The sequence below is a fragment of the Chitinivibrionales bacterium genome (assembly GCA_035516255.1).
Lineage (GTDB): Bacteria > Fibrobacterota > Chitinivibrionia > Chitinivibrionales > FEN-1185 > FEN-1185.
Window position 1 is genome coordinate 1 of the sequence record DATJAL010000002.1, and the last position, 230,686, is coordinate 230,686.

General features: G+C 48.7%; 198 protein-coding genes, 2 tRNA genes, 1 other RNA gene and 1 pseudogene (1 of these 202 cut by a window edge). 114 read left to right on the plus strand and 88 right to left on the minus strand.

Annotated elements, in window-relative coordinates; genetic code table 11:
* The 3 genes from VLX68_00520 to VLX68_00530 all read right to left on the minus strand — a co-directional run.
* Nucleotides 1-135 (minus strand): transposase (locus VLX68_00520; protein HUI90705.1); only part of this gene is annotated, 135 nt, incomplete at its 3' end.
* 100 nt (nucleotides 136-235) lie between these two features.
* On the minus strand, nucleotides 236-2,209 hold the full coding sequence (locus tag VLX68_00525; GenBank protein ID HUI90706.1) for a hypothetical protein: 1,974 nt from the start codon (nucleotides 2,207-2,209) through the stop codon (nucleotides 236-238).
* Between the two features lie 260 nt (nucleotides 2,210-2,469).
* Entirely contained in the window at nucleotides 2,470-4,317 is a 1,848-nt protein-coding gene (locus tag VLX68_00530) for a hypothetical protein (GenBank protein ID HUI90707.1), read from the minus strand.
* Between the two features lie 166 nt (nucleotides 4,318-4,483).
* Here VLX68_00530 and VLX68_00535 point away from each other — a divergent pair, with 166 nt between their 5' ends.
* From VLX68_00535 to VLX68_00560, 6 genes are all read left to right on the plus strand, one after another.
* Nucleotides 4,484-5,581 carry an ATP-binding protein gene (locus tag VLX68_00535; protein HUI90708.1) on the plus strand — a complete coding sequence of 366 codons (1,098 nt, stop codon included), beginning with the start codon at nucleotides 4,484-4,486 and terminating at the stop codon, nucleotides 5,579-5,581.
* A gap of 86 nt (nucleotides 5,582-5,667) precedes the next feature.
* Nucleotides 5,668-6,120, plus strand: coding sequence for a response regulator (locus VLX68_00540; GenBank protein HUI90709.1), 453 nt, complete (start codon nucleotides 5,668-5,670; stop codon nucleotides 6,118-6,120).
* 3 nt (nucleotides 6,121-6,123) lie between these two features.
* A complete protein-coding gene (locus tag VLX68_00545) occupies nucleotides 6,124-7,314 on the plus strand; it encodes a SpoIIE family protein phosphatase (GenBank protein ID HUI90710.1) in 1,191 nt (396 codons plus the stop codon).
* A 658-nt stretch (nucleotides 7,315-7,972) separates the two neighbouring features.
* Nucleotides 7,973-8,587, plus strand: a complete 615-nt coding sequence (hisH, locus tag VLX68_00550) for an imidazole glycerol phosphate synthase subunit HisH (protein ID HUI90711.1) — start codon at nucleotides 7,973-7,975, stop codon at nucleotides 8,585-8,587.
* Nucleotides 8,587-9,363: an imidazole glycerol phosphate synthase subunit HisF gene (hisF, locus tag VLX68_00555; protein ID HUI90712.1), complete on the plus strand. Its 777-nt coding sequence runs from the start codon at nucleotides 8,587-8,589 to the stop codon at nucleotides 9,361-9,363. Before hisH ends, hisF begins: the two co-directional genes overlap by 1 nt.
* Before the next feature lie 71 nt (nucleotides 9,364-9,434).
* A complete protein-coding gene (locus VLX68_00560; protein HUI90713.1) occupies nucleotides 9,435-11,054 on the plus strand; it encodes a right-handed parallel beta-helix repeat-containing protein in 1,620 nt (539 codons plus the stop codon).
* 142 nt (nucleotides 11,055-11,196) lie between these two features.
* On the opposite strand, the gene VLX68_00565 is transcribed toward VLX68_00560, so the two are convergent.
* The gene (locus VLX68_00565; protein HUI90714.1) at nucleotides 11,197-11,769 is read right to left on the minus strand and encodes a hypothetical protein; all 573 of its coding nucleotides are present in this window, start codon (nucleotides 11,767-11,769) and stop codon (nucleotides 11,197-11,199) included.
* Between the two features lie 226 nt (nucleotides 11,770-11,995).
* Between VLX68_00565 and VLX68_00570 the strand changes: the two genes are divergently transcribed.
* Nucleotides 11,996-13,030, plus strand: coding sequence for a radical SAM protein (locus VLX68_00570; GenBank protein HUI90715.1), 1,035 nt, complete (start codon nucleotides 11,996-11,998; stop codon nucleotides 13,028-13,030).
* A gap of 78 nt (nucleotides 13,031-13,108) precedes the next feature.
* On the opposite strand, the gene VLX68_00575 is transcribed toward VLX68_00570, so the two are convergent.
* The 5 genes from VLX68_00575 to cysK all read right to left on the minus strand — a co-directional run bounded on the left by VLX68_00575 (nucleotide 13,109) and on the right by cysK (nucleotide 20,553).
* Complete coding sequence (locus tag VLX68_00575) at nucleotides 13,109-13,429, minus strand: hypothetical protein (protein HUI90716.1); 321 nt, start codon at nucleotides 13,427-13,429, stop codon at nucleotides 13,109-13,111.
* A 26-nt stretch (nucleotides 13,430-13,455) separates the two neighbouring features.
* On the minus strand, nucleotides 13,456-14,049 hold the full coding sequence (locus VLX68_00580; GenBank protein ID HUI90717.1) for a hypothetical protein: 594 nt from the start codon (nucleotides 14,047-14,049) through the stop codon (nucleotides 13,456-13,458).
* Nucleotides 14,050-14,186: 137 nt separating this feature from the next.
* The gene (locus VLX68_00585; GenBank protein HUI90718.1) at nucleotides 14,187-16,745 is read right to left on the minus strand and encodes an OmpA family protein; all 2,559 of its coding nucleotides are present in this window, start codon (nucleotides 16,743-16,745) and stop codon (nucleotides 14,187-14,189) included.
* Nucleotides 16,746-16,802: 57 nt separating this feature from the next.
* Nucleotides 16,803-19,184: a hypothetical protein gene (locus VLX68_00590; GenBank protein ID HUI90719.1), complete on the minus strand. Its 2,382-nt coding sequence runs from the start codon at nucleotides 19,182-19,184 to the stop codon at nucleotides 16,803-16,805.
* A 481-nt stretch (nucleotides 19,185-19,665) separates the two neighbouring features.
* Nucleotides 19,666-20,553: a cysteine synthase A gene (gene cysK / locus VLX68_00595; GenBank protein HUI90720.1), complete on the minus strand. Its 888-nt coding sequence runs from the start codon at nucleotides 20,551-20,553 to the stop codon at nucleotides 19,666-19,668.
* Nucleotides 20,554-20,649: 96 nt separating this feature from the next.
* On the opposite strand from cysK, the gene VLX68_00600 reads away from it, so the two are divergent.
* Complete coding sequence (locus VLX68_00600) at nucleotides 20,650-21,309, plus strand: Crp/Fnr family transcriptional regulator (protein ID HUI90721.1); 660 nt, start codon at nucleotides 20,650-20,652, stop codon at nucleotides 21,307-21,309.
* Here the strand turns inward: VLX68_00600 and VLX68_00605 are convergent.
* Both VLX68_00605 and VLX68_00610 read right to left on the minus strand, forming a co-directional pair.
* A complete protein-coding gene (locus VLX68_00605) occupies nucleotides 21,302-21,946 on the minus strand; it encodes an HAD family phosphatase (GenBank protein ID HUI90722.1) in 645 nt (214 codons plus the stop codon). The two genes, VLX68_00600 and VLX68_00605, sit on opposite strands and share 8 nt — an antisense overlap.
* A 14-nt stretch (nucleotides 21,947-21,960) precedes the next feature.
* Entirely contained in the window at nucleotides 21,961-26,229 is a 4,269-nt protein-coding gene (locus VLX68_00610) for a tetratricopeptide repeat protein (protein ID HUI90723.1), read from the minus strand.
* Between the two features lie 252 nt (nucleotides 26,230-26,481).
* Between VLX68_00610 and VLX68_00615 the strand changes: the two genes are divergently transcribed.
* From VLX68_00615 to VLX68_00640, 6 genes are all read left to right on the plus strand, one after another.
* Nucleotides 26,482-27,054, plus strand: coding sequence for a hypothetical protein (locus tag VLX68_00615; GenBank protein HUI90724.1), 573 nt, complete (start codon nucleotides 26,482-26,484; stop codon nucleotides 27,052-27,054).
* A gap of 5 nt (nucleotides 27,055-27,059) precedes the next feature.
* Nucleotides 27,060-27,815, plus strand: coding sequence for an SDR family oxidoreductase (locus VLX68_00620; GenBank protein ID HUI90725.1), 756 nt, complete (start codon nucleotides 27,060-27,062; stop codon nucleotides 27,813-27,815).
* A gap of 87 nt (nucleotides 27,816-27,902) precedes the next feature.
* Nucleotides 27,903-30,509 (plus strand): substrate-binding domain-containing protein, encoded by a 2,607-nt coding sequence (locus VLX68_00625; GenBank protein ID HUI90726.1) that lies wholly within the window; start codon nucleotides 27,903-27,905, stop codon nucleotides 30,507-30,509.
* 70 nt (nucleotides 30,510-30,579) lie between these two features.
* Nucleotides 30,580-31,140: a hypothetical protein gene (locus VLX68_00630; GenBank protein ID HUI90727.1), complete on the plus strand. Its 561-nt coding sequence runs from the start codon at nucleotides 30,580-30,582 to the stop codon at nucleotides 31,138-31,140.
* Between the two features lie 18 nt (nucleotides 31,141-31,158).
* Nucleotides 31,159-31,536 (plus strand): response regulator, encoded by a 378-nt coding sequence (locus VLX68_00635; GenBank protein HUI90728.1) that lies wholly within the window; start codon nucleotides 31,159-31,161, stop codon nucleotides 31,534-31,536.
* Nucleotides 31,533-32,684 carry a SpoIIE family protein phosphatase gene (locus VLX68_00640; GenBank protein HUI90729.1) on the plus strand — a complete coding sequence of 384 codons (1,152 nt, stop codon included), beginning with the start codon at nucleotides 31,533-31,535 and terminating at the stop codon, nucleotides 32,682-32,684. The genes VLX68_00635 and VLX68_00640 overlap by 4 nt, the downstream gene beginning before the upstream one ends.
* Nucleotides 32,685-32,886: 202 nt before the next feature.
* On the opposite strand, the gene VLX68_00645 is transcribed toward VLX68_00640, so the two are convergent.
* The 5 genes from VLX68_00645 to VLX68_00665 all read right to left on the minus strand — a co-directional run bounded on the left by VLX68_00645 (nucleotide 32,887) and on the right by VLX68_00665 (nucleotide 37,692).
* On the minus strand, nucleotides 32,887-34,488 hold the full coding sequence (locus VLX68_00645; protein ID HUI90730.1) for an endonuclease/exonuclease/phosphatase family protein: 1,602 nt from the start codon (nucleotides 34,486-34,488) through the stop codon (nucleotides 32,887-32,889).
* Between the two features lie 425 nt (nucleotides 34,489-34,913).
* Nucleotides 34,914-35,204 (minus strand): phosphopantetheine-binding protein, encoded by a 291-nt coding sequence (locus VLX68_00650; protein ID HUI90731.1) that lies wholly within the window; start codon nucleotides 35,202-35,204, stop codon nucleotides 34,914-34,916.
* A 55-nt stretch (nucleotides 35,205-35,259) separates the two neighbouring features.
* On the minus strand, nucleotides 35,260-36,276 hold the full coding sequence (locus VLX68_00655) for a BtrH N-terminal domain-containing protein (GenBank protein ID HUI90732.1): 1,017 nt from the start codon (nucleotides 36,274-36,276) through the stop codon (nucleotides 35,260-35,262).
* Nucleotides 36,273-36,740, minus strand: coding sequence for a hypothetical protein (locus VLX68_00660; GenBank protein ID HUI90733.1), 468 nt, complete (start codon nucleotides 36,738-36,740; stop codon nucleotides 36,273-36,275). Before VLX68_00660 ends, VLX68_00655 begins: the two co-directional genes overlap by 4 nt.
* A gap of 220 nt (nucleotides 36,741-36,960) precedes the next feature.
* Nucleotides 36,961-37,692, minus strand: a complete 732-nt coding sequence (locus tag VLX68_00665) for a class I SAM-dependent methyltransferase (protein ID HUI90734.1) — start codon at nucleotides 37,690-37,692, stop codon at nucleotides 36,961-36,963.
* A 336-nt stretch (nucleotides 37,693-38,028) separates the two neighbouring features.
* Here VLX68_00665 and clpB point away from each other — a divergent pair, with 336 nt between their 5' ends.
* From clpB to VLX68_00680, 3 genes are all read left to right on the plus strand, one after another.
* Nucleotides 38,029-40,614: an ATP-dependent chaperone ClpB gene (clpB, locus tag VLX68_00670; GenBank protein ID HUI90735.1), complete on the plus strand. Its 2,586-nt coding sequence runs from the start codon at nucleotides 38,029-38,031 to the stop codon at nucleotides 40,612-40,614.
* Nucleotides 40,615-40,788: 174 nt separating this feature from the next.
* Nucleotides 40,789-41,760 carry a trypsin-like peptidase domain-containing protein gene (locus VLX68_00675; GenBank protein HUI90736.1) on the plus strand — a complete coding sequence of 324 codons (972 nt, stop codon included), beginning with the start codon at nucleotides 40,789-40,791 and terminating at the stop codon, nucleotides 41,758-41,760.
* A gap of 27 nt (nucleotides 41,761-41,787) precedes the next feature.
* Nucleotides 41,788-42,954 carry an RtcB family protein gene (locus VLX68_00680; GenBank protein HUI90737.1) on the plus strand — a complete coding sequence of 389 codons (1,167 nt, stop codon included), beginning with the start codon at nucleotides 41,788-41,790 and terminating at the stop codon, nucleotides 42,952-42,954.
* 44 nt (nucleotides 42,955-42,998) lie between these two features.
* Here VLX68_00680 and VLX68_00685 read toward each other — a convergent pair whose 3' ends face one another.
* On the minus strand, nucleotides 42,999-43,544 hold the full coding sequence (locus VLX68_00685) for a hypothetical protein (protein HUI90738.1): 546 nt from the start codon (nucleotides 43,542-43,544) through the stop codon (nucleotides 42,999-43,001).
* Nucleotides 43,531-43,845, minus strand: a complete 315-nt coding sequence (gene cutA, locus VLX68_00690; GenBank protein ID HUI90739.1) for a divalent-cation tolerance protein CutA — start codon at nucleotides 43,843-43,845, stop codon at nucleotides 43,531-43,533. The genes VLX68_00685 and cutA overlap by 14 nt, the downstream gene beginning before the upstream one ends.
* 117 nt (nucleotides 43,846-43,962) lie before the next feature.
* On the opposite strand from cutA, the gene VLX68_00695 reads away from it, so the two are divergent.
* Nucleotides 43,963-44,712 (plus strand): glutaminyl-peptide cyclotransferase, encoded by a 750-nt coding sequence (locus VLX68_00695; GenBank protein ID HUI90740.1) that lies wholly within the window; start codon nucleotides 43,963-43,965, stop codon nucleotides 44,710-44,712.
* Nucleotides 44,713-44,776: 64 nt separating this feature from the next.
* On the opposite strand, the gene larB is transcribed toward VLX68_00695, so the two are convergent.
* Together larB and dusB are read right to left on the minus strand one after the other, a co-directional pair.
* On the minus strand, nucleotides 44,777-45,532 hold the full coding sequence (larB, locus tag VLX68_00700) for a nickel pincer cofactor biosynthesis protein LarB (GenBank protein ID HUI90741.1): 756 nt from the start codon (nucleotides 45,530-45,532) through the stop codon (nucleotides 44,777-44,779).
* Between the two features lie 74 nt (nucleotides 45,533-45,606).
* Entirely contained in the window at nucleotides 45,607-46,557 is a 951-nt protein-coding gene (gene dusB, locus VLX68_00705; GenBank protein ID HUI90742.1) for a tRNA dihydrouridine synthase DusB, read from the minus strand.
* A 143-nt stretch (nucleotides 46,558-46,700) separates the two neighbouring features.
* Between dusB and VLX68_00710 the strand changes: the two genes are divergently transcribed.
* The gene (locus tag VLX68_00710; protein ID HUI90743.1) at nucleotides 46,701-47,630 is read left to right on the plus strand and encodes a PAC2 family protein; all 930 of its coding nucleotides are present in this window, start codon (nucleotides 46,701-46,703) and stop codon (nucleotides 47,628-47,630) included.
* Between the two features lie 10 nt (nucleotides 47,631-47,640).
* On the opposite strand, the gene VLX68_00715 is transcribed toward VLX68_00710, so the two are convergent.
* On the minus strand, nucleotides 47,641-48,792 hold the full coding sequence (locus VLX68_00715; protein HUI90744.1) for a hypothetical protein: 1,152 nt from the start codon (nucleotides 48,790-48,792) through the stop codon (nucleotides 47,641-47,643).
* 605 nt (nucleotides 48,793-49,397) lie between these two features.
* Here VLX68_00715 and VLX68_00720 point away from each other — a divergent pair.
* From VLX68_00720 to VLX68_00730, 3 genes are read left to right on the plus strand one after another with little or no spacing between them, the layout of a single operon-like run.
* Entirely contained in the window at nucleotides 49,398-51,302 is a 1,905-nt protein-coding gene (locus tag VLX68_00720; protein ID HUI90745.1) for a tetratricopeptide repeat protein, read from the plus strand.
* Nucleotides 51,303-51,308: 6 nt separating this feature from the next.
* Nucleotides 51,309-53,225 carry a tetratricopeptide repeat protein gene (locus tag VLX68_00725; GenBank protein ID HUI90746.1) on the plus strand — a complete coding sequence of 639 codons (1,917 nt, stop codon included), beginning with the start codon at nucleotides 51,309-51,311 and terminating at the stop codon, nucleotides 53,223-53,225.
* An 8-nt stretch (nucleotides 53,226-53,233) separates the two neighbouring features.
* The gene (locus VLX68_00730; protein HUI90747.1) at nucleotides 53,234-55,312 is read left to right on the plus strand and encodes a tetratricopeptide repeat protein; all 2,079 of its coding nucleotides are present in this window, start codon (nucleotides 53,234-53,236) and stop codon (nucleotides 55,310-55,312) included.
* Nucleotides 55,313-55,365: 53 nt separating this feature from the next.
* On the opposite strand, the gene VLX68_00735 is transcribed toward VLX68_00730, so the two are convergent.
* The 7 genes from VLX68_00735 to VLX68_00765 form a co-directional block, all read right to left on the minus strand.
* Nucleotides 55,366-55,794, minus strand: coding sequence for a prepilin-type N-terminal cleavage/methylation domain-containing protein (locus VLX68_00735; protein HUI90748.1), 429 nt, complete (start codon nucleotides 55,792-55,794; stop codon nucleotides 55,366-55,368).
* 177 nt (nucleotides 55,795-55,971) lie between these two features.
* Entirely contained in the window at nucleotides 55,972-56,244 is a 273-nt protein-coding gene (locus VLX68_00740; GenBank protein HUI90749.1) for a hypothetical protein, read from the minus strand.
* A gap of 185 nt (nucleotides 56,245-56,429) precedes the next feature.
* On the minus strand, nucleotides 56,430-57,848 hold the full coding sequence (locus VLX68_00745; GenBank protein ID HUI90750.1) for a DUF2142 domain-containing protein: 1,419 nt from the start codon (nucleotides 57,846-57,848) through the stop codon (nucleotides 56,430-56,432).
* On the minus strand, nucleotides 57,845-58,588 hold the full coding sequence (locus VLX68_00750) for a tetratricopeptide repeat protein (protein ID HUI90751.1): 744 nt from the start codon (nucleotides 58,586-58,588) through the stop codon (nucleotides 57,845-57,847). The genes VLX68_00745 and VLX68_00750 overlap by 4 nt, the downstream gene beginning before the upstream one ends.
* A 266-nt stretch (nucleotides 58,589-58,854) precedes the next feature.
* Nucleotides 58,855-59,529 (minus strand): hypothetical protein, encoded by a 675-nt coding sequence (locus VLX68_00755; GenBank protein HUI90752.1) that lies wholly within the window; start codon nucleotides 59,527-59,529, stop codon nucleotides 58,855-58,857.
* A complete protein-coding gene (locus VLX68_00760) occupies nucleotides 59,529-60,305 on the minus strand; it encodes an ABC transporter permease (GenBank protein ID HUI90753.1) in 777 nt (258 codons plus the stop codon). The genes VLX68_00755 and VLX68_00760 overlap by 1 nt, the downstream gene beginning before the upstream one ends.
* The gene (locus VLX68_00765; protein HUI90754.1) at nucleotides 60,306-61,229 is read right to left on the minus strand and encodes an ABC transporter ATP-binding protein; all 924 of its coding nucleotides are present in this window, start codon (nucleotides 61,227-61,229) and stop codon (nucleotides 60,306-60,308) included. It lies immediately after the preceding gene.
* Between the two features lie 417 nt (nucleotides 61,230-61,646).
* Between VLX68_00765 and VLX68_00770 the strand changes: the two genes are divergently transcribed.
* From VLX68_00770 to VLX68_00790, 5 genes are all read left to right on the plus strand, one after another.
* Entirely contained in the window at nucleotides 61,647-62,609 is a 963-nt protein-coding gene (locus VLX68_00770) for a polysaccharide deacetylase family protein (protein ID HUI90755.1), read from the plus strand.
* 50 nt (nucleotides 62,610-62,659) lie between these two features.
* Nucleotides 62,660-63,316: a site-2 protease family protein gene (locus tag VLX68_00775; GenBank protein ID HUI90756.1), complete on the plus strand. Its 657-nt coding sequence runs from the start codon at nucleotides 62,660-62,662 to the stop codon at nucleotides 63,314-63,316.
* A gap of 3 nt (nucleotides 63,317-63,319) precedes the next feature.
* The gene (rfaE1, locus tag VLX68_00780) at nucleotides 63,320-64,336 is read left to right on the plus strand and encodes a D-glycero-beta-D-manno-heptose-7-phosphate kinase (protein HUI90757.1); all 1,017 of its coding nucleotides are present in this window, start codon (nucleotides 63,320-63,322) and stop codon (nucleotides 64,334-64,336) included.
* Nucleotides 64,337-64,393: 57 nt separating this feature from the next.
* A tRNA-Ile gene (locus tag VLX68_00785) sits at nucleotides 64,394-64,470 on the plus strand.
* 218 nt (nucleotides 64,471-64,688) lie between these two features.
* On the plus strand, nucleotides 64,689-65,462 hold the full coding sequence (locus VLX68_00790; GenBank protein ID HUI90758.1) for a C4-type zinc ribbon domain-containing protein: 774 nt from the start codon (nucleotides 64,689-64,691) through the stop codon (nucleotides 65,460-65,462).
* Between the two features lie 17 nt (nucleotides 65,463-65,479).
* Here VLX68_00790 and tssH read toward each other — a convergent pair whose 3' ends face one another.
* From tssH to murA, 3 genes are read right to left on the minus strand one after another with little or no spacing between them, the layout of a single operon-like run.
* Nucleotides 65,480-68,185: a type VI secretion system ATPase TssH gene (tssH, locus tag VLX68_00795; GenBank protein HUI90759.1), complete on the minus strand. Its 2,706-nt coding sequence runs from the start codon at nucleotides 68,183-68,185 to the stop codon at nucleotides 65,480-65,482.
* Nucleotides 68,186-68,226: 41 nt separating this feature from the next.
* Nucleotides 68,227-68,793 (minus strand): hypothetical protein, encoded by a 567-nt coding sequence (locus VLX68_00800; protein HUI90760.1) that lies wholly within the window; start codon nucleotides 68,791-68,793, stop codon nucleotides 68,227-68,229.
* A gap of 6 nt (nucleotides 68,794-68,799) precedes the next feature.
* Nucleotides 68,800-70,152, minus strand: coding sequence for a UDP-N-acetylglucosamine 1-carboxyvinyltransferase (gene murA, locus VLX68_00805; GenBank protein ID HUI90761.1), 1,353 nt, complete (start codon nucleotides 70,150-70,152; stop codon nucleotides 68,800-68,802).
* Between the two features lie 391 nt (nucleotides 70,153-70,543).
* On the opposite strand from murA, the gene pyrF reads away from it, so the two are divergent.
* Nucleotides 70,544-71,263, plus strand: a complete 720-nt coding sequence (pyrF, locus tag VLX68_00810; protein ID HUI90762.1) for an orotidine-5'-phosphate decarboxylase — start codon at nucleotides 70,544-70,546, stop codon at nucleotides 71,261-71,263.
* A 364-nt stretch (nucleotides 71,264-71,627) separates the two neighbouring features.
* Here the strand turns inward: pyrF and VLX68_00815 are convergent, their stop codons facing one another.
* From VLX68_00815 to rpmH, 9 genes are all read right to left on the minus strand, one after another.
* Entirely contained in the window at nucleotides 71,628-72,050 is a 423-nt protein-coding gene (locus tag VLX68_00815) for a polymer-forming cytoskeletal protein (protein ID HUI90763.1), read from the minus strand.
* Nucleotides 71,998-72,870, minus strand: coding sequence for a M23 family metallopeptidase (locus VLX68_00820; GenBank protein HUI90764.1), 873 nt, complete (start codon nucleotides 72,868-72,870; stop codon nucleotides 71,998-72,000). Before VLX68_00820 ends, VLX68_00815 begins: the two co-directional genes overlap by 53 nt.
* A gap of 63 nt (nucleotides 72,871-72,933) precedes the next feature.
* Complete coding sequence (locus VLX68_00825; protein HUI90765.1) at nucleotides 72,934-73,815, minus strand: ParB/RepB/Spo0J family partition protein; 882 nt, start codon at nucleotides 73,813-73,815, stop codon at nucleotides 72,934-72,936.
* The gene (locus VLX68_00830; protein HUI90766.1) at nucleotides 73,808-74,590 is read right to left on the minus strand and encodes a ParA family protein; all 783 of its coding nucleotides are present in this window, start codon (nucleotides 74,588-74,590) and stop codon (nucleotides 73,808-73,810) included. The genes VLX68_00825 and VLX68_00830 overlap by 8 nt, the downstream gene beginning before the upstream one ends.
* A 131-nt stretch (nucleotides 74,591-74,721) precedes the next feature.
* The gene (gene rsmG, locus VLX68_00835; GenBank protein ID HUI90767.1) at nucleotides 74,722-75,405 is read right to left on the minus strand and encodes a 16S rRNA (guanine(527)-N(7))-methyltransferase RsmG; all 684 of its coding nucleotides are present in this window, start codon (nucleotides 75,403-75,405) and stop codon (nucleotides 74,722-74,724) included.
* Between the two features lie 4 nt (nucleotides 75,406-75,409).
* Nucleotides 75,410-77,263, minus strand: coding sequence for a tRNA uridine-5-carboxymethylaminomethyl(34) synthesis enzyme MnmG (gene mnmG / locus VLX68_00840; GenBank protein ID HUI90768.1), 1,854 nt, complete (start codon nucleotides 77,261-77,263; stop codon nucleotides 75,410-75,412).
* 99 nt (nucleotides 77,264-77,362) lie between these two features.
* The gene (gene mnmE / locus VLX68_00845) at nucleotides 77,363-78,733 is read right to left on the minus strand and encodes a tRNA uridine-5-carboxymethylaminomethyl(34) synthesis GTPase MnmE (GenBank protein ID HUI90769.1); all 1,371 of its coding nucleotides are present in this window, start codon (nucleotides 78,731-78,733) and stop codon (nucleotides 77,363-77,365) included.
* Nucleotides 78,734-78,817: 84 nt separating this feature from the next.
* The gene (gene yidC / locus VLX68_00850) at nucleotides 78,818-80,668 is read right to left on the minus strand and encodes a membrane protein insertase YidC (protein HUI90770.1); all 1,851 of its coding nucleotides are present in this window, start codon (nucleotides 80,666-80,668) and stop codon (nucleotides 78,818-78,820) included.
* A gap of 574 nt (nucleotides 80,669-81,242) precedes the next feature.
* Nucleotides 81,243-81,383, minus strand: coding sequence for a 50S ribosomal protein L34 (rpmH, locus tag VLX68_00855; protein ID HUI90771.1), 141 nt, complete (start codon nucleotides 81,381-81,383; stop codon nucleotides 81,243-81,245).
* 226 nt (nucleotides 81,384-81,609) lie between these two features.
* Here rpmH and dnaA point away from each other — a divergent pair, with 226 nt between their 5' ends.
* From dnaA to VLX68_01000, 29 genes are all read left to right on the plus strand, one after another.
* Complete coding sequence (gene dnaA, locus VLX68_00860) at nucleotides 81,610-82,947, plus strand: chromosomal replication initiator protein DnaA (GenBank protein ID HUI90772.1); 1,338 nt, start codon at nucleotides 81,610-81,612, stop codon at nucleotides 82,945-82,947.
* Nucleotides 82,948-83,220: 273 nt separating this feature from the next.
* The gene (gene dnaN / locus VLX68_00865; GenBank protein ID HUI90773.1) at nucleotides 83,221-84,360 is read left to right on the plus strand and encodes a DNA polymerase III subunit beta; all 1,140 of its coding nucleotides are present in this window, start codon (nucleotides 83,221-83,223) and stop codon (nucleotides 84,358-84,360) included.
* An 86-nt stretch (nucleotides 84,361-84,446) separates the two neighbouring features.
* Nucleotides 84,447-85,577, plus strand: coding sequence for a DegT/DnrJ/EryC1/StrS family aminotransferase (locus VLX68_00870; GenBank protein HUI90774.1), 1,131 nt, complete (start codon nucleotides 84,447-84,449; stop codon nucleotides 85,575-85,577).
* Nucleotides 85,578-85,802: 225 nt separating this feature from the next.
* Nucleotides 85,803-86,126, plus strand: coding sequence for a MarR family EPS-associated transcriptional regulator (locus VLX68_00875; GenBank protein HUI90775.1), 324 nt, complete (start codon nucleotides 85,803-85,805; stop codon nucleotides 86,124-86,126).
* Between the two features lie 128 nt (nucleotides 86,127-86,254).
* Complete coding sequence (locus VLX68_00880; GenBank protein ID HUI90776.1) at nucleotides 86,255-87,205, plus strand: Gfo/Idh/MocA family oxidoreductase; 951 nt, start codon at nucleotides 86,255-86,257, stop codon at nucleotides 87,203-87,205.
* The gene (locus tag VLX68_00885) at nucleotides 87,202-87,864 is read left to right on the plus strand and encodes an acyltransferase (GenBank protein ID HUI90777.1); all 663 of its coding nucleotides are present in this window, start codon (nucleotides 87,202-87,204) and stop codon (nucleotides 87,862-87,864) included. The genes VLX68_00880 and VLX68_00885 overlap by 4 nt, the downstream gene beginning before the upstream one ends.
* A 21-nt stretch (nucleotides 87,865-87,885) precedes the next feature.
* Nucleotides 87,886-88,392: a hypothetical protein gene (locus tag VLX68_00890; GenBank protein HUI90778.1), complete on the plus strand. Its 507-nt coding sequence runs from the start codon at nucleotides 87,886-87,888 to the stop codon at nucleotides 88,390-88,392.
* Between the two features lie 340 nt (nucleotides 88,393-88,732).
* Complete coding sequence (locus VLX68_00895; GenBank protein HUI90779.1) at nucleotides 88,733-89,710, plus strand: Wzz/FepE/Etk N-terminal domain-containing protein; 978 nt, start codon at nucleotides 88,733-88,735, stop codon at nucleotides 89,708-89,710.
* 81 nt (nucleotides 89,711-89,791) lie between these two features.
* Entirely contained in the window at nucleotides 89,792-90,205 is a 414-nt protein-coding gene (locus VLX68_00900) for an FdtA/QdtA family cupin domain-containing protein (protein ID HUI90780.1), read from the plus strand.
* Nucleotides 90,202-90,627 (plus strand): FdtA/QdtA family cupin domain-containing protein, encoded by a 426-nt coding sequence (locus VLX68_00905; protein HUI90781.1) that lies wholly within the window; start codon nucleotides 90,202-90,204, stop codon nucleotides 90,625-90,627. The genes VLX68_00900 and VLX68_00905 overlap by 4 nt, the downstream gene beginning before the upstream one ends.
* A 99-nt stretch (nucleotides 90,628-90,726) precedes the next feature.
* Nucleotides 90,727-91,806 (plus strand): hypothetical protein, encoded by a 1,080-nt coding sequence (locus VLX68_00910; protein HUI90782.1) that lies wholly within the window; start codon nucleotides 90,727-90,729, stop codon nucleotides 91,804-91,806.
* Nucleotides 91,807-91,994: 188 nt separating this feature from the next.
* Nucleotides 91,995-92,615, plus strand: coding sequence for an HAD hydrolase-like protein (locus tag VLX68_00915; protein ID HUI90783.1), 621 nt, complete (start codon nucleotides 91,995-91,997; stop codon nucleotides 92,613-92,615).
* 144 nt (nucleotides 92,616-92,759) lie between these two features.
* A complete protein-coding gene (locus VLX68_00920; GenBank protein HUI90784.1) occupies nucleotides 92,760-93,860 on the plus strand; it encodes a DegT/DnrJ/EryC1/StrS family aminotransferase in 1,101 nt (366 codons plus the stop codon).
* Between the two features lie 119 nt (nucleotides 93,861-93,979).
* Nucleotides 93,980-94,894, plus strand: a complete 915-nt coding sequence (locus VLX68_00925; protein ID HUI90785.1) for an NAD(P)-dependent oxidoreductase — start codon at nucleotides 93,980-93,982, stop codon at nucleotides 94,892-94,894.
* On the plus strand, nucleotides 94,891-96,579 hold the full coding sequence (locus VLX68_00930) for a thiamine pyrophosphate-binding protein (protein ID HUI90786.1): 1,689 nt from the start codon (nucleotides 94,891-94,893) through the stop codon (nucleotides 96,577-96,579). The genes VLX68_00925 and VLX68_00930 overlap by 4 nt, the downstream gene beginning before the upstream one ends.
* 158 nt (nucleotides 96,580-96,737) lie before the next feature.
* Nucleotides 96,738-98,093 carry an O-antigen translocase gene (locus tag VLX68_00935; GenBank protein ID HUI90787.1) on the plus strand — a complete coding sequence of 452 codons (1,356 nt, stop codon included), beginning with the start codon at nucleotides 96,738-96,740 and terminating at the stop codon, nucleotides 98,091-98,093.
* Between the two features lie 127 nt (nucleotides 98,094-98,220).
* Nucleotides 98,221-99,069: a glycosyltransferase gene (locus VLX68_00940; GenBank protein ID HUI90788.1), complete on the plus strand. Its 849-nt coding sequence runs from the start codon at nucleotides 98,221-98,223 to the stop codon at nucleotides 99,067-99,069.
* 358 nt (nucleotides 99,070-99,427) lie between these two features.
* Nucleotides 99,428-100,060, plus strand: coding sequence for an acyltransferase (locus VLX68_00945; protein HUI90789.1), 633 nt, complete (start codon nucleotides 99,428-99,430; stop codon nucleotides 100,058-100,060).
* A gap of 75 nt (nucleotides 100,061-100,135) precedes the next feature.
* Entirely contained in the window at nucleotides 100,136-101,365 is a 1,230-nt protein-coding gene (locus tag VLX68_00950; GenBank protein HUI90790.1) for a hypothetical protein, read from the plus strand.
* Nucleotides 101,362-102,450 carry a glycosyltransferase family 1 protein gene (locus VLX68_00955; protein ID HUI90791.1) on the plus strand — a complete coding sequence of 363 codons (1,089 nt, stop codon included), beginning with the start codon at nucleotides 101,362-101,364 and terminating at the stop codon, nucleotides 102,448-102,450. Before VLX68_00950 ends, VLX68_00955 begins: the two co-directional genes overlap by 4 nt.
* A 299-nt stretch (nucleotides 102,451-102,749) precedes the next feature.
* The gene (locus tag VLX68_00960; GenBank protein ID HUI90792.1) at nucleotides 102,750-103,799 is read left to right on the plus strand and encodes a hypothetical protein; all 1,050 of its coding nucleotides are present in this window, start codon (nucleotides 102,750-102,752) and stop codon (nucleotides 103,797-103,799) included.
* Between the two features lie 10 nt (nucleotides 103,800-103,809).
* Entirely contained in the window at nucleotides 103,810-105,543 is a 1,734-nt protein-coding gene (locus tag VLX68_00965; GenBank protein ID HUI90793.1) for a hypothetical protein, read from the plus strand.
* A 635-nt stretch (nucleotides 105,544-106,178) separates the two neighbouring features.
* Nucleotides 106,179-107,561 (plus strand): hypothetical protein, encoded by a 1,383-nt coding sequence (locus VLX68_00970; GenBank protein HUI90794.1) that lies wholly within the window; start codon nucleotides 106,179-106,181, stop codon nucleotides 107,559-107,561.
* On the plus strand, nucleotides 107,542-109,113 hold the full coding sequence (locus tag VLX68_00975) for a hypothetical protein (protein ID HUI90795.1): 1,572 nt from the start codon (nucleotides 107,542-107,544) through the stop codon (nucleotides 109,111-109,113). The genes VLX68_00970 and VLX68_00975 overlap by 20 nt, the downstream gene beginning before the upstream one ends.
* Nucleotides 109,114-109,422: 309 nt before the next feature.
* Nucleotides 109,423-110,613, plus strand: coding sequence for a glycosyltransferase family 1 protein (locus VLX68_00980; GenBank protein HUI90796.1), 1,191 nt, complete (start codon nucleotides 109,423-109,425; stop codon nucleotides 110,611-110,613).
* A complete protein-coding gene (locus tag VLX68_00985; protein HUI90797.1) occupies nucleotides 110,610-111,401 on the plus strand; it encodes a WecB/TagA/CpsF family glycosyltransferase in 792 nt (263 codons plus the stop codon). Before VLX68_00980 ends, VLX68_00985 begins: the two co-directional genes overlap by 4 nt.
* Nucleotides 111,395-111,745, plus strand: a complete 351-nt coding sequence (locus VLX68_00990; protein ID HUI90798.1) for a hypothetical protein — start codon at nucleotides 111,395-111,397, stop codon at nucleotides 111,743-111,745. The genes VLX68_00985 and VLX68_00990 overlap by 7 nt, the downstream gene beginning before the upstream one ends.
* Before the next feature lie 18 nt (nucleotides 111,746-111,763).
* Nucleotides 111,764-112,396 (plus strand): cellulase family glycosylhydrolase, encoded by a 633-nt coding sequence (locus VLX68_00995; GenBank protein HUI90799.1) that lies wholly within the window; start codon nucleotides 111,764-111,766, stop codon nucleotides 112,394-112,396.
* Between the two features lie 137 nt (nucleotides 112,397-112,533).
* Nucleotides 112,534-113,487 carry a GDP-L-fucose synthase gene (locus tag VLX68_01000; protein HUI90800.1) on the plus strand — a complete coding sequence of 318 codons (954 nt, stop codon included), beginning with the start codon at nucleotides 112,534-112,536 and terminating at the stop codon, nucleotides 113,485-113,487.
* Between the two features lie 104 nt (nucleotides 113,488-113,591).
* On the opposite strand, the gene VLX68_01005 is transcribed toward VLX68_01000, so the two are convergent.
* From VLX68_01005 to VLX68_01060, 12 genes are all read right to left on the minus strand, one after another.
* Complete coding sequence (locus VLX68_01005; protein HUI90801.1) at nucleotides 113,592-114,230, minus strand: tRNA-uridine aminocarboxypropyltransferase; 639 nt, start codon at nucleotides 114,228-114,230, stop codon at nucleotides 113,592-113,594.
* A 27-nt stretch (nucleotides 114,231-114,257) separates the two neighbouring features.
* Nucleotides 114,258-114,602: a DUF2304 domain-containing protein gene (locus VLX68_01010; protein ID HUI90802.1), complete on the minus strand. Its 345-nt coding sequence runs from the start codon at nucleotides 114,600-114,602 to the stop codon at nucleotides 114,258-114,260.
* The gene (locus tag VLX68_01015; protein ID HUI90803.1) at nucleotides 114,587-115,309 is read right to left on the minus strand and encodes a glycosyltransferase family 2 protein; all 723 of its coding nucleotides are present in this window, start codon (nucleotides 115,307-115,309) and stop codon (nucleotides 114,587-114,589) included. The genes VLX68_01010 and VLX68_01015 overlap by 16 nt, the downstream gene beginning before the upstream one ends.
* Nucleotides 115,310-115,445: 136 nt before the next feature.
* Nucleotides 115,446-117,869: a glycoside hydrolase family 3 N-terminal domain-containing protein gene (locus tag VLX68_01020; protein ID HUI90804.1), complete on the minus strand. Its 2,424-nt coding sequence runs from the start codon at nucleotides 117,867-117,869 to the stop codon at nucleotides 115,446-115,448.
* Nucleotides 117,870-118,293: 424 nt separating this feature from the next.
* On the minus strand, nucleotides 118,294-119,652 hold the full coding sequence (locus VLX68_01025; protein ID HUI90805.1) for a radical SAM protein: 1,359 nt from the start codon (nucleotides 119,650-119,652) through the stop codon (nucleotides 118,294-118,296).
* Between the two features lie 7 nt (nucleotides 119,653-119,659).
* On the minus strand, nucleotides 119,660-120,646 hold the full coding sequence (locus tag VLX68_01030; GenBank protein HUI90806.1) for a lysylphosphatidylglycerol synthase transmembrane domain-containing protein: 987 nt from the start codon (nucleotides 120,644-120,646) through the stop codon (nucleotides 119,660-119,662).
* Nucleotides 120,647-120,650: 4 nt separating this feature from the next.
* On the minus strand, nucleotides 120,651-121,271 hold the full coding sequence (locus VLX68_01035; protein HUI90807.1) for a class I SAM-dependent methyltransferase: 621 nt from the start codon (nucleotides 121,269-121,271) through the stop codon (nucleotides 120,651-120,653).
* 67 nt (nucleotides 121,272-121,338) lie between these two features.
* On the minus strand, nucleotides 121,339-122,535 hold the full coding sequence (locus tag VLX68_01040; GenBank protein ID HUI90808.1) for a DUF362 domain-containing protein: 1,197 nt from the start codon (nucleotides 122,533-122,535) through the stop codon (nucleotides 121,339-121,341).
* A complete protein-coding gene (locus tag VLX68_01045) occupies nucleotides 122,535-123,905 on the minus strand; it encodes a radical SAM protein (protein HUI90809.1) in 1,371 nt (456 codons plus the stop codon). The genes VLX68_01040 and VLX68_01045 overlap by 1 nt, the downstream gene beginning before the upstream one ends.
* 3 nt (nucleotides 123,906-123,908) lie before the next feature.
* Nucleotides 123,909-124,616, minus strand: a complete 708-nt coding sequence (locus VLX68_01050; GenBank protein HUI90810.1) for a class I SAM-dependent methyltransferase — start codon at nucleotides 124,614-124,616, stop codon at nucleotides 123,909-123,911.
* Nucleotides 124,613-125,554, minus strand: a complete 942-nt coding sequence (locus VLX68_01055) for a glycosyltransferase (protein HUI90811.1) — start codon at nucleotides 125,552-125,554, stop codon at nucleotides 124,613-124,615. Before VLX68_01055 ends, VLX68_01050 begins: the two co-directional genes overlap by 4 nt.
* Before the next feature lie 4 nt (nucleotides 125,555-125,558).
* Entirely contained in the window at nucleotides 125,559-126,602 is a 1,044-nt protein-coding gene (locus VLX68_01060) for a radical SAM protein (GenBank protein ID HUI90812.1), read from the minus strand.
* A 258-nt stretch (nucleotides 126,603-126,860) separates the two neighbouring features.
* On the opposite strand from VLX68_01060, the gene VLX68_01065 reads away from it, so the two are divergent.
* Together VLX68_01065 and VLX68_01070 are read left to right on the plus strand one after the other, a co-directional pair.
* Nucleotides 126,861-127,304: a hypothetical protein gene (locus VLX68_01065; protein ID HUI90813.1), complete on the plus strand. Its 444-nt coding sequence runs from the start codon at nucleotides 126,861-126,863 to the stop codon at nucleotides 127,302-127,304.
* Nucleotides 127,301-127,804, plus strand: a complete 504-nt coding sequence (locus tag VLX68_01070; protein ID HUI90814.1) for a glycosyltransferase — start codon at nucleotides 127,301-127,303, stop codon at nucleotides 127,802-127,804. The genes VLX68_01065 and VLX68_01070 overlap by 4 nt, the downstream gene beginning before the upstream one ends.
* A 14-nt stretch (nucleotides 127,805-127,818) precedes the next feature.
* On the opposite strand, the gene VLX68_01075 is transcribed toward VLX68_01070, so the two are convergent.
* The 6 genes from VLX68_01075 to hrpA all read right to left on the minus strand — a co-directional run bounded on the left by VLX68_01075 (nucleotide 127,819) and on the right by hrpA (nucleotide 136,450).
* On the minus strand, nucleotides 127,819-128,442 hold the full coding sequence (locus VLX68_01075) for a class I SAM-dependent methyltransferase (GenBank protein ID HUI90815.1): 624 nt from the start codon (nucleotides 128,440-128,442) through the stop codon (nucleotides 127,819-127,821).
* 3 nt (nucleotides 128,443-128,445) lie between these two features.
* Nucleotides 128,446-129,480, minus strand: coding sequence for a glycosyltransferase family 2 protein (locus VLX68_01080; protein HUI90816.1), 1,035 nt, complete (start codon nucleotides 129,478-129,480; stop codon nucleotides 128,446-128,448).
* Between the two features lie 47 nt (nucleotides 129,481-129,527).
* Nucleotides 129,528-130,316, minus strand: a complete 789-nt coding sequence (locus VLX68_01085; GenBank protein ID HUI90817.1) for a segregation/condensation protein A — start codon at nucleotides 130,314-130,316, stop codon at nucleotides 129,528-129,530.
* Nucleotides 130,307-130,687: a Rid family detoxifying hydrolase gene (locus VLX68_01090; protein HUI90818.1), complete on the minus strand. Its 381-nt coding sequence runs from the start codon at nucleotides 130,685-130,687 to the stop codon at nucleotides 130,307-130,309. The genes VLX68_01085 and VLX68_01090 overlap by 10 nt, the downstream gene beginning before the upstream one ends.
* Nucleotides 130,688-130,736: 49 nt before the next feature.
* Nucleotides 130,737-132,566 (minus strand): glutamine--fructose-6-phosphate transaminase (isomerizing), encoded by a 1,830-nt coding sequence (gene glmS, locus VLX68_01095; GenBank protein HUI90819.1) that lies wholly within the window; start codon nucleotides 132,564-132,566, stop codon nucleotides 130,737-130,739.
* Between the two features lie 152 nt (nucleotides 132,567-132,718).
* Nucleotides 132,719-136,450, minus strand: a complete 3,732-nt coding sequence (gene hrpA / locus VLX68_01100) for an ATP-dependent RNA helicase HrpA (protein ID HUI90820.1) — start codon at nucleotides 136,448-136,450, stop codon at nucleotides 132,719-132,721.
* Between the two features lie 181 nt (nucleotides 136,451-136,631).
* Between hrpA and VLX68_01105 the strand changes: the two genes are divergently transcribed.
* Together VLX68_01105 and VLX68_01110 are read left to right on the plus strand one after the other, a co-directional pair.
* Nucleotides 136,632-137,009: a response regulator gene (locus VLX68_01105; GenBank protein HUI90821.1), complete on the plus strand. Its 378-nt coding sequence runs from the start codon at nucleotides 136,632-136,634 to the stop codon at nucleotides 137,007-137,009.
* Nucleotides 137,010-137,073: 64 nt separating this feature from the next.
* The gene (locus VLX68_01110) at nucleotides 137,074-137,412 is read left to right on the plus strand and encodes a hypothetical protein (GenBank protein HUI90822.1); all 339 of its coding nucleotides are present in this window, start codon (nucleotides 137,074-137,076) and stop codon (nucleotides 137,410-137,412) included.
* Between the two features lie 103 nt (nucleotides 137,413-137,515).
* Here the strand turns inward: VLX68_01110 and VLX68_01115 are convergent, their stop codons facing one another.
* Complete coding sequence (locus VLX68_01115; protein ID HUI90823.1) at nucleotides 137,516-137,995, minus strand: hypothetical protein; 480 nt, start codon at nucleotides 137,993-137,995, stop codon at nucleotides 137,516-137,518.
* A 159-nt stretch (nucleotides 137,996-138,154) separates the two neighbouring features.
* On the opposite strand from VLX68_01115, the gene VLX68_01120 reads away from it, so the two are divergent.
* The 8 genes from VLX68_01120 to VLX68_01155 all read left to right on the plus strand — a co-directional run bounded on the left by VLX68_01120 (nucleotide 138,155) and on the right by VLX68_01155 (nucleotide 147,572).
* Nucleotides 138,155-138,230: transfer RNA gene (locus VLX68_01120), tRNA-Asn, on the plus strand.
* A 270-nt stretch (nucleotides 138,231-138,500) separates the two neighbouring features.
* Nucleotides 138,501-141,401, plus strand: a complete 2,901-nt coding sequence (locus VLX68_01125) for a TaqI-like C-terminal specificity domain-containing protein (protein ID HUI90824.1) — start codon at nucleotides 138,501-138,503, stop codon at nucleotides 141,399-141,401.
* Entirely contained in the window at nucleotides 141,392-142,303 is a 912-nt protein-coding gene (locus tag VLX68_01130; protein ID HUI90825.1) for an SIR2 family protein, read from the plus strand. Before VLX68_01125 ends, VLX68_01130 begins: the two co-directional genes overlap by 10 nt.
* A gap of 104 nt (nucleotides 142,304-142,407) precedes the next feature.
* Nucleotides 142,408-145,509, plus strand: a complete 3,102-nt coding sequence (locus tag VLX68_01135) for a hypothetical protein (protein ID HUI90826.1) — start codon at nucleotides 142,408-142,410, stop codon at nucleotides 145,507-145,509.
* Nucleotides 145,510-145,511: 2 nt separating this feature from the next.
* Nucleotides 145,512-145,799 (plus strand): hypothetical protein, encoded by a 288-nt coding sequence (locus VLX68_01140; protein ID HUI90827.1) that lies wholly within the window; start codon nucleotides 145,512-145,514, stop codon nucleotides 145,797-145,799.
* A gap of 88 nt (nucleotides 145,800-145,887) precedes the next feature.
* The gene (locus tag VLX68_01145) at nucleotides 145,888-146,523 is read left to right on the plus strand and encodes a hypothetical protein (protein ID HUI90828.1); all 636 of its coding nucleotides are present in this window, start codon (nucleotides 145,888-145,890) and stop codon (nucleotides 146,521-146,523) included.
* A 27-nt stretch (nucleotides 146,524-146,550) separates the two neighbouring features.
* Complete coding sequence (locus VLX68_01150) at nucleotides 146,551-147,192, plus strand: hypothetical protein (GenBank protein ID HUI90829.1); 642 nt, start codon at nucleotides 146,551-146,553, stop codon at nucleotides 147,190-147,192.
* Between the two features lie 29 nt (nucleotides 147,193-147,221).
* Nucleotides 147,222-147,572, plus strand: a complete 351-nt coding sequence (locus tag VLX68_01155) for a hypothetical protein (GenBank protein ID HUI90830.1) — start codon at nucleotides 147,222-147,224, stop codon at nucleotides 147,570-147,572.
* A 60-nt stretch (nucleotides 147,573-147,632) separates the two neighbouring features.
* Here VLX68_01155 and VLX68_01160 read toward each other — a convergent pair whose 3' ends face one another.
* Nucleotides 147,633-148,208, minus strand: a complete 576-nt coding sequence (locus VLX68_01160; protein HUI90831.1) for a hypothetical protein — start codon at nucleotides 148,206-148,208, stop codon at nucleotides 147,633-147,635.
* 675 nt (nucleotides 148,209-148,883) lie between these two features.
* Between VLX68_01160 and VLX68_01165 the strand changes: the two genes are divergently transcribed.
* The 5 genes from VLX68_01165 to VLX68_01185 all read left to right on the plus strand — a co-directional run bounded on the left by VLX68_01165 (nucleotide 148,884) and on the right by VLX68_01185 (nucleotide 153,141).
* Nucleotides 148,884-149,348, plus strand: coding sequence for a hypothetical protein (locus VLX68_01165; GenBank protein ID HUI90832.1), 465 nt, complete (start codon nucleotides 148,884-148,886; stop codon nucleotides 149,346-149,348).
* Between the two features lie 146 nt (nucleotides 149,349-149,494).
* The gene (locus VLX68_01170; protein HUI90833.1) at nucleotides 149,495-149,878 is read left to right on the plus strand and encodes a DNA translocase FtsK; all 384 of its coding nucleotides are present in this window, start codon (nucleotides 149,495-149,497) and stop codon (nucleotides 149,876-149,878) included.
* Between the two features lie 24 nt (nucleotides 149,879-149,902).
* The gene (locus VLX68_01175) at nucleotides 149,903-150,379 is read left to right on the plus strand and encodes a hypothetical protein (GenBank protein ID HUI90834.1); all 477 of its coding nucleotides are present in this window, start codon (nucleotides 149,903-149,905) and stop codon (nucleotides 150,377-150,379) included.
* A gap of 41 nt (nucleotides 150,380-150,420) precedes the next feature.
* The gene (locus tag VLX68_01180) at nucleotides 150,421-151,863 is read left to right on the plus strand and encodes a hypothetical protein (protein HUI90835.1); all 1,443 of its coding nucleotides are present in this window, start codon (nucleotides 150,421-150,423) and stop codon (nucleotides 151,861-151,863) included.
* Between the two features lie 9 nt (nucleotides 151,864-151,872).
* A complete protein-coding gene (locus tag VLX68_01185) occupies nucleotides 151,873-153,141 on the plus strand; it encodes a LamG-like jellyroll fold domain-containing protein (GenBank protein HUI90836.1) in 1,269 nt (422 codons plus the stop codon).
* 598 nt (nucleotides 153,142-153,739) lie between these two features.
* Here the strand turns inward: VLX68_01185 and VLX68_01190 are convergent.
* From VLX68_01190 to VLX68_01205, 4 genes are all read right to left on the minus strand, one after another.
* On the minus strand, nucleotides 153,740-154,063 hold the full coding sequence (locus VLX68_01190; GenBank protein ID HUI90837.1) for a hypothetical protein: 324 nt from the start codon (nucleotides 154,061-154,063) through the stop codon (nucleotides 153,740-153,742).
* A gap of 123 nt (nucleotides 154,064-154,186) precedes the next feature.
* Entirely contained in the window at nucleotides 154,187-155,317 is a 1,131-nt protein-coding gene (locus tag VLX68_01195; GenBank protein HUI90838.1) for an AAA family ATPase, read from the minus strand.
* Nucleotides 155,314-156,354, minus strand: coding sequence for a DNA primase small subunit domain-containing protein (locus tag VLX68_01200; GenBank protein ID HUI90839.1), 1,041 nt, complete (start codon nucleotides 156,352-156,354; stop codon nucleotides 155,314-155,316). Before VLX68_01200 ends, VLX68_01195 begins: the two co-directional genes overlap by 4 nt.
* Nucleotides 156,355-156,498: 144 nt before the next feature.
* The gene (locus tag VLX68_01205; protein HUI90840.1) at nucleotides 156,499-157,770 is read right to left on the minus strand and encodes a hypothetical protein; all 1,272 of its coding nucleotides are present in this window, start codon (nucleotides 157,768-157,770) and stop codon (nucleotides 156,499-156,501) included.
* 360 nt (nucleotides 157,771-158,130) lie between these two features.
* Between VLX68_01205 and VLX68_01210 the strand changes: the two genes are divergently transcribed.
* Nucleotides 158,131-158,481, plus strand: coding sequence for a helix-turn-helix domain-containing protein (locus VLX68_01210; GenBank protein ID HUI90841.1), 351 nt, complete (start codon nucleotides 158,131-158,133; stop codon nucleotides 158,479-158,481).
* A gap of 62 nt (nucleotides 158,482-158,543) precedes the next feature.
* Nucleotides 158,544-159,659 carry a tyrosine-type recombinase/integrase gene (locus VLX68_01215; protein HUI90842.1) on the plus strand — a complete coding sequence of 372 codons (1,116 nt, stop codon included), beginning with the start codon at nucleotides 158,544-158,546 and terminating at the stop codon, nucleotides 159,657-159,659.
* Nucleotides 159,660-159,703: 44 nt separating this feature from the next.
* Here VLX68_01215 and VLX68_01220 read toward each other — a convergent pair whose 3' ends face one another.
* The 7 genes and pseudogenes from VLX68_01220 to VLX68_01250 all read right to left on the minus strand — a co-directional run bounded on the left by VLX68_01220 (nucleotide 159,704) and on the right by VLX68_01250 (nucleotide 165,306).
* Nucleotides 159,704-160,681, minus strand: a complete 978-nt coding sequence (locus tag VLX68_01220; GenBank protein ID HUI90843.1) for an RES family NAD+ phosphorylase — start codon at nucleotides 160,679-160,681, stop codon at nucleotides 159,704-159,706.
* An 80-nt stretch (nucleotides 160,682-160,761) separates the two neighbouring features.
* Nucleotides 160,762-160,986: a hypothetical protein gene (locus VLX68_01225; protein ID HUI90844.1), complete on the minus strand. Its 225-nt coding sequence runs from the start codon at nucleotides 160,984-160,986 to the stop codon at nucleotides 160,762-160,764.
* A gap of 59 nt (nucleotides 160,987-161,045) precedes the next feature.
* Nucleotides 161,046-161,489 carry a hypothetical protein gene (locus tag VLX68_01230; protein ID HUI90845.1) on the minus strand — a complete coding sequence of 148 codons (444 nt, stop codon included), beginning with the start codon at nucleotides 161,487-161,489 and terminating at the stop codon, nucleotides 161,046-161,048.
* 568 nt (nucleotides 161,490-162,057) lie between these two features.
* Nucleotides 162,058-162,213: pseudogene (locus tag VLX68_01235) on the minus strand (IS3 family transposase).
* Between the two features lie 338 nt (nucleotides 162,214-162,551).
* Nucleotides 162,552-163,502, minus strand: a complete 951-nt coding sequence (locus tag VLX68_01240; GenBank protein HUI90846.1) for a hypothetical protein — start codon at nucleotides 163,500-163,502, stop codon at nucleotides 162,552-162,554.
* Nucleotides 163,503-163,926: 424 nt separating this feature from the next.
* Nucleotides 163,927-164,781, minus strand: a complete 855-nt coding sequence (locus tag VLX68_01245) for an RNA polymerase sigma factor RpoD/SigA (GenBank protein HUI90847.1) — start codon at nucleotides 164,779-164,781, stop codon at nucleotides 163,927-163,929.
* Nucleotides 164,782-164,889: 108 nt separating this feature from the next.
* Nucleotides 164,890-165,306: a hypothetical protein gene (locus tag VLX68_01250; GenBank protein ID HUI90848.1), complete on the minus strand. Its 417-nt coding sequence runs from the start codon at nucleotides 165,304-165,306 to the stop codon at nucleotides 164,890-164,892.
* A gap of 177 nt (nucleotides 165,307-165,483) precedes the next feature.
* Between VLX68_01250 and VLX68_01255 the strand changes: the two genes are divergently transcribed.
* Nucleotides 165,484-166,692: a hypothetical protein gene (locus VLX68_01255; protein HUI90849.1), complete on the plus strand. Its 1,209-nt coding sequence runs from the start codon at nucleotides 165,484-165,486 to the stop codon at nucleotides 166,690-166,692.
* A 198-nt stretch (nucleotides 166,693-166,890) separates the two neighbouring features.
* On the opposite strand, the gene VLX68_01260 is transcribed toward VLX68_01255, so the two are convergent.
* Nucleotides 166,891-167,898 (minus strand): hypothetical protein, encoded by a 1,008-nt coding sequence (locus tag VLX68_01260; protein ID HUI90850.1) that lies wholly within the window; start codon nucleotides 167,896-167,898, stop codon nucleotides 166,891-166,893.
* 524 nt (nucleotides 167,899-168,422) lie between these two features.
* On the opposite strand from VLX68_01260, the gene VLX68_01265 reads away from it, so the two are divergent.
* Nucleotides 168,423-168,674 (plus strand): PEGA domain-containing protein, encoded by a 252-nt coding sequence (locus VLX68_01265; protein ID HUI90851.1) that lies wholly within the window; start codon nucleotides 168,423-168,425, stop codon nucleotides 168,672-168,674.
* 162 nt (nucleotides 168,675-168,836) lie between these two features.
* Here the strand turns inward: VLX68_01265 and VLX68_01270 are convergent, their stop codons facing one another.
* Nucleotides 168,837-169,532: an ion transporter gene (locus tag VLX68_01270; protein HUI90852.1), complete on the minus strand. Its 696-nt coding sequence runs from the start codon at nucleotides 169,530-169,532 to the stop codon at nucleotides 168,837-168,839.
* A 533-nt stretch (nucleotides 169,533-170,065) separates the two neighbouring features.
* Here VLX68_01270 and VLX68_01275 point away from each other — a divergent pair.
* A complete protein-coding gene (locus VLX68_01275; protein HUI90853.1) occupies nucleotides 170,066-171,343 on the plus strand; it encodes a S41 family peptidase in 1,278 nt (425 codons plus the stop codon).
* 458 nt (nucleotides 171,344-171,801) lie between these two features.
* Complete coding sequence (locus VLX68_01280; GenBank protein ID HUI90854.1) at nucleotides 171,802-173,184, plus strand: GDSL-type esterase/lipase family protein; 1,383 nt, start codon at nucleotides 171,802-171,804, stop codon at nucleotides 173,182-173,184.
* Between the two features lie 104 nt (nucleotides 173,185-173,288).
* Here VLX68_01280 and VLX68_01285 read toward each other — a convergent pair whose 3' ends face one another.
* The gene (locus VLX68_01285) at nucleotides 173,289-174,455 is read right to left on the minus strand and encodes an ISNCY family transposase (GenBank protein HUI90855.1); all 1,167 of its coding nucleotides are present in this window, start codon (nucleotides 174,453-174,455) and stop codon (nucleotides 173,289-173,291) included.
* A 185-nt stretch (nucleotides 174,456-174,640) separates the two neighbouring features.
* Between VLX68_01285 and VLX68_01290 the strand changes: the two genes are divergently transcribed.
* The 3 genes from VLX68_01290 (at nucleotide 174,641) to VLX68_01300 (ending at nucleotide 177,105) form a co-directional block, all read left to right on the plus strand.
* Nucleotides 174,641-175,126: an SRPBCC family protein gene (locus VLX68_01290; GenBank protein HUI90856.1), complete on the plus strand. Its 486-nt coding sequence runs from the start codon at nucleotides 174,641-174,643 to the stop codon at nucleotides 175,124-175,126.
* Nucleotides 175,127-175,369: 243 nt separating this feature from the next.
* Entirely contained in the window at nucleotides 175,370-176,083 is a 714-nt protein-coding gene (locus tag VLX68_01295) for a hypothetical protein (protein HUI90857.1), read from the plus strand.
* A 2-nt stretch (nucleotides 176,084-176,085) separates the two neighbouring features.
* On the plus strand, nucleotides 176,086-177,105 hold the full coding sequence (locus tag VLX68_01300; protein HUI90858.1) for a PorV/PorQ family protein: 1,020 nt from the start codon (nucleotides 176,086-176,088) through the stop codon (nucleotides 177,103-177,105).
* 100 nt (nucleotides 177,106-177,205) lie between these two features.
* Here the strand turns inward: VLX68_01300 and VLX68_01305 are convergent, their stop codons facing one another.
* Entirely contained in the window at nucleotides 177,206-177,376 is a 171-nt protein-coding gene (locus tag VLX68_01305) for a hypothetical protein (protein ID HUI90859.1), read from the minus strand.
* 76 nt (nucleotides 177,377-177,452) lie between these two features.
* Here VLX68_01305 and VLX68_01310 point away from each other — a divergent pair, with 76 nt between their 5' ends.
* A complete protein-coding gene (locus VLX68_01310; GenBank protein ID HUI90860.1) occupies nucleotides 177,453-177,749 on the plus strand; it encodes a hypothetical protein in 297 nt (98 codons plus the stop codon).
* A 5-nt stretch (nucleotides 177,750-177,754) separates the two neighbouring features.
* On the opposite strand, the gene VLX68_01315 is transcribed toward VLX68_01310, so the two are convergent.
* Entirely contained in the window at nucleotides 177,755-178,141 is a 387-nt protein-coding gene (locus tag VLX68_01315) for a hypothetical protein (protein HUI90861.1), read from the minus strand.
* A 168-nt stretch (nucleotides 178,142-178,309) separates the two neighbouring features.
* Here VLX68_01315 and fmt point away from each other — a divergent pair, with 168 nt between their 5' ends.
* From fmt to VLX68_01335, 4 genes are all read left to right on the plus strand, one after another.
* A complete protein-coding gene (gene fmt, locus VLX68_01320) occupies nucleotides 178,310-179,245 on the plus strand; it encodes a methionyl-tRNA formyltransferase (GenBank protein HUI90862.1) in 936 nt (311 codons plus the stop codon).
* On the plus strand, nucleotides 179,242-180,567 hold the full coding sequence (gene rsmB / locus VLX68_01325) for a 16S rRNA (cytosine(967)-C(5))-methyltransferase RsmB (protein ID HUI90863.1): 1,326 nt from the start codon (nucleotides 179,242-179,244) through the stop codon (nucleotides 180,565-180,567). The genes fmt and rsmB overlap by 4 nt, the downstream gene beginning before the upstream one ends.
* Before the next feature lie 55 nt (nucleotides 180,568-180,622).
* Nucleotides 180,623-180,862 carry a hypothetical protein gene (locus VLX68_01330; protein HUI90864.1) on the plus strand — a complete coding sequence of 80 codons (240 nt, stop codon included), beginning with the start codon at nucleotides 180,623-180,625 and terminating at the stop codon, nucleotides 180,860-180,862.
* Between the two features lie 132 nt (nucleotides 180,863-180,994).
* Nucleotides 180,995-181,342 carry an STAS domain-containing protein gene (locus tag VLX68_01335; GenBank protein HUI90865.1) on the plus strand — a complete coding sequence of 116 codons (348 nt, stop codon included), beginning with the start codon at nucleotides 180,995-180,997 and terminating at the stop codon, nucleotides 181,340-181,342.
* 220 nt (nucleotides 181,343-181,562) lie between these two features.
* On the opposite strand, the gene VLX68_01340 is transcribed toward VLX68_01335, so the two are convergent.
* Both VLX68_01340 and rnpB read right to left on the minus strand, forming a co-directional pair.
* A complete protein-coding gene (locus VLX68_01340) occupies nucleotides 181,563-182,981 on the minus strand; it encodes a BamA/TamA family outer membrane protein (protein HUI90866.1) in 1,419 nt (472 codons plus the stop codon).
* A 170-nt stretch (nucleotides 182,982-183,151) separates the two neighbouring features.
* Nucleotides 183,152-183,533, minus strand: an RNA gene (gene rnpB / locus VLX68_01345) — RNase P RNA component class A.
* 263 nt (nucleotides 183,534-183,796) lie between these two features.
* Here rnpB and VLX68_01350 point away from each other — a divergent pair.
* The 4 genes from VLX68_01350 (at nucleotide 183,797) to VLX68_01365 (ending at nucleotide 192,643) form a co-directional block, all read left to right on the plus strand.
* Nucleotides 183,797-189,484, plus strand: a complete 5,688-nt coding sequence (locus VLX68_01350) for a tetratricopeptide repeat protein (protein ID HUI90867.1) — start codon at nucleotides 183,797-183,799, stop codon at nucleotides 189,482-189,484.
* Nucleotides 189,485-189,581: 97 nt separating this feature from the next.
* The gene (mltG, locus tag VLX68_01355; protein ID HUI90868.1) at nucleotides 189,582-190,730 is read left to right on the plus strand and encodes an endolytic transglycosylase MltG; all 1,149 of its coding nucleotides are present in this window, start codon (nucleotides 189,582-189,584) and stop codon (nucleotides 190,728-190,730) included.
* Complete coding sequence (gene trxA / locus VLX68_01360) at nucleotides 190,727-191,212, plus strand: thioredoxin (protein HUI90869.1); 486 nt, start codon at nucleotides 190,727-190,729, stop codon at nucleotides 191,210-191,212. The genes mltG and trxA overlap by 4 nt, the downstream gene beginning before the upstream one ends.
* 186 nt (nucleotides 191,213-191,398) lie before the next feature.
* Nucleotides 191,399-192,643: a U32 family peptidase C-terminal domain-containing protein gene (locus tag VLX68_01365; GenBank protein ID HUI90870.1), complete on the plus strand. Its 1,245-nt coding sequence runs from the start codon at nucleotides 191,399-191,401 to the stop codon at nucleotides 192,641-192,643.
* Between the two features lie 191 nt (nucleotides 192,644-192,834).
* On the opposite strand, the gene VLX68_01370 is transcribed toward VLX68_01365, so the two are convergent.
* Nucleotides 192,835-193,317, minus strand: coding sequence for a DUF6125 family protein (locus VLX68_01370; protein HUI90871.1), 483 nt, complete (start codon nucleotides 193,315-193,317; stop codon nucleotides 192,835-192,837).
* Nucleotides 193,318-193,791: 474 nt separating this feature from the next.
* On the opposite strand from VLX68_01370, the gene VLX68_01375 reads away from it, so the two are divergent.
* From VLX68_01375 to VLX68_01475, 21 genes are all read left to right on the plus strand, one after another.
* On the plus strand, nucleotides 193,792-194,421 hold the full coding sequence (locus tag VLX68_01375; GenBank protein HUI90872.1) for a polysaccharide biosynthesis/export family protein: 630 nt from the start codon (nucleotides 193,792-193,794) through the stop codon (nucleotides 194,419-194,421).
* The gene (locus VLX68_01380; protein ID HUI90873.1) at nucleotides 194,418-196,811 is read left to right on the plus strand and encodes a polysaccharide biosynthesis tyrosine autokinase; all 2,394 of its coding nucleotides are present in this window, start codon (nucleotides 194,418-194,420) and stop codon (nucleotides 196,809-196,811) included. The genes VLX68_01375 and VLX68_01380 overlap by 4 nt, the downstream gene beginning before the upstream one ends.
* A gap of 584 nt (nucleotides 196,812-197,395) precedes the next feature.
* Nucleotides 197,396-197,872, plus strand: a complete 477-nt coding sequence (locus VLX68_01385; GenBank protein ID HUI90874.1) for an acyltransferase — start codon at nucleotides 197,396-197,398, stop codon at nucleotides 197,870-197,872.
* A 30-nt stretch (nucleotides 197,873-197,902) separates the two neighbouring features.
* On the plus strand, nucleotides 197,903-199,075 hold the full coding sequence (locus VLX68_01390) for a DegT/DnrJ/EryC1/StrS family aminotransferase (GenBank protein ID HUI90875.1): 1,173 nt from the start codon (nucleotides 197,903-197,905) through the stop codon (nucleotides 199,073-199,075).
* A 158-nt stretch (nucleotides 199,076-199,233) separates the two neighbouring features.
* Nucleotides 199,234-200,079, plus strand: coding sequence for a hypothetical protein (locus VLX68_01395; protein HUI90876.1), 846 nt, complete (start codon nucleotides 199,234-199,236; stop codon nucleotides 200,077-200,079).
* Nucleotides 200,080-200,144: 65 nt separating this feature from the next.
* Complete coding sequence (locus VLX68_01400) at nucleotides 200,145-201,209, plus strand: GNAT family N-acetyltransferase (GenBank protein ID HUI90877.1); 1,065 nt, start codon at nucleotides 200,145-200,147, stop codon at nucleotides 201,207-201,209.
* Between the two features lie 34 nt (nucleotides 201,210-201,243).
* Complete coding sequence (locus VLX68_01405; GenBank protein HUI90878.1) at nucleotides 201,244-202,422, plus strand: DegT/DnrJ/EryC1/StrS family aminotransferase; 1,179 nt, start codon at nucleotides 201,244-201,246, stop codon at nucleotides 202,420-202,422.
* Between the two features lie 16 nt (nucleotides 202,423-202,438).
* Complete coding sequence (locus VLX68_01410; protein HUI90879.1) at nucleotides 202,439-202,942, plus strand: acyltransferase; 504 nt, start codon at nucleotides 202,439-202,441, stop codon at nucleotides 202,940-202,942.
* Between the two features lies 1 nt (nucleotide 202,943).
* Nucleotides 202,944-204,032 (plus strand): asparagine synthase-related protein, encoded by a 1,089-nt coding sequence (locus VLX68_01415; GenBank protein ID HUI90880.1) that lies wholly within the window; start codon nucleotides 202,944-202,946, stop codon nucleotides 204,030-204,032.
* Nucleotides 204,033-204,043: 11 nt separating this feature from the next.
* On the plus strand, nucleotides 204,044-205,141 hold the full coding sequence (locus VLX68_01420; GenBank protein HUI90881.1) for a DUF362 domain-containing protein: 1,098 nt from the start codon (nucleotides 204,044-204,046) through the stop codon (nucleotides 205,139-205,141).
* A 24-nt stretch (nucleotides 205,142-205,165) separates the two neighbouring features.
* Entirely contained in the window at nucleotides 205,166-206,362 is a 1,197-nt protein-coding gene (locus VLX68_01425; GenBank protein ID HUI90882.1) for a glycosyltransferase family 4 protein, read from the plus strand.
* 71 nt (nucleotides 206,363-206,433) lie between these two features.
* Complete coding sequence (locus VLX68_01430; protein HUI90883.1) at nucleotides 206,434-207,747, plus strand: UDP-glucose/GDP-mannose dehydrogenase family protein; 1,314 nt, start codon at nucleotides 206,434-206,436, stop codon at nucleotides 207,745-207,747.
* A 74-nt stretch (nucleotides 207,748-207,821) separates the two neighbouring features.
* On the plus strand, nucleotides 207,822-209,264 hold the full coding sequence (locus tag VLX68_01435) for a right-handed parallel beta-helix repeat-containing protein (protein ID HUI90884.1): 1,443 nt from the start codon (nucleotides 207,822-207,824) through the stop codon (nucleotides 209,262-209,264).
* A 591-nt stretch (nucleotides 209,265-209,855) separates the two neighbouring features.
* Nucleotides 209,856-210,620, plus strand: coding sequence for an O-antigen ligase family protein (locus tag VLX68_01440; protein ID HUI90885.1), 765 nt, complete (start codon nucleotides 209,856-209,858; stop codon nucleotides 210,618-210,620).
* Nucleotides 210,621-210,657: 37 nt separating this feature from the next.
* Nucleotides 210,658-211,632, plus strand: a complete 975-nt coding sequence (locus VLX68_01445; GenBank protein HUI90886.1) for a hypothetical protein — start codon at nucleotides 210,658-210,660, stop codon at nucleotides 211,630-211,632.
* A gap of 111 nt (nucleotides 211,633-211,743) precedes the next feature.
* On the plus strand, nucleotides 211,744-213,225 hold the full coding sequence (locus tag VLX68_01450) for a lipid II flippase MurJ (GenBank protein HUI90887.1): 1,482 nt from the start codon (nucleotides 211,744-211,746) through the stop codon (nucleotides 213,223-213,225).
* A 260-nt stretch (nucleotides 213,226-213,485) separates the two neighbouring features.
* The gene (locus VLX68_01455) at nucleotides 213,486-214,535 is read left to right on the plus strand and encodes a polysaccharide deacetylase family protein (GenBank protein HUI90888.1); all 1,050 of its coding nucleotides are present in this window, start codon (nucleotides 213,486-213,488) and stop codon (nucleotides 214,533-214,535) included.
* On the plus strand, nucleotides 214,532-215,620 hold the full coding sequence (locus VLX68_01460) for a glycosyltransferase (protein ID HUI90889.1): 1,089 nt from the start codon (nucleotides 214,532-214,534) through the stop codon (nucleotides 215,618-215,620). The genes VLX68_01455 and VLX68_01460 overlap by 4 nt, the downstream gene beginning before the upstream one ends.
* Nucleotides 215,620-216,588 (plus strand): glycosyltransferase family 4 protein, encoded by a 969-nt coding sequence (locus VLX68_01465; protein HUI90890.1) that lies wholly within the window; start codon nucleotides 215,620-215,622, stop codon nucleotides 216,586-216,588. Before VLX68_01460 ends, VLX68_01465 begins: the two co-directional genes overlap by 1 nt.
* A 37-nt stretch (nucleotides 216,589-216,625) precedes the next feature.
* The gene (locus VLX68_01470; protein ID HUI90891.1) at nucleotides 216,626-217,501 is read left to right on the plus strand and encodes a polysaccharide deacetylase family protein; all 876 of its coding nucleotides are present in this window, start codon (nucleotides 216,626-216,628) and stop codon (nucleotides 217,499-217,501) included.
* A gap of 348 nt (nucleotides 217,502-217,849) precedes the next feature.
* Nucleotides 217,850-219,727 carry a hypothetical protein gene (locus VLX68_01475; GenBank protein ID HUI90892.1) on the plus strand — a complete coding sequence of 626 codons (1,878 nt, stop codon included), beginning with the start codon at nucleotides 217,850-217,852 and terminating at the stop codon, nucleotides 219,725-219,727.
* 76 nt (nucleotides 219,728-219,803) lie between these two features.
* Here the strand turns inward: VLX68_01475 and VLX68_01480 are convergent, their stop codons facing one another.
* The 6 genes from VLX68_01480 to VLX68_01505 form a co-directional block, all read right to left on the minus strand.
* Nucleotides 219,804-220,649: a class I SAM-dependent methyltransferase gene (locus tag VLX68_01480; protein HUI90893.1), complete on the minus strand. Its 846-nt coding sequence runs from the start codon at nucleotides 220,647-220,649 to the stop codon at nucleotides 219,804-219,806.
* A gap of 112 nt (nucleotides 220,650-220,761) precedes the next feature.
* Nucleotides 220,762-221,883 carry a VanZ family protein gene (locus VLX68_01485; protein ID HUI90894.1) on the minus strand — a complete coding sequence of 374 codons (1,122 nt, stop codon included), beginning with the start codon at nucleotides 221,881-221,883 and terminating at the stop codon, nucleotides 220,762-220,764.
* A 62-nt stretch (nucleotides 221,884-221,945) separates the two neighbouring features.
* Nucleotides 221,946-222,947 carry a Gfo/Idh/MocA family oxidoreductase gene (locus VLX68_01490; GenBank protein ID HUI90895.1) on the minus strand — a complete coding sequence of 334 codons (1,002 nt, stop codon included), beginning with the start codon at nucleotides 222,945-222,947 and terminating at the stop codon, nucleotides 221,946-221,948.
* A gap of 67 nt (nucleotides 222,948-223,014) precedes the next feature.
* Nucleotides 223,015-223,644, minus strand: coding sequence for a sugar transferase (locus tag VLX68_01495; GenBank protein HUI90896.1), 630 nt, complete (start codon nucleotides 223,642-223,644; stop codon nucleotides 223,015-223,017).
* Nucleotides 223,645-223,684: 40 nt separating this feature from the next.
* Complete coding sequence (locus VLX68_01500; GenBank protein HUI90897.1) at nucleotides 223,685-224,104, minus strand: hypothetical protein; 420 nt, start codon at nucleotides 224,102-224,104, stop codon at nucleotides 223,685-223,687.
* A 210-nt stretch (nucleotides 224,105-224,314) separates the two neighbouring features.
* Entirely contained in the window at nucleotides 224,315-225,709 is a 1,395-nt protein-coding gene (locus tag VLX68_01505; GenBank protein HUI90898.1) for a hypothetical protein, read from the minus strand.
* 159 nt (nucleotides 225,710-225,868) lie between these two features.
* On the opposite strand from VLX68_01505, the gene VLX68_01510 reads away from it, so the two are divergent.
* Nucleotides 225,869-226,801: an exosortase/archaeosortase family protein gene (locus VLX68_01510; GenBank protein ID HUI90899.1), complete on the plus strand. Its 933-nt coding sequence runs from the start codon at nucleotides 225,869-225,871 to the stop codon at nucleotides 226,799-226,801.
* Here VLX68_01510 and VLX68_01515 read toward each other — a convergent pair.
* The 3 genes from VLX68_01515 to VLX68_01525 all read right to left on the minus strand — a co-directional run.
* Entirely contained in the window at nucleotides 226,793-228,907 is a 2,115-nt protein-coding gene (locus VLX68_01515) for a tetratricopeptide repeat protein (protein ID HUI90900.1), read from the minus strand. The two genes, VLX68_01510 and VLX68_01515, sit on opposite strands and share 9 nt — an antisense overlap.
* A 63-nt stretch (nucleotides 228,908-228,970) precedes the next feature.
* Nucleotides 228,971-229,747 carry a VPLPA-CTERM sorting domain-containing protein gene (locus VLX68_01520; GenBank protein HUI90901.1) on the minus strand — a complete coding sequence of 259 codons (777 nt, stop codon included), beginning with the start codon at nucleotides 229,745-229,747 and terminating at the stop codon, nucleotides 228,971-228,973.
* 361 nt (nucleotides 229,748-230,108) lie between these two features.
* On the minus strand, nucleotides 230,109-230,686 hold the 3' portion of the coding sequence (locus tag VLX68_01525) for an RnfABCDGE type electron transport complex subunit B (GenBank protein ID HUI90902.1). The gene runs 442 nt beyond the window's last position; only the last 578 of its 1,020 coding nucleotides appear in the window; its start codon lies off the right edge, out of view; its stop codon occupies nucleotides 230,109-230,111.

Consider the following 230,686-nt stretch of genomic DNA (forward strand, 5'->3'; position numbering starts at 1 on the left):
TCCGATCTCAAGGCAAATATTTCTGATCTCATTATCAACCTCTTTGCTAAAAACAACTTTTCTGTATTTTGCTGGACAGACAAAGTGATAAAGCAAAACCGAGACATTATGACTCTTATGTATATATTCGCTCATGCATAAGAAAATACAAAAGTCGAAGCAGAGCTTCGAGGAATTATACCCAAGAGATTAAAATCAAAACTATAAATCATTAAAGAAGAAAAAATATTTATTATTACATCCTAAACCCCAGCCTCATCCCCATATTAATCCCGAACCGTTCCAGAAACACCGGCAGCTTCGCCATGTCGAAGTCATAGTAATATTCCCTGATATTCGGCCAGTCGAACACGTTGCACACCTCCACATAGCCGTCGAACCGCGTGAGAAAGCGGAGCCTTTCGATGGGCTGGTAAAACTGTATTTTAAAATCGACCCGTTTGTAGTCCGGCACGCGTGAAAACGACGCGGCATAGGCCGGGCCCGAGTCTGAAATGTAAATCTCCCGGTACGGCAGCCCCGTGGAATAGAACCCGATCAGGAAAAACTGCATCCGGCCGGAAAGGGCCCTGTACCGCAGGATTGATTTCCCGGAAAAGGGGACGTTCCATTCGTAGGGCACGCTGCCGGACTTGTAGGTGCGGGTCGCCTCGTTGAGGTCGAGCATGGTGGTGAGCTGCCAGTGCTCGAGGAGCGACAGGATGACCGACGGCGCGGCGCCGCCGATGAGCAGCGGGCTTTCGAGCGACGGGTCCCACACCAGGTTGCCGGGCGTGAGCGAGCGCGCCGGGCAGCGGTCCTTCCACTTGACATATGCGTCAAGCGACAGGTCGAGCCACCGGGCGGGGGCGGTCTGGCCGTTTACCGAAACGGAATACGTTTTTTCCAACGAGCCGCGGTATTCGTACACCGGCAGGCCGCGGATGTCGGGACGGGTCGTGGTGATGCCGGCAGATATGCCGGTTGACCATTTTTCATACTGGAGCTTCAGCCACAGGCCCGGGTCCGCGTACAACCGGTACCATGGCGCAATGCCGCCAACGAGAATGTTTGCGCCCATAGCCAGCCTGCCCGTGCTGCGCTGGCCGCCAGCATGGACCTGCACCTCGGTCTCATGAACGGATTCCTGTTTTGCAAGACCGAGGCTGTCCAATTCCCGCTGGGTCTGGCGCGCATTGGGCAGAATGGTCTGCTGTCCATTCCATTCCAAGCGCTCGGTTTGGACCGAAACGTCGTACAGCGACGAGCCTTCCTGCACGCGGCAAAGTTCTGCCTTCAGGGTAGCGTTGGTGCGCTCGACATGGTCGAGTGGAATAATGTAAACGTATTTTTTCCCCTCGTAATACTGCTGGCGCGAGCCGCCTGCCGTGATCTTGAATACGCCGTCGCGAAGCGTGTCCTCGAACGAGACCGCGCCGATGCCCCAGGGCACGGTCATGGCCGGCCCATGGATTGACGGCTGGTAATTGTCCCATGCGAATAGCAGGTATTCCCTGAAAAGCTCCCTGTTCAGGGAATGCGTAGCGGTAAACACGCCGTCGCCGAACGTGGAGGGCATCCCGTATCCCAGGGCCGCCTGTTCCGAGCTTCTGGACTGGAGGCCCAGCCAGCTGATTTTATACGAGTCGGTGTTGGTGACCGACAGCTGGTACAGGTCGGCGCCTTTTCTTGCGGGAAGCGACAGTGAAATGTCCTGGCACAGCGCTCCGATGCCGATGGAAAGCTCGGGTCGTGGAATAAGCATCGCGTTTGCCGGCCTGCTGATGCCGGGATCCGTGGCGATCACCGAGGCCGACGCGCCGGCATACCGTCCCGCAAGCTGGTCGGTGACGAGGCGCACCGTTTTCACCGTGGAGATCATGGTGGCGCTGTGGTCGCAGAAGGTGTTGTTGGAGAAATGCGAGGGCGCGAACGTCGGCACCGAATACGTCTGGAACATGTTGTCGAACGGGCTTTCGCCGTGAACGAGCAGCGACGACCCCGCTTCAGGCACGCCGATGATGCCCGGCTTGAGCACGAGCAGTTTGTTCACGTCGTCGGTGAGCCCTGTCTGCTTTTCTTCCTGCTCGACCACCAGGCGCTCCTGCGTCGGGCTTTTTCTGCCAGTAACGGTGAGCGTGTCCACCGGATTGGAATGCGTTGTATCCGGAGCGGCAAATGGCGTCTCTGCAATGACAAGCGCGAACGCAAGGCGGCAAAGATTTTTCATGAACGGAGCATCCTAAGTGATTCCCTAATTAGCGGCATGCGCTGCCGTCATTCCCGCGGAAGCGGGAATCCAAGATGGAAATACCATAAGAGACGATGGACTCCCGCTTTCGCGGGAGTGACAGATGTCGCCATATTCTTGGATTCTTAGAATCTCCCTAAACCCAAAATAACAGGATGTAAAGCGTGATAGAAACTTTGAGACAAGACTACGCAGTGACGGGAATTTTATTGCGAAAAGTAAATTGTTTTGGGATGGATTTATGCGAAATCAATGCGGGCAATCGCATACGGGCCGAGTGAAATGCGGAGCCTTCCATGCAATGAGAATAATTTTCTTCCTGGATTTTTCCTGAACTGATCTGAATCCAGACACGCTTTAGAAACCGTTTTTCTATCCAGATATTTTACCGACACGGTATCCGGCGGATCATGTATCAACACATCCCTTTTTTCCTGAGTCATATTTGCAATCAAGCAACGCTTCCTGTTTTTTGTTTCCAGAATGCATGCTTCGACGGTCCTCCTGTTTTCATCCTGAAACACCCTTACATTGCCGCCGGCAAATTCCCCAATGTCAGCAAACACCTGATACACGGGGAATACTCGCGCCCCGTTTTTTTCCATGATGCCGCAATCGCCCGTTGTTTCGAAATAGGTAACGCCCGAAACGCCCGCCTCCGCCAGCCTGATGATGCTTCCCAGCGTCCATGCTGCCCCAAAAAGGGTTTTCTGGCGCGCATCGGGGCCATGGTCTTTTTGCGGCGATTCGGGAACGGGGCGCGGGCGCAGCGTGATTGGGGTCAAAAAAATGTCTTTGCCCGGAAACAGGTTTTTCGCCGCACGCACCGTATGCGGCTGCCCTTCCAGATTGTCAATAACTGAGGAATCATCAAAGGCGTGAACCTGGGGATTTGCCGAATAGCAAACGCCATCGCAGTTCTCCAGGTGGGGACGGTTTCTGTTGATTTCGACGAAATACCGGTCTGCGCCGGTAATTACCGCCGCTTTCGGTGCGCATTTTCTCAGCATGTCAATTACGGCGCGAATCGTCTCATGGGAGGTGACCTTCTCCCCTTTCCGGAACACAAGAAACCGTTTTACGCGCGATCCTTGATCTCCAAAGACTTTTTCCAAGCGTTTGACGTCCTGGTTAAACAGGAGTTTTTCTTTCCTGAAATACAAAGCCAGTTCCAAAGGCATGCTCAATGCTTTTGAATATGCTGCCGCTGTTTTCATGATTTCGGGAAGTTTTTTATCATCAACCGGCACATTCACACGGAGATGTGAAAAACGGCACGCTTGCAGTAATTGCAATTCCCTTTTGTCATAAAGCCTTATTTGGTCGGGAATGGCTGTTCCAATTTCCGGAACAATAAACGCTTTTTTTATTGAAAAATCAACATGAATAAATTTTGTTGTAGAACTTTTATTCTTGGTTTGCCCCTGCGTCTTCACCCGCAATAAAACTCCCTGCGACACCTTTTCCCCTTTTTTCATCCTGAACGGTATATTGTCGAGCAGCGGAGGGCAATAAGTTTTGAACGAAGCGTCGGTCCAATTCCTTTGGTCTTCCGTCTCAAAAACATTCCCGAAAAACCGCAGTTCACCTGAAATTCCATGACCGAACCGCTGACGGAGCGCGCGGATATCCTTAAACGGCTGCCGCGGTTCCACCAAGGCAGGAAATCGTGATATCTCCTTTGACCCGCTTATGGTTTCAACCATAACCTTTTTCCCGGCGCATTCCTTTAACGGATGCAACACACACATCCCAATCCGGTTATAATCAAATGCAGGACCCGCTATTCCCTGCATGGAGAATGAAATCGTATTATCATCTGATCCTTCAATAGTTCCATGCCAACCAAAACGGATTTCATTCCTCGAGTGACGGCAATCAAATTCAATCCTAAATGATCGCGCCTTTTTTTCAACAGAGACATTTTTTATTTCAGGCGTTATGGTGTTCCAGTATTTATCGCGCACGGCAGCATAAATCCGCCGAACGACCTCGATATCGCCTGCCATCACGTTACGGATTGACCCATCACAATACGTGCAAAAAAGGTCACCGGCCCGAAGTACAATGGGTAGGGATGTTTTCATGATAAAGTTACCTATTATCAATTGATTCTTTTGCATACACAATGTAATATTTTATCAACATGAAAAGCTTTTAATTTTTTAACAAGTCTTTTGAAAAACGGCCCGCGACTTGTTATAATATACCAAGACGCGGCTTTTACGTCCAAAACCCTGTTTTTGCAATTTTATGAAATCAAATACCCCCACCACCTGGTTTCGGTTGCTATTTGGCAGAAAGGCAAAACCTTACATTGTCTTTTGCGCCATCATGGGCGCGTACCTTCCCGTGCAGATGGTTCTTCTGCAGCTGCTGCGCGAGGACACCACCATTACCTTTGCCGTTGTTCCCATTCTCTTTTCCGGATGGTTTCTGGGTCCTCTGTGGGCGGGCGGATCCGGCGTCATCGTCATCATCGGCTTCTGCCTGCTTAAATATTTTACCTTCGGCATGGACTCGCTCGTGGAGATGGCCATCGGGTCATTGTCGATTTTCATTTTCTCCCTTATCGGGATCGCCATCGGCCGCATGGAAGAGCTCAACCGGCTCCTTAAGAAAGAGCTCAACGCCAGGAAAATCGCGGAGCAGCAGCTTTCGCGCTCGAACAACGAGCTCCAGCAGTTCGCCTATATCGCCTCGCACGACCTGCAGGAGCCGCTCCGTAAAATCACCGCGTTCGGGTCGCGGCTCGCCGACAAATACAAGAGCGCGCTGGACGAACAGGCCCAGGATTACCTCGCCCGCATGCAGAACGCGGCCGTGCGCATGCAGAGCCTCATCGACGGCCTGCTCACCTATTCGCGGGTCACCACCAAGGCCCAGCCCTTCTCCCAGGTCGACCTTTCGGTGATCGCAAGCGAGGTGCTCGTTGACCTCGAAACAAAGATCAAGGACACCGGCGCAAAGATCGAGTGCGTCGTGAACGCCGTGATCGCGGCAGACCCTTTACAAATGCGCCAGCTGTTCCAGAACCTCATCGGCAACGCGCTCAAATACCACGCGCCGGGCGTTGCACCCGAGATCAAGGTGCGCGCGGCGATTGAGGGCAGGCAATGTACCGTCACCGTGAGCGACAACGGAATCGGGTTTGAGCAGCAGTACGCGGAACAGATTTTCGGCGTGTTCACGCGGCTCCACGGCCGCTCGAGCGGCTACGAAGGCTCGGGCATAGGCCTTTCGGTGTGCCGCAAAATCGTTGAGCGCCACGGCGGGACCATCACCGCAAAGGCGGAACTGGGAAAGGGCGCGACGTTTACGGCGTTGATACCGGTTCAGCAGGCGGCATGATCCGCTGTAATCACGCAATGCGTCACCTATCTTTTATGTATTGTCAATACAGGTTGGTTGAGGATTAAATCATGAAGGGGTAATTCATGCAGGATAAAAAAAGTTCCGTCGTCATCCTCATGGCCGACGACGACGAAGACGACCGTCTCATGGCGAAAGAGGCGTTCACCGAGGTGAAGCTCATCAATTTTTTCCATACCGTTGAAAACGGCGAGGAGCTGATGGACTACCTGCACCGGAGGGGAAAATACGCCGACCCTGCCGCGTCGCCGAGGCCCGGGCTCATCCTGCTCGACCTCAACATGCCGAAAAAAGACGGCCGCCAGGCGCTCAAGGAGATAAAGGCAGACCCTCTGCTTCGCTCCATTCCCATCGTGGTGCTCACCACGTCCAAGGCAGAAGAAGACATTTTGCGCAGCTACGACCTCGGCGTCAATTCGTTCATTGTCAAGCCCGTCTCGTTCGCGGGGCTCGTTGACATCATGAAAACGCTCACGAAGTACTGGTTCGAGATCGTTGAACTTCCACCCCAGGCCTGACCCATGGAAAAGCGCCCCATCGTGCGAGTCTGCCTTGTCGACGACGACGAGGATTACTACATCATCACGAGCGACCTTCTCCGCGAGATCACCTCGTTCTCGTTCAAGATCACCTGGTTCAACACCTTCGAAAAGGCGCTCGTAGGGCTCGACCATCCCGATTTCGACGTGTTCGTGTTCGACTACTGGCTCGGCGCCAAGACCGGGCTCGACCTTCTGCGCGCCGTGATCGCGAAGAACATCAGGATTCCGGTGATCATGCTCACGGGCCACGGCGACCGTGAGATCGACATGGAGGCGATGAAGGTGGGCGCAGCCGACTATCTGGTGAAGGGGAAAATAGACGCGGCGACCCTCGAGCGATCCATACGCTACGCGATCGAGCATGCCAAGGTGCTCGAGGAGCTTCGCGCGTCGCGCGATTCGCTCCGCAAAACCAGCCTTGAACTCGAAAAAGCGCTTGCGGGCATCAACGAGGAACTCGAGATGGCCCGGCGCGTCCAGAAATCCATGCTGCCCCCTACCGTTGAAACGCGGCCGGGATTCGACTGCTCGGCCGTGTTCCTTCCCACCGGGTTCGTGGGCGGCGACATGTACGATGTGGTGCATCTCTCCGACACCCATGTCGCGTTCCTTATCCTTGACGTATGCGGCCATGGCGTGCCTGCCGCGCTCATTTCGGCAATGGCAAAAGTGTCGTTTGCGCGGTACCTTCCGAAAAACCCCTCGCCCATGGCGGTCTTTTCGCAGGTAAATGCCGAGCTCTGCTCGTTCATGCCCGAGGGCCGCTATGCAACGGGCTTCCTTGCCGTGCTCGACGTGAAGAAAAAGGAACTGCTGTTCTCCCGCGCTGGCCATCCTCCCGCCGCGCTCGCGAGCCCTCAAAAAGGGTCCGTTGACTACCTCACCACGGGCGCGCCGCTCATCGGCGCGTTCGCCGACAGCGAATTCGAGCAGGCCTCGGTGGCCGTTGCGGCTGGCGACGTGATGGTGCTGTACACCGACGGGCTCATGGAAAGCGTCAACGAGAAAAACGAGCGCTATCCCATGAAGGAGATGGAGGAAATAATGCTTAACGCCGGAAACAAATCCGCGGACGCGATCGGCAAGGCGATTATTTCCTCATTGAAAAAATTTGCGGGCAAGACCCTGCAGCATGATGACATCACGGTGCTGGTGATGAAGGTTCATTAAACCGTCTTCTTGATTTCCCACATACCAAGCTCGTGTTGTTGGAGCCGTGCTTACTAATTTCTGTTTTACAAAACAATATTAATCTTGGCGTTCCGCGGCTTTGCCGCGGAAGACCGCCGGGGTCCGGGCAGCGCCGCGCTCCAGCGCGGCCTCCAGTCCGGCCTAACGCTTGTCATAAGTCAACTTACCATTCTTGTTTTTACCCAGCGGCCCAGCCGCAGCCGAAGGTGCATAAACATTTTTTATTTTCATTCTTCGCCATCAGCGCGGTCCCGAGGCTTAAATGGCTCGCCAGGATGAATAACCTTGTACCGAGTATCGCTTGTGGAGTTTGAAAAGAAGGAGGAGGATGTGCCGCGCCGGTGAGGACTGGAGGGTTCGCTGGAGCGCACCGTCATTTCATTCCCTGAGGTAAGGTAAATTGCGCTGCGCGCTTTTATTATACCATTTGTCTCATGCCGGCCACCTCATCGCCCGGTCGTCGAGCAGCCGCTTTTAAGCGGCGTATCGAGACGCGGGCGGTCCGGCCAACGAGGCGAATAGCCGAGCCCGAAAGGAGGCACAGTGTCGTGACCAGTAGACGCCATTATAGTGCTTATCGGCGAGCTCTCCTGGTTACTTGAATTGCAGCCGGAAATTATTTTTAAACGGTGTCATTATGATCTCCATCATTGATTACAAAGCGGGAAACCTCACCTCGGTCAAGCGGGCGCTCGATTTTCTCGGCATCCAAAGCGTGATCACGCCGGACGCCGAGGTTGTCCGCAAGAGCGAGCGCATCATTTTTCCGGGGGTTGGAAACGCGGCAGCCGCCGTGCCGGTGCTGCGCGAGCGCGGCATCGACAAGGCGCTTGCGGAGGCATTCAGCGCGGGAACGCCGATGCTGGGCATCTGCCTGGGCACGCAGATCATTCTGTCGCGCTCCGAGGAGGGAAACACCGAATGCCTCGGATTGATAAAGGGAAATGTGTTAAAATTTTCCCTCAAGGACGCCTCGCTTAAAATTCCCCACATGGGCTGGAACAAACTCATCATGAAAAAGAAGCATTTTCTTTTAAAGGACGTTCCGCCCGGCACGCAGATGTACTTCGTCCACTCATTTTATCCCAGGCCGGACAACGAATCCGCCGTCATCGCCTCGTGCGAGTACGAGATAGAATTCCCGGCCGCGATCGGCGTTAACAACCTTTTCGCCACGCAGTTCCACCCGGAAAAAAGCGGGCCGCCGGGACTTTCTATCCTCAAAAACTTCGCCGCCTGGGAGCCGCAATAATGCTGAGCAAACGCATCATCTCGTGCCTTGACGTACGCGACGGCAAGCTCGCTAAGAGCGTGAAGTTCGTGAACACCAAGGACATCGGCGACCCGGTGACGACCGCGAAACGCTACTATGAAGCGGGCATCGACGAACTGGTATTCTACGACATCACGGCGTCGAGCGACAAGCGCGACATCATGCTCGACGTGGTGAGCAGCGTGGCCGCGCAGATCTTCATCCCGTTTTCGGTGGGCGGCGGCCTGCGCACGGTTGACGACTGCAAAAAGGTCCTGCTTGCCGGCGCCGAAAAGGTGAACGTGAACACCGCCGCGGTGGCGCGGCCCGAGCTCATAGCCGAGGCCTCGGCCGCGTTCGGCGCGCAATGCGTGGTGCTTTCCATGGACGTTCTCGCCGTCCCGGTTTCGAAAAAAACGCCCTCGGGCTACGAGATCGTCACGCACGGCGGCCGCACGCGCACCGGCATGGACGCGGTCGCCTGGGCACGGCGCGGCGAGCGGCTCGGCGCGGGCGAGCTCGTGGTGAACTCCATCGACGCCGACGGCACCAAGGAAGGCTACGAAATCAAGCTCACCCGCATGATGGCCGAGGCGGTGGGCGTCCCGGTCATCGCCTCGGGCGGTGGGGGCACTCCCGAACACCTGTACCGTGTCTTGACAGAAGGCAAGGCCGACGCGGCGCTCATCGCGTCGATCCTGCATTACGGCGAGTACTCGCTGCGGGAAATAAAGGAATATCTGGCGAAAAAAGGCATTCAAGTCAGAATGACTTGATGTCCCGCAAGGCAGGCTGATTCCCGAAACGACAATGGCGGTTATTTTTCTTCTTTTTTAGGGGGCAGGTAATGAAACAATCTGCGTTAGCCGTCCAATCTTTCATGATTCTGTATCTTTCACTCGTAAACTCATTTTCCTCCACCCTCATCGTCGCGCCTTCGGGCGGCGCCTATTCATCCATCCAGGCGGCGGTGAACGCGGCCGGTCCCGGCGACACCGTTCTTGTTCGGCCGGGCACCTACAACGAGGCGATGTCATTTGGAAAGAGCGGCGATGCGTCCGGTTCCATAACCCTCAAAGGTGACGGCGGCGCGATCCTTGACGGGACCGGCAAGGGTGAGACCGGCATCGCCATCGACAGCAGGAATTACATCAAAGTGATCGGCATGGAGGTACAAAACTTCACGGGAAGCGGCACGCCCATCGGCATCAGCGTACAGGGAAGCTCAAGCAACCTCGAACTGCGCGGCAACAAGGTGCACAACATAGAAAACGACAACGGCAACGCGCACGGCATCGCCCTGTACGGGACGTCGGCGACGCCGATCAGCAACGTCATTCTTGACGGCAACGAAGTTTACAACTGCAAGCTCGGCCAGAGCGAATCCATGGTGCTCAACGGCAACGTCACCGCGTTCACCGTGTCGAACAACGTCATCCACGACAACGACAACATCGGCATCGACTTCATCGGGTTCGAGGGCAACGGCCCGGCAGACCAGGACCAAACGCGCGGCGGCGTGTGCGCCGCAAACCATGTTTATCACATCAGCTCCGCATCCAACCCCACCTACGGCGGCGATCGCAGCGCCGACGGCATCTACGTCGACGGCGGAAAGGACATCGTCATCGAGCGGAACGTTGTTGACAGCTGCGACATCGGCATCGAGGTAGCGAGCGAGCACGGCGGCAAGACCACGAGCGGCGTCACGGTGCGGAGCAATTTCGTTTCCCGGTCGTACCAGGGAAACATCCTTTCCGGCGGCTACGACGCCACAAGGGGCAACGCGGCGGACATCGTCATCGTCAACAACACCCTGTATCACGGCGGGGACGCCGAGATCGTGCTGCAGTACAACTGCAGCGCCATCGCCATCATCAACAACATCTGCGTCGCCAAATCGGGAAACCCCTACCTGTCGAATTCCGGCTCCAATAACACCGGCATCACGGTCGACAACAACCTGTATTATGGCGCAGGCACGAGCTCGCCGGGCTCGTGGCCCGACGGCCACCCGAAGTACATCAACCCCCTGCTCATCAACGCGCCGGCGGACATGCACCTCCAGTCTGCCTCTCCGGCGAGAAACAGCGGCGCCACGCTTTCGGCGGATACCGTAGGAACGCTTGACATCGACGGCCAGCCGCGGGTGCAGGAAGGCATCATTGACATTGGCGCGGACGAGGCCGGCGCGGCAGCGGTGTCACGTCCTTTCTATACGTCTCAACAAAGGCGTGCGGGAATAAATTCATCGCGACACCTGATAACGGTTTTCGGCATTGCCCCTTTTGTTCCGGCAACGGTGCGGCTTTTTTCAATGGACGGAAAGAACCTGAGAGCGGTTTCCTTCAACAACAACGATGGCATGCTGATGGTGGATGTAAACGGTCTTGCTGCGGGAAGATATTTGGTGAAGCTGTCCTGCGGTGAAGAAGTGATTACGGGGATTGTATGGATTTGCAAATAGGAAATATCATCCTGTGACTTTGCGGCACGGGCCCATCAGGTCCCAGGCGCATGCTGTAAGCTGCACAATAAACTCGCGGCGAACGTGAGAAAATATTTTTTCATGCAATCCTTCGAGCGATCAACCGCAGCGGCTTGCCGTTTCATTCTTTTTTTTCCGCGTCAGGTGCAATTCCGGCATCCTGCAGGAGTTTTCTTGCACACTCCGGGCACAACCCGTGCGTGAATTCGGCGTTTGTTTTCTGACCTAGGTACGTCTCCAGCTTCTGCCACTCTCCTTTGTCGTTTCGTATCTTTTTACAGCTCGCGCAGATGGGAAGTATGCCTTCAAGGACTTTTACCTCTGACATCGCCCGTTCAAGCTCTTGCCTTCCCCTGTGTTCCCTGCCGTAGAGTTCCCGCAGCCGTGCCAAGGTCCAACCCATGATGACAAATGACGTCAGGAGTATCAGGGTGTTCCAGACGGCCAGCAAATGATGGGAATACGTATGGCCCGTGTAATAGTCAGCGGCGAACCAGGTCAAGGCCGAGAGAAATGAGGCGACAACCGAGGATGCTGGTCCCACGTACCACGCCGCAATGCTTATGGGGATAAAATAAAATACGAAGAAATAGAACTCGTAACCGGTGATGTAGTCTAAATACCCTATAAACGCGGTAAGCATGATGATGCCGGTCCAGATTAATAACAATCTGCTATTTACCGCCGTTTCCATAATTCTCCCTTATTGTTGCTGCTGACAAACCAAAACTTTATGATGAAGATAAATGAGCGATTATGCTGGGTCAAGTGTTCAAAAAGGAAAATAGTTTTCAGCGAAAAAATACCTTATTGATCCTTATAGCGTTCGGCTACCATCGAGTCATGGTTCGCGAATCGGTTATCATCAACTATATTTCTTGTGTTGTCGGATAACAACTTTCCGTAAAAGGGCCGTGGCCGTGAAGGATAGACTCTCCCGATTCATCAATTATAAAGTGCTCGGCTACCCGTCGTCCATCGTGCTTCAGACCATGTCCGGATGCAACCTCAAGTGCCGGCATTGCTTCCTGAGCCAGTTCGGCGCGGGCATTCCGGACGGGCCGCGCGGCGCAATTGACTTTGAAGAATTCGCCGTACGGGCCAAAAAGATCCTCCCCTTTATCAGGCGCGCCGAAACGTTTCTTTTCTCCGGTTTCGAGGCGCTGTTGCACAAAGACCTGTTTCGCATGATGGAGTTCACGCTTTCGCTCAACCCGGCCATCACCTTCCCCATTTACACCAACGGCAACAGCTTCCGCGACGACACCGTCTCGCTGCTGTCGAAATTCCCGGTTCCCGAGGTGGCGGTGTCTCTTGACGGAATGAGAAAAGAGACGGTGGAGGCGTTCAAGACGGGATCGTCGTTCGAGCGCACGGTTCAGGCGATCAGGGACCTCAGGGCCGGGCTTCCCGCGAGCGAGATAAAGACCGTTTTCGTGATGCATCGCGGCAACATAAACGAATTTCCGGATTACCTCGATTTCGTCGATTCCCTCGGAATCAAAACAATATTTGTCACCAACCTGCTGTGTTTTTCAAAGGACTTTTCGGGCGCCGCCCTGTACGGAAATAACGGCAATCCCGAAGCTGAGGCCGTGCTCGATGCGGCAATACACAAGGCCGGGAGAAACGGACAGGAACTGCATCTTCCGCGCATGAGGCCTGAGCCGCTGGGATGCGAGCAATGCCTCGGCCTGTTCATCGACATTAAAGGGAATGTGTGCCCCTGCGATTACCTCTCGGTAAGAACCTCATTTTACCTGTTTGACAAGGAAAACCACCCCGACCCCGTCATGTTCGGCAACATTCTCACCGGCGACATGAAAAATATCTGGTTCGGAAAGGAATTTTCATCGTTTCGCGCTTTGCATAAAAAAGCGCACGTCCCGCCGCAATGCACCTGCTGCACCGATGCCTACGGCATGCTCTGCAGCCACCGGAAGGTGATCAGATAAATTCGCCCGATGTTCTTGCTTTATTTCCGGGAGATCCCGTCATTGGCTCTTGACAATATAGAGACTGGCAACGGGTCATCATCCAAGACGGAATTTTGCGGAGAGAACCAGAAACGCGATGATGAAAAGCAGGCAGATGATGTTCGCCGCGATCTTGACATTGACCAGTTTTTCGAACAATTCCCTGTTTTTATAATAGGCAAGGTTGGTGACGGCGTCGGCCGCCAGGCTGACGCAGATCGCGATCATGAGGACTGACCGCAGCACGTTGGCGCTGTTCAGCGTGCATACCGCCGCAATAGCGATCACGGCGGAAGCCGCGAGCCAGAAATACTGAACCGAGGGGGATTGCGGCTTTTTCTGCAGCAGGTGCGTCCGGTATTCTTTAAAAATATTCATGCTGTTGATTCCCGGGCGTGTTGTTTCTACTGAATCGCTGCAAGGCTCTCGAGAAGATTCTGAAGGCCGGACACCATCGCGTTCCTCGCAACCTTTGCCGCAAACGGCGTGGTGTCAATTGCGCTGCGGCCGTCTTCCGCGGTGATGACGAACTGGTTTATCAGGGAGCCCGTCGAGGCGGCGAACACCTTTACCCTGAACTTCACCGCGGCCTTGATCTGCTGGGAGAACACCTTGTTCGTTTCCTCGATGGTGTAGGAGAGCAGTTCCGCGTCTATTTGGAAGTCCGCCGATCCTTTGTCCTCGGCAAGCGCGCCGAGCTCGCGAAGCATGCCGGCAAGCGAATTGAGCAGGACCGCACTCGGCAGGGGTTTGCATACCAGCGGAGAGGTGACGAACCTGCCGGTCCTCGTGGCGCCCACCGTGTCTGACCCGATGTTTAGTCTTTTGTCCGTCACAACGCCTATAACGTACTTCTTGGCGAGTTTCTGCGAAAAAATCCCTTTGAAATTTTGGATGCTCGGGTCAATTACTACAGGGTCGCCGTAATTATCTGCAATTGCCGCAATGGAAATAAGCGCCACTCCAATAAACGTTTTTGCCATCAGACTAAGGTTCATACTCGCCTCCGTACGCCTTTATGATACCCACACAAAATACTTTGCGACAAGCCCCTTAAAAATGCATTGATCCCAGATGCAAATAAAAAGGGGAAGAAGCGTGCCGCTTCTTCCCCTTCCCTCCTGACAAATTAGAATCAGTACTTGGCTCCCTTGATCTGCGCGGCCTTGACACGTTCATGGAAGTCCGCCTCGAGCAGCTTGAGCCTCTGGTAGTCTTCCTTGGTGTCAATCACCTTGAATTCCACGCGGCGGTTGAGCGCGCGGCCTTGGGCCGTGGCGTTCGTGGCGATCGGCCGCGTCTTGCCGTAGCCGATGGCGATGAGCGAGGAATCCGGAATGCCCTGCTGCGTCACCAGGTAGCCGCGCACCGATGCCGCGCGTGCGGCAGAGAGCAGGAGGTTGTAATCCTGGTTGCCCCTGCTGTCGGTGTGACCCTGTACCTCGTACCGCAGGAACGGGTACTGCTTAAGGAAGTTCGCGATAGACATGAGCGCGGTGTAGGAGTCGGTGGTGAGCTCCGCGCTCGCGGTCTTGAAGTTGATCGCCCGCAGCGCCTTATTAAGCGCCTTCTCTTCCTTGGCCGTCGGCTTAGGCACCGTGTCGGGACACCCGTCGTCGTCCTTGTAGCCGTTGTAGGTTTCGGGCTCATTCGGGCATTTGTCAAGCGTGTCCGGGATGCCGTCCTTGTCGTTATCGTAATCCGGACAGCCGTCCTTGTCCTCGAAGCCGTCTATATCCTCGGGCTCGTTCGGGCATTTATCAAGCGAATCCGGAACGCCGTCCTGGTCGTTGTCGTAGTCCGGGCACCCGTCCTTGTCCTGGAACCCGTCAAAATCCTCTGGCGCGTTCGGGCACTTGTCAAGCGAATCCGGGATGCCGTCCTTGTCGTTGTCAAAATCCGGACATCCGTCTTCGTCTTCAAAGCCGTCGTAATCCTCGGGCTTGGTCGGGCATTTGTCAACTCCGTGGCACACCTTGGCGTAGAGCGAGTCCTTGCCAAGCTCGTGCACCCATGGATCGCATATGCTGTCTTTGTCCTGGTCCGGATCCGGGCAGCCGTCCGGTCCAAGCGTGCCTTTGAACGTCGAGTCGGGCTCAAACGGGCAGTGGCTCACCTTTTTGACCTTCTTCTTCACGCCCCAGTTGATGTTGAGGCCGGCGGCCACTTCGAATCCGCGCGACGGCGTGAACCACCAGTTGCCGATGGCCTTGTAGGCGCCCTGTATCGAGAAATAACGGAAATTGAGACCCATGCCGAGCGCCGACGCCCACTGCTCCGGGCCGCCGGCCACAAATCCCATGCGTAAAGGCAAAAAGTTGTGCAGGAAGGCAAACTCGGATCCCAGCGAGAGGCGCGGTAGGTAGGACCGCCCGGGGCCGGGGGTAAGCTGCTGCTCGTAGTTGACGGCCACATTGGCATAGTCGGCAAGAATGTAAAGGCTCTTGTTGGTTGCCTTGGTGAAATCAAAGATCCTCGCGTACCCGATGTTGAGCGAGAGGGGCAGCCACGTGGTCACGGCGCTTGCCGCGTTGTTGAGCGTGTCGCGCGAGGTCGGGAATGTCTCGCCGGCCTGCCGGTTGCCGAACAGGGTGTAAATCGCGCTGTCGGCGTTTTTATTGTGCGCGTTGATGCCGCTGATGAGACTGTACAGGTCGAGGTTGTCTTTCTTGACGTCGTAGGTGACAGACTTCACGTTGTTGGTCCAGAAGAGCACGCCCAGGTTCTCGATGTTGATCGAAAGTGCCGCGTCGTCGTCGTAGAGAATGCCGCCGGCGTCCACGCCGATGCCGTGGCCGTTGATGGGAAAACTGAAGTTGTTGTCTTTGTCAAGGAACGGATTCTTGTTGTCCATCATCCACGGGCCGTGTAACCCGAGCCCCGCGGTCTGCACGTTAAAATGCCCGTCCATTTTGATCACGTTTTGAACGGAGTCGTAGGTGATGTGTGAGCCGGGAGTGGACGAGGCCTCAAGCATGCTGTGTCCCATCACGTATTTAACGCCCACGCCGCCCGCGGCGTACCGCATATGGAAGAATTTTTGCAGCGCCGGAATGGTGAGGGGCAGACCCAACTGAAGCGTGAAATCGGTTGCCCAGATGCCTTGCTGGTTGAACGAACTGAAATCAAGCGTGTTGCCGCGCTGCAGGCCGACGCTGCTTCCCTTGGGGGAAAACAGCAGATCGAACGGCGCTTCGGGTATGCGCAATTCCTCGTCAAAATGCGTGGTGACGTCAAACGCTAAACGCCTGTAAGCGAACGACAGCAACGAAGTGCGAAAGCCGCTGTAGATCGAGGTACCGCCCTTGAGTTTGTCCGAAATTTTCTTGGAAACCAGGTCCGCCGAATCGCCCGGTTTGATGTCGAAGCTGTTGTTCAACACATCTTTGATAAATGCCTTCTGTTTTGCCGAATCCGTGGGTATGTTCGCGAGAAAGGAGAATGGAGAAAGCGCGAGCTTGTCGCTCCAATACCCCATGCCGTAATCGGTGATCGGCAGCAGAAGCAGGCCGCCCCACGGCACACGGTCGGTTCCGAGAAGCGCCGGGTTCTGAAAGACCGCCTCAGGGGCGCTGCCGGTCACGTTCCTGCCGGTGCTGGTACCGGCGCTGATGGGATTATCGTCAACGGCCGCGAAAACGGTTATGGGCACGGCGAACAACACGGCGACTGCGAGTTTTTGTACGGTGTTCATCACCCTCATCCCTCCTATTAATCAATTTCACTCGGGCGTATATCGGTTGAGCGTTTATTACTTTTTAAACAGTGAATCCAGGCTGTTGATGCCGTCGATATGGAACCATGAATTCAACTTGATCCAATCGGTGTTGAGGAGCGCGTCAAAGGCCGTTGCGCTTGTATCAATCACGCCATTAGCGTTCTTTTTCGGGAGAAAACGTACCTCCCACCGTAATCCTATCGTATCAGCCCTTAACAATTTGTCAAGATCCGCGTCATTCACGACCACTGAATTATTCACCGTAGTATTCGAGTCTCTCTGCGGAATCAATAGGCCGGTGTTGCCCAGCAAATTGAAAAAACCCGAGGGTGGACTATTAATGTAATTCGAAAGAGTGTTAGTGGATATGTAATTGGCTTTATCGGCAGTGTCAACGAGCCCATGGACATTAACAGGGTCGGTGGCAACAAGTGAATATAGCTTAAGGTCCAAATTAGTGAAGTTAGTAACTTTTACATTAAAGGCGTCATGACGGTCGCGCAGCCTTCTCAGCATGACCAGTAGGGCATTGTTAGAGTCACCCAATGCGACCTTTATGCCGCCCAGATCCATGACCGTGGTGTCAACCACTTTCCAGCACAGAGGAGCCACCAAAGAATAATTTGCCAAAGCCTGAACGATCATGCGCCCCACATATCTTATATAATCCGTATCGAGTGGGTTGGTCAGATCGTTCACCGCCAAGAGGGTCGTGTTGGTGGGAACGACGGTTGAGGCCTTTATCCTCACCGAATCCGGATAGTTGTTGACCACTTTGGTAATGTCAATGGACCTTCTGTAAACAGAATCTTTCGATACATGAGTAAATACCTCCGAGTCCGGGACATTGACGGTGGTGTCGGTAACGCTGGAAATGGTATAAAGAACACGCATGGTGTCAATAAACGCGCCGGCCGGAATGTTTACGTTCATGGCCATGTTTGCAAAAACCTTCTGCAAAACAAAATTATTGCGCAACGAATCAGTGACCGATTTGCTCCAAGGAAGGTTAACGGGAATGTTTTTAGCATCGGCCGTCCTGCGGTATGCGATCCTTGAGATGCCGAACATCTTGTCGAACTTGAACGAGGTCGTACGGATGATGAAGTTGAGAGAGTCGCCCGCATTTATCGTTACCGTGTCCCCGTGCTGTCCTATGGTAATTACATAGTCGACTTTCGTTACCGATTCACTGTCGAGGTCATGAGTGTTCCATTCCCATTCCGGAAACATCCGGAAACCCGACAGGTTTTCCTTGGAGGAAACCTTGGCGGTCTGTCCGGGTTTAATCACAACTATCGTGGGCGTGACCTCTCCCTCATAATAATTTAGAGAATCTTGATCGGTGAGGCCTACAAGGGTACTTATCGAAGTAAGGGGCGGTACGTGACGTATGCAATAATCTGACATCCATAGGTTTCTATGATTCACCAACATGTTCAGCTCAAGGTCGGTATTGTTCGTGACTAAATAATTAAAAAATCCTTTTGCAATATCGATATAGTCAACACTCACCGTGTCGGTAAGCTTATAATCATTTGTAAAGGTACGCTGAAAATTAGAGAACACATAATCGAGTGCGACTACCTTGGTTGCTACAAGCCCGTTGAGAGAAAAAATCGCCTGGAGGTTGTCTCCTGCGGCAAAGGTACCGTTTGCGGCAGGAGTGACGGTGATGGATACCGTCATCACATTGTCCAGCACTTTGGCGCGCGCGTCGAATTGCACAACGCCGATTGAGTGTGCCGCCAGATTGTTTGTCGCAGAGGTGCCTAGATTGCCGGCACTTATTGAAACAGTGCTAAACGCCGCCGCCGAGTTGTTGACAATCGTGACATTGGCTGTTTGCGGAGTGTCCATGAGAACAATATGAATCACGTAGGTGAGCGTTACCGGTAACGCGCCTGAGGACATCGGGGTGTTGGCTGTATAATTGCCTGTAAGTGGAACAGTGAGAGTGTCGTTGGGCGCCCCTGACAAAGGCAAGGGACCAAATACGTCGGTAAAATATTTGTCCGCAAGACTGTCCTCACTGATCTTGTATTGCGCCGTATCTTTTGTCGGGATGCCGAATGCAACGGTATCAGGTATTGTCTTTTTGGCCGCGGAATCATATAACGGATAAGCCTTTAAAATAACCATGGAGGTGTCGTAAACCGTCGTTATACTTTTGACCGTCTTTGGCGTTTTAGTGGTGTCCCATGTCGTATCGTAAGTAGTCGTTCTTAACGCCTGGATCTTGTTGAAGAAAAGTGTGTCCATCAAAGCGCCAAGTATGAATTTCTTGTTGGCCGTGACTGGCAGATCGATGCTGGTCCGCCATTGCAGGTCTTTGTCCGTAGGGCTTGAGCAGAGCATCGCAAAAGCCATGAGGACCGGCGTCAATCTTGACGCATTTTTAATGATCTTTTTCACCTCGCACTCTCCTTTCGCAATTTTATCGCATAAGGAACCGCGTGCTTACAATTTCTCGGATTTGAAGCGGTCACCCTATTTTGATAATATAATCAAAACATGTATTGGTAGCCAATTAAAAATAAGCGGAAATCGACAACATTTCCGACATTTTAATCAATGATCGTTCCACTAATTGCCGCCAGAAATTTGCATGAAAAATTTTTTGGCTTTTAAATACAGAAAAACATTCAATATTAATGGAGCAATTCTTATGCGCTTTGATTTTTCCTCTTTATTATGAATTCTATATCATTATTATATATAATTAAACAATTTTCAACCGAACAATTTTATAAAACTAATAATGAGGTCAAAGCACCCATTACAGAAAGCATTTTTCTAAAAAGATTGGGGATTTTGCCGATTATCAAGGAATTATCGAGAAATGCAAGAAATGAGGTTTCTTCGCCTCAAAAAAAAAGATGGTAATGTGAGAATACTAAAGAAGCCCGGTGCTGAAATACCTCTCAGCCCTGTCGGGCAGGACCGTGGCCACAATTATGCCTGGATTCTCCTTGGCAATTTTTCGCGCTGCCCAGACGTTTGCGCCCGAGGATGTTCCAACAAGCAAGGAGTTTGATTTCGCCAGTTCTCGGGTGGTATTGATGGCGTCATCGTCGGTGACCTCAACTATTCTGTCAACAAGGGAGACGTCGAGCACGTCCGGGATGAAGCCGTCACCAATGCCCTGGATGGCGTGCAGGCCCGGTTCGTGGCCGAGGAGCGCGGACTTGTTGGCCGGCTCCACCGCGACCAGAATAATTTTCTTGTTTTTCTCTTTGAGAAACGCGCCCACGCCCTGCAGCGTGCCGCCGCTGCCGATCCCCGACACAAATGCGTCGATGTTCCCTTCGCACTGCCGCCAGAGCTCGGGCGCCGTGGTTTCGTAATGCACCCTGGGATTCGCCGGGTTCTTGAACTGGTTGGGCACAAAGGCCTTGTTCTCCTTTGCAAACACTTCGGCCGCGCGCACCGCGCCGGCGACCCCTTGGCTGTCCGGCGTGAGCACAAGATTGCCGCCAAGCACGCGGATGATGTTCTTGCGCTCCTGACTCATGCCTTCGGGCATGAAAATGTAGACCTCATATCCCTTTGCGACCCCGACCATGACAATGCCGATGCCGGTGTTGCCGGACGTCGGCTCGACGATTTTGGTTCCTTGCCCGAGCGATCCGTCCCGTTCTGCGGTTTCGATCATGGCGAGCGCTATCCTGTCCTTGATGCTGCCGCCGGGATTTAAAAATTCCGCCTTTGCAACGACGCGTTCGCCCTTGAGCGTGACCAGCGGTGTGTTGCCGATGAGATCGAGAACCGAGGACGGTTTCATTATTGTTTCCTTGCTGACCGTATGGTTACCGAATAGAAATAAAATACATCAAACGCAGATGCTATTTTATCATCATAAAACGGGCGCTGCGGCATTATGGACATTTCCCTTCTCCTTGATTATTCAGATTTTTTCAAGGGCATCTCCAAAAAAAGCAAGGAGACCCTTGCGGCGGTCTGCATTCCCAAAACGCTGCAGAAAAACGAGACGCTTTTTTCCGAGGGCGACACCGGCCACAACATGTACCTCCTTTCCACCGGCAACATCCGGGTGTTCAAGTCCGGTCCCGGCGGCAGGGAATCGGTCATCAAGATCATCAGGCCGGGCGAAATTTTCGCCGAAGTCATCCTGTTCGAGGAGGACGAATATCCGGCCAGCGCTGCAGCGGTCAAGAAGAGTCTCGTGTACCTTATTCCGAAACGTCAATTCTCCATCCTGCTCTCCGACCAGTCCTTCCGCAACGATTTCATCGCCATACTCATGAAAAAGCAGCGCTATCTGGCTGGCCGCATCCACTACCTCACCAGTTGTGACGTGGAGGAGCGGTTCGTGCGGTTTCTTGAAGAGCAGTACGGAAGGAAACAGGAGTACCGGATCCTGATCCCCAAAAAAGACATTGCCCAGGCGATAGGGACGACATCGGAGACTTTTTCGAGACTGATGAAGCGGATGCAGAAAGACCGCATATTGACATTGAAGAAAGACAGAATAGTGATGAGAGAAAAGTTCTGGGCGGACAAGCAGCCATCTATTTGACGGCGCCGATCAATCCGGGGATTTCCTTTACGCTGTTGGCAATCCGGTAAGCTCCCTTAAAATCCCCTCCCCTTGTCAATTCATTCGGAACAATAATGCACTGCACCCCCGCACCGAGGGCCGCCGTCAGCCCGCGCTGCGAATCCTCGACCGCGATGCATTCTTCTTTATCAACACCAGCCCGCCTCACGGCTTTTTCATAGGGTTCGGGATCCGGCTTGGATTTCTCCACATCATCAACGGTGATAACAAAATCAAAATGGTCAAGCAGGCCAGCCCTTTTATGGATGATGTCGAAATGCTCGCGCGTTGAGGTCGTGACGATTCCCATGGTGTAATGCGGGGAGAGCAGTTCCAGCGTTTCCACAACACCGTTTAAAACAAGTGGCTTTTTTCTGAGATATGATTTGTACAGCGCATTGCGGCGGCTTCGAAGCGTCTCAATGTCCGCCTGCGAAAACCCTTTTTGCCCGGCAAGGACAAACGCGCCCTTTGATTGGACGAGCAGCAGATCATGATATTGCTCTTTCGAAAGGTGAATTCCCTCTTTGGAAAGGATTTTTTTCGTGGCGAGAAAATAAAGGCGTTCCGTGTCGACCAGAACGCCGTCATTGTCCCAAAAAATTGCCTTTATCATGAATTCCTGAATGCCTATTTCTTCAGCTTCCTCCAGGCATCTTCCAGTTTGACAAGAATCTCCCGCGCCGGCCCCAGGTTGGGGTTCCTCGCCACGAGCTCCTTCAGGCTCGCAATAGCGTGCATAAGGTCGCCGGGCGCTTTGGCCAGCTCTATGATTTTCTCAAAGGCCGCCTTTGCCTTGTCCATGTTGAGCGCCATGACCGCGGCCAGCGCGAGGTTCACCTGTATCCATAGCTCGTCGGGTTTTATCGCCAGGGCCTTTTCGCTCGCCTCGATCGCCTTCGCGTAATCCCCCATCGTGTAATAGGTGAGGCCGAGGCTGCCCCACGTCATGGCGTCGCCGGGCTTCAGCTCGTTCACTTTTTTGTACGCGGCAACCGCCCCATCGTAGCGGCCGGTGTAATACGACGCAAGCGCGATGGAGCCCCACGCGTCCGCGTCGGCGGCGGACCGCTCCACTACTTTCGTGAACGACGCGATGGCGTCGGCATAGCGTTCGAGCGAGAATTGAATGCGTCCCTTGTTGCTCCAGGCGGCGAGCTTGTCGGGCGCGAGCTCCGCCGCCTTTGCAAAGGCGGCGATCGCCCCGTCGTTGTTTCCCTGCGCCTCGCTCGCGATTCCCATGTTGAACCAGGCGTCGCTGTTGCCCGGCTGTTTGTCGACGATTGTTTTATACACCTTTACGGCCTCGACGTAATCGCCGGCCGCATGGAGCGACAGCGCCAGGTTGGTGCGGGCATTTGCCATATCGGGTGCGAGGTCGAGCACCTTGCGGTACAAGGCGACCGCCTCGGCGAACTTGCCTTTTGCGTGATGGCAAAGCCCCAGCGTATAGAGGGTATCCTTGCTGTTCGGAGAAAGTTCCCTGGCCTTGGAAAGAAATTCTATCGCCTCGTCGTATTTTTTCTGGTAATAGCTGCACAGGCCCGCGTTCTGCCACGATTCCTGCTTGCCGGGATCGGCCTTCACCGCCTCGCGGTACGCGTCCACCGCCTCCGAAAAACAATGCACCGCCTGGTTTGAAACGCCCATGAGGTGCCACGTGCCCGCCGCACCGGGATTTATGGCCGCGGCTTTTTTGAAAGCCGTCACTGCCTCGTCGTGCTGCTCGAGTGCAGCGTACGAAATGCCCAAGGCGAGCCATGCCTCCTCTTTTTCCGCGCGAAGGGCGCAGGCCTGGGAAAGCGCCGCGACCGCCTCCTCGTGCTTCGCGGTATCGGCCAGAACGCGTCCCAGGTTGAACCACGCCTCGTAAGAATCCTGCGAAAGCTCGGTAGCTTTTGTAAAGCACCTGGCGGCCTCGTCGAACTTCTTAAGCGCGTAGAACGCGAGCCCTTTGTTGAGGCTGACGCCCGGCTGTCCCCGCAGCAATTCCTCGGCTTTTGCATAGGGCGGGAGCGCTTCCTCGAACCGTCCCAGCGCATGAAGCGTGAGCCCCATGTTGTACCATGCCGGCCCGAACCCTGGATTGGACTCGGACGATTTCGTGTACGCCTTGAGTGCGTCTTCGGGCTTTTTCAGCTCCCGGTAGGCATCGCCGAGGTTGTTGTGCGCCTCAAAATGTCCCGCCATGGCCTTGACCGCCTTTTTATATGCGGCGACCGCCGCGTCAAAATTCTTCATCGCGGCATTGGCGAGGCCCGCCTTGTTGAAAGCGTCGGGGAAGTCTTTTTTAATGTCTGTTGCTTTTGTAAACGAATCGACCGCTTTCCCGGCGTCACCCGCGTCGAGTTGGGCGCAGCCGAGGCCGTACCACACCTTTTCATCCTGCGGGTTGAGCCGCGCCGCGGTCTCAAAGGCCTGCGCGGCCTCGCGGTACAGCTTCTGCGCATACAGCTGCTGGCCGAGCAGTTCCGCGGCCTTCTGATGCGCCGGAGAAAGCTCGAGCACTTTTCTGCATGACACGACCGCCGCCGCGGCCTGGCCGAGTGCCGCCTGCGAAAGCGCCAGGTCGTGCCAGCAAGCATCGTCGCCTGACGCGCAGGCGATGGCTTTGCGGTACGATTCTATCGCGGCGCTGTGGTCGTCCAGCGCAGCCTGCGAAAGTCCAAGCATATGCCACACCTCTGCGCTGTCTGCCCTAAGGGCCGCGGCCTTTGCAAATGACCCGGCAGCTTCCTTGAATTTTTTCTGTTCGTATTGCTCAAAGGCGAGGCCGTGCCAGGTTTCAAAGCTGTCCGGTTTGCAGGCCGCGGCCTTTGCCAGCGAATCCTCCGCCTGGACATGCCGCTTGAGCGCGGCATACGAGCAGCCCAGGCTGTACCAGGCGTCATAACGGTCGGGCCTGATTTCGGCGGCCCTGCCGAAGGCCTTTATCGCGGTCTCATACTGCCGGGCCGAAACAAACGCGGCGCCCACGCCGAAAAATCCCTCCACCACCATGTCCCTGAACATTTCCGATTCGTCAACATGCGGCTCGCATTTTTCAAGCTCGCCGAATGCCTTGTCGAATTCCGCCCGGCGGAAAGCGCTGCTGGCGAGGCGAAGGTGCACCACGGCCTGTTGCGACGTGGAAAGCGCCTTTCCGGCGTCGGCGAGCGCGGCGGTGAGCGCATTTTCGGCGGCCGACGGTTTTTCGCCGCTCCACAGGGGCAGCCCTTCCACGGCATGAAGGCCGGAGGCAAGCACGCCGCAGAGCGAGGCCATGGCGGACGGCAGCACGGGAATGAATTCTTCGAGCGCGGCGAGGATCATACCGGCAAGCACGTGGTTGTACAGCAGGCATTCGCAGAAATGGCCGGGAATGACGCGCGCCACTTCGTCCCGGTCGTACCATAAAAGGCTCTGGATGCACCCGAGCAGGGTGGTCTCGAACCGGTCGTCGATATACCTTTTGTCAATTGCCTGGACCGCGGTCTGGAGCTGGCACACCTGCTCGTTGTACTGCGCGAACGCCGCGGCCCCGAATTCCTTGATGATGCCGGCGTGCGGCGCCATTGCCGCGGCCGACTCCTTGACGAGGTACCTGCGGAACAGCTCAAGCACGCCGTCGTGCATCCTGCCGCCGCTCAAGAACGGATAACGCTGCGCCATCTCCGCTACCCAGCCCTCGGCCTCGGCGGCCGGCACGCCCCAGAGCGCCGCAAGCGCCTTGCGGTCGTGGTGCGGAAGCATGGCCAGATTGATGATGCGGGTGAGGGTTCGTTCGTCATCGCACGTGGAAAGGAACCGTGTCACGATGGTGGCGGTCTTGTCGAGCACGGTGTGCGCCTTGCGCACCCCGTCGAGAACATCGGCCGGAACGGCGCCGCCGATTGCGCTGGCAAACACATCGCGCACCACGATGGGCACGCCGGCGGTCGCCTCTTCGATTCTGACGGCGGCGTCGCCGTCCAGCGTAACGCCCAGGGCCTGGCCGCACTCGTCGATATCCCGGTAGGAAAACGGCAGATCATCAAATGAAACGGCGCAAAGCAGCTCCTCGGGAAACTCGTTGCGGTACTGCCTGAGCATCTTGTCGCGGCTGCTCACCACCGCGACAACCCTGCTTTTCTGTTCGAACAGTTTTCCAAGAAAAACGTTTCTGAGCCAGAACTCGATCATGGGATTGCTCACACGTTCGACATTGTCAAGCAGAAGGGCCACGGGATTTTCCACGGAAAGCGCCACGATGCCGTTGACAAGGGTACTGGTCAGCCGGCCATCCGCGTTTTCGAACAGGTCGCAATCCTCGCCGGGCAGCTTTTTTTCGTCCTTGAGCCAGCGCAGAAAGGCGGCCTCAGCCTCCTGCCGTGCCATGCGCGCGTGGGGGGGTGCGCCATTCACGGCATCGGTAGTCTGCGAAGCCGCCTTCTGAGCCGGCTCTTCCGATAAGTCAAATTCTCCGTCGCCCTGCGGGGTGCGGCGCCATTCGTCCCGCCGCAGCGCGCTCACCCGGGCGATCACCTGGTCGAGCCGGGCCTCCATCTGGCTGTATTCCGAAAATGTCTCTTCGAGTCCGAGCCCCGGATCCGTGAGCACGGCATGCAGGTGATGAATCACCATTCTCGGGGTGAACGGCAGAATGTTGCGGGTGAACAGGGGGTCGTTAAAATCGACGGCAATGGTCTTGATAGATTTCTTGGTCTCGGCGCTCACGCCTTCGGCAATGGCACTGCATTGCCTCATCATGGCGCTCCTGCCCATTCCCGGCTCACCGTATAAAAGAAACAGCTGGGGATATGCCGGAGGACCGTCTTTCTGCTTTTTGGGCTTCGCCTTTGTCTCAAGGGCGGTTGCTACGAGGCTGTCCCTGAAGTTTTTAATCAATACCCGGCGTCCGACAAAAACATCCTTGCTCATAGGCCCCCACCCTTGCAGTAAAAGAACGCTGTCCCCGGCGGAACAGTGTTTCCACCGTTAAATATATCATTCAAGATGAACCTGCGTGTTTATTGAATTAAAATAATAATAGCTGTTAATGAAAAGTCAGATTTTCAATTGAGAAAGGCTCTTTGAACGCCTTATAATATTTTCCTTCAAATTTTGCTTTACAATCCGTTCAAATCTATTTTTTGCTTGAGGACTTAAATTGTTAAATAAGAGGAGGACTGGATGAAATTGAACTTTTTACCCGCGGGCGCCTGTCTGGTGTGCACAGCGTTTTTAATCGGCTGCCTTTCGCGCCAGACCGTAAGCGTGAGCACGACTCCTGAAAAAAAATACGGCGCGGCGCAGATTTTGCACGGAACCGGCGAGTCCTATGATTCTGCGGTTGTCATCACCGGCGGAAAAGACTACGCCGAGGCGGTCGCCTGCGAAGACATTTTCATCAGCAATTCGTGGGGCATCAAAGAAAAGGACTGGCGGCTGGTTGAAAAAACAACGGTGACCGAAAATAAAAGGACCTACGATATGGTGCAGGTGGAGATTCCAAAAGTGGGTGAAAAACATTTTTATTATTTCGACATCACCCATTACAAGAAAAAGCCCAAAGCGCGGTCGGATGAAGAAACCGGGGAAACCGAACGATCGTCGGCGCCCCAGGAAAAGCAGGCGCCCCGCCAGGCACCGCAACCTTCAAAGACCGAGGTAAACCCGACCCCGCAGGCAAATGACACGACAGCCGCGCCGGCGCAACATTCGCCGCAGGCACAGGACACGCTTGCGAAAACGGAGAAAAAGTAAGCCCCATGGCTCGTTTTCCCTGTGCCGGCCGGACCGCCCTTGTCACCGGCGGCGCAAAGCGCATCGGCAGGCACATCGCGCTTGCCTGCGGCCGCGAGGGCATGAACGTGGTTGTCCATTACCACCGGTCAAGGCAGGAAGCGCAGCTGCTCGTTCAAGAGCTCACGGTGGAAAAAATCACGGCCTGGGCGGTCGGCGGCGCACTTGACACGTCGGAAATGTGCGACAAACTCATCCGCACGGCCTCTTCCCTTTGCGGCAATTCCCTTTGGCTCCTGGTCAATAACGCTTCAATGTTCCCCGCACGGTCGCTTGACAAAGTCTCCTTCGGCGATCTGGCCGCCAGCGTCCGCGTCAATGCATGGGCGCCGCTGTGCCTGAGCAGGGCGTTTGCGGAAACGGCTCGTCCGGGCGGCAGCATTGTCAACCTGCTCGACGCGCGCATCGCAGGATACGATAAAAGCCACGTCGCTTACATTCTATCCAAGCACCTGTTCGCCGCAATCACGAGACAATGCGCCATCGAATTCGCGCCCCGCATCCGCGTCAATGCGGTTGCGCCCGGCCTCATTCTTCCGCCTGCCGGTAAAACCGAAGCCTACCTGAACAAACTCAAAAACACCGTCCCTCTCAGAATGCACGGCAGGCCCGAGGACCTCGCCGCGGCAGTCGTGTTTCTTGCAAAAAGCCCGTTTGTCACCGGAGAGACCATTTTCGTTGATGGCGGGAAACACCTTCTGGCGCATAACACGGGTTTTTAACTATCTCCTTTCCGCATTCATTGCTTTATTGTTATAATTAACATTTGGCGTCGGGTTCTTCATCATACTCGATCAAACAAGCGTGCTATGCCTAAATCCGCCCGCAAAGAAAAAACCCATGCTGTCATCGGCCTTTTCATCGAAGGCGCCACGGTGATGCATCAGTCAAACCTGTTCTATGGCGCGGCCCTGGGGGTGCGCCTGCGCGGGGCAAGCCTCATCTGCGTGCCGAGCATAACTTCCGGAGAAACGCAGCAGAACCAGTCCGGCACGCATAACCCGTTGTTCGAGCATGTCAGCGCGGCCGACATTGACGGGCTCATCATTTCGGGCACGCTCGGCAGTTACGATTCACCCGAAGCGTTCGGCAGTTTTTACTCCCGGTACCTGCCGCTGCCCATGGTAAGCATAGGAAAAGCGCTCGGCGACATGCCCGCGGTGTTCGTTGACAATGAGGCAGGATACCGCGAGCTTGTGCGCCACCTTATCCACGAGCACCGCTTCAAGCACCTCGCATTTTTACGCGGCCCGCAGGAAGACCCCGATGCTGAGCTCAGGTTCAATGTCTTTCTCGACGTTCTCACCGAGTACGGGCTTTCGGCCGATCCCCTGCTCATCATACAGGGCGACGGAACCAGGCGTTCTGGCGAGTTGGCCGTTAATGCGCTGTTTGAGCAGAGTAAAACGGAATGCGAGGCCGTTATCGCGGCAAATGACGACATGGGCCTCGGCGCCCTTTCCGCTTTAGTAAACAGGGGCGTGCGCGTACCCTATGATATCGCGGTGACCGGGTTCGGCGACATCGAGGAATGCGGCTACGTCACCCCGCCACTCACCACCGTGCGCCAGCCTTTGTACAACATCGGCCTGCAGGCTGCGGAGATCATCATGGATCTGATTGACGGCAGGCAGGTGTCGCGCCGCGTGTTTCTCCCCACCGAGACCATCATCAGGCAGTCGTGCGGGTGCTCGTTCGGCGCTCACCTGCAGAAAATCCGGGCGAAGCACCAGCTCTCGGGGAAGCACCACCGCGAACACTCGTTCATGGAAATGCAGGAGCGCATCGTCACCGAAATGGCGGCCACGGTCACACAGGCATCGCCGCCCGGAAAGCAGGCGGCGGCCGGCGACGCGCTGTCGGCGCGTCTCTACAAGGCGTTCTTTGTTGACACAAAGGGAAAGCTCAGGAACGTGTTCCTCCAGGTGCTCGACGAGGTGCTACGCGCCACGCTCGCCGCCGGCGGCGAGGTGCTGGCCTGGCAGGACGCGTTGTGGACCCTGCGCGCTCACGCCCAGGACGTGCTGTCGCATACCGAGGCGCTCTTTGCCGAAGAGCTGCTCCACCAGGGCACGATCATGATCGCCGAAAGCGGCCGCCGAGCGCAGGGCATCGCCAAGCTCCAAGAGGAGGCGCTGCTTGACACGGTGCAGACCATCGTGCAGACCCTCATGACCACCTTCGACGTCAACCGCCTGCTCGACGTCATCGCCCAGGGGCTGCAAAGCCTGGGCATCCCGCGCGGGTTCGTGGTGCTGTGCGGGGAGCAGGCCGCCTCGCTCATCATGCCCTCGCTGCTTGCCGGGCCCCGATCACCCGCCGCAATGCTCGCGCTGTCGTTTGACGAACGCAAAACCCGCAAATACCCGCCGGGCGGCATGTCGTTTCCCGGAAACCAGCTGCTCCCCATGGGCATGCTCCGCCGCGAGCGCCCCTTCACCATGATGGTGGTGCCGCTCCTTGCCGGAAGCGACCTGCTCGGATTCCTGCTTCTGGAAACCGGTCCTCCGCAGCTCTCGCTGTACGAAATACTTTCCGAGCAGATCTCGAGCGCGCTCACCGCCTCGATCCTCGTGAAAAAGGTGCATGACCAGACCAATGCCCTGGCGCTCGCGAACCGCCAGCTCGAATCAGAGGTGTCGCAGAAAGAAAGCGCCCAGGCCGAGCTCGTTGCGGCCAAGGAGGCGGCCGAGCGCGCCAACACCTCAAAGAGCGTGTTTCTCGCCAGCATGAGCCACGAGCTGCGGACGCCGCTCAATGCCATCGTGGGATACAGCGAGATGCTCGCCGAAGATGCGGCCGACAAAAAAGACACCCAGCTCGGCTCGGACCTCGAGAAAATCCGGACCGCGGGAACGCACCTGCGCGCAATCGTCAACGACATCCTCGACCTGTCCAAGATCGAGGCGGGCAAGATGGGTTTATATTTGGAAGAATTCGATCTTGCCACGGTCATTCGCGGCGTTGCCGACACGATGCGGCCCCAGCTGGCGGACCGACCCATCACCATCGCCACCGAATGCCCTGATACAATGGGCGCCATGTTCGCCGACAGCACCAAGGTGCGACAGATCCTTCTCAACATCGTGGGCAATGCCGTCAAGTTTACAAAAGAGGGAATGATACGGCTTGCGACGGCGGCCGCGCAGGAAAACGGCAGGGACTTTTTCAGGATTTCGGTGCGCGACACCGGCATCGGCATGACGGCCGAGCAGGCCCGTCATGTGTTCGAGGCGTTCACCCAGGCCGACGCGTCAACGTCGCGCAGGTACGGCGGCACCGGCCTCGGCCTCGCCATCTCGCGCAGTCTGTGCAGGCTCATGGGCGGGGACATCTCCGTGACGAGCGAGACGGGCAAGGGGTCTGAGTTCGTGATCCTGCTGCCGGCAAGGGTGGAGGCGGCGAATGAGAAGTAAATGTGCGCTTTTGATGATGCTGTTTACGATGAGTTGCCTTGCGGACAATTCCGGAGGTACAAGGTTCAGGTTGAACATAGGAACCGGAGCGGAATACACTTTTACCACCAGATACCAAAATCAGTTCGATTCAACCACTTCCTTTTCCTTTTACTCTCTTTTTGCATTGACGCCTTCTCTGAACATTGGCGCTGCCATTAATTCCCGGTTTTCACTTTTTTTGCATTACTCACACTTTTGTGTTTTCTTTGACCAATTTAACCAAAAGATCCAACAAGCATCGTATGTCGCTGTTGCAGGAACGGTTTGGCCGAGCGAAAAATTCAGCCGAATTTATTTATCATATTCATTGGGACCGGCTTTTTTCTGGTATCCAGTCGCGTTTTATCAAGCCGGGTTAAGAAGTTTCGGCGGGATGACAACGGTTTCTCTTGGATACCATTTCAGCAAACATTTCAGCGCTCAAATCGATTTAGATTATTTGGGATATGGATATGGCGCCTCAATTAACAGAACGACCATTGCCCCTGGTGATGCTTCCAATACCATCATAAACATGGGCACTTCCAATTTCGGCGACAATTTTTTTGATATGATATTCGGCCTGTCCGCCTTTTGGGACATTTTCTGACAGGAAAAATACGCTCGTATGCTGCTTGTCCTTATTGTTGAAGACAATCCCCTCGACGCCGACATGCTCTCCCGCCGGTTGAAACGGAAAGGGTATGACGTGATCGTCGCGCAGGACGGCGAGACCGGCGTGGCCATGGCGCGCGAACGGCTTCCCCACTGCGTCATCATGGACATGGGGCTGCCTCTTCTTGACGGGTGGGAAGCCACGCGCCGGCTCAAGGCATCGCCCATCACCTCGGCGATCCCCGTGATTGCCCTTACTGCGCACGCCATGGCCGAGGACAAAAGCCGCGGCCTTGCTGCCGGATGTGACGGCTATGAAACCAAGCCGCTGGAATTCGACAGGCTCATCTCAATAATGGAAAGCTTGATCAGCAAAGGAGCAAACGCATGACGACGCAGCCGCGCATCCTTGTTGTTGACGACATCCCCGACAACCGCGAACTGTTGTGCCGGCTCCTGGTACGCCAGGGGTATGCCGCCGAGATCGCGGGAAACGGCCAGGAAGCCCTCGTTTGCCTTGCAAAAGAGAAGTTCGACTGCGTGCTGCTCGACATCATGATGCCGGTTTTGGGCGGCATCGAGACGCTGTCGCGGCTCAGGGCCGACGAAGCGCTGCGCCATATCCCCGTGATCGTGGTGTCGGCCGTGGATGACGTTGACAATGTGGTAAAATGCATCGGGCTCGGCGCCGAGGACTATCTGTTCAAGCCGGTCAACAAGGTCCTTCTCAGCGCGCGCGTGTCGGCCTCGCTGGAGAAAAAGCGGCTGCGTGACCAGGAGCAGGCCTATACGCTTCACGTCAAGCACGAGCTGGAACTCGGCCGCCAGATCCAGGCGGACTTTCTACCTGAATCGCTCCCCCGGCCCGACGGCTGGGAGGTGGCGGTGTCGTTCGAGCCCGCGTTCGAGGTGGCCGGCGATTTCTACGACGCCTTCATGATCGGCGAAGAGCGGCTCTGCTTCGTGATCGCCGACGTGTGCGGCAAGGGCGTGGGCGCGGCGCTGTTCATGTCGCTGGTGCGCAGCCTGATCCGTGCGTACGCCGAGCAGGCAAAGGGCGGCGATAACGACATCCTGCACGCCGTCACCCTCACCAACAGCTACCTGACCCGCTACCACCGCATGAAAAACAGTTTTCTCTTCACCACGCTTCTGTTCGGGGTGATCAACACAAAGCTGGGGACACTCAAGTACATCGCGGCGGGACATTATCCACCGCTCATCCTTACGAACACCGGCGTGATTTCATCGCTCACTATCTGCGGCCCGGCGCTGGGCATCATCAACGAACCCGATTTCGCGATCAAGGAGGCGCAGCTTTCCAAAGGCGACATCCTCCTCGCTTACACCGACGGCATCATCGAGGCGAAAAACGCAGCCGAGGAACTTTACTCAAAGGAACGCCTTGTCGGGGTCTTGGAATCCAGGCCGCAGGACGCAAAGGCTCTGCTGGTGCGCGTCGAGGCGGGGCTGGCGAATTATATCGGGGACACCGAGCAGTCGGATGATATTACAATGATGGCGATAAAGAGGCTGTAATAAATTTGCTAATAAAATTTACGGGGGAGAAGTATCTCCCCGGCCGCGGCCTCCTCGTCCGCAAAGAGCGGGACTGCGGGGTCCTCGGCACTCCCCTCTCCTTCAGCTGCAAGCTGCACACATCCGCTGGGCGCACCCGCGGAAAGTAGCTGAAAAGCGTTCCAATACAGTTGATCAAACCTTTTTATTTTGGTGAATGAATTCACCTTTTACACAACATTTTTACATCATCGACAAATAATTTTATCTCTCTGTCTTTCTTTGTCCTTATCTCCACGTCGATTTCCTTTCCCGATCCCGGCACCGCTTCGAGCGGCAGGGATATGCTTGTCCAGTCTGCAAACGCATAGTCCGTGTATTTTCCCGCCTTTGCAGGTGAAAAGTCCTCGCCTTTGAAATACGTCCATTTTTTATCATCGGCCCATTTCATGCGGAAACAAAGACTGCCGCTCCCGCGGATAACCATTGTCAAGGCAGCCTGCCCGCCTTGCGCCGGAACAGCCATTCTGCCGCGCGCGGCGGAGGCGTTTTCCTTTGCTCTTCCTGAAATTTTAAGACAGTATTTTCCCGCATGCGGATTCACGGTGTCCCTGGTTACCTTCACCTGCTTGACGCATGAGACCCAGCACTCTGCACCGTCTTCAAACCCACCCACTACTCCCGACACGGCCTTCGAAGTAATTTCTCCGGTGTCAAGACTGTCGGGCCGGTAGGCGCACCTGCAGAACCTGGCAACGACCGGCAAATGGTCGGAATACCCTTCCCCTGCATGGTATCGCGCGTTCTTGACGTAGCGCATCTGCCACCGGTACGGCGCGCCGCCCTTGAGTAGGCGGCCGTTCCACGTGAACGCATAAAATGAATGGTTGACATACGAGATGCCCGCCGCATCGAACATGGACGCGGGGAGCAGAATGTGATCGGGCGTTTCCGGCCTGCCCTTGAACATAGTGCTGAGCCGACGCGCCTCCGGCTGTTCGAGCCATGTATCATACATGCCGGGGGCACCCGCCCTAAGCGCTTTTTTCTGCGTAAAGGCAACAAACTGCATTGGCTTTGAAGAAACTGTTCCTAATACATGGTTGAGCCCCGTTTCACCCCTGGTGTCGTCCCCGCCCATGGTATGGAACGTTTCGCATTCATCATAATCCTCGTTGAAATCGCCCGCTACCACATAGTCTTTCCCTTTTGGCAACTCGGCCAGACGCTGCTCGAGCAGCCTGGCATTTTCGAGCCTGGCCGATTCCTTGTGCAGTTTAGAGGGCCAGTGGCAGGCGAACACGGCAAGCGTGTCGCGGCCGAGGAAAATGTCGGCCCGCAGCATGTTCCTGTTGTACGCTGCCGCATCGACGGCGACGCCGAAACTTGTTTCCGACAGCACCGGAAATTTGGACAGGACAACGGGCATCACGCTGCCCCTGTTGGCATGGCCTCCCAGCGCATAAAACGGATAAGCGCATTTTTTCTCCTTAAGGACTTTGCAGAGCCCCTGAACCGCGTTCTCGTTTTCCACTTCGACAAGCACCGCGATGTCGGCATTCATTGCCGCAAGCACCGACGCGATGTTGTTGAGCTTGATCTCATAGGTGTTTTCGTTCCAGTTGTACTGGCCGGGTTTGTACTCGTCGTATTCGGTTCCGTTGTCAACCATGTCGAACAGGTTTTCAACGTTGTAGGAGACGAGGGTGACCGTGTCGGGGATGGTGCCGGTGAATTTTTGGGGCATGCCGATGCGGTCGGGCTTTTGCTGGCAGGATAATAAAAGGAGGAGAATTGCCGCAATTAAAATCCGTTGAAACATCATGATTAAAATATACTATGAGGTTATGAAGGATATTTTCCTAGAAAACTCAATTTATAAATCACGCAAAACAAACTCGAGACTTTTATTTCGTCAGCACGGTTGATGAACCGAAAAATATTTTTATCCTTAGAGGACTTTGACATTAATCAACTTATTTTGATTCTAAAAAGGTCACTAACGGTACTGGCTGGAATAATGAAATCCTGCATCAGTTAAATCAAAATCCCCCTCATTTTTTATCAACTGCTGTGTCAAGGGTGCGCCCAGCGGAGGGTTCGGGCTTGCAGCCGTTGGTACCTGGCTGCACCCGGGAGGGGGTAGCAGAGGACCGGGCGCGCGAATTTACGGATACGATATCCCTGAAAAAAGGTGGAACGCGACCGGGCCGCAGCAAGGGGGAAACCTCCCCCCCATGAATCATTATTTTATTTTCGTTTTTCCTTCGCCACAAACTCTGCAATCGAGTCCACCGACTTGATGATGAACCTGCCGATGTTTTGGTCGTCGATGTGCACGCCATAGGTGCGCTGAAGGGCCATGACGATCTCGAGCGCGTCAACACTGTCGAGCTGGAGCGCGGAATTGTTTTCGAACAGCGAGGCGCTGTCGGGGATGTCCTCGGGTCTCACGTCGGAAATTTTGAGCGATTCGAGGATGAGTTTTTTGATTTCCAATTTCAATTCAGGAGTTGCAAGACCTGTTGTCTGGTTTTCCATTTTTCTCCAATGATTTCCCGTCCCTTTGCGGGCCGGGCTTTTTTTTATTATATCACTATTTTACCATGGAGAGAAGAGTTTTAAAAAATGCTTCTTCTTCATCCGCACGCGCATAAATCATCCGTCGTATTTCCTGCAGCCTGCCGTCGCCGAGGTCGCGGTCTTTGCCGACGCGCGCCACGAACAGCGAGAGTTCGCGCCACCGGTCGCCGATGGCCATGATTTTCTTTGACATGTCGGAAAGCTCCGGCCTGTTCAGCAGCGTGGCGGCCTCCTGCAAAAACGAGGCGTACATGAAACGGAACCCGCCGCCGCCCGTGCCGCGCTCTTCAAGCGTGATATGGATGGACATGATCGCATGCGACAGCGCGTCCATGTTGCGGGCGATTTTGGGCCAGGCGGGAATGCTGTCCGCGAACCGGCGCATGCCCTTCACACCGATAAACGGGACCGGCAGCTTCACCATGTTGAACGACGCCTGCCTTATGCCCTGGACCACTGCTTTTTTTAGCGTGTCTTCACGCAGCCCGCCCTCGGGAACGGAGGCGATGTAGAACTGGAAACCTTTGGGCGCAAAATCCGATTTTGCGAAACGCGCCTTGTCAAGCGAATCCTGTGCAATCATCGAGAGGGAGGGATAATAGCAATCGCTCACCAGGAAACCGCCGTTTTCCTTCCCCACCACCACGATGAAATGCGCGTTGAAATGCACGCGCATGTAAGAGGGGATGTAGTCCATGTAGAACATGTCCACCTGCACCGTGGTCGGGATTCCTTTGTCAAGGAGCGCCTCGAGCGATGCGCGGGCCTTTTCCGCACTTCCGAATTTCTGCACGGCGTATTTGATATCGAGCCGCTTTCCCAGGTTTTTCCGCATCTGGCCCGGCATGTTGCGCATATCGAACACGGGAAACACCATGTACGGCGTCTTTACAAAAACGAAAAATATCGCGCCGCTGATGCCTAGGACCATGGGTTCGCTTATGACAAGCCCCCTGTGCTTGAGCAGCGCCGACAGCATTCCCGATTCGCAATGCGCTGCCATTTTATGTTCAAACGGGATCTGGCTCATTGGTTCCCCCGGCCGATTTCAAGCACGGAAAGATACGGGTTGGCCGTTTTTCTGCTGGTTACGGTAAGGTTCTTTTCCTTTGGGACAATAAGCTGGAACATGTTCGCAACGGAGACACCGAAAACGTCCGCATAGCGTTTGACCACTTCAACCGGCGCCTTGGCAAAACCTGCGGGCGTCTGGTGCTTAATCACCTTTCCCTTGGAAATGCCGACGCGCATCGCGATGTCTGCAGGGGTCATGTTGTAGAGCAGCATATAGTATACCACCGGGCTTATATCGCCTTTTCTGAGCCTGCCGGTGCATTCGGTCTCGATGTTCTGGCGCTTCTGGAAGAAATCGTCCACATAATTTTTTGTCAGGTACGCGCCGGTCTGCAGCGGGCCGTACGAGCCGTCCGCCTTTTCGACATACAGCAATACCTGATGCTCATCATAATCGACGCGGGCGTCGTTTTCTTTCACAGAACACCTCCTGATTGTAGAAGGCCTGCAACTGTGGCCGTTCTGGTGCAACCCCTGAAAAATGACTTTAAAAAATATATTTGCGGATGGTTTTTGAGAGAAGAAATTTTTGGATAATACAGGATTATTACATAAAATTTATAGCACGGTTAGTTGCATACGGTGATCGATATGGTGTGATGACAGATTTAAGAACGGCAACCTTTCCGTCTTTTCTGCTTCAAGACTTCTTTGCAACAATGGTGATTCCGTCTTTGAATCCGTCTGGGAGAAAAATTTTTACAAATGCGTCCTTTTTCAACATGGGGAAATAATCAGCAAACTTCGCCGAGACAATGGCAAACCCGGCCTTCGAAAGATACTCAAGAAGTTCCTGTTTGGTATATTCGCGGAAATGGCCGGGATTGTCCCGGCTCTCGCGGATTTTCTCATACGGGTTTTTTCCCTTGAGCATGGCCCATCTTTTTCTCAGGGAAACCGCATTCGGCGTCTGGAGCACCATAACCCCACCCGGGCAGATAATAGAATGTATATACCGGAGCACTGCCAGCGGCGGAGTATGCAGATGTTCAATCACCTCTGCGAACACGACAATATCCATGGCCGGAATTGCCGGGCGTTTTGCCGGATCCCGCACTTCATTCAAATCGAAATCAAATTGGTTTTTCAAATCGAGCTTTACATTTCTTGGCAGGTGACCGCCCCTGCTTTCGTCGTGAATAAAACCCAGGGTATAAACAACGTCATTGGGAAAACTGCGCCGCAAGAGTTCCGTAAAATAAGACGGCCCTATATCCAGGATTGAGGCCTTATTTTTTTTCGCCTCGGGCCTTATCTTTTCCACAATATCAAGCAGATAGCAAAAACGCCTGGCCATGGCATGCAGGTAGTTGCGCTCTTCGGCGTTTAGGCCGTCATGGTCAAACAAGGAAATTATTTCTTTGCCGTCCATTTATTCTCTTCTATTGCCTATTTGGTATGGACAAAATATGCTTGCCCCGGGGAAAAGTCAAGCGCGGACCCGTTGACATTACTGTTAGTCAAGAAAAGTCATCACACCGATTGTGGACAGGCTTTGCAGGGAAATCAACCTTCTTGTCGCTGCATGGATGAATAATATTGGCACGAATGGGTTTCAATTTGGAACAAATTATCTTTAATTCGCTTTTTAATCCCGCTGTTGAAATACAATCAACTATTTGATTTTAAAGAAAATAATCAAATAATTTAAAAATTATTTTTCTCTGGCACCCGCATTGCACTACTATGAAGAAAAAAGGAGACCGTCATGAATCCTGAAAAATTCACCAGCAAATCCCAGGAAGCCATTAACGGCGCGAACAAGATCGCCGTTGAGATGAACCATCAGGAGCTTGTTCCCCCGCACCTGATGCTCGCGCTCGTGATGCAGACCGGCGGCCTGGTACAGACCATCCTTGAAAAACTCGTGGTTGACATAAAGGACATTGCCGAAGCAATCATAGAAGGCCTGCGCAAAATACCCGCGGTCACGGGCAGCGGCGCCTCGCAGACCTATATGTCGCGCGGCCTCACCCAGGTCATTTCGGAAGCGGAAAAAACCGCATCACGCATGAAAGACGAATTCGTGAGCGTTGAGCATCTGCTGCTTGCCGTGCTTGAAAAGGACGCCGAATGCAAGGAGATTGCTGAGCGTTTCCGAATCACTCACGCAAAAGTCATGGAAACGCTCAAGGCTGTCCGGGGCAACCAGCGCGTGACCTCGCCGGAGCCGGAGGCAACGTTCAACGCGCTGGAAAAATATTCGCGCAACCTCACCGACATGGCGCAGAAAGGGAAGCTTGATCCGGTCATCGGCCGCGACGAGGAGATCAGGCGCGTCATCCAGATATTATCGCGCCGAACCAAAAACAATCCCGTGCTCATCGGCGATCCCGGCGTGGGCAAAACCGCGATCGTTGAAGGCCTCGCGCTGCGCATCGTGCGCGGGGACGTGCCCGAGGGGCTCAAGAACCGCTCGCTCGTGTCACTCGACATGGGCGCGCTCATCGCGGGCGCAAAGTTCCGCGGCGAGTTCGAGGAACGGCTCAAAGCCGTGCTCAAGGAAGTCACCGAGGCACAGGGAAGCATCATTCTCTTTATTGACGAACTGCACACCGTTGTGGGTGCCGGGGCCGCAGAAGGCGCCATGGACGCCGGCAACCTGCTCAAGCCCATGCTCGCGCGCGGCGAGCTCCACTGCATTGGGGCCACGACGCTGGAAGAATACCGAAAGCATATAGAAAAAGACAAAGCGCTCGAGCGAAGGTTCCAGACCGTACTTGTTGACCAGCCGAACGTGGAAGACACCATATCCATTTTGCGCGGCCTGCGCGAGCGCTACGAGGTGCACCACGGCGTGAAGATCCGCGACGCCGCGCTCGTGGCCGCCGCCGTTTTATCTGACCGCTACATCTCGGACCGGTTCCTGCCCGACAAGGCCATCGACCTCGTTGACGAGGCGGCGGCGAGCCTGCGCACCGAAATGGACAGCAGCCCGCGCGAACTCGACGAGGCCTCGCGCCGCCAGATGCAGCTTGAGATCGAAATCACGGGCCTGAAAAAGGAAAACGACGCGTCGTCGAAGGAGCGGCTGCACAAGCTGTCGGCCGAACTCGCCGAAGTAAAGGAAAAGGTCAGGCAGCTCAGACTGCGCTGGGACGGCGAAAAACAGCAGATCGCCTCGCTGCAGCAGCTGCGGCAGAAGCTCGAGCAGGCCAAATACGAGCTTGACAAGGCCCAGCGGAACTACGACCTGAACACCGCGGCGCAGATCAGGCACGGCACCATTCCCCAGCTCGAGCGCCAGATCGGGGAGGCGGAAAAGGCGCTCAAGGACCGCAACGGCAACCGCCTGCTCAAGGAGGAAGTTGACGAAGAGGACATCGCCGCGATCGTTGCACGGTGGACCCATATTCCGGTGAGCAAGCTCGTTGAGGGTGAAAAGGAAAAGGTGCTCACGCTCGCCAGGCACCTGCACGAGCGCGTGATAGGCCAGAACGAGGCGGTCGACGCGGTCGCCGACGCGGTGCTGCGCGGACGCGCCGGGCTCAAGGACCCATCCCGTCCCATCGGCAGCTTCATCTTTCTCGGGCCCACCGGCGTGGGAAAGACCGAGCTGGCGCGCAGCCTGGCGTTCAACCTGTTCGACGACGAGCACGCCATGATCCGCATTGACATGTCGGAATATATGGAAAAGCACACCGTTTCACGGCTCATCGGCGCCCCGCCCGGCTACGTGGGCTACGACGAGGGCGGCCAGCTCACCGAGGCGGTGCGCAGAAGGCCCTACAGCGTCATATTGTTCGACGAAATCGAGAAGGGGCACCCCGACGTGTTCAACGTGCTGCTGCAGATCCTCGACGACGGCCGCGTGACCGATTCGCACGGCCACACCGTGAATTTCAAGAACACGATCATCATCATGACGTCGAACATCGGCTCGCAGCACATCGTGGACAGCGCGGGAAAGGATTACGAGGAGATAAAAAAGACCGTGCTCGCCGAGATGAAAAATTATTTCAGGCCTGAATTCCTGAACCGGGTCGACGAGATCGTGGTGTTCCACGGACTGAGCCAGGAAGACATCGTCAGCATTGTTGACATACAGCTCAAACGGTTCGCGGAACTCCTCACGGGAAGAAACATCGGGTTCTCCGCGGACAAAAAAGCCGTCGCGCTGCTGGCGAAAACCGGTTTTGACCCGGTGTACGGTGCGCGGCCGCTCAAGAGGACCATCCAGCGCGAACTGGAAACCCCAGTGTCGAGGCTGCTGGTGGCTGGAAAACTCAATGACGGACAGTCGTTAAAGGTTTCGGCAGAGGGAGACAAGCTGGAATTCAAAGTGAGCGGTTAATCTGTAAAATGAGGATGATTTACGGATATGCAATTTCCAGCGAACGAATTACGTATAGTTCTAGTGTAGGGGAAGGAACGGAATATGGAAATTTTAAAGGATTTTGTTAACGATCAAGGGCATGGTCGGTTAGTGCATCAAGAGGCAAATCCGCATGTACTGCAGGGCGGCGCTATGTTTGAAAACGACGTTCTCGATTCCTATTCCCAGGCCGTGATCCGCGCCGCCGATATTGTCATGCCTTCGGTCGTGAAAATAGAGGTGAAGGCTGAACAGAAAAACCGCGATGGTGATCAAAAACAAGAAGGCCCTTCGCCTGAAGGCAGCGGCTCAGGCATGATATTCACGCCGGACGGGCTCATTCTCACCAACAGCCATGTTATCAGAAACGCGTCGTCCATCAGCGTGACGCTCCTTGACGGAAGAACATTTCACGCGGAGGCCATCGGCGATGACCCGGGAACCGACATCGGCATCCTCCGCATCCACGGCTCGGACCTCTTGCCAGTGCAGCTCGGCGATTCGCAGTCGCTCAAGGTTGGACAGCTCGTGATCGCCGTGGGCAACCCGTTCGGGTTCCAATGCACCGTGACCACGGGCGTGGTGAGCGCGCTGGGCAGGTCGCTGCGCTCGCAGTCAGGCCGCCTCATCGACAACATCATCCAGACCGACGCGGCGCTCAACCCGGGAAATTCGGGCGGGCCGCTGGTGACCGTGGCCGGCCAGGTGGTGGGCGTCAACACCGCGGTCATCATGATGGCGCAGGGCATCTGCTTCGCGGTCGCGGCGAACACGGCGAAAATCGTGATCACGCAGCTCCTGACAAAAGGAAAAGTGATCCGGAGCTACCTCGGCATCGCGGGCCAGACCGTGCCGCTGCACACCCGCGTGGTGCGTCACCACGGCCTGACGTCCGCAACAGGCATGTTCGTCACCAGCGTGGTGGCGGCCAGCCCGGCGGAGAAATCCGGCATCGTCGAGGGCGATATGGTGGTTTCGTTTGACGGCCAGCCGGTCTCCGACGTGGACGACCTCCAGCACCTTCTCACCGAAGAAATGATTGGCCGCGCCTGCAAAATAAACGTGCTGCGCAGGTTTACGCAGAAACTTGAGCTTGAAATCGTGCCTGCTGAAATGCCCGAATAATCCGCGGCTCGGAATTATTTTTCTTCCATGAACATCATCACAGAAGGCCTGCGGGTCCCCATCAAATCCTGGTGCGCAACCATCGAGCCGGGCGCGCTGAAGCAGGCGGTCAACCTCACAAAACTCCCGTTTGTCTACGGGCATGTCGCGGTCATGGCCGACTGCCACGAAGGCTTCGGCATGCCCATCGGCGGCGTTATCGCCTGCAAGGACGCCATCATCCCCAACGCGGTGGGCGTCGACATCGGCTGCGGCATGTGCGCGGTGCAGACCGATCTTCCGGTTTCGTCAATCGATGCGGACACGGTGCGCACGGTGCTCAACCGCATCCGCGGGCTTGTCCCCATGGGCTTTGACCATCACAAACATACCCAAGACTGGAAAGGGTTTGACCGGGCGCCCGACGTGCCAATCATCCAGCAGGAACTTGACTCTGCGCGAAAACAGCTCGGCACGCTCGGCGGCGGCAACCATTTCATTGAAATCCAGGCGGGAAACGACGGCCATGTCTGGCTCATGATCCACAGCGGCAGCCGTAATTTCGGATACAAGGTAGCCGGTGAATATCATGAAAAAGCGCTCGCCTACTGCCGTCAGCACAATATCGAATTGCCCGACAACGACCTGGCGTTTTTCCCCATGGACAAGCAGCTTGCCCGGGAATATAAAACCGCCATGGACTATGCGCTTGATTTCGCGGCCGAGAACCGGCAGAGGATGAAACAGGTCTGCCAGGAGCAACTGCGGGCCGAGACCCGTTGCGGTTTTCTGCGGGAGATCAACATCCATCACAATTTTGCCGCGGAAGAAACCCATTACGGACGGACCCTGATCGTGCATCGCAAGGGCGCCACCCGCGCGGGCAAGGGCCAAAGCGGCATCATTCCCGGCAGCATGGGATCGTCATCCTACATCGTACAGGGGCGCGGCAATCCGGATAGCTTTTTGTCAAGCTCGCACGGCGCCGGCAGGATTATGGGCCGCAACGAGGCGAACCGCAGGCTTACCTACGAGGAGGTCAGACAGGCAATGAGGGGCATCGTGTTCGACACGTGGCCGCGCGGCAGAAAGGGAAAAATTGACTTGAGCGAAGCGCCGCAGGCGTACAAGGACATCAACGCCGTGATGGCGTCGCAAAAAGACCTTGTGGACGTAAAGGTGAAACTGCGGCCGTTGGGCGTGGTGAAGGGTTAATGAGTTGGGGTGACAAATGGGTGACCACTGACTGCTGATCGCTTTCAGAATCTCGCCTCGGTAATCACTTTTCCGTCCTCGGCCTTAAATCTCAAAAAGTAGGTTGCGAAATACGGATCTCCCTGCACCGCCGTGCAGACAAACGCGATATAGGACTTGCCCGATTCTAAAAATTTTCCAAACGGCGGGTTTGATGCGACATCCATTTTGAGCGCTTCACCGCCGCCAAGCAGTTTCGCTACGGTGTCCGGCGGGAGCAGCCGTGCCGGATTTCCTGATCCGTCAAGCACGAAGAGGTGCGCGCTGTCAATCGGAATGGGCCGGCTGCCGGCGTTTTCTATTTTCACCACGAACACGCCGACGTTTTTTTTCAGCGACGCCTGATAACAGGCGTTGTTTTTCGTTTCGTACAGCGGCTGCTTCACCGCCCACACATTTAGACCGCAGTCCGGGTTCCGCAGCCAGCATTTGCGGTAATCCAGATCGCTCAGGGTGATATATTTGTAACCGGCGCAGCCGGCAAGAAGCGCGATGCCGATAGCAAAAAAACGCCGGAACGATCTGCGCTGCCGGTTATTATCGCGTTTCATCTGCTATCCATTGGAGAAATGCGGAGTTGCCGCCGACAATCGGGAGCACCGTGATGCAGGGACAGTCGTAACTGTGAATCGCCTTTATGCGTTTGATTGCCTTTTTCGCAAGCGACTGCTTTGTCTTGAGGACGAGCAGCGATTCCGCGCCCTGTTCAAGCTTGCTCTTCCACCAATACACCGATTGGATTTTGTCAACAATATTGGCGCAGGCCGCGAGACGTTCCTTTACGATCATTGCACCGATTTTTTTTGCCTCTTTTTTATTCGAGGCGGTGACATATAATGCGACGGTTTTCATTCTTATCAAAAACTATATCCTGCGATGATTGTCCGGAAAAGGTGGATTGACGGATTTGCCGATTGTTTCATTATCTGTTTGTCCCTCCTTTACCTTCCACCTATTTTTAGCTATTAAATGAAAAAAACCACATCACTGCTGCTCCTGCTGGTGCTGGCATCATCAGCCGTAAGCCAGCCGTCTTCAATTCCTGTTATAGTGCCAAAAGTCATTCGCACCATTCCGCATGACACCAAGGCATTTACGCAGGGGCTTTTCTATTACAAAGGGCTGCTCTACGAAAGCACCGGCCTTTACGGCCAGTCGAGTCTGCGCGTCATTGATCCCAAAGACGGAACCATCATAAAAAACATTCCCGTTGCCGATATTTTCGCCGAAGGGTGCGCGAGGATGGATTCTTTTCTTGTCCAGCTCTCGTGGCGCGAAAAGGCGGCTCTCGTGTATTCGCTGCCGTCGCTTAAGTATGTCCGTTCATTTTCGTACGACGGCGAAGGCTGGGGGCTCACCTCATCCGCCGCGTCGTTTTACATGAGCAACGGCAGCGATACGTTGTTCATCAGGAATAAAAAATTTTCCATAATTGGAAAGATGCCGGTGACAAATGCGGGAAAACCGCTCTTGTCCCTTAACGAGCTTGAATATGTCAAGGGGCTCGTCTATGCCAATGTGTGGTTCGATAAGTCAATTTATCTGATCCAGCCGAAAACAGGAAAAGCGATCAAAATTGTGGACTGCACTTCTCTTGTTGCGCAAAACGCGTCGCAAACCGACCAAGACGTTTTAAACGGAATCGCCTACAACAATGTCACCGGAACGTTTTATCTGACGGGAAAAAACTGGCGGTATATTTTTGAGGTGAGGTTGTAAGGTTCAGGGTTCAGCGTTCAAAGGTTATATATTTTATCTGTTGAACCAGGAACCTTCGAACCTTTTAACGCGCATTCATCAATGCCGCTGCATACCCGGCGCCGAACCCGTTGTCGATGTTCACCACCGTGAGTCCCGACGCGCAGGAATTGAGCATGGCAAACAGCGGCACGAGCCCTCCGAGGTGCGAGCCGTAGCCCACGCTCGTCGGCACCGCGATCACCGGGCACGCCACGAGGCCTGCCACTACCGACGGCAGCGCGCCTTCCATGCCGGCCACGACAATCACCACTGATGCGTCGTGGATCTCCTTGTGATGGGCAAACAATCGGTGAATGCCCGCAACACCCACGTCGCTGAGTGTGGCGCACGGATGGCCGAGCACCTCCACGGTGCACCGCGCCTCCTCGACAACGGGAAGGTCAGCGGTGCCTGCCGAGGCAATCAAAATGGCGCCTTTGACATTGTCCCTTTTTTTCCAGTGCTTGGATTTTTTCCAGAAACATTTTCCAGTTTCGCTGACTTCCACTCCCTTTATTTCTTTTTTAAGCAGGGCAAGCGTTGCTTCGGACGCCCTTGTGCCGAACACGGTCTCATCGTGCGCCATGAGGCTTTTCGCAATGGCAAGCACCTGCTGCGGCGTCTTGTTCTGGCAGAATATTACTTCCGCGTATCCCTTTCGCAGTGCCCGGTGATGGTCAACGCGGGCAAACCCCATGTCTTCATACGGAAGCGTGGAAAGCTTTTTCATAGCGGTTTCAACAGGCATTTTTTTGTCGGCAACCGCCTTGAGCACCTTGAGCAGCGATTCGTGTTCCATAACAACCTCTCTGTTTCCTTTCCAAAGCCCGCCGCTTGTTCCGGCACCATGCATCCGTCAAAATATATATGATGTTACTTTGCCGCCATTACTTCTGCAAGCGCCGCCTTGATGTCCGCCGTTGATTTTGCCCTGAAAATTTTCGACCTGATCCCTCCTGCGCCGGGCAATCCGCGAATATACCATGATGCGTGCTTCTTCATTTCGGCCGCAGCCGTCTTTTCACCATTTAATTTTACGAATCTGTCGACATGACCAAGCGCCGTTTCCATTCTCGCTTGTAATGACGGCGGCGCAGCCGGCGATTGCGCCAAAAGCGCCTTGACAGAAGAAAATATCCAGGGGTTGCCCAGCGCTCCCCTGCCGATCATCACCGAATCGCAGCCGGTCTGCTCAAACATATCCGAGCCGTCTTTGGCCGAGAGGATGTCGCCGTTGCCGATCACGGGCACGGCCACCGCTTTCTTGACAACCGCGATCCTTTCCCAGTAGGAATGCCCTGAAAAGCCCATGGTTTTCGAGCGCGGATGCAGGATCACGGCGCTCGCCCCGCATGCAACCGCGGCCTGCGCGAATTCGACGTCCACCCAGTGGTGCTCGCTCCAGCCCGAGCGCAGCTTCACGCTCACCGGCACCGACGATGCCTTTACCATTGCGGTGACGATCTCCTTGAACAGACGCAGGTCCCTGAGCAGGGACGCTCCGCCGTTCTTTTTCACCACCTTCGGGACCGGGCAACCGGAGTTCAGGTCGATAAAATCGGGGTTCGCTTTTTTTTGGACAAGCTCCGCGGCGCGGGCCAAGCGGTCGGGCTTTGCGCCGAACAGCTGTATCCCGATCGGGCGCTCCCGATCTCCACAAATAAGAAGCGCATCCGTTGGCCTTGACCGGTAGAACAGTCCTTCTGCGCTCACCATCTCCGACATCACCACGTCCGCGCCGTGCTCCCTGCACAAACTCCTAAACACGCTGTCCGTGATGCCCGCCATGGGCGCCAGAAAAAGTTTTTTTCCTGAAAAATCCATTGGAAAATCCCGTGCCAGTAAAATACATGACCATTATTGACAGAGTGTCATCAGAAACATCCACCGTCTTTTTTGTCGGCATGATAACATTATTGAATTATTTTAACTTGTAGTTTTAATTTCACAATAGAAGAAAGCGCTGTATGAAAGTGCTGCATGATGTGACTTTTTCCTCGCCGCCGGCGTTGCTCGCGGCATGGCCGGGCATGGGGAACGTGGGCCTTATCGCCATGGATTACTTGCGCCGCTATTTGAGCGCCGGGCTTTTCGCGGAAATCGACATGAGCCCGTATTTCATCCCGGATTCCATTATCGTCAAGGAGGGCATCGCGCAGCTCCCGGACATCCCGTCGAGCGTCTTTCACTACACCACGAGCCCCGACCTCATCATCTTCGAAAGCAACGCGCAGATCGGCGGCAAGGACGGCATCGCCATCATCAAGACGATCCTCGACATCACCCGCCAATACAAGGTGTCGCGCATCTTCACCGCCGCCGCGCTCGCGCAGCCCATGAGCTTCCAGACCAAATCCGAAGTGCTCATCGCCTGCTCGAGCACCGCGCACCTCGACACAATACGGCATTTCGGCGTGGTGCCCATGCCCGACGGGTATATCGCGGGCCTCAACGGCCTTCTGCTCGGTGTCGCCGCCTCCCGCGGCATCGACGCGGCGTGCCTGCTTGCCACCATGCCGTCCTATGCTGCCAACATGCCGTATCCGAAGGCGTCCCTTGAGATCATCAAGGTGTTCCAGAAGATCTTCTCCCTCAACCTCGACCTCGCCGAACTCAATGCAAGCGCCTCGGACATGGACCAGCAGCTCGCGGCCATCGAGCAGCGCATCAAACAGCTGTTTCCCGCCGAAAAGGAGTCCAACGAGGAGATGTCGGGCCTCGACGAGGAGAAGGTGCCCCACTACATCATGGAGAAGATCGAAAAACTGTTCAAAAAGGCGGAACAGGACCGGTCCGCCGCGCAGGAGCTCAAGAAAGAGCTTGACAAATGGAACCTGTTCGAGTTGTACGAAGACCGCTTCCTTGATTTGTTCGAAGACAACAACAGCAAGCAATAGCGGACGGGCCTTATTTTTTTCCGCCGGCCCCCGGCATTTTTTCAAAGGCATACACGATGCCGTCGCCGCCGCGGGTAATTTTCACGGGGAAAAAGCGGAACCCGTTCACCTCGTAGGTTCGCGGCGCCGAAAGAAAGGAAAATGCCCTGTCCCAGCCCGCCATGTCGTTCCTTATGTAAACAGCAACTCCCCGTGAAATCCCCTGCTCGAAATCCCTCCTTGCTTCCGCTTCCCTGAACATGAATATTTTCCGCGAGGCTTTTTCGCCGAGGTGGTAGGCAAAGAAACCGGCAGACCTGCCGCACAGGACGACGTCCGCTTCCTTTTCCAAATTCCTGACGGTTTCAAGAGTGCCTGCCCTGGTTTCAGCGACTGCATTGTCGGTCTTGATCGTTGCGGCGGTGATTGACGGCAGGTCATACTTTGCGCCGATGCATAGAAGCGCAACGCACCCAACACCGAGAACCCATTTATTATGGAACGTCTCCGCGAACACAAGCACGGCATACAAGCAGCAAATAAGCATGGGCAAGGCGAAGAAACGGACCTGAAACAATATCGGGGCCTTTGCAGAAAGGAGCCAGAAGAATAAAAACGGCATGAGCACCAGAATGGCCATCAGCAAATGGACAACGCGCTTTGTCCGGATTGCATAATAGAAAAGTCCTAGAAGCCCCAAAAGATGCACGGGGAGATTGTAAACGGCCATGATATTTGCGCCGGCCGCGGCCCAAAAGTCATGGAAATTCACCGGTTTTACTCCCAGCGTCAAGATATAATAATTTGTCAAATCATTGGAATAGGTCGCGCTTCCGGATATGGCATGATCAAACGACCTCCAAATGACCGGCGCGAGCAACGGGATAAAAAGCCACCAGGAAAACCCACGCTCTTTTTTAAACAAAGTCAACAGTATAAACACCGGCGGCAACAGCCATGCCTCCGGCCGCAGGAGCCCCGCGCCGAGCAGCGCAATCACGGTAGCGAAGCGCCATTGATTGACAAAGGAATAAACGGCGGCAAGCGCCAGAAAAAGGTACAGCATCGGATAATAGGCAGACATGATGAATTCCGGGATCACGATGGTGTTGCACGCCATAAAAAGCACAAACGCGACCGCACCCGCCCAAAAAGGTTTGCCGAATTTTTGCGCCGTTTTCATGAGCAATGCCAAAATGCCCGTTGTAAAGATACAAATTGCCGGATACAGTGCGCTGTGCCCAATTGTTCCGCATACCAAGGCGAATAACGGTTTTGGTGTTTCGAGGGGGAGTTTAAAATGGCGCCCGAGGTAATTCAGCCACATTATTTTATAACTGAAGTAAGCGTCTTCCCGTTTTCCCCCCAAAAAAAGCGGCAGCAGCAGAAGGAATATGAATGTCGCCGCGCAAATAAAAATAAGAGGCCAATCCGGCTTCCAGGCATTTGAGGCATTATCTTTCTTCAATGGGCCTTCTTCATGGTATCTTTATAATAAAAATAGTATAATGAATATGCATTATTTTCCAGACTGCAATATAAAAAGTTCAATATCAAATAAACCTCTATTCTCTTTATGAACAACGTTAAACCATCTCGCAAAGTCGTTTATTTAGTTCTCTCTCTGCTTGTTGACGTCTTCTTTTTTGCATATTGCAAGACCTGCGTTGCGCATCGTCAATTGGGTGACGCATACAAATTATGCGGTAAAACCGAGCTTGCGACAAAACATTTTATAAATGCAGATTCGCTGGCTTCGCTTGCAATCCAAAAAGTGAAACAACAACCATGATCGAAATTAATTTGAAACGCCGTACCCTTTATCTTATTGTCCTTCTGCTCATTGCATGCGTTTCCGCTGTTTATTGGGATGTGGACAAATTTGAATTTATCAGCTTTGACGATTCCCAGTATGTCTCAAACAATTATCATATTTTCTCAGGATTCAACAAAAAAAACATGCTCTGGGCGTTTACCTCTTTCTATGCGGCAAACTGGCACCCGCTTACATGGCTTTCACATATGCTTGATTGTCAGCTTTACCGCCTTAAACCCGCTGGCCACCATCTCACCAACGTGATGTTCCACCTTTTGAACACACTCCTCCTGTTTTTTGTTCTCAAAGGCATGACAGGCGCTGTCTGGAGGAGCGCGCTTGTTGCCGCGCTATTCGGACTTCATCCACTTCACGTAGAATCGGTCGCGTGGGTTTCCGAAAGAAAAGATGTGCTGAGCGCCTTTTTTATGCTGCTCTCCGTATTATTCTATTCATCATTTGTAATTCGTCAAAAACGGAGCTACTATGAAGGGGCTCTGGTGACGTTTGCTTTGGGCCTGATGGCAAAGCCCATGATCGTCACGCTTCCGTTTGTGCTTCTGCTCCTTGATTTTTGGCCTTTTCGGCGTTTTGCCTTGACAGGAACAGTGTCGCTGAACGGCGATGTCTCCCAAAAAAGATTTATTTCACTATGCATTGAGAAAATACCGTTTTTGGTGCTGACGGCCGCATCATGCATCGTTACCGCGCTTGCCCAGCATGCGGGAAAAGCCATTGGAAAAACTGACAAGTTTTCGTTTGTGGCAGGGTTTGCAAATGCAATGATCTCCTATGTGAACTATATGGGAAAAATGTTCTGGCCTGTCAAGCTTTCCTTCTTTTATCCGTTTCCCGCGACCCTCCCGTCCATTTGGAATCTTCTTTTTTCCTTCATTATTCTTTTCATAATAACGTTCTTTGCGATCATTCTTGTAAAAAAGAAACCTTATTTTTTAATGGGGTGGCTTTGGTTTCTGGGAACCATGGTACCTGTCATCGGGATTGTCCGTGTCGGATCCCAGGCCATGGCCGACCGGTACACCTATATCCCACTTATTGGACTTTTCATCATTTTTGTATGGGCGCTATACGAGGTTGCCGCCCGAAGCAGAATGTTTAAGAGCGTGACAATTGGCGCTTTGCTCGTCGTACTTTGTCTTCTTGCCTATCAAGCCCGGAAACAGACCCAGTATTGGAAAGACGATCTTACCCTAGGAAACCACGGCCTTTCCGTTTCCAAAGAAAATTTCTTTGCCTACAATCTTGAGGGGAATTATCTGCTCTCTCAAAACAATTACCGCGAGGCGTTTCGTTGTTTTGCCACTTCACTTTTTCTGTGTCCGGAACAAGAGGTTCCACTTTCGAATATCGGGCTTATCTTCCTCAAACAGGGAAAACCAAAAGAAGCCATTGCCGTTTACAAGAAATTGCTTATAAAAGACCCAGACAATATTATGGCCAATCTCAATTGCGGCAATGCCTATGGTTTGCTCGGCGACACAAGGTCCGCTATTGCATGTTTTACTCGCATCATTACCATTGATTCCACATATGCTCTAGCTATCCATAATATCGGTGAAGCATTTGAAGCGCAGAGGGATTATCAAAAATGCAGGTCTTATCTTCTCATGGCCCTCCAAAGGGATCCTAACAATGCCGAAACATATTATGCGCTAGGAAATTGCTGTTTTTATGACAATGATATGTTGGCGGCCGTTCAATGGTATAAAAAATCGATTTCCCTTTACTATGATTTTGCAGATTCGCATCGTCAGTTAGGAAAGGCATATTCCTCGTCCAGCAGGCATGATCTTGCGCAAAGAGAATTTGCAATTGCAGATTCTCTGACATCGCTTGACACTGCCAAAAAAAGGTAACGGTGCATGCGCGTGGCTATAACAGAGCGTTTTTCTCTCTACGCGGTTGTCTTTTGTCTCATCGCATCCGTCTCCTTTGCCTATTGGCAGGTGGATAAATTTGATTTCGTCAGCTTTGACGACCATGAATACGTTTCTAATAACCCTCATGTCATGTCCGGATTTAGCAAGAAAAATATTGTTTGGGCTTTTACCTCATTCGATTCGGCCAACTGGCATCCGCTTACATGGCTGTCGCACATGCTTGACTGTACGTTCTATGGGAAAAGACCCGCTGGGCACCATCTTACCAATTTGCTATTGCACATTCTAAATGCATTATTGCTTTTTTTCCTTCTCAGGGCGATGACTGGTTCAGTGTGGAAAAGTGCCTTTGTCGCGGCATTGTTCGGACTGCATCCCCTTCACGTTGAATCGGTTGCCTGGGTGTCGGAAAGAAAAGACGTATTAAGTGCCTTTTTTATGTTGAGTGCACTGTTGTGCTGGACTTCTTATGCCCGAAAGAAACAGCGGGCTTTTTATTTTTTAACACTTTTTCTATTTACTCTCGGCCTCATGGCAAAGCCCATGATCGTCACGTTGCCTTTCATATTGCTGCTTCTTGATTTTTGGCCCTTCCAGCGGTACCGAGAGATTCCCGGAGAAAGTTTGGAATCGCCGAGAACCCTATTTACAAAAAGAATGCTCTTTTTAGGTGCTGAGAAAATTCCATTTATTATTCTTGCCATTGCATCCTGCATCGTTACCGTCCTGGCTCAGCATGCGGGAGAAGCCATTGTAAAAGCGGATGAATTATCCTTACTGTCCAGAATCGAAAATTCCGTTATTTCTTACGTTCGCTATATTTGTAAAATGTTTTGGCCATCACGGCTTTCCTTTTTTTATCCGCATCCGGTGAAACTGTGGCCTGTGTGGATATTGGTCTTTGCTTGTCTGATGCTTCTCGGCATCACCGTATTCGCCTTGCTTAATGTTAAAAAACGGCCCTATTTGATTGTCGGTTGGCTCTGGTACCTGGGAACACTTATTCCCGTGATCGGCTTGGTCCAAGTTGGCTCACAGGCAATAGCAGATCGGTATACCTATATTCCGTTGATAGGGCTTTTTATGAGTCTAACGTGGCTGCTTTCTGATTTTGCTTCGAGCAATCGTTTATATAAAATTGCGGCCACGATTTTCTCGCTGGCCGTTCTCTCCATCGCGGGTGTTGCCGCTCGAGCGCAGGTGGGATTTTGGAAAAACGATCTTGCGCTTGCAGATCATGGAATTACAGCTACAAGGGATAATTTTATTGCCTACAGCATTAAAGGCAATTATCTGCTTGCCCATAACCAATACGACGAAGCTCTTTATTGGTTGCAAAAATCGGTTTTGCTGCGACCTACTCAGACTATGGCTCGATGCAACATTGGCTTGATATACCTTAGAGAAAAAAAGGCAAGAGAAGCAATTGCCGTTTTTAGCGAATTGTTTGCTCTCGACTCGAACCATACCCTTGCAAACCTTAACTGCGCTAGCGCGTACGAGATGATCGGCGATTCAAGATCGGCGATTCGTTGTCTCCGCCGCGCTGTTGCGGCGGACCCCTCCTTCAACGCCGCTTTGCATAATCTCGGAGTCATTTACGGCACAATGAAAGACTATCCGAATTGCAGGCAATATCTTTTAGAAGCGGTTCAAAAAAATCCCAACGACGCGGAATCTTTGTTCTGGCTTGGCAAATGCTGTTATTATGACAATAACATTTCGGAAGCGATAGGGTGGTTTACAAAATCCATAGCTATTGTACCCGATTTTCCTCAATCTCATCGTGAGCTGGGGAGGGCCTACCAGTCCTGTGGCAAAACGGATCTTGCAAAAGAGCAATTTTCAATTGCGGACTCACTCTCCTTATTTCAGCGGAAAACAGAAAAACATTATTAGGCAGGTCTATGATTGCCTTCTTAAAGAAAGAAAGTCAATCCGTCATCATCCTCGGCTTGACGGTAATCACCCTTGCCGTATACTGGCCGGTGCAAGATTTCCCCTTCATATATTATGACGACGATGAATATGTCTATGACAACCCCCACGTTCAACAAGGCCTTTCCATAAATAATTTTCTCTGGGCCTTTCAGTCGAGATCCGCCGCCAACTGGCATCCTCTTACCTGGCTTTCATTGATGCTCGACACGGATCTGTACGGGAAAAATCCCGAAGGCTATCACCTCACCAGTCTATTGCTCCATATTTTCAATGTGCTTCTTCTATTCCTTATTTTATCGAAGCTGACGAAAACAAAATGGCGTTGCGCTTTTGTTTCATGCCTTTTTGCCCTGCATCCGCTTCATGTCGAATCGGTCGCTTGGATTTCGGAGCGCAAAGATTTGCTCTGCGCGCTTTTCATGCTGCTGAGCATATGGGCGTACTCTGATTATGTTGGTACTCGAAAACTGCCGGCGTATATTCGAGCACTAATTTATTTTGCCTTTGGCTTAATGGCAAAACCCATGCTGGTGACGCTGCCCATAGTATTGCTGCTTCTTGATTTTTGGCCCTTGAGTCGATTTGTTTCCGGCACAAATACCATCACCGTCAAAGAGGGTGCCTCCGGCTATCGGCATGGGACAATAGCATTGCTTCTGGAAAAAGTGCCTTTTCTGCTTTTGTCAATTTCCTCATGTTTCATTACACTGTATGTGCAGAAAGCGTCGGGTGCGGTCGCCGATTTTCCTCTGGATCGGCGGGTGGCCAATGCGGTCATTTCATATTTGTTATATTTAAGAAACACCGTCTTTCCCTGTCACTTGGCCTTTTTTTATCCATTCCCGTCTAGCATTAACTTGGTTTTCTTAGCAGTATCGGTTTTGATTATGGGGGGAATATCTGTTGCCGCGATTCGATCAAGGCGCCGCGTCCCCTGGTTTTTTACAGGCTGGTACTGGTATATGGGAACATTGCTTCCCGTCATCGGCGTCATTCAAGTCGGTGCGCAGGCAATGGCCGACCGTTATACATACATTCCGCTTATAGGTCTGTTTGTCATATTCTCCTGGGGAATAACGTGCGTTTTTGCCTTCCGCTTGTTTCAAAGAATAATGATAACGGTAATCGCCTTATGCTTATGTGGCGTTCTTTCAGTAATGGCAAGAAGACAAGTAAATTATTGGCAGAGCAGTGCCTCACTATTCCGCCATGCTCTCGTAGCCACCGATCATAATCACGTCGCGCACAATAACCTCGGAAAGGTGCTTTATTTACAAAACATGCCCGACAGCGCAAGGCACCATTTTTCAGAGGCCATAAAGATCCTACCCACTTATTCAATCGCACTCTACAATTTCGCGTACGTCTTGAAACAGCAGGGTAAATTTAACGAGGCAATTCCCTTATTTCAACAGGCGATAGCATGCGATTCGAACTATTTTCATGCTTATCAACGCCTCGCAGAAACCTACGAGCGCCTCGGTAAAGACTCATTGACGATTGTCTACTCTCGTAGAGCCCTACGGCTTGATCGCGATTCCTTTTCTTCCTGGTTATTGCTTGCAAAGACATTGTATAACAATAATTCTCTCGACACAGCATTACAGTATGTAGACAATGCACTTAGATGCTGTCCATCCTGTTGGGAAGCACATTATTATCTCGGACTGATATATTTAAAAAAGAGGCTGTTAGATAGTTGCTTTTATCATTTATCGTATTCATTACGCCTCAACCCTTTTTCATGGAGCCTCTGCAATTCCATGGGCCAAGAATTATTCAGATACGGCCAGGGGTCGTATGCCGTTCGGATGTATTCCCGCGCAATCAATCTTGCCCCGACTATGGAAAAGATCTATCTTAACCGCGCTATTGTATTTGCCGTCGAGAACAAACTCGATTCTGCTGTTGCTGATTGTCAGCATGCCCTGCGTTTAAAACCGAATTTTACCGCAGCTCATTTTTGTCTGGGACGGGTATTTGAACAAATGGGCGCGCAGGATTCAGCCAAATTTCATATGCGTGAAGCGGGAAAGACCGATTGAAAAACCCCGCCTTCAAAGAAGACGGGGTTTTTTACTAACATCTACGCGAGGCATTACCTCCAGCTCGGCGCGTATCTTGCCAATGCGGCTGTGGCATATTTGGAGTTCGTCTGATCGATGGTGCCATAATCTGAGCCCGTGCAAGACCCGAATGCCGTGTTCACAGTTGCGGTGCCCGTAAAAGTTGTGGCCGTGGCGTTCGTCATGGTATATATGAACCAACGGCTCGAGGAAGGAACATCGACTCCAGCAGAATCCCTCAAGAACGCAAACTGGGTCACATATTGACCCTTCTCGGCGTTATATGCCAACTGGCCTGTATAAATAGCCGTCAACTGCGTGGGAAACTCAGACGCTTTTGCCTTTTGGGACGCATCGAGGAATTTAGGAATTGCAACCGCGGCAAGGATACCCACAATAACTATAACCACCATTAATTCTACCAGCGTAAAACCCTTTGTTTTATTGAGTATGTTTTTCATATGTTTACTCCTTGAGATTAAAGATGATCAGCATAACACATTGTTCCATAATCTATTGTAAAAACCTTCCCTTATACTGACCCTCCTTTCCTGAGCATCGCAGCTCCGCTGGATTTCAGGACTCTATATGTAATCATACCATAAATATCTTTCTATGTCAAGAATATTTTTTCCTCGTTAAGTCTCTTGAGGTCGTTTTAATATTATATATAGATGCTCAATAGGAAGGGTTCCCGACCGTACTGACATGTGTGAAGTCATACTAGTCACTTCCCAACCCTGCTCTCCCATTTTACCCAAAAAATTAAAAAGTGTGACGTCGGCCCAGTTCTGCTGCTGCTTACCGTTAATATAATGAACCTTCCACGAAATTTCCCGCGGCAGGACAAAACCAAAAATACCCTTTCCATATTTTTCCGCAATTAAAAATTGATATTCCCATTTTACCATAGAAATTCTCCTAGACTTCGGCGATTACTCAAATTTACCGTAGTTATAACTATATCATTCTTGCCACCATTCTTCAAGGAAAAATATCTGTTCAATAATAATTGATCCTAAACGTCGATTCTTAATTTGCTATCTTGCTTATGAGGAATAAGTTCTTTCACGAACAAAATATAGAATTTTAAGACTTAGTAGAAATGAGTATTAATAAAATAGACTGTATATCCTAATAACAGGCACGAATATGAGGCGATAATTGCATTTTTCCATTTTTCCCAGAATTTATTCCAAAACGCTCTATTGAAATTTAAGAGAAATATGAGAGGGAGAAGAGAAATAAAATAACGTCCCTGCAGGCCATAAATCGTAATTGAACCCACCGGCGATAAAAGGAAAAATCCTACAGCAATGATTACGATATTTCCATAACCAATACTGCCAATAATCATTTTCTGACGCAAAGATAGCAGCATGTTTTTTGAGGAATCCAATAATGATATTGCAAACAATACTAAACCGTGTATAAAAAGAATTGTATGATTGAGGTGTGTATAGGAATACCCCAATCTTCCCATCGTGCCAATGATCCATTCTTTACCTTGAGTAACAAAATTGAGCAGGAAATGGATGGCGAAAGCTCCGGGTGCCGATGTTATGATCTGTAGCTGTTCATGGACATTACCGTAAAAATCATTTTGCAGGACCCTTCCACCTTTCAATTGAAGTGAGGATACATAGTTGTCCCATGTCAGCGAGGGTAAACAACAAATGACACAAAGACTAACGAACATCGCCAAAGACTTTGTTGGAGAACCGATATTATTTTGTGGAATGACAAAAAACAAGAACGGAACAATGTAATAGCCGGGTTTTGCAAAACAATAAATCAGCGAAATAAAAACATAAATCATCATTTCTGCCTTTCGAATCTGTTTTTCTCGTAAGGCATATCGCAACGCCAGGGCAACAATAAGAAATGAAAGAGAAATGTTCATAACATCGTAGGTCACTGACGCAGCCTGAAATAATGTCATCGGATTCAATGCAAGCGCCATCATGACACATTTATGTATTGGAATAAACTTTATCGCCATATAAACAATAAGGAGATAAAAAATCAATCCCGCAATCCTTGCACCCCAGAGTAAATGTATTGGATTTGAATTAATAATCTTCGCACTCCAAATACCAATAACAAAAGGAGTATAGGGGACCGGATTGATTTGATAGCTTGGATTGTCGTAAAACACTTTCGTCTGTTCTTGCAAAGGCGTACACTCTAGTTCTTTGAGTTTTGCTCTGTTTATTTTATATCCGATATTAAAAGGTATACCTTGGAATGATTCTGAAATATAAAAAAGATTCACGGGCAAATATCCGCCGATCTGCCCTTCATGTTGTCGTGGAGGAACTTGACCCGTGGAAAGAAAATATGAATTGTAAAAATGCCGGTCTTCATCATTTGAATGAAATGGCGGATTTGAGTATACCATGAGCATTCCGCAAATATATCCAATAAATAGAAATAAGTTTTCGGGAGAAAAAATACGTTGCCGGGTCAAAGGTATTTTATAAAGTGCTAATTGTTTCCAACCGAATATAATCATGATTTCCTTAATGAGGTCTTTTTTAGAAGGGATAATAATTGTTTTGCGTCTGTACGATTCGGGTTTATGGCAACGGCCCTTTCCAAATAATCAATTGCATCCGGAAAGCGTTTCTGTGTACTCGCTATGTAACCTAAAAAATAAAGTGCTTCATCGTCCAGTTGATTAATGGTCAGAATTTTTCCAAAATACCATTGCGCCGAATCAATTGATTGTGAATTTAAGAAAACATTCCCAATAGTTTTAAGAAGCGGAATATTATTTGGCTGAATTGCATATGCTTCCCGGAGAAAATATTGTGCCGTCAAATTATCTTTATTGTCAATAAATAACCGTGCTTTTTTCATGAGCACCGAGACAAGAAGTTCCGTCGCTAAATCGTCCACCCTGTTTACAATCGATCCGCTTCCCAGGCGGATTGCTTCTTTGGCATGCACCACGGCTGAATCATATTTCCCGATAATGTCATAATATGTTCCCAGGTAATATTGCACCCGTGCATGTTGCGGGAATCTTCTGGATAATACTATGAGCTTTTCTCCCCCTTCATTCAATATTCGTTGTCTTTGAAGAGGATCCAGTATTTCTTGGGCTTTAATGACCTGGTGAAACGCCTCGTACCAAGGGTTAATGAGATGAACTTTGGGGGCGTTCCAGAAAAAAACATATCCCGCAAATGAAAGAATGGGAAAGAGATAAATAGTCAGATTTTTTAGACGCTGTAATTCCTTCTTATCCATAATAAAACATTTTCTAAAATTCCGTAACAATACCCTTTTCTTTGAATATTATACCCTATTTCCTTATCAATAGTGTTATAAAAAAGGAAATCTACCAAAAGCTAATTGGAAAATCTTTTTGGAAAATTCCAAAAGAATCAGATTCCAATTATATTGAAGGAGACCGGGAGAAGAGAATTTCTTTATAACGATTCTTAGGAACGCCGCATGACCGGGGGTGCTCGTTAGCAATCTCTTCGAACCACAGTGCAAAAGAGCGCCGTGTCTTATTTACTCGTTGAAAACGCCTGCAATTTACCCTTAATATAGCGTTTTACCTCTGGATTCTCACTGGTGGTATATACAAATTCAAGAAAATCCCTTCCTTCCGCCGGTTCCCCGGCTTTTTTAAACATTGCGGCGGCTATGCCCGCCAATTTATATCCGGGAGCGTTTGGTTGCGTAACCGCACGCGCCATGTATTGCGCCGCTGTTTTCTTGTCACCATATTTGTAATAAATCATTCCCAAATAAAAATACAGCTTCCATTTATTTTCCACCGTACTGGACACGCCCCGCTCAAGAATTACGCGCGCAGCATCCGGATCCATGCATATATCAGGAATCATGAGGCCGGCAAATTCATAAGCCGGATAAAAATTTGGATTAATCTTAGTAACAAGATCCACCATGTGCACGAGCCATTGATACTGTTTGTCGGTAATAAAGTGGCTGCCGAAATAAATAGTTGTCCGGATCCACAAATAATCAGCATATGCGGTATGGAATCCGAGAAGATAGGGTTTTATTTTTTCACTTTGGGGGATAAGTGACATGCTTGCAGGTGCCCATAGGTTTGCACGAAAGGATGTCAACTTGTTTTGGGTGCCAAGAAGCAAAATCCACAAAACGGCTATACCCAAGACGGTAAGGGGCATATGCCACCAGGCTGCCCTTTTCACTAGAGATCCTTTTTTGAAAAAAGCGCGCATGATAACGTAAGAAAAAGCGCAGTATAGAGAATTCCGTAAACAACGGCATATCCGTAATAGGCCGTTGGAAGGTTTATGTTATAGACGATATTATCCCGCACATTAAAATGTTCAAGATTCGGCAGCACGAAGTAAATCACTTTAAGGAGAACCGGATAAAGCGATCCTTTTGCCTCAACGAATTTAATTGAGAGCAGGTCATTAAAATGGCCTGCAATATAAAATGCGAGGGAAAAAATAGAAGCAAGCATGGGCGTGGTAAGCGTGGAAAAAAATATCGACGCAGAAATCATAAGTGACATCTCGGCCCAAATCAGAAAAATCGCATAAATGAGAGTCAGTTGAACGGTGCCACCCAAATAGATAAGCGTTCCAATAAAAATTATAGACATGACGAAATAATTAATTAGGAGTGTGAAAAGAAGGCCGGCAAACTTTCCGCACACAAACTGGTTACGGGAAACCGGTTTGGTAATGACATGATACACCGTTTTCTGGCTTATTTCCCTTCCAAGCATGCCCACGCCGATGAACACCGCAAGGAGCAGCCCTGCAAGCGACATAGTGGCAAGCCCGAAATCCTGCATTACCTGTATCCGGGCAAACACGGACCAGTCTGCCACAAACACCGAGAGGACAATGAGCGCAACAACGAAAAAAAGCACGAGATACAGCACGTTGTTCCGAACTGTTTCCTTGAAGGTGTTTGTCGCTATCTCGGAAATTGCCCGCAGGTAGCTTTTCATTTATTTCCTTTTGTAAATTATATCCTCTAAGGAAGCTGTGCGTTTTACCACCGATTCGCAGAACAACCCCTTTTCACAAAGAAATTGCAAGCATTGCCTAGGGTCCTTACCAGGCGGAATCATAATAATGTCCTTGCCGTCAGTTGCCTTTGTTATCGTATACCCCATGGATGACAGCGTCTGTGTATCAACATTGCTAAGACCCATCACAATGCATTCTGTACCACTTTGACCCTGTGAAAGAAGTTGTGAAATTGGTCCTTGATATTCCAATCGTCCGTGGGACATGACCAATATATGGCTGCATACGGATTCGACATCATCGAGAATGTGGGTGCTGAAAAAAATGGTTTTGCCCTTTTGTGCCAGATCAAGCAAAATTTCCCTGAAAAGCCTTCTGCCCAACGGATCGAGGCCGCTCATCGGCTCATCAAGAATATAAAGATCTGAATTGCACAGAAGCGCTTGGGCCATCGAGAGCCGCTGCTGCATGCCTTTTGAAAGCTCTTTCACCTTGGAGTCTGCTGATGCAGACAGCTCGACCGTCTCAAGTACGCGCATGATATCTGCTTCAGCCGATTTTTGGTCTTCCTGCACCAAATTTTCTGCAAAACGGAGCGTTTCGCGCACCGTGAGGTGCTCGTAAAAATAGGGGCGTTCGCTTAAAAACGAAACACCTTTTCTTGCTGAAGGAAGCGCCGGGTCGAGGCCGTTGATCCGGACTGTTCCCGAAGTGGGGCGGACAAGACCTAAGAGCATTTTGATGCTTGTGGTTTTGCCAGCTCCGTTGGGACCTATAAAACCGGTCACCATATTTTTTTCCATGGTAAAGGAGCAATTTACCACGGCAGCCACTTGCCTTGTCCAAAAATGCTTTCGAAAGTTCTTGCAAACGTTTTGAAATTCAATAATGGGGATGGACATAGGTGTTGAGCTTTCTTGCCGGATTACGCAATAAAGATAATATGATTAAAAAGGCAAACACAAAAAAAAACTTGTATTTTATTTCCTGTGAGCCGCCAAAAAAAACGCACCGTCCACTACTGTAAAACCCACCGGAAAGCACCTGCAGCCGGCAGATGCGTCGTATGCAAATCATGGGTATGCAAGCAATGCTCAGCGAGAATAGACCGCCAGCTATATTGTGAAAAATGCATTCCCCCAAAACCTTTATATGAAAAATCTGTCGTTTCTGCGCCCTTGCCCGAGGTTCCTCAACCTCCAGCGCTACCACCAGCGCCGGCAACGTTTAAACCGCAGAGGACAATCCCCTGGCGGCAACTGGTGTTTTTTGCCAGCATATTGCTCGCGCTATTCGGCATCTTGTTTTCCTTTTGGAACATGCATGCTACAGCAGAACTCTCCGCCCAGAACCGCATCCTCAAGGAAAAAAGGAGCGAGCTTCTCGACCAGATCAAAGAGCGCAACCGTGAAATTTCGGATCTGCGCAGTACGCTTGATTCTTTGAACCATTATATCGACCGGACGGTTACAAAAAAGAAAAATCCCTTTGTTTTTCGGAATGACCTCAGCGGACTGTCCCTGCTCAACGGCCTGCCGATGTCGTTTGACAACGGAAGGCCCGATAAACGCCTTGTCTGTCTTACCTTCGACGGCGGCTCGGTTGCCAACGCAGCCACCGATATTCTCGACACCTTAAAATCCCGCAATGTGAAAGCGACAATGTTTTTGACCGGTCAATTTGTTAAAAAATATCCGGATGTTGTGCTGCGTCTGGTACGGGAGGGACATGAAGCAGGAAACCACACCTTTTCGCATCCGCATCTTACTTCTTTTGCACAGGACCAGACGCAATCGATATTGCCTGCCATCACCGAGGCATATCTTGACCGGGAACTTGGAAAAACAGATTCCCTTTTCCATATATTGACCGGCGTCCCGCTTGCACCGCTTTGGCGTGCACCGTACGGCGAATACAACCGGACCATATGCATTTGGGCCCAGAAAGCCGGATTTCTGCACGTCGGATGGCGGCAAGGCAGAACATGGAAACTTGGCCTCGACAGCAACGACTGGATCAGCGACGAGGGATCGTCAGGCTATCATACGCCGCAAGAGGTGTATGATAAAATCGTGGCGCTTGCCAACAGACCGGAAAATGGAATCAACGGCGGCATCATTCTCATGCATCTGGGCACGGTGCGCACTCAGAAGGACAAGCAGGTCCATCTGATGCTCGGAAGGCTTATCGACACGCTCCGGTCCCTTAATTACCGTTTTGTGCCCATATCGGAAATGCTGAAAGAATCCGGGATTGATATTGGAACATTAAAGCATAGTTAAAAGAATTTGATATGTTGTATTTTCAAAAGAAATAATAAACCAAGAAAAAAATGTTTGATACCCATCATCTCAGAGAGCTGCTGATTAGGACTCCAGGTATCCTTGTCGGCCTCACTATTCATGAATATTGCCATGCATTAGTTGCACATTGGCGAGGTGATGATACTGCAAAAATGGTTGGACGTCTTACTTTAAATCCCATTCCCCACCTTGATCCAATAGGAACAATACCCTTATTATTTACGACTTTTGGTTGGGCAAAACCGGTTCCTGTAAATTACTACAATTTGCGAAATCCCCGGCTCGACTCTGCACTCGTAAGTGTTGCTGGTCCGATATCGAATATTTTTTGTGCATTATCTATTGGTTTTGTTTTTCGGATTTTACAGACCTTTTTATCCGCAGAAGGATCTTTGCTTTATACATTCCTTATTCTAAGTAAGGCTTATGCAATTAATATAGGCCTATCTTTTTTCAATCTATTACCTGTTCCCCCACTTGATGGCTCCAATATTCTTTTAAGCTTTCTTCCTCGTTCACAAATAGAACCATATTTCAGAATGATGCGCCATATACCGACCATTTTCCTTGTCCTTATTGTCTTAGAACTTATGTTTAATATAAAAACAATTTCATTTATACTTAATCCTCTTTACAAGCCGTATTATTCATTCTGGACCTTTATCATTTTTGGCGGAAGGATGTAATTCATGCCCACCCCAAACATCTCGCAAAAGCGTTTGAAACAGATTGCGGCTAACTTTTCCCAATCATCAATCATGGTGGTGGGCGATTCCATGCTCGATGAATATGTTTGGGGAGATGTCAGCCGCATATCACCGGAAGCACCCGTGCCCGTCGTGCATGTCCGGTCGCGTTCATCCCGGCTGGGTGGCGCGGCCAACGTGGTGCAGAATCTGAAAAGCCTCGGCGTTAGCCCTTATCTTGTGTCGTTGTGCGGAAACGATGACACCGGCATACTGTTACGGAAAAAACTGGAGCAAGCGGGCTGTAATTCAAAGGGGCTGGCCGTGTCGTGCCAAAGGTCCACTACCATTAAAACAAGAATTATTGCGCGGCACCAGCAGGTGGTGCGTGTAGACAGCGAAACGGTTATTGATGTGACAAAAGACGAAGCTGAAGTCTTGTGGAAGAGCGTTTCTTCCGAATTGTCGCGAGTGAAGGGCGTCATCATATCAGATTATTCCAAAGGCGTTGTATCCAAACCGTTTATTGTCCAGCTTCTTGATGCTTGCAAAAAAAGGAATCTGTTTGTTGCCATAGACCCCAAAGAACGGCATTTCGATTTATACAAAGGCGTGAGCATCATTACTCCCAACCTCAAGGAAGCGCATGCCGTACTCGGCGTGCCCAACGCTCAAGTCAATGACAGGGAAATTGAGTTGCTCGGTTGGAAAATCGTAAAAAAGCTTGACCTTCCATACCTGCTTATCACTCTGAGCGAGCGCGGCATGGCCTTGTTCGAAAGGAACACCCGCACCTTTTCGCATCTGCCAACCGTAGCCAGAAACGTTTTTGACGTCACCGGCGCCGGCGACACGGTTATTAGCGTTTATGCGGCGGCAATCATCAGCGGGGCAAAACCTATCGAAGCCGCTTACCTTTCTAATCACGCAGCAGGCATCATTGTTGGAGAACTCGGCACCGCCTGCGTGACGCCGGAAGCGCTGCTTGCGGCCTGCGCAGAAAAATATACGGGTCAATAAATTGTCGTCTCCGCTTGTTAAAACGCCACCAAGGAATTATATTTTGTCGACACGTGAGGGCCCGTAACTCAGTTGGTTAGAGTAGCGGACTCATAATCCGTTAGTCCTAGGTTCGAGTCCTAGTGGGCCCACCACTCTTTAACAATAGAAAACAACGACTGGCTATGACGGGTAGGCTGCTGTTATTTTTCCCCTTTTCCGAAACTAAAAACACCTTCGAAATATTCCACAAAAAAGCACTTCTGATACGGAAGTGCTTTTTTGTTTTTATATTTTCCCTTCAGTTCGATAGGCCGGTGCGGTTGATACGTTGACGCATCCGTCTTTTTTCGGTGAAATTATCGGAGGCGATATGATAAAAGACCTTGAATCGCTGATTCATCTGCAGGCAATCGATTTGCAGATCCACGAAATCTTGCAGTCCCAGCGGGACCTGCCAAAGCTGCTTTCCGAACTAGAAAAGGCCGTGGTTTCGGCACAGAAGACGGTTGATGGCGTCAGCCAACAGCTGGCGGCCAATGCAACCGAAAAAAAAACATTTGAAGAAAAGGTTGGCACCGCAAAATCGGCCCTCGAGAAAAGCCAGGAACGCCTGAGCTCCATTAAAACGAATCGCGAGTATGATGCGGTCCATGCGGAAATCGAAAATTTTAAAAGCATTATTGCCGGCGCCGATGCCCGCATGAAAAGCCTTTCGGCGGAAACCGACAAGCTCCAGCAATCGCTTGAGGCGCACAAGGCAGAGCGCGAAAAAATAAAAGGGGAAAATGACCCCAAGATCGCCGAACTTAAAACGAAAATCGCTTCGATCGACAGCTCGGTGGCCCAGCTTAAAGAGGGCCGCGGGGCGATAATCGCCGGCATTCCCAAACCGCTGCTGCGCACCTACGAGCATATCCTCTCCCGGAGGAAAAACGCAAAGGTGCTGAGTTTTGTTGACGACAGCCACCGCACCTGCTCTTCATGCTTCAAGGTGCTCGAAACCCAGCTAGTCAACGAGATCCGCAAGGGGGCCAGATTGCTTACCTGTCAGAATTGCGGCGCGATCTTTGTGTGGGGGGAAAAGCCCGTGGATAAAGTTACGGATAAATCAGAGGAGAAAAAGGAAGAGGCTCCTGCAGCGTGAAATAGTTTGTTTTCCGCTCATCCCTTTCCCCTCGCTTTTTGCTTTCCACTTTTTTTTCCCTCTGGCGCCGCGTCGGCGCTGTCAGAAAAAACAATTTCATAATCGCCGTCCTCGTCCTTCCCGATATGGCACCGGGTAGCGGGTTTTTTATCCTGGCCCAAGTGCAAAAGCAGCTGGCGCGAAATCCCGGGCAGCAGTGTTCCGTCTATGACCGCATCGGCGTTGCGCGCGCCTGTTTCTATGGCGGTGCAGCTGTCGGCGATGGCGTCAACAAGATCGGGGGATATCGACATCGTGATGCCGTGCGCCTTTTTCAGGCGTTGCGCGATCGTGTCCAGTTTCATTGCGACAACGCCTTTCATCACCTCCTTTGACAGCGGCCTGAACGGCACGATCTTGCAGCGCGCCAGAAGCGCCGGCTGGAAATGGGCCGACAATTCGGGCCGGATGGCCTTGACAAGATCGTCGCTGGAACATGATGCAGCGCGCTCCTGCGCGCACATCCCGGCAATGGTGTCGGCCGCGAGGTTCGAGGTCATGATGATGATGGTGTTGCGGAAATTGATCTCCCGGCCCTCGCCGTCGCGCATGAATCCCTTGTCGAACACCTGATAAAACAGGTTCATGACCTCCAGGTGCGCTTTTTCCACTTCGTCAAGAAGCACGATCGAATACGGCTTCTGGCGCACCGCCTCGGTAAGAACGCCCCCCTCGCCGTACCCCACGTAGCCGGGCGGCGACCCTTTCAGCTGCGATACGGTGTGCTTCTCCTGGTATTCCGACATGTTAATGGTGGTGATGAATTTCTCGCCGCCGAACAGTGTGTCGGCGAGGGCTCGCGCGCATTCGGTTTTGCCCACGCCGGACGGCCCGGTGAACAAAAACACACCGAGCGGCGCGTCTGGACTGCCCATGCCTGTTTTTGACGCTCGTATGGTGCTTGCAAGCGCCGCGAGCGCGTCATCCTGGCCGATGACGCGCTCGCTGAGGCGCTTTTCAAGTTCCAGAAGTGTCTGTGCTTCGTCTTTTACCATGGTGCCCACGGGAATGCCGGTCCAGTCCGAAATCACCTGTCCGCACACCGATGCAGACACATGAGGAAATACCATCGGGTTGTCGCCTTGTAACGTTTCAAGTGCTTTAAGTGCTTCACCTATGTCCTTCTGAACAGCTGATAGATCTTTTTCGTTTCCGCCTTTTTCTCGAAGCGTTTTGATTTTTTCCTGCAATGATTGTATTGACTGCACCTGGGTTTTTTCTTTTCCCCACTGTTCGGCAAGCGCTCCAATTTCTTCTTTCTTCCGTTTTATAGCGGCATCACATTCGTCAATAAACTCCTTCTCAACCGGCAGGCCAGCCTTCCTGTCGCGTTCAAGCTTCCTTTTTTCAAGTTCGGCGTTCTGAAGGCCGCGTTCGGCTCCGTCAAGCGAGGCGGGTTTAACGCTCTGGCTCATTTTGACACGGGCACAAGCGGTATCGAGCACGTCCACGGCCTTGTCGGGCAGCTGCCTGCCCGAAATATACCGGCGCGACAGGGAAACCGCGGCGGTCACGCCTTTGGTGGTGATTTGTACGCCGTGATATTTTTCGAAACTGTCGGCAACACCCCGCAGCATGATGATTCCCTTGATTTCGTCGGGCTCTTCTATTTTGACAAGCTGGAACCTCCGCGCGAGAGCCGGATCCTTTTCAAAGTATTTACGGTATTCGGACCATGTTGTGGCGGCAAGCGTGCGCAGTTCGCCGCGGGCCAGCGCCGGCTTGAGCAAATTGGCCGCGTCCCCCTGCCCTGCGGCGCCGCCCGCGCCGATGAGCGTGTGCGCCTCGTCAATAAACAGAATTGTTGATTTCGAATTGTTCTTCACGGCGTCAATGACGTTCTTCAACCGTTTCTCAAATTCGCCTTTCACCGAGGCTCCCGCTTGCAACAGCCCGAGATCCAGTCCCCACAATGCGACATTTTTAAGATTTTCTGGTACATCGCCGTTTACAATACGGAGCGCGATGCCCTCAACGATGGCGGTTTTGCCGACCCCGGCCTCGCCGACAAGTATGGGATTGTTCTTGCGCCTCCGGTTCAAGATATCGAGGGCTTGGCGAATTTCGTCGTCACGCCCGAGAATCGGATCAATCTTTCCTGCCCTTGCCTCTTCGGTAAAATTCGTGCAGAACTGCGCCAGCACACTGGCCGCGGCCTCAGGAGTGCGCGAAACCGGCGGATGTCCTGACGAATCCCCACCGGAGAACTGCTGCTCTGATGATGTTTTGGTAAGGGAAATAAACTCGGTTTTGAGCGCTTCAAGGTTCACCGACTTTAACAGCTCGCCATAGGACGTCATGGAAAACTGCCCTTTTTCGAGCATGGCGACAAAAAGCAGTCCCGACGTGATTGACTGAAGAGAATAACTCAGCGAACCGATGCTCCATGCGAGCTCCATTGCCTCAAGCAACGGCGGTGAAAATGACGGTCTCCCGGTATTGCCGTTTCTGAGGTTTTCGAGCTCCGTGTTTACCGCCTCTTTAAGACGGCCCGCATCAACATTGTAATGCTTGAGAATCACGGCGACGTCTCCGGTTGTGTCGTCGAGGAACTCCGCAAAGAGGTGCTCCCACCGGACTTCATAATGGCCGCGGTTGACACACAGCCCGACAGAAGCCTCAAGTGCTTTCGTGCATTGGTCGTTGAGCTTTTCCAACAATAAACGGATGTCTTTTACCACCATGGCGGCACCATCCTTTTCTCATACGCAGAGGTATTCGTTGTTCACTTTCGGTCGATGCGAGTCAGCGTTCCCATTATGTCTCGGTATACCGGATAAAAATTTTTAAACAACAGCGGCTTTGTCCAGAAGGCGATGCGAAGGTTGTAGGTATCAATGGTAAAGAAGAACTCCACGAATCTGAACTCGCCGGAGGAATATTCCCACCGCACCATCGGAACATTATAAACCGTGTCGTCGAAAAGTCCGTAATCCTGCACCTTACTGTTTTTGTTGATCTGCTGCATCTGTTCGGCATATTCCCGATTTGTTTCGTTAAGATTGGCAACGATTCCCCTTGTCGCCTGGGTTTTTTCCACGGTAAAGCCGATAAATAAAAGTTCCGCGCCGGATTCGTGAAGGGTTCTCACGGTTGATCGGTGGCCCTTCATGTTGTTTGGATCGGTGATAAGATCCCAATTTCCTCGATAGCTCAGAGAAAAGCCGATCGGTTGGTTCTGATACGTGCGGTCCTTGGGAAAAAACGCGCCTGGATAAAACTGTTTTATCGGCGCGAGACAACCGAGAATGAGCAGAAAACCGGTGGACAGCACGGCATAACATGACCGCATGAGCGCCTAACGCTTCCCTGTGGTGGGCCAATTTTTCCTTCGTTCTGCGGTGCGAATGATGCGTGCACCGAGCTTGGAAAGTCGCTGGTCGATATTTTCATATCCACGGTCTATCTGCTCGATATTCTGGATACAACTTTTGCCCCGCGCTGCGCATGCCGCGATGAGCAGGGCCATTCCGGCGCGGATATCAGGCGATGAAATGGTGGCCCCGACAAGCTGCGACGGCCCGTTCACCACGGCCCGATGCGGGTCGCAAATCACTATTTTTGCACCCATGGATATCAGTTTGTCAACAAAAAAGAGCCTTGATTCGAACATTTTCTCATGCAGAAGACATGTGCCGCTGGCCTGCGTCGCCGCGACAATCATGATGGACATGAGATCCGCCGGAAAAGCAGGCCATATGTTGTCTTCAATTTTCGGTATCGCGCCGCCAAGATCCTGTCGGATTTTCATAGTCTGGTGCCCCGGCACCATCAGTGTCCTTTGGTTTTGATCTACCTCTACCTGTATGCCGAGACGGGCAAACTGAAAGAGAATCATTTTCATATGCTGCGGATCGATGTTTGTAATGGTTATTTCTGAACGCGTCGCGGCTGCGAGGCCTATAAAGGATCCCGTTTCGATGTAATCGCTTCCGAGGGTGTGCGGGGCGCCTTCAATTCCCCCAGATCCATATATGGAAAGGACATTGGACCCTATCCCTTCTATCTTTACACCGCTTTTTTCCAAGAACCTGCATAGCCCCTGCACATGCGGCTCCGATGCCGCGTTTACAATAGTGGTTCTGCCGCGCGCACCTGCGGCGGCGATAACCGCATTTTCCGTTGCGGTCACAGACGCTTCGTCAAGGCAGATGTCCGTGCCGCGCAGACCCTTTTTCGCTTCCAGAACATAAAGCACTTGCTCAGAATTACTTGACTTTTGATAGTGTTTAGCCGTCATTTTTGCGCCAAGAGCCTTAAATACATGAAAATGGGTATCCAGCCTGCGGCGGCCGATTGAATCCCCGCCTGGCTGAGGGATCACCGCTTTCCCGGTGCGGGCGAGCAATGATGACGCAAAGAGAATCGAACCGCGTATGATACTTGAAAGGTCAGCAGGCAGCGTCGGGGCTGGCTCTGCCGTCGCATCAATACATACGCTTGAATTGTTTATCTCCGATATTTTTGCTCCAAGGAGTGATGCTATCGAGAGCATGCTCCGCACATCGCCAATGTCCGGCACGTTGGAAAGGGTCACGCTACCATGGCATAAAAGCGCCGCGGCAATAACCGGAAGGGCTTCGTTTTTGTTGCCAGCCGTTCGGATGGTTCCCTGCAGCTTGACGCCGCCTTCAACAATGAAACTGCTCATACCGGTCCTCTTGCATAATTATCCACAAAATTATAATATAAGTTTTATGCGACGATTAATAAAACAGCTAACGTTACCTGATGTCTTCGAAAACCCCCTTGGTGCGTTCTTTTGATTAAAAAATTTCCATTATTTTTATTCAAAGTGATCTATTTTTCTAAAAATTCATTATATTCTATTTTGAGCTTCGTCTTGCTCGCGTGTTACATAATTTTTTGAACTAACACCATTTTACAGGGAATTCTTCTTTGGGTTGCAAGCACACGCCGCTTTGCGGATCTGCGCGCTATCCAAGAGAACAACCAAGTTCCCGGTAGAGGGATCAAAAAATTTGCCGTGAGTTAAGGCGAAGCTTTTTTGTTTTCCATCCTCGATGTTGTATTTTAAGGACATGGCCGCAGACCGATCATCTTTTCTTGCTCTTGCCCTTGACAATCTGAACTCACGTGCAGAAGTACGCTCGCTTGTCAGCCAGACCAAACAGTATTTCGGCACTTTCAAGGTCGGTTTGGAGCTGTACACCCGCTTTGGCCCTTCGATCCTCGAAGAGGTGTTTGAAACCGGACGCAAGATTTTCCTCGACTTAAAATTTCACGATATCCCCCAAACCGTTGCAAATGCTGTCCGTTCATCATCACGACTTGGCGTTCAATATCTCACTGTGCATGCCCAGGGTGGCACCGAGATGATGAAGGCTGCATGCGCCGCGGCACGCTCCGCATGCAATGAAGGGCTTGCGCCTCCCAAAATTGTCGGCGTCACCCTGCTTACCAGCATTGACGCCTCGGCGTTGCTTAACGAATTGAATGTGTCTGTTGCCATAGAGCAGCATATTAAAATCCTCGCCCTCCGAGCAGTTGATGCGCTCCTTGATGGAATTGTATGTTCGGCTGCCGACCTTCCTCACGTGAAACCCTTGTTGCCAGACGGATTTGAAATCATTACCCCGGGCATAAGGCTTCCCGAGGGCAATACCCATGATCAAAAACGTGTTTCTACGCCTAAAGAAGCAATAAAAAACGGCGCGACACTATTGGTGATCGGCCGCGCGGTTACCGAAGATAAAAATCCAGCTGCAATCGCGGAAAAAATTCTAAAAAGCATCGAATAGCCTGCAAAAATAATTCCATTTTTCTATTTTAAATAAAATTTAATACGCCAATACTCACCTAGTAGCGGTTAGATCAATAAAAATCTGAAATATTCTTGGGTAATAAGATCTTTAAAAGGAAGACAAGTCGTTATTATTTTTTAATGCTTTAAAAAATCTTTAAACTTTAAACACAAGTTATTCACAAAATAAATATGTTATGCTCATTTATTGTTGCCAATTTGTTAATATTTTATTTATTTATTTATATTTCGATTATTATCAATCAGTTATAAAACAACGTTCCTTAAAATATTATCAACACGGTTAAAATTTTTTAAATATCTCCGTTTAAATTTTTCTTATTATCAAGATTGAAAAATATTCAGACTTTAATATTTTTCTCTACATCCATGGTACAATTTCCATGAAATGTCGCGCCTTCGTTAATGACCAGATCTCTTGTTTTTAAATCTCCGATCAACGATGCGTTCGCTTCCAATTCCACCCTGTCTTCCACAGAAAGGTTTCCTCTGACACTGCCGCCAATAATTGCGCTTTTAGCAACAATATCTGCCTCTATGTGGCCGGCATCTCCTACAGTCAAGGTCTCGGCTGTTTCCAGTTTTCCCTTAAGGGTGCCATCGATGCGTATGCTGTGGGGTACTGTAATTGTTCCCTCAACCGATGTGCCGGGGCCTATGATTGTTTGCAGTCCCTTATCGCTCCCTTTTTCCATAGAAAGACTTCCTTTCTTATTTTCCTTGATTGCTGAAAATAAATTTGGCAGGGTCAATATTTTTCCCATCTTTTATTATTTCGTAGTGAAGATGCGGGGCAGAAGAGCGTCCAGTATTTCCAACCAATGCAATTGTCTGGCCACGCTCCACGTGGTCGCCCTTTGCAACAAGAATCTGGGAACAATGGCCATACCGGGTTGAAAACCCATATCCATGCCGAATTGTTAATAAAAGCCCAAAATATTTGTCATTGCAGACATCTTCAACAATGCCGGGCGCTGTGGCGCGTATAAGGGTACCCTGAGTCGCAGCATAATCCAAACCATTGTGCATTTGCTCAGTGTCGTTTGCCACCTCTATATACCGGCGCGTTATCCATCCGTCAACTACTGGCTGGATACTGGGTAGTGCCGCGAGGGACAGTTCTGCGGACTCCCCTTTCTTTAAAATCTGTCGCTCGGCGCCCGATGATGTCATTTTAAGGCTGTCGAGCAGTTTGTCCACGGCAGACTTTGAAGATGCCGTCTCCCCGTTTTGACGGGCGGCATCCAAGGTGGTGGTGCTCTTTTTAGGGTCCACCCCTGAAGATTGGGCGACCCGACGAAGGTAACGCCCCAAAAGTTCTATTCTGTCAATTTTTTCTGAAATAGACTTTATTTTTTGGTTGTCTTCCCTCAAATGCCTGTTTTCATTCGTAAGGACGTACACTAACTGCAACTTTGCCGCTATCTCTCCAGATTTTACCACAAGAAGAATAAAACCGACAATAAAAATCACCATAAACACAACAAGAGAATAGACAATATTCCGATGGAGGTGCATCGAGAAGGTTTTGGCGTTTCCCTCCGGAATAAACATGATTGTATAATAATTTTTTTTTATCTGCATCGGTTTTTTCTGTTACCAAAAGAGGCTTTTCATGACGGCTTAGAAGCCGTTGAAAAATTTCATTTATTCCTTGGAAAGAATTTCAATTATTCTATTTAGGTCGTCTTTATTGTAATAATGGATTTCTATTTTGCCTTTATCGTTCCGCAGATTTGTGAAAGTAACCTTAGTTCCAAATTTATACTGCAATTTTTCTATGAGCGCGTGATGATCCGGGTCTTTTGTCGCTCCTGCCTTTTTTTTAACACTGCCTTTTTCTGCCTTTTTCGCTTTTCCGTGTTGCACCGCCTCTTCCACATCGCGCACGGAAAGCTTTTGGGCCACGATCCTTTGGCAAAGCGCCTTTTGGCCATCGGGATCCTCTAAACCAAGTAAAGCCCGTGCGTGCCCCGATGTGATGTCGCTGTGAATAATCATCTGCTGGATTTCCTGTGGCAGTTTTAACAGTCTGAGAATATTGGTGATCGCGCTTCTGCTTTTTCCCACCCGGGCAGACAATTGTTCATGTGAAAGTCCGCATTCGCTCAAAAGCCGTTGGTAGGCACCTGCTTCCTCAATGTCATTCAAATTTTCACGCTGGATGTTTTCAACAAGCGCGATTTCGATCATTTCGTGATCGGAAACCTTGGGCTTGATAATGCTCGGAATTTTATCCTCTCCCAGAAGCAAAAGCGCGCGATAGCGCCGTTCGCCTGATATTATTTCGTATCCGTCAAGGTTTCTCCTCAGGATTATCGCCTGTAACAGGCCCTGGGTTTTAATGCTTTCGGCCAGCCCCTCTATTTCCTTTTGGTCAAACTCTCTCCGCGGTTGAAAAGGGTTTGGCCGTATCGCATTGCTGTCAACGAGAACTATTTCATTACCGCTCCCCTTTTCCTCGCTTTCCTGTGGAATAAGGTTGGTAAGACCTCTCCCGAGAGCTCTTCGATGATGAGCATTACCCATTGTGCATTATTTCCTTTGCAAGATTCAAATAGTTCTCCGCACCAGAGGACATTATATCATAGAGGATAATCGGTTTGCCAAAAGAGGGCGCCTCGGATAGTTTGACATTTCTTGCTATTATTGTTTTAAAAACCTTTTCGGGAAAGCATGACCGAACATCTTCTGCCACCTGCCGGGATAGATTCAACCTGCCGTCATACATGGTGAGCAGTGCGCCTTCAATCACCAATTTTGAGTTCAAGTTTTTCTGAACAAGCCTTATAGTATTAAGCAGTTCGGCAAGTCCTTCAAGAGCATAATATTCGCATTGAATGGGAATAAGCACCGAGTCTGCTGCAGACAGAATATTGACCGTAAGAAGGCCAAGTGATGGTGGCGAATCAATAATGAGATATTCATATTCATTCCGGATTTGCTCGATAGCGTTTTTCAAGCATTTTTCCCGGGCAATCATATTTACAAGTTCAATCTCGGCTGAAGCAAGATCAGGGCTTGCCGGAGCAATATCGAGATATTTCATATGTTCAACTGGGAGGATGATATCTTTGAGAAGCACCTCCTTTTCACCTTTTTTTCTGTTTGTCACGACCTCATAGACGGAAAGTCCGATATCCTTTTTATCTTTGCCGATCCCTGTCGTTGCATTGCACTGCGGATCCATATCGAGGAGCAGCGTTTTATGCTCCGCAGCAGCAAGTGTGGCGGCAAGATTTATGGCTGTTGTGGTTTTCCCAACGCCGCCTTTCTGATTACACACCGCAATAATTTTTCCCAATACAACCCCGCTCGTCTCTTAGTTTCTAATTAGATCTTGTTTCAGGGGATCAAGTGTTCTTCACTTTTAGTAAACTGCGGATAATGGATGCTCCTTCTCGCCGCCAACAACCCGATTATATCGAGGGGGAATTATCTGGTCAACTCCAAGGAAACAAGGTTAAGACCAAAAATTTGGTTTCCAAGATCATACTCGGCAATCTCACTTATTTTGATTCCGTCTTTTTCCTTACTTGACGTTATATTCTCGAGTTCCTGAGAAAATTGCTTTGTTTTAAAGGTGTACATATGGCCATCAGGAGCCAAAAACGGTCGAGCAAGCATGGAGAATTTTTGCATCGTCCCAAGGCCTCTGCTTATTACATAATCAAATCCTTTTTCAGGGACGGGCATTTTTTCAACTCTTCCGTTATAGACTTCAACATTATTTAGCGTCAAATCCGTCTTTACTTGCGAAAGAAACATGCACTTCTTTTTATTGGATTCGGCAAGCACAATTACAAGATCTGGCCGGAAAATACGGATGGGGATAGAAGGAAAACCGCCGCCAGGACCAATATCCAGTATTTTTGCACTTTTTTTAAAACCAAACAGAAGCAGAGGTTGTAAAGAATCACAAAAATGCCGTAAAAAAAGGTGCTCTTCATCCCCAGGAGAAATAAGCCCCGCTGCAGCATTCCATTTAAGAAGAAGGGATATGTATTTTAATATCATATCTCTCTGTTCAAGGGTCGGGGTTAGCCCGAGGCGCTCTAACTCCTTGAGTTCATAGCAGTTCTTTGCTCTCTCAAGGTGGATTTTGTTAATTTTTTTCATACGCTCACCGTTGTTTCACGTGAAACATCTGGTTAGAAAGATATACCATAAGTACCGTTATGTCTGCCGGCGTAACGCCGGGAATCCTTAAAGCCTGTCCAAGGGATCTTGGCCTTATTTGTAATAACTTTATTCGAGATTCGTTTAGCAATCCTTTAATGTTATTATAATTAATATTTTCAGGGAGGATTTCATTTTCCATTTTGCGATAACTTTCCAGCTTTTCCAAATCGTTTTCAATAAAGCCGCTATATTTTATATCTGCCTCGATTGCTGATCGAATTTCCCTGTCCTCAATTTTTAAATCAATAATATTGAGAATTTCTTCAATTTTTATCTCAGGTCTCTTTAACAATTCGGACGCCTTCATTTTAACTTTAATTGAGGCCTTGCTCTTTTTTTCCCATTCTCCGGGTGATATCTTTACTTCGGAAAGTTTCTCTCTATATCCTGCCTTTTGTTCCCACACACGTTCTCTTTTTTCGTAAAGCTCTTTGGAAATAAGTCCTCGACGCAAAGCGATCGGCATGAGGCGCTCATCAGCAGTATCCTGACGAAGAATGAGCCGATGCTCGGCGCGTGAAGTAAACATCCGATACGGCTCCTGTGTCCCTTTTGTAACCAAGTCATCGATAAGAACTCCTACATATGAACTGTCTCTGCCCAGCACGAGAGGTTCTTCCCCTATTACGGCAGCGGAGGCATTTATTCCAGCAAGCAATCCTTGACCAGCCGCTTCTTCGTAACCAGATGTACCATTAATTTGCCCGGCAAAATACAAATTTTTTACGCTTTTGGATTCGAGGGTTGGCCAAAGTTGGGTAGGGGGAAAAAAATCATACTCTATCCCATATCCTGGCCTAAGGATATCCGCTTGTTCGAGGCCGGGTATACTATGTACCATTTTTACCTGAACGTCAAAAGGCAAACTCGTTGACAACCCGTTCAGATACATTTCGTTCGTGTCCAAACCCTCCGGTTCTAAAAATAATGTATGCCCATCTCTTTCTCCAAACCGAACCACTTTGTCCTCTATAGACGGACAGTACCGTGGCCCGACACTTTTTATTTTGCCGGTATAGAGGGGGGAGCGATCCAAATTCTCCAGAATAGCCCGATGGGTCTCCGTCGTTGATTTAGTGATCCAACATACAACTTTATTTTCCAGGGGTTTCGAAGTAGAAAATGAAAACGGCCAAGGTTTTGCATCACCATTTTGTTTTGCCAATTTTTCGTATTTAACCGTATTGCCGTTAATCCTAGGTGATGTTCCGGTTTTAAGCCTTCCGGATTTAATTCCAAACTCTTTTATTGATTCGCTAAGGTCCAAAGAAGGTGGTTCCCCGAGCCGTCCGCAGGGAAATGAGGTAAGACCAATATGGGCAATGCCATTTAAAAAAGTACCCATTGCAAAAATAATGCACGTGCCCTCTATTTCTTCACCGTTATCAAGAACAACGGCACGGGCTTTGTCTCCTTTTGCTTTTATGGCCCTCACAAATCCTTGAAGCAGATCGACCATTGGCTGTTCTTCTAGATATTTTCGTGCAATATTCCTATAATCTTTTTTATCTGCCTGAGCCCTGTTTCCCCAGACCGCCATGCCCTTTGTCTGATTGAGCATTTTGAAATGAATGCCAGCCTTATCGGCAATGCGCGCCATGAGCCCGCCAAGCGCATCGATTTCACGAACGATGTTTCCCTTTGCAATGCCTCCAATCGCCGGGTTGCAAGACATTTGGGCAATCAGATCCAAATGCGAGGTAACTAAAAGAACCTTTAATCCTTTGAGGGCGCTTATATGCGCAGCTTCTATGCCCGCATGGCCGCCACCAATGACGATAATATCAAATTTCATGATTTTTTCATATAAAATATTGTTTCACGTGAATCAGGATTTTACTGCAATAAAAATATCACATGGGTGAAAAGAGAAGAACTTAATAGTGGGGTATTTTTACTTGCCAATACAAAATTCGGAAAATATGCTATCTAATATTTCCTCGTTTGTTGTATCTCCAACCATTTCTCCGATGTCGTTTAACACATTCCTAAGATATAATGAAATAATTTCCTCGCCCGAACTATAGAGTTTTTCTACCGCATGGAGTTGCTTTGCCATGCTATCGGCTAAATTCATTTGTCGTTGGTTCCGAACAAGGGATGAAAATTCCAATGTCCCGATAATCTTTTTTACCTCTTTTCCAATAAAATCAACAATCCTTTTGCGCTCGTGCTTATCTTTTAAACAAGCGCCAAAATAAGGAATATGGTTTGCCACACAAAATTTTTTCTTTGTATCTCCATCCATGAGGTCTGTCTTGCTGATAATACAAATTATTTTTCCCTTTTTTTTCAATAATATCTTTTCGTGTTCAGTTATCTGGATGTTTGCAGGTGTTACCCAGATAATTAGTGCGGCTTTATTGATGTATTCCTGAGTTTTTTTTATTCCAATTTGCTCCACATTGCTACTAGTATTTCGAAGTCCCGCAGTATCCAATAGCTTTATTTTTTCGCCAGCTATTAGTATATCCTCACTAACCATGTCGCGTGTTGTTCCTTCTTCCCAATGGACGATAGACCGTTCACATTCAAGCATAAGATTAAATAGGCTAGACTTTCCTGCGTTGGTTATTCCAACGATTGGAACAAAAACACCTTTTTCGATAATTTGTGATTTTTGCCTTTTTTTTATCTCCATTTCTATGTCTTTTCTTATTTTTATTATTTTCTTTAAATGGTTTTTTTTCTTCTTTTTTATATCATCTTCGTCTGGAAATTCTATTTCAGCCTCAATATTACGCACTATTTCCTTTAAGGTATTTTTCCATTTAAATAATATTTGTTTATAACCTTCTAAATAGCTTTCCATTGCGGCCTTATATTCTTTATCCACCTGGCTATTGATGAGTCCTTGTATTGCCTCTACTTTTACAAGGTTCATTTTTCCGTTTAAAAAGGCTCGCCGGGTAAATTCCCCCTTTCCTGCGATAACTGCACCATTTTTTACCAATTCAGACAGTATCTTTTCTATGATGATTTCTCCCCCGTGGCATAAAATTTCTACCATATTTTCGCCCGTGTAAGAATTAGGTGCTAAATATTTAATTGCAGTAATTTGGTCGATGGCTCTTTGATTTTGCACCGAAGTGAATCTATACAGACAAATGGTTTTTGGAGGAATTTCTTTAAAGGTATCAGATGGATTAATACATTTCCCCACAATAGAAAATGCATCTTTTCCTGATACACGAATTACCGCAAGAGCACTTTTAACATTACCTGTTGAAAGAGCAGCAATGGTCTTTTCGATATTCAAAAGCATATAAGGGATGCTTTATATCTGGTTGGGTTATTATCCCGTCAGAAAGGTATTCGTTGTCAGGGGTTGATGAGCGGGTATTTTCATCTATTTTTTAGATTTTTTAATTGCATGGTTTCTTTTTTCCTCAGCTTCTAGATATGCCGCCCTTTCTTTTTGCATGCTTTTGTCAAGTATATACTGCTGCAATATTCCCAGAACATTTGAAAAAGTCCAATAAAAAACAAGTCCAGCGGGAAAATTGTTGAAGACGACGAGCATAAATACCGGCATGAAATATACCATTGCCTTTTGATTTGGATCCTTTGTCGTCATTTTAGTCTGGATAAACGTAAGGATCGCCATAATGATTGGCATTAATGCAATGCCATAGCCATACATTGGTATGCCGTTTGGAAAAATTTTATCTAATCCCAATTGCCTGAGGCTAATGAGAATTTCCGGCTGGGAAAGGTCTTTTACCCACGGAACCATCCATGTATGGGCGCCTCGCAGCTCTATTGCTTTTAGCAGCACGATATAAAGTCCGATTAAAATCGGCATCTGTAAAAACATGGGAAGACAACCGGGATTTAATGGGTTTACTCCCTCTTCCCGGTATAGAGCCATTATTTCTTCATTCATCTTTTTAGGGTTGGTTTTATAGCGCTCCCGAAGGTGGTTTATTTTCGGTTGAAGAAGTTTTATCCTATTCATTGATTTCATACTGCTTTGTGAAAGAGGAAATGTAATAGCCCGTATAATTATAGTGAGGATGATTATCGTAACACCGTAATCTTTTACAATATTTTCGACATATACCAACAACCACAGCATCCATTCGCAAATAAAGGGAAACCAGAGGTCGGCTCTTATCAGCCATTCCCAACCGCCAAAAAGCACTTTTTCAAATTTAATTTTAAAAGACCTGAGAAGAGAAAGTTTGCTCGGCCCGGCATAAATCCAATATCCTTCCCTGTTCCCGTCACCGCTTCTTTTTATTGATAGAGAATAATCTATAATCTGTTGTCTCTGCCCTTGCGCTTTGATATCATCGGTGGCCTTTGCATCGTATCCTTCAATAAGAAGGTCGGCGTCTTTTACCGTGTCCGCAACGATGGCAACTAAAAAATATTTTGACGTAATGGCCGCCCATTTGTAAAATCCCGTTTTCTCATCTTTTTCCGGTTTTTTCTGTTGCAGATGCTCGATATTCTTTCCGTCAAAAATATGTACTTTCCGTTGTTCGTTGACATATGCATTGTTGTATTGTTTTACGCTTGCTTTATAAAATTCACTTTCCGTGATTCCGCATTTCCATCCGACAGTAATGTTTTTTCCATCGAGAGAACCGGAGATAATATTAAGCCCAATTTTGTAACTGTTCCCTTTAAAAGTATATCGTTTCTCGATAACAGAACCTCCGGCCGCATTACTTTCAAAGGATATCGATATTTCTTCACTATTGCTTATATTAATTTTTTTACCTGAGTTCCCCTTTAATTTAAACGGCTTATTATCAAAATTATCACCATCTATCGTTAAATTGCCGCCGCCAACAGCTGAGCAGCCGATAAGGTCCACTTGCTCTTTTGGATCGGTAAGGTTCGGTTTAATCCGGTCGTATCCGTATTCTTTCATTTTAAGAGAAATAATTCGTGCGCCAATTTCTGAAATCCCGCATAATATTTTTTCGTTTTCTATCCAAATGGTATCTCCAATGATTTTTTGGGGTTCGCCGATTTCTTTTGCAGGAGAATTAACGTTTGGGGTTATCGTTATAGCCTTGTATACAGTGTCCTTTGTTGGCGTGGTTGATACTTCGTTCTTTTGTAAAGATTTTTTCAATGGACCAGAAGAAACATCTTGACTTTTCATCGATGCGCGATTTTCATACATTTGAAAAAACATTATCGTCACTAATATAAGGATAATAGCTAAAACGGTGTTTTTATCCACGTTTAACGAGCCTTTCCTTTTACCGCGGGAACTGGATCAAAGCCGCCCAAACTAAATGGGGTGCATTTTAACAGCCTTCTTCCAATGTGAAAAAAGGCACGATAAAACGGCATCGTTAAAATGGCTTCCCGAGCATATTCACTGCATGAGGGATGAAATCTGCAGGTACCATGGGGAATAATAAGAACCGTTTTCGTTAGTGCGATTATTGATGAAAGGAAGAAAATTCCTATTGTTTTTCCGTTTTTTCCCATGTTAAAAAACTACTTTTAAGCTCTCCCGTCGATGGCAACAAATTTCCCACTGGTTTAACGAGGATATCAAAATAGGGTGGGGTATTGCTTGCGTTGTTACGAATTATTTCTTTATAAACCCTTTTTATCTTATTTCTTTGAACTGCATTTCCATTTTTTTTTGTAACTAAAATCGCATACCGATTGTTTTCTTTTCCGTTTATTAAAAAGATCACAGTAAAATACGAGCACCTCCAGCAACTTCCCTTTCTGGTAAGAAAAGAGATTTCTTTCCTTGATGAAATCCTGTTTCTTTTTCCACGTTTTTCCACCAGGAACAATCAATCTGATGAAGCCAACCGCTTGCGTCCCTTGGCCCTTCTCTTTTTTAGTATTTTTCTTCCACTTTTTGTTGCATTTCTTTTGCGAAAACCGTGAGTGTTTTTTCTTTTTCTTTTAGACGGCTGAAACGTTCTTTTCATATCGTAGCTTCCTTTCTGTGTTAAAAATGGTTTCAGTCATGTCAGACTGTCAATGCGTTTCTGACACATTTTAAAAACATGGATTTGATTTCTCTGGTCTCTTTATGTAGATTTTTATGGTCGTTTTAATAAGGCGGAGCATGGGGCTTAAAATTTCCTTCCTTCATAGTTATCATTTGTTGGCGTAGCCAAAACTTTTTTTATTAGTAACCTCGGATATTGTATTATGCAGCTTTCGCTGTGGCAAAATATTCTTTCAGACATTTCGCTGGATGTAGATACTGCAACCTTAGAGGCGTGGTTCCGCCCGTTACAGCCAAAACAAATTCTGGAAGGAAAAAATTTTGTTATAGAGGCTCCCAATCAATATGCCGTTGATTTTCTGAATCAACATTATAAAATAAAAATTCTTGCCCTTGCCAAAAAGCATTTTCCTTTAATTGAGGAAATCTCTTTTCTTGTTCCTGCCAACGCTTCCATTTCTCCCATTGATAAAAAAGCTGAAACCACATTGCTGCAAAAGCAGCTGATGTCCTCGGCGCTTTTTAACCATAATTTTACCTTTGAATCATTCGTGGTGGGGCCCGGAAATGAATTCGCAAAAAGTGCCGCTTATGCTGTTGCAAAAGCTCCTGGCAAAACCAAATTCAACCCGCTTCTTATTTATGGAGGTGTTGGTCTTGGAAAAACGCACCTCTTACAGGCGGTAGGAAATTACCTTCTTTTCCAGAGAAAAGACCTCCGTATAGCCTATTCTTCATCTGAAGAATTTTATTTGAATTTTATTGATGCTATTAAAAACAACAGCACCAGGAAATTCTCGGATTCCTATAAGTCTGCCGGAGTTCTCTTAATTGATGATATTCAGTTTCTTTCAGGCAAAGAGAGCACGCAAGAAGAGTTTTTTTTTATTTTTAATACGCTCTATCAAAACCAGCGTCAGATTGTCCTCACTTCTGATCGTCCCCCAAATTCTTTGAAAGGCCTTCAGGATCGTCTTATTTCTCGTTTTCAATGGGGCCTTTGTGTAGATATCCAGCCACCAAATTTGGAAACGAGGGTCGCTATACTAAAAAGAAAAGCGGAACAGGACAATTTATGTATTCCTGAAAACATCCTTCTTTTCATTGCTGAAAATGTATCTTCCAACATACGAGAACTTGAAGGAATCGTTATACGCCTTCTCGCATATTCATCGATCACCAACCGTGACATTACCATTGAACTGGTAAAGAGTATCCTTAAAGTATCTCAAAATACAGATAAAACAAGGGCTTCTATTGATAAGATTATTGAAACCGTCGCTGATTATTACAAGGTTCCTGTTAATAACATTCGTGAGAAAAATCGCAGAAAAGAGGTTGCATTTTGCAGGCAGATAGCAATGTATATTGTAAAATCTTTTTCTAATTATTCGCTAAAATCAATTGGTCTGCATTTTGGAGGCAGGGATCACAGCACGGTAATTCATGCCATTCAGCATATTGAAAAATTAAAAAATATCGATAAAAACATTTTATCTGATATAGAAAATATTGTTGCTTTAATTTCAGAAGAAAAATGAAATTTTTTTTCCATTTATATTATTATATATTATTCTGTTTATAATTTGTTGATTGGATCATGGTGTGTTTTTATGAATTAGTTATCAATGAATTTATAAATCTTTTACTTGTTTTATTAACATCATAATATGATTATTAACAATGGGTTAGGAATATATACCACACTATCAACAAATCTATTTTTAAAACTATTTGTTTATATATATATTTTGAAATAGAAAATAATTCATCTTTCGCATATTTTAAATTTTACTGGAAAGGCAATCTATTCTATGGAATGTGTTATTACAAAAAATAAAATTTTTAATTTAATACAAAAAGCATATCCTTTAATCCCATTAAAAACATCTCTACAAATATTATCAAATTTTAAAATATCCATTTCAAAAAAAGGCATCAGTTTCAGCGCCACTGACCTCGATCATTCTATAATAGCTTCTGCAGAGGCTGTGGCTGATGGTGAAGCAGAAATAACCGTCAATGCGAGAAAGTTGTTTGAAATCATTAGGGAAATGCCTGAAGGCGACATTCATCTTTCTTTGGATGCAAATGTGCTTATTATAGAGAATAAAAAGGGGTTTTCCTGTAAAATCGCCGGAATCGGAACTGAAGATTTTCCTGCATTTCCTGAAATAAAAAACGGTACAGATTTTTCCGTAAAAGTTGATAGTCTCAAAGAAATGATTATAAAAAGCAGTTTTGCCGTTTCAAAAGATGAGTCAAGAACGTGTTTATGCGGTGTTCTTTGGAAATTTGAGCGTGGCGAAATAGGTATGGTGGCCACAGATGGGCATCGGCTCGGGTATTCATTTTATAAAAGTGAAGAGAAGTTTGAAAAAAATGTTTCAATGATTATTTCTCCAAAAAGCCTTCTGCATTTAGTAAGAATAATAGATGAAAAAAAAGCAGAAGACACTGTTCAAGTATCAATGAGTGAGAAGTATGTACTCTTTACATTAGATTCTGTAAAAATTTGTTCAAAATTAATAGACGGTCCGTATCCTGATTATGAGAAGGCAATTCCAAAGGTAAATCCAAAAAAAGCAATTATAGATAAAACTCTTCTTTATGAAGCGGTAAAACGGGTTTCAATCTTATCTAATCAGAAGACACACCTTGTAAAATTTGTCTTTAAAAACAAAAAACTTGAGGTCGTTGTCCTTAACCGGGACATTGGGGGAGAAGCAAGAGAACTATTAGATATTGACTATGAAGGCCCGGAGCATACTGTTGGTTTTAACGCGCAATACCTTATGGAGATCATCAGTATTATTTCTGTTACAAAAATAAGAATGGAAATGAACACGCATATAAGCGCCTGTCTCATTTTTCCAGAAATTGCAAAGGAAAGCGAAAAGAAAAGCGATGATTTGTTTCTTATTATGCCTTTGAGGATTATGGAGGAATCATAATTTTATTTATCATTTTTTGAAAAAAGCCTTGCATTTATCAGCGAGGCTTTTTGTTTAGTTTTAAAAACGTCTTGTGAAAGGACTTTATGGATTTTATCGATTTAAAAGCGCAGTACCAATTATTAAACCCATCGTTGCAAAAACATATCTTAGATATCCTGGATCGCGCCCAATTTATAATGGGAAAAGAAATAACGGAGCTTGAAGAAAAGTTGTCGCTGTATACAGGTGCTTCCCATTGCATTTCCTGCGCCAGCGGCACCGACGCGCTTTTTCTTGCTCTGTTAGCACGAGGAGTGGGTCCGGGTGACGCAATATTCACCACGACATTCACCTTCATAGCGACCGCCGAGGTAATATCGCTATTGGGTGCAACCCCTGTATTTGTGGATATTGACAAAAAGACATATAACATTGATCCGATCTCGCTCCGGCATGAAATTGTCCGGGTAAACAAAGGCGAAAAAATTGCCGTTGGGATTACAAATAAAATAAAACCAAAAGGCATAATCCCCGTTGACCTGTTCGGGTTATGCGCGGACTATGATTCGATTGATGCAATAGCAAAGGAGTTTGGACTGTTTGTGCTCGAGGATGCAGCTCAGAGCTTTGGGGCGATGTATCACGGTAAAAAAGCATGCGCGCTTGGCGATTGCGCTGCTACGAGTTTTTTTCCTGCAAAACCTCTCGGATGCTATGGCGACGGCGGCGCCGTATTCTGCAATGACAAGGCGATGAAGGATATCCTTGTTTCCCTTCGCATCCATGGGCAGGGGATCGACAAATATGAAAACGTAAGAATTGGCATCAACGGACGCATGGATACCATTCAAGCTGCGGTACTTCTGGCAAAACTTGAGATATTCGATTCTGAGCTGGAAAAAAGGCAGCGCGTCGCTCAACGATATTCCGACGCACTGGCTGGGACCTGTACGGTACCGACAATACCGCAAGGATATAGCAGCGCCTGGGCCCAATATTCAATCTTACACGATCATCGAGAAGCAATAATTGAAAAATGCAAAAGAAAGGAAATTCCAACGGCAATTTATTATCCAAAGCCGCTTCATCTTCAAAAAGCATTTGCGCCGCTAGGCTATGAAAAAGGGCAATTTCCCGTAGCAGAAAATATCGCGGGTAATATTTTAAGCCTTCCCATGCATCCCTATTTAACTAAAGATAATCAGGAAAAAATTATTGAAACTATTTTGGACTGATTCTTTGATCCCAACGGCAATCTGTCCATGGAAAACAGGCGGACCTCATCAAATAAGGGATGCTTCATAAACGCGAAATCCCCGAGTCAAAAATTAAAACGACGCAGCTAAATAATTTTCCTTGACTGCAAAGATGTTGCAATTGTAGGATAAAATATCCTATATTGTTCAACGATTGAACAAATAAAAAGGTTTTGTAAATTCAATGAGAACTCTTAGGATTCTATGATTGAATATAAAGTAATTCGCGAAATTGAAAACAATCCTTCGCATACGCAACGAAGCCTTGCTGAAAAGCTGGATATAAGCCTTGGAAAGGCCAATTATGTGCTTGCAGGGCTTATTGAAAAAGGCATCGTGAAGGCGAAGAAATTAAAAAACCATCCAGACAAAATCAGATGGCAATACGTTCTGACACCGGCCGGAATGCGGGAAAAATTAAAAATTACCCAAAAATACCTGCATAGACGAATGCTGGAATATGAGGAAATGCAAAAAGAGATTGCGCAGCTTCAGCAAGAAATCAATGTTAAGGAAAAAGTGAACTGATTGCTTATTATTTGTGAAGCATGATGTTCTAAAAAACAGTTTTACCCATAAAATTTGATAGGCGGAACGCTCCCGGTACCGCCGATGGGGGAAAGGAGCGACCGGGACGAACGAAAAAAGGAAGTTACATGGGAAAAACATTCGCATTAATCGGAGCGGGCGGATATATCGCGCCGCGGCACTTGCAGGCAATCAAAGACACGGGAAACGTGCTCGTGGCGGCGTGTGACCCCAAGGATTCGGTAGGCGTACTTGACAAATATTTTTTTGATGTTCATTTTTTTACGGAATTCGAACGCTTTGACCGCCATGCAGAGAAGCTGCGTCGCAAGGGCACTCCCGTTGAATACGTCAGCATCTGCTCGCCGAATTACTTGCATGATGCGCATATGCGATTTGCCATGCGGATAGGAGCCAATGCGATCTGCGAGAAACCGCTCGTGCTCAACCCGTGGAACCTTGACGCTCTTGCGGAGCTGGAGCAGGAGAGCGGGAAAAAAATAAGCACCATTCTGCAGCTTCGCGTGCATCCGGCGCTCATTAAGCTGCGCGAGAACATTTTAAAAGTAAAAAAGGTTCAGAAACATAAGATCGTCCTTACCTATATTACTTCTCGAGGAAATTGGTACCTTGTATCATGGAAGGGACAGCTTGATCGGTCGGGCGGACTAGCAACGAACATCGGCATACATTTTTTCGACCTCCTCATATGGCTCTTTGGTTCAGTCCAGCGCTCCGAAGTTCATGTTTCCATGCCGAGAAAGACCGGCGGATTTCTGGAACTTGAGCGCGCCACCGTGCAATGGTTCCTTTCAATTGATAAAAGCGACCTTCCTTCGCAGGCTGTCGCCCAGAACAAAACAACCTTCCGATCGATCACCATGGACGAGAAAGAGATAGAATTCTCGGAAGGTTTCGCAAACCTTCATACAAAAGTGTACGAAGAAACACTGGTAGGAAACGGTTTCGGCATAGAGGATGTCAGGCCTTCCATTTCGCTTGCCCACGAAATACGGATCGCAACGCCGACGGGAATCAAGGCGGAATCGCACCCATTTCTCACAAAGGCAAGTTTATGACGCAATACTTCAAACATGAATCCGCATATGTAGACGAGCCTGTTGACATAGGAGAGGGAACGAAAATATGGCATTTTTGTCATGTCATGAAGAATGTAAAAATAGGGATAAACTGCATTCTCGGGCAGAACGTGTCCATTGCAAGCGATGTGAAAATCGGCGACAATGTAAAAATCCAGAACAATGTATCGGTGTATACGGGTACGATTGTTGAAGACGATGTCTTTCTCGGGCCTTCATGCGTTCTGACAAATGTCACCAATCCGCGCGCGCAAATCAACCGGCACGCATTGTATGAAAAAACAAACATTAGGCGAGGAGCAACGATCGGCGCTAATGCAACGATCGTTTGCGGAACTACGATCGGAAGATATGCATTTATAGCGGCCGGCGCTATTGTGTCCAAAGATGTTCCGGATTATGCTCTTGTCATGGGAGTGCCAGGGAGACAAGAAGGTTGGATGAGCAGGCACGGGCATATTTTAAAAAGCCCGGATAAAAAGGGGATAATGAAATGTCCGGAGAGCGGATTACGGTATAAAGAAATTAAAAAAGGCGTTTTAAGATGCATGGATCTTGATGAAGACGCCGAATTACCCGACGGTTTGAAAATCGGAAAAGTGCGGTATGACGATCTGAAAAAAAAGCATCGTCCCTAAAATGAAATTTCTTGTTGATGAATGATGAAATATAATAGCCAAAACCATTTGCTGAAGATCCTGCAGACCTTATCAAAAGCGAAAGTAAGGCATATCGTGTGCGGCGGCGTTGCCGTTGTTTTGCACGGCGTAGAACGAATGACCATCGATCTTGACATTGCCCTGGATTTTGACCCCGGCAATGTCAGGAGGTTCAATGCAGCAATGAAGCGCCTGAGCCTGGTCCCCAGGGTGCCGATTTCCGCCGAGTGCCTTGCCGACAAAAAGCAACGGGAAACATTGATCAGGGAGAAAAACGCCCTGGTTTTTACGTTTATTGATACCGAAAATCCCTTTCGTATGGTAGATGTACTATTAACTGCTGAGAACTCATATAAAGCGTTGTATGCAAAATCCGAGAAAAGAAAAATTGGGAGGGTGGCAGTTCGGGTGGCATCCAAGAGACAGATTATTTCCATGAAAAGCAAGGTGCGGCCACTCCGTGATAAAGACAGGTTCGACATCAACGCTCTTAAAAAAGCACAATGACCACATCACAATGCAGCGTGCTGTCCGCTTTTGACAGGAAGGACTTTGACGGCCACACGGATTTTCCGTCTTTGACGGCCGAGCAGAGACTTTTGTGGCTGTCCGGGTGTGCACGATTTGCGGTTGCCGCAAAAATGAATGTTGGAAACAGAATACATCGTGTCAGAAGAGCGAATCCCGCGGCAAGAAGCCGGAAGCGTGAACATAGGCATCAGGGCAAAAAAACCGGGTGAACAATTGAAATTTCCGAAAAGTAGGGGCTCTGAACCATCACAATTTATTTTTCTGTCAAGACTCAAGTAAATATTATCAATACCAACCAACTCCTGGAAAGATAACCATGGAACACCTTCCAGTCCAACCGCAGACAACGCCCTTGTCACGGCCGAGAGACCCGGATGAGATCAACCTGCTCGAATACATCTACGCGCTTGTTAAGCACAAGAAGCTGATAATAGGGCTCACGCTGCTGGGAATTGTCGGCGGCTACGTTGCGGCGCTTGTCAAGGGGCCGATGTGGGTGGCGGAGGCGATGATAGCGCCGAAGGAACGCGAGTCGCAAAAATCAACGTCACTTGCCGATCTCGGCGCGCTCGGAGGCCTTGTTGCCAGCCAACTGAACCTCGACCAAGGCAGCGCGAGCCTGAACACGATGGAGATGATACTTGACAGCAGGGACTTCGGGGCAAAGCTTATAGAGAAGGACTCCCTGTTGCCGTTTATTTACAAATATCAATGGCCGGGAAAATACAAGAAATACTGGGACCAATCGCGAAATACATGGAAACCTAATTTCGTTAAACCGAACCCGCTCGCCATGGGCGGTTTTATTAAGAAGAAATACGTCAAGAAAACCAAAGACACTAAGAAAAATGTAATTGTATTAACCATCCAAACGAAAGACTCCGCATTCACAAGTACTTTTGCAACCACATATATGGACTATCTCAATGAATATATTCGAACAAAGGTCCAAACTGAAGCAAAAGAGAACGTGGCTTATCTTGACAGTGAACTTGTCAATATCGCTGACCCATTACTTAGGACGAAAATTCTCGGGCTCCTTGCGAGTGAGATTGAAAAAGAGATGGTGGTAAGCAGAGAGGCGTTCAAGGTTGCGGACCCCTTGTATATCCACAAGACCTTTAAGGAGAAGAGACTTCTTCCGCTGGTTTTCGGGGTTGGATTGTTCTTTTTGAGCTGCGTTATTATAGTGTTCATCCATGCGTTCAGCACTTTCGATAAGACTGAGGAAGAGCGGGACCTTATCGAAAAGATAATAAAAGAGTTGGACCTGTTGCCGGCAAGGAAGAAATAGCGAAATGTTGTTGTGCCGGAAACAATAAAAGGTTTCGAGCATGATACGATCAAGGCGCCAGATGTCTGATGATGAGGAAAGATGACAAAGGCCTGCATAATTAATCTACCCAAAGTGCTTGATAAAAGGGGAAACCTTTCATTTATGGAAGGCGAACTACACATTCCATTTGAAATAGTAAGAACGTATTGGATATACGACGTGCCAGGAGGAGAAATTCGAGGGGGGCATGCATATAAGGAAAACCAGGAATTCATTGTTGCTCTTTCTGGTAGCTTCGACGTTTTAATAGACGATGGGACACAAAAGAAAACATTCAGTCTAAACCGATCATATTATGGTTTATATGTTCCACAAATGTATTGGCGCGAGATGCAGAATTTTTCAACCAATTCGCTCGCATTAGTAATTGCGTCAACCAAATTTGATGAAGATGACTATATCCGCGATTATAGAAATTTTATCCTTCAAACGCAAAACAAAGTTTCGAAATGAAGACAAACGTTTACGATTGTACAATAATTGAATTGGACAAAAGGCACCGCGAAAAGGGAAATCTGACGGTTGTAGAAAATCTGGAAACCATCCCTTTTTCTGTCCAAAGGGTTTACTATCTATATGACGTGCCCGGTGGTGAGTCAAGGGGTGGTCATGCCCACAAGGAATTGGAGCAGCTTGTCATAGCGGCAAGCGGCAGTTTTGACGTGATCTTAGATGACGCCAGGACGAAGCGGACATTCACGCTAAACCGACCATACCAAGGGTTAATCATTGTCCCAGGAATTTGGCGGGAAATCGCGAACTTTTCCTCAGGATCTGTTTGTCTTGTCTTGGCATCGCTTAATTATGATGAAAAGGATTATTTCAGGTCATACATCGATTTTATCGATTATAAAAGCTCACTTTCAGAAAAATAAATATCTGCGTTTTGGTCAATAAGGGAGACATAGCAAGTTGCTCCACAATGAATCTACGTAAAAAATCAGAATATTATTATCTATTTAAGAGGAAATAGCTTGTCAAGGATTTTGGTTGGCGGTGCAGGTGGAGCTCCTTCTGAGGGTGTGATACGCTCCTTATTGGAGGATGATAAATGCGAAGAAATAATTGGCATGGGGAGTGAACCGAGCGATTTAATATTGTCAGCTGCAAGAGTAAAAATATGTGTTCCCTATGCTGTCGAATCAAAATATAAAGAAAGCATATTGGGAATATTGAAACAGGAGCAGGTCCATCTTCTTCACTGCCAAAATGATATGGAAATATTAGAGATATCCAAGCTTCGAAGTGAAATCAAGGCTCTTGGTGTGAAATTATTTATGCCTGAACATGGTGTAATAGATGCATGTGTAAATAAGTTTAAAAGCTATCAAATATGGGCATCGAAAGGAGTGCCTGTTCCCAAAAGTATTTTTATTAACAATGAACATGACCTAAAAAATGCATTTGAACGGTTAGGAAATAAACAAGGAAACATTTGGCTTCGTTCCACAGCGATTAGTGGTGGAGGAAAAGGAGCACTTCCGACCAACGATTTTGAATTTGCTAAGAGATGGATAAACCGATATAATGGATGGGGTGAGTTTTCTGCAGCGGAAATGCTATCTTCGGACACCATTACGTGGCTTTCAATTTGGTTTGAAGGTGAATTGGTGGTTGCGCAGACACGTAAAAGAATGGGTTGGACCCATGGCAACAGAACTTTGTCCGGCGTAACGGGGGTAACAAAGGTCGGTATAACATGCTCGGATGAAAAGGTAGATGCAATCGCGAGAAACGCAATATGCGCAATTGATAAGAGACCCCATGGAATTTATGGGGTTGATATGGCTTACGATCAAAATAATGTTCCAAATCCGACAGAAATAAACATTTCAAGGTTTTTTACAACAATTCTTTTCTTTACAAGAGCCGGATTGAACATGCCAAAAATCTTCAAGGATATCGCTCTATACGGGGAGTTTCCTATATTAGAAAAGAATATCAATCCCTTACCCAATGGACTAATGTGGGTAAGAGGCATGGATACTGAACCAATGTTGGTGACTGAAAAAGACATGGTCGAACGCATAAGAGGATTCAAAAAGAACAAGTAACATGCTCTTTCGGAGCTTCGGATGTTGGGGACAATTTCATATTTGAAATCGATTAAATCCTGACTCATAGAAGACAGAAGCCCTTCTTCAATCATATAATATTATTACACAAGACCTTCATCCTCTGTTGATCGCCACATGAAAATTTGTTTGCCAAACAGATATGCAGACTTCGAGAAGAAAACGAAATGAACATTATCCTTGATCTTGACGGAACGCTTATAGACGCAAAACGCCGTTTATTCACGCTATTTTGCGATCTAACAAAGCAGACACTATTGGCAATTGATGATTATTGGGAATTAAAGCGCGCCATGTATGACAATTCCTATATTTTAAAAAACTATTTTAGTTATTCTGAGGCTGAAATTGGTGCTTTTAACAGAAAATGGCTTGATCAGATAGAAGAAAGCAACTATTTACGGCTTGATACGATGTTTCCGTTTACTATTGACGTTTTAGATAAGCTGCTTCAACAGGATATTAATCTGCTTATGATAACAGCAAGACAGTTCAAACCAAATACACTACAGGAAATTAACCGCTTTGCAATTGCAAAATTTTTCTCGGCTATTTTTGTCACAGAAGGTCATAAGACAAAAGAGGAACTACTACGATCTTCCGGATTAGAATTTCATAGTGAAGATCTGTTGGTTGGTGATACAGGAATTGATATTCAAACCGGGAAATCGCTGAACGTAAGGACATTCGCAGTTTTGTCGGGCTTCCGGAATAGATCTATGCAGCTAAAATACAGGCCAGATTTTATTGCAGATGATATGCGGAATATTGTTGAAGTATTGAAGTAATTTAAAGCTCCCCCTCGCAGGCAGAGAAGACCCCCTTTAATTTTGAGGGAATAAAAACATAACTTACAGCCGCTCGTATTCCCCGAGAAAGCTGCACGTAGTACGAACGCTAGGATCCAACCTGGAAAAAGGCGAGTGTACCATATGGAAGTTCCATTCCTGTCATTGAAGGATATTTCGCACAAATACTCAGATGAAATCAACAAGGTAATCAAGCGCGTCGTTGATTCCGGATGGTATCTGCAAGGCAAGGAAAATAGAACGTTCGAGACAAACTATTCAAACTACATAGGAACTAAGAATGCAATTGGCGTAGCAAACGGATTGGATGCACTTATATGGATTCTGCGGGGATATATCGAGATGGGAGTAATGAAACCCGGGGATGAAGTTATTGTTCCGGCAAATACCTTTATTGCCTCAATCCTTGCAATTACCGATAATGATTTGGTGCCCGTATTGATTGAACCCAAAATAGCGGATTTTCAAATAGACGACCATTTAATTGAAACCGCAATCACATCAAAGACAAAAGCGATAATGATCGTACATCTATACGGGCAATGTGCATACACTGTAAAAATTCATGAACTCTGCCGAAAGTATAACCTTAAGCTAATTGAAGACAATGCGCAAGCTCATGGATGCATGTTTGGCAGAATTAAAACAGGGGCTCTCGGCGACGCGGCGGGCCACAGCTTTTATCCCGGAAAAAATCTAGGGGCTTTAGGAGATGCCGGCGCTGTCACAACAAATGATGATGCATTAGCAGCAATAGTTCGCACGCTTGCTAATTATGGTTCAACAAAGAAATATGTCTACAAATTCAAGGGACGAAACAGCCGACTTGATGAAATTCAGGCTGGGGTACTTAATGTCAAGCTGCGACATCTTGATGAGGATATTAAATTGCGAAGGCGTGTTGCAGAACTATACATCGAAAACATAAGAAACGACCGCATAACACTCCCTATGGTTGCGGATTGGAACGCCCACGTTTTTCATATTTTTGCCATCCGTAGCAAGAAACGTGACGATCTTCAGAAACACTTAAGCGACAACGGCATTCAGACGCTAATTCATTATCCCATCCCTCCTCACAAACAGGAATGTTATAAAGAGTGGCATTCGTTGTCGCTGCCAATTACAGAGCTGATCCATAGGGAAGTGCTAAGCCTGCCGATGAGTCCAACCCTTGATGACAAACAAGTTAGGTACGTCATAGACGTGGTAAATAAATGGTAAGGACCACAACATTACGATAAGTAAAACATTCTCACTGACCTCGATTTTCACACTTGTCAGAATGAACGCCGACTTTGTATTTAGTATCATGCCATTTATCGTAAAGAATTAATAATAGCATGAAGATTTTACTGACTGGAGCTTCCGGTTTTCTAGGTAATAATCTGCTTCGTTATATTAAATCGCATGATACAAACGATAAATTACAATTGTATTTATTAACATCAACATCAATTAACGGATATACCTGCATCCCACACAAAGATTATACTTTTTCCAAGAAAGATATTTCCAGAAAAGTGGCCGACCGCATCGATGTTCTTGTCCATTGCGGAGCTTTTTCACCCAAAACCAAAAAGGAAATGAACGATATACGAGGGTCATCTAAAAATATTGAAAACACAGTTTATCTAATAGACAACCTGCCTTTTCCACCTAAAAAAATTATCTACACCAGCTCCGTAAGTATTTATGATGCTTCGAGTTCTGAAGTAATAGATGAAAACACCCCCCCCAACCCTGATTCCTTATACGGGCAGTCAAAATTATTTTGCGAAAATATTCTCCGAAAGTATTCGTTGGAAAATCATATTGGCTATCAAATCCTCCGCATAGGAGTTATTTACGGAGAAGAAAATATCCATAATCAAGGTTTAATTCCGACCACAATAAAAAAAATCATCGATAATCAAAATCCTGTTGTATTCAACGGCGGCATGGAACTGAGGTCTTTTATTAATGTATATGACTGTTGTAGGACAATTTATTTGGCAATTGAAAAACAGATTGATGATCCTATTGTTAATGTTGTATTTGAACAACATCTGCCTGTAATAGATTTGGTCAGACTCATCGTTAAAATATCGGGTAAAAATATCGCCATTAACGATATAAAAACAGATAAAAAATACCCCGACATAGTTTATAACGTTAAAAAATCAATAAAGAATTTCGGGTTGTATGAAATTGATTACACAACAGGCTTAACGAGTTGTTATAACTATTTTCAAAAAAATTACAGGCAGGGGTTATGAAAGTTGTTGATTATATAGCTGAATATTTGCAATCATCAGGCACCAAACATGTTTTCGGGTTTCAGGGGGGGTCTATTACTCCGTTAATAGATGCCATCGGCAAAACAGGGAGCATCGAATATGTTCAGAATTATCATGAACAGGCTTCGGCCTTCTGTGCCGATGCTTATGCACGGATCAGCGGAAAATTAGGCATAGCAATAGGTTCTAACGGACCCGGCTTTACCAATCTCATCAGTGGCATTGCTAATGCCTATCTTGACTCCATTCCCTGTCTGTTCATTACTGGACAGGTAAATACGACCGATATCAATATATCCGAAAACATACGTCAGAATGGTTTTCAGGAAGTAGGTACAATTGATATTGTAAAACCTATTACTAAATATGCAGTAACTATCAAGCATAGTTCAAGAATAAAATTTGAATTGGATAAGGCCATCCATATTGCCACAAGCCGCCGGAAAGGGGCTGTTTTGATTGATCTGCCTCTTGATATACAGTTCGAAGAAATAGATAAAAGTACTCTGATCAGCTATGTTCCCCAGGAAAAAGACCTCCCTATTGATACGATGCCAATTCAAACGACAATTGCAATGATTGAATCTTCAGAAAGACCTCTAGTCCTTATAGGCGGCGGCGTTAGAAATTCAGGCGCTGTAGAAGAACTTAATAGATTTATTGCCCTGACCGCTATTCCTACTGTTTCAACGTTAATGGGATTGGACGTTTTTACCCCGAACAATTACGGGTTTTGCGGTATTTACGGAAATACCTATGCCAATCTGTCGGCCTACAATTCGGATCTGCTGTTGGTTCTGGGATCCAGACTATCAAAACGGCAATTTGGTAAAAGCAGGGAAAAATATGCACCGCATGCTCGAATAATTCATGTAGATATTGACGAAAATGAATTCGGACATTCCGTAGACGCAGAAGCGACAATCAATGCTGATATCAGATTGTTTCTACGGGAACTCAACAAAGCCATTTCACTCCGGAGTACTAAATCCGGTCGTTTTTCAAAATGGCTTAAAAAACTTGATGACTGGAAAATCAAATACGCAAAAAGTGCCCTCCTCAATTCCAAAAATTTTGACCCCGTGCAGGTTGTAGCGGAAATAAGCCGGACAATCCCGAATGGATCAATAATATGTTCCGATGTAGGTCAAAATCAGATGTGGCTCGCGCAGGGTTTTGAACTTAAGTACAATCAGAGGATTTTGAATTCGGGTGGCCTCGGCTGCATGGGATTTTCTTTACCTGCCGCCATAGGCGCAAAAGTAGCCAGCCCCCAAAGCACTGTTGCAGCTTTTATGGGAGATGGCGGATTTCAAATGAACCTACAAGAATTGCAGCTCATTGCTCAAAGACAGCCAGGTATTAAATGCATAGTGTTCAATAATCATACGCTTGGCATGATAAAAGAAATGCAGAAGAAATTTTTTAATGAAAATTATCTTGGGACAGAAATCGGATATCAGGCCCCCAATCTTCGGCTATTAGCTGACGCGTATGGATTGCGCTATCTAAAAATACAAACCATGCGGCAGCTAGATTTTTTTTCTGACATTTGGAAAGATAATGATTCATACATAATAGAAATAGAAATAAATCAGGAAAACACTTATGTCCTGAATCGGCATAATGAAGAAAGAATATACGGAGAAATAGAATCCCTCTAATACATCTGCAAAGCAATGGATCAACGTCTGACCGGCCGAGAAAATAAACATACTGTGCAAATATTTGCTTATAATAATGAGAAATGTGAACAATTAAACCTTCCTATGAGCCAAATAGCCCTTGAACAAACTCAGTATTTTATAGAAAAGATTAATAAGTGGTAAAATTAATCTCATTTATTATTGATAACCTAAGCAAAAATAGAGTTATTAAAGTCTTTTCATTAACATCTGTTTCTACTTTCGTCAGAATGATGACAGGTTTCGTAAGTGTGAAAGTCATTTCAGTCATGATTGGTCCAAGTGGAGTTGCGTTACTTGGACAATTAAATAATTTTTCTTCGATAATTTTAGCTTTTGGATCTGGAGGGATAAACAGCGGAATTACCAAATATGTAGCTGAATTAAAAAATAATCAGGAAAAGGTTAAATCATATATCGGTACTGGTACGTTTGTCACCCTAGCAAGCACTTTGTTGTTTGGTTTTTCCCTCATAATTTTTTCAAATAAATTAAGCTTTTGTATTCTACTAACAGCAAAATATTCATATGTTTTTACTGTTTTTGGAACCACATTAATCTTTTATACATTTAATGCATTCTTACTTTCAATTTTGAATGGATTCCAACAATTTCGGTTGTTTGTAATTATCTCCATATTTTCAAGTATTTTTGGTCTTCTAATTTCAATATGTCTTGTATGTTTATGGGGCATAGATGGAGCCCTAATTAATTCAGTAACGAGTCAAAGCTTTTTGCTGTTCATAACAATTTACTTTATCAGGAAACATAATTTTGAATGGCTTTCTAAAAGTTATCTATTACATAAATTCCAAATATCCATAGCAATAAAATACTTTAACTTTTTTGTCATGACTTTAGCAGCCTCTCTCGGTGCTCCGGTCGCACAATTGTTAATTCGTAGCTATTTGATGAAATCCTTTTCTATGAAAGATGCAGGATGCTGGGAAGGCATAAATAAGGTTTCCAACATGTACCTAATGGTTATCACTTCATCATTTGGGATTTACTACTTACCAAGGCTATCTGAGTTAAAAGAATCCTTGCTAATTAAAAAGGAGATTTATTCTGCGTTCAAAATAGTAATTCCCTGCTTGTTGGGTTTTTTGCCACTCATATTTTTATTTCGCAATCAAATTATTTCCATATTGTTTTCAAATGAATTTCGTTCAATGAATCAATTATTTGCATGGCAATTAGTTGGTGATTTTCTTAAAATATCAAGTTGGCTGATTGCGTATCTGATGCTTGCAAAAGCAATGATGAAACAATTTGTAATAACAGAAATTTCCTTTTCAATATCATATATTTGTTTTGTATTTCTTTTTTGCAATCTATTTGGTTTTCAAGGTGTTGTCATAGGTTATTCGCTTAATTATTTTATATACTTAATTACAATTTATTTTCTAATATTTAGAAACATCCACAAGATTGCTTATAAAGAGACAAAACCTGAAAAATCTCCATATGATTGGAAAGAATCTGTTACGTAAATAGGAATCTGCGGTATTAATTTTTATGTATCAAGTTGAAAAAGGAGTAATAATTACCAAGTTGTTTTCAAAGGCAGATCTAATAAAGCAGATGTAGAAATAGGAATTTATTAACTAGGCGAACTTTATGGAATATCAAGAAAATATTATAGGTAGCAAAAATGCATTGGTTTCTATTCTAATAGCCAGTTATAATCACGAAAAATATATTGGGGATTGTTTAAATAGTATATTGAAAGACAGATACACAAACAAAGAAATAATAATTATTGATGACGGTTCTACCGACAATTCAGTAAGAGAAATTAATAATTGGATTAGAAATAATGAAACAAGAATAAAAGTTGACTTTACCCATCGCCCTAACAAAGGCGTCACCAAAACATTAAATGAGTTGGTTACTCGTTCTTCAGGTATATTTATCTGCTTCGTGGGCAGTGATGATATGCTTACAGAAGATAGCATTCAAGTTAGGCTTGATGTATTATCTGCCAATCCTAATAAAATGGCTGTTATTGGAGATGCAAAGGTAATAAACCCGGAGGGTGACATAATTCTGAATAGTGCTATAGAGTTTTGGAAAGGACATAAGGAAGACTTCATGTCTGATGAAAAGCTCAGATACATGGTTGTTTCAAAATGGTCAGTGCCAGGGCCTGTTTTAATGGTAAATAGAAGGATTTACGATATTATAGGGTTATATCCTGAAGATCTAACAGTAGAAGATCTGGACTTTTTTCTTAGAGCTATCGGCAGAGATTTAGTAATGTTCTTAGATCATATTGTTGCATATTATCGAATTCTTGAAACAAGCCTTTGTCGAAATAATATTTACAGTCGTGATAAAATCAAGTCAATAATCAAGAGTTACTGGAGAAATATTCACTTGTTCAAATTGAGATATAAGATAAGAATATTAAGAAATATTTTACTCGGTCTTAGAGATTTGTTGTCTATTTGTAAAAATGTGCAATGATAGTATTTACAGTGATGGTGGCCGCCTGACATTTTGCTTCTGTCAAGTCTGTAATCAAGCCATATTTTCTTAGTCTGTTTATAAATCTTGCAGCTTGTTGACAGTAACGCATAATAATATTTCGTGTTTTTAGAAACGATTCCTTAATTACTTTATAATTCGTAATGACTTTTCCTTCTTCGGAGGCCTCCCGAGATTCACCAGTTGTGTTGCCTGGTTCAATATTACATTCTTCTTATGGGCAGGCGCCTTGATTTTATCGTTCTTGAAAAGCACAACAATATAAAACAATGTCAGCAGACATCCCCTCTTTATGTCGAATTAACCAGACACTAATAATGTCAAATAACAAGCAATCATGAAAGATTGTCGTTTGCTATTACTCAATGTTATCGCTTATATATTATCAATTTTCACAAATAGCAAATTATCAAAAGCTACCCAATATATAATTGATAAGACATATTCCATTTATCTATCCAGACAATTCTTCAAAATCGGCAAAAATTCATTTTGGGAATTTCCTGCTTTCATCCATGGTCCTGATAAAATTTCAATCGGTAAAAACTTTTATGCATTTCCACGTCTGCGAATTGAGGCATTTGAAAAACATTTAGGAGCGAAATTCTCCCCTTCCATTATCATCGGAAACAACGTCTCCATAAATTATGACTGTCACATAGCTTGCATAAATAGGATTGAAATCGGGAACCACGTTGTTATTGCAAGCCGGGTATTTATTACCGACCATTATCACGGTGAAGCTTCAAAACAGGCTCTTGAAACACCGCCGGATCAACGCACATTGGTTTCTAAGGGACCGGTGATAATCGAAGACAATGTATTGATTGGTGAAGGTGTTGCTATTATGCCCAATGTGCGTATCGGTAAAAATGCTATCATAGGTGCGAATTCAGTGATTACTCATGATATTAAAGCCAACACTGTTGTTGCCGGTGTTCCTGTAAAAGTAATCAAAGATTTTTCTTGATAACGAATATCTGTGCAAAAATTTGTTTCTAAGATGATTGCTGTCATTACTAATTAATAGCTCAAAGGAAAATGAATGAACGCCATTTTTACCATAGCAGCAAAGAATTACCTTGCACAGGCAAAGACGCTTGCCGATTCTGCCGCAAAATATTGTCCAGAATTCAATTTCTTTATTGTACTTGCGGATGAGGCTGAAAATAGCATTGCACTTTCATCCGAAAAACATTCGATAATTGAAGCGAAGGATTTTGAAATTCCCAAAATCATGCAAATGGCATTTAAGTACGATGTTGTTGAATTCTGTACCTCGGTAAAGCCATTCATTTTCGACCACCTTTTTAAACAGTACAAATACGACCACATATTCTATTTAGATCCGGATACGATTATTTGTTCCTCGCTTGCTGATGCCCTAGAGGCCCTCAAGAACAATTTCCTGCTTCTGACACCCCATTTTATGAATCCCTATGTTTCTTTTGAAGGATCAACGTCAGAAGAGGAATTGCTCTTTGTAGGCATTTTCAATCTTGGGTTTGCTGCCATTCGGCGTTGCCTGGAATCTCAACAATTTCTTACATGGTGGAAGGAAAAACTAAAAGATCAATGTTTTGCAGACAAGCAGGATGCTCTCCATGTTGACCAGCGATGGATGGATTTCGTTCCAGTGCTCTATGAAAAGGGGGCAAAAATATTCCGGCACCCGGGATACAATGTCGCAACATGGAATTTGCACGAAAGAAATGTGGCTATTGTTAATGATAGGTACACTGTTGATTACAAATTCCCGTTGGTTGTGTATCATTTCTCCGGATTCGACCCAAATGATCCAAACAGCATGTGCAAAAAGCAATCGAAATATAATTTAGTCAATTATCCGCAATTTAAACCTCTCTTTGATGAATACAGGAGAAATCTTATAAGGAACGGATACCATGAGCTTTCAAAACTTCCTTATGCTTATAATAAATTCAACAATGGTATTTCCATTGTCCGATTTCAAAGAAGGCTTTTTAGAGCACTCTTAAAAGACGGGTATAATGTTCAAGACCCATTTTCTACTTCACCGGGCAGTTATTATGATATGCTTGAAAAAAACAAATTGATAATTCACGAAAAGGGCAAGAATCTTGACCAAACACGAAAGATCATTCCCAATTACAAGCAAAAAATGAATCGAATGTTCAAGACCATGCTTCTTTTAAAGAAGATAATTGGTATTCGACGATACTATTATCTGATGCGATTTTTCCTTTTTTACACTCGATTTGAAGAGCAGTTGTTCTTGATCGAAAAAAGAACATGATTCGTGTTGGAATTGATGGGCGAGCCCTCCAGGGCAATCGTACCGGTATCGGCCGATATGTTTATGAATTATGCCGCAGGCTAGATAAAGAATTCACGGAGACAATATTCTTTATCTACACAAACAGACATTTAGACCTTCCATGTGTTAACAACCGATGGATTCTTCGTTGTGATACTTCTCTTTGGGGCCGTATCCTAAGACCGGTATTATGGACTAAGCTGAGAGCCGGCTTTTTATGCAAAAAGGATAACTTGAATTTTTTCTGGGGACCTACAACTTTTCTTCCAAAATTATCTGACAATGTTAAAACTGTTGTAACGGTCCATGATATTAATTATCGAATAGTTCCTCAAACCATGAAATTTACCCACCTATGGGCCCACCGTCTGTTTTTCAAAGCCGATTTGTTGAGGGCAAATGCCCGTATTGCTAATTCTCCAGGAACCGCTCAAAAAATCATAGAATATTTCTCGACTTCCGTTACCGCTATAATACGACCTTCTGTTGACAAACGGTTTGTTCCAAAGACTCAAACGGAAATTAAGGAGGTCTTAGTCGCTTTGAGAATCCATAAACCGTATTTACTGGCGCTTGGCACAATTGAGCCCCGGAAGAATCTTCCCGTTGTGTTAGAATCATTTCTGCGATTGAAGAGACGAGGGGACTTGGAGGGATATGTGCTTGTTATGGTTGGGGCTCACGGTTGGAAGGATAAGAAAATAATTGCGATGGCGGAAAGAGAGCCTTCCATCATACGTCTAGGCTTTGTTTGCGATGAATATTTGCCATATTTGTACGGGGGAACAGAAATATTTGTTTATCCCTCGCTCTATGAGGGCTACGGAATGCCGGTGCTCGAAGCACTAAAATGCGGTACTAAAGTGGTAACAACGAATATTCCCGAAATACGCGAGATCGGCGGCGACAATCGAGTCGTATATGTTGAGCCAAACATTGAGAGCGTGATGACTGGAATTATGAAAATGAAGAACTGCAAATTGGGCGAAACCCCGGAACTCCCCAGCCAGACATGGACGGATGGTGGAGAAACCATGGCGAAAGTCTTCGCATCATTGTCATGAGAACACGTCTTTCCACAATCTCACTGTATTTCCTGCTTTTCGCAATGGTTTTTAGCAGTCTCGCCTATTTACTAAAAGTTGTCTTACCTGGGCAACTGGGAGTCATTGCCCCATGGATAAAGGACTTTTTCCTGTTCCTTTTTTTGGCAACTATCTTATGTTTGGTTGCAATCAGAATGAAATTATCGATAAACTTTAGGAGTATCGATGGGCTCATTTGTTTGTATTTATTTCTCTGTTTATTCAAATACATAACCTCTCCGATGCCCCGTTTTTTTTCATTTCAGTCGTTTTGGGCTATGACCATCGGTCCCGCTCTCTTTATCTTCTTCAAACAAATTCCACCTCTGGATCAAAAGATCATTGATAAGATATTGAAACTATATTTCATTTGGACCATATTAATGATAGTAATAGCAATAGTTATTTACCTTTCCGGTCAAGAAGTATTCTTTCAAAAGATTGGACTTACCGATTATGTTACGCAATTAGGAGGCGAGCAACATTCCTTAACAATGTTTTCCATGCGAAATGGGGAATGGGTTCCTCGCATGACGGGTTTAATTCTTTCCCCGCTCGAAATGGCGTTCCTTTTGATGCTTTCCATAGCGCTGGCAATTATTTGCATCAAGACAAGAACACGGACAGTATTGTACTCAATAATTATTTTCGTAAGTTTCCTATTGGTTAGTAATCGCAGTATTATTGTTGGAACCGTTGTGGGTTTCACGGGTTTATGGTTCATGAAGCTAAAGAAAAGGTACAGCATATTAATCAGTATGCTTGTGATTCTAATGATTCCACGATTAATAATTTATGAAATTAATCATTACACAACGGCATTCTTATCTGGAAAAACCAGTGATTCTGCGATTATTCATATGAATGATCTATTAATTCGTGGCCCTGCATTAGTATTGGATAATTGGAAAGGTGCCGGTGTCGGCACTACAAGCGGCAAATTTGGGTTATTAGCAAGGGCCAAAGACGAGTCTATTTCTGAGGCATTTGTCGGTAATATTGAATCATTCTATTACTCGCTTTCTGTTCAACTTGGTATTCTGGGATTGTTCTTATATTTATTGATATTTTTACGTCTTATTTTTCTGTTTAATTCAGCTCGATTGCGTTATCCCCACATAAGTTCATATTGTAATGGGGCTATTTTTGGGATTATTTCCCTTCTTACCGGCGCGGTTTTTCTTCCCGTTCTTGATTCCCGTTTACTGAATATCATTTTGTGGTCGATAATTGGATTGTCAAACATGGTTATTCTGCACATTGAGGGCAGATTTAAACAAACAACGATTCAGAAGAGCTATCATAACCTGTTGCTTGTTGAACACTAAGTTTCGAACCATGAAGAATATTTTTTGGACTGTTGCCCAATTGACGTGTAGAAAACATGCTCTTTGTGCCTACATGGGCAAAAGTATTGGTGCAGGATTGTTGCTATTTTCCTCCCCGCTGCTTTTGAAACTCTTTTTTTGTTTGGCCCAAACAACGAATGAAAATATCCAAGGTAAGCTGGATACAAATTTGCCCGCACAATTTATCACAAAATTATATACCGAAGCGTTGGGAACGGGTCCCGATCAATCGGAATGGCGAAAGTACATGGAATATTTTAGCAAGAACGGACACACACAGAGATCGCTTTTGGCTGTAGCTAAGAAAGTCTTTACGTGCAAAGAATACTGCGATCTTGGGTATGATAATGAACAAAAGGTTCTAACGATTTTTCGGGCTTTGTTATGTCGCGACCCGGAACGTGTCGAATTAGAATACTATTGTGGGCGGATTGCCTCTTCTGGTATTGAGACCGCTATCAGCGATTGCATCTTTGGCAAGGAATTTACAAGCGTCATTTACACAAAAATCTTTAGTCAAAAGCCTTATTACTGGACTAGTGCATCTGCTCCGGCTCACTTAGCTGTTGATACAAATTCTTACGGGCCCAAGATATTTAATCCTAAACGGTGGAGTAGTTTAAACGCTTGGCTAAAGACTGCCCACCCGGGGGATACGTTCTGTATACGCCAGAAAGAGCTTGTTTCTGTTGATACGACTGTCGTTATCCCGGAAGATATTACTCTCCAAACCGTCGGGGCACATATAACAAGAAGTTGTCAATATGCCTGCTTTTCTAGGATCGTACGCAGCAGAAATTTTACAGCTGATGCAGAGCTTATCCGATTATCCCATGGCGCAAGGATTAGAAACGTTTGGATTGATGGGCAACGCGCTTTTTTGAAGAATTCGGATGTGACAGTCGGCGGTGGAAGGCAAAATTTGCGTGTTTATGGCGGAAATAGTGCTGTTATCAATTGTAGATTCAATGGCTGTGCGGGTGGAAGTAATATTGAGATCATGCATGTTCCTGGCAAGGTGAATGTCGAAAACAATTTAATCACATGCTATGAAACACACCATCAAAACAGCGTCTATCTTCCTGAAAAATATCCGTGGTGCGACGGCATTAGCATTCATGGAAACGAAGGCGTGATTAAGAACAACACTATTATCGACGCGACTGATGTGGGCATAGTTATGTTTTGTTACTATCCTGAGCCCGGGAAGCAAATGTCAAGAATTTCTCATAATACCGTTATTTGCAGTGGCAATTCAGCTTACGCGGCAATTGCAATTGACCCGTGGTATTGCCACTGGTGCAAACAAAAAAGCCCTCCAGTATTTCTTTACCAGAACTTCGATTCGGCAATTGTCGACAGCAATGTCATTTGGACGAGTTCATATGCGCACTTTGACATAGGAATATCTGTTGGTGCAAGAGCTTGGTGGGGTGATGAAGCAAATTATGTCGAAGGCGTGAAGGTGATGGACAACACAACCGGAATTCGGTTTGCAGTATGTAATATTGGGATATGTATTTCTAATGCTCAAGACGTTCAGGTAATAGGTAACGCGATGAAATTTGACTTGAAAGATGTACATAATAGCCTTGGTATCAAGGCATGTGCTGTTGGTGTCGATATAAGAAACGTAAGTCCCAAGAGCGTAAATCTGCAAACCTATACGCCCGTATCAGTTGAAAGGGGGATGAGTCATTTGCCGCTTTTGTCCCAAGATTGACTGGAAAGTGGTTGGATAACAGAAACTCGTGGCTTAGGTTGTATCCCAGGGGACCTCAGAGATTATATTAGGTCTGCTTGGAAACGAGGCGCTGACAGGGATACATGCAATGTTGACTTCGGTTTGCTCCCGTAAATCTATTTTCTCCCAGAGAGTCTCACCTGCTGTCTTGTCCCCGAAATTCAGCGCAATAAAAAGATCTAGCTGCATAGGTTCAAGATTTGTAACATCTTTCGATCCAGATTTGTCAAACAACACTATGGTCTGTCCGCCGCAAAAATGTTCCGATCTCTTCTTGCGGACAAGTGTGTAAACAATAGGAATGTTTGTCTTGCTAAAGATTGAACTGTAATATAGGTGTTAATTATCAACAGATTACCAGTGGACTCAACTCACTTTTGTGGCCTTTAAGAAGGAAATAGTTCTCCAATGAAACAAACACTGTTGTTCATCTCAATGCTCTTTCTATTCACGTTACCCCAATCAAGTTATGGTTATATTGATTTGGGAAGTGGATCCTACTTCATTCAGATCTTCATTGCCATGGCTATTGCGGCCCTTTATTCCATTAGAAGCCAATTCCATAGATTGTTGCAATTTCTATACAAAAAATTCCAGAAAAAAAACGGCTCGAAATGATAAAGGCAGCCAACAAGACGGATGGCTCCTTCCGAGATCCCTCAGGTTTTGTTTTTGTAAACAAAGGTGCATTATATAGGCAAATAAATGGTTGTTATAAGGAACATTATGACTATCTTATTCAATCGGGGCTGTATAGACATCTGAGCGAAAATGGGCTGCTTGTTCGACATGATGAAGTCAACGAGACCTTTTCAACAGCCAAAAACGCATATAAAGTTCTCAAACCCAAAGAGATTGCCTTCATTTCATATCCCTATGAATGGTGTTTCAGTCAGCTTAAGGCTGCGGCGATTACCACCTTGGAAATCCAGAGGATTGCCCTCGAGTATGGAATGACTCTCAAGGACAGTAGTGCTTACAATATTCAGTTTGCCGATAGTAAACCGATCTTCATCGACACGCTCTCATTTGAAATCTATGTGCCAGGTGAACCGTGGGTTGCATACCGGCAATTCTGCGAACAATTCTTTTGCCCACTTGCACTCATGTCTTTTACAGATCTTCGGTTGAATCAATTAGCAAGGGTTTTTATCAATGGAATACCGTTAGATCTTGCCAGCAAACTTCTGCCGAAAAAGACATATTTGACATTTTCGCTATTGTCGCATATTCATCTTCATGCCAAGAGCCAAAGGTATTTCTCTAATCGAAAAGTTTATCCACATCATTTTACAATGTCCAAGCAGTCTCAGACGGCGCTGCTATCACATTTAACTTCATCGGTGAGGGGAATGAAATCGTCAGGTTCTCAGTTTTCGGTTTGGCATTCATACTATAAAGACAACAACTATTCTGAAAAAGCATTTGAGCACAAGAAGAGTATCTTTAACTCGTTCCTTGATCGAATCTCCCCCAAGACGCTTTTTGATTTCGGGGCAAATACGGGCATTTTCAGCAAGATTTCGAGCGATAGGGGTATTATCACATATTCATTTGATAATGATGCCCAGTGCATCGAAAAACTATACAACGAGTGCGCATCAGAAAACAAAAGAAACATACTACCTCTCGTAATGGATCTTTCCAATCCAAGTGCCGGCATCGGGTGGGCCAACAGAGAACGGTTGAGTTTAGGTGATCGGGGGCCAGTGGATGCTATTTCTGCCTTGGCCTTAATTCATCATTTAGTTATTTCAAACAACATCCCCCTGGAAAAAATCGCCGACTTTTTTAGTTCCTTGTGCGCATATTTGATTATTGAATTTGTCCCAAAATCGGATTCACAAGTTCAACGGCTATTATCGAATCGAAAAGATGTCTTTGAAGATTATAATGAACAATGCTTTGAAAAATCTTTTTCCATATACTTTAACCAAATCGACAAAATTCATATTGTAGAATCAGAGAGAAAGATGTATGTCTTCGCAAAACGATAAAATGATTCATAGCGCTTATATTCACTTGATTCTTTTGCCTCTCGTTCCGATTTTCTTTTATGAGATGCATTATGATCGATTTTCAGGACACTATTCCATTCCGATCATTGGCGTAATAATTACGGTTGTAGCCACATCGTTTGCACTTTGGTGTTTGCTATCCTTCCTTCAGAAAAATAAAACAATTGTCGCAATAATCACGTCGATCCTCTTGATTTGGTTCTTTTCTTATCAATACCTCTATAATGCGATTCATCCTTTTTTGGTGTTTCATAATGTGATACTAGGCAGAGATAGATTTCTTCTTCCGCTTTATTTCTGCCTGCTGCTTGTCGCTTTCATGATTCTTGGGATTCTTTTAAAGAAAGATTCCAACCGCACAATAAAGATAAGCAGCTGGCTCAGTGCGTTGGCGTTGGCGATTTTCCTGGTATTCACCCTTAGTGAAGTAAAAGTTCATATTAGCGCCCACTCCAATACCCATTTTGATATTCTTCCCACATCTGGAAATGTATCGGTGCCGACGGCATCCTCAGACAACATCGTAAAACCGGATGTTTATTACATTATCTGTGACGCCTATCCGTCTAGCAGTGGCCTTATTCGATTCTGCAATTTCGATAATCATGATTTCCTGACTGAATTGGAAAAAAGGGGGTTTTATCTTCCGGAAAGTAGTACCTCAAATTATCCTTTCACACAACTATCATTCGCATCATTCCTGAACATGGAATACTTGGAGAACCCCACCCAAAGAACAATGGGGCCTCAGAAATATTATTCTGTTCTCAACGATCTTATTGCAAATAACAGAATCATGCATGTTTTCGAAGAGAACCACTATCACTCTATTAAGATTGGTTCGTGGTGGAAATCCGATCATCCCGGCTTTTCTACCTATTGTGTTCAGTATCTCTCTCTTCTTATGGATATTTTGAATAAAAGCGTTCTGAAACCCTATATTGAAAGTTCTGGCGTTAATAATCAGCAACGTGTGCTATTCTTTACGACTCTGGACAAATTGGAGAAAGCAATAAAGGAAAAACAGTATCCAAAGTTTGTTTTTGCACACATCTATTGCCCTCATCCTCCATTTTGTTTCCAAGCAAATGGTGAAAAACCGCCCTTGAATATGCTGCTCTCCAAGGATCAGCCGCATCAAGGTTTCTTGTTAAGAGAGCAAGTAAAGTACTTGAACAAGGTGCTTCTTGCTACCATCGATACAATTTTATCAAATTCAAGGGTAGAACCGATAATCATCTTGCAGGGGGATCACGGGGCTGCCTTTGTATTCAGTACCATAATGGACACAAAGACTATGCCAGACAGCACATTCTTGAAGTACCAATTTAGGATTCTAAATGCGTATAAGGCCCCCGAACAGATTAAGAGGCAGTTATATAATAAAATAACGCCAGTCAATTCTTTTCGCATAATCGTAAGTACATTGTTTGGATGCAAATTAGACAGACTTCCGGACAAAAATTATTATGCTTCGCATATTAATCCGTGTAAGCATTGGGAAGTAAATAGTATTGTGCAGAATCAATAATTCGCGGCTGCCTGGGCAGTTTGCAGACACAGTACATAGAATAAATTTGGAAGAAAATACATTTTTGTTTTCGGAGCAGGGCAAACAGAGATGTCTCAAAAGGCTTCTTTCCTGATAGAAAGTTTCTTGCCATAAACAGCACTGAAAGATCCTTGAGATACTCTGGTTCTTTGGCAAACAGGCTTTAGCCATCTAAAATATTCTTTCATAATTCCTAGATCCCCGCCTACGGCCCTAGTGATTTACTAGTTACTCTGACGATCTTGCGGATATTTTGTATTCATCCGTTCCTAACCCTAATAATGCGCGATGAAAAGCAATAAAGCGCGCAGCTGTTTAAGAATGAATATCTTTATTGATTTAACTGGATTGAGACGTTCAATAACTGGTATTGAGAACTACACACTACATTTCGCAAAAACATTGTTGAACATGGATAACAAGAATGAATATCATTTTCTTTTCAGAAGGAATATTCATCCAGATTTCCAAGACCCTGTCAATCTTTCTTCCCGGTTCACGTTTTCGATTTCCAAGTTTAAATCACAGTTTCTTACAGAACAGCTTTTTATTCCCTGGTTCCTTGCAAACCATAATTTCGACTTTGCCTTTTTTCCTTGCTTTCCACCAGGATTATTTGTTATACACAAAAAACTTGTTTTCTTGTGTCACGATGCCGTAATGTGGAAATACCCTAAAACCCTCTCACTCAAGAATAAGTTGTACTTCAGACCTCTAGCGGAAAATGCTCTTTGGAAGGCAAGTTTGGTGTGCACAAATTCAGAATCCTCAAGGGAAGACATAGGTCATTATTTCCCTAATGTCCACGAAAGGACAATTAATATAGGAGCTGCAATTAGCGATAAGTACTCTGAATTTGATAGTGCGATGATTCCGAAGGTCCTCAGAAAGTTTGGCATTAGCAGAAAATACCTTCTTTGTGTTAGTTCGCTGGAACCCAGAAAGAATATTCCCTTTATCGTTACTACAACCGCAGAGATTCTCAGAAAACATGATCTGTTGCTGGTTTTGGTAGGAAGAGCTGCTTGGGGCAGAACTGCCATTGATAAGGCTATTCAAAGGGTCAACATTTCAGAACGAGTAGTAAGAACCGGATATGTAAGTCTAAACGACTTAAAATGTCTCTATAGTGCTGCGGAAGTTTTCCTGTTTCCATCCTTATATGAGGGTTTCGGTTTTCCGATTCTTGAAGCATTCGCGTGCGGCTGCCCTGTGATTACGTCCAATGTTTCTTCAATGCCGCACGTTGCAGGGGATGCTGCATTGTTAATCGACCCCACGAGTGAAGAGGACATGAAGAGAGCGATTCATGCCATCCTGAGACAGGAGCATGTAAGAAGTGCCCTGATTTCAAAAGGGAGTCAGCAGTTAAGCAAATTCAGTTGGACTCTGAGCTGTGAGAGGTTTGTGCACACATTGGAAAAGCTAAATAACCAACTTGGAGAACACTTGCGGGCTAGTGCAGCGAAGGAAAAATGAGCAACATCATCGATGGAGTCCTGGGCGTTTCCTATTTTGCTGGCTCATTTTCTGATGCGATGCAAACCATCCTTTCCCTTGCATCTGAAACGGGTGAATCCAAGTATTCGGTATTTACACCGAACGTGCACCATGTGTATCTCATTCAAAAGAATGAGAAATTGAGACAAGCATATCAATCTGGTTCGATCTGCCTTCTTGATGGCATGCCCTTGGTTTGGGCACTCAGGATTTTCGCTAGAAAAAACGTCCAAAAGATTTCCGGGTCCGATATGTTTGTTTGCCTTTTTAAAGAAGCAATCAAAAGGGGCATGAAAGTATGCCTTCTTGGCGGTACACCGGGAGTGGCCGAGAAAGCAGCAAGTATTCTTCTTAAGGCAAAAGAGGATAAGGGGCTTATTTTGACTTATTCTCCGCCATTTGGTTTTGAAAAATCTGTTCTGGAAGACCAAAAGGTAATAAACGAAATTAACCGTTTTTCCCCAAACATTCTATTCGTTGCTTTCGGTGCCCCAAAGCAAGAGATATGGATCTATGAGCACCTAAGCAAATTAAGTGTAAAAATGGCGATGGGAGTTGGTGGCTCCTTTGACTTTGTTGCCGGAGTACAAAAACGGGCTCCGATTTTCATGCAAAATATTGGATTAGAGTGGTTGTTCCGATTAATATGTGATCCCAGACGTTTGTGGAAACGGTATCTTATCACTAATACATTCTTTATCCGGCTTCTAATAACAGAAGCAATCAAGAGAATGATTTTCAGGAAAGCGACGAACATCCAATGCTAGCAATATCCCGAAATACGTTGTTTGCCCTTCTTCTTTGTGCAGATTTTCTCTGGGCATTGGATAATTCTTCGCAACAACATAGAAGTTACTTGCCGTGGCTCAGAGTAGACAACAACTACATAGTTGATTCTACCGGTAAACCAATCCGTCTTATCGGTCATGGGATTTCACCAATAAATCCTGGTGAATGGGGGAACAAAACAATTCAACAGATTGTAACTGAATATAAAGCCAAGGGGTTTAATTCAATGCGTGTTTCATTCTATCGCAATAATAATTATAACCAGACTCGCGATCAAATCAAAGAGCTTGGACCAGAGTCTTTTATTGATAAATGGATATAGCCCCAGGTTTCAGAGATAATAAGAAATGGAATGTATGCCATAATTGATTGGCACGGATATGAAAATCAACATGCCTTTCTATATTCTGAATTAATACCCTTGTGGACCTCAATAGCGCAAAGATACAAGAATGAACCTGGAGTCGCTATTTACGAATTGTGGAACGAACCGAAGTGCGTCGGCAAAGCGGGTGCCGATTCGCTCAGAACATGGTATAAAAATGCCGTAGATGCTATCCGGAAGATAGACACTCAACACATTATTATGGTTTCCGACTGGAATGCCGGATGGGGGTGGGCAATTGAATCAATGTGGGCACCACACGGCACGCTGATCGACATCGATCCTTTGAGCAAGAAACAAATCGTTTATAGCAAACACATGTCGGCTATAAATGAAAGAAAAGGCGATGGCGTAGATGCGGACAATTTCTCTCGCAAGTACAATGTTCCCGTCTTTTGGGGCGAAGTTGAAACGGATCCGAATGTTAACGTGATCCCAATATCCGACCAGCATATTCTATTCAAACAAATGATTGACAGACTTCTAAAGAACAACCTTTGCCAGGGCGTCGAGTTTTGGCGGATTTATGATGATGCATTTGAAGATGATTGGAAACCTCTATTGGATGCCAATTGTCAACAAAGGTAATCACAGCTGCCATCTTATACAATGAAATCTCAGTACAAAGAAACCTTAGTTGATTTGGGCAGCACATCCATGCATATCGCTCAATTATGGAAAAGCCAACAAAGTCTAAAACGCAGAACCTCTCTGGAAAATTAATTATGCACCCCTCCTCAAAAATCTTCATCGCCGGCCACCGCGGTCTTGTTGGATCAGCAATAACCCGCAAGCTGCGGGAAAAAGGCTTTACCAACCTTCTTGAAAAGACGCACTCGGAGCTCGATTTGACGAACCAACATGCAGTGGAAATTTTTTTCGCGGATGAGAAGCCCGAATATGTCTTTCTCGCCGCTGCAAAGGTGGGCGGTATTCATGCCAACAGCACCTATCCTGCCGAGTTCATTTTCAGCAACATGCAGGTGCAGATGAATATCATCAACGCGGCGTGGAAGTTCAAGACCAAGAAACTGATGTTTCTGGGATCGTCATGCATTTATCCCAAGTATTGCCCGCAGCCCATGAAGGAGGAGCACCTGCTCTCCGGCTATCTGGAGCCGACCAATGAGCCTTACGCGCTTGCAAAGATCGCCGGCATCATCATGTGCAGGAGCTATAACAAACAGTACGGGACCGATTTTATTTCCGTGATGCCCACCAACCTCTACGGTCCCAACGACAATTATCACCCGCTCAATTCGCATGTGCTGCCCGCTCTCATTCGAAGGTTTCACGAGGCGAAAGTGAACAATGCGCCAAACGTGATGATCTGGGGAACCGGCAATCCGACGCGGGAATTTCTGTATTCGGACGACCTTGCCGACGCCTGTATTTTCCTCATGGAGAAATACACGGGAAATGAGATCATCAACATCGGGTCGGGTCAGGAAGTCACCATCCGCGACCTGGCGAATGTCGTCAGGAGCGTCGTGGGGTTCAAAGGCACAGTGGATTTTGATCCGACCAAGCCGGACGGCACGCCGCGGAAGCTGCTTGACTGTTCAAAACTCCACGGTCTTGGTTGGCGGCATAAGACCCAATTAAATGAGGGTGTAAGGCTGGCGTATGAAGACTTCTTGAAGATGCTTGCGGATGCGGGCAGGAAAGACAGGTTTTGACTTCCAAAATGACCGCCAAATCCGCCTCAATTTGACCGACGAATTTTATACTTACCTACCATAATATCCTCGTCTTCGGCCACCGCAGCCCTGCTAGCTCTGCTTTAATTCAGTCGCCCCGAATTCAGCTTAATAATCTTCTCCTCATACTGCTTTCTCAACGACTCTCCCACGCCGACATCCTCCCCCAAACAATCCAACGCGAGCGCCACGGCTTCAACCGTCGCAAGCCCTTCCTTTTTCACTTGGCCACGCATTGATTTGTGAACTGGGTTCAGCGTTATCCTGGTCAATTTGAGCAGCCATGGATTGCGCCACCACATCGTCTTGGCCTGCTTCCATGAACCATCCAGCACAACAATTCCTTCAAATCTCGTTTTAATGGGGAGAAGCCGTTTTTTCTGAGTATCGTAGAGTTCGATTTTCCGTGAAGGGTCTATTATTCCTTTTAAGAATAATATGCCCCATTTCTGCGGATCTGCTTCTTCTCCAAGAGCGTGGGACAAATTGCGCCAGGAAAGACCGACGCGAAGAACACTGTTGGCAAGCGCTAAATGGGCAAGCATCGCCGAGTTAAGCAGTTTGTATTGTTCCCGCGGGTGCTGGAGAATGAGTACCTTTACGGATGCGTTTAATGAAGTGACCTTTCCGCATATGCATTGCCCTTGCGGGCGCAGGCATTTTTTACATGCGGAATTTTTATCAATCTTTTCAGATGAACTGACCGGAAGAGTCGTTTTCATGATACAGGAAGATACTTCATCGTCCGATCAGGCTGCATTTTTCTTGGCCTTGAAAATGGAGATTTCCTGGGCAAGTTTTTTTACGTCCTCCCTGAGCGACGAAAGCCTTATCGTAAGATAGAGAAGCATGCAGGTGAAAATGAAGATGACGCAGAGGAGTATCACGGTGATATAATGCAGATGGATGAGCGACGAGATTTTTACAAGCAAATTCGGAAACAAGCCGAAAAAAAGAAAGAGAAAAGCAAGTGGCAGCCACAACAGGCTGTATTTCTCTTTGATAGAGTTGTTGCCGATGAAATACAGAATAAAGGCGGTGATAAGGATGCTGGTGGCGCCGAAGATGATCCGTGCCGTTATGGTGATTTCCATGACTGCCCCTTGTACGGGTTATCCTTGAAAAAAGAAATAAAAAACGCCAAAGAAACCGCAATCATATACACCAATGAATAAAACCAGCTGATTGAAGACCTGCCTTGCTTTCTCGGGTTCATTCGCACCTCTTCGCATTCGATTCTATACCCGGCCCGGATCAACAGCATCGTGCTTTCGATTTCAGGATAATCGAGCGGATAATATCTGGCAAATTTTTCTGCGATTGATTTACCGAAGCAGATAAACCCGGAAGTAGGGTCAAGAACATTGGTGCGGGTGAAAAAGCGGAATAGTAATCTGAAATACCACCCCCCGATTTTTCGCGCCATATCGCTCGACGTTTTAAAGTCCGCGCCGCATCGTGTGCCCACCACGAGGACATTGTCTTTGACTTTAGACAATAATTTATCAATAAAAAATCCGTTATGTTGGCCGTCACCGTCCATTCTCACCAATGTATCATATCCTTGCTTCAGGGCATAAAGTACCCCCAGTTGTACCGCGCCGCCGATGCCTAGGGATATTGAAGAGGATAGTACTGTCACCCTTTCGAACATTTCAGCAGTTTGCACGGTATTATCAGCAGAATGGTCGTCAACGACAATAATATCGCATTGCGGGGCATTGGATCGTACATCTTCAATGACGCGGCCGATGTTTTGCGCCTCGTTTTTTGCCGGGATAATTACTGCAATTTTCGACATAATTATGACCGCCCAATAAATTGCAATATTTAGTATATCATGGCGCAGTATCAATGAAAAGTTGAAATTAAGGATACACAAAATAAAAACACCCGGGGTTAAAACCCCGGGGTGTTTTTTGTTTTCCGATTGAATTCTAATAAGTCAAGCCGAAACCATAGGGAAAGAGCGGGGTGCCTCCGGTGCCGGTAACGTCTCCGTAGGGCTGGCCATCCGGTGCATTGCCATTAATGGGGTTCTGCGCAAGCGAAACGGGCCAGGTATGAGAGAGCTTGCCCGTGGGCTTCTCACCATTGACGGAAAAGAGGATGTCGGCCATGCCTTCGCCTTCCGGTCCGGGCAGCCACGCGGCGACCCACGCGGGAACTTTTGCAATGTCGTCGGTGATGATGATCGGACGTCCCGAATACAGCACCACAACAACCGGTTTTCCCGAAGCCACGCACGTAGTGATCAGGTCCTTGTGCGCCTGGGTGAGGGTGGAAGGTTGAGTGGGGATGTCGCCGCCACCCTCGGCATAGGGTACCTCACCAACGCAGACGACAACAACATTAGTATTTGCGGGAATGGTTGAGCCGTCAGCCGAATAAGTGGCATTCGGACACACCGCCTGGATTGCTCCCCGGAGCGTCAGCCCGGTAGGAGGGGTCCTCTTCGGGTTGTCATCCCAGCCGCTTGGCCAATCCATGCACCAGCCGCCGCACTGCATATACATGTCGTCGGCGAATTCTCCGACAACACAGACGTTCGCGGTAGTACTAAGAGGAAGCGGTTTTGTTCCGTTAAACGCATCGTTCTTAAGCAACACCATTGATCTCCGCACGCATTCGCGGGCGACTGCCGTATGCGCAGCACACTTGATAAGAGGGAGATATGCACGGTTTGCAAGCGAATTCTGCATCAGGTTGAGGCGCAGCTTGATGCGAAGGATGCGTTTGCAGGCGTCGTCCAGGCGCCCTGCGGCCGCGCCCTGAACGGCAGTGTAAACGCCCTGCGGGCCTGCGTTGTCTGGTTCCATGATGTTGTCGACGCCGTCGTTGAAGCTGCCGACCAGGTTGGAATTTGATGCATCCCAGTCGCCAACGACAAACCCGTCGAATTTCCAGGCGGTCTTCAACGTGTCGGTCAGCAATGCCGGACAAAAATGCGATGGAGTACCTAGCCACGAGCACATACCGGCCATCACAACAGCAAGACCATTGTCAACACAGACTTTGAAGGACGGGAGATGGATCCTGGCCATGACGGCGGGTGTACCTGTTGCACAATTGCCGGCGTTTACGCCGCCAACTGCACCTCCACCACCCGCCATATGCTTTGTGGTTGCCGCAACGGCGGATGGCGCTGAAAGGTCGGTCCCCTGAAAACCGCGCACAGCGCCTCTTACCATAGGAACCGTGCCGTCCGGAGATTCGTCCCATCCCTCGTAATACCGCCCCCACACGATGTTTCGCGGAACATCCACCACCGGTGCGAATGCCCAATTGATGCCCATGCCCCTTAATTCGATGGCGGTGATTCTTTCTTCAAGTTCGGCCAGAAGGGGATTGCGTGTGCATCCCATGCCTATGTTGTGGGGAAACATGGTACCACTCGGCGGCGAGATAAATCCATGTACTGCGTCAATGGCGACTAATTTTGGAGTTCCTTGGGCAGCGATGGTGCCTGATTGCCAGCTATCACAGAGATTGGCATTATCTGAGCAGGCAGGACCGCCATTGCCGACGCCGTAAAAAATCGTCCCCCAATTGTTATTTGTAGCGTATTGAACGCCTTGGCAAACCTGGTAGGCTTTCCATGAAACCGACTTGCCGGTCATTATGGTGGTGATCTCCGCTTCTACATCACGGGTGGTGATGGCGATATCTCCAACATCGCCGGTAAAGGCGTCAATGGGTTTGAATGCAGCGTTAAAGTTAGTCTTTCCGGCACGGACGGTATCAACGGAGGCCATTTTTTTGGGCAAGCCGGCATTTTGGAAAAGCCTATCAGCGGTGGTCAAGCCACCCTTGCCCGATTTGGATGTGTAAAGGAGTTTTGTGGATTGAACTTCGGATCCGTTTGCCACCTGTACCACATAAGCTTGGCAGGCAAGAGGACTGCTCACGAGTGAAAAGGGGCTGCACTGCCATGTACCGTTTTGCAGGATGTTGTTGAAAACCGTCTGAACCCTGCGGCCGTCAAGCGAAAATAAATTGATGGCGACCTTTTTTGTTCCGGAAACATGGAATTGAATCAGGCTTCCCTGGGCAGTCAAATTCAGGCTTTTTCCTAAAAGGTTTTCATTGACATTTCTGTCCTTGGATACTCCGGTACCTGGGCAATAATACATTTGCAGGTTTTTTACATCCCATTCGGTGGGGCCGGGAAGACTGAATCGGCCATCGGAACAAGTGTATGCATAAATGAGCCTGTTGTTGATGCTGGTATACATCACCGTCGCATCGGCAACCGGCGCGCCGCTTCCATCCACGACGCGACCGGTTATGGCGGCACCTGCCGGCATCGTGCTCATCAATAACGTAAAAGAGAATAATGATAGCAAAAAATATTTTTTCATCCTTTTCCTCCTGTTTTTTCTTTACCCGTCAATAAATGCTAAAAACTATTTGTTGAGAAAAATATTTTTCCCGGCCTCCTTTCCCAGTAATGAATTGCTGGTAAAAAATCCTATTTAAATTTTACTTTTTGCGTTTAGTAGATAATGCTGTTTTATTATAATAGATGGATCATCGTTACAGACTGGGTAGCTTCTATAATAATATATCAAAAAAATTGCCCTTTAACACATTCTTTTACAACAAATTTGAAAAAAATGAATGGAACATATTCTAAGGATTTATCAATAATAAAAATCCTGGAAACAAATAATTTCGATAACGAATTGATATTGGGATGGATGGAAAGCGATTTCAATTCGCCATTTTATCATCAATAACTCAATGTTGGCTTATTTTCTTGCCGGGAAGGTTTTATGGAAAAAATTATCTTGAAGATAAATAATTTTTCAAATGGTGCAATATTGTTTGCGGCTTATGCAGCAGCATAAACCGGTGCCACATTCTAAGCCCCTTCCGGTAGCTTGATTCAATTTCATGTTTTGAAAACTCCGGATAAGAAAGCGGTGTTGTTCCGGCGCCGTTGAATTCCTCATAAGAATTGTTTACTAACCATCCGTTTTTCTGCGCTATTTTGTAAAATACAGTGCCGGGATAAGGCGTTGCCGTGCTGAATTGGACTGTATCTGGGTTCAAGGACAGCACAAACTTGACTGTTTCCATGACGGTCTTTTTCGTGTCGCCGGGAAGGCCGATCATGATTGTCGCATGACGCTTGATCCGGTGGCGCCGCAGTGTCGCAAACGTTTCTTTAATTTGCTTAAGTGTTATTCCCTTTGGAATCGTGTCAAGAATACTCTGTATGCCACTTTCGACACCGAGTTTTATCGCCCGGCAACCCGCTTTTGCCATCCATGTGGCGCATTCCTCGCTCACGGGAACATTACCCATGCAGCTCCAGGATATGCCCCGAACGCGTTCGCATATTTCCCTGCAAAGCGCAATAAGGTGCGCCGGCTGCACGGTGAGCGTGTCGTCATCAAATAATATCTCGCTTGGATGATATCGTTTGACAAGATATAACATTTCATCAACGACCTGTGCCACGTTTCTTGTTCTATATTTTGTTTTTCCGATGTAGGGGGCGAGCGAACAGAACGAACATGCATGGGTGCAGCCCTTTGATGAAAGCAGGGTGATATTGAATCCACGCGAAAACGGGTCATGATATTGTTTGAGGGGCAGTTCATCACGTAGCGGGTAGGGCAGCAAATCAAGGTTGTCGAGAATGGGGGCATAAACAGGAGCGGGATTTGCTACGGTTCCAACGTAGGGAGGAAGGGCCGATTTACCTTCAAGCGATTCGACAAAATCGGCAATAAGATATTCATATTCACCACAAAACACGTAATCGAACCCTGCATCAAGGTGTTGCCGGGGCAGGGCGGTTGCATGAAAACCTGCCGCACAGAGCGGGGTCCCCTTAAGCTGTTTTACCGTATCCATATCGGCGGAGAAGCTCGGCGCGCTTGTTTCCATGATAATAAGGCCAGGAGAGAATGATGAAATGAATTGAAGCAGCGCTGTGATGTCCCATTGCAAAACGGGGCAATCTTTGATTGCAACCGTATGGCCTGCCTGCTTTAGTCTCGCACCGGCATAGGCGAGAGCGAACGGAAATGGAAAATAAAGGCCGCGTTTTGTCAGCAGCTTCCGCCTGTGGGGCCACCGTGAACCGGCGCGGACGAATTCATTGCCGGGAGGATTAAGAAGAAGGATATTCATAATATCATCACTGGATTTTCATTTTCGATGGCTTGACAATAAAATGCATGATACCAACCATGACGAGGTAGCATCCGAACAGCGTTAACAGAGTAAGGGAACGTGATGAAACCGCGAACGCAGCAAAAGCCTCCTTGGTAACGCCGTAATGGTGAAGAAGGTAGAGAAGAGTCACTTCCGTAATGCCGAGACCCAACGGCACGAATGAAAGAACCATGATAACTCCCGAAAGGGTTATCATCTCGAAAAGGAGAAATATGGAAATGTGCGCTGATGATTCCTCAAGAAGAATCCTCGTGAGCACGACAAGAAAAATGTACGAAATTATCGACAGGGCCATTATCACGAAATATCGTTTTCCAAGTTTTTTTACCTCATAGCTGACTTTTTCCGCAAACGATAAAAGTGTGCAGAATGCTTTCCGAAGAGAAAAAAAAGTGCCATGACACTCATGCTCCAGGCCGTCCAAGATCCTCTGAAGGACGGCGCGCCAGAAAGCGTTGTTTCCAAGAAGGAAAAAAGCGCCTGAAATTCCTGTAAATACCGAACAGGAAAAAAGTATTCCAGTCAAAGATAAATTTTGTAGAACAAGAAGTCCGATCACACCAAACAGTAATTGCATGTAAAACTCAACCATCTTGTCGACGATAATTGCAAGGCCGATTTCCTTCACTCGATATTCTTTTAGAAGAAACGGCGCAAAATCGCCGAGCCGGGCAGGAGTAAGGCTGCCTCCGGTTTTTGACAGAAAATAAACATACGCCACCTCTTTGAGCGGTATCGAAGCGCCGATGATGAGTTTATACCGAAAAATGCCAACGCCGAATGAAAAAATCATGAGGAGAACGCATTCAATCAGCGGAAGCGCTTTCATGGAACCGAGAACCGTCCAGACAATTTTCCAATTGACTATTCTGACAAAAAGAACGGTAAAGATAACAAGCAGGACAAATCCGACAATGGTTTTTATTGAAATTTTCTTTATGCCGGGCATGCGGTTATTTCCTGCCAATATAAAGAAGCTGCGCGCCGGAAGCATGTTGGAGCAGCGGTTGCAGAAATCGTGGGAACAGAAAGCTGACGGTGAACAGATCGTGGTTGTATGACCGCGCGACAAGGGTTGAAAAGCCGAAGCAGGCAAACAGAAATTCAAGGGAACGTTTTGTGAAGGGCCGTTTATGGGTGATGTCGTTGAAAAAGGCGAACTTGTACTTTTCGATGTCCGGCACGGTGACAAAGACAATGCCGTTTTTTTTCAAAATGCGGTATATTTCTGAAGCGATTTCCTCCGGATTGGAAAGATGCTCGAGCGTTGAGCAGATAAGGACGATATCACAGCTTGCATCAGGCAATGCAACGGGGCCCTTTTCCACGTCGGCGCAGATGAATTCGATGCTGTTTTCTTTGCATTTCTCCTTGAAGAAATCGTCAAAGTCGATGGCGATCCGCCGATTCACCTCGGGGCCGTTGTAACTGAGCATCCATCCGTCATAGGCGCCGATGTCTGCAACCGACAGCCCTTTGGCATTGGGGAAAAAGGTGTTAACGATATACCACAAATTAAACGCATGAAAATTCTTCTGCCCGATTTTCTCAGCCTTTTTTTGCAGGCGGCTCATGAAAAAACCGGCGACAGGGTTTGGTTTTGGCAGGTGAAATTTCCTGTAATTTTCTGCATAGCACATTTTAATCATAGACACCCTTTTGTTTGGAATGGAATGGTTTTGCAACAGCCAACAGGACCTTCGCAACCCGGAACAGCACCGATTTTCGAAGGACAATCGCTCGTGACGGGCACAGTTCATGGCAGCAATAGCACCTGATGCAGGCATCCCGGTCGAGCATCGTCGCCTTTTTCTTCTTTGTAAAACCAATGACGCGCACCGGGCATGAATTCACGCAGGTGCCGCAGCCGGTGCATTTTTTTGGAATGACTTCAGGAAAAAGAACGAGGGAATTTTTCATCAAACGTTTAAGAACGGGATTGGTGAAGCTGTTCGGATTTTCACTGCGGGCCGGTTTGCGGAACCGGAAGGGAGAAAAAGCGCCAATGGTCAGTATCTCGATATCGGCAAGCGAAGCGGGCCCGAACCCCCGCTTTTTTGCGCAGGCCAGCACCGGAACATCGTTATCGTCGATTCCCATGCATGTGCAGGCGACCCTGTCAACGGCAACAGGATGTTCACCCACCAGGATAATACCGCAGGAGAGGGGCGACCCGGAATTGGGGCCGTCGCCTTCCATCGCCACGATCGCATCAACAATGGAAAGCGCGGGCGGAACAAAGTCTATGATGTCAAGAATCGCGTTGAAAAAATGGGCGGGATCGGGCATCCGCAGGTGGAAATTCGCCTTGTGTACTCCCGGAACTATTCCGAACATGTTTTTACACGCGCCGGTGATGTGGCCATAACAATGCGTTTTCAGCTTTGGAACATTGATAATTGCATCAACGGAAAAAATGTCCTTTAAAAAGAGACATGTTTTTATCAGGGTGCCGTTGGGCAAGTGTTTTTCGACGGCGTCGTCGTTGTATTTGATTTCGCAGCTGTGCGTGCGCGCAGCGGTTTCGGCGCCGGTAACGGAAAACACGGCGCGTTTTATCGACGGATTGATCCGCGAGCCGCCGGGGCTCTCAATGATAACGGGGCGGCCCCCCATTTTTTTTGCGAGGACTATTGCCGATTCGATCACGGCCGGATGCGTTGTCGCCGCCTGTTCGGGGGGACAAGGAAGAAACAAATTTGGTTTGAGCGCGACCGATTTGTTAGTGAGTGCGAGTTTTTTCGTAAGTTCCATGGTTTCAACGGCCGAATACAGAACGTCGGCTAGGGGGTCGTTATAAGTGAGGCCGGAAATGACTGCAACGGCGTGCTTTGCCATCAGCGTTTTCCGTGTGATGGTGAAACCAAGTTTTTCACCTTAAAAAATACCAGGCGGACGAACCGATGTACATAGTTTACCACTTCCCGCGGCTGCTTGATCCCCTGCCATGCCAAAAGAAGAAGCGAATAATTGCGAAATACATATTTAATCTGCAACCGCTCGAATATTTCCCGCTGACGTTCCGGAGCGATGGCGGTGTTGCAGGGCTGTATGAAAGGATTTCCCGTTGTAAATTGACCCCAGTCAACGCGTCCGTCAGGGCCGGCCGCACCTTTGCACTGTTGCCACAGTTTCGTACTAGGATACGGCGTCAAGAAATGGATGGAGACGAAGTCAATCTTGTTTTCATCAATGAATTTTTCCGTTAACGCAATGTCCTCCTCGGTTTCGGACGGGGTGCCGACAATGAAACAGCCGCGGACCCTAATGCCGCCGTCGTTGCAGAGGCGGATGGTTCTGCGGCAAACGTCCACGCGGGTCCCCTTTTCAAGAACGTCGAGGATTCTCTGGCTGCCGGACTCAAACCCCAGGGCGACCTGGTCGCATCCTGCTTTTTTAAGCAGGGTAATTATGTTTTCGTCAAGCGTACCGGCCTGTGCCTGGCATTCCCATTTGAGCGTATCAAGGCCCTTTTCAACCAGCAGGGAGCAGATATCCCGCACCCGGTTTTTATTGCCCGTGAAACATTCGTCGGTGATGGCAAGGCCCTTGATTCCATATTTCTTTACAAGATACTCTACTTCGGCGACAACGCGCGATGCGCTCTGGTACCGCACCGGAATTTTCCGCAAGGAATTATGGCAGAACACGCAGGAAAAGGGGCACCCGCGGCTGGTGAGAAGGGAGGCGGTTTTTCTCCGGCTGCCGGAAATCTGGTCTTTCTGACGCAGATAAAACGCCATGTCGATGAGATGGCGCGACGGGGGAGGCAGTTCATCAAGGTTTTCGAGCATGGCGCCGTGAATGATTTTTTTTTCTCCGTGTTTGACGGAATTGTTTGTAACAATGTCAAGCAGCGCCTTTTCGCCTTCGCCGGTCACCACTGCGTCACAGTGGCCGAGGGATTCTTCCGGCCGGGCCGAAGGGTGCACGCCGCCCATGATAACGGTGGCATCAAGTTCTCTTTTTACAAAGTCGGCAATCTGGTACGCCCGTGGAACGAACATGGTCATTGCGGTGATGCCGACGAATTTCGGGCGGTGCGCAAGCAGCTCGGTTTCGGCATGCGCCCCGCTTATTTCATCAATGATGCAGACCTCATACCCGTGCTTTTCGAGATAGGCCGCAAGAAAGGCAAGGCCGAGCGGCTCCTTTTTAAGGGGCGTATTCCCCGGTGCGGGGCCAGGATTGACAAGCGCAATATCCACGGATCATTCCCTCGGAACGGGGCGGTACAGAGAACCGTTCTTTTTTGCAATCAATAAAAAAGATTCCGCTTTCGCATGATACGCCAATTCAAGAAGAAACACGAACGGCGCCTTCAAGAGACGGATGACGAACGGCGTCTTGCACCCCATTTGCGCGCCGGTAAGCGTAATCGGTTTAAATTCAAAAGCGAAACCGTATTTTTGCGCCAACGCGGCGACGTCGTTTTTATAAAGGGCGCGCTCATCCTTGCATGGGACCACGCGGATCGGCGACCGGGGATGGTGGGTGAGGTACGTTTTCGGGTTCTGCGCGTCGGGCTCGACGGCCAGCAGCGTTCCCGCCGGGACAAGCACCCGGCCGATTTCGCTGAACACCGCATCGAGTTTTTCAGCGACATGGTGCAGGGTGTTGATGGACAATACAAGGTCGAAAAAGCCGTCCGGATAGTCAAAACGTTCCGTGACGTCGCCGACTTTTGCCTCCTTGAAGTAACGCTGAGCCACGGCGACGCTGTTCGGCGAAATGTCGATGCCGTACCAGTCGTCCCTTTTAAGGCATTCGTTGACTTGCCCGGTGCCGCAGCCGATGTTGAGCACACGAACATCATGGGGGACTATTTCATCTATTTTTTTTATAGAGGCAACCGTATATAGATAGGAATGGTGGCCGCGGGCCATTTCGTCGAAGATGTCTTTTTGTTCTGTTTTCACGGAAGGCGGTTTGTCTCAGAGTTTTTAAAAAGGCCTTTCACGATCCCCCAGCTGTACGGCCAGATGATGACCCAGCGCGCGAGCCAGCGGGTCAGGCCCTTCCATGCGGACTTGAATGCGATCATCCAATGCACCAAGGTGGCCGCTAATATCACACCCGCACAAATTGCTCCCGTATAAAAATTCACCGGCAGGGAAACCACACTCACCACCATGAGCAAGGCAAGGACAGGAATGCACAGCGTATAATACCACATGAAATTCCTGATGCCCGCGGTCTTCATCATGATGACGATATCAAATCCCATCATGACCGTCTGGCGCAGGAACCCGAGCAATTCCGCTTTGTAATGATGCCGAGCGATAACGCCGTCATCAAACCATATCTTGTACCCGGCCTCCTGAAGTTTCATGGAAATATATACGTCTTCTGCCGCCATGAGATTGACCTGGAGCCAGCCCCCGATCTTTTTAAGCGCGTCGGTCCTGAAATAAGAATTCCCGCCGATGACGCCGTCGGTATAGCCGGTTTTTTTTGTTTCAACTACAAACCACATATGATGCAGCCAGCTTGAGAAGTTGTGCCGGCCTATCATGGGATGAGCGCCGGTGCCCGCCGCCGCCTCGGGTTTTTCCGTGAAAATATTCTTGATGCGCCGCACCCAGTTTTCATCAAGCACGCAGTCGGTATCGGTAAAAGCGAGGATATCAGTGTTGCAACGATGGAGCGCGGTGTTGCGCGCGTGAAAGAGTTTTATTCCCTCGTTGGGAAGGACTTTAACGGCGAAATTATGTAAGAATGGCGGCAATGGCTTTGACACGTCATCGAGGATCAAAAAAACGGAATCCGGCTTTTCGGTTTGGCGGGCTATGCTGTCAAAACATTCCTGTTGCAGGCTACTGGCGTTTTTAGCAGACAATGCAAGCGTGAGGGTCATGGGATTAAATAAAATCCAGTTGTGCGATGTCCTTGATCATCATCTGGTGCATGAGTTCGTTGTACACGCCGAACCTGCAGTCGAGGACGTTGCATTCAGAAACTTTTATGTTTTTTATGGCGTCCCAGTGCCGCTTTGAGTACCATATTTTTGAAAGCGGCTGCTTGAACAGATTGCCGAAGCAGTGCGTTTTTTTGCGGTGGCGGTAGTAGCAGCAGATAAAAACATCGCCAAGCGCGTCAATCATGATCTGGACCGGCGAAAGCCAGCACTTCATGGTAATGTTTGCACGGCGCACGCTGCCTACCACCGACAGCCGCGGGTACTTGTCGGCAAGCCTCGTGATGCGCGCCTGGATTTTTTCTTCACTGCGGCCGAGGCCGAGCGATTTGAAGATCCGCACGCTCTTGAATTGCAGAGAATCCACGCAGAGCCTGTTGGCGAGCGCCGCGGCCTTTTCGATTTCCTTTTCGTTGAGCATTGATACGAGGAACTTGACGCTGAGGGTGACCTTCGAGCGGTATTTTTTCCTGAGCCGCACCAGCGTTTTAATGTTTGCGATAACGGCATCGAAACCCGAGCGGCCGCTCTTGGGCCGTTTCACCTTGGCATAGGTTTCGGCTGTCGCGGCGTCGAGGCTGATGCGGATGTAAGAAAGGGTCTTCACCGCGATTTCGGCCAACCTCCCGCTAAGGTTGGTGCCGTTGGTGAGAAGGCCCGCGCTTATCCCCTTTTTTCTCAATCGCAGCAATGCTTCCCCAAAATACGGATTGAGCGTCGGCTCGCCGCCGCCGCAGAATTCCACGCCCTTGACCCCGATTTTCGCGAGCTGGTCCACCACCGAAAAAAGCTGTTTCTTCGACATCATCGTCGCGATGTTCCGGTTGTCGTCCTGATATTCGCACCCGGGGCATGCCTGGTTGCAGACATATGTCGGATAGACAATAGCGGTGCGTGGGGCCGGCATTTTATGCGCGAGGATATTTTTCGCCGATTCGTAATGGGAAAGGATCCTGGTATGAAGGAGATTAAAAACTGAAACAGTCATGATTCCTCGCGATATTATTTGCCCTGTAAAAATAACACGTGCATGGTTCAAAACGATACGACGGAACGGGTAATTTTCGTCACGTCGATCCCGGATTTTTTATTTATTTTATTCTGCCAAGCACGGTTTTTGCACGTTATGGCATGAATATATTATATAATTGGAGGATCCTTATTGTCTATATTTAAGAAACGTCCGGCCATGGTGTTTTCGACGGCCGCTTTCTCCTCAATGGCAAATATCTTGGACAGGAATCACATGAATATCATCTGCGTGTGCTCGCACGGAGGCCATCTCGTTGAAATGCTGGAGATCATAGACTGTTTCAAAGGCCATGATATTCATTATTTCACCTACAAGGAGGAATCAACCAAAGACCTGCCCAATGTGCATTTTTTTGAAAACATCGCATTAAAGCCGTTGTTATTCATTTCGACAATGCTGCGGATAATCAGGCTGTATAAGGCCATAAAACCGAAACTTATTGTCTCTACCGGCGCAGAGCTTGCTCTCCCCGCTTTTCTGACAAGCCTGCTCTTTCCCGGCGTGCGCCGTATTTACATGGAATGCAGCGCCCAGGTTTATACACCGTCGCTCACGGGAAAGCTCGTGTATCCGATCACCCATCTATTTATTGTGCAGTGGGACACCCTTCTGAAGAAATACGGGAAAAAGGCGCGATACGTGGGAGGTCTTATTTGATTTACGTTACCGTCGGCAATCATTGCCAGGGATTTGAACGTCTGATAAAAGTAGCCGATACTCTGGCCTGCAGGATGACGGAAAAGTTTTTCGCACAGATCGGGTATTCCACTTACCTGCCAACCCATATGGAATTTGTGCGGTTCGAACCGTACCATGAATCCATAGAACATATCAGGCAAGCCCGTTGCGTCATTTCACATGCGGGAATCGGCACCATCATCAAAGCGAAAAATTATAAAGTGCCCATGGTGATCGCTCCGAGGCGCAAGGCGTTCGGCGAGCATTTCAGCGACCATCAAATGGAAATCACGACGAAAGTGACCGACGAGAATCGGCGTTGGATCAGCATTGCCGAACCGCTTAACACACTGGAAACCCTCGTGCGTCAGGCGATTGAAAAACGCCCGGTGTGGGATGAGAAAGAAATGGCCGGCCGCGCCGCCATTGTCGCATTGATCAAGGATTTTGTCTGGACGACCGCCGCGGGAAAAGCCTGAATCCCATGTCGTTTCTAGCACGCCTCGTAAATGACATGCATTTCATGATGGGTAAAAAAGCGGCCCAGCCAGGAGAAATTTCCCGGAAAGAAATATCGTTTGGCAACGCGGAAACGATCCGGCGGCCATAAGCCGTTGCTTTTGAGGTACGCCTCGGTGACAAAGATCCGGTGCGAGGCATCAAAGGCAAAGCCTTTCCTTCCGGGAACGACCACAACAATCCTCCGGATGGCGAGCCTGGCGCACGACGAAAAAATTTCGCGGAGAGCCGCAGCGGGATCGGGCATGTGTTCAAGCACATGCGACAGAACGCAGGTGCGGAACCGGCCGGGATGCAGGGAACGAAATGAGTATTTGTCAATGTCAGGGTCATATAACCGCACCGGAAGTCCGATTTTTTGACAATGGGCAACCGCGGCCTCGTTGACCTCGAGGCCCAGCGAACCATCGGCAAGGCGGCTCAGCAGCTCGCCGGTCCCGCATCCGACATCGAGCGCCGGGCCTTCAACTTCACTGAGGAGCCGGTGTAGGTAGCATTGTCGGACAATAGCGCGCAATGCGCCGCGGGGCTTGAGCTGGTACTGCGCATAGGAGTCGCCGTAGTCGGACGACGTACCGTGAGAACGCGTGTCGTTCATTGATTACTCGTACGCCGCCATTTCGCGCAGCGAGATGGCGAAACGAGAAAACAGTTGTTTGAATTCCATAGGTCCAATCCTGCGTCGCGATACAATAGAACGCCGTTTTTTCATCATGGATGGAGCCATCCATAATGCGGAGCAATGGGCTTTGATGAGAATAGTCAAGCCTGTAAAAAACGAATAATTGTCCCTGAAGCGCGAGAGCGCCCCCCGTTTTTTAGCGAGTGACAGCCAGACCTGTAAACAATACCGCGTCATTGATCCAAAAAACGCCGCGGTAATCGCGGAAACCGGAAAGCTTTTCAGAACAACGCAGATCCTATTGCGTTCAACGTAAAAGGCCTTGAAAGGGGAGTAGCTTCCCGCGGCTTTTGAATGAATGTGGTAGGCGCGGGCTTGGGGTGTAAACACGCATTTCCAGCCGGCGAGTTGCTGCCGGAATCCGATGTCGGTGTCGTTGCAGTACATGAAGAAATCTTCATCGTAGGGCCCGATGTCAGCGAGCATCTCCCTTTTGTAAAGGCAGCAGCAGTCGCTCGCGCAAAACACCTCCTCGGTATTGGAAAAACGCTCCGCGGGCGAAAGGCGGCCGCGCGCGCAGGCAGAGCCGTCGGCGGCGATGCTCAGGCCGCACGCCTCGATGGTGCCGCGCCGGTCGTACAGCATGATCTTGGAGGCGCACGAGCCGGCCCGGGGAAACGATTCGATGGCGGAAACCATGGCGGCGATGCATTCCCGGTCGAGCACCGCGTCGCTGTTGACAACCGCAACATACCTACTGTCCGAAAAGGCAATGCCGGTGTTACATCCCCCGGCCCAGCCGGCGTTATAGCCGTTCTTGACGACGGCGACGCCGGGATGCGCCGTGGCAAGCGCATCCGCGGATCCGTCCGACGAACCGTTGTCCACGACGACGACGGAACAGAACGGGTACGTCTGGCTAAGGCACGAGGCGGCGCATTCCATCACAATGTCGCCGCCGTTGTAATTCACGATGACGATGAGGACGGTGGCGTTGGATGCTGTGGCGGCCATAGAGGTCTTTTAAAAGAGGAGGATGTGCCGATGCACATTTCCGATTGTCAATTATTCATCGCAGGCTGCTCGGAATCCGGTGCAGGCTCCTTTTCCGGCCGCCTCTTCACGAAGATGCCCCCGAACTGCGTTTCCTGCCGGAATATGATTTCCTGCATCTTGATGAGCTCCAAAAGGGCCATGAACGTCACCACCAGCACGATCCTGCGCACATCGTCGGCAAAGAGTTCCTCGAAAGGTATTTCCCGGTCGTGGTCCATCATGCCGAGGATGTGCTCGATGCGGTCATCGATGCGGACCATGTCGTGGGCGATGGTATGGTGAGACGCGTCGGCGGAGGCGGCACGGTCGAGCACGCGCTTGAACGCGGTGATGAGGTCGAACACCGTGACCGCGCCCGCAACGAGGCCGTCGTCCGCCTGGGAAAGCGGGGTGACGGGCTCGGCGTTGCCGCGGGTGAAGCTGCCGATCTGTTCCGCCTCAAAATGGCGCAGCGAGAACGCCGCCTCCTTGTATTTCTTGTATTCGAGGAGCTGGGCGATGAGCTGTTCCCTGTTGTAAATTCCCTCCTCGCCCTGGACCTGTTCTTGTTCCGCGGCCGGCAGCAGCTCGCGCGCCTTGAGGCGGATGAGCGTGCTGGCCATGTAGAGGTATTCGGCGGCGATGTCGATGTTGAGTTCGCGCATCAGGTCGAGGTATTCGAGGTACTGCTGGGCGATAAGCGACACCTGGATCTGCGTGATGTCGACCTCGGCTCGGTTGACAAGGTAGAGAAGCAGGTCGAGCGGGCCCTCGAACAGCGACAGCTTCACGAGGTATTCCTGTTTCACCTGCATGCGACGGCCTCGATCTCCACCAGGACGTTCTTGGGCAGGCCGGCCGCCTCGACCACCGACCGCGCGGGCTTCCAGCCGGACAATCCCTTCTCGTAAACCGCATTAAAGGCCTGAAAATCAGCCATTGACTTTAGGAAAACGGTTGTCATGACAAGCGCAGACGCATCAAGCGACTGTGAGGCCAGAATCGCCAGAAGATTTTTCAAGGCTTGTTCCGCCTGTTCTTGAATCGTGCTTCCAACGATCGCGCCCGTTTTCGGATCAAGGGGAATTTGTCCCGAAATGAAAATAAGCGGCCCCGTGTCGATTGCCTGGGAATAGGGGCCGATTGGTTGCGGGGCCCGTGGTGTTAGAATGATTTTTTTATCCATTCACCTTTGTTCCACTTTGTCGCTTTTACTTTTTCACTCCGCTTCTCTTTTACTCCACCGTCACGCTCTTTGCCAGGTTCCTCGGCTGGTCGATTTCGCATTTCCGAACCGCCGCGATGTGATAGGCGAGGAGCTGGAGCGGGATCACGGATAAAAGCGGGCTCAGCATGGGAATCGTGCAAGGAATGTAAATCACATGCGCCGCGTATTTTTTGATGTTGGTGTCACCTTCGGTGGCGACCGCTATCACCTTGCCGCCGCGCGCGTTCACCTCCTGGATGTTTGAAAGCACCTTTTCATAAACGCTGTCTTTGAGCGCGATCACGACGCTGGGCATGTCTTTGTCGATGAGCGCGATGGGACCGTGCTTCATTTCAGCGGCAGGATAGCCCTCCGCGTGGATATAAGAAATTTCCTTGAGCTTGAGCGCGCCTTCGAGCGCAACGGGAAAATTGTAGGAACGACCGAGGTAAATGAAGTTGTTGAGTTTAGAATAACGCTGGGCGATTTTTTTAACCGCATCGTTTTGCTTGAGGATCATCTTTATCTGATCCGGGATCTCCATGAGCGCCTTTGCAATGGTGATCCCCTCGTCGTGGGAAATCCTTCTCATGCGGCCGAGAAGGAGCGTGAGCAGGGCCAGCACGGTGAGCTGCGACGTGAACGCCTTGGTCGAGGCGACGCCGATTTCCGGGCCCGCGTGCAGATACACGCCGCCGTGGGTTTCGCGGGCAATGGACGATCCCACCACGTTGCAGATACCCAGCACGGTCGCGCCTTTGTTCGCGGCCTCGCGTAGCGCGGCGAGCGTGTCGGCGGTCTCGCCCGACTGGCTGATGACGAACACCAGCGTGTGCGGGTCGATGATCGGGTTTCTGTAGCGGAATTCCGAGGCGTATTCGACTTCGACGTTGACGCCGGCGTGTTCCTCGATCATGTATTCGCCCACGAGCGCGGCGTGCCACGAGGTTCCGCAGGCCGCGATGACGATGCGGTTGATCTGGCGCAGCTGCTGCAGCACCAGGTTCAGGCCGTCGAGACGGGCCGCGCCCTCGTCGACCAGGAGCCGGCCGCGCATCGCGTTTTTCACGGTCTCGGGCTGCTCGAAAATTTCCTTGAGCATGAAATGCTTAAACCCGCCCTTGGCAAGCGCCTCGGCGCTGTAGTCGATGTGATGGATCTCGTGCGCTACAATCTTTTTGTCAAGGTCCATGGTGGTATGTTCCTGGCGGTTGAGCTCGACAAGGCTTGAATCCTTGAGGTAAATGACCCGCTTTGTATACCGCACGATGGCGCTTGCATCGGAGGCGAGGAAATATTCGCCGTCGCCGACGCCCACCACCAGGGGTGAACCGCGGCGGGCGCCCACGAGTTTGTCGGGGTTGTCCTTGGCAATTACGGCGATGCCGAAGGTGCCGTCCACTTCGGAAAGGGCCTTCGACACCGCCTCGACAAGATCGCCTTTGTAATATTTCCCTACCAACTGGGCAAGGACCTCGGTATCGGTTTCCGACCTGAATGAGACGCCCTCTTTCGTAAGTTTTTCCTTGAGGATGGCGTAGTTTTCAATGATGCCGTTGTGGACAAGCGCGATTTTATTCGCGGCATCGGTATGAGGATGGGCGTTTGCCTCCGACGGCACGCCGTGGGTCGCCCACCGGGTGTGCGCAATGCCGATGGTAGCGCTGTTTTTTACCTTTTTGTCAATAAGCGCCCGAAGCTGCTCCACCTTGCCCTTGTTTTTCCAGACCTGAATAGTTCCTTTGTCAACAAGGGCAATGCCCGCGCTGTCGTACCCTCTGTACTCGAGCGCCGAAAGACCGTCAATGAGAACGGGATATGCTTCCCGCATGCCGATGTATCCGACAATTCCGCACATGATTTACCCCTTGACGATAAAGCAATTTGTTTAAATTTTATTGATTATAATATAAATGTTTTTAGATCATAGATTTGAGGAATAATCACGCCCTAAACAACCGTATGTGCCATATATTTCACATCGCAAATTCTGTTCCAATCAAAAGGGGTTTAATCCTTTTTAATGGCACAACCGGTCAATTTCTCCAACTTTTCATCAAGACGCTTCTGGGAGACAGGAAAAAGCGTTTTGACTTCCTGCTGGGCAAAAAGGGAAATTTTGAATTCTTCAACCATTAACGCGAATTCCAGAATGCCTTTTTGATGTTCTGATGAAGAGGGCGATGCCTGTTGCAGATACGAGTCTGCCCTTTCCGTATAATCCAGCGCCGTTTTGTGTTTCGGAAGATACTTTCCGATATCGGAAAACGTCCGCTGAATTCTATATGAAAATCCCCTGAGATATCTTGGAAAATTGATCACCAGAGTATAATCCGCCGAACCGGTTGATAACAACTCTAAAAATCTTATTAGCTCCCTCGCCAGCTCTCCGGCGATTTTTACATGGCCTTTTGAGGGATATTTTTTCAGGCTGTTTTTCATCATGGATTGCAAACCTGGATATTCCCGGCCGAAATGTTGAATGCTGGAAATGAGTTTGTCCCCGCCCGCAGCGATTTCCCTTTTCACCCTCGCTGCCATTTTTTCAAAATCCGATTTTTTCCAGACGGAAAGTGATTCTTTTCCGAAGCAATGGTTTTTAAGAAGATTGAGCAAGATATCTTTTACATCCTTTTTTTTATCAAGGGAAAGCTGCAGCTCCAGGTTTTTCTCAACTTTAATTTCTTTTTCAAACCAGGCAAGTTCTTTTTCAACCGAAATTTCGAGCAGCTTTTTCACACCGTCCGGATGATAGTTTGCCCGCTCTTCTCTTGAGGTAAAAACGAGGCATTCCACGGCGCCGCATTTTTCCGCGAGCCCTTTGAACCCGAAAACGGGGAAACCGATTTTTGAGGGAATGACCTCCATGATATCGGGCAAATCCCCAAAATCCCACGAAAATATGTTTTTTCTTTCCCATTTGCCAATAAACTGATGCCACAACGCGGAATTACCGTTGCTTGCCGTTGCTCCGGCGCCTTTTTTAACCGCGATCTTGACCATTAGATGCGGCGGAAGGTCATGGATGGGGAGGGATGAAGGATCAAGCGTGATTCCATTTAATTTTTTTATCGCATCACAGACGGCCGCAATAAAATCCTGACCGCAGAAAACAAGCGATGAGGCGATTTTCTGAGCGGTTTCCGGAACAGGTTCCAGCAATTTTTTTATGGATTTTGGAAGATTCCCGAGGAGATATTGGATTCGAGGCGCGAACAAGCCGGGGACGATCCAGTCAAACACGGTGTCGTTGACATAGGAGAATTCCGATGACGGAACATGCGCCGTGGCGCCGTCAAGTTCCGAGGAGGGATCGAATTCGTAGGTAATGGGAAAGGCAGCCGCGCCGATGACGACGCTGTCGGGAAAAAGCGCCGCTCGCGCGGTCATGGCTCCCTTCAGAACGTCTGATTCTTTCATGTAAAGAAATCCGTCCGAGCCGTTTTTATTAACGACCGCGTTCAATTCATGGACGGAGGTGATATTGTCGAGGCGGCTGGAATAAAACGAATATACCGATTCATCGCCCGCATAAATCCCTCGGGTGCGGAGCTTCTTCTCGACGTCGCTGATGCTATTGCAAAGTTTCTGGTTATGTTGAAAAAATCCATGATGGGTGCGCAGCTTTCCCGCAACCAGGCCTTCGCGAATGAACACTTCCGCCGCCTCCTTGGGATTAATCCTGCCGTATCCAACGGTCCTTCCGGCAACAATGACAAGGCCGAAAAGGCTCACCGTTTCCTTTGCCTTGACGCCGCCGGTCTCCTCGTCAAAAAACGGCTCGCTGTACCTGCGGTTGCACAGATGCGGTGCAACCGCCTCGAGCCACAAGGGATCAATGGACGCGCACGTGCGTGAGTACAGCCGCGAGGTTTCGACAAGTTCCGCGGAGACGATCCAATCCGGTTTTTTCTTGAACAGCGCTGAACCGGGAAAGACGAACGCCTTTCGCGCTTTTGCGATATGATAACTGCCGTCCTCGTTTTTATTGCCGATATGCGAAATAAACCCCGCCGTGATGCAGCAGTGGATCTGCTCATAGGTGACTGCTGGAGATCTTTCAAGGACACCTTCTTTTTTTGTCACCACGCCCAGGAGCTGCTTATGAATGTCCTGCCATTCGCGCATGCGGACAAATGAAAGAAAATTTTCCTTGCAGAATTTTTTCAGCTGCCCAAAAGATTTTTTTTCACGCCGGTCAAATCCGCACGTATTCCATAATTTGAGATAGAAAAGAAAATCAGACATGGGATCGGTGCATTGAGCGTGCGCCGCGTCGGCCGCGTCTTTTTTGTCCGACGGCCGCACGCGCATGTCCTGGATGCACAGCGCCGAAGCGATCACGGTTATTTCGGGGATGCAGTGCCGGCGATGCGCCTCGATGATCATGCGCGACAGCGCGGGATCGAGCGGAAAGCGGGCCATGCTCCGCCCGGCGTCCGTGAGATTTCTTTTTTCATCAAGTGCGCCGAGTTCTATAAGCGATGAATACCCGTGCGAGACAGCCTGGCGCGCCGGCGGTTCGAGAAACGGAAAATCTTCAATTTTGCCGAGGCGCAACGATGCCATGGAAAGAATGACCTGCCCGAGGTTGGCGCGCTGGATTTCGGGCATGGTGAATTGGGGCCGCGAGAGCAGGTCCTGCTCCGAATACAGGCGCACGCACACGCCGTCCCGCACACGGCCGCACCTGCCCGCGCGCTGGGCCGCGCTCGCCTGCGACACCGGCTCGACCGGCAGGCGCGTAATGCCCATGGAAGGGTCAAATCGCTTGACGCGTGCGAGACCCGTGTCAACAACGTACCGGATGCCGGGTACCGTGATGGACGTTTCCGCGATGTTCGTGGCCACCACAATTTTTTGTTTGTCAATTTTTCTAAATACCGAGGTTTGGTCGGCCAGCGGCATTCGTCCGAAAAGCGGAACCACGAGGCCGCCGCCGAGCCGCCCCTGCAGAAGGTCCTTGGTTTCAAGAATGTCACGCTCGGTGGGCATGAAGACGAGGATGTCGCCTTGATCAGGCTCCCGGAGAATCATGTCAACCGCATCAGCGGCAGCATTGATAAATGAGGCATCGCTTTCGTCGTCCGTCTTGTCCGGAAGGTAAATTGTTTCCACGGGAAAAAGCCTTCCGGATACCGTAATGACCGGTGCATTGTCAAAGGCCTTTGAAAACAGGGCGGTATTGATGGTCGCCGATGAGATGACCAGCCGGAGCCCGGGCCGCCGCGGCAAAAGCATCTTGAAATAACCTAGAAGAAAATCGATGTTGAGGCTGCGCTCGTGCGCCTCGTCGATGACGACGACGTCGTAGCTGTTGAGAAACCTGTCGGTTTGAAGCTCGCGCAGGAGAATGCCGTCGGTCATGAATTTTATTTTCGTTTCCGCCGAATCACGATCGTTGAAGCGCACCTTGTATCCCACAAAAGTTCCCAACGCGCAAGAGGCCTGCGAGGCCGCAAAGGCGGCCACCGAAGTCGCCGCAAGCCTGCGCGGCTGGGTTATGCCTATTTTTCCTTTTTGTCCATATCCTGCTTCAAGGCACAAAAAGGGGAGCTGCGTGGTTTTTCCGGAACCGGTTTCGCCGGCGACAATAACGACCGGTGATGACCTCAAGGCGCGGATTATTTCGTCCTTCTTCTCGTAAATCGGCAGGGTTGCTGCAAAAGAAAAATTCATGGCATGCCTGGAAAGGTCGCGGAAAAAAACACGCGCGGCGGGCTGCGATGCGTCCGACCGCACGTATAAAAATCACTTATGTTGACCTGCGGTAGTAATAATTTTATGGATCTCCCACCATAAAATGCGTATGAATCCGTAGTATGCATAAAGGAGGGGTGAAGAGAAAAAACTGTTGCATTGCCTCGGCACGAGTGATACAATTTAAAATCACCGGGAATGCTTCACAAAGAGGATTTATTGAATGAACCGCAGGCTGGAAGTCGTCGTTGTTGACGATGAGGAACAAATCACCGAGCTCCTGAAGACCTTTATCCAATGCATCACGCAGGAAATTCGGGTTCATACCTTCAACGACTCCGTTGACGCGCGGGCATATATCGCCAAAAACCCGGTTGACCTGCTCATCACCGACTACAAGATGCCCCGGTACGACGGGCTCCAGCTTATGGAGTCCACCCCCTCTGCCGTGAGAAAGATCATGATCTCCGGATATGTTTCGGAAATTGCCGAAGAAAAGCTGCAGAAACTCAACGCCACCTTTTTCGAAAAACCCGTTCCCCTGCGCGCGCTTGCGAAAATCATTTCGGAGCAGCAGGAGAGAATCAAGCACTCTTCTTAGGTTGATGCACCGAAGAGATTGTCTTGCGCCCCGACTCACCGTAATCAGGAAGGAATCGGCGGATATGAATACGCCGGTTGTCATCCTTGTCGGAAGTCAATTGCTCTATACCGCCGGTGATTTCATGGGCCGGGTGTACATGGCACGCTACGGATTTTGCGCCGCCGCGTTTTTATCGTGGTGGTTTGCCGTGTATTTCATCATCAGGACCATCGCCATGTTCGGCCAGCTATATGTGTTTACCGCCGTCCCACTCGGAAAAACCATGGCCCTGCTCGGCGCGGTTTCCATCATCCTGTCAAACGCGCTGGGCCTGCTGCTGCTCAAGGAGGTGCTTTCTCCGGCCGTTTACATCGGCGTGACGCTCGCCATTGTCGCATTTTTCATATTGGCGCATACGTGAAATGCTGCCGTTGGCTTGACAATGAAAAAGGGCCGCGGTTTTTCTACAAGCCGGGCCCCTGTTCCTGAATGTATTGCCTTTGTCAATGGTGGACTATCGTTTGTCAGGCCTTTTTTGTTTCCGCAACAATGTCGCCCAGCCTGAATAGCGAATAGATGATGGACCCGGGGATGCCCGCAATCAGAAGAATCGGAATCCACAGCCCGTTGAACCTGGATCGTTTTGCCATGTCGAGTCCCACGAGAATGGTGATAAGGATGTTGACGATCAGCAGCGCCAAAATTCCGGCCCGGAATATCTTGCGTCCCATCATCATGAAGCGCGGGTGCATCGGACACATTGGCTGGAACCCGCATGCGGGCCCGTTCTGAAACATTGCGCAAGGCCCCATTCCAGCGCAGTTCCCGTGGCCAGGGCATGCACCCTGCTGCATGCCAAACTCATGCCCGGCCATGCGGGGACACATTCCGGGTGCGGCTTTCTGGATTGAATCGTGCATCGGGGCCGGAGCGGCAGCGGGTGCCTGGGCCGCGGCCAGACTCATCCATGTTCCAACGACAAGAGCAGAAACAATAGTCATCATGCGCATAAGCGCCTCCTTTTTTAGTTGGCTAGTTTTAAAGGGTTTATGGTTAGACATTATTGTCTGAAAATATGTTTCCGGTATTTGCAATGGGGCGAATACTTTTGACAATACCGCAAAGGCAATGTATTTTTATCAGGCCTAAAATCTGATGCTTGCTGGAGTGTAGCTCAGTCGGCAGAGCAGGTGGCTGTTAACCACCGGGTCGGGGGTTCGAATCCCTCCACTCCAGCCAATTTATTATATCTCCCCAACATTCCTGAATACTCCAAAATACTCCCTGAAATGGTTAAATAGGGTCAAGAAGAGATTTTACACCTTCAAGCAAATTCTGCCCGTACTCCTTCGGACTACTGAGAACTACGGAAATGTGCAAACATATGTGAAAATATCTGGAATGCCAAAGCGCTCCGGAGGCGTCATGAACGCGTCCGATTGGTTATTGGACTTGCTGGATGCTATTTTATGATGTGGCTAACGACCCTGAGTAAAACAAGGGGGCCTTGTGAGTTGTCCTCCAGTAATTCAATCCTTATTATCTCGGTTTACCTCCAATCAAGAATCCTATTCCGCTTCCACCTACAACGAAACCCAACTCCGCCAAGAATTCCTTAACCCGTTCTTCGAAGCATTGGGTTGGGATGTACCCAATAAACAAGGATTTGCCGAAGCCTACAAAGAAGTAATCCATGAAGACGCTGTGAAGGTCGGCACCGCAACCAAAGCACCAGATTATTCTTTCCGTGTCGGTGGTACTCGAAAGTTTTTTGTCGAAGCCAAGAGACCATCTGTAAACATCAAGGACAATATTGACCCTGCTTTTCAGCTTCGGCGCTATGCATGGTCAGCTAAGCTACCGCTTTCAATTCTTACTGATTTTGAAGAATTCGCAGTTTACGATTGCCGTGAAAAACCGAACAAAAATGACAAGGCAAGTGTCGGACGTATACTGTACATTCGATTTGAAGAATATGAAAAACGTTGGGATGAGATTGCTTCAATATTTTCGAAAGATGCAATACAAAAAGGCTCTTTTGACAAATACGCAGAATCCGCTAGGGGCAAGAAAGGTACCTCTGAAGTAGATGATGAATTTCTTGAAGAAATCTCGCGGTGGCGTGAACTTCTGGCTCGGAATATTGCAATCAACAATCCGAAACTCAGCCAACGAGAACTAAATTTTGCCGTACAGAGGACAATTGACCGAATAGTATTCTTGCGGATATGCGAAGCTCGGGGTATCGAGCATTATGGTACACTCTTGGAGCTATTAAATGGCGAAAATGTTTACAAGCGCATCCGTCAGAACTTCCAAAAAGCGGACGAGATTTATAATTCAGGGCTTTTTCATTTCAAGGATGAAAAGGGCCGGGCTGAACCTCCAGATACGCTAACGCTTTCCCTCCACATCGATGATAAACCGCTAAAAGACATTATAGAAAACCTGTATTATCCCGAAAGTCCGTATGAGTTTTCAGTTCTCCCAGCCGATATTCTAGGGCAGGTGTATGAACAGTTCCTTGGAAAGGTCATCCGGCTAACTGCCGGACATCAGGCAAAAGTCGAGGACAAGCCAGAAGTGAAAAAGGCCGGTGGTGTGTTCTATACACCTACCTACATCGTCGATTACATCGTTAAGAATACAGTTGGGAAGATAGTTGAAGGAAAAACACCGAAACAGATTGAAAAACTAAAAATTCTCGATCCAGCTTGTGGTTCAGGTTCTTTTCTCATTCAGGCATATCAGTTTCTGGCGGATTATCATCGTGACTGGTACATCAAGGACGGGATCGAAAAGAATTCAAAAGGTAAAGAACCCAAGCTGGTGCAGATTCGTAGCGGCGAATGGCGGCTAAGCACGACAGAAAGAAAGAAAATTTTACTGAACAATATTCATGGTGTCGATATTGATTCTCAGGCTGTGGAAGTCACCAAGTTGTCGCTGCTCCTCAAGGTACTGGAAGGTGAAAACGAACAATCCCTGGCTCAGCAAATGACCATGTGGCATGAACGGGCATTGCCTGATCTGGAAAACAATATCAAGTGCGGAAATTCGCTGATTGGCAGAGATTTTTACGAAGGTGCACAAGAAACCATGGCCTTGGATGATACTGAAGATGAGGAACGGATAAAGATAAATGCGTTTGATTGGGATGGAAAACATGGGTTTCAAGAAATAATGAGCAATGGTGGATTTGATGTGGTAATAGGGAATCCACCGTATGGTGCATCATTTTCAGATGATGAATTGAGCTATTTAATTAATAAATTTCCAATCGCAGATAAGTTCCCAGATAGCTACTGTATTTTTATTCTTGAAGGCCTGAATTTATTAAAAACAAATAGTATAATGTCATATATCGTGCCAAACACTTTTTGTGATCTTGAGTCTTGTGATGAATATAGAAAATCACTGCTTTCTAATGTAACATTTGTCGACCTTTTTCAGTCAGGTTGGGCATTTAAAACCGCAGTAGTTGATACCTTGGTATTCATTCTTGTTAAAACTCCTTCCAAACCAAATAATAAGATTAAAATTACCGTAGGTCAAAGTAGTTATTTGCGCACAGTTAATTCTTTCCTAAAAAATGATATGATAAAAATTGATTATAGAAATATGGAAACTGAAAAAGACTTTTTATTACGTGTCAGTAAGAATACAATTCCACTAGGTACATTAGCAACTGTAAGTGCTGGTGTAAAAATGTATGAAAAGGGTAAAGGAACACCACCGCAAACAGAAAAGACAATGACTGATAGGCCTTTCTCTAGAAAAGATAAATGTCCTAAAGGCTGGCGAGCGCTATATAGAGGTGAGGATGTCGGCAGATATGAGCTCCAACACGAAGGCGAATATGTTAATTATGGCCAATGGTTGGCAGCACCACGTTCCGAGGAATTATTTAATGCTCCAAAAATATTAATGCGTAGAACGGACTATCGTCTTTTTTCTGTTACGGACAATACATCTTCAATCTGTGTTAATTCTTGTCATGTGATAAAACTAAAAGATAATAAATCCAGTCTTCAGTCATATCAATTCTTACTGGGTATTTTAAATTCAAAATTGTTACAGCGTATTTTTGAAATCCAAAATCCTCAAATGGTAGACAAAATATTTTCTGAAATAAAGGTAATTTATGTTGAGCGACTTCCCATCCGTCCAATTGATGTTTCCAAAGCATCTGACCAATATTTATTTAATAAAATAGTCTCTCTTGTCACTTCCATGCTCGATTTTTATAAAAAGTTTCCACATGTGAAGACCGACCATGAAAAGACTCTTCTTCAACGCCAGATGGATGCCGCAGATCAAAAAATAGATGAGCTAGTATATGAGCTGTACGGGCTAACGAAAGAAGAAATAAGGGTTGTGGCGGAAACAAGGGAGACGGAATGGCCATAGAACTCGTCCCTGATCTAACCAAATTTCCACAGTTTTGTGGTGCCTGCAGGGAGGAGAAGTTAATCGTCTTTGTGGGTGCTGGAGTGTCAGCCCTTTGGGGATGTAAGAGATGGAAGGATATGGGTGTGGCCTTAATAGATTCCTGCTATAATCTGGGTTTTATAGATTACTGGGAACGCGAAACGCTTGCAAATAAGTATTCATCATCACCACGAAGACTAATCACAATCGCAAAAAGTATACTTGGCAGATATTACACACAAGAACTGCAAAAGACAATCGAGCCTAACCGGAAGGACAAGTTGCCAAATCTCTTCAAGAATCTATACGAGCTAAATGCAATCTACGTCACGACAAACATCGACAAACATTTTTCCGGCCTGTTCGAAAAGGCGTGCATCCATTTCGACCCCAACAAATATGTGCCGTCGATACTGAAGCCAAAAAACATAATCCACCTTCATGGAGTTATTGACAATGAAGATAGTTTAGTCTTGACCATTGACGAGTACGTTGGGAGGTACAGAGATAACGATCGCCACAAGCAGCTTTTGGAGCGTATATTCTTGGGCGACGATCAATATTGCGTCTTGTTTGTTGGATATGGGGCTGACGAGATGGAAATAATTGACTACATGATCGAGAAGTATGGTAGCAAATTGCAACGCTTCATCAATCGCTTATATATTTTGCTGCCATTCTTCCAAAATGAAGAACAGCTGTTGCGCTATGAAAAGATGTACTTCTCTCAAGTTAATTTAGAAGTGATACCTTACAACATCAATGCTAGTGGATACGATCAGCTGAATGAAGTTATTGAAACATGGCAAAAGGGATTCTCTGATTTCGCCTTGGGAAAAGGTTTCTACCAGTACAATCAACTTATCGAAAGAAACTTGTGAGTACGTTGAATTCGGAAGAACAGCAAGTCCTTTCACTGATACAATCCGATGCGGATCAGGCGAGGTATTTTTTTTCTCGTGCCAGGTCATTAAAGTGGTTTCCTGTGCTAAAGGAAATCGGATATTTTTCCCCAGATAAAGTTCCCTATGACCCAGAGGGGAAGACCCAATTTTGGGATATTTTGCAATATTTGGAACGAGTCTCTGAACAGCTACACAGGAATCCTGAGTATGGTGAAGGAGTAATTGGTGTTCTTGAGGACCTTTATAAGTTTTCTCGGGAAAAGAGATTAATCGATAACGCCCACATCTGGTGGTATTGCGCAAAGATTCTTCAAAATATTCCCTTCACACTTACCAAAAGGTATTTACCTCCGCACAGACTTCATTCCTGGCTTACCGTCTGGCTGGAGCATTCGCACATTGTTTTGTCAGACATTTGTAATGGCCTCCTGCCAAAATTGTTGAATGAGGAAGATGCTTGTGAATACCTTGAGGTAATCATTGACCGAATTCTCAAGATCGAATCTTCTAAAAGGCCAATCAGCAAGAGAGATGTCCTCCTATTCAGGGACTCCTACTGGATTCTCGAAGCTTTTCAAAAGAACAACGAACTTCTCTGTCAGAAGCTCCCCCTGAACACGATCATGTTGGTCGCTAACAAACTGAAAACCGCTTTGGAGTTTGCCCAACAGAAGGATGGTCTTCTTGTACCTTTGGGTGAAGATGTCTTCAGAATCGAAGTATGGAGAATCCCGAAGGTGGGATTGGCGCCGGAGGAAATTGGTTTTCAGGAGGGTTCGGTTGGATGTTGCCTTAAGAAATACACAAAGGATCAAACTGCCAACGTTAACCAAGATAGCCTTTGGACTCTCCATGAGGTTGAGCCGGAAACACTTGTCGTCAATCCGTTCTTTGTCGCCACAACGAATAAAGAATCCTTCATTAACAATCTGAAAGCGAACCTACCCTCGGACATAAACTGGAATTCTGACAAAAATTTCGATAAGAATGTCGATTCGTTGTTCGCGAGCCTTTTTTCTGATTATTCTTACATCCATTTCAAATCCTTGACGAATATTAAGCGCAATTATTCCAATCGAGCTGAAGAAACGCTGATAATTGTTTTGAGAGATCTTGTGCTAAAACGGTGTGAAATCAATCGCGATGACGGCAAGAGCATATTGGAGGACTTCTTGGGGAAGGAATATCCCTTTCCGGTCTTTCGGAGACTTGCCCTTCTTTGTGTTGATAGATTCTGGAATGATTATTCAGGTTATCTTGACAGGTTTCTGAAGCTTGTTTCCCATGCACTTAAAGAACCCCATTATGAAGTGGAACTGTACGACATGTTCACAAACCACTGTCAAGATTTCGATGAGGACGTCATTTTTGAGATCAGGAAGCAAATAGGAGCTGTTCATTCTCGATATCCGGAGGAAGAACAAGTTGTCGCATACGAGCAATTCAAATGGCTTTCTCCTTTGCGAGAGCGTTCAGAATTCAAGACGATGTACGAGGATGCAAAACAGAAGGTCAATCCGAGGAATGGCAAGCCCTACGAGCCTGAACGTTCGGTGACCAGTTGGACAATACTCGGCCACAAGTCGCCTCTGAACGCCAAAGAAATTCTTTCCATGCCGGTAGCCGAATTTGTTAAATTCGCCAAGGAATTCAAGGGCCAGTTTTCATATCATTTCAATCCCGATGATGAACCGGATAAGGTTGGCCTTGCCGATGAGTTTCAAATGGCGGTCAAAACTGATCCTAAAAAATTCACCGCTGAAATTGACGCTCTGAAGGATTCGGAATACCTTTTCGTAACCCGTTTTTACCATGGGCTAAAGGACGCGTGGAACGATAACCAAGAGATTGAATGGGAAAAAGCACTCAATTTCGCGATCTCATATTTCTCCGTTGACCCAGACACTTTTCGCAAACAAGTTCGTGAAGAACAGATGAAAGAAGGCTGGGGGCAAACTAGCAATATTTGGCTCATAACCGAAATTGCTGACTTAATTAAGGACGGTTGCAAAAGCGATTCGCGTCCATTTGATATTAACCTTTTTGAGCTCATCGAACAGCTTTACCAAAAGATACTGCCCATCATTAATGAAAAGCCCGAAGAGGTCAAGCTTGGTGATGCCTTGTTCCATGCTTTAAATTGCACTTTGGGCAAGACCATTTCTTCCTATATCTCGCTTAGCTTAAGAATATCGCGGGAGAAAAAGAAAAGAATGGAGGAAAATTGGGGCATACGGAGATATGAGCGATTTTTTAAGAGTGGGATCGATGCGTATATTTGCTTCGGCGATTACTTGCCGCAAATAAACTACCTCGACCCGGATTATACAAAGAATAAAGTAGCTGAAATTGCCGGCAAGGACGCCGGTGACCGCGATTGGCAAATGTTCATGGAAGGGTATTTATATGGCGTGCAGGTTTATGGGGATTTGTATTGCTTGATGCGGCCTCATTACGCGAAAGCGATTCAGAATAACCTGTTCGGGCAACAGACAGATCAGAGGCTTGTTGAGCACATAGCGTTGGGATACTTGCATTTTGGCGAGCTGCTTCAAGAGAAAAATGCTGATAATACGGGCAGCCTTTTCTGGAAGCTGCTTCTCGATAAGGCTGCACCCAATAAAAAAGAACGGTGGTTAAAGGTTCCAAGTTTCTTCTGGTCCATTACCGCGTTTCCGGAAAATGGCAAAGAAAAATTTAACGATAGAATCATTAGCTTCTGGAGGTGGACATACGATGAAAGAGAGTGTGTGAAGGAAACTCTCGGCGATTGCTACAGCTCATTTCTGAGCAAAATGTCAACACTGACGTCAGTGTTGAGCAAGATAGATAGCGAAAATGAAAAATGGCTGCTGCTAAGTGCTCCATTCATTGACATTGAGCACATTGAGCATAATTCTTCATTCGTGCTGGAAAGGTTCACAAAGTTTGACGACGCGGAAAGCATTACGAGGATCGGTAAAATCCTTCTAAAGATTCTGGAAAACACGACGCCAATTTACGATGAAAAGCATATTAAAGAGATTGTCGGTAGAATGTATAAGAACGGCAATCGTGAAGGTGCCGATGCGATTTGCAATACCTACGGCAGGCGAGGGATACACTTCCTTAAATCATTGTGGGAAGAAAATCATACAGTTCTTCAGGGTAAAAATGTTCTACACCCAGGAAAGGGGAAGTAATAATGGCTACATTCATGACGCGAGTTGAACTTCATGACGCAACATATATGGATTACGAGTCCCTCCACTCCGCAATGCAAAGGGAGGGCTTTACACGGACCATCTTGGCAGCTGATGGAAATACCTATATCCTGCCTACCGCCGAGTATTACCGAACTGCGCAATTAACCAAAAACCAAGTGCTCGAAAGTGCACAACGCGCTGCGGTAATGACAAGAAAAAGATATGCTGTAATTGTGGCAGAGACATCTGGTGTTACTTGGAGCGGCCTCCCAATCGTCAACAGTTAGTCAATGAAACGGAACTGTATTCCGTTGCCTAGAAGCAAATTAGGAGAAAAGCGCATTTACAGGAAAAGAACTGGGGGAGGCATAAGCCATGATGGATACTCTTGTGGTACATGATACTATATTAAAGGTTCTCGACGCTATACAATTAGTAAATGGCGTTTCGAACTTTTATCAGGTTGCCTGGTCTAATCTACTTTGGTTTATTGGCATTTTTGGCGCCGCAATTGCTATCTGCATTCCTATATTATTTGCCTTAATTCAGAGGCAAACCAACAAGCAATTAGAAAGGTCTTTGCGAGAAAAAACCGAGAGGGATATGCAAGTAATTCAAGAGTCGGTTACAAAGAAGCTAGCTGAAGTAGATTCCCAATTGTCCAAACATAACCTGAATATTTTAGAGATGGAATGTAAGATACTTAGAAACACGGCATACACGCTCCGTGATTTGAAGAACCGTTCTGGAGCATACGAAAATATGGTTTTGGCCGGAATGAGGGCTCTCTCAATAGAGAACTATAAAATATTAAACGAGGTAGTCAAAAGTCTTTGCAATGAAATAATCCCGTATATGGACGAGGTAGATGCCGGTCTCGTGAAAGATCGTGGTGATTTTCTTCCACAGTTAATAACTGAAATGCAAAATGATAGCCGAGAAGATGACAGATATGGGCTTTACATTCAAAGGCTGAAAGAAGCCCTGAACTCATCGAAATACCTTCGATGATTAACCTTGAAATTCCTGGGAACGTTGATGGCCTTCAAGCTTGTTCCAGAACTTCTCTGCATTAGGTGCCTTCGATATTTTTCACACTGGGAACATCTGGAAAAAAGCATAAACATTAAATTATCGACCCCCAATCTACGTCACCACCAAAAATATTGTAGATTGCATTTCAAAAATCTCGTTTTTGATTCATCAAACTTAAAAATTTATTGTGTGGGACCAGACACACCCCAGAAAGAACGGGATCAATGTGGGCACATTGCCAAAACCATGTGGTCTTCCGAAGAAGTTCCTGGTGACAAAATCGGGTGGTATGCAAAGAAGAAACTGAATGATGATCTGGGGTATGCCTTTATTCCAGTGTTCAAAGAAAATGTCGCAGGTATAGCGATTGTTCATAAACGGAAAACCTTTTGTTATTCACTCTCCCGCAAGGAATTTATTTCCGGAGATAAAGATTCAACACCTCGTTGGTGTGCTGATAAAATCTGGATTTATGAGCCATACCGACGGATGGGCATTTCATCAAGGATCATACATAGTATTGCTCTATATTTTCATGAGGATGTATCAAACTTAGGATTTTTAACACCTTTTACAGACGCCGGGAAGGCGTTAGCACTTTCATTAATAAAAGATACAATTTTGTTAGCAGCCTCTACTAAATAGGAATAAAGACAAATTAGGAGGTATTTATAATGTTTAGTAAGACAAAGAAAATTCTAAACGTCCTCTTGGAACACCATAAGTTAACTTGTATAAGTAATAAATTCTCTGAAGTTCCTATTACCACTTTCCTAATTACCTATGGTAAACTTCAAAAGAAAACCGGAATTGCAATTAACCTCTATAGTATTGGCCCATACCTTGACGATATAGCCACCTGGTGCTTCGAAAATGGTTACCCACCACTTAATGCCCTGGCCGTCAACAGCGCGTCGCAAGAACCAGGGGAAGGTTATGATCTTGCCGAAGGTTGTAGCACAGAAACATGGGAAATTGATGTTGAACGTGTTATAGAATACAGGGGATATCCCACCGTGGTATAACAGTCCCTTATTAGTATCATTGTGCCATTCATTGCCTCCACCTGATCTGGAAGTTCAGGACTATTCACGTAAAGTTATCCTGTTATCAAACACACCTATTTTCGGAACGCCCTTAATCAGATTGCAAATTGCCTGAACACCCTCCTTGCAAGGATCAACCGACTTGGCGTCATAAAACCTTGTTGCGATTAGCTTCGCTACATCCTCGTGTTTCTTTACCGGATGTTTTTGTGTCAGAAATGCTTCTGCTATCCTAATCTCCTTCCCGTCAAGACTAAGTGATAATTGCTCAAGTAATCTAAGCGCACCCAACAAGACTCCAGCACCGGCATGGCAATACCATTCATGGTTCCCCTTTTCATCTTTAAATCTTCTTTCAGGATTTCCCTTTTCGCTATCCCCCTTCTGAAGGTGGTAGGTGCTAAGTGGAGCTTCAATTACCAACAATGGATTCTTTCCGTCTTCGAGGATATTCTTAACCTCCCTTACCATGTCACCAAACGTTAAGTTTTGTCCTTCACCTCCCGTCACGCAAAATCCACAACTTTTTTTCCTCCTCGAATAGCCCATATCCACGGCAACGATACATTCCCCTGGACGAGGAATTTCCTTTCCTGCAATAAAAATGGCCGCCATACCATACCCCCTTGGAAAATTAAAAGGGACGCGACAATCATTCCGCCCTGTTCTAGGGTACTGGCGTACCCGACACGCAAGACGAAAGAAAGCGCGTCCCACAAGGGACGCAGCCTCCTACTCGTTCTGCGTGTCTAAAAAACCGCCAGTTTTAAGAACAGAACAAAGTAAAAAGATGCAATTTATTCTACTATGTCAAATTGCAAATTATGTCATTAGGTAATGTCCTTTGAAAAGAATTTCTCCTATCCTGTAATATATAATGTTCCGTAGCCCCATAAAACACCGTTGAATCTTTCAGGAATCTCTTTACTTGAGAGAGTATAAAAAGTGGCAAAAATAACCCTAAAATTGTCTGGTCGAAGGTAGCCAGAACCCCTCGACACCCGCCCAACCAGTGACTTGTCGGAAAATCACCTTAATTGCCTATTAAATAATGAGTTACGTAAAAATCGGCAAATTTGCCGGAAGGGGGGATACTTGTCAAACCCTTAAAAAATGATTACTTTATCAGACCCATGAGGGATGTGGGTGAAAAGCCAATCAGATAAGCTAAAAATGGATTGCTTTGCCGACAAACCTTATACAAAATAAGCGACCATACTTGACAGAACGTAGTGCAAAAATTGTTTTCTTTCCGGAGGTGCAATTTTGACCAACGAACCAGTCAAGTCCATGAACAAATTCGACCGTGAGCAAATGAAACGGGCTCAAAATGAGGTTATTCTTCTCAAGAACATCAAGAAGAACCTACCGGCACTCAGGAAGCTCCATAAACAGGTTTGTGATATGTGGTGGTATGAGGACTTCATCTACCGGTTCTATCATGGTTCCCTCAAAATTTTCGAACGCTACGTACAGACACGGGAAATCGTGGACGCGCTAAGGAACCTAGCCCCTGAAGGTGTGGAGTTGAACAGCTTGTTCCTGGAAATCATCAACGAGGGTGCTTCCGGGAAAGAATTCAAGACAGAATACAACCAAGATTGGACAAAGCATACCCGGCCCATGGTTGAGGCCTTCCTGCATGCTAAGTTTTTCCTGGAAATGGCGATTAAATATGGACAGATTTTGAAGAAACCGGAAGCTTTCATGCCCAGCGGGTGGGCGGCATTGCTGTACCTTTATAACTTGAGATAAGAACCATGGAAAATCCCCAGATCAGACATAGGTTCGTCCGGTTTCACCAGCCCCAATACTTGACAAAACGTAATGCAGAAATTGTTTTTTCAAATATCCGGTCTTTCCGTATCAACTCAAAGCCCTTAGTGGCAACAGGAGGCCTCATGTTTGGAAAACTTTTAAAACCAAAATCCGTAGACCAAGAGCCGACCAAGAAACCCGCCAAAGAAACAAACACCATTCAGGAACCCGCACCGGCATCAAGCCCGGTTATACCCCCGGAGAGCCCTGAAACAGGCAAAATCGTCCGGGACAAAATGTTCAACGAGGCCGCACGCTTAGCCGTGGGCCTTGGATACGCGTCAACGCATCTTTTGCAGACTAAAATGAAAATCGGTCATACCCATGCCAAAAGACTCATCAGCCAGCTCGAAAAGGAAGGTATCGTTGCATCCCAGGTTGAGAATAAGGCTCGTGCGGTACTTATGACACCGGAGAAGTTGGAAGTGTTTCTTGGGAAGGCAGGTCAGCAGCAAGCGGAAATATAAACCTGTTTCGAAGGAGTAAAAATCATGAATTACCATCCATCCTCATTTGCCCTGTTCGACCGTCTCCATAAAGATGGCATCAAATATGTCTGCATCGGCGCTTCAGCCATGAAGGCGGGTGGTAAAATTGTTTGGTCTTCATTCTCCATCGTCCTGAATCCGGATGTTACAAATCAGGACAAATTTATCAAATACCTTACTAAACTCGGCGTTTCCAGGAACGATATCAACGACACTGAAGTTCATACCGCAAACATTATTCTTAAGGTCAGCACGCCCCCTGTCGAAATACGGCGGGAATCCAAATACACTCCCAATGATAAATCCGGAAAAGAAAAACGGATATTTCCGGTAGACTTCCGTCAGCTTTGGGAGAATAAAATAAAAATACCGATTAAGCCCAGGGGGTATTATTTGGCGCCCAGCCAACAAGACCTGAGCGACGGTCTCGTGCTGGAAAATTATTTGACAAACGTAACCATTCTCAAGAAAATGATTTAATCTGAACGTCCCCAGCACCTTTACTGCGGGATAAAAATATTATGACAAATACCAAAGAAAATGAAGACAGAATCCGATTCCGTTTTGTTGGAGATGAGTCCTGTTTGTACGTAGACGCCCAGGAAAACTTCAACACATCTCTCCGATTTTTACCCTGGAAAAAGGGTTTGATCTATGAACGATTCAGTAATAAAAACGGATGGGTTCGGGAGAAAGCCGATCCTGGCATACCCCTTATTACCCTTTGTAATGACCACATACTCAAAAAAATATCGGATATTCACCTTAAATCCGGTTCCGGCACATCCATTGATTACCCCTTAGGGCAACACCCAATAGAAATGTTTGTCAACCTGATACCACAGATCGTGAGGGAACTTGCTGCTCCATTCATTTACCGACAGATTCCACTGCTCCAGTTTTTCTGCGTCGTCCCTGAGGCTGTTGAGCTTGCCCGGAGCAACCCCGTTCTCTTATGGCTACTTGTTGACAAAATCGCCCAAGAAGAAATTTACCCGGTGGATTTTCGTAAGGCCGTGCTTACCGATCCAATGAAAATCCTACATACCATCAATAGTGACTGGGACGAGACATCCTTGTCGTTTATTTCCAGGATTTCATTTTCGAGATACTCTGAAAATGCCATGAAGACCATTCGGGCATATCTCAAAAAACCCGATTTTATCAGGAGGTTAAGTCCGTTGCATAAAATCCCCGGCGCTGTTCTGGAACAGGCAATCCACAAACCCAGGATTAAAAATTCTCCGGCATTCCTTCATTTGCTTAGTTCCACAGATGAGTCGGAGTCCCCTCGGAGCCTCCGCAGAATACTATCTGAAGGCGACCGCCTGATTCGGGAAGCCGGAACCGTTGGTAAGCAACTTGATTTGAAGGAAGTCGAGGAGAGGGTTTTGAAATGCGGGACTATGGCCCAGCTTAAAAGGCTACATTGGAGATGGCAAGAAATTAAGAACATTCTAAGGATGTCGGAAGAACTGAACGTAAAAGTCGCAGAAGCGGGCGCACTGGACAAAATGAGCACTCGAGCAATAGGAAAGATTTCTGGCAAATTGATTACTAAGGTAAGGAAAAATAACCGGGGAAATTATCTGAACGGAGTTCTTGAAAAATACGGCAGTATTATGTTTCCTACCCCGCCGATAAAGGGCAATGAATCTATAGTTTCCATCAGGGACGCGGATGAACTCTACAGAGAAAGTATGGAAATGGAACACTGCGTTTCATCCTATGTGGATTCGATAATGCAAAACAAGTGTTATACGTATGCCGTGAAAAAACCTGAACGGGCCACTCTGGAAATATGGCTGGACAAGGATTCTGAAAAATCAGCATTTAATCCCATCCTTGGACAGTTAAAGTTAAAAAAGAACGCTCTTCCATCTATTGAAACATTATCCTTTGTAAAGGCATGGATAGAAAATACCGGCAAAGTCACTAAAAAATCCCCTTTAGTTTTATCATAGGAGGTGAATATGCTGTTACGCTCAGTTTTGATTACGGTCCTATCTACGGTATTTTCGGCCTGGTCGCAATTTAATGCCGATGCCAACACTCTTGCGCTTTACCATTTTGATGAGGGGCAGGGGACTGTGGCAACGGACGCATCGTCAAATCACTGGGACGGAGCACTAACGGGGTGCACGTGGGTAAACGGGAGATTTGGAAAGGCGCTAAGTTTTAATGGCGTATCCGATTTTGTGTCAATAAATCACACTCTCCCAATCAGAAACATTTCCTTTGAATTATGGATTCATTCGACGGATACTATGTCCGGCGGTTTTCCTTTAAACACTTACGGTGGTTATGACCAAGGATTTGAAATTTTCTTTTCAAAAGACTCGGTCAATTTTTTTACATCTTCCCCGACAGGCACAGATCCCCACGGCACTTTCCCGGACAAACAAAGCTGGATTTATCTTGCCGCTACCATAGATAATTCAGACACCATCCGTCTTTACGTAAATGGAAACCTGGTTGATAAGCAATTCGATTGGGCCGTGAATCGCACTTGGTCTTCATTCTATTTTGGAGCAGTCCCCTTTGGGATGTCAATGACAAATTTCTATAAAGGTATAATTGATGAAGCCCGGATTTCCAGCTGTGTGAGGACGCCAGCAGAAATCAAAAATGCTTTTGTCACGCCGCCGCCGACCCTTATTTCCGCAGCGGCGAATGGAAGACAAATATTACTCTCGTTTGATCAGTTTACAGATACCCCGGCAATTACATTCTCAAATATCGACAGTATTTTCCCGATCTCAGGGGGTCATACGTGGCTTTCGGGGTTCGGTACGATCGATAGCGCCATCTGGAATCCACAAGGCACGAAACTTCTGATTACACTGTCCATCGCATTTTCCTCTCCAACAATTTCTATTGGAGATAGTATTTCTTTTTCACGCGGCAAAGGAAAAGTTATCCTGACGGGTACGCTCGACCTTCCTGAAGGTACACAATCCTACCTATCCCGAAAACAATCGGTTCCCTGCCTGGAAATCGCCGGTTCTGTAATCCGTTGTAGTATTCCGGAAATTTACAGAGGCGACAGGATAAAGCTTGGCATTTCCGATCTTTCCGGAAGGGTGGTATTATCGTCAGAAATTGCTACGGCCAACAGTGGATATTTCACATGCCAGTTACCCAAATTACCTAGGGGATGTTTTGTATTGTGCTTGAAGGTAGGACATGAATTTTACAGATCAATCAAGTTAATAGGGGTAAATGATAGCGGCCGGAAATAATATAGCGGGGGTAGGAAGAAATGACATTTTAACACTAGTATTTTATATATCATCGGTGTCTAGTGAAATGTTTTTTTGGAGTGTATGAAACGGAGAAATCAAGAGGCTTGTAGGGTAAGAAGGAGCCTTGAGGGGTGACAATGATTTGAATCGAGGGGGGGGATATATTCTTTGGAAAACGCATATATATATGGAGAATATATCAGGATAGCAATTTGCCGGGCAGTGAAGAAATATTTTTGAAGGCTCGAACAGACCTAATTAAAATTATAACAAACGGTAGTTAGGCTCGATTGAAAATTTGCCCGCCAGTAAAGGTTGTCCTACCCAATATCCCGAAATACCTCAACCTCCTAAGGAAACCCATTCCGTGTTCCACAGATTTATACGGAACGGAACACGGAACAAAAAAAGGGGGTACATAAATAGTACCCCCAGTGGCTTGCTGTGTCATTTACCATTCTAAAGTGTTTCGGCTTGAGCCAGGAACAGAACCCTATCTAAATACCGCCCCCTGTTTTTGAGTGTCTTCTTGATACCTTTCCTTTTGCAGAAAATACCACCGACTTTATGACTTTTACTCGACATATATATTTACCTACCACTTTATACAATCGCCGGTATCACAAGGGCAATAAGAGGTATGATCGGTCATAAAATATCCTAATGGCCCCGATCCTGAAAGTTTACCCCTATAAATTATATTTCTCTGCAACATTTTCTGAAAAGCCCTTTTAACCCAAACTTCTGTAATTTTTAAGAACTTGATAGCCTCTTTCTGGGTACAACCAGGATGATTTATAATATATGCGGTTGTTTTATCACATACTTCGTCTATGTAAGGCTTCCTTTCAATAGTAGGATTTTCCCTATCATCGACAATTACTTTAGCATTAACGGTTGAATTGTTTTGGATATCCATATAAAATCCACCCTTTCTTTTGGTTGTGATATTTTGCTTATAACATTTTTACAAAATATAGAGTAATCTGAACCAGCCAGGAGCGCCGAGGGCACGCTCCGATGGTGGTTCTGGGTTTCAAATTCAGGCAATATAGTAACCTTTATCACCCCCTTCGCGTTTTTCATGTACAATGGTTTTGTCCCGGACAGCAATCTGGAAAGATTTATTCACGGCATTTTTCGGCACCGTTCCTCCCAAGGCCTCAATTGCATCACGCTGTTTGCAACCGGGGTTCTCCTTTACATAGCGGAGCACGGCCTCCATTGGCCCATTGCCAATTATATCCTTTTCGTCAATTTGAACGAATCGGGGATATTGTAGTGATACGGAGAAGGGCTCAAAACACTTACACCGGTTGTTCTTGGGATTGCCAACCTCAATAACGCGATTTCCATTGCAATCAAGCCCTTTACCTTTAAAGGTCATGACCCAGCGGGCATTGTCGGTATACGACGATGCCCCGCGTACCATCGAGCTTCCAAAGTCCCCAGAGGTCATCCGGGAGAGTTTGTTGGTGTGGGAGATTATAAGAATACTTGCACCTGTCTGGTCGCGCAATTTCGACCATGTTTCCATCTCCGCACCGCCAATAGCATTGTCGTTTTCATCCGCTTTACTCGCCTTTGTGCGGGTGTCCATGACAATGAGCTCGGGCCTAATCAGGTCACATGTTGCCTGTAAGCGCTGAAAAAGGACGGTTCCATTGCCGTCACCATTGATAAAAGTTTCATTTGAACCGGTCAGCGCCCTCTCACGTGGCAGCACAAACAACCCTTCGGTGATCGCGGTCAATATCCTCTGCTTCGCCACATCAGGCGCGTCATTACCTGTAATACTGCGCCTGATTAATGAGAGTAACCGGCGATGCAGGTCGGGCATATCGTCTTCGAGATTACAATAGAGAACTTTCCGGCATTGCATTATGGGAAGAGTTCCGAGCCAATTGGTTGGGCCAATGACACTAAAGCAAGCCAGCCGGATACTGAGGTCAAGGGCTGCAAGCGATTTGGCGATTCCTCCCTCCCCTGCAAACACACCCACAATCCCTTTGGGTAAAACACCGTCAATTAGATACTGGACAGGATCGGGCTCGGTGGTCAAGAGGGTATCGACACGCAATTCTGTAGGATTCCATGGTTCAACCAATAGTTGGTTGTCTGCTCCTGCCTGTTGATCGAGCACGGAATCTGTGATTTTTTCGAGAGTACTCATGCGGCACTCCTTTCCTGAGATAGGCGAAGACCTATCGGTCTTTGCGTCCTAGCTAAATCCTTGATTGCCTCGATGGAAAGAGACATAAGCTCGGGTTCCGAGAGCGGGATTTTATAAAGTCCCGAAGACCCGTGGCGGCTGTTTGGGGAACGAACAAGACTCGTACAGGAGTAAATCGCATCGTCAATAATCTTGTGCGACCGACCCTGTTTGTCAAGGTAGGTATTGTCCGAATCAGGTACTACCGGCTCCGTAATTTTTTTAACAAAATTCCGGATCAGACAGGGCGTGTTCTGGTAACGCCCCAGCTTCTTGAGTTCCGGTGTGTAGAACATGATGTGGAATCCCTTGTTCCCGCTAAAAAAGGGATGTATGTGATAACGGGGAATTCCAAATTCGATCAGTTGGTTGTAAACCCGGCACGCTATTTCCTGGGCCTTGTTCAGGTTTTCACTATAATCAATGTCAATGGTCGGATGCTTTAAATCAACTGGGCCTGTGTACCCGGCAACCTTACCACCGCTCTTCGTCACGTAGGCAAGTAACTCGGTAGAGTGTAAATAGTGGGAGTAAAAACAGTCAACAGCACTTGGATCACCATAGTAATCCGGGGTCTGCCTGAATGCCTTGAAACGGGACAGGCTTATGCGGTTGTACAGCCCGCCTTCCACAATTTCCCGGTATATAAACCAAGTAGGGTTTGCTTGGTTCATTAAAGGTGAATTTTTCTTCCATGGGAGGGAAACGCTTGTTCCCCCCGGAAGAGAAAATTCTAATAGACGCCGTAACGCTTGCCGGTAGGTGAGGCAATGTAATTTCATGAGAAAACTGATGGCACTTCCACCTCGCTCGCTCCCATCCAGAATAGAATGGTCGTACCACACAGGACCCTGCGCTACAAAGGGTTTGCTCTTGTGACGCCCTGTAAAGGGTGAATCTGCCCGAAAAGTATCACGGCTTTTGACAAGCCGACATCCATTGAGTTGCTGAGACCAGAAAAGACCCCAGTCAACGCAATCCTGAAACTTTTGCTTCATAAAACCTCCTGCAAATCTGTTAGTATGTGCGGAATTGCGCATACAACCAATGAGGAGGTAGGGGGTGTGTGGAATAAAAGGATGTATTAGAAACAAAAAATGCCCTTTTCGGGGCATTTTAAAGGGTTTTATGGAGGTGACTAATTATTCCGTGGAATCTTCGTGGAATTTTTGACTAATGTTTTTTTGGGTATGATTGTCATCATTTTCCCAATTAGAATAGTTCTCGAATTCCTGTTTAATGAAATCCTTGTCGCTTTCTTTCTTATTTGAAGAGTTAATTTTAGTGACACAATGAGAATAAAGATTACGAGAGTGCTTTCGATATCCTTTTGGAGAGTCCCAAAAAGATTGATTTATTTTAGATGAATCAACACGAAAAATCAATTTTCCTTTTCTATCAATAATTGCTGAATCTATACCAAATTTTCTGGTAAATGCCTCATTAACATCAGACCTCTGTCCTGTGTTTAATTCCTTACCACAAAATGCAGCCAACACCTTGTACCATCTTGTTGTTGGTATAGTTTTTTTGGGATTAGAACATTGCGGGAGGTCCCTATAGGTGACATCAATAGTTTTTCCTGAATTTTTAAGATGAAATCGAAGATAGGTATCATCGTGAGTTTTAAATTTTTGATGCTGAACTTGCTCGCCAATGGCCCTGGGAATACACTCGACAAGAGCCACTTCATCCCACTCTCTGATTCTTGGCTCACCATCTCTTGAATTATTTTCCATGTTCCATTTCCTGCAAAGAACTTCCAGATTAAACCAAGTGTTCTTCTTAATCATTCCCGAAAATATTTCATCAATTGGGGAAATACCACTGGATGCAACAATTTCCGGAACGTCAAGACTAATTTCTCGAATTTTTGGAAAAGCTCGAAGAAATGCCTCTCCAATGAGACGTTTGTGGTGTGCAATTTTGAGAATTCCGTCTCTTTTTAATACTTTTAGTTGATATGGACTGTGCTTGTCCTTTAGCAGATCGGCGATATACTTGAAATTGTCTTCCTTGAATTTCCATTCAGCCGGGAACCCAAGAAAACCATCAGGGTATTGATTTTTGTTTTTTTTGGAATCTATTCGGTAGATACATAAGATTTTTTCCTGAAATTTCCCTTGCAAATTTAGAAAAGATTGTAGGGCTGTGGGAGCGTCTCGTGTGATATCATATCCATGTCTGGTAGAAATTTCTTCAAGTTCGTTGCGAAAATAATAAAACATTCCTTTAAGCCCTTTACAACAACAGTCCAAATCCTTCCGAAATATTCCCAAAGCAATAGCAGTAAGAGCGCGATAAAATTGCCAATTATCATTAAATCGATTTTTGTTTCTCACGCGGGAAATAAATTCCCCCTCGTCTTTATCAGTGGTCGAGTCTTTAATAGGTTTATCTTTTTCGTTGTCCATTGTAACCCCCAAACTTAAAAGTTTCCAGAAATAAGATTATACCCATCCATCTGGAAAATGCAACAAGCAACCTCCAAAACCAACTATTTCCACAATCACGTAAAAAACCAATTACACCGTTCCGGAACGTTCCGGAACAACCCTTAGGTACAATAAAACTTACAGGGAGTGTCCTCTAAACGCTCCCTGAAGTGAGTACCGTTCCGTGTTCCATAAATTTAAATGGAACGGAACAGGAACACCCCTTTCAAACACACATCAAAACCTTTATGACCATCCCGTAGGCTCCTCAAGAATCCTCATCCCTTGTCAAATTATAAATAATAAAGAGAGCCTTCACAAATCACAAAGGAGTTTTTTATGGAAAGCGAATCAACACTTATCCCCAAAAGTACTGCAAGTCAGCCCGAAAGCCCAAAAGAGGAAGCCGCCAAAGTTGGTGAGACATCGGCCTGTAAGGAGCCTATCTCTGCAGAAAATAGGGTGGTAGAGTCACCGAAACCTGCTCCAACCTCAAGCGAGGTAGTGGATGGAGATTTCCTGACCGCCCCCCAGCTTGCCCGGAAGCTTAATGTCTCCCTCAAGGCAATCCGGAAATGGAGCCTTTCCGGCAGGTTGATGTACGTCAAAATGGGTAGGTTGGTTAGGTATTACTGGCCGGAAATAGAGAAGCGGTTACTGACAGGGAGGTTACTGTCAGAAAAGGAATAAATACTTGACAAAAAGTATTTCAAAGATTTTTTTTGAAAGTGAATTTTTAGTAAGGAAATATTATGGGTATCAGAAAGAGTGAAGCTGGAGTTAGGCCCGTTGGTGCTGACCGCTGGAGGGTTACTGCCCGGATTCGTGTAAATAGGAAAATCAGACAGAGGCAAACTACCTTCAAGGGAACAAAGGAACAGGCCAGGGATCTCCACGCCTTGCTTAAAAAGGAACTCCGGGAAGGAAAAAGTGACCCATCTCCCTTTCTTCCGACGACCATTCAGAAATTTGGAGACCTCCTGAAAATTCACTTGGATAAACACGATCAGTGTTCACCTACATATCTGGCAAAGATAAGACATGTGGCCGATGAGCTGGGGGAGATCGACATCCGGTTCTTTCCGGATAGATTCGAAAACTACCTACATAATCTCAGGGGGACTAAATCACAGCGAACCCATAAAATGCGATCGAATGCGACGATCAATAGGGTGATTGAAATTGTCAGAGCCGTGTACAATACCGGTATAGCTCTTGGATTAATTGAAACCAACCCGATTACAAAAATCAGGTTTCCACGCCTTAAGGAGTTACCCAGGGATGTCATTCTGAGTGAACTGGATAAACAAAACCTCCTGAACGTCATTGACAAAGAAGCACCTCATCTGTCAGCCATAGTAAGGTTTGCCCTTCAGGTGCCATGCCGCAGGTCAGAGCTCGTCAAGATGCGGAAGGAAGACCTCGACCTCATTCACAACGCTATCCGGGTTAAGGCTGAGAACTCCAAGAATGACAAGGGCTGCTGGAAACCGATTCCACCAGACATGATAGACTACTTCAGAAACCTACCCAATGAAACCGACTACCTTTTTTATCGGAAAGATGAAAACACGACTCCTGGGACTACGATTCTAACGGGTCTTGGGGACTTTCACAGAGCATGGCGGCGTTGCTTAAGGTTAGCTAAGCTGGATAACTTCCGGTTTCATGACACGCGCCATTGCAGTGCGTCTGCATTAATTAATAACGGTACTCCGGAACAGGTCGTGATGGATGTGGCGAACTGGAAGACTAATATGCTGAGGAAATACTATCACAGGGAGCCAATTCAGTCGTTGAAACTGATAAAATTCAACCCGGCACCCGCGAGCGAAAAAACAATCGAAAGAATAGCGGCGAGTGTATAAATTAGCTGGCTTTTAAAAATGGTGAAAAAGAATGGTATTTTATCTTACAGGCTGTTCAATAAAGTCTTCCGATGCTGATAGACAACTGGCGTTCCCACTGCCTCAATATTGTTAATATCCCATTTGAAAAGGACAAGATTTTCGTGATAGGTCTTGGAGCTTTTAAATTTTATTCCGTCATATCCCATCATCTTAGCGACATCTGCAATAAACCTTGGAATAAAGTATTCTGGTTTCCATCCGCTGGAGAGTGGTGTTTTATTTATGGTGTCGCAATGGACCAAACCAAAAGCAATTTCATCAAATCCGTCAGGTACTTCTGGCCAGGTTCCATCAGGAGCTAAATCGAGAATATCCTTTATTCCTTTTATTCTGAATTCCTGAGTCCACACCATTCCCTCGTCAGAGTCCAACGCTTCTGTCGCCGCGCATTCTTTTGACCGGGACAAGTAGAAAACCGGCTGACCAAAATGGTTAAACCTACCCTCTGGAATTTCTACCTTATCTGGATCGGGAGGCATCATATCAGATGGACTGAATATTACACTGGAATTTACCTTTCGAGAACGATACCATTTTTCATCTAATATTTTGCTCTTTGGAAAATTATTTATGGAGTTAATGATTGTCTTGCCCAGTTCATGAGAGCACCCCAAATAGGGAAATTTTTGTAAAAAGGCATAAAAATCATCAAATCGAGATTTGTTTTTCTCTTGCCATTGGTCAGATTGCATTTCAAAGTTTCTCTCCCATTTGGACTTTACTCCGATTGTGCAAAATATGTCAAGTGAAGAACCACAGAAGGGGCATTGAATACGAGAAGCTACTTCTTCCCTATATTCTTTAGGAACTTCGCAATCGTTGAAAACATCTTCCCAATCTACTTCAACCCCATGAATCCAGATTGTGTCCCCACCATCCCATGGTTGGCAAGTATCACAATACGCGACTTCTTCTTGAACGGCGATAGTAAATTTTTCGAGAAGATCGGGGTCAAGTTCGGCTTGACTTTTACTCTTCATTCTGCCTCACCGGGGACGAATGCAGAACTCTACCTGCAATTACAATTTTTAGGTATCTTAGCAAAATGATGTAATCCAACTTAACTGAACCGTCTTCCAGACCTAATTTGATCTGCTATTTCACACAGAAGATCGGCCACAGAAATCGACCTGTTGTCGTCCATAATTTCAACTACAATTTCCCCAACAATTCTTTTTCCTGGCGAAGGAGTTGGAACATCGTTGTCAGAAAGGAGATCGGTGGGGTGAATAATACCGGATTCGGTCCCATCCGCATACAGTTTGTGTTTCACGGTCATTGGCATAAAAGCCTCCTGTTTTGTTATGAAAGAACCTTTTCGAAATTAGTAACTGTCCTTAATGTTTATTTACCCGCCCTTCTTCTGGGGAGAATTTCGCCTTTGTTAAGCCTCTCTGCCCCGGCATTGTACACATTCAAGAATGACTGCAGACACTCTTGATATTCTTTTACCTGATTCATCGTGTTGGACTTGTCTTTAGAAAGGAGCAAACCCCTACATTCATCCTGACAACGGGTTGCTTCTCGCATAAGTGTGAGCACCTCTGTCTCCGTCATATTGGCCTGCGAGATCCTATTCATCAAGTTTTTCGCACGACGATCTAAAAACTCGCGGGGGCTCTCGCCTTTTTCGGGCACCCGATCGAACAATATAGGCAGAGCAATGTTCAGTGCCTCCTCGATCACGGAAGACATTGAGGCGCGTGGCCCTAGACGTGTTGCCAGATAGGTAACGTATTGCTGAAGTAAATCCTCGGCCTCTGGTGAAAGGGTTACAGTAGTTCGCATATATTTCTCCTTCATTTAATAATACGATTGATGCAATATTGATGGTATAGTAATAATATAATATGTTTGACAAAAAAAGTCAAGTCAGTATTTATATTTTGAAAAGAACGGTTCATACAGATTATCAACAGGAGGTAAGGTGGATTATAACCTTTAAATTTCTTGGTAGTATTATTTAAGGATAGACTTACCAGAATTGGGCTTTTGAAATGTTTAAACAATTATTTCGAGCGCAAAATGTGAAAGGAATGTGAAAATATCACACACAGATTTAAATATTTAAATATTCAAGGAAATATAAGAAAGACAGATTTTAGATATATTCTCTGAGGTCTGTTAACCACCGGGTCGGGGGTTCGAATCCCTCCACTCCAGCCAATTTATTATATCTCCCCAACATTCCTGAATACCCCGAAATACTCCCTGAAATGGTTAAATAGGGTCTAAAAGAAATTTTACACTTCTAGGAAAATTCTGCCACTACCTCTTCGGACTACTGAGAACTACGAAAATGTGCAAACATATGTGAAAATATCGGGAAGTAGGGGACAGCTAGGCATAGAAGGATGATGCCTTCTCGACGCGCTATCGACGCGATGCTGTCTTCGCCTTTGAGGCCTTCCAGAATGATCCGAATCTTGTCATCTGAGGAAAACTTTCGGCGGGTTTGACGACGAATCTCTCTTACAACTGCTTCCGGTTCCTGCTTAGTCTTGGGTTCCATTCATTACCTCCCTTTGGTAATCAAATATACCCAAAACCATCTTTTGATTTATTCTATTGACTGGTCCACTTTCCGCTGACGGCGCACAGCAAGCGAGGCCGACTGGAACATCACCGAACGCCTGAAAGAGGCCGGGAAGCTGCTGGAAATACCGCTGCTCGATCACATCGTAATTGCCGAAACCACCAGCGTTTCGCTGAGAGAGACTGCAAGGTGGGGTTGCAGTACCACATAGAAAATAAGCTGCAAGATTTAATCGGTAACGTCAACCTGTTCAGGAACACGGTTGAATGCTTGACCCACAGGACGCCAGAGTTGCTTCCTGCGGCAAGGAATATTCATTTTGTCATTATGATTCTGCGACTGATAGTAACATCCCCGGTTTGAACGCAGAGAACCAGAATACCACTCTGGCGCAAGGGCGCGTTCAATGCAAACGAATGCATTCCTTTGTCAAGAGTACCGGCAAAAACTTTTTGAACCATGCGCCCCTGTAGATCGGTAAGCACGACATAAACCGGCAATGGGCACGGCAAGCAAAACGAGGAAGTTATGCATGAGGAATTCCTCGAAACGGTAATACCGGACCCGGAGAAAAGCGTCTGGGCATTCCCTTTAAGCACTGCCGCGGGGTATTCACGGCTGACTAATTTCCAAGTTTCTTGATAACCGAACCCGAACCAACCTTTGCTGATTGCAATATACGCCTCAATAGGTCCTATTGAATCGCCCAATATAAAGGATATATACGTTGGGAGTTTTTCTGAAAAGCTGGTCGATATAGGTGAAGGCGATACAGTATTCATTTCCATAGAGGGAACCGTTTTCTTCGCCGCAAGGTCCTTGCTCTGGAACGTGATGGTTGTATCTATCAGGGACAATCCTGCGGGCAACGGCAAATTCGGATCGTGCACTGCAATTGGACTCGTATCATTGAGAAATGAGATATCATTTCCTTTCTGAATAAGGAGAACCGTATCTATCGTGATCCGGGGTGGAGCAAAAACGCTATCGTACCCGGGTGTAGTAATCGAGGTCAGGGAACGGCGGGCAAGACTTCGTGTCTGTTTGACGGCCACCGCCACGGTTGACATTGTCGCATAAACTCCCGCCATTTCCCATATTACAGTACCGCTGTCCCGGGTTACAGGAGCATTTAATACCGCCGGCTCATATACCGATTGAAAAGAAAAAGTCCAGCTATTTCCCGTTTCGATTGGAAAGTAATCTGCTGCGCTGCATAGTACAGACGCGGACCACACCAAGCAGAATAGAAGTGACTTTTTCATATGCCACCCCTTTTGTTAATTTTTATTGTCAATTTAACTGATAGGTAATTGCTTTTTTAGCGAGCGGGTGGGCGTATAAGGAGAATTTCTGTACAGACGCTCACTTTCCCACCGTTTTTCTGGTCCAGCTGTCTTCCGGCGACCTACCTCCGTTGAGAGTATACGATTCCGCACACTACCTTGTCAACGTTGGTAAGACTGGCGGTGTGGCTTCCAAGTGTGCTGCCCCTGTTGCGGGAATTTCACTCACTTGGGTGGAATTGGGAAGAAGCAGGCTCCCGAAAAACAGGGCTTTTGATTTAACCCTGGCGATATAATAATGTATGTCTTCAAAAGGTTATGGACAGGTGGTCGTCTAAATCAAGAGATGGTTTTAAATAAGGCGGCTTTAATCATGGCGGGTAATTTACGGCGGATAGAATTATTACTGCAATACCCTGTGCATTTTAAGCCGGCGGGAGCGGGAGGAATGCCTGAGCCTGCGGAGCGCTTTTTGCTTGATCTGACGAATCCGTTCGCGCGTGAGGTTCAACCGCTGGCCGATCTGGTCAAGGGTGAGCGGAATTTCCACGCCGATGCCGAAATAGAGGCTGATGATCTCTTTCTCGCGGCACGTGAGGGTGTCGAGGGCTATGTTGATCTCCTTATGCAGCGAAACCTCCATGGCGCTGTCGTCGGTAAGCTCCGGGGTTTCGTACTGAAGCAGGTCGAGACGGTTGCTGTCTTCACCCACCTGGAGCGGGGCGTCGAGCGACAAATGGGTGTTGCCGATCCTCATGGTTTCCCAGACTTCTTTTTCGCCGATGTTAAGCTCGCGCGCGATTTCCTCGACGTTGGGCATCCTGCGGGACTTCTGTTCGAGCTTGCTCTGCGCCTTGCTGATCTTATAGAAGGTGCCCACGCGATTGAGGGGAAGCTTGACAATACGCGACTGTTGGGCCAGCGCCTGCAGAATCCCCTGGCGTATCCACCACACCGCGTAGGATATGAACTTGAAATTCTTCTTTTCGTCAAACCGCTTGGCGGCCCGGATAAGGCCGAGGTTCCCCTCGTGGATAAGGTCGGAAAGGGGCAGGCCCTGGTTCTGATAATTGCGGGCCACAGAAACGGCGAACCTGAGATTCGCCTTCACCAGTTTTTCGAGCGCCTCGCTGTCTCCTTTATGGATGCGGCGGGCCGTCTGCGCCTCCTCTTCGGCGGAAAGGGTCTTGTTCTTGCCGATTTCCTTGAAATAGAAGGCAAGGGAATTTTCTTCCAAAAGGACCTGGCTTTTCTTCATGGCGTCCGATCTTGCCGTGCCGGGGGGCGGCATGAGGCTATAAGAAGATGAAAATGTTCTATTGTGTTTAGAAAAGCGCCCCGATCAATTTTACGGGGAACGCATGTTTTATTCCCTTTTATGGTTTCTCCAATTACCGACCCTGCTCTCGGAACCGCATTTGTAACAAATCAAGGTCACCTCATCGCTGACAAACCGCCTGATCGGTTGTCCTACCGCCTGTGGACTATCGGTAAATCTTGCCTTGTAGTTCTCCGTAGCGCTGACCGAGCCGCCGCATACGGGGCATTTCAATATTCGTGAGGCAAGGGCCGCCAGCAATTCAAGGTCCGGACCGGTGCCCGTGCCGGTGACGCTGAAATTTCGAAACGTCGCCGATCTATGCGCTTCATCTTTTAATACCTCGTGATACCTGGGGTTATCAGACAGCCAGGCCTTGACCAAATTATCGAAAGGCAGGTCGCTTTCCGGAAAAACCACACTGGCCTCGGGATCGACGGATACGCACGGATTCCCCAAATTCATGAATTTCTCCCTTGATAACAATATATGTGAGGCCATGTATGCCGTTTAAAGCCAAAGGCAAAGAATCCACTGTTCCCAACAACATAAGGAGGGAAGAAGGCTTTGCAGTATTGACAAAATAGTAACAAACATTGGATAATAAGCAAAGAAATAGGTAACCATGGAAAGGAAGATTCCATGAACGATTTCCAAAAACGGGCAATCTGCCTGTGTATCCTTGCATTGATCTGCACTTCCTTCGGCCAGTCGCATTGGACGCTTAAGAAACCTGTTCCCGCGAGCAGCAATCTTTTCGCCGTGACATACGGGAAAAACTGCTTCGTGGCTGTGGGGCAGGACAGCGTCTCATCCGGCATCATCTATACCTCCACGGACGCTTCCACGTGGACGCAAACGCTGAAGACCGCCACACTGTTTGACGGCGTGGCCTACGGAAGCAACTGTTTTACGGTGGTGGGGGCGGGCGGAGTAATCTATTCTTCCTCCGACGGATTGACCTGGACCCAGCAAGCTTCCGGGATAACCGAGAACCTGAGCGCGGTGGACTTTTGCAACGGCCGGTTCGTGGCCGTGGGAGGCACGGACACCGGTTTATGCACGATTCTGTCCTCGGCAGACGGCTCGGCATGGACGATGAAAGTCTTGCAAGCCATCGACTGGCTGTATGGAATCACCTTCGGAGGCGGCCTCTACGTTGCAGTCGGCAACGATGTGCAATCGGGTGAAGGCATTATTTACACATCACATGACGACTCAATTTGGTTCGGGCAGAGCATCCCGGTCACCAACCGGCTCCTCACGCCAGCATACGGCAGCAATGCCTATGTGGTGGTCGGCACCGGCAGCACGTTCACCTCGCCCGATGGGTCGACTTGGACCAAACTCGCGTCCGGCACGTCAACCCCGCTGCGCGGCCTCACCTTTGCCGACAGCCTGTTCGTGGCGGCCGGATACTTCGGTACCATCATCACTTCGCCCGACGGACAGACATGGACACAACATTCCACGGGCACGTACCAGATGCTCCGCAGCGTCACGTTCGGGGACACCATGTTCGTTGCGGTGGGTGACAGCGGCACGGTGCTCACATCCAGCAGTGACGCCACCGGGACGATGCGGCATGACCTGTTGAGGACTGAGAATAGCGAACTCACAATCCGCATTGTTAACAGCGGTGTCATAGCGGAATTCCCGGTAGCGCGTTTTTGTGGAATCGTGAAGATGGAAGTGTTGGACATTCAGGGAAGGTTGGTTTATCAAAGCCTTTTTGAAGCGAAAAAAGAACAGGTGCGGATACCGGTGAGGAAATTGCCGGAAGGAGCGTATTTGTTGTCGGTTACTGGAAAGACCGGGCGGCTCACTGGGCGATTCATATTGACAAAGTGAGAAATACACTGCATGGATTGATGAATGTGTGTTACTTACGGTGCGTCCACCAACAAGAGGTACAGAAGTCATTTTGCGGCTCTACGCAGATTCCGTCAGCGCCCGCGTGGGATACCGATTAAACGCGTGAAAAGGCGCGCTGCGGATTCAGGTTGATGAATCCACAGCGTTCATCTAAAAATTGAAAGCCGGACCAAACTACCGTCCGACAAGAAACCGCGATTCCGAAATGATCCCGTTATGCTCCATTTGCAGGAAATAAACGCCGGGAGACAACTTGCGAAGAGGGAAGGATTGCGATTGCGTCCCTGAGGCCAGGATTTTTGTTAAGGTTTTACCCACCAGTTTCCCCCTGCAATCGATTATGGAAAAGGACGTTCTCCCAGGCTGTGTCAAGGCGAAAAGGGCAACAAGCATGTTCTGCGCGAACCTGATCTTAAGGCCCTGTTCCCCATGTCCCGCCACGGTCTGCATGACATTTGCCGGGGCCTGGAGATCGAATTGCATCCAGTCCATGTTCCAGCTTCCGTCTTTGAAGGTCAGCTGTATAACCTGCAATCCGGTATCGAGCATCACGGAATCGACATTTTTGGTCACGCTCCAGGAATGCCAGACTTCGGGACATCCGGAGGGGAGCGGCGTGTCAACCGGCATATTTCTTATCGAATCAATTTTAACCTGCTGGCCGTCATAATAGGTGAGCGTCTGGAGATTCGGTAAATAGGCGTTTGCCTCGTGAAAACTGACGTAATACATGCCGGCGGTGTTGACATGAACGGAATATTTCTCCCACTCACCCGGATCGCCGTTGGTATAGTAGGTGGATGGAAGGATCCAGGCCAGATGCCAGAAGCCTGTCTCGTGCTGACCCGGGTTTGACCCGAAAATGAAGTCATTGCCTCCGAACGCCTGCATGCTTACGATAAAATCGGCCTGGATCTGCTGACCGGCTGCGTTCAAACGCATTGATCCGCCCGAATTGGAATTTCCCGGGTAATGGAATCCCACTCCCTCGCCGCCCGAGTCGAAAAATACGCACAGGACCCTCCCCGGAATTTGCTGGTAGTGTCCCTTGAGCGTGTCGCAGCAATAGGGTTTGCCGGCATATCCCGCCGGGATCGCCGCATTGGCGGAAGACCAAACAGAAAGCACGACCAGAAGCGACAATCCAACCACGGGCCGCTTTGAAACAGAAAAAGGCTTCATGATCCCCCCTTTTGTTTATGTAATGATCATAATATAAATAGGAAAAGGCCAAAATTCAACGGTCCGGAGGCTATGGAGATGAGGCTCGCAACCGACGGCAAAGTCCCATGAATAGGCTTGTGGAACTTTGTCAAGAGGACGGGGAAGGTGTTCCGTCTCCGTAATCAGGTTGTGCCAGCATCCCTTGCGACTGAAGCAATCTTCAAAAAATTGAAAATAGGTGTGAAAACAGTTCAGGTAGTGTCCTGACAAAACCGGCGAAATCGATTTTGTCGATATACAATTAGCACATTTGCAACATGGCCTTTCTTACTCTTCCTACGCGCCTATGCCTGCGTGCGCAAACCGCAGTATTGACAAAACAGTAACAAAGACCGCATAATGAGCAAAGAAGTAGGTAACCCAGCTAAAGGACATTCGCGGTGCGTCCACATTTTTTCACCCGCCTTGCCGTGCTTTCCCTTTTTATTGCTTCCCTGTCCTGCTACACCCGTTTTGGGAGAACGGAGGAACCCGGAGAATCCGTGATTTACCCCAAAGGGATCGATCCGTCTTTGATCACGCCAGGTCAACCTGCTTGGATTTTCATTGCTTCCATTCCGCCTGTGGCCGAGGTGTACATGGACAGCACTTTTGTGGGCAAGACAAACATTCAGAAAATAAAGGTGACCTCCGGCAGGCATTCAATTAAAATTGTGAAAGGCGACAAATCGTTCAAGGTCAACATGGTTTTCAAGGAGGGCGACAACGCGTCGGAGCTTTTCGAACTGCGGTAGGTGCGGCAAGGATTAAAAAACCGGGTCGGACTTCGAATCCCTCCATTCCAGTTATTCCCCATACATCTGAATACTCTGACCTCCTAAAATGGAGGGCATTCTACAAGATTAAGCACATTGCACGATAATTCCCGAGAACAACCAAATCGAACTTGCGTGATCTTATTTCATTTTTTCAATTTTGTCATTCAGCTCCCGTAGTTTCTCTTTTATCTCCTCGATGTCGCGTGCTTCGATATCCTGCGAAGGGCCTATGAACAACCCGGCCATAAAGGCGGTGAAGGTGCTGAACAGCCCCATGCCCGAAATCAATAAAAATATCGAGAGGATCTTCCCGAGTGGCGTGACCGGGTAGGCGTCACCGGCTATGGCGCTCGAAGACATCGCCGAGAACGCCCATAAGATGGCGTCGATGGATGTTCTTATGTGGGATTGGGGGGTCGTCTCAATGTACAGTATCAGGGTGCTTGACACTATGAGCATAAGAAAGGAGGTCAATCCCGCCGTTACCAGCGTCCCGGAGGCCTTGTCTTTAAACAGGTATTGCAGCAGCATCCGGAACGATTTGAGCATCCTCAGCAGCCGGACCATCCGTACAAGCCTGCCCCACCTGGTGAACCCGATCGCCGGAATGCTGGAAATGAGATCGATCCATCCCCATTTCAGGAAGTAATTCAAGCGGTTCTTGCTGGTCACCATTTGAAAAGTGAAGTCGATGAGGAATACGGCGCACACCACAAGATCGAATGCGTCAAGCAGCTTGGATACGGCGATCGGGGGCTTGAGGACTTCTTGGACAAACACGGCCATCAGGGAATAAATCGAAAGTACCAAGACCGCGATTTGGAAGGGAGTCACCTTATTTGATTCAGGACGCCTCGCATCGCCTTTACGCTTTTGATCTGGAATGTTCTGGAGATTTTTCTTATCTTCGTATTCCATCATGCCATACCCAATTTGCTAGAGATGGTATTTTTTAAAGGTTGTGACCAGGAATATTTGCAATCAAATTAATAACTACATTCCTGTTTGTTTAGTGTGATAAAACGATTTTAAAACGTTTACCACTTGGTCGGCGGTTCGAATGTCTTACGTTTTTAACTCATTAATAATATATCCTTCACAACGTAATACCTTAAAATAATTTTTGAAATGGTTTAATGACGTCTGACGGCACTTGGCTCGTGGCTCATTTCCTGAATACCCTGAAACGCATCATGCATGAAAGAAAACAAATAATTAAAAGCATGTCTTTTTAAAGATTTGACATGAGGCTTCCGGACAGGGTAATTTTTAATCCAAGCGTGAGCAATCAACACTTGCAGAATTCACAGAAGGCGGCTGGCATGCGCTTGCGAAACTTTTCTTTAATAGGCTCTCTGGCTCTTAGTATGTGTCTCCTCCAAGGCTGCACCTCTCCCACCACCTTCCGGAGTCAAGAACGAATCTCGCAGGAATATCTTTTTGCCGCCGAGTTTCTTTATACTTTTTTCATTTTTCCGGATAGTCTCCCCAAGGACACCTTTGGTTTCAGTTCTCCCGAGGCACTCTATAGCTCCGTCAAGGAACGGTGGACCTTGTATTTTCCGCCGGACAGCGCAAAAATGTTTCTGAACGACCTGACGACTCAAACGGTAGGCATGGGAATCATGCTGGACTCCGTGTCAAAAGGGTATTTGATAAAACAGGTTTTTTCCAATTCTCCCGCCCAACGCGCTGGCCTTATAAAGGGGGACATCATTGATTCGATCAACGGGGTTTCAGTTGCAGGGGCAAGCTACGATAGTTTCACCACTATCGCCGAAGGCAACGCCGGGGACATCAGAAAACTCGACCTTCTGCGGAATGGCGGAGAAGTGAAGATCACGTTGGTTCTCGGAGCGTATTTTGCCCCGTCTGTATTCACGGATTCTCTGGATTCGACCACGGCCTACATCTATCTGTCGTTTTTCTCCTCTGAAACGGATTTGCCCGGCGGGACCGCGGAGGAAATGGACAGTGCGCTTGCCGCAACGGCATGGGCTCCGTACACGGTGCTTGATCTGGAAGGGAATCCCGGCGGCGATATGGACCAATGTGTCGGCGTGTGCGGAGAGTTTGTTCCAAACGGAACTAAGATCATAAAGATCCACGAACAATTGCTTGACACAATATCGTGGACCGTATCCACGGTCGACACCTTTCTTGTGTCGTCGCTTCCGGACCATGCGCTTCAAAGGAAATTTGTCGTGCTTGTCGACAGCAACACCGCGAGCGCGGCGGAGATTTTCACTTCGTGCATCATGAGCAACAGACCGGATATCAAGACCGTGGGCACGCGGACTTTCGGAAAAGCCAGGGGGCAAGTGCTGAATATAACGCCGGATTCGGCGCTTGTTAAAGTGACGTTCGCGCTGTTTACGCCGATACTCGGCCCCCAATATGACCTCGTTGGGATCGTTCCTGCCATCACCATACCTTCCGATTCGAGCGCGATCACAGTCGCAGAGGCGCTCATCTCCCAAAGTGAAGGGACTGCGCTGGCGAAACGTCCCGCGGTTTCAAGGACAATCGCGGCTGATCGGATAATTGCCTTGCGTCAAGAGTTCAATCACAGAAGGACGGAGCCGCTTGCATACAAGAAGATGCGGGTGTCCCCACAAACCCGTTCAGGTTATTACAAGCACTAAAGTCGCGGTGCTTTCAAAGCCGAAGAAATCGATTTCGTCCACATCCCGAAAGAACGATACTAAAAGAAAAGGCTTAATTTTAAATCTTACCGAAATCTTACTTGACTTGACTCCCGGCATTTTTTATTTGAATACCTTAAAATGGTGCGGGAGTCAGCAGCCTCTGCGAGTAGAACCGCCGCCTCCCGGTGCGTTGCACATGTAGGGCATGCACAGACGCGTGAGCATATTTTACCGCGATTTTTTCCATCAATTCAAGCCTCATGCAATTGGCCCTGCGTTGCTGAAAAACCAATTCCTTGTCCATTTAAAAATTTGCACAGGGGGTGACCGGACTGTTATTTCGTCAACATAAAAATGTAATAATCAATATTGCTTTAAGGAAATAAAATCCATGTGTTAATGTTGTATTTGTCAATGCGTCAAATGACCACCATTCATCCAAGGGAGACCGTTTTATGCGTTTTTCATCAGTTTGTTTCTGTGTTGCGTCCGCTTTTTTGATATTGACAAACACGGTTTCAGCCTCTGTCACGATAGCCCCGAACGACAGCGCCATCCAGTATTTCGGCCGCTTTGACATGGCCAATCCGCTTCAGCCGCGCTGCGAGTGGACCGGGTCGCATATCAAGGTCGCCTTCACCGGAACGTCCGTGGCCGCAACGGTCGTGAGCAACGGCAAGGTCTATCTCGACATCATCATCGATTCCGTGGTGGTGAAGGTCGATTCGGTCACCGCCGTCGAGCGCAGCCTCGTGTGCGCAACAGGGCTGGCAAACACAACCCACCGGCTTGTCCTGTATGTCCGTTCGGAGGACGGCGTTCTCACCTTTAAAGGCCTGACGCTTGACAATAGCGCGACCGCGGCCAGCCCGGGCCCGTGTCCTGCGCGCAAAATAGAGTTTATCGGCGACTCGTATACCGTCGGGTATGCCAACGAAGCGACCAACAGCGGCGTCTGCGCCTACACGTACACCGTCGCCCCGGTCACGGACAACTACCGGTCGTGGGCACCGCGCGCAGCGCGGGCATGCAGCGCGGAATACATCGAAGTGGCGAAGTCGGGATGGGGAATGGTCCGGAACTGCTGGACGCCCGCGACATCGGATTCCACCATCGGCACGCTGTATCTGCGGACGCTGGTCAACAGCAAAACGCCGCTTTGGAATTTCGGGTCATGGAAGCCCGATCTGGTGTGCATCGGCATCGGCACGAACGATTTCACGAACTGCAATCCGGGCAGTCCCGCGACGCAGCTTGCCGATTCCGCCAATTTTGTAAACGCCTTTTGCGGCTTTCTTGACACGGTCCGCAGCCGTTACAGCGGTGTCAAGATCATGCTCAACGTTCCGACCGCCCGCGCACGGGTGGAAAATTGCGTGCGGCAGGTCGCGGCCGCGGAGCGCGCCAGCGGTAAAACGGATGTTTTTTATTCCCAATGGCAATGGGACACCGCGAGCAATTCCATGTGCTGGCACCCGAACGTGTATCAGGATTCGCTCGTGGGGACGGCCATGGCCGATTCGATCATGAAATTTATGGGATGGAACGGCACCGGCACGGCAAGTCCCGCCGCAGCGATGCGGTCGGCTTCGGCCGCGAAGTCGCTCGTCGTTCGCCGGGTGAGCGGGAACGATTTTGTCGCGGATGCCTCCGACGGTTCCGCGCTGGACGGTCCCGTGTGTCTCTACCGGCTCAACGGGGAGCAGGTGGCGGTTCTTCATGCGCAAGGCACGCGCGGCGTTCGCGCCGTTTATTGCCCGTCTGTCAAGGGTGTCGTCATCGTTGTCGCAAAAAGCAACGGCGTACGTTTTATGAGCGCCCCGCTGCCGTTGTATTAGGATTGTTTAACAGCGGACGGGCGCTTAGGGCATGCATTGCAGGCAATGGCGTTTTCCCTGGGGGATCAAGCCGTATCGGCTCATTTAAAAAGGTAACCGAAGGCTCAAAGTCGTCGTCTCACAAATGAGGTAACCAAGACTTGTTTGAAAATGGCTTTGAGTTTTCGTTCTATTGCATCTTTGAGAGAAAATGGATTCAGTTCTGTATGGATTTTGCTGAGTTGCATTTTCTTTTCTTGTGAAACATCGGGAGAATTCATTACTCGTTGAAATGGAGTCAGCGGATCATCGTAGGCTTTTCGGTAGCGGCTGCCGATACGGGTTTTGGAAAGTAATTTGACTGAAGGGCAAAAGTGGTTTTGGTAGAGAGACCACTGGTTGGCATACAGGTCATTGATAAGTGGGACGAGGGCAGGATTGTTGATGCGGTCATAGCCGAGCAGGTGGCGAGGGTGTGCCCAGTTTTTCTGTTCGACATGAGCGTTGTCGTTTTTTTTGTAGGGGCGGGAGCGAGTGAGACCAACAGGTTTTTTCCGGTCAGCGAAGTAGCGCACGAGGTGGTAGTTGAGAAATTCGGAACCATTGTCGCAGTCAAAGCCGAATAATTCAAAGGGCAGGTTATGCTCGATATCTTTGACTTGCCCTACAACGTCATCGGCGCCTTTGTTCCAGACAGCGCGACATTCGGTCCAAGCAGTATGGATATCGGTCATAATGAGGCTCCAGACGAAGTCACCTGCAAGGCTGTTGCCGCAGTGAGCGACCGTATCGGCTTCCATGAAACCGGGGCGGGTAATGTCCCAATTGTCAGTGCGGATGGGGATCTGGTTACGCAGCATTGAGCCTGGTTTGGTGCCACTGAGTCCTTTGCGGTAGCGAGCACGCAGAGGCTTAAGCACACGATCAAGGGTTGGTCTGCTGATAGCGAGCAGTTTATCATGCACCTCAGCAGCAAGGCGGCCAAAGGATTGCTCGTAGAACGGCAGCCAGAGCGGTATGGCAGCTTTCAGTCGGTAGGAGCACATGAAATCAGTGGCTCTCCAGATGCCCAGAATGGCCTTGAGAAAAACGGGGTCAGAGTAGTGGGATTTTCTGCCGCGTTTGCGCTTTCGGCACCAGAGGGATTGATGCAGAAGCCTGATGGCGTATTTGCGGTTGTAACGACAGACGGCGCAGAATTCATCGAGGATGTGCTTCTTGTCCTTGCGGGAAGCTTTTTGATAACGCTCTTGAATAGCCTGTCGATAAGCATGTTTTTCTTTGTGGCCCATAGGAGATAACCCCTTTCTGCTTGGGTTACCTTAATTATGAGCCTACGAATTAAAAACAGTATGTATCCGATAGGTATTCGGTTACATTTAATTTGAGCCTACGCGATAAACGGGCCGCATAAGAAATTAGTGGCAATTTGCAAAGTAAGGAATTTATAATTACTAAGGGACAGAGAATGTCGCGGATGAAAAAATACATCGGATTTCTTTCTGTTGCAGTGCTCGCCGCTGTGCTGGTGCTGTGCGGCTGCATGAACACGTATGTTTTCTCCAGCAGGATCGCCATCGCGGCCATGCCGTCCAGAATATTCGGCGTCGTGACCGATTTCGAGAACTACCCAAAGCTGTGTCCCGAATTCCACAAGCAGGTGAACATCGTTTCGAAGGCAAGGGAAGGCAAGGGCGTTGTTTTTGAAACCATATCGGAATTCAAAGGGTTCATCTCCAGAAGCAGGTGGGAGGCGGTGGAGTGGGAAAAAGACAAAATGCTCAGGCTTGAGAACCCCACGTACGGCACCATCATCATCCTCATCAACCAGATCGACTACAACACCAGTGAAGAAACGATGATCGTGGTGACCAAGATTCCAGACAATTATAAAAATGAGATCTTCGGAATTTACGAAAAGGAAATGAAGGCGGTGAAGGAAAAGAGCGAACAGGCGCAGTAACTGCACTGTTGGTTTTGTCGGAGTAATTTTCTGGTGGGAGAAGCATCCCCCTCGCTTCAGCCTCCTCGGCCTCCAGCCTGCGGTGTCTTCCGCTAGCCCCTCCCGGGTGCAGCCGGGTGCTGGCCGCAGCAAGATTCAACCTTCCGCCGGGCGCACCCGCGAGAGCAGCAATTGTTCGGGTTTAAAGTGATTATTGATTTCCGGTAATCAATTTATCTTTTTTTCATTTATTGTTGCTTCAGCATGAATAAAACGCATATCACAGGCATAATTTTCATCATCTTTGCTTCATGCACCGTCCATCCGCCGCTCACGCTTGACACCGCGCGTGCCACACTCGCGCCGGTTATTTCAGCTGACTCAATCAAGTCAGTGACGGGAAGCGGCGAAATCCTTCTTGCGCAGAACGGCGAGCAGCTTTCGCTGAGTTTCGACCTTGCCTGGCAGGGCGATGCGTCGTTCAGCGCGCAGTTTTACGGCCCCATGGGCATGAACCTCGCCTCGATAAAGTCCGTCACCGCCACGCGCTGGCTATTGCAGGCCGGCGATTCGCAATATACCCAGGCACCCTCGCAGAACATCCGCGTGGGCAGTGGTTTTCTGGAATATCCGCTGACGTGGGCCGAGCTCGTGGCCGCGCTCACCAGCCGCTTTCCCTGCCGTTCGGACCTGTCGTCGCGGCCTGACTCCATGTACATTGACAAAAAAGGCATCCTGCTGTTGTGGCGGGGGAGAAGCTATGCCGGCCGTTCGGTTGATATTTCGGCGCTCGCGGATAATAAAACATATCGTTTGGCCGAAATCATTTATCAAGGAACTAAAAACAGGTGCGAAGAATTGATTTTCTCGGGTTTTTCCAAGGGGAGCGCCAAAGAAATTAAATTTGTTTCTTCAAGCGGCAATTATTTTTATGTTAAATATCACACGCTGACCATCCGCACCCGGAAGGCATCCTGAACGTGGTAAGAAAAATCCTGTGTGCCGCATGCTGCGGCCTGTCTCTGTCCGCTCCTGTCTTTTCACAGTACGACATGGCCGGCACGACGGCATTTCCCTTCCTAAATCTTGATTACGACAGCCGCACCATTGCGATGGGCGGCGTGTCCGTTGCAATGCCGAATGATTTATACGGTATTACCTATAACCCCGCCGCAGCCGGCTATATCACCAAACGAGAGGCGGCGTGCGGATTCCGTTCCATTGTCGATGATGTCTGGGGCGCGCCGCTCGGGTTTGCCATGCCTTATTTAAATCTTGGGGTGTTCAGCATCCATCTCGTGGACGTGTCCTTCGGCTCGCTCAAGGAGCAAGTGGAAAACGTCGACGGCACCCCGCTCCAAACCGGCGTTACATGGAATTCGTATGCGATCGTGGGTGGGCTTTCATGGTCGAAAATCGTGTGGGAAAACCTGTCGATCGGCGGCACGCTCAAAGGAGTGCACCATTACATCGGGAGCAGCACCAGCGAGCATTACTCGGCCGACGCCGTTGCCGTGCAGGCGGGAATGCAGTACCGGTGGCTGAATTCGCGGGTGATTGCCGGACTCGTTCTCGACAACGCCGGCTTGATGGTCGCGGAATACTCTGACCAGACTGAAGACCTCAAGCTGCCGCTCTCGGTTTCGGCCGGGGTTTCCTACTCGCCGGTGTATGTCCCGAGCCTCAGGGTCGGCCTCGATCTGCAGCAGCCTGCCGACGGTTTTCTCATCTACAAGCTGGGCGCCGAGCTCGCGGTTTACAAAAAGTATCTGCTTGTCCGCGCCGGATACTCCTTTGCCGAGCCCGACCTCGAGGCGCAGCTCAAAGTGCTCAGGGGCGAGAGCAACGACAATTACCAGAAGTCAAATTGGGCAGGTTTTTCCTTCGGCGTCGGCATCAACGCGCCTATCGGCATTTCCGACGTGGGGATCGACGCCGCACTACAGCTGCGTGACGACATTGATCCAGCGTTTTCATTGAGTTTACTGGTAGGATTCTGAAAGACAGCGGCCAGGATCCGGCGGTCGGAAATCAGCGGTCAGCTGGACAAATTCCAATATTTTTCGATTCTGCAATCTTCAATTTACCTTCTACAATCCTTCACTGTCTGCTCAATGTTCGGGCAATGGTTATTTCCCATATGCCTATGCCCACGGTGATGCCGCCAAGGGTGACCAGGGAAAGGGAGAAGGGGAGTATATCCTGCTTTTCCAGAATTGCAGCGCCCGCGATCACGGCAAGGACTCCTGCCGAAATATTGTAGATTCCCATTGCCCTATGAAAATTCCCCAAACTGCGGAACATTTGCCGGGCGTTTTGAGCGAGGCTGTCGCGGGAAGACGGGGCCTTGAAAAGGGCGAGGGAATCTGCTGACGATTTTTGGCGCGTGTTCGAAGCCTTGCTCTGCGCCGGAGCCAAAGGCTTTTCCACAGAATCTTCAATTGCGAGCAATGAATCTGAGGATGGTGTTATTTGTTTATCGGCGGCGGCCCTGCGGGAGGAGGAGTCCTGCTTGGCGGAAGTGGTTGCCGCAAAAGTTGAAACGGCAGGGAAAGCGAAAAAAATCACAGAGAAAAGAAATAGTATTTTCCTGCAATGCCGCATCAATGGAAAATCTCTTTTTCCACGAAAGAGGAAAAGCTGATTTTATTAAATATCCTCAACCAGTTTCCTGAGCCCGGATTTTTCGAATTGCACTAAAATACGCGTTGGAACACCTTTGTCTTTTCCCACAACAAGGCCTTTGTCCTTGAATTTCTTGTGGGTTATTGTTTCTCCTATAACATAATGATTTTTTGGGATATAGTCCCGGGTCGGACAGTCTTTTTTAACAGCTTCTTCCGAGGCGAGAAGGTCTTTCCCGGAATAGCAGAAGGTTTTACGGCATTTTGTGCAAAAATATTCAAAGGTCGCTTCTTTATCCAGCAATCTGCCGTTGCCCGCAATGCTTCTGTCGAGTTGTGCCGGAAGGGTTTTCTGGCAAAAACGGCAGTAGGCGGTAAGGTCGGCAACAGGTGAAAAGGACGGGGATGCCATGGATTCTCCTTATCTTAAGATGATTATTACCAGTTTCTTGTATCTTTTTGAATTTAAAACTCTTGATGGAAATTAACTTATGGCACCTTTACATTGCAAGAATAACCTTGCTGTCCTTGACCGGGTACTATCATATATTTTCTTAGCGGATTTAAAATGGAGGGGCTTGTGCGCGTTGTTTTCATGGGATCGTCCGAGTTCGGCATTCCGGCCATCGAAGAAATAACGAAAAAGGGTCATTCCATTGCCGGAATAGTGAGTACGCCTGCGCGCGAAAAGGGCCGTGGACTGGCGCTTGCGGATTCTCCGGTGGTTGAATTTGCCCGCCAAAAGGGACTGTCGCCCGTTTTTACTCCCGAAAAACTCTCATCAGACTCTTTTGCGGAGGAATTGAAAAAAACCAAGGCTGATGTTTTCATCGTCGTCGCATTTCGCATTCTCCCAAAAACCGTTTTCAGCATTCCGCCCCTCGGCACCTACAATATACACGCGTCGCTTCTCCCGCGATACCGGGGACCAGCGCCGATCCAGCGCGCCATTGCCGCGGGCGAAACAGAAACCGGCGTAACCATTTTCCGCATCAACCAGGGAGTGGACACCGGCGAAATGGTTCTCTTAAAAAAAACCACCATTGCGGATGATGAAACGACGCCGGAATTAAGCGGACGCCTCTCAAAGCTCGGGGCCGAGGCGCTTGGCGAAGCGCTGGAGCTTATCAAAGAGGGGAAAACGAAGTTCATCGTCCAGGATGATTCACTGGCATGCGGCGCGCCAAAACTATTGAAATCCGAGGGGAAGATTTCATGGGACATGGCCGCCCCAGAAATTTTCAACAGGATCAGGGCGTTCAAGCCGTTTCCCGGCACGTTCACGTTTCTCGATCACCTGCGCATCGGCATCGAGTGGGGAATTCCTGTCGGTACCGGCGCCGCGCGTGCCGTCGAAGCCGGCACGGTGTATGAGATCGGCGCCGACGGATTTGACGTGCAATGCGGATCGGGCAGACTCAGAGTGCTTAGGGTGAAACCCGAAGGAAAAAAATCCATGCCTGCCGCGGACTTTGTTCGCGGCAGGGGAATATCCCAGGGAACGAGGTTCTCATGAACTCCCGCGGCATAGCGCTCCGCATCCTCCAGGCTTGGGACAAAAGGCCGGGCATTCTCGACAACGCGATCGACCGCGAACTGTCACAGAGCTCCCTTGACCACCGCGACAGGCGCTTTGTGTTCGAACTGGTGAACGGCGTCGTGCGCCGCCGTCTCACGCTCGACCATGTGCTGGGCCAATTCGTGCAGGACCCGGCCGTGCTTCAAAACCAGTATATCATGCGCATTCTGGAAATCGGTGCGTACCAGATTTTATACATGGACCGCGTTCCGGACCACGCAAGCGTCAACGAGTCGGTGAACCTCACGCGGCTGGCAAGGCGCACCATGCACAGCGCGGGCCTGGTGAACGCCACGCTGCGCGCCATGATCAAGGACCGAAAGCGCATCAAACTGCCTGACCCGCAAAAAGACCTCGGGCAGCGGCTGTCCGTTGAATTTTCCCATCCCAAATGGATGGTCTTGCGCTGGCTTTCGAGGCTCGGCCTGACGAAAACAAAACTACTGCTGTCGTTCAACAACGAGAGACCCGACATCTTTTTACGCCGAAAACTCCACGGTCTCTCGAGGCCGCAGTTCGAAACAGAGTCAAAGGAATTTTGCGACAGCGCCGGCGGATACCTCAACCTCTATTACAAGCTCAACAGGCAGGTCATGCCCGAAACGCTCCCGCTTTTCAAGGAAGGCGCGTGCACGGTGCAGGCGCCGTCGTCCGGATGGGTGGTCGCCCTGCTTGACATTACGCAAAACGACCGGATGCTGGATGTGTGCAGCGCGCCGGGAGGAAAAAGCGCGCTTGCGGCCGAATTGACCGGCGGCAGCGGCGCGGTTGTCGCATGCGAATTGCGCAAGAACCGCATGAACGCGGCCATTGAAACGGTGCGGCGGCTCAGGCTTGCCAACGTGCTGCCGTGTTTGTGCGACGGCGTGTCTCTGCCGTTTAAATCCGGCGCATTTTCCAAAGTGCTGCTTGATGCGCCCTGCTCCGGCACCGGCGTTCTTCACCGGCATCCCGAAGGCAGGTGGATAAAAGGGGAGAGCGACATTCCGCGGCTGGCCGCGCTCCAGAGAAAACTTCTGGATGCGAGCGCCGCCATTGTCGCAAAAGGCGGGGCGATGGTGTATTCGACCTGCTCCCTGGAGCCCGAGGAAAACGAACAGGTGGTTGAAGGATTCTTGAAAGACCATGCCGAATTCGCGCTTGAAAAGCCGCCGGCCGCGATTCCGGAAACGTTTGTGGATATGAAGGGGTATTTGCGGATCACGCCGTGGGAGCATAGGATGGATGGTATGTTCGGGGCGAGGTTGAAGAAATTGTAGATTGCGGAATGAGGATTGCTGATTGAAAGAAAAAAAGTATCAATAAAAAGCTGTCATGCGAAGAAAGGAAGAATTAAAAATGAAGTGGATTGAAGCTCTACTTTCTGACATAGCTGATTTGCTTGGATGGCTTTTTAAATCATTTCCAGCTATATTTTCTTTATTGGCTATAGCCGGAATTTTATTATGGATATGGGGCCATGGATTATATCAAAAAATTGGGTTTACTGCCTTCTTTATACTTGCTATCGGCTTTTTTTGGGTGTTATATCGTGAGCAAAATATTGAGCCATGAGAGATATGCTAAAACATTTAATTGGCTTTTTTAAAATTCATAATAAAAATTCCCTTGTCTTTTCCCCTCTACATCAATACAATTAAATCATACCACTCATTAACATCGTAAAAAACCCTGAAAGGAATTTTCATGAAGTACGAAATCGAAAACAAGGGCCCGTTCAAGATGATCCACATCATCGGCAACATCGACTCCGAGGAGAACACGAAAAAGCTTGACGACGACATCTTCAACAGCATCAAGGCCGGGCACCACCATTTTGTGTTCAACCTCGAGAAGACCACTTACCTCGACAGCGCGGGCATCAGCATCTTCATCCACTGCCTGTGCGACGTGCAGGAAAACAAGGGCTCGGTGTACATCATCGCCAAGGACAACCAGGTGCGAAAGGTGCTCGAGATGGTGGGCATCGACCGCCTGATGAAGACCTTCAAGTCTGAGGAGGAGTTCATCAAGGCACTTAAAGTAAGTGTCTGACGAACCATTTTCCTGCTTTGTCAAACTATAGTCCATAATTATCCTTATGGCGGTGAAGGCCCCCTGGGGGTGCGGGCTTCCACAGCCTCCTTTTATAAAATCCAAAATAAATCTACGGGGTTGGCGCTGGGGGCGATGATAAAAAGGGAATGGTGGTTGACTTACGCCAAGCCTTACGCGACTGGGGAACGCCCAACTCAATTTTATAATTCAACAAAAATCAGAAATACATGTCCAGATACAAATACAGCGACGGCACCGCATAAAACGGGGTGTGGTACGGATCGCTGGTTCCCGGAACGTTCCAGACGATGTCGAAGCAGAGGCTGCGGCGGACGGTCGGCGCTATGATGCGGAAACCGGTCCCGGCGCCGCCGCCGTTTTCGCGGATGCCCATGGGATGCCGTATGTCGTGCCAGATGTGTCCGGCGTCGCCGATGACCGCGCCGTCAACGCGGAAATAAAAGTCCCTGAACATGTCGTTGATATATCCGAAAACCCCGTTCCTGAAGGCATCGTTGAGATTCGAGAAAAACCAGGCATCAAAGGTGGGCGTTGTCCAGAGCGGAAACCGGTACTCCGCGGAAAGAATAACGTAATCGTTCATTTCGTAGGAACGGCCGAAATAATTCGCGGGGTACCCTCTCACGCTGCCGTCGCCGCCCATGTACAGGTTCCGGTATGGACCCGCGTCGTTGGAGCGGAGCAGGGCCTGGAGCCGGTATGCCATGACATTGCTCTGCCAAAAGCCCTGGTGATACAGCCTGAAATCGGAGTACAGCTGCAGATATCTGAGATATTGCGTGTACATCGCATTGGTAAAGGCCTGCGACAGGAAGTTCCAGCCACTCGTGGGGTCGAACGACCTGTTCCGCTGGTCGGTGGTGAACCCCAACACAAACGTCGCCTCCGAAAACGATGTGATGAGATTGTTTTGCGGAACGCTGTCTATCCGGTTGTACGACCCGCCGAAGGCGGCGTAGATGCGCGAATCCGCGGGCAGTTTACGTGAAAATGACACTTTTCCGTTTGCCACTTTCCGCTGTCGCGGCTCACCCAGGTCCGGGGATTCGTTGTAGTCAACGGTTACCCCGGCGCCATAGGGGGACGGCAGAAACGGCTTGCTCCACGAAATGCCGATGCCCCGTTCGGTCCAGAACGTTCCGCGAATCGAAAGGGTCTCAAACAGTCCCCTGAAATTGTACAGCGACATCCCGAGCCTCATCTTCCACCAATAGTCGCTCGTGTCGCCGTAAACGCCCTTGCTGTAATAAAAGGAATAGTCAGGCTGGACGGACAGAAGTTCCTTTACAAGCACATATACGTACACGCCGTCTTTCTTACGGATATTGAACACCTTGACGCTGGAGAAAAGATCGGTGTTCATGAGCTGCTTCTGGCCGGCGGCGGTGCGGGCAGAATCGAAAACGGCGCCGCTGTCGAGGTGGAGATACATCCTGAGAATCCGCGACTGGGTGATGAGGTTCCCGTTGATGGTGATGGAAACGATGGTGTCGTTTTCCGGCACCGGACCGATGGTGTCCTTGGGCGGTTCGGGAACCGTGTCCGCTTTGACAGACAGAAAAACCAGCAGCAGCGCGGCAAGCGGCGGGATAAATGTTGCTGAAAAACGGTTCATCGGCTGATAGTGGTTAAGGTGGTCCGCCCCTCGGGCGGCATACTCAGGAAGGTGGAATACGATTTCACTGCGGATCGCCGCTGGCAGTCCATGCTAAAAGTGCTCTTACTAAAAAAAGAAAATTGTCCTTAGTTAAAATCCCGGCATTCATGTCCATACATGGTAAAAAAAGGGAAAGAAGATCCGTAAGCCGGGTTCTGTTCTAGCAATCATTTATCTGGCCGGCGCCTGCGCGCCGGCATTGAGCGACCTACCCGAAGGAATGGGAGACGGACAGCCTCCGCGCCCTTGCGGGCGCCTCCTCCATGCTTGGTCTTGCACCGGATAGGGTTTTTCAGCCATGCCGCGTTGCCGCCGCATGCGGTGGGCTCTTACCCCGCCTTTTCACGTCTCACTCCGCGCCGGGATTGCTCCAAGCGCGGGGCGGTCTGTTCTCTGTGACACTTTCCGTGCGCGGGTGACCCGCGCCCCCTGCTTGACGAAGGGTATCCTGTCCTGCGGTGCCCGGACTTTCCTCTCCGGCAGAGCCGGAGCGATTGCCCGATCTTCTTTCCCTGCTGTAAAATAATCGATGCAGCAATACCGTGTCATATACGTCGTTGGGATGAAAGATATTCTCCCCTTTGTAATTTAATAAGGGACGATTATAAATATAAGGGCAACTGAAAGCGGCGGAAAATCTGTCGCTCACTTCATTTTATAGTGTGAGTTAACCGGTATAATAAACTAATTTTACTAAGAGAGCGCCTTTTTTTATTTTAATGAAGAGGTATCTTATCGCTGGAACCATGAAATAAGGTTAAAAGGGGAGCATTATGAAGATCAGTGGGGCGGGTGTTCGCGCATTTTTCTTTTTAATTTGCATCGCATCAGTCACGGCGTATGCCGATATGACGCTGGACCAACTCATCAAGTCGAAGAAGTATTCCGACGCCGTCGCCTATGCCGACGCAAAGCTTCCCTCCACGGCGCGCACCGCCGATGTCTGGGTGAAGATCGGCATCGCCAACGAGGAACTCGGTACCACCGAAAAGGCGCTCGCGTGCTTCCTGGTCGCCTCGCGTATGGACGTGAAAAGCTACGACGCCCAGCTCGGCATCGCGCGCGTCTACAACAAACTCAACCAGCCCGACAATGCCTTGACTTTTGCCAAAAAGGCGATGGACCTGCAGTCGACCGGCGAGGCAAGCTGGGAATACGCCAAGGCGTGCATGGCGCTCAAGAGGCCGGCTGATGCGCAGGAGGCCCTCGAAAAGGTCATTCAGTCCGACCCCAGCAACGCCGCGGCAAGCCGCGGGCTAGCCGAGATCTACTGGCAGCAGAAGGAATATAAAAAGGCGATTCCCCTTTTAAAAGTGGCCTACGCCTCCAATCCGAACCCTGAGGACGCATACAAGATTGGCCGTTCCCTGCTTGAGTCAAACAAGATTGATTCAGCGATTTTTTATTTAAAAGAGGCCATTTCCCGCAATCCCAACTTTTACGCCGCCAACCTCGACCTGGCCCGCGCGTATTTCCTTAAAGACAAGTTCCTTGCCGCGGCCAACGAATATGAAAAGGTCGCCGACAAGGTGAGGCTGTCGGCCATGGACCAGTACAACCGCGCCATATGCCAGGAGAAAACCGGCAGCATGGACGCGGCGCTCAAGGCCTACCGCGCAGCCGCCGACGCCTTCGGTCCCGACAAGTCTCCCGAAGCCACCACCGCGCACCTCAAGGCGGGAAACGCCGACCTCGAAAAAAAGAATTACGAGTCGGCGCTCGTGCATTTCCGTTACATCGCGGCCGCTGATTCCGAGGGCACAAGGGTGCCCGAAATACAGTTTCTCCTCGCCGATGCGTACAGCGGTGCGGGCAACATGCCCAAGGCGATCGCATGCCTCGAAAAGGCGCTCGCCACCGACAACAAGAACGTGGAGGCGTACGCCCGGCTGGCCGACCTGTACCAGAAAAGCGGTGCGCCCGACAAGGCGCGGCAGATTTACGAAAAGATAACCACCATTAACCCGAACGATCCGAAGATATTCATCACGCTCGGCGATTACAGCCTCAAGTCGAAGAAATACACCGACGCGCTCAGGTACTACGAAAAAAGCTACATCATCGACAAGAACGTCAAGGCGGCGGCCGGCATGTCTGCGGCGGCGGCGGCCCTCGAGCAGTGGGACAAGGCCATTGACGCGGCGGAATCGGCGATACGGCTCGATCCGTCCCTCATCGAGCCGAGGGTGGTGCTGTCGAAGGCGTTTTTACGCAGCGACCGTTACAAGGAGGCCAAGGAGCAGCTCGATTTTCTCGTGGGGAAAAAGCCGTTCGACGTGGAATACTGGAAGCAGCTCGCGTACTGCTACAAGCAGCTCAACGACCCGGTCAACATGTCGTACGCCGACAAGAAGATCGTGGAGATGGACAAGACCAACGTCGAGTCGCGCCTGCGCCTGGGCGCGTACCTGCTCGCGCAGCGGGAATACAAGCAGGCGTTCGACATTTACAAAGAGCTTTCGGTGCTCACCCCGCAGAACCCCGAGGTGTTCAAAAGCCTCTACGAGATCACGCTTAACAGCGGTGACAAGGCCATGGCGGCCGGCTATCTCAAGAAGTACATCGCCTTCAATCCCAACGACGCGGTGGCGCAGCGCAACCTGGGGAACCTCTACTACGAGGTGAAAAACTACGACGCGGCGCTCATGGCGTTCCGTGCCGCGATCAAGCTTGATCCGACCATCAAGGGCGTTTACAAACCGTATGCCGACATCGTGATCGCCAAAGGGCTCAAGGAGGAGCTGGCGACCGCGCTCGCCGGCGCGGTGAACGCGGGCGAGGCCGACGGGAACATGTATGCCATGCTCGGCGGTGTGTACCAGAAACAGGGTCTCTGTCCCAAGGCGATAGAGCTCTATCAGAAGGCGCTTGCCAAGGACCCGAGGAACATGCCCGTGATCTCCGGGCTGGCCCAGTGCCAGGCCAGGGTGGGCGACGTGGACGGCGCCATCGTGTCGTACGAGCAGGTGCTCGCGCTCAACGCAAACGCGATTGACGAATACAAGGCGCTCGGCGAGCTGTATATGAAGCGGAACAAGGAAGCCGATGCCGTGGGCGTGTTCAAGAAATACCTTGACAAGAGGAGAGACGACTCGAGGGTGGCCCGGGCGGTGGGCGAGTACGCCTACAAACAGAAGAACTACGACGAGGCGGCGCGCTATTTTGCCATGGTGACCGGCGAAGACACCCGTCAGCCGGATTTCCTGATGCATTTCGGCCAGGCGTGCTATTTTGCCAAGAACTATGTCCGGGCATCGGCGCTCATGAACCAGCTTGCCCTGCTGACACCGCTGAACGCCGAGGTGTTCAAGACCCTTTACACCATCGCGCTGCAGGACAGCACGCAAAAGGGCCAGGCCGCCGGGTACCTCAAGAAATATGTCGCGCTGAAGCCGAGCGATGCGACCGCCCAGCGCACTCTGGGTGACATGTGCTACGATCAGAAGGACGCCAGCGGCGCGCTCACGGCGTACCGCAAGGCGATCGCGCTTGACCCGACCGTCAAAGGACTTTACAAGCGGTATTTCGAGCTGGCGACCGCGCTGGGAATCCAGACCGACATCGCCGCGGCGCTTTCCGGCGCCATCAACGCCGGCGAGGCCGACGCAGGCATGTACGCGGCGCAGGGGAATTATTACGAGCGGCAGGGCGCCTGCGCCAAGGCGATTCCGATGTATCAGAAAGCGCTGCAGTCGGATCCGAAGAACACGGCCGTGCTCATGGCGCTTGCCGGCTGCCAGGTGAAAATCGGCGCGATGACCGAGGCCTCGGTCACCTACGAGCAGGTGCTTGCGCTCAACCCGGCCGACGCACGCGTAAATAAGATGCTCGGCGACATGTATCTCAAGCAGGGCAAAAAGGACCAGGCGATCAGCGTTTACAAAAAATACCTCGACAAGCAGCCGAAAGACTACGAGGTCGCGTACATCGTCGGCGAGTTCGCCTACACAAACAAGAATTACGACGACGCGTACAGGTACCTGGGAATGGTGGTGGGAGACCAGGCCCGCACCGCGGCGTTCCTCGGTATGTACGGGCAGACGTGCTTCCAGAAAAAGGACTTTGCAAAGGCGAAGGAACTGTACGGCGAGCTCGCCCTTCTCACGCCGCAAAACGCCGAGGTGTACAAGACGCTTTACACCATCGCCTCTCAGGACCCGGAGCAGAAGGGCGCCGCGGCGACCTATCTCAAGAAATACACCGCGCTCAGGCCCAACGACGCCGGGGCGCAGAAAAATCTCGGCGATCTCTTGTACGAAAGAAAAGATTTCCCCGGTTCGCTGGCGGCGTACCGCAAGGCGATCGCGCTTGACCCGGCGGTCAAGGGAATTTACAAACGGTATTTCGAAATGGCCTCTGCGCAGGGGCTCACCGAAGATATAAGCGCGGCGCTCAAGGGCGCCATCGCCGCGGGCGAGGCCGACGCCGGCATGTACAACATCCAGGGCATGCACTACCAGAAGGCGGGCATGTACCCGCAGGCCATCCAGATGTTCCAGAAGGCGCTTTCGAGCGATCCCAAGAACACCGCCATCCTCATGGCGCTCGGTTCCTGCCAGGTGAAGGCCGGTAGCATGACCGAGGCCGCGGTCACCTACGAGCAGGTGCTGGAGGTCAACCCGCAGGACATCGGCGTGTACAAAATGCTCGGTGAAATGTACATCCAGCAGAAAAAGACCGACCAGGCGCTTTCGGTGTACAAGAAATACCTTGAAAAGCAGCCCAAGGACTATGCGGTGGCGTATTGGATCGGGGAAGTGGAGTATCACGCGAAAAATTACGACGAAGCCGCGAAGTATTTCGCCATGGTCGGCGGCGAGGAGGCGCGGAAAACCGCCTTCCTGAACATGTACGCCCAGACGTGCATGCAGAGAAAAGACTTTACCAAGGCCAAGGAGCTGTACCACGAGCTTGTTTTGATCGAGCCGGCGAACGCCGACATCTTCAAGGCGCTGTACGACATGGCGGTCAAGGACAACGACAAGGACGCGGCCATTTCCAACCTTAAGAAATATCTGTCCCTGCGGCCGCGCGACGCCGAGGCGCAGAAGGACCTCGGCGATTACCTGTACGACCAGAAGGAGCTCAGCCCGGCGTTTCTGGCGTACCGGGCAGCGCTCGAGGCCGATCCGAACATTAAGGGCGTTTACAAACGGTATGCAGAGCTCGTTGTTTCGCGGGGAACGCCCGAGGAAGTGCTCACGGTGCTCACCAATTCGGTCAACGCGGGCGAGGCCGACGCGCAGACCTATTCGACGCTCGGCTCCATCTACGAGAAAAAGCTGCTGCTGCCCAAGGCGATCGCGTTCTACAACAAGGCCCTGCAGCTTGACCAGCGCAACACAACGATCCTCTCGGCGCTGGCGCGCTGCCAGCTCAAGGCGGGCAGCACCGCGGACGCCATCGTCACATACCAGCAGGTGGTGGCCATCAACCCGGACGCCACGCAGGAATGCAAAGTGCTCGGCGACCTCTACATGAAGCAGAAGCGGAAGGACGACGCGATCGAGGCGTACAAAAAATACCTGGCCAAGTCGTCCGCCGATCCCGAAATCGCGCTGCTCGTCGCCGACGAGTCCTTCAAGAAGAAGGACTACGAGGAGACGATCAAGTACCTTAACAAGGCGGAAAAGGGCAACAGCCAGGACCTCGAATACCTGTATCTGTACGGCCGTGCGTACTATTACTCCAAAAATTACCGCAAGAGCGCCGAGATCTTCGAACGCATGCGTTCGGTGATCCGCGAGCAGAAGCAGAAATATCCGCACCAGGCCGCGATGCTGCGCATGCTCGCCGATTCGTACGAAAAATCGGGCGATAACGCGAACGCCGCCAGCATTCTCGCGGCTTACACCAAATTGCCAGATGTAAATGATCCCGAGGCCTCGTACGAAAAGGCGGTGCTCGCCGAGGCGTCAAGTCCGGCGACCGCCGCGAAATACTATGAAGAAAACACCGTCCAGTACCCGAAGGACTACCGCAACTATTTCGGCGCGGGGCTCATCTATGCCAAGCAGCCCGCGAACATGGAAAAGGCCCTGGCGCTCCTGAAAAAAGGCCTCAGCATCAAGGACACGATCCCGCAGCTGTGGCTCGAGATGGGGCGGATGTACGGCAAACTCGGGAAGATCAAGCAGGAGGTCGAGGCGTACCAGAACTTCATCCAGCGCGACGCATCGAACCCGGACGCATGCGAGGAGATCGGCGTCACGCTGCTCAACAAGCACATGCTCAATGACGCGATGGTCTTCCTCGAAATGGCGAACGCGCTGAAGGCGGGCAACCCGGACTATATGTACCAGCTTGCGCGCGGTTATGTCAAAACGGACCGGATCGCGGACGCGCTGCCGCTGCTGGAAAAAGCTGAAAAGCTCAAACCGGACGACGATAAGATAAAGAGCCTTTACAACTTCGTGCTGCAGAAATCCAGCGGCGGGGGCGGGCAGGCGCCGGATCAATGATGGCAAGGCTGACGCGTGATGGAAAGGACATTTGCTTCCCCCGGGGCGTAATTTACGGAGGGGAATACACCAATTCTGAGCCCGGGGTCGAGCTGACATGAAGAATCCCATTTTCAGGGCGCTGTACCGGACATGGTTAACGGGCGCCCTTTTTTTTCTGGCCGCGCTGGGCTACGCCTTTTACGCCGCCTTGTGGCTCTATCGCTTCGTGTTGACGTATAAAAAGCTGTTTTTGCTGCTGCTCGTTTTTACGCTGGTTGCCGCCGCAGCGGCGGGATATGTTTTCGGCCCTCTTCATGCGCGCGGGAAGCAGGTGGAGTTTACCATAGAGAAGGGCGCCCCGCTCCACGATATCGCGGCCGCTCTTAAACGGGAACGCGTGATACCGTCATCAAAGGCGCTGATCGTCTGGATGAAGCTCGCCGGCACCGAAAAAAAAATCCAGGCGGGGCGCGCGTCTTTTTTCGAAGGGGAGGGCGTTGCCGCCGCGGCCTCACAGCTTTTGCACGCCGAGCCCATCGAACTTGTGCTGACCGTTCCGGAAGGCCTAACGCTGCGGCAGACGGCGGAGATTGTCGCAAGGACATTGAAGGTCGATTCGGCCGCATTTGTAAAGGCGTGCGAGGACTCGGCCGTTGCGCGGGCGTGCGGCATCAACGAGCCGACGCTCGAAGGATACCTTTTCCCCGACACCTACCGTTTACCGCCCGCTATCACCGCCGAAGACATCGTGAAGCGGATGACAGAGCACTTCAACGAGAAATACGCCGCCATCGCGCAACCTCCGGACGCAGGCGCAGCGTTGACGAGGCACGAGGCGGTGATTCTCGCTTCGATCATAGAAAAAGAGGCCGCCGTCGCCGCCGAAAGACCTTTGATTTCGGGCGTGTTTCACAACCGGCTCAAGAAAGGAATACCGCTGGGCGCGGACCCGACCACCAGATATATTTTAGGAAAATTCTCAGGGCCGCTGCATGTGTCCGAACTTGCCGTGCAGTCCCCGTACAATACCCGTTTACATGCGGGACTGCCGCCGGGCCCCATCTGTTCGCCGGGGCTCGCCTCGCTGACCGCCGCGCTGAACCCCGAGCAGACGAAAATGTTGTATTTTGTCGCCAAATGGGACGGCTCGGGAAGCCATGATTTTTCCATGACCAACGCGGAGCACGCCAGAAAGAAAGAGGAGATCGTGCGCAGCAATGAAAAACGAAAATCGCTCGCGGTGAAAAAGAAGGCGGAAGAATGATTCCACGATTCATGATGATCATCACGGCGTTAACGGCGCTCTGCTTGGCCCAGCCCCTTCGGCAAGCCGCCCCCGAGAAAATGCCGTTAGACTCATCGGACATCCTGGCCGACATGATCGTCAAGTCAAAGGTGCCGGTGCTCGTCGATTTCTGGGCGCCGTGGTGCATGCCGTGCCGCATGCTGACCCCCACCATCGAGGAATTGAAAAAGAAATACGCCGGGAAAATAAAAGTAATGAAGATCAACGTCGACGTTCAAGTGCGGATTGCGGCTTATTTCCGGGTGTCGTCAATTCCCGCGGTGTTTTTTATCAAGGAAAAGTCCGTGGTATTGTATATCCCGGGGCTGCGTCCCAAGGAAGACTATGAAACCGCAATCGCCGAAGTTCTCGCCTTGAAAATGGAGCCGCCCGATACCACGCAGAAAAAACAGCCGGCCCCGGCGCAGCCCGACCCGAAATCTCCCGCGACAGGGAAATGATCCTCACCGCAGAGACGCGGAGAGCGCAGAGAAAAATAAAATAGAGTTGGAAGTTGAAGGTTGAAAGTTGAAAGTCGAAAGCGACAACACAAAAAAATGCATTTAATTTTTAACTTCCAACTTTAAACCTTTTGTTCTCTTTGCGTCCTCCGTGTCTCCGTGGTGAATTTTCTTTTGGACTTAGAAATGAATCTCCCCGAACTGCTCGCTCCCGCCGCGGACATCGAATGCGCCGAGGCCGCTTTCGCCCACGGCGCGGACGCGGCATATATCGGCCTCGAGAGTTATAACCTTCGCGCCCGCACGACAAACGCGACGCCCGCCCAGCTCAAGGCTCTGCTCGAAATAGCAAAAGCGTCTCGAAAAAAAGTGTATGCCGCGCTCAACATCATGCCCGACGACAGGGCGCTCGGCGAAATGGAGGCGCAGATGGCGATTCTTGCCAAACAGGAAATATTTCCCGATGCCTTTATCGTAAGCGATCCGGGCGTTATCGCCCTCTGCCACGAATTTGCGCCCACCGTGCCGCTTCATCTGAGCACCCAAACCGGCACCTTCAACGCAAAAGCCATGGAATTTTGGGCCACCCAGGGAATACGCCGCATCATTCTGCCGCGAGAATTGACGCTTGAGCAGATTGCGGGTTTGTGCCGTTTTGTAAAGGCACAGGTTGAGGTTTTCATCCACGGCGCCATGTGCGTGTCCGTTTCCGGCAGATGCCTGCTCGGCGTTTACACGGCAAGGCGCCACCCGAATTTCGGGGACTGCCGCCAGCCGTGCCGCTTCAAATACCGGATCGCGCCTGTTTACGACAATGAAAACGATGCGGGCGATTGGCTCACGGTCAACGAAGAACCGGGCGAGGGCGCTGTGCCGTCGCAGGCGTTTATCCTCAATTCAAAAGACCTGTGCTGCCTGCCCATTCTCGACCGCATCATCGCGGCGGGACCGGCCGCGCTTAAAATCGAGGGCCGGCACCGGAGCGTGCATTACGTTTCTTCTGTTGTCAAGATATACCGCGCCGCGCTCGACAGTCTTGCGGCGGGTGAACCCTATGACGTGAGGCCGGAGTGGCGCGAGGAGCTCGACCGTCTCGACCACCGGCCCTACACCACCGGGTTTTACGCGGGAGAATACGAACTTCAGGACATTGCCGACAGCAGGCCGGCGCCCGATGAGCGGATCGTCGGCCATGTTCGCGAGAAACTTGACGGCAAAGGCATCGTTATTGACGTTAAAAATCCATTCTGTGAAGGCGATGTCCTAAACGTGCTGCCGGTAAGAAAGGAAAAAATGCCGTTCGAGGTCGTCATTCGGGGGATAACCGGACTGGACGGCGTAAATGTTAAACGGGCGTTGACAAACAGGTTGGTGATTGTGGACGTCAAAGAGGAACTGGTAAAGGGAGACTTGTTGAGGAAAAAGTCATGATGGCAGGCAGGTCCTTCTTACCGCATTGCACTGGCCCCACAACGCCATTGGATCGTTTGGCAAGAATGTGGGACGCTATTTATTGATTGAGACTTACGCCGATCGTGGTGAGCTTGTCGAGCTATGAGCGCTCACGCTTCGACAGGCTCAGAGCTGATGGGTGTCATCGCTCAAATGGCCGGATTACTGCTTCACTTTTCGCTGAATCGCATCGAACAGGATTTGCATTCTCTGCAGATCCTGTCCTCGCCAAGAAACGAAAATGAGCACCCGAACTCATTTGCCCATCCAGAATATTCGGCGGTACATATCCTGCTTCCGATCTTTTCTGCAAGGTTGGCTCTGTTTGATTGTACGAGTTTGTCGTACCAGGGGCACTCGGATACATTGATATCGAAAAAAGATCCGTTGTTGACTGTCGTAAAGACAAATCCGTCGAGTGAGAGTTTCGCTTCAAAGCATTCACGCAGTGCGTCGATTCCCCAGTCCATCTTGGAAAAGGACTTCATTTTTCTCGCCTGGATTTTCGGCATGATCTGCCAGACTTTCTCATCAACGTCGAGCGCCTTGTCGAAGCCGTCGGCATCCTCGGTTTTCATGAACCACAGGCCGTCAACAGCGGCATAGCTTTTTTTAAAATAGTCGATGATCTGGTCAGGGGAGAGGTTGAACATACCGGTTTTTCATGCGTTTTCAGTTATGAGAAAAATTATTCCGATTTTTAATATAAAGTGTATCCGATCACTATAAAAGTAAAGAAAAAAAATGAGATTACGACCTTTTTTCTGCTGTTTCAACCGGTTGCATGGCACGATCGATCAGGTATCTTATTTGCTTCAATGAATATACCTTATTTTTTACGTACTAATTTTGTAACAAACGGAAATGGAAAATCATGATAATACTTCGCAAGTAACGGCAATTTATTTATTTTTTGACCCTCGTCTGCTGGGTTGCATTTACTTAATGTTTTTAAACAATATAACTTATTGTCGAGAAGGCATATGGAACGCCCGCTTTTAAGGTGCTGGTATATAAGTTTAATCCTCAATTTTTTAATTCTCGTCTGTAATCACCCGCTCTACGCACAGCATCGCGCTCAATCTTCCGACATTCCAATAGAGAAGAACAAGGCGAATGAGAATAAAGTGCAACCGGCTGCATCGAACGATGAACAGTCTCAAGCCCAGTTTCCCATTAAAAAAGGAGATGCATTCCGGATCAGCGTTTTCCCTGACACCGTGCATTTTCTTAACGGCACCTATCACGTGGACGACAACGGAAAAGCGTTTCTTCCCGTTGCCGGTCCGGTAAAAATAGACAACTTGAATGAAAAAAACCTCACTGCATTGCTCGACACGATTTACCTGCCGTACCTGCGGTACCCGACGCTCAGGGTTGAACCGCTGATTCGCGTTTCTCTTCTCGGCGGCTTCCGGTCCCCGGGCCTTTTCTATATAAGCCCCTCGGCCTCGCTTTGGGACGCGCTTGTCCTTGCCGGAGGCCCCGTCCGTGAAGACGGGCTGAAATTAATCCGCTGGGAACGTGATGGCGCGGTGATAAAGAAAAACCTGCTTCCTGAAATTCAGACGGGCATGTCGCTTTCGACTCTCGGCATCAGGTCCGGCGATCAGCTTTGGGTAACGCATGAAGTGAGGCGCGACGGATGGGAAATTTTCCAGACGGATATTTTGCCCATTTTAGAGATTACGGTAACCGCCGCGTCCGCCGTGGCGACGATGTTTTTCTCCTATGAAACCTATTTGAGCAGAAGATGAATTCCGCTGGCATAAAAAATAACTCGCATGCCGACGTCATCCAGCAGGTGCGGCATTATTGGGATTTGTTTTGGCGCTGGAAATGGTATGTCGTAATCTCGGGGCTGATCGCGGTTTTGATCACCGGCACCATCGTTGCTACGGCGGCCGTCAAGGAACCGTTGCTTTCCGCAAAGGCGCTGATCGGGTTGGAACATACCGAAGATCTTACCGCGGTACACGATATGGGCGGCATGGTTCAGGCGCAGTCCGATCTTATTCAGAGCAGAACATTTTTAGAAGATATCGTCAAACGGCTCTCGCTTCGGCTTGTGCTGGATAAGTATTTCCGCTCCGACATTTTCGACTCGGTTTCGGTTGATACCATCACCCCGGAAGGATCTTATTATTATTCTGTCAATGAGAACGAAAAAGCGAAGTTCCGCCTTTTGTTTCTTCCGCGAAAGAAGAACAGCGTCCCCGTCATAAGGACGTTCCTGGGCAAGCCCGTTTGTATCCTGCAGGGAAATGTTGCCGACGTGTCGCGGATCAATCTCGGCGGTCTGTGCTGCATATTTTCACGAAGGTTCCTGCATTCGCCGCACGACTTCGTCTTCCAGGTGGTCGACAACAGCAATGCCGTGGAGATGCTGCTCAAACGCCTCTCCGTAAAAGAGGCTGATCCATCGCGTCGCCAGTTCAACATCGCCGTCTCGGTGGATGGACACGATTATCCGTTGATCGCCGAGATCGCCAACGCTATCGCCGACGCCTTTGTCGAGAAAAGCGCTTCGTTCCGGAAGAGGAGGGCGCAAAGTGTCCTTGCCGCTTTGGAGAAACAGCTCGAGACCGTCAAACAGGATTATGCGGGGTCCGAGGAAATACTCAGAAGCTATCGCACCTCCTACCCGACGGTCGGTCTCAGCGAGGATGTCCGGCAGCGGGTCACCAACCTGTCTCAAATGGAAAGCGGAATGTACAATGGACAGCGGGCGATCGACGATGCCTCCGAACTCATGGACAAGATATCCTCCGCGGTCTCGGACGACAAAGTGCGGTTTTCCTCCGAGATACTGGTTTTTCTTGCGGGAAAGGGCAACAGCTCGGCGCCGGTTCTCCAGACCGAATTGAACCAGCTGCTTGCGGAGCAGCGAGAATTGCAGCGGAATTATGCGGCCGATCATCCGATGCGGACCGAGAACCAGAGAAAAATTGACGCGTTGGAAAAAGACATTGAGGCGGCGCTTAAAGGGTATATTGCCGGCGCGCGGGCCGGTCTCGCCAACCGGACCTCCGACATCCAAAACCTGTCCGTAGAATTGCAGCGGCTGCCGAGCAGAGAGCTGCAGCTGGCGGAACTGCAGCGGAAGCAGCAGATCGCGGCGGACATCTATTCCACCGTTCTCTCCCGGTACAACCAAGCGAAGGCGGCGGATGCCGCCGAAATCGCCGAGGCATACGTCATGGATTCGGCGGTGCCGCCCATTCCTCTGCCTCCGGAGCCGGTCAAGCTGCTCGCGATAGTCCTACTTTTCGGCGCGATGATCGCATTCGGGCCGCCCCTGGTGTTTGATTATTTTGATCCAACGGTGCGAACCGATTATGATTTCAAAAAGAAGGTGGGGAAACAGATTTTTGAAAAAATCCCGAAGATGCCTCATATCAGCAAGCGTTTGTTGTCGAATGCGAATGCCGGCAAGCCATCGGTCGATGGGGCGCAAATGCTCGTCGCCGACCTTCTTCCCAATACTTTTTTTCATGAATCGATCAGGATTTTGCGCACGAAGGTGATGCTTACGCTCGAGCAGACCGGGCAAAAGGTGATTTGTATTTCAAGCCTCGACAGCGAATGCGGAAAGTCGTTCGTTGCCGCAAATCTTGCCTCCCTCATCGCGAGGCAGGAAATCCCCGTTGTCCTTGTTGATGCGGATCTCAGGTGCGGTACGCTTTATAAATCGTTTGGTTGCTCAAAGACGCCCGGCCTCTCCGATGTCTTGATGTCACCGGGCATGGTCGATACCGCAGATGACGGCTTTGTCCAAAAGAGCTTGACCCCCTTTTTGTCGTGCGTGGCGAGCGGTGAACCGGCGCGCGGCTCTTCCGAACTGCTCGCTTCAAAGAAGTTCACGTCGATTATCGAGGCGCTCAAACAAAAATTCACCGTTGTGGTCATCGATACGCCGCCGATGGGCGCCGTGCCTGATGCGGCGGTCATCGCGCCTATTGCCTCGCAGTATCTCCTTATTGTCAAGGCCGGCAGGACCAACGTGCATGATCTTGAGAAAAAAATCTCGGAATATCCGATGATAGGCAAACGGCTCATGGGATATATCCTGAATTATACCACCGGGAAGCAGATCGACAACTATTATAACCAATCAAAGTACAACGTTCTTAAAGAGGCGTCATGACCCCGGGGTGTCCAGTCTTCGTTGGATGTCGTTGACAGCAGCTCCCGAAGAACCATAACGAGTGCCGATAAGGTCAGCGCCGGTTCATGACTGAGCCGCAACCGCAGCGGCCTTGCGCAACTTTGATCGCCAAGAAAAAAGGTGAATAAAACAGCGGTAACGACGTTTGAATCCCACAGCGAGCGCATTCCTGGAAGCTTGCTTCGGAGTTGGCGAGCGACGATAACTGTGTTTTTGTTCCTTAGGAATGAAAAAAGATTTTTCGCAGCTTGCTGGGGGTCTTTCAATCCCGTCTTTGGTATAGGAATTGCATAAATGTTTTATAGAAATTTTTTAGTGATGCACAAGATGATCATGCTCGTGCGCCATCCCCGCAGTGCGATGGGCATGATCAGAGAAGTTCGTTGCATTTTCGGGTGCCACGGTTGCTTAAGGCGAAAAACAGCCTAAGTCATCCGGTAATTGATTTTATAATAATTTATCGCGAAATATAATCGCGAGGCGTGGCGCTCAAGCGGAGGTGCCGCCGACGGGGGAAAGGTGTATCCTCGTCTCGGTAAGATGCCATCGGAAGGAAAAAGCGCATGGAGTACAATTCAATTGCTGCCGACGTCAAACTCGGAAAAAATGTAAAACTTTCGAAGTTCATCAACATGTACGGATGCGCCGTTGGCGATAACACGAAAATCGGGGCGTTTGTCGAGATTCAAAAGAATGCCCTGATTGGCAGAAACTGCAAAATACAAAGCCATTCTTTTATCTGCGAAGGTGTGACGATTGAAGATGAAGCGTTTATCGGGCACGGCGTGATTTTTACAAACGATAAATATCCCCGGTCAACCTCGGCCGGCGGCGCCCTTCAGACCGAAGTCGATTGGAGGGTGGTCCCGACGCTGGTTAAGCGGGGAGCTTCAATAGGATCCAACGCAACCATTCTCTGCGGAGTGACCGTGGGCGAGGGCGCCATGGTCGGCGCGGGCGCCGTCGTCACCAGTGACGTCGCAGCCGGCGCCGTGGTCGCCGGCGTCCCCGCGCGTCAGATCAAGAAAAAAACAAACTAATGCTGTCAGTATCTTCAAACAGGAGAATCCATGCCGCAACAAATCCCGTTTCTTGATCTTGTCACCCCGCACAGGGATCTGAAAAGCGAATTGCTCAGCGTGCTTGAAAAGGCAATTGATTCCGCCGGGTACATCGGCGGTCCCATGGTAAAGGGCTTTGAGGAAGAGTTCGCCCGCTTTTGCAATGTGAAACACTGTGTGGCGGTCAACAGTGGAACCGACGCCCTCAGATTTGCCTATATCGCCGGAGGAATACGACCGGGCGACGAAGTGATCACCGTACCGAACACCTTCATCGCAACCACGGAATCAATTACGCAGGCAGGTGCGCACATCCTTTTTGTTGACATCAGCGAAAAAACGTATAATCTTGATCCGCAGCAATTAAGGGCGTTCCTTGAAAAAACTTGCGCAAAGGACCGGCAAAATAAAAAAACAATCAATAAACAAACTGGACGCAGGGTTGCCGCCGTGGTTCCGGTCCACTTATATGGACAAATGGCCGATATGGACGCGATTATCGGCATTGCCGAAGAGTGGCATCTCATGGTCTTTGAGGATGCCTGCCAGGCACACGGCGCCGAATATCACTCGAAACGGAACGGGGAATGGCGCAGAGCCGGTTCCCTCGGCAAGGCCACCGGGTTTAGTTTTTATCCGGGCAAGAATCTTGGTGCCCTCGGAGAAGGCGGCGCTATAACCACGAACGATGATGAAACCGCCCGCATATGCCGCTGCCTGCGCGACCACGGTCAGGCGCGGAAGTACTATCATGATATGGAAGGCTATAACGGCCGCCTTGACGCAATCCAATGCGGGTTCTTAAGCGTCAAGCTCAGGCATCTGCCCGAATGGACTGCAGCCCGCCGCCGAAATGCCAACCGATATAACGAACTGTTAAAATCAGCCGACGGCGTGATTGCTCCTTTTGAGCCGGATTGGAGCCGGGCGGTATATCACCTTTACATAGTCCGGGTGAAAAACCGGGATGCAGTCCAGCAAAGGCTTGCTGAAACGGGAATCGGCTCCGGCATGCATTATCCCGTTCCACTGCACCTGCAGAAGGCCTATGGGCACCTCGGATACGGTAAAGGTGATTTTCCGGTCACCGAAAAAGCGGCGGCGGAGATACTGTCGCTGCCGATGTTTCCAGGATTGACAAAGGAGCAACAGGAATCGGTGGTTCGGGAGCTGGTCCGATAGCGATGAAAATGTTTCTTGGTCTATAGCTCCACGGATTAGGCTGCGGCACAAGCTCGGGGACTGGGCTCGTGAAATCTAATGCAATCATCAATGCGATTTTTTACACTCTGAAACCATGCATTCCTCGACCAATCCAATTGGCCATCCGCAGGGCCATTGTGTCCCGAAAACTCTTGCAATACGGTGCGGTCTGGCCGATTGATCCGAAGGCTTCCACGCCGCCGGCGGTGTGGAAAGGGTGGCCCGACAAGAAGAAATTCGCCTTGGTTCTCATCCATGACGTGGACACGGCAAAAGGACAGGCCAAATGCATCCGCTTAATGGAAAATGAAAAACAATTGGGATTTCGATCGTCATTCAATTTCGTCCCCGAGCGTTACACGGTGAACAAGGAGATACATAAGATACTTGCCGCAAATAAATTCGGGATCGGGGTCCACGGATTAAAACACGACGGCAAGCTGTTTGCCTCAAAAAAACTTTTTGAGGAACAAGCTCCGAAAGTCAATCGGTATTTGCATGAGTGGGGAGTCCGCGGGTTCAGCACTCCCTCCATGCTCAGAAATCTCGAATGGATGTTGGCGTTGCATATAGGGTTCTCGACGTCGTCGTTCGACACCGATCCGTTCGAACCGCAGCCTGAAGGAGTGGGGACCATATTCCCTTTTTTTGTTGGAGACCCGCTTAACGGAAGAGGTTTTGTCGAGCTGCCTTACACGCTTGTGCAGGATTTCACCCTTTTCGTCATCATGCGCGCAAAAACCATTGATGTGTGGAAACGGAAGCTGGAATGGATATCGATGAACGGCGGCATGGCGCTTCTCAACACTCATCCTGATTACATGAATTTCGAGAATGTAAAATGCGGTCGTGAAGAGTATCCCGCGGAACGCTATCAAGAATTTCTCCATCACGTTTCAACTACCTACCGCAACGTAGTCTGGCACGCAACGCCTGACGAAATTGCCGAATTTTGGATGCGCGAAATGGGACGGGCCGGATGACTACTCTTGGCGTTTTGCGAGGAGATGCGGAGTAACGAATTCTGCGGCCTTCAGAGGACAATTTTATGAAAAAAAATATTGAGCCAACCCCGTTGTCCTTGGACGATGCCGCCGCAATGGCCCAATGGGATTCTTTTGTCAAGTCGCATGCCGAAGGGACGCCGTATCATCTTTCAGGCTGGATGAAAACCATTGCCGCAACCTACGGATTCAAGCCGCTGCTGTATGCGGCGAAAGACGCCGCAGATGAGGTGGCCGCGGTGCTGCCCTTCTTCATCATTAAAAATATCATGAATGGCAAACGCTCGGTGTCGCTGCCGTTTTCGGATTACGGAGGTCAGCTCCTGGGAGAGGCCTGCAAAAATGAGGACGTTTTTTCAGGGATCTGCAATAAAAATCCGAATCTTTTCAAACAGGTTGAGCTGCGCGGCGGCCTCCCGTTCAGCACATCGTTTGTCAGCAATGCATGTTATACCCGGCATGTTCTCGACCTGCAGAGAGACGTAGAAACGGTCTATAAAAACATCAATAAGCGCACCATCCAGTATTCCATTCGGAAGGCGGAGAAAGCGGGAGTCACCGTGACCGAGCGGCGCGACGCAGCCGGCATGGAAGAATTTGTTCGGCTCAACAGTCTTACAAGAAAAAAACACGGTGTTCCGTCGCAGCCGCGTAAATGGTTCGACCATCTCGTGGAAAAGATTATTGTTCGCGGCGATGGGTTTATCCTGCTGGCGGCACTCGATTCGCGCATCATCGGCGCGTCGATATTTCTGATTTGCGGAAATTCGTTGCATTATAAGTATAACGCCTCCGATCCGTCAATTTTGCACACCGTTTCTCCCAATCACCTCATCACCTGGACCGGCATCAAATGGGGAATAGAGCACGGATTCCGGAGGCTCGATTTCGGCCGCACCTCATCCGACAACGAGGGACTGATGCGGTACAAGGAAATGTGGGGAACCCAAGCCATCGCCATCCCCTATTACTACTTTCCCAAAGTCGTCGGTGCCTCATCCGTCAATGAAAAGAGCCTGCCGTATCGAATCTATACGGCGGGATGGCGGATGCTGCCCGATCCCGTCGCCGAGCTCGCCAGCTCCGTCGTCTTCCGTTTTCTCGCCTGAACCCTTTAATCAAAAAAAAAGACCAATGAGTATTATGACGAAAATCAACCTTATTCCGCGTAACAATTGGGACTACGACGTGGTTGACCTGGTGAAAACGGTCTCGGACACCTTTTCCAGCGACGATGCCGCTCCGAATATTAAAAAATATTTTAACGCGGTTCCGGTTTTCACCGGTTCGGGCAGGGCCTCGCTCTATGCCCTGCTGAAGTCCCTCGACCTGCCGCCTCAAGCGAAGGTCGCGGTCCCTCTGTTTTGCTGCACCGTGGTCTTCGACGCCATCATCAGGGCGGGCCTCATGCCCAAATTTGTCGATTCCGACTTTCATGATTGCAATCTGAGTCCCCGTGATCTTGAACGCAAGCGGCGTACCTGCTCCGCAGTCGTCGCGGTGCACATGTTCGGCAATCCCTGCGACATGGACGGCGTGGATGCAGTCGCAAACGGCATTCCGGTCATCGAGGATTGCGCGCAATCAATGTACAGCATGTATAAAGGGCGAAAGACGGGCACGCTGTCGGCGGCCTCTTTTTTTTCGTTCCGCTGCGGCAAATATATTTCCGCCGGGGAAGGGAGCGCGATATTTTGCCGGGACGATGATTTTCGGAAAAGGGTGGAGCATCAGGTCGGATCCTTCGAGGAGCGGACCCTTCCGCAAAATATTGCCCGCAGTTTTACGACTCTTGCAAAGGCCGCGCTCTACCGTCGCCCGCTCTACGGGACCATCGGATATCCCCTCGGCTCACGGCTTGATAAAAAATTCAATCTTACCGCAAAAGACGGCTTTTCAACGTTCAAAATTGCGCCCGGCGAACGTGCGCTCGCCGACAAAAGGGTGGCTGCATTCGGGGAAAAAATCGAACGGCAACGAATGAACGCGCAACGGCTTCTCAGCAAAATCAACGTCAACAACCTTTCGCTGCCTACCGAAAACAGGCACTGCACCAGTAACTGGCATCAGTTCGCCCTCAGGTTTGCAAGCAGGCAGAAACGCGATGCCATGGCAGATTTCCTTTTTGCAAACGGCATCGATTCCGCGCGGTATCTTGACACCGTGGTCGAAGAGGCAAGGCAGCGGTTCGGATATGCCATGGGGTCGTGCCCGAACACCGAGGTACTTTCCAAAACCGTGCTCCTCGTGCCGATTCATTATTACCTGCGCGGCCGCGATATCGACCGCATCGCACGGATGATAAACCAATTCAAGGGATGATGAAAAAAGAGGAACCATGCCTTTTGCCAAAATAATCGCATTTCGCAAGAAATTGCTGAAGTTGACGGCCAAACATATTCCGGGGAACGGTCTCAGGATTTTTTTGTTGCGGATGTGCGGTTACCGCATCGGCAGAATGGCGTATGTCGGAGAGGACATCATCATCATCGATGACCTTGGCGATGCCTCGGCAAACCTTTCCATCGGCGACCGCGCGGCGGTCTCGCCGCGGGTGACGTTCGTATTGCACACGCAGCCCAACAATTCCCGCATAGTACCCTATGTCAATTCCAGGAAGGGCCCGATTGCCGTCGGGCAGGATGCCTGGATCGGCACGGGCGCGGTGATTCTGCCCGATGTCACCATCGGTCAGGGCGCCGTTGTCGGCGCAAACGCCGTGGTCACGCGTCCGGTCCCTCCCTTTACGGTGGTGGGCGGCGTACCCGCCGTAAAAATCAAAAACGTGGAAGTCCCGTGGCGGGAAAAAGAAAATGCCCCGGCCACCCAGAAGGAAAAATAAAGTGAAAACGCCGCTACTACCGGAATCCAAAATATCTGTTCAGGCTTGCACCCGCTGTCTGATGCCTTCGACGTATCCCGGCATCGCCTTTGATGCCAACGGCGTCTGCAATCACTGCCGGAAATTTGTCAAACAAGAACCTCTCGGAAGGCAAAAACTCCTTGAAGCAATCAACCCGGGCCGCGGAAGGAACTACGACGTTCTTATTGGCATCAGCGGCGGCAAAGACAGCTGTTATGTCGCCTACTTTGCCAAACGGGAGCTGAACCTCCGGGTGCTCGCCGTGAGCTATGATTTCCCCTTCATGGTCGACCTGGCGCGCAGCAACATCCGCGCCGTCTGCGAAAGTCTGGCCGTCGAATACCGCATTGTCAGGACCAAGCGCAATCTCGAATACCGCTTGCTCCGCAATCATCTTATGTCGCTCTTGAAAACCGGCACCACCTGGGGTCAGTGCATGTTCTGCCATTATGGAATCGAGGCCATTTTGCGCAAGGTTGCGATGGAAGAGGGAATCCCCGTGATGTTAAGCGGGACCACTTCCAACGAACTGTGGTGGGATCCCGGCAACAGGACAAAATTCCTTTTCGACCGGGTAAAGCGCCTCACGCTTCTTGAAAAGGCAGGATTCGCATGGCGTCAATCACGCGCGTATGCATGCCTGGTGGAACAGCGACGGCAGTTTCCAATACCCGGCAATAGCGCATTGAGCGCCTACCGCAGGCCCGCGCTGCCGCAAAGCGGGCCCCGGGCAATCAGAATGTTCGACTACGTCGCATGGGATCAGAAAGAAATCGAGGAGACGCTGATGCGGGAGGCCGGATGGCGGAAGCCGGACAAGGCGATCAGCTGGCGGTACGACTGCATTCTCGAACCGCTGCTGGACTATACGTACAAGAAGGAATTCGGGATCTCATCGACGGGCCTTTACCTGTGCGGGCTCATCCGCAGCGGCATCATGAACAGGGATGAGGCGGAGGGCATCCGCGCCCGCAGCGAAGACGGGCAATTATTGACAAAATGCGTCAGGGACGTCTTTAAATTCCTTAATCTTTCACCGCAGTCGGCTGATGTGTTTTTAGCGCACTAAAGGAATGACTGATGGCCGTCTATATCGCCAGAATTGAAAAAGGAATCCGTGGTTCGCTCGACAAGGTCATCAGGCATTTCCTGAAGCCCGCCGACCTCGACCGCGGCGTTTTAATCAAGCCAAACATTGTGTTTCCGGTCACGGACCGGGGCATGGAAATAACGAGAAGGGCAGTTGTCGAACAAGTCGTTTTAATTCTGCGCGCCATGAAGCGGGACGCGGATATCGTCATCGGCGAAGGCGTTGCTGCGGGCGCGGACGCCAGGGAGAATTTTAGGGTGTCGGGATATGCCGATCTGTGCCGCGACCTCGGCGTGCCGCTTGTTGACCTTGAGACCGCCGAGAGGACCGATGTCGAATGGAAGTACGGGCGGATATCCCTTCCGTCAATTGCGCTGACGCGTTTGTACATCAGCCTGCCGATTCTCAAGCTGAACAGCGCCGCGGGAATTTCAGGCGCCATGAAAAACCAGAAAGGTCTGGTGAGCGCGGCGATGAAAAAACAGTTTCACCGGATGGGGTTGCACGAGCCGCTGGCTGAACTGAACAACGTCATCCAGCCACATCTGTCGATCGTCGATTGTGCCCGGCATTTCACGGGCCCGCTTTTTCTCGCCGGCCTCGGCACGGCGGAGCTTGATTCTTATATCGTCAATCTGCTCGGCATTGCGCCGCCGGAAAACATCCGGCTTGCCCGCGCCGGTGCGCCCCCCCCGGTTGTTCTGGGCGATACACCCTTTCGGCCGCGGAGCTCGTATAAAAACCTATACCGTCCCTTCAAGCGATTTTTGCGGCTCCGCATCTGGTCGGGGGCCGGCGCATGCTCCCTGTGCCGGCGGCGCTTGACGGAGATGAAATCGCCGGGGCTGCCGTTCCGGCGTTTTGGCCTGACTACCGCGATCAAGCTTGCCGCCCTGATGGCGGGCGGCGGAGACATCATTGTGGGGTCTGAACAAAGGCAGGTGCAGGGAGCAAAGCGGATCATTTGCTTCGGTGAGTGCGCGAAGAAAGCATTGGGAGGCGAATGCGATGATTGCATTCCCGGTTGCCCGCCTTCATTCGAAAACCTTGCGTTCTATCTAGGACGAAAAGGAAAAAGGCCGGCGTAATCAAGAAAATCGTAAAACGCCCCGATGAAAAAACCTAAACACATTCTGATGATTGTTGAGAACAACACGCTTCCTTACGACCGGCGCGTGTGGCATGAGGCGCTTGCGGCGCGGGAATTGGGATATCGGGTTTCGGCAATCTGCCCTTATGACAAAAAAATACAGAACCAGGAGCACGTCATCGAGGGCATTCGGATTTACCGCCATCCCAACATTGAGGGCAGCGGGATAGCGGGGCTTCTCCTCGAGTACGCGAATTCGCTCGTTTGGGAAATGCTGCTCGCGTTCCGTATTTTTCTCACCGACCGCTTCGACGTTGTGCATGTGGCGAACCCGCCTGATCATCTTTTCCTGGTTTTTCTGCCGTATAAAATATTCGGCGTCAAGTTCATTTTCGACCATCATGACATTACGCCGGAAAATTTTGAAGCCAAATTCGGACGCAAGGGATTTTTTGTCAAGGCGCTTTTTCTCATGGAACGGATATCCTTTCTTTGCGCCGATCTCGTGATATCCACCAACCAGAGCTACAAGCAGATCGCCCTGGACCGCGGAAAGCGCAACGAGAAAGATATCATTGTGGTTCGGAACGGTCCCGATGCCGATATCATGCGCAGCGTAAGGCCGAACGGCGATCTTCGCAACGGGTTCCGGTATCTGGTGGGATACGTGGGCGTTATCGGGCAGCAGGAAGGCATCGAGAATCTGTTGGCGGCGGCCGATCATATTGTCCGCAAAGTCAACCGTACCGACATCAAATTCATCGTGGTGGGCACGGGGCCGCATTGGCGTTCGGTGGTGAAACTGTGCGGGGAGATGGGGATCGACCGTTATGTGCAATTCACCGGCTACATTTCAGACCATGATCTGTACGAAATCCTCTCCTCGGTGGATGTCTGCGTGAATCCGGAGTTCGATAATGAGTTTACCGACAAATCAACCATGATCAAGATCATGGAGTACATGACCTTTGGAAAGCCCATCGTCCAGTTTTACACCAAGGAGGGGGAAGTGACCGCCGGGGAGTCGGCGTGTTATGTCCGCGAGAATTCACCGGTCCTGTTTGCCGAAGCCCTGCTCGAACTTCTTGACGATGGGGAGCGCCGCGCCACGATGGGCAAAATCGGCCAGGATCGCATCGACACGGACCTCGGCTGGCCCCGGCAGAAATTAAACCTTAAAATCGCCTATGAACGGGTCCTGGGACCCAGGGTCCCATGACCATTGTTTCCCCTGCGTCACCGGAACTTCACTAAATACCTTTTTTGCATGTTTCTGAAAAGGAAAATGGCATGAAAATCAGCGTTTTTGGCCTTGGCTATGTTGGCAGCGTGAGCCTCGGTTGCCTGGCCCGGATGGGACATACCGTGGTCGGTGTGGATGTCAACCCCCTCAAGGTGGATTTCATCAACGAGGGAAAGTCGCCGATCGTCGAAACCGAGATTTCCGAAATAATCCATGAGCAGCGGAAAAAGGGCGCGGTCTCGGCAACGGCCACCATTAAGGAGGCGATCCTGAATACCGATGTCACTTTTATCTGCGTCGGAACACCTTCGACCGCTCAGGGGCACCTGAATCTCGACGGCATTTTCCGCGTTGCCCGCGATATCGGTTCGGGCATAACTGAAAAAAGGGGTTTCCATGTTATCGCCATCCGTTCGACCGTAATGCCGGGAACCAATGAAACGGTAACCGAAATTATTGAACAGGCCTCTGGAAAGAAACGGTCCGAAGATTTTTCGGTTGTGTCAAACCCTGAATTCCTCCGCGAAGGCACTGCGGTTTACGATTACTTCAATCCGCCCTATACCCTTATCGGCGCGTCGGAAAAAAAGGCAGTCAATATCATGAGAGAGGTGTATAAAAACCTTGAAGCGCCGCTTATAGAAACCGCGATACGCACCGCGGAAATGATCAAATACGTCAATAATTCGTTTCATGCCCTTAAAATCGCCTTTGCCAATGAAGTCGGCGCGATCTGCAAGAGTCTGGGAGTCAATTCCCATGAGCTCATGGAGATATTCTGCCGTGACACAAAGTTAAACATTTCCCCCCATTATCTTAAGCCAGGTTTTGCCTACGGGGGGTCATGCCTGCCCAAGGACCTCAAGGCGTTTTGCACCATCGCCCATGATCATTACCTGAAGTGCCCGATTCTCGAAAACATTCATGTGAGTAACGAAGCGCTCAAGGAATCGGTCCTTGAAAGGATACTGAGCTATGAAAAACAGAGAATAGGCTTTTTGGGGTTGAGCTTCAAGGCTGGCACCGATGATCTGCGGAGCAGCCCGATAGTTGACATTATGGAAAAACTTCTCGGCAAGGGATTCGATATCCGTGTCTATGATAAAAATGTTCATTTGTCAAAATTAGTTGGCGCCAACCGTGAATATATCCTGCGCCGGATCCCTTTTATAGCGCGGTTTATAACGCAAATTGCTTCGGAGGTCGTTGATAATTCCGATTTGGTGGTCATTGTTAATAAAGATGAAGAATTCAAAAAAATCCTCGAAGGCCTGCCTAAGGACGCCCTTCTTCTTGATCTGGCAAATCTCGATTTTACAGGAAAGAAGGAAATGAACAATTACAGCGGGGTGGCGTGGTGAAAAATCGCGCCGTTTCATTTTGTGCCACGGCTTTTTTTGCTGCCTCGAAAGAATTACGGACTGCAGGCGTGTTCGTGCTTGCCTTCTGGATTCAAACGGTGTTTTCCGAGAAACAGTTTTATGTCGATCCGGAATATCTCGGCGCATCGGAAATCGGATCTGCGTACGCCCCGTTCAAATATTTGGACGGTAATGCCTGGAACGCCATCAACGCATCGTTGGCCCATGAGAACACGGTGGTTTATTTCGCTTCCCGGAAGGCCTTAACCGATCAGAACAAAATATACGACAAAGGATCTGATGGAATGCCCCGCGAAATCGACCTGTGCCATAGAGATCCGAAAACGGCCAACACGCTCAGCTTTAATGGAAGAAAATATTACAACTCGAACCAAGCTGCTCCGCGATGGGACGTGAACACGGGATTATCGCGATGCAGTGTCGCCGGTTTTAACTCGCAGAACGAACGGCATCAGAAATACAGCAACATAATCATCGAAGGCTTTACAATAAGGAAAGACGTTGACGGCAAGGCGATTTCGATATGCGGCGACAACTGGGTTGTGACCAATTGTGACATATCGCACGGCAAATCCGTAAAAGACGGGCCTCTTTTTCTGATAGTGCCCACGGCGGATCAGCATTTTGAGGGAAGTTCATCCTATGCTCCTGACTGCCATAATATTCGCATTGAAAACAATGTCATTCATGACAGCTACGGCGAATTGATTTACATCGGCGGCGGCGGCTGCTCGAAAAGCGATCCGACCGGCATGGCCGTGTGCCAGGGATTTTTATCGCACACTGGAATACTGATAAAAAACAATAAACTGTTTAACGGCGGCATATTTGGCGGTCAAGGCGATGGTATAGACTGCAAGGCGGGGATACGCGACCTTGTCATAGGCGGGAACGAGATTTTCAACCTTAACAGCCCTACCGCGCGGGGCATTGTTTTGGAAGGGCAGAGTACCAATGGTCCGGTTCAGGACATCGTCATCGAAAATAACCACATCCATCATTGCACCCATCTGGAAGACGCCGCACTGACGCTTGCCAACAGCTGGGGGACCCCCAACGGCGTAATCATTCGAAACAATGTCATTGAAAGTAATGATGCGGCTGGAATAAAAGTGTATGACGGCCAATCAATAAAAATAGTAGGCAACACGATAGTCAGTAATCGGTCCTTTGGCATTGTGGTTTCGAGCGGCCCGGTGGAAATACGCAATAATCTCCTTATAGAAAACAACAATAAATCTGCCCAGGTGTTCCTCTGCGGCGCATGTAAAAATTCAAATAACGGGTTTTCAAATACCTGGGGCAAAGGGGCGTGCGCTCATTGTGTGCCCGAGTGTTCGATGCCAGACTTTGCGGATGCTCAAAAATCTCGTTTCTGGCTGAAGCCCAATGCGCCGGAGGTCCGCAAGGGCATTGCGGTGGCTGAAGACTCGTTGGATATTCTCGGCAATAAACGAAAGCCGCCGGTCGGCATCGGTGCCTATGAATCCCGATAAAGGGCATGCTCTTCCGTAATTGACGGAAGGGATTGTTGAAGGAAAAATGGTCTTATGAAATTGCTCAACCGGTTCATTTGCATTTGGCTGGCCCTCCAGCCGTTTTTTTGGGGGCCGAGCAGTCCGGGGATAGGCATTCATTTTCTCAACCAGATTCGGCTAGACCGTATATTTTTTGTCGGTATCATTTTATTATTTACATTCAATGTGATCAGACGCAAAATCGTCCTCGCGCCCGTCTCGAAAATTGAAATAGTAATGATATTATTTTTTGTTTTCGCCTATGCCTCGATGGTTTTAGGAGGCGCCAATGCAGATCTAGAATATGGAAAAAACAAATGGCTCAACGCCCTGATGAATATATCATTGTATCCCTTTGCCATATATTTTATCCAGAAAAATATTCCTTTTAAAAAAGAGGATTTCACCTTCATCTTATACACCTTTTGCCTTCTCGGGTGCTATCTTTCTCTTACCGCCTGTTTCGAACATTTTGGTCTTGAGCGATTTGTATGGCCCGATGCAATCATGGACCCGAGTCAGGGAACCCATTTCGGGAGGGCCCGCGGACCCTTTTTGGACGCGGTTGCCATGGGCAGAATATTGACGGTATGTTTTTTGTGTTTTGTGATGATGAGCACCGAGGTGCCCCGGTCGCTTAAGACATTTTTTTTCTTTTTCATATTTATTGCCACCGTGGCCGTTTATTACACCGAAACCCGCGGGCCGTGGATTGGATTCGGCCTCGCGCTCATCACCATTTTGATCGCCAAAACTAAAATGAGGCGGTATGCGATGACGCTGGCGGCCGTCATTGCGGTTATCGCTGTTTTTGGGGTGACGAAGAAATTCTCCCTATTTGAAGGGACGCTGTTTTCGCAGCGTCAGAATACCGTGGTCGAGCGGGAAATCAGCTATTCAACCACCTATAAGATATTCCTCAGCAAGCCGGTCGTCGGCATAGGGTTTGGCAAGTTCAAGGACGCATGGTTTAAATACTTTTCCGGTTATACTCCCATGGATTTTGATGGAAGCCATAATACCTGGCTAACTATGCTCTGTGAACTCGGCCTCATCGGCTCACTTTTTTATTTCTCGATCATTTTTGTTATGCTGCGGAAAACGTATTCACTGTTCAGGAGGCTTGACGAAACCAGTTCTTTTGAAAGAAATGTCGTTCTGCTTTCGCTGGCGATTGCTGTGATGTACGTTGTGACGGGAACTTTTTCCGATCTTCGATGGAGCTTGCTGCAGAATAATGTCACCTTTTTGTTTTGGGGAACGGTGGAGGCAATAAAGGCCCAAACCAACGGGAACATCGAAGCGGCAATACCTTCCAATGCGTTCCCATCTTAATCATGCCATATTGCAATTGGTAAAATGATTCATTTGCATGCGCAACTATCCGCTTGATTTCGTCAAAGGGCTTCTGGTTGAGGCAATGATCGTATATCACAGCATCAACTATTTTTATGGGGCGCATCATTTTTTATTGTCCTATATCGATTTTGTAACATCAGGATTTGTTTTTTTATCTGGATTTATTATTCCCGCGCTTTATTTAAAGAAATATGACAATAATATAGATGCGATTTTCAATCGATTGATTGTTCGGGGCATAAAAATTGCCGGCCTGTTCCTTGTCATCAATACCGCAGTTCATTTACTTATAGCGACGAATTATAACGGCGTCCATCTGGGGCTTGTTGAATTTTATAGGAATATTTGGTACGTGCTTGTTCCGGGCGATCGCCGGTTGTCGGCATTTGAACTGCTCTTGCCCATAGCATATACCTTGGTGTTCTCGGCGATTTTGTTGAAATTCGTTGATAAAAAGATTATCCCGATCATTGTTGCCGCCATTTTTGTTTGGTGCATGATTATTAACGACCGCATATTCAATTTGTTCTATTTAAATTTTGGTTTAAGCGGATTTGTGTTAGGACTTCTATCAAACGGATTCCCTTTCTACAAGGTCTTTTACCGTAGAAAATGGCTTAGCATTTTTCCCGTGGGGCTTTATTTTTTGGTGATTTTTCTTTTTAAAAAAGACGCTATGATCGTTTATTTCCTTGGAACGGTGGCTGTTTTAGGAGCAACATATCTGTGGGGAACGGTTGTGTCACCATATTCAATAGTCCGAAAAACAATTATTATCATGGGCGAATACTCGCTTCTTGGTTATCTCATGCAAATATTCTTTCTTCAGATACTGTTTAGGGTGTGGGGGAATGTGTTCAACGGGCAAAACGGTATTTTGTACTCAATTCTTATTACGACCGTAATAGTATGGGGCTTATGCTTTACGGTAAACAGCACGCGGCGACAAAGCATTCTTGTCAATAAAATATACAAATTCGTTTTTTAGGAGTACATCCGGCTGTTTTGAACGATGAATATTGAAAAAAGGGATTATTTTTTAAAGAACGTTAGTATCGTTTCGTTATGCCGGACTGTCGGCGTTGTCCTCGGCGTAGTGATGGATGCCATCATTCTGAAAACCTACGGAGCGGGGACGACGACGGACGCTCTTTTCACGTCTCTTGCTATTCCATTGTTCATTTGCCGTATATTTGAAGTGCAGGCCCCCAATGTTCTGGTTCCGGTTTTCGCAAGCTCCTTCACGAATCTCAATAAAAAAGAGCGCGAGAAGGCCCTGGGCAATTTTATTGTTTGCTCATCGATTGTCCTCTTTTTTGTCGCTCTCATTGGGATGTTGATTGCTTCCCTTCTTATACCGTTGCAGGTGCCCGGTTTTAATGGAGACATTCAGCGCGTGGCCGTTTCCCTGAACCGGATTCTTTTCTGGCTTATTTTTATCCAGGGAATCGACACCATTTTCAAATGCCTGCTGCTTTCAAACCATCACTTCTTTATCCCGTCATCCTATAAAGTCATTTATAATTTGTTCGTCGTTGTCAGTATTCTTGTCTTGCAAAAGCAAATTGGCATTTTTGCAGTCGCCGTGGGGTATATCGCGGGAAGCCTTGTTTCGTTAATGACCATGGTACTGACCACCGTTTACAAGGGAATAGGCATTTCATTGACCTTCCGGCCGAACGATCCCCACCTGCGAACCACCTATCGGCGCTTTCTCTACCCGCTCTCGGGTCATTTTCTCAGCGAAAGCAAGGATTTGATTGAAAATTTTCTCTGCTCCTTCCTGAGCAGTGGATACTTGTCCCTGTTGCGGTACGCCAACAGGATAGTATCGTCTATTTCCGGCGTATTATTGGGCGGGTTCGTTACCACCACCTTGCCCCTTGCCTCACACTATGCAGCCGAGAACAAAATAAAAGAAATGAAAACCAGCATTTTCCAGTGCGCAAAACTGTTGTGCTTCGGCGCCTTTCCGCTCGCAGTATGGCTTGTCCTTACCTCGAAATGGATGCTGGTTCTTCTGTTTGAGCGGGGAATGTTTACCCGCCATGACTCCGTATTGTTAAGTATGATCATCGCCGTCATGAGTCCCTATATCCTATTTTCCAGGGCTATCAGCATATTCCAGACGCCGTTTTTTGCAATCGGAGAGATGAAAAAGCCCCTCTACAGCATGATCGTTAGCTTCGGCGTCTACGTGGCAATCGCCTTGGCGTTTATAAAAACGGCGGGAGTCTTTTGCTTTCCTCTTGCGCATTCGGTCTCCACGTTGCTTGCCACCGTTGTAATGGTAGTTATATTTGTTCGGCACTTTGGAGCCATTGATTGGAAGGAATTTAATGGATTTATTCTGCGTTTGAGTATCGCAACAGCGGCATTTGGGCTGCTGCTCGCGCTATTGCTGTCGGGGGAACAATTCTTTAAGATTCAAACAACGGTAAGTAAAATAAACATCTTTACTATTCCTACCGTTGTCGGATTTGTCATTTTCGCCTGCATCACAGCCGTGTTAAAAATCGCCGATTGGTCGTTCATAACCAAGCGACTTGCCTTGGTCCGTTTAAGAAGGAACAGCACATGACTTTGGACGGAACTGGTTAGACGCAATGCCAAAACCGTAGCGCACCCAAATGGGAAGTAACCATGCAGATCAAGATTTCCAATAGAACTATTTTAAAAACGATTTTCACGGCAAAAATGAATTTCCGACCCGGAACGCTTCCCTCGGAAAAAAAATTTGGTTTTGTTGAAATCGCGCCTTTCAAACATGCCGCCAAGGCGGCCTTGTGCATTTCAGCGGATTTTGAGCTTAATTGGGCGTTTCGTTCAAGTCCGGAACATGTGCGGAACGAACAAGGAAGAAGGACCAGGGAAAACCTGCCGTTTCTCATCCAATTGTTCAAAGAGCGCCAGGTGCCGATTACATGGGCGACGGTGGGGCATTTATTTTTGGAGCGATGCAGTCGTTCCTCAAGCGGCCTCGCCCATGCCGATATGCCTCGTCCTCCTAAAAACGGCCGCTGCAAAGGCGACTGGTATATTCAGGATCCCTGCAGCAATGTCGGCCAGGCCCCCTACTGGTATTGTCCTGATCTGATAACGCAAATCATCCGCAGCGGTGTAAATCATGAAATCGGCACCCATACCTTCAGTCATATTGATTTTTCCACTGGATTTTCGAACAGGGAATTGGTGGCGGCCGAACTCGACGAATGCATAAAAGTAATGAAACCCTTTGGCATGAGGCCGACATCGCTCGTCTTCCCGCACGGGAATCTCGGCTATTCATACCTGGATATTCTTGCGGAAAAAAATATTACCGCGGTGCGCCATCGCGACCGGAATGTTTTTCTCTCGTATCCGGTGCGAACGAAGGAGGGTGTTTATAAAATATTCGAGTCCCTCAACACGCGAAGGGCCCGTTATTATGATTATTTCGAAAAAGTGAGAATATTTCTTGAACAAGCGTTTAAGACCTCAGCGGTCCTTCATTTATGGTTCCATCCCTCGGATCCGCATGAAATCTTCGCCGATGAATTTAAAAGAATAATCGAATATGCCGCCGATGTCCGCCGTGAAAGGGGGCTCTGGATTGCAACGATGGCGGACATCGCGTCGTATTGCGAGGCGAGAGAACGCCTGCATCTTGATATACGCCGGGATGACGGTGTTACGAAAATATATTTCAAGAGCACCCTCGACCGCGCTCGGTACGGCGAGCCCGACGTTACCCTTGCCATCCATGATCATCCCCTGCCGCAAAAAGCCTCCTGCGAGGTTGCCGGAAAATCATTCCCCTTAACCGTTGGATCGGTTGGCGCGCGCGGGGAAGACTCGTGCTTCTCGTTAACCGTGCCTGAAAAAACTTCTTTTATCGAGTTGACGGTGTGATCAGGGTAGTCCATTTTATCGACAGCCTGCGCGTCGGCGGGAAAGAGCGGCAATTCGTCGAATTGATCAACGGCATGCGAGGCAAGACCGCTATAGAGAATTTTATCGTGTGCATGGGGAGGGAGGACTTCTATCGGAATGATATTTCTGGTATTCAAAACAACATCATCTACCTTGTCAGGAAGATACGGTGGGATCCCCTGCTATTTTTTAAGCTTTACAGGATAATAAAAAAGATCGGTCCCGATATCATTCATACGAACGCGATGCTGACGTCCTTTTATGCGCTGCCGGTCGCGCGGGCGTGCGGAGTCCGACTTATCAACGGATCGATACGCAACGCATTCACCCGCACCGGGATCAAATGGTGGATCGAAAAGTGGCTCCTGGACCGTTCGGATATCCGGCTTGCAAATTCACTTGCCGGCCTTCAAAGCAGAGGATATGAACCGTCAGATAGAAATGTTGTCATCCACAACGGTTTTGATTTTTCCCGGCTGCCTGCAGCGCACCCATCGGAGGAAATGCCATTTCCCAGGCAATTAAGTTCTGGCAGCGTGGTAGGAATGGTGGCGGAATTTAATTATAACAAAGACTGGGCCACTTACATCGCCGCCGCCAAGGTGGTTGTCGGCAAACGGAACGATGTCGTATTTCTTGCCGTCGGCGACGGCGTTACCTTGGACGAATGCAGGAAATTGGCGGATTTCCAGCCGCGCATGCACTTCATGGGCAGTCGGCGGAATATTGAAGAGATAGTGAGCCGGTTCACCATCGGAGTTTTAGCGACGTTCAAGGAAGGTATCTCCAATTCGATCATGGAATACATGGCGCTTGGAAAACCCGTTGTCGCCTCAGACGGCGGCGGAACTAAGGAACTCATTATCGACGGCGAAACCGGCTATCTGGTTCCTCCCCGGGACCCGGTTGCCTTGGCCGACAAGATATTGTTTCTCTTGAGCCATAAAGAACTGGCTGAAGTCATGGGCGAGAGGGGAAGACAAAGGATTAAAAAAGATTTTTCGCTTTCCTCACTCGCTGAGAAAACCATCGCGCTCTATGAAAGAACTGCAAAGTCTCATTAATGCCTTTTCCATGCCCCATGAATATCCTCGTCGTCACCAATATGTATCCGCACCGGGAAAATCCAAATTACGGGACGTTTATAAAACAGCAGGTCGAGGGTTTACGCGCTCTCGGGCATTCCGTCGAGGTGTTTTTTATCGAGGGATACCGCTTACGGCGGACGTACATCACCTGCATATGGACCATTTACCAAAAGACAAGAGCAGGCAAGTTCGACATCGTTCACGCTCATTACGGATTGTCGAGCATCACCGCTTTGTTCCGCCATCGGACGCCGCTGGTCGTCACTTACCATGGCAGTGATGTGCTCCTGGGGTTTCGGGATCCGTTCATCAGTAAAATCGGCAGCCTTTTTGCCGACGACGTCATTATCGTATCGGCGAAAATGGCGAAGAGGATTCCGGGCCATGTCATTCCAAGCGGTATTGACATGACTATGTTCAGGCCTTACGACAAACGCGAAGCGCGAGCAAGATTGCACCTTCCGTTAGAAAAAAACCTGGTATTGTTTCCGTATAACCCGAAACGGCCGGTCAAGCGTTTCGACCTAGCGAAACAAGCCGTAGACATTCTCGTTAAAAAAGGGATAAACGTCGAGATGGTCGTGCTTTCTAATGTCCAAAACGAAATGATGCCGTGGTATTATTCGGCGGTGGATGTCACCGTGCTCAGTTCGTATTCGGAAGGCTCGCCGACGGCGATCAAGGAATCGATCTGCTGCAATACGCCGGTGGTATCAACCGATGTCGGGGACATCCGGGACATCATCGACAAGATTGAGGGAACGTTCATCTGCAGGGCCGAACCGGAGGATTTCGCGCGTGGCATCGAAGCCGCAATCAAGAGGGCGGCGCTGGTTGGTTTCAACGGCAGACCTGCAATGAAGCGCTATGATCTCCTGACGACCTGTTCAGCAATTGTTGATGTGTACCGGGGGGTGTTGCGAAAACACGGCAGAGCAGTTTGAGGAAATTGTATTACCCATATTCCCACCATCAAACAGAATGAAAAAATTGATTTTTTTTATAATCCGGATTTCATTGATTCCTTTTTTAATCCGTGAATTGTGGCAGCGAAAGAGGGTAACGATCATACTGTATCACGACATTTCTCCGGTCCTGTTTGAACGGCATATACGTCAATTAACAAAAAAATATTCTATTATCAAATTGTCCGATTTCGTTTCTTCGGTGAAAGACGGCGCCGAAGGCGCGCTTCCCCATAAATCTTTAATAATCACTTTTGATGACGGACACCAGGGGAATTTTTTATTATTGGACGTACTTAAAAAGTATGGAATTCCCATCACCATTTTTTTGTGCAGCGGCATTGCGGGAACGAACCGCCATTTCTGGTTCAAGAGCCTGCCGCCTGATACGGTTCAAAAATTAAAGAGGAAGCCGGATGAAACAAGGGTATCTGCTTTGCGAGCAATGGGGTTCGATGATGCACAAGAACACTCGCATCGGCAGGCGCTGACAAAACAGGAAATTTATTTGTTAAGAGATTGCGGAACAAATTTCCAGTCCCATACAATCTTCCATCCGATACTTCCGCAATGCGGCGATCAAAAGGCGCGCGATGAAATCGCCCTTTCTAAACGGATGCTGGAAAATGAATTTGGCTTTTCTGTTTTTGCATTCTCGTATCCGAACGGAGATTATTCAATACGGGATGTCCAATATGCTTGTGAGGCGGGGTATGAATGCGCACTCACTATTGATCCGGGTTATAACACGCATGGAACAGACCGCTTTATGCTTAAAAGAATTTGCCTTACCGACCATGAGGATATCAATGAACTAATGGTAAGAACGAGCGGGGTATGGGACCTTTTAAAATCTCTATTAAAAATATTTATACCCCAACGGATTAATTGACAAAATATTTCAAGATTGAAAAATTAATGAATAAGAATCACGTGAGCGGCATTATTTACTCAATTGATCAATTCCCCACGGTCCATCCTTCCTGATATCCTGCCTCTTCTTTACGGCCTTATTTTTATTGATTTTTTACAAAGTTTATCAAACATTTACTTTTCTGAGACGTAAATAAAAACAATTATTAAATTTAGCAATTGTTTAAGATAGATTAAATTTTTCGCCGGAAGGAAGGCGAATAAAATTGAAATTTTTATAAAATTATGGTTTAATAAGAAAGGGGCGATAATTTAGAAAGATTTGTCATTTTTACGAAAGCTGAAGTTTTAACAGGAGTTTATTTTTATGTTGAATAATTTATTGTTTCATTGTAATAGGGGTCTGTTGCTATCGGCTGCAATCCTTACCGTTTCTATTTTTGTGATGTTCGCATACGGGGCACAAAATGCGGTTCCTACCTTTGAATGTATTGGCCTTTACTGGTCGCCGGGCAATGGATCGGCCGCAATATCCTGTACGACATCATATCGCGAGAAAAACACAATCGCCTGGCAACAGGCAATGCCACTGTGGTACGATGCCAGAAATACCGAATACCGCGGCAGCATCGTCAATCTCAAGCCGAATACTACCTATGAAATACATCTTACCCTTCAGGGTACCATTTCATCCACCACTTTTACCGCCACAACATGGAATGAAAATTTTCCGATTGCAAAAACAGTTAATTTTCCTTCGGGGACGTCGAATCAGACCATAACTATTTCAGAATCAGGAACATCTACCGGATATATTCTTTATGCGCCTGCAACGGCCCTCGGTTCAACTATTGACGTGAATAATGCTGCGGATTATTGCATTGATATAAAAGGTTCCTATATTATTGTGAACGGAGCGATCCTTAAAGGCGCTGCACGTGATGGCGTAAACCTGGAGAATAATGTTCATGATGTGGTCATTGAACAGTGTGACATAAGCGGGTGGGGACGGATTGCAAGCGACGGTTGGGGTGTTGAACAGGATGCGGGCGTCAAGGGCTGGTTTCCGTCGATCACGAGGATCGTTGTGCAGGGGAATAAAATACACCATCCGCGCTCAAACGCAAATAACTGGACCGAAAGCCGGACCATCTACAATGAAGGCACACATCCTGACGGTCCGGAGGCGATTGTGTTCCTCAATTCGGCGGGAAATAATGTTTTCCGGTATAACGAAGTGTATTCCGACGAAAGCCATTGCTTCAACGATGGCATAAGCGGAAGTGACAACAGCAGCACACAGGGTTTTCCCGGACCAAATTCCGATATTTACGGTAATATGATCAAGAACACCAATGATGACGCGATTGAGGCTGATGGTGGCGGGTGTAACATCAGGGTGTTTAAAAACTATCTGGATACCACGTATTGCGGCATCTCGGCGTGCGCAATGTCCGTGGGGCCGGGTTATTTTTTCCGCAATGTCATGGCGCACAGCAGAATGGCTCCCACTTCTTCCGAAGTAGGGGTCTTTGCAAAAACCGGAGACATCACTAGCGTTGGCGTTGGCAGGCAATACTGGTTTCATAATACCGTTTTACAACCCGGGGGCGCGGGGGAGGGAGTATCAGGATCAGGAGCGCAGTCGGTTACGATGCTGGTAAGCTACAACAACATTTGGAACGCCGGCAACAGCATTGATCCGGGCAACTCGAGCACGGCAAATATTTTTGACTACGATCTCTGCAGCGGCAATTTGAAAACGGGATATGTTGGACAAGAGTCCCACGGAATAAAAGGCGTTCCTGTTTTTGCCCCGGGCAACGGAAAAATAGCGGGAAATATCGGAATGTTTCAATTGGATTCCAAAAGTCCGGGGTATGACGCCGGATTGATCCTCCCGGATTTCAATGATGGGTATTATAATAAAGGCCCCGATTGCGGGGCCCAGGAGGCGATGAGCGCGCCGATGGTATTCGGAGTAACGGCTCTTGGCGCGGATGTTAAAATGAGCAGGTTTGCCGAGCACATTCAAAGGAGCAGCAGTTTTGCCGAAAAAATTGTGATGTTTAAGGGCATTATTCATCCTCGGCAGTTGACATCATTGACATCCGGATATGAAATTTATTCCGTGCGGGGCGAATTGATCGGCAAATGGGACCCCAGCCAAACAAAGCGGGAAGGCCAAATGCCCAAATCGGCCGAGGGAGGCCTTTATATTTTTGTTCCCCAAATGGGGAAGTAAGGCGTAAAAGAGTTTCGCCCTATTTCCCAAAGGTATTATTATCCGCCTATCGCGCATGACGAGTGACGGAACGGCCTTATTTTGTGCCTGTTAATCGAACGGCAAGCAGCGCTTTAAAAACCTTGTTGCTCGCCATAAATTTCCGGAGGGAATAGGGAAACACTTCCAAGACGAATTCAAAAACGCGGATCAAGGTCAGGGGGATTTTTACATATAATCCGTGGGACCCGACATACGCGGTTGTTTTGGCGAAGCCGATCTTTTTAAACAGATTCGCAAGCTCCGTGACAGTGTATTCTTTAAGATGAAAACCGGTTGCTTCCGTGTCGAAATATCTTGAAATATCATGAGGGCCGTTAAGCCTGTTCACCGTTATACAGACATAGGAACCTCCCGGTAATAAAACTCTATAGATATTTTGGAGTTGTTCATAGGCGTCATCAGGATGCAGATGTTCCATTACTTGGTGGCTGTAAGCGAGAGAGACGCTGTTTTCAGGGAGGGGGATATCGGTTCCGTTGTACAGGATTAATTCGAAGTTCTCCGGCTTATCCGCACATTCGGTGATCACCGTTGATACCTCGATGCCGAATACCTTTTTTACCAGTTTAGCAACGGTAAAAGACAAACCGCAGTTTCCTGCGCCGATTTCCATAAATACAGTTTGAGGATGCAGGAAGTTTTTTAAAAATAGCATTTGTGAATGAACCGCCTTCTTCATATCGTCAGGGGAATTTTTCCGCATCAGGGAAGGATGATGTTTAATTCTTTTATATAATTCATCATACTGGCTTTGGTACAAATGCCTGCGCTCCTCTTTGGAAGCGTTTCGCAGACGTGATGACAATTCTTTTTCAACTTCATAATGTTCTTTTAGTTGTTCGACTGTTCGATGTTCACTTGAGGGAATGCTTGATCGCATTGCGTATTCCTTTGTTTCAATTTGTAATAATTATTGGGCCGTTTTGCGGGTCATCACGGATATCATTAGGAGCAGCATATATGATGCCAAGGGACGACATACGGTTGGTATTTTAGTCATTTTGCAACCGGTTTTTAAAGATAACCCCCATGATATAAGCGCCTGCCAGGGCGCCCACCGTGTTTAAAAATAAATCGCTTAATTGCGAACTGCGGGTCGGGATATAAACTTGTGCCAACTCGATGAATAAACTGAAAAGAAAACCGATGCCGGTGGTAAGCAAAGTGGCAAATATCCTGTCCCTTTTTTTTAAATACAAAACCAACGACAGGATGAAGCCAAACGGAATAAAACCGAAAAAATTTACGGCCGTATCCTGCAGGGAGCCTTTTGCCCATACATGTTCCATATCCGGCAAGGTTAGGATATTTAATTTCAAAGGCGTAAAAAATTTAGGCACAAATAATCCATTGCCTTTGCCAAACAGGTTTGCAACCCGAAAATCCTTTTCCAGAGAAAAATCATACGACGCAATGCCGGTCTCGCTATAGGCGGGAATTTCCGGCCGGCGGGTCGAAGCGCAACCTTTTCCTCCGGGTACCACCTCGGGTAAGAATGCATCCCTAAAAATCATTATCTTCTTCATCGTGCCTTCCCATGAGCCGGTTCCGTCGGGAGAATTGCCGATCACGATTCTTCCAGGATGCAGTATATCGCGTCCGTCAATAATAAATCCTTGCACTATCTTTCTGCGAGTTCCATCGGCACATAGTTCCGTTCCCCTCGGATTACCGGTGATGGAAATGGTCGTTTCGTTCTGAAGGAAAAATATGCTGTCGCAATATAAATTCTTCTTTATCCCGTTGTGATTGCTCAGGATAATAAATCTATGGTTGTACTGACCAACCGCCACCTTTTCATTATTTGCGGTATCGCAAAACGAAATAATCCTGGCTGTGGCGCAGTCACAGAAACGCGAGGGCGTAAGATTCATTAAAACCGTGAACGTGGAATCGGAGACTTCCGGACGGCCGAACGGCCACTTTTCTTTTGAGAATACCATGCCCGACTGACTGAATCGCATCCCCTTTCCGCCGGCAGCCAATTCGACTTTGTTAAAGAGCCGGTAGCCGCGGGGATTAAGCCCGACCGCAAGCATGACGAAGACCGTGCATGCTAATAGGATAGCAGCGGACTTTTGCAGTCGTATGGTGCGGCGGACGTCCCTATTCATGGAAAAAAAATACATTCGGATGCGGACTATTTACAGCAACAGGAAACAGGATTTGGTAAAAACTAAAGCGCGATCATTTTTCCGTTTTGCTTGAGGGATTTATCGCACGCCGTAAGGAGCCGCACTACCTGAAGGCCGGCGACGCCGTCGTTGCACGGCGTTTTCCGTTTTGTCACACATTCCACAAAATAGTTGCTCTCCAGCTTCAAGGCCTCGGTCTGTCCGACGTTCGGCGCCCACATGTCGCCCGACCGGTAGTTGACAAGCAGATTATAGATGCTTTCGCGGTTTTTGACCTCGATGCCCCTGTCATAAACCTTGATTTTTTCGTCTGGATCCACATCGTTCCACACCAGCATTTTTTTCTTTCCGCCAATGAGCGTGGTGCGGACTTTGACCGGCGACAGCCAGTTGACATTGAAATGGGCGATAAGGTCTGAGGCGAAAAACACCGTGATGTAGGCGATATTTTCAAAATTACTTACGTGGTTTTTACCGCACGCCGATACCGCGACCGGGCGATCTTTGATGACGTAATTCATGATCGAAAAATCATGCGGGGCAAGGTCCCAGACCACGTTGACGTCGTGCTGAAACAGTCCGAGGTTGACGCGTGTCGAATCGTAGTAATATATCTTGCCCAATACTTTTTCATCAATTAACGATTTGATCTTGCGGACCGCTCCGGTGAACAGAAAAGTGTGATCCACCATAATGGTGAGCTTTCGTTTCTCCGCGGTCTCGACAAGCGTCTCGGCATGGGCGACCGTGGCGGTGAAGGGTTTCTCCACGAATACGTGCTTGCCGTTGAGGAGGGCCTGCCGCGCAAGATCGTAATGGGTGGAAACAGGAGTCACTATGGCGACGGCATCGATGTCCTTTGCCTTTATGATTTCCTTGGGATTGGAGGTACAGCGGATTCCGGGGTTGGTTTTGGCAAGGGTCGCGTAGGTTTGCTGATTTTTATCGCATACGGCAGCGACGGTTGCGCCGCCTGCTGCATTAAAGTTGCGGACGATGTTCGGTCCCCAATAGCCGTATCCTAAAACGCCGATTCTCAGCATGGTGTTTCCTTTACGGTAGTGCGGTTGTGAAAGTAAAGAACTCGGCGCCATTAAAAAAAAACAGAAGTCAGTATGCGCCTTTAAATAACGCAAACGGCGTCTGAAGGAGAATGATGATGTCCCACAGAAGAGACCATTGCGAGATATATTGAATATCCATCCGTACCATATTCTCAAAGGAAGTAGAGCTGCGCCCCTTCACCTGCCAGTATCCGGTGATGCCCGGCTTTACCTCGCAGACGCGGCGCTTGTGCCATGTTTCGTATTCGTCAATCTCGTAAGGGATGGCGGGCCTCGGCCCCACGAGGGACATATCGCCCTTCAGCACGTTGAAAAGCTGCGGCAGCTCGTCGATGCTTGTTTTTCTGAGGAACCTGCCGACGGGGGTTATGCGGGGATCATCTTTCATTTTAAATTCGCCGGCCTTGCACGTGCCGTTGTTTTGTATGAAATTCTTTACGAATTCCCTGTGGATGGAGCAGTCATGCTGAACGCGCATGGACCTGAATTTAATGAACGTGAAAAGTTTGCCTCCCTGACCGACCCGTTTCTGGATGAAGAAAACAGGACCCGGCGAGGTGAGCCGGATGGCTATCGAAACGGCAAGAAACAAGGGAGATAAAATGAGAAGTCCCAAAAGGCCGCCCACAACGTCCATGCAGCGTTTTGCCAGCAGCGCGGCTTTTATTGGTTCGATGCGTTTGAGGGGAGAAGGGTAGAACCTTGAGTCGGCGACGCTATTTTTTTTTTTCTACTTCTTTTTTATCCTCGGGAAAAGAGGTGCATGAAATGGTCATACCGCGTGCCGCGTCAGGGCCGAAGGCTGCGTCGAGCCCCGGCTGTATTTTCGCAAGGATCGTCTCTTTGGCCTGCGAGTTGTAGTCGGTGTAGATGATGCCGATGGTCCGATGGCGATCGTACCATCCCTTTATGTCAACTTCCCTTGTTGAAGTATTGATAAACAGCTTTATTTTTTTTGAAAACTGGCTGTCGCGGGGAATTTTGAAAGAGGGATCAATGGTGACCATGACAAATAAAAACGGTTTTCGCGAGCGCTCGCTCCGTTTGCGTTCCATCACGAGCATTTCGCGAAAATAATCCTCGGAATAAAATCCGAAACACGCATCAAAAACGATTGCCGTTTTACCGCTTAACACAATCCAGTCCTACAAAGTCCGTTGCTTTGATGAAAAGGGGCTTATTGACACATGCCACTTACTATTTAAGAACATACAAAATGGATTAAATAATCTGGTATGACAAGATACATTTCTGTTACATGAGGGGAAAAATATCAAAAACTGCTTTAGCGCTTAATGGGCCGGTAGGAAAAAACAGACGACGCGGAAGCGGGAAACAAACAGCTGTTATTTCTCAGAAAATTCTATTTTACAAGAGGGAACCAATGCGATTTTTCCCCGCGACACTCTGGTTATTTTTATTTTGGGAAGCCGTTCCTCGATGGCTCGCGACAATCTCCTGATGCGTATGATGATATTGGGCGCTTTTGGATCGCTGGCGATGGAGCTGTCCGTGGCGAATTCACGATGAGAAAAAACGGTTTGCCCCGAAACGGTGTGAGCCAAAAGCATTTTCCGGAGAATTTTTGCCGGGACGTTTTTCACGAAATGCTCTCCGTTGAGGGAAATGCTTCCGTCTGCGACATGATAGACAAACTTCGCTTTGAAGGACACAGTTTCCAAGAGTTGCTTATGGCGCTGTTCGGCCTCTTTCCACGATGATCCAGGGGATGAGACGGCCTCATCGAGAAATGAGGACAGGAATCCGGGAGGCACGGGTATGTTTTTCTTGTAATTGAATCCAAACAGGATGACCGGAGACCCGTAAGCGCATCCTTTATGAAGAATGACGCGCTTTTTCTTGGGACAGAAATAATCTTTTATCCACATGATTATTTGACAATCAGGCACATCGAAGGTTGTGAGGTCTATCGAATTCTTTTTGCAAAAGGCATGAAAATCGATGGTAATGCCGTAAAGAGTTTCATTAATGTAAATTTTACCGTTTTTATTAACAACCAAGCGACCGCTGAGGATGTCCTGCAGGCCGCGGCTGTCAGCCAAGATAAAACCCTCCTCGAAAGAGGGAAGGTCGAATCGTATCGGCATCATCTGGACGAGCTTCGATATCCACAATTCGCCGTTCACCGCAGGCAGCCGGCCGGCAAACGCCCTTTTCAATGAACGCCGCCTCTTAACCACCGACGAGTGCATTACCATAAGCGTGGTGGTATTTCTCTTTTCGTTGGAATCGTGGAATGAGATGCGAAAGGTGATATCCTTGAGGATTTTCGACGCAAGATGATTAAAAATGCGCAAAAGCATGAGGCGTATGTCGGTATTGACAAAGAAGAGTTTTAAAAACGGTTTCATCCAGGAAAGCATCATTGAGGCGGGGACAACGGAGCCGCGTGAGACTTCCCGCGACAGCGTGGCGACGAAATCAATGTCGCTGACGCCGCACGCATCGAGCATCTGCTCAAGCCCGTTTAAAACATGAGCGACATATTCAAGGGGCAGCGGATGGCCGCCTGTCCACAGGAAATTAAAAAGATCGGCCTCTTCAAAGCCAAACGGAAGCACGGGCGGCGGACATTTATTCCAGAATTCCCTGATTTTTTCCTGTGGCAGCTGGATGAGCATTCCGGCATAGAGGTATTTGAGGAGATCGCTCTGGACAAGCACGGGGGGACAACAAGAAATATGAGGCGTGTTTTTTGGCAGGAAGGTCTGCAGAATCATTGTATTTATTAACGGTAAAAGGAATGCCAAAAGAGAATGGATAAAAACGAATATATAAAATCATGTATTGCATGCATAAAGTCAAGAAAGTAAATATGAGGATATTGTCACGAAGGATCAAGGCCGTATTTATTTTGCTGTTACCCGTGTGAGAAAAAAATGCAACGCATTACCGCATTTTTCGTCCTGTGCGCTTTTACCCTTGCGCTCTATTTTATTCCATTAAAAGCCCTCGTTCAACTTGCCTTCCAAAATGACGCCTATTCCTATATTCTTCTGACGCCGTTCATCAGCGCTTTTTTTGTGTTCCAGATGCGAAAAACCCTGGTCCCCGATGTACGCTATTCGATGGCACGCGGAAGTATCTTAATTGGATTTGCCGTTGTCACCCGCTTTCTGCCTTTTCTGCCCGGCCTCGGATTTTTAGCGGATCCGCCTGGAACATGGATGACAGCTTCAATGATTATTTTTTTTGTCGGCGGTTGTGTCGCGCTTTTCGGCGGGCGCGTGGTGTTGCAGGCGAGGTTTCCTCTCGTGTTGCTCGTGGTGTTCGGCATCCCTCTTCCCGATGCGTTGCGCGCCGCATGCGTGGCCGCCCTCCAATGGGGAAGTGCGGCGGTTGCCGACATTATCTTGAAAATCTCGGGTGTGGCATATGCGCGCGACGGACTTTGTTTTTATTTTTCCTCCATCAGCATCATCATCGCAGACGAGTGCAGCGGAATACGGTCCAGCTCGGCGCTCATTATCACGAGCGTTGTCGGCGCCAGGCTTTTTCTCGCCACGCGGACCGGCAAGATTGCTCTTGTCGTTGCCAGCATCCCCCTCGCAATGGTTAAAAACGGCATCCGAGTGGCCACGCTTGCGCTTTTGGCCGAAAAGGTCAATCCTCATTTTATCACCAACAGCAACCTTCATCATCACGGAGGGTTCATATTTTTCGGCATCGCTTTGGTGCTTCTCATCGCCTGCCTGCTGCTCATCGAACGTGTGGAGCGGACGAGAATGCACGCCCGAAAGAGTCCAGGCGCACTGCAAAAAAGTGGGGCCCGCCGCGAGGCTGCCCAAGGGCCGGAGCCGCCGTCACCGTGAGGATTCAAGGAACTTGACACGCTCGGAAATTTCCGACGTGTCAAACGTCACCGGCACCTGCTGCCGGCCGGCACGCACCGCCGAAACGGCGGAGGCAAAGCTCTGGCCTGCTTCATACTTTTGATTGTTCTTTTCGAACGCGGTGCCGAGAAGGAAAAGGAGCTGGGGTTCCCTGACGGCGAGCGGGTGGTCTTTGAGGAGCCGGATGCACTCGTCGTGCCGGCCGGTCTTCAACAGCGCCTCTGCGTAGGTGTCAAGAACATGGGGATTGTCCGAAGCCAGCGCATAGGCGCGTTTTGCCGCGATGAGCAGTTCAGCAGGCGGGCATGAATCGGCCTTTAAATACGACCATGCAAGGTTATTATATAAAAGGCCCAATTCCTTGTCACGGGTACCCCCGTCTTTTTTACATGCCGCGATAAGGTCCTTGAAAACGGACGCCGCTGCTCCGAATTGCGCTGTCTCTATCAAGAAGGAGCTGTAGGCGGCCAGAAGGTCCCGCGATTTATTTCTATTCAGCAATTTTTCATAAACGGCGCGGGCTTCTCGGGGATTGCCGCCGAAATGGAGCGCCCGCGCTTGGAAAGAAGCGAGTGCCTGCGGCGAAACGCTGCTATTACCGCATGCCGCGAGCACGGCGTCGTATTTTCTTTGCGAAAGCAGGGTCGACAGCATCGCGATTTCAAAACCTTCATTCTCGGGATATTCTTTCGAAAGCGCGGCAAAAACGCCGAACGCGGAATCGGTTTTTCCCGCGGCCAGCGCAAGCATTCCTTTTTTGTAAAGCACTCCCGGGTCACGGGGGAACTGTTTTTCCAGCAACGCCTGGGCCGCCATGCCTTTATCGGCCATGTTTTTCCTGAACATGATGTCCCTGAACAATTCCAGGGACTGTTTGGTGAACCATTTGCGGTCATGAAGAACGGCTATCAGCGCGAGTGCGGCGCTGTCGGCGCCCGCGTCGGCATAGGCCGTCGCGCGCTCGACCAGCACGCGCGGGGAATGGCTGAAAATAGGCGGGAGTGAACCGAGGCCGGCGGCCGATTTCTCGTAATTGCCGCGCTTTCCGTTTTCACGCGCCACAATCAGGTCGATGGCGGGGCAGGCAGGAAGCGCTTTCCGGTTCACCTCCATCAACGGAAGCGCACCAGCCGAATCGCGCGCCGCACCGGTCAAGGCGCCGGCAAACGCTTTTTCCGCGTTGAAGAAGGGGAAATCCCGCGGGATGATCGCCTCGATGCGCCTGATTCCGTCAGGCTGGTTTTCCGTGTAGTAAATAAGGTACATCACGGCACGGATCCTGAACGCCAGATCGACGGCGCCTTTCGCAAGCAGGGTATTGTGGACGCCGCTGAGCAATTTCACGGCCTCGCCGTACCGTTCCTGCGCCACAAGCAGATCGGCGTATTCCACGCGGGAGGTGTCGTTGAAAAGCCCCAGAACCTGCATGAACTTGAACAGCGAATCAACGGCCGCATAGTCAAAGGAATACGCATCAAGGGTCGCGAGCGCGCTCATTCCTGTCCTGTCAAGCATGTTTTTCCCGCGCGCCTCGGTGAGGACGGCGCGGGCTTTTTCAAAATCACCTTTTCCGCTGTGGGCGAGGGCGATCTGCCGGTACAACCTGGCCGACGGCGTGAGGGCATTCAGCGGTTTCCATTTTGCGAGCGCGGAATCGAATTGCTCAAATCTGAAAAAAATGTCTCCCCGGAGCTCCGCGGTGCGAAAGGAGTCGGGCAGATCCGCAAAGGCTTTCAAGGCAAACGACAGCGCCTCCTCACGGTTTCCATGAAACGACAGGGCGGTGCGGAAAAACAGGGCTTCGGGCCGCTTGAATCCCTTTGCCCAGGCGTCTTCAGCATGGGTAAAAGCGTCTTCCCGGTTGTCGGCGCTGGTTGCAGCAGCCCAGCTGTACTGCGGGTTCGCAGGGTCTTTTTTACAAGCCTGGTTGAAATATTCATATGCTTCGGCGCGTTTATGTTCGTTCAGCTTTTCGAGGCCTTGTTGGTAAATGTCCCGGGCGGATTGCGCATTATCGGCCGAAGCGCCGGAAACCATGCAGACGAGAATTCCCGGGAGAAGGAGCAGACTTGATTTGCTTTTCATGGAACGGCGCACCAAAAAAAACGGAGCAAACATGCTCCGTTTTTTTATCGGGAAGATTTTTTGTTATGCCACTTTTCGACGACGGGCTATTCCCAAGCCGCCCAGCGCGCACAACCCGGTAAGAAGCATGCAGAACAAAGCCGGCTCAGGCACGCGGAATGCTAGAAATTCCTGGGAAGGCCTTTGGGTGGGGCTGAAAACGGCCAATGAATACGTGTTGTCATCACGGTGACTGAAAGCGGCGTCAAGCAGGTTGCCGATGAAATTCTGGTCGCTGAGAGAGTTGACGCTCTGGAAATTTCCGTTGTTCAGGTTCATTGATGCGCGGGAACCGGTATAATCCCTCGAAATTTCCCAAAATGCAAGGCTCAGGTCGCTTCGGTCTGCGGCATTGAAAGAGGCATCGGTATTATAATAGTACTGGTCGGCGAGATAGCCGATCATGGCATATTTTTCGGCGGTAATGGTGTTGTTGATCGGGACGGCATTGGTTTGAGTATATGACGGCTGGGACAGAATGCCCTGCGTTCCGCCCGTCAAGTTCGTGGTGGTGAGCAGCTGGCTCGCCCATGAATCGCCGATTTTGATATCGCCGATGGGGTCAATGCAGAAGGTTTCCCATGATTGACCGGTGGTGACGTCCGTGGCATCATACAATCCGGTATAGACGGTTGCATTCACCAATTGAGGGCCGGACATTAGCTGTGACGGATCCATGTAGATGGAAAAATTTTTAGTCGTTCCGTCTGCAACGCCGGTCAATTGGATGACATCGGCCGCGACCCAGGTGGCGCCCAGCAACAAGGCAATAAATCCGAGGTTTGTTATTGATGATTTCATATAGGTACCCTCCACTGGCAGAGAAAATTTCGATGTAATCAAGCTTTCAATCTAAATGTCTTGTTGATCGCCATCAAGTTACATTTTAGTTACGTCCAAAAGAACCTTACAATACCCTTTTTTGGCTATACGCGATTTTAAGCTTGCAACCTTCATGCCATTACGCTTGATTGCATTAAAACGGTTCATGGACAGGCTTTTTTCCAAGCTGACATTAAATTTCAAATTAAAATGGAAAAATCAATGACTCACGCAAGGGAGTTTTTGGCTATACGTTTCCCAAAATGCGAATTTGAAAAGACCGTAAATGCTTTGCGGGAAGGACGAATAGGATGATTTGATGGGCGGATTGATTCTAAAGCTACTGTTTTGATATTCTCCTCCTGCTGTCTTCCACATACCCAAGGCCGCCCCACATGGCAATTGCGTGGACGGGGCAGGTGTTGAGGCAGAGGCCGCATCCGATGCACTTGTCCTTGTTGACCACATGACGCTGGCCCTTGATTCCCGTGATGGCTGCGGTGGGGCACGATCCCACGCATTCGGCGCAGCCGTCGCATTTGACGTCGATGTTCACCTTGGGCCTGACCTTGACAAGATCCATAAAGCTGTCTGAAGGGCAGGTGTGCGCGGCCACGATGAAATTTTCGCCCGATGAATAATCGAGAACGGGCAGGCTGTTTTCCATGGTGATGGCGCCCGAAGGCGTTGCCCTGACGCACTGGGTGCATGCGGTGCAGCCAACGGCGCAGTACTGCAGCACCCTGCCGCCGCGGTCGCGGTTGGCGCACGCGAGGAATATCTTGTGCACGCGGGGTATGAGCTCGATGAGGCCGCGGGGGCACGCCTTGACGCACAGGCCGCACCCGGTGCACGCGTCAGGGTTGACAACCGCAATAAGGTCGGCGGTGACGGCGACGGCGTTGAACGGGCATGCGG

Coding starts and splice junctions, on each gene's coding strand:
- VLX68_00965 (HUI90793.1), top strand. CDS start 103,810: ATGAAGAATATTTTTTGGACTGTTGCCCAATTGACGTGTAGAAAACAT.
- VLX68_01030 (HUI90806.1), bottom strand. CDS start 120,646: ATGCCCGGCATAAAGAAAATTTCAATAAAAACCATTGTCGGATTTGTC.
- VLX68_01105 (HUI90821.1), top strand. CDS start 136,632: ATGAACCGCAGGCTGGAAGTCGTCGTTGTTGACGATGAGGAACAAATC.
- dnaA (HUI90772.1), top strand. CDS start 81,610: ATGCAGCTTTCGCTGTGGCAAAATATTCTTTCAGACATTTCGCTGGAT.
- VLX68_01060 (HUI90812.1), bottom strand. CDS start 126,602: ATGACTGTTTCAGTTTTTAATCTCCTTCATACCAGGATCCTTTCCCAT.
- VLX68_00685 (HUI90738.1), bottom strand. CDS start 43,544: ATGAAACGCGATAATAACCGGCAGCGCAGATCGTTCCGGCGTTTTTTT.
- VLX68_01130 (HUI90825.1), top strand. CDS start 141,392: ATGGCCATAGAACTCGTCCCTGATCTAACCAAATTTCCACAGTTTTGT.
- VLX68_01075 (HUI90815.1), bottom strand. CDS start 128,442: ATGAACGACACGCGTTCTCACGGTACGTCGTCCGACTACGGCGACTCC.
- VLX68_00680 (HUI90737.1), top strand. CDS start 41,788: ATGAACATCATCACAGAAGGCCTGCGGGTCCCCATCAAATCCTGGTGC.
- VLX68_00770 (HUI90755.1), top strand. CDS start 61,647: ATGCATGCTACAGCAGAACTCTCCGCCCAGAACCGCATCCTCAAGGAA.
- VLX68_00800 (HUI90760.1), bottom strand. CDS start 68,793: ATGCGGTCATGTTATGCCGTGCTGTCCACCGGTTTTCTGCTCATTCTC.
- VLX68_00980 (HUI90796.1), top strand. CDS start 109,423: ATGAAAAGCAATAAAGCGCGCAGCTGTTTAAGAATGAATATCTTTATT.
- VLX68_01450 (HUI90887.1), top strand. CDS start 211,744: ATGGATGCCATCATTCTGAAAACCTACGGAGCGGGGACGACGACGGAC.
- VLX68_00905 (HUI90781.1), top strand. CDS start 90,202: ATGAAGACAAACGTTTACGATTGTACAATAATTGAATTGGACAAAAGG.
- VLX68_01400 (HUI90877.1), top strand. CDS start 200,145: ATGAAAAAAAATATTGAGCCAACCCCGTTGTCCTTGGACGATGCCGCC.
- VLX68_01295 (HUI90857.1), top strand. CDS start 175,370: ATGAATAAAACGCATATCACAGGCATAATTTTCATCATCTTTGCTTCA.
- VLX68_00535 (HUI90708.1), top strand. CDS start 4,484: ATGAAATCAAATACCCCCACCACCTGGTTTCGGTTGCTATTTGGCAGA.
- VLX68_01510 (HUI90899.1), top strand. CDS start 225,869: ATGCAACGCATTACCGCATTTTTCGTCCTGTGCGCTTTTACCCTTGCG.
- VLX68_00760 (HUI90753.1), bottom strand. CDS start 60,305: ATGAAAAGCTACCTGCGGGCAATTTCCGAGATAGCGACAAACACCTTC.
- VLX68_01425 (HUI90882.1), top strand. CDS start 205,166: ATGAAAAAACCTAAACACATTCTGATGATTGTTGAGAACAACACGCTT.
- VLX68_01115 (HUI90823.1), bottom strand. CDS start 137,995: ATGATGACTATTGTTTCTGCTCTTGTCGTTGGAACATGGATGAGTCTG.
- VLX68_01390 (HUI90875.1), top strand. CDS start 197,903: ATGCCGCAACAAATCCCGTTTCTTGATCTTGTCACCCCGCACAGGGAT.
- mnmE (HUI90769.1), bottom strand. CDS start 78,733: ATGCTTTTGAATATCGAAAAGACCATTGCTGCTCTTTCAACAGGTAAT.
- VLX68_00640 (HUI90729.1), top strand. CDS start 31,533: ATGACGACGCAGCCGCGCATCCTTGTTGTTGACGACATCCCCGACAAC.
- VLX68_00875 (HUI90775.1), top strand. CDS start 85,803: ATGATTGAATATAAAGTAATTCGCGAAATTGAAAACAATCCTTCGCAT.
- cysK (HUI90720.1), bottom strand. CDS start 20,553: ATGAAACCGTCCTCGGTTCTCGATCTCATCGGCAACACACCGCTGGTC.
- VLX68_01110 (HUI90822.1), top strand. CDS start 137,074: ATGAATACGCCGGTTGTCATCCTTGTCGGAAGTCAATTGCTCTATACC.
- VLX68_01505 (HUI90898.1), bottom strand. CDS start 225,709: ATGATTCTGCAGACCTTCCTGCCAAAAAACACGCCTCATATTTCTTGT.
- VLX68_00605 (HUI90722.1), bottom strand. CDS start 21,946: ATGATAAAGGCAATTTTTTGGGACAATGACGGCGTTCTGGTCGACACG.
- VLX68_01430 (HUI90883.1), top strand. CDS start 206,434: ATGAAAATCAGCGTTTTTGGCCTTGGCTATGTTGGCAGCGTGAGCCTC.
- VLX68_01515 (HUI90900.1), bottom strand. CDS start 228,907: ATGAAAAGCAAATCAAGTCTGCTCCTTCTCCCGGGAATTCTCGTCTGC.
- VLX68_01035 (HUI90807.1), bottom strand. CDS start 121,271: ATGAGCCGCCTGCAAAAAAAGGCTGAGAAAATCGGGCAGAAGAATTTT.
- VLX68_01025 (HUI90805.1), bottom strand. CDS start 119,652: ATGAATATCCTTCTTCTTAATCCTCCCGGCAATGAATTCGTCCGCGCC.
- VLX68_01420 (HUI90881.1), top strand. CDS start 204,044: ATGGCCGTCTATATCGCCAGAATTGAAAAAGGAATCCGTGGTTCGCTC.
- dnaN (HUI90773.1), top strand. CDS start 83,221: ATGGAATGTGTTATTACAAAAAATAAAATTTTTAATTTAATACAAAAA.
- VLX68_01190 (HUI90837.1), bottom strand. CDS start 154,063: ATGGATATCCAAAACAATTCAACCGTTAATGCTAAAGTAATTGTCGAT.
- VLX68_01330 (HUI90864.1), top strand. CDS start 180,623: ATGCGAAGAAAGGAAGAATTAAAAATGAAGTGGATTGAAGCTCTACTT.
- VLX68_01490 (HUI90895.1), bottom strand. CDS start 222,947: ATGCTGAGAATCGGCGTTTTAGGATACGGCTATTGGGGACCGAACATC.
- VLX68_00560 (HUI90713.1), top strand. CDS start 9,435: ATGAAACAATCTGCGTTAGCCGTCCAATCTTTCATGATTCTGTATCTT.
- VLX68_00925 (HUI90785.1), top strand. CDS start 93,980: ATGAAGATTTTACTGACTGGAGCTTCCGGTTTTCTAGGTAATAATCTG.
- VLX68_01335 (HUI90865.1), top strand. CDS start 180,995: ATGAAGTACGAAATCGAAAACAAGGGCCCGTTCAAGATGATCCACATC.
- VLX68_01445 (HUI90886.1), top strand. CDS start 210,658: ATGCGCAACTATCCGCTTGATTTCGTCAAAGGGCTTCTGGTTGAGGCA.
- hisH (HUI90711.1), top strand. CDS start 7,973: ATGATCTCCATCATTGATTACAAAGCGGGAAACCTCACCTCGGTCAAG.
- VLX68_01010 (HUI90802.1), bottom strand. CDS start 114,602: ATGGAAATCACCATAACGGCACGGATCATCTTCGGCGCCACCAGCATC.
- VLX68_00990 (HUI90798.1), top strand. CDS start 111,395: ATGCTAGCAATATCCCGAAATACGTTGTTTGCCCTTCTTCTTTGTGCA.
- VLX68_01440 (HUI90885.1), top strand. CDS start 209,856: ATGGGCAGAATATTGACGGTATGTTTTTTGTGTTTTGTGATGATGAGC.
- VLX68_01280 (HUI90854.1), top strand. CDS start 171,802: ATGCGTTTTTCATCAGTTTGTTTCTGTGTTGCGTCCGCTTTTTTGATA.
- VLX68_00750 (HUI90751.1), bottom strand. CDS start 58,588: ATGGATAAGAAGGAATTACAGCGTCTAAAAAATCTGACTATTTATCTC.
- VLX68_00775 (HUI90756.1), top strand. CDS start 62,660: ATGTTTGATACCCATCATCTCAGAGAGCTGCTGATTAGGACTCCAGGT.
- VLX68_00870 (HUI90774.1), top strand. CDS start 84,447: ATGGATTTTATCGATTTAAAAGCGCAGTACCAATTATTAAACCCATCG.
- VLX68_00745 (HUI90750.1), bottom strand. CDS start 57,848: ATGATTATATTCGGTTGGAAACAATTAGCACTTTATAAAATACCTTTG.
- VLX68_01255 (HUI90849.1), top strand. CDS start 165,484: ATGAACGATTTCCAAAAACGGGCAATCTGCCTGTGTATCCTTGCATTG.
- larB (HUI90741.1), bottom strand. CDS start 45,532: ATGGAACACGAATCGCTGCTCAAGGTGCTCAAGGCGGTTGCCGACAAA.
- VLX68_01370 (HUI90871.1), bottom strand. CDS start 193,317: ATGTTCAACCTCTCCCCTGACCAGATCATCGACTATTTTAAAAAAAGC.
- VLX68_00815 (HUI90763.1), bottom strand. CDS start 72,050: ATGGGAAAAATATTGACCCTGCCAAATTTATTTTCAGCAATCAAGGAA.
- VLX68_01350 (HUI90867.1), top strand. CDS start 183,797: ATGAAGATCAGTGGGGCGGGTGTTCGCGCATTTTTCTTTTTAATTTGC.
- cutA (HUI90739.1), bottom strand. CDS start 43,845: ATGAAAACCGTCGCATTATATGTCACCGCCTCGAATAAAAAAGAGGCA.
- VLX68_00915 (HUI90783.1), top strand. CDS start 91,995: ATGAACATTATCCTTGATCTTGACGGAACGCTTATAGACGCAAAACGC.
- VLX68_01485 (HUI90894.1), bottom strand. CDS start 221,883: ATGAATAGGGACGTCCGCCGCACCATACGACTGCAAAAGTCCGCTGCT.
- VLX68_01150 (HUI90829.1), top strand. CDS start 146,551: ATGGCCTTCAAGCTTGTTCCAGAACTTCTCTGCATTAGGTGCCTTCGA.
- VLX68_01020 (HUI90804.1), bottom strand. CDS start 117,869: ATGAAAAAATATTTTTTGCTATCATTATTCTCTTTTACGTTATTGATG.
- VLX68_01080 (HUI90816.1), bottom strand. CDS start 129,480: ATGGCCGCCACAGCATCCAACGCCACCGTCCTCATCGTCATCGTGAAT.
- rsmB (HUI90863.1), top strand. CDS start 179,242: ATGAACTCCCGCGGCATAGCGCTCCGCATCCTCCAGGCTTGGGACAAA.
- pyrF (HUI90762.1), top strand. CDS start 70,544: ATGGCCGCAGACCGATCATCTTTTCTTGCTCTTGCCCTTGACAATCTG.
- VLX68_01040 (HUI90808.1), bottom strand. CDS start 122,535: ATGGCAAAGCACGCCGTTGCAGTCATTTCCGGCCTCACTTATAACGAC.
- VLX68_00820 (HUI90764.1), bottom strand. CDS start 72,870: ATGCAGATAAAAAAAAATTATTATACAATCATGTTTATTCCGGAGGGA.
- tssH (HUI90759.1), bottom strand. CDS start 68,185: ATGGTGGTAAAAGACATCCGTTTATTGTTGGAAAAGCTCAACGACCAA.
- VLX68_01470 (HUI90891.1), top strand. CDS start 216,626: ATGAAAAAATTGATTTTTTTTATAATCCGGATTTCATTGATTCCTTTT.
- VLX68_00600 (HUI90721.1), top strand. CDS start 20,650: ATGGACATTTCCCTTCTCCTTGATTATTCAGATTTTTTCAAGGGCATC.
- VLX68_00620 (HUI90725.1), top strand. CDS start 27,060: ATGGCTCGTTTTCCCTGTGCCGGCCGGACCGCCCTTGTCACCGGCGGC.
- VLX68_00575 (HUI90716.1), bottom strand. CDS start 13,429: ATGAATATTTTTAAAGAATACCGGACGCACCTGCTGCAGAAAAAGCCG.
- VLX68_00675 (HUI90736.1), top strand. CDS start 40,789: ATGTTTGAAAACGACGTTCTCGATTCCTATTCCCAGGCCGTGATCCGC.
- VLX68_01000 (HUI90800.1), top strand. CDS start 112,534: ATGCACCCCTCCTCAAAAATCTTCATCGCCGGCCACCGCGGTCTTGTT.
- VLX68_00970 (HUI90794.1), top strand. CDS start 106,179: ATGATAAAGGCAGCCAACAAGACGGATGGCTCCTTCCGAGATCCCTCA.
- VLX68_00930 (HUI90786.1), top strand. CDS start 94,891: ATGAAAGTTGTTGATTATATAGCTGAATATTTGCAATCATCAGGCACC.
- VLX68_00625 (HUI90726.1), top strand. CDS start 27,903: ATGCCTAAATCCGCCCGCAAAGAAAAAACCCATGCTGTCATCGGCCTT.
- VLX68_01520 (HUI90901.1), bottom strand. CDS start 229,747: ATGAAATCATCAATAACAAACCTCGGATTTATTGCCTTGTTGCTGGGC.
- VLX68_01380 (HUI90873.1), top strand. CDS start 194,418: ATGAATTCCGCTGGCATAAAAAATAACTCGCATGCCGACGTCATCCAG.
- VLX68_00565 (HUI90714.1), bottom strand. CDS start 11,769: ATGGAAACGGCGGTAAATAGCAGATTGTTATTAATCTGGACCGGCATC.
- VLX68_01065 (HUI90813.1), top strand. CDS start 126,861: ATGAATATCATCTGCGTGTGCTCGCACGGAGGCCATCTCGTTGAAATG.
- VLX68_01305 (HUI90859.1), bottom strand. CDS start 177,376: ATGGGAATCTACAATATTTCGGCAGGAGTCCTTGCCGTGATCGCGGGC.
- clpB (HUI90735.1), top strand. CDS start 38,029: ATGAATCCTGAAAAATTCACCAGCAAATCCCAGGAAGCCATTAACGGC.
- mnmG (HUI90768.1), bottom strand. CDS start 77,263: ATGAAATTTGATATTATCGTCATTGGTGGCGGCCATGCGGGCATAGAA.
- VLX68_01285 (HUI90855.1), bottom strand. CDS start 174,455: ATGGGCCACAAAGAAAAACATGCTTATCGACAGGCTATTCAAGAGCGT.
- VLX68_01385 (HUI90874.1), top strand. CDS start 197,396: ATGGAGTACAATTCAATTGCTGCCGACGTCAAACTCGGAAAAAATGTA.
- VLX68_01240 (HUI90846.1), bottom strand. CDS start 163,502: ATGAAAAAGTCACTTCTATTCTGCTTGGTGTGGTCCGCGTCTGTACTA.
- VLX68_01145 (HUI90828.1), top strand. CDS start 145,888: ATGATGGATACTCTTGTGGTACATGATACTATATTAAAGGTTCTCGAC.
- VLX68_01260 (HUI90850.1), bottom strand. CDS start 167,898: ATGAAGCCTTTTTCTGTTTCAAAGCGGCCCGTGGTTGGATTGTCGCTT.
- VLX68_00735 (HUI90748.1), bottom strand. CDS start 55,794: ATGAAAAACATACTCAATAAAACAAAGGGTTTTACGCTGGTAGAATTA.
- rsmG (HUI90767.1), bottom strand. CDS start 75,405: ATGAAAAAAATTAACAAAATCCACCTTGAGAGAGCAAAGAACTGCTAT.
- dusB (HUI90742.1), bottom strand. CDS start 46,557: ATGGATTTTTCAGGAAAAAAACTTTTTCTGGCGCCCATGGCGGGCATC.
- VLX68_00525 (HUI90706.1), bottom strand. CDS start 2,209: ATGAAAAATCTTTGCCGCCTTGCGTTCGCGCTTGTCATTGCAGAGACG.
- VLX68_01225 (HUI90844.1), bottom strand. CDS start 160,986: ATGCCAATGACCGTGAAACACAAACTGTATGCGGATGGGACCGAATCC.
- VLX68_01085 (HUI90817.1), bottom strand. CDS start 130,316: ATGCAGGTGAAACAGGAATACCTCGTGAAGCTGTCGCTGTTCGAGGGC.
- rpmH (HUI90771.1), bottom strand. CDS start 81,383: ATGAAAAGAACGTTTCAGCCGTCTAAAAGAAAAAGAAAAAACACTCAC.
- VLX68_00950 (HUI90790.1), top strand. CDS start 100,136: ATGAACGCCATTTTTACCATAGCAGCAAAGAATTACCTTGCACAGGCA.
- VLX68_01405 (HUI90878.1), top strand. CDS start 201,244: ATGACGAAAATCAACCTTATTCCGCGTAACAATTGGGACTACGACGTG.
- murA (HUI90761.1), bottom strand. CDS start 70,152: ATGAGCAGTTTCATTGTTGAAGGCGGCGTCAAGCTGCAGGGAACCATC.
- VLX68_00610 (HUI90723.1), bottom strand. CDS start 26,229: ATGAGCAAGGATGTTTTTGTCGGACGCCGGGTATTGATTAAAAACTTC.
- VLX68_00665 (HUI90734.1), bottom strand. CDS start 37,692: ATGGACGGCAAAGAAATAATTTCCTTGTTTGACCATGACGGCCTAAAC.
- VLX68_00715 (HUI90744.1), bottom strand. CDS start 48,792: ATGAAAACGGCGCAAAAATTCGGCAAACCTTTTTGGGCGGGTGCGGTC.
- VLX68_01165 (HUI90832.1), top strand. CDS start 148,884: ATGAACAAATTCGACCGTGAGCAAATGAAACGGGCTCAAAATGAGGTT.
- VLX68_01215 (HUI90842.1), top strand. CDS start 158,544: ATGGGTATCAGAAAGAGTGAAGCTGGAGTTAGGCCCGTTGGTGCTGAC.
- VLX68_01140 (HUI90827.1), top strand. CDS start 145,512: ATGGCTACATTCATGACGCGAGTTGAACTTCATGACGCAACATATATG.
- VLX68_00825 (HUI90765.1), bottom strand. CDS start 73,815: ATGGGTAATGCTCATCATCGAAGAGCTCTCGGGAGAGGTCTTACCAAC.
- VLX68_01480 (HUI90893.1), bottom strand. CDS start 220,649: ATGCGATCAAGCATTCCCTCAAGTGAACATCGAACAGTCGAACAACTA.
- VLX68_01185 (HUI90836.1), top strand. CDS start 151,873: ATGCTGTTACGCTCAGTTTTGATTACGGTCCTATCTACGGTATTTTCG.
- glmS (HUI90819.1), bottom strand. CDS start 132,566: ATGTGCGGAATTGTCGGATACATCGGCATGCGGGAAGCATATCCCGTT.
- VLX68_00945 (HUI90789.1), top strand. CDS start 99,428: ATGAAAGATTGTCGTTTGCTATTACTCAATGTTATCGCTTATATATTA.
- VLX68_01245 (HUI90847.1), bottom strand. CDS start 164,781: ATGAAGAAAAGCCAGGTCCTTTTGGAAGAAAATTCCCTTGCCTTCTAT.
- VLX68_01365 (HUI90870.1), top strand. CDS start 191,399: ATGAATCTCCCCGAACTGCTCGCTCCCGCCGCGGACATCGAATGCGCC.
- VLX68_01170 (HUI90833.1), top strand. CDS start 149,495: ATGTTTGGAAAACTTTTAAAACCAAAATCCGTAGACCAAGAGCCGACC.
- VLX68_01410 (HUI90879.1), top strand. CDS start 202,439: ATGCCTTTTGCCAAAATAATCGCATTTCGCAAGAAATTGCTGAAGTTG.
- VLX68_00730 (HUI90747.1), top strand. CDS start 53,234: ATGATTGCCTTCTTAAAGAAAGAAAGTCAATCCGTCATCATCCTCGGC.
- VLX68_01090 (HUI90818.1), bottom strand. CDS start 130,687: ATGGATAAAAAAATCATTCTAACACCACGGGCCCCGCAACCAATCGGC.
- VLX68_00710 (HUI90743.1), top strand. CDS start 46,701: ATGAAAGTGCTGCATGATGTGACTTTTTCCTCGCCGCCGGCGTTGCTC.
- VLX68_00650 (HUI90731.1), bottom strand. CDS start 35,204: ATGGAAAACCAGACAACAGGTCTTGCAACTCCTGAATTGAAATTGGAA.
- rfaE1 (HUI90757.1), top strand. CDS start 63,320: ATGCCCACCCCAAACATCTCGCAAAAGCGTTTGAAACAGATTGCGGCT.
- VLX68_00580 (HUI90717.1), bottom strand. CDS start 14,049: ATGAACCTTAGTCTGATGGCAAAAACGTTTATTGGAGTGGCGCTTATT.
- VLX68_00960 (HUI90792.1), top strand. CDS start 102,750: ATGACCATCGGTCCCGCTCTCTTTATCTTCTTCAAACAAATTCCACCT.
- VLX68_01205 (HUI90840.1), bottom strand. CDS start 157,770: ATGGACAACGAAAAAGATAAACCTATTAAAGACTCGACCACTGATAAA.
- VLX68_00890 (HUI90778.1), top strand. CDS start 87,886: ATGATGAAATATAATAGCCAAAACCATTTGCTGAAGATCCTGCAGACC.
- VLX68_00540 (HUI90709.1), top strand. CDS start 5,668: ATGCAGGATAAAAAAAGTTCCGTCGTCATCCTCATGGCCGACGACGAC.
- VLX68_01160 (HUI90831.1), bottom strand. CDS start 148,208: ATGGCGGCCATTTTTATTGCAGGAAAGGAAATTCCTCGTCCAGGGGAA.
- VLX68_01210 (HUI90841.1), top strand. CDS start 158,131: ATGGAAAGCGAATCAACACTTATCCCCAAAAGTACTGCAAGTCAGCCC.
- VLX68_01340 (HUI90866.1), bottom strand. CDS start 182,981: ATGAACCGTTTTTCAGCAACATTTATCCCGCCGCTTGCCGCGCTGCTG.
- VLX68_01465 (HUI90890.1), top strand. CDS start 215,620: ATGCCTTTTCCATGCCCCATGAATATCCTCGTCGTCACCAATATGTAT.
- VLX68_00545 (HUI90710.1), top strand. CDS start 6,124: ATGGAAAAGCGCCCCATCGTGCGAGTCTGCCTTGTCGACGACGACGAG.
- VLX68_01475 (HUI90892.1), top strand. CDS start 217,850: ATGTTGAATAATTTATTGTTTCATTGTAATAGGGGTCTGTTGCTATCG.
- VLX68_00615 (HUI90724.1), top strand. CDS start 26,482: ATGAAATTGAACTTTTTACCCGCGGGCGCCTGTCTGGTGTGCACAGCG.
- VLX68_01250 (HUI90848.1), bottom strand. CDS start 165,306: ATGAATTTGGGGAATCCGTGCGTATCCGTCGATCCCGAGGCCAGTGTG.
- trxA (HUI90869.1), top strand. CDS start 190,727: ATGATTCCACGATTCATGATGATCATCACGGCGTTAACGGCGCTCTGC.
- VLX68_00895 (HUI90779.1), top strand. CDS start 88,733: ATGGAACACCTTCCAGTCCAACCGCAGACAACGCCCTTGTCACGGCCG.
- VLX68_00880 (HUI90776.1), top strand. CDS start 86,255: ATGGGAAAAACATTCGCATTAATCGGAGCGGGCGGATATATCGCGCCG.
- VLX68_01275 (HUI90853.1), top strand. CDS start 170,066: ATGTGTCTCCTCCAAGGCTGCACCTCTCCCACCACCTTCCGGAGTCAA.
- VLX68_00900 (HUI90780.1), top strand. CDS start 89,792: ATGACAAAGGCCTGCATAATTAATCTACCCAAAGTGCTTGATAAAAGG.
- VLX68_00920 (HUI90784.1), top strand. CDS start 92,760: ATGGAAGTTCCATTCCTGTCATTGAAGGATATTTCGCACAAATACTCA.
- VLX68_00635 (HUI90728.1), top strand. CDS start 31,159: ATGCTGCTTGTCCTTATTGTTGAAGACAATCCCCTCGACGCCGACATG.
- VLX68_00765 (HUI90754.1), bottom strand. CDS start 61,229: ATGTCCATCCCCATTATTGAATTTCAAAACGTTTGCAAGAACTTTCGA.
- mltG (HUI90868.1), top strand. CDS start 189,582: ATGAAGAATCCCATTTTCAGGGCGCTGTACCGGACATGGTTAACGGGC.
- VLX68_01005 (HUI90801.1), bottom strand. CDS start 114,230: ATGAAAACGACTCTTCCGGTCAGTTCATCTGAAAAGATTGATAAAAAT.
- VLX68_01015 (HUI90803.1), bottom strand. CDS start 115,309: ATGTCGAAAATTGCAGTAATTATCCCGGCAAAAAACGAGGCGCAAAAC.
- VLX68_00655 (HUI90732.1), bottom strand. CDS start 36,276: ATGAGCCAGATCCCGTTTGAACATAAAATGGCAGCGCATTGCGAATCG.
- VLX68_00585 (HUI90718.1), bottom strand. CDS start 16,745: ATGAACACCGTACAAAAACTCGCAGTCGCCGTGTTGTTCGCCGTGCCC.
- VLX68_00985 (HUI90797.1), top strand. CDS start 110,610: ATGAGCAACATCATCGATGGAGTCCTGGGCGTTTCCTATTTTGCTGGC.
- VLX68_00720 (HUI90745.1), top strand. CDS start 49,398: ATGATCGAAATTAATTTGAAACGCCGTACCCTTTATCTTATTGTCCTT.
- VLX68_00955 (HUI90791.1), top strand. CDS start 101,362: ATGATTCGTGTTGGAATTGATGGGCGAGCCCTCCAGGGCAATCGTACC.
- hisF (HUI90712.1), top strand. CDS start 8,587: ATGCTGAGCAAACGCATCATCTCGTGCCTTGACGTACGCGACGGCAAG.
- VLX68_00940 (HUI90788.1), top strand. CDS start 98,221: ATGGAATATCAAGAAAATATTATAGGTAGCAAAAATGCATTGGTTTCT.
- VLX68_00790 (HUI90758.1), top strand. CDS start 64,689: ATGATAAAAGACCTTGAATCGCTGATTCATCTGCAGGCAATCGATTTG.
- VLX68_01200 (HUI90839.1), bottom strand. CDS start 156,354: ATGAAGCAAAAGTTTCAGGATTGCGTTGACTGGGGTCTTTTCTGGTCT.
- VLX68_00645 (HUI90730.1), bottom strand. CDS start 34,488: ATGATGTTTCAACGGATTTTAATTGCGGCAATTCTCCTCCTTTTATTA.
- VLX68_00695 (HUI90740.1), top strand. CDS start 43,963: ATGAAAAAAACCACATCACTGCTGCTCCTGCTGGTGCTGGCATCATCA.
- VLX68_00885 (HUI90777.1), top strand. CDS start 87,202: ATGACGCAATACTTCAAACATGAATCCGCATATGTAGACGAGCCTGTT.
- VLX68_01290 (HUI90856.1), top strand. CDS start 174,641: ATGAAAAAATACATCGGATTTCTTTCTGTTGCAGTGCTCGCCGCTGTG.
- VLX68_00725 (HUI90746.1), top strand. CDS start 51,309: ATGCGCGTGGCTATAACAGAGCGTTTTTCTCTCTACGCGGTTGTCTTT.
- VLX68_01230 (HUI90845.1), bottom strand. CDS start 161,489: ATGCGAACTACTGTAACCCTTTCACCAGAGGCCGAGGATTTACTTCAG.
- VLX68_01180 (HUI90835.1), top strand. CDS start 150,421: ATGACAAATACCAAAGAAAATGAAGACAGAATCCGATTCCGTTTTGTT.
- VLX68_01220 (HUI90843.1), bottom strand. CDS start 160,681: ATGAAGAGTAAAAGTCAAGCCGAACTTGACCCCGATCTTCTCGAAAAA.
- VLX68_00530 (HUI90707.1), bottom strand. CDS start 4,317: ATGAAAACATCCCTACCCATTGTACTTCGGGCCGGTGACCTTTTTTGC.
- VLX68_00740 (HUI90749.1), bottom strand. CDS start 56,244: ATGGTAAAATGGGAATATCAATTTTTAATTGCGGAAAAATATGGAAAG.
- VLX68_01175 (HUI90834.1), top strand. CDS start 149,903: ATGAATTACCATCCATCCTCATTTGCCCTGTTCGACCGTCTCCATAAA.
- VLX68_01195 (HUI90838.1), bottom strand. CDS start 155,317: ATGAGTACTCTCGAAAAAATCACAGATTCCGTGCTCGATCAACAGGCA.
- VLX68_01055 (HUI90811.1), bottom strand. CDS start 125,554: ATGACCCTCACGCTTGCATTGTCTGCTAAAAACGCCAGTAGCCTGCAA.
- VLX68_01155 (HUI90830.1), top strand. CDS start 147,222: ATGTTTAGTAAGACAAAGAAAATTCTAAACGTCCTCTTGGAACACCAT.
- VLX68_01315 (HUI90861.1), bottom strand. CDS start 178,141: ATGGCATCCCCGTCCTTTTCACCTGTTGCCGACCTTACCGCCTACTGC.
- VLX68_00975 (HUI90795.1), top strand. CDS start 107,542: ATGTCTTCGCAAAACGATAAAATGATTCATAGCGCTTATATTCACTTG.